This is a genomic window from Propioniciclava sp. MC1683, from assembly GCF_014164675.1.
In the GTDB taxonomy this organism is placed as follows: Bacteria; Actinomycetota; Actinomycetes; order Propionibacteriales; family Propionibacteriaceae; genus Propioniciclava.
This window is the reverse complement of sequence record NZ_JACJFX010000001.1, coordinates 1-225,266: the sequence shown is the minus strand read 5'-3', so window position 1 is coordinate 225,266 and position 225,266 is coordinate 1. Positions and strand designations below refer to the sequence as shown.

The 225,266-nt window shown below is 71.5% G+C and carries 220 protein-coding genes, 4 tRNA genes and 4 pseudogenes (1 of these 228 running past the window's edge); 114 read left to right on the top strand and 114 right to left on the bottom strand.

What is annotated here, in order from left to right:
* The 5 genes from tkt to H5397_RS01100 all read right to left on the bottom strand — a co-directional run.
* Positions 1–75, bottom strand: partial view of a transketolase gene (tkt, locus tag H5397_RS01120; protein ID WP_182814460.1) — the 5' end (the start) only. The gene continues 1,995 nt to the left of window position 1, outside the view; 75 of the gene's 2,070 nt are visible here — the first part of the coding sequence; its start codon is at positions 73–75; the stop codon falls past the left edge of the window.
* Between the two features lie 133 nt (positions 76–208).
* Positions 209–1,555 (bottom strand): MFS transporter, encoded by a 1,347-nt coding sequence (locus H5397_RS01115; protein WP_182814459.1) that lies wholly within the window; start codon positions 1,553–1,555, stop codon positions 209–211.
* 197 nt (positions 1,556–1,752) lie between these two features.
* Positions 1,753–2,769: a hypothetical protein gene (locus tag H5397_RS01110; protein ID WP_220491871.1), complete on the bottom strand. Its 1,017-nt coding sequence runs from the start codon at positions 2,767–2,769 to the stop codon at positions 1,753–1,755.
* Between the two features lie 178 nt (positions 2,770–2,947).
* Positions 2,948–5,620, bottom strand: a complete 2,673-nt coding sequence (gene pulA, locus H5397_RS01105; RefSeq protein WP_182814458.1) for a pullulanase-type alpha-1,6-glucosidase — start codon at positions 5,618–5,620, stop codon at positions 2,948–2,950.
* A gap of 10 nt (positions 5,621–5,630) precedes the next feature.
* A complete protein-coding gene (locus H5397_RS01100) occupies positions 5,631–7,430 on the bottom strand; it encodes an ABC transporter ATP-binding protein (protein ID WP_182814457.1) in 1,800 nt (599 codons plus the stop codon).
* Positions 7,431–7,482: 52 nt separating this feature from the next.
* Between H5397_RS01100 and H5397_RS01095 the strand changes: the two genes are divergently transcribed.
* The 13 genes from H5397_RS01095 to H5397_RS01035 all read left to right on the top strand — a co-directional run bounded on the left by H5397_RS01095 (position 7,483) and on the right by H5397_RS01035 (position 19,120).
* Positions 7,483–7,905 carry a MarR family winged helix-turn-helix transcriptional regulator gene (locus tag H5397_RS01095; RefSeq protein ID WP_182814456.1) on the top strand — a complete coding sequence of 141 codons (423 nt, stop codon included), beginning with the start codon at positions 7,483–7,485 and terminating at the stop codon, positions 7,903–7,905.
* A gap of 147 nt (positions 7,906–8,052) precedes the next feature.
* A complete protein-coding gene (locus H5397_RS01090) occupies positions 8,053–9,012 on the top strand; it encodes a hypothetical protein (RefSeq protein WP_182814455.1) in 960 nt (319 codons plus the stop codon).
* 235 nt (positions 9,013–9,247) lie between these two features.
* Complete coding sequence (locus tag H5397_RS01085) at positions 9,248–9,820, top strand: hypothetical protein (protein WP_182814454.1); 573 nt, start codon at positions 9,248–9,250, stop codon at positions 9,818–9,820.
* A 107-nt stretch (positions 9,821–9,927) separates the two neighbouring features.
* Positions 9,928–10,923, top strand: coding sequence for a metal ABC transporter substrate-binding protein (locus tag H5397_RS01080; RefSeq protein ID WP_182814453.1), 996 nt, complete (start codon positions 9,928–9,930; stop codon positions 10,921–10,923).
* Between the two features lie 11 nt (positions 10,924–10,934).
* A complete protein-coding gene (locus tag H5397_RS01075; RefSeq protein ID WP_182814452.1) occupies positions 10,935–11,783 on the top strand; it encodes a metal ABC transporter permease in 849 nt (282 codons plus the stop codon).
* The gene (locus H5397_RS01070; RefSeq protein ID WP_220491870.1) at positions 11,780–12,601 is read left to right on the top strand and encodes a metal ABC transporter ATP-binding protein; all 822 of its coding nucleotides are present in this window, start codon (positions 11,780–11,782) and stop codon (positions 12,599–12,601) included. Before H5397_RS01075 ends, H5397_RS01070 begins: the two co-directional genes overlap by 4 nt.
* Before the next feature lie 45 nt (positions 12,602–12,646).
* A complete protein-coding gene (locus tag H5397_RS01065; protein WP_182814451.1) occupies positions 12,647–13,591 on the top strand; it encodes a hypothetical protein in 945 nt (314 codons plus the stop codon).
* Between the two features lie 9 nt (positions 13,592–13,600).
* On the top strand, positions 13,601–14,857 hold the full coding sequence (locus H5397_RS01060; RefSeq protein ID WP_182814450.1) for a sensor histidine kinase: 1,257 nt from the start codon (positions 13,601–13,603) through the stop codon (positions 14,855–14,857).
* The gene (locus H5397_RS01055) at positions 14,854–15,540 is read left to right on the top strand and encodes a response regulator transcription factor (protein WP_182814449.1); all 687 of its coding nucleotides are present in this window, start codon (positions 14,854–14,856) and stop codon (positions 15,538–15,540) included. The genes H5397_RS01060 and H5397_RS01055 overlap by 4 nt, the downstream gene beginning before the upstream one ends.
* Positions 15,541–15,764: 224 nt before the next feature.
* A complete protein-coding gene (locus tag H5397_RS01050) occupies positions 15,765–16,148 on the top strand; it encodes a hypothetical protein (protein WP_182814448.1) in 384 nt (127 codons plus the stop codon).
* Between the two features lie 74 nt (positions 16,149–16,222).
* Positions 16,223–16,711 (top strand): hypothetical protein, encoded by a 489-nt coding sequence (locus tag H5397_RS01045; protein WP_182814447.1) that lies wholly within the window; start codon positions 16,223–16,225, stop codon positions 16,709–16,711.
* Positions 16,712–16,869: 158 nt separating this feature from the next.
* Complete coding sequence (locus tag H5397_RS01040; RefSeq protein ID WP_182814446.1) at positions 16,870–17,757, top strand: ribonuclease HI family protein; 888 nt, start codon at positions 16,870–16,872, stop codon at positions 17,755–17,757.
* A 91-nt stretch (positions 17,758–17,848) separates the two neighbouring features.
* The gene (locus H5397_RS01035; protein ID WP_182814445.1) at positions 17,849–19,120 is read left to right on the top strand and encodes a citrate synthase; all 1,272 of its coding nucleotides are present in this window, start codon (positions 17,849–17,851) and stop codon (positions 19,118–19,120) included.
* 343 nt (positions 19,121–19,463) lie between these two features.
* On the opposite strand, the gene H5397_RS01030 is transcribed toward H5397_RS01035, so the two are convergent.
* Positions 19,464–20,147, bottom strand: coding sequence for an FCD domain-containing protein (locus H5397_RS01030; protein ID WP_220491869.1), 684 nt, complete (start codon positions 20,145–20,147; stop codon positions 19,464–19,466).
* Positions 20,148–20,399: 252 nt separating this feature from the next.
* On the opposite strand from H5397_RS01030, the gene H5397_RS01025 reads away from it, so the two are divergent.
* Positions 20,400–21,806: a serine/threonine-protein kinase gene (locus H5397_RS01025; RefSeq protein ID WP_182814443.1), complete on the top strand. Its 1,407-nt coding sequence runs from the start codon at positions 20,400–20,402 to the stop codon at positions 21,804–21,806.
* 12 nt (positions 21,807–21,818) lie between these two features.
* Here H5397_RS01025 and H5397_RS01020 read toward each other — a convergent pair whose 3' ends face one another.
* On the bottom strand, positions 21,819–23,207 hold the full coding sequence (locus tag H5397_RS01020; protein WP_182814442.1) for a serine hydrolase: 1,389 nt from the start codon (positions 23,205–23,207) through the stop codon (positions 21,819–21,821).
* Positions 23,208–23,618: 411 nt separating this feature from the next.
* Between H5397_RS01020 and H5397_RS01015 the strand changes: the two genes are divergently transcribed.
* The 6 genes from H5397_RS01015 (at position 23,619) to H5397_RS00990 (ending at position 29,738) form a co-directional block, all read left to right on the top strand.
* Complete coding sequence (locus tag H5397_RS01015; protein ID WP_182814441.1) at positions 23,619–25,820, top strand: NADP-dependent isocitrate dehydrogenase; 2,202 nt, start codon at positions 23,619–23,621, stop codon at positions 25,818–25,820.
* Between the two features lie 77 nt (positions 25,821–25,897).
* On the top strand, positions 25,898–26,635 hold the full coding sequence (locus H5397_RS01010; RefSeq protein WP_182814440.1) for a trimeric intracellular cation channel family protein: 738 nt from the start codon (positions 25,898–25,900) through the stop codon (positions 26,633–26,635).
* Positions 26,635–26,997: a hypothetical protein gene (locus tag H5397_RS01005; protein WP_182814439.1), complete on the top strand. Its 363-nt coding sequence runs from the start codon at positions 26,635–26,637 to the stop codon at positions 26,995–26,997. The genes H5397_RS01010 and H5397_RS01005 overlap by 1 nt, the downstream gene beginning before the upstream one ends.
* Before the next feature lie 10 nt (positions 26,998–27,007).
* Entirely contained in the window at positions 27,008–27,898 is an 891-nt protein-coding gene (locus H5397_RS01000; protein WP_243760873.1) for a patatin family protein, read from the top strand.
* Between the two features lie 10 nt (positions 27,899–27,908).
* On the top strand, positions 27,909–29,078 hold the full coding sequence (locus H5397_RS00995; protein ID WP_182814438.1) for an amidohydrolase: 1,170 nt from the start codon (positions 27,909–27,911) through the stop codon (positions 29,076–29,078).
* A gap of 9 nt (positions 29,079–29,087) precedes the next feature.
* Complete coding sequence (locus H5397_RS00990; RefSeq protein WP_309224241.1) at positions 29,088–29,738, top strand: cation transporter; 651 nt, start codon at positions 29,088–29,090, stop codon at positions 29,736–29,738.
* Positions 29,739–29,757: 19 nt separating this feature from the next.
* On the opposite strand, the gene H5397_RS19005 is transcribed toward H5397_RS00990, so the two are convergent.
* Positions 29,758–30,234 carry a C40 family peptidase gene (locus H5397_RS19005; RefSeq protein ID WP_208091130.1) on the bottom strand — a complete coding sequence of 159 codons (477 nt, stop codon included), beginning with the start codon at positions 30,232–30,234 and terminating at the stop codon, positions 29,758–29,760.
* A pseudogene (locus tag H5397_RS19000) lies at positions 30,162–30,413 on the bottom strand (S-layer homology domain-containing protein); the annotation flags it as partial. The gene H5397_RS19005 and the pseudogene H5397_RS19000, both read right to left, overlap by 73 nt.
* Positions 30,414–30,535: 122 nt before the next feature.
* Between H5397_RS19000 and H5397_RS00975 the strand changes: the two are divergent.
* Both H5397_RS00975 and H5397_RS00970 read left to right on the top strand, forming a co-directional pair.
* Positions 30,536–30,796 carry an iron-sulfur cluster repair di-iron protein, ric gene (locus tag H5397_RS00975; RefSeq protein ID WP_182814437.1) on the top strand — a complete coding sequence of 87 codons (261 nt, stop codon included), beginning with the start codon at positions 30,536–30,538 and terminating at the stop codon, positions 30,794–30,796.
* A 33-nt stretch (positions 30,797–30,829) separates the two neighbouring features.
* Positions 30,830–31,537 (top strand): DNA methyltransferase, encoded by a 708-nt coding sequence (locus H5397_RS00970; protein WP_182814436.1) that lies wholly within the window; start codon positions 30,830–30,832, stop codon positions 31,535–31,537.
* Between the two features lie 464 nt (positions 31,538–32,001).
* Here H5397_RS00970 and H5397_RS00965 read toward each other — a convergent pair whose 3' ends face one another.
* The 6 genes from H5397_RS00965 to H5397_RS00940 form a co-directional block, all read right to left on the bottom strand.
* Positions 32,002–33,165, bottom strand: a complete 1,164-nt coding sequence (locus tag H5397_RS00965) for a hypothetical protein (protein WP_182814435.1) — start codon at positions 33,163–33,165, stop codon at positions 32,002–32,004.
* Positions 33,162–38,372 carry an ATP-binding protein gene (locus H5397_RS00960; RefSeq protein ID WP_182814434.1) on the bottom strand — a complete coding sequence of 1,737 codons (5,211 nt, stop codon included), beginning with the start codon at positions 38,370–38,372 and terminating at the stop codon, positions 33,162–33,164. Before H5397_RS00960 ends, H5397_RS00965 begins: the two co-directional genes overlap by 4 nt.
* A 160-nt stretch (positions 38,373–38,532) precedes the next feature.
* Positions 38,533–40,260, bottom strand: a complete 1,728-nt coding sequence (locus H5397_RS00955) for a hypothetical protein (RefSeq protein ID WP_182814433.1) — start codon at positions 40,258–40,260, stop codon at positions 38,533–38,535.
* Between the two features lie 213 nt (positions 40,261–40,473).
* Positions 40,474–41,562 (bottom strand): redox-regulated ATPase YchF, encoded by a 1,089-nt coding sequence (gene ychF, locus H5397_RS00950; RefSeq protein ID WP_182814432.1) that lies wholly within the window; start codon positions 41,560–41,562, stop codon positions 40,474–40,476.
* Positions 41,563–41,600: 38 nt separating this feature from the next.
* Positions 41,601–42,095, bottom strand: a complete 495-nt coding sequence (locus H5397_RS00945; protein ID WP_182814431.1) for an ASCH domain-containing protein — start codon at positions 42,093–42,095, stop codon at positions 41,601–41,603.
* Positions 42,095–43,357 (bottom strand): M18 family aminopeptidase, encoded by a 1,263-nt coding sequence (locus H5397_RS00940; RefSeq protein WP_182814430.1) that lies wholly within the window; start codon positions 43,355–43,357, stop codon positions 42,095–42,097. The genes H5397_RS00945 and H5397_RS00940 overlap by 1 nt, the downstream gene beginning before the upstream one ends.
* A gap of 91 nt (positions 43,358–43,448) precedes the next feature.
* Here H5397_RS00940 and H5397_RS00935 point away from each other — a divergent pair, with 91 nt between their 5' ends.
* Genes H5397_RS00935 through H5397_RS00920 form a run of 4 tightly spaced genes read left to right on the top strand, consistent with a single transcriptional unit; the run spans position 43,449 to position 47,514 of the window.
* The gene (locus tag H5397_RS00935; RefSeq protein WP_182814429.1) at positions 43,449–45,038 is read left to right on the top strand and encodes a DNA recombination protein RmuC; all 1,590 of its coding nucleotides are present in this window, start codon (positions 43,449–43,451) and stop codon (positions 45,036–45,038) included.
* A gap of 47 nt (positions 45,039–45,085) precedes the next feature.
* Positions 45,086–46,363 (top strand): threonine ammonia-lyase IlvA, encoded by a 1,278-nt coding sequence (gene ilvA, locus H5397_RS00930; protein WP_309224240.1) that lies wholly within the window; start codon positions 45,086–45,088, stop codon positions 46,361–46,363.
* A gap of 58 nt (positions 46,364–46,421) precedes the next feature.
* Positions 46,422–46,865 carry a rhodanese-like domain-containing protein gene (locus tag H5397_RS00925; RefSeq protein ID WP_182814428.1) on the top strand — a complete coding sequence of 148 codons (444 nt, stop codon included), beginning with the start codon at positions 46,422–46,424 and terminating at the stop codon, positions 46,863–46,865.
* 46 nt (positions 46,866–46,911) lie between these two features.
* Complete coding sequence (locus H5397_RS00920) at positions 46,912–47,514, top strand: hypothetical protein (protein ID WP_182814427.1); 603 nt, start codon at positions 46,912–46,914, stop codon at positions 47,512–47,514.
* Positions 47,515–47,665: 151 nt separating this feature from the next.
* On the opposite strand, the gene hemQ is transcribed toward H5397_RS00920, so the two are convergent.
* The 4 genes from hemQ to H5397_RS17820 form a co-directional block, all read right to left on the bottom strand.
* Positions 47,666–48,418: a hydrogen peroxide-dependent heme synthase gene (hemQ, locus tag H5397_RS17830; RefSeq protein ID WP_255438489.1), complete on the bottom strand. Its 753-nt coding sequence runs from the start codon at positions 48,416–48,418 to the stop codon at positions 47,666–47,668.
* Between the two features lie 34 nt (positions 48,419–48,452).
* Positions 48,453–49,478 carry a ferrochelatase gene (hemH, locus tag H5397_RS17825; protein ID WP_309224239.1) on the bottom strand — a complete coding sequence of 342 codons (1,026 nt, stop codon included), beginning with the start codon at positions 49,476–49,478 and terminating at the stop codon, positions 48,453–48,455.
* Complete coding sequence (locus H5397_RS00910) at positions 49,475–50,857, bottom strand: glutamyl-tRNA reductase (RefSeq protein WP_182814426.1); 1,383 nt, start codon at positions 50,855–50,857, stop codon at positions 49,475–49,477. Before H5397_RS00910 ends, hemH begins: the two co-directional genes overlap by 4 nt.
* Before the next feature lie 61 nt (positions 50,858–50,918).
* On the bottom strand, positions 50,919–51,344 hold the full coding sequence (locus H5397_RS17820) for a cytochrome b5 domain-containing protein (protein ID WP_255438487.1): 426 nt from the start codon (positions 51,342–51,344) through the stop codon (positions 50,919–50,921).
* An 86-nt stretch (positions 51,345–51,430) separates the two neighbouring features.
* Between H5397_RS17820 and hemE the strand changes: the two genes are divergently transcribed.
* From hemE to hemL, 7 genes and pseudogenes are all read left to right on the top strand, one after another.
* Entirely contained in the window at positions 51,431–52,495 is a 1,065-nt protein-coding gene (hemE, locus tag H5397_RS00900; protein WP_182814425.1) for a uroporphyrinogen decarboxylase, read from the top strand.
* Positions 52,492–53,928 (top strand): NAD(P)/FAD-dependent oxidoreductase, encoded by a 1,437-nt coding sequence (locus H5397_RS00895; RefSeq protein ID WP_182814424.1) that lies wholly within the window; start codon positions 52,492–52,494, stop codon positions 53,926–53,928. The genes hemE and H5397_RS00895 overlap by 4 nt, the downstream gene beginning before the upstream one ends.
* A gap of 2 nt (positions 53,929–53,930) precedes the next feature.
* A pseudogene (hemC, locus tag H5397_RS17815) lies at positions 53,931–54,842 on the top strand (hydroxymethylbilane synthase); the annotation flags it as partial.
* A gap of 78 nt (positions 54,843–54,920) precedes the next feature.
* Complete coding sequence (locus tag H5397_RS17810; protein WP_309224251.1) at positions 54,921–55,601, top strand: uroporphyrinogen-III synthase; 681 nt, start codon at positions 54,921–54,923, stop codon at positions 55,599–55,601.
* A complete protein-coding gene (hemB, locus tag H5397_RS00885) occupies positions 55,598–56,569 on the top strand; it encodes a porphobilinogen synthase (RefSeq protein WP_182814422.1) in 972 nt (323 codons plus the stop codon). The genes H5397_RS17810 and hemB overlap by 4 nt, the downstream gene beginning before the upstream one ends.
* 69 nt (positions 56,570–56,638) lie before the next feature.
* Positions 56,639–57,211 carry a DUF421 domain-containing protein gene (locus H5397_RS00880; protein WP_182814421.1) on the top strand — a complete coding sequence of 191 codons (573 nt, stop codon included), beginning with the start codon at positions 56,639–56,641 and terminating at the stop codon, positions 57,209–57,211.
* 135 nt (positions 57,212–57,346) lie between these two features.
* The gene (gene hemL, locus H5397_RS00875; RefSeq protein WP_182814613.1) at positions 57,347–58,657 is read left to right on the top strand and encodes a glutamate-1-semialdehyde 2,1-aminomutase; all 1,311 of its coding nucleotides are present in this window, start codon (positions 57,347–57,349) and stop codon (positions 58,655–58,657) included.
* A 53-nt stretch (positions 58,658–58,710) separates the two neighbouring features.
* Here hemL and H5397_RS00870 read toward each other — a convergent pair whose 3' ends face one another.
* Positions 58,711–58,878 (bottom strand): hypothetical protein, encoded by a 168-nt coding sequence (locus H5397_RS00870; protein WP_182814420.1) that lies wholly within the window; start codon positions 58,876–58,878, stop codon positions 58,711–58,713.
* Between the two features lie 70 nt (positions 58,879–58,948).
* Between H5397_RS00870 and H5397_RS00865 the strand changes: the two genes are divergently transcribed.
* Genes H5397_RS00865 through H5397_RS00850 form a run of 4 tightly spaced genes read left to right on the top strand, consistent with a single transcriptional unit; the run spans position 58,949 to position 62,926 of the window.
* Complete coding sequence (locus H5397_RS00865) at positions 58,949–60,574, top strand: FAD-dependent oxidoreductase (protein WP_182814419.1); 1,626 nt, start codon at positions 58,949–58,951, stop codon at positions 60,572–60,574.
* A 44-nt stretch (positions 60,575–60,618) separates the two neighbouring features.
* Entirely contained in the window at positions 60,619–60,825 is a 207-nt protein-coding gene (locus H5397_RS00860; RefSeq protein WP_182814418.1) for a hypothetical protein, read from the top strand.
* Positions 60,826–60,855: 30 nt separating this feature from the next.
* On the top strand, positions 60,856–61,371 hold the full coding sequence (locus H5397_RS00855; RefSeq protein WP_182814417.1) for a hypothetical protein: 516 nt from the start codon (positions 60,856–60,858) through the stop codon (positions 61,369–61,371).
* Between the two features lie 25 nt (positions 61,372–61,396).
* A complete protein-coding gene (locus H5397_RS00850; RefSeq protein WP_182814416.1) occupies positions 61,397–62,926 on the top strand; it encodes a flotillin family protein in 1,530 nt (509 codons plus the stop codon).
* Here H5397_RS00850 and H5397_RS00845 read toward each other — a convergent pair whose 3' ends face one another.
* Positions 62,927–63,187 (bottom strand): metal-sensitive transcriptional regulator, encoded by a 261-nt coding sequence (locus H5397_RS00845; protein WP_182814415.1) that lies wholly within the window; start codon positions 63,185–63,187, stop codon positions 62,927–62,929.
* Positions 63,188–63,318: 131 nt separating this feature from the next.
* On the opposite strand from H5397_RS00845, the gene H5397_RS00840 reads away from it, so the two are divergent.
* Positions 63,319–65,466 carry a hypothetical protein gene (locus H5397_RS00840; protein WP_182814414.1) on the top strand — a complete coding sequence of 716 codons (2,148 nt, stop codon included), beginning with the start codon at positions 63,319–63,321 and terminating at the stop codon, positions 65,464–65,466.
* 85 nt (positions 65,467–65,551) lie between these two features.
* Here the strand turns inward: H5397_RS00840 and H5397_RS00835 are convergent, their stop codons facing one another.
* The gene (locus H5397_RS00835; RefSeq protein WP_182814413.1) at positions 65,552–66,502 is read right to left on the bottom strand and encodes a 4-hydroxy-3-methylbut-2-enyl diphosphate reductase; all 951 of its coding nucleotides are present in this window, start codon (positions 66,500–66,502) and stop codon (positions 65,552–65,554) included.
* Between the two features lie 62 nt (positions 66,503–66,564).
* Here H5397_RS00835 and H5397_RS00830 point away from each other — a divergent pair, with 62 nt between their 5' ends.
* Positions 66,565–67,077: an aldo/keto reductase gene (locus tag H5397_RS00830; RefSeq protein ID WP_182814412.1), complete on the top strand. Its 513-nt coding sequence runs from the start codon at positions 66,565–66,567 to the stop codon at positions 67,075–67,077.
* A 1-nt stretch (position 67,078) separates the two neighbouring features.
* On the opposite strand, the gene H5397_RS00825 is transcribed toward H5397_RS00830, so the two are convergent.
* Positions 67,079–67,642 (bottom strand): protein-L-isoaspartate O-methyltransferase, encoded by a 564-nt coding sequence (locus H5397_RS00825; RefSeq protein WP_182814411.1) that lies wholly within the window; start codon positions 67,640–67,642, stop codon positions 67,079–67,081.
* A 60-nt stretch (positions 67,643–67,702) separates the two neighbouring features.
* Between H5397_RS00825 and xseA the strand changes: the two genes are divergently transcribed.
* The 9 genes from xseA (at position 67,703) to H5397_RS00780 (ending at position 74,538) form a co-directional block, all read left to right on the top strand.
* On the top strand, positions 67,703–68,941 hold the full coding sequence (gene xseA, locus H5397_RS00820) for an exodeoxyribonuclease VII large subunit (protein ID WP_255438485.1): 1,239 nt from the start codon (positions 67,703–67,705) through the stop codon (positions 68,939–68,941).
* Entirely contained in the window at positions 68,938–69,138 is a 201-nt protein-coding gene (locus H5397_RS00815; RefSeq protein WP_182814409.1) for an exodeoxyribonuclease VII small subunit, read from the top strand. The genes xseA and H5397_RS00815 overlap by 4 nt, the downstream gene beginning before the upstream one ends.
* A gap of 18 nt (positions 69,139–69,156) precedes the next feature.
* On the top strand, positions 69,157–70,119 hold the full coding sequence (locus H5397_RS00810; protein WP_182814408.1) for an AEC family transporter: 963 nt from the start codon (positions 69,157–69,159) through the stop codon (positions 70,117–70,119).
* Positions 70,120–70,196: 77 nt separating this feature from the next.
* Positions 70,197–70,781, top strand: coding sequence for an NAD(P)H-dependent oxidoreductase (locus H5397_RS00805; RefSeq protein ID WP_309224237.1), 585 nt, complete (start codon positions 70,197–70,199; stop codon positions 70,779–70,781).
* A gap of 63 nt (positions 70,782–70,844) precedes the next feature.
* Positions 70,845–70,917 (top strand) — tRNA-Glu (locus H5397_RS00800).
* 163 nt (positions 70,918–71,080) lie between these two features.
* A tRNA-Asp gene (locus tag H5397_RS00795) sits at positions 71,081–71,154 on the top strand.
* 18 nt (positions 71,155–71,172) lie between these two features.
* Positions 71,173–71,249, top strand: a tRNA-Phe gene (locus tag H5397_RS00790).
* A gap of 84 nt (positions 71,250–71,333) precedes the next feature.
* Complete coding sequence (locus H5397_RS00785) at positions 71,334–72,071, top strand: fructosamine kinase family protein (RefSeq protein ID WP_182814406.1); 738 nt, start codon at positions 71,334–71,336, stop codon at positions 72,069–72,071.
* A gap of 46 nt (positions 72,072–72,117) precedes the next feature.
* Complete coding sequence (locus H5397_RS00780) at positions 72,118–74,538, top strand: alpha-amylase family glycosyl hydrolase (RefSeq protein WP_182814405.1); 2,421 nt, start codon at positions 72,118–72,120, stop codon at positions 74,536–74,538.
* A gap of 12 nt (positions 74,539–74,550) precedes the next feature.
* On the opposite strand, the gene H5397_RS00775 is transcribed toward H5397_RS00780, so the two are convergent.
* The 6 genes from H5397_RS00775 to H5397_RS00750 all read right to left on the bottom strand — a co-directional run bounded on the left by H5397_RS00775 (position 74,551) and on the right by H5397_RS00750 (position 80,589).
* The gene (locus tag H5397_RS00775) at positions 74,551–75,555 is read right to left on the bottom strand and encodes an alpha/beta hydrolase (protein WP_182814404.1); all 1,005 of its coding nucleotides are present in this window, start codon (positions 75,553–75,555) and stop codon (positions 74,551–74,553) included.
* A 43-nt stretch (positions 75,556–75,598) separates the two neighbouring features.
* A complete protein-coding gene (locus tag H5397_RS00770) occupies positions 75,599–75,832 on the bottom strand; it encodes a DUF3073 domain-containing protein (RefSeq protein WP_182814403.1) in 234 nt (77 codons plus the stop codon).
* A 148-nt stretch (positions 75,833–75,980) separates the two neighbouring features.
* Entirely contained in the window at positions 75,981–77,042 is a 1,062-nt protein-coding gene (gene purM / locus H5397_RS00765; protein WP_182814402.1) for a phosphoribosylformylglycinamidine cyclo-ligase, read from the bottom strand.
* Entirely contained in the window at positions 77,035–78,504 is a 1,470-nt protein-coding gene (gene purF, locus H5397_RS00760) for an amidophosphoribosyltransferase (protein WP_182814401.1), read from the bottom strand. Before purF ends, purM begins: the two co-directional genes overlap by 8 nt.
* 52 nt (positions 78,505–78,556) lie before the next feature.
* Entirely contained in the window at positions 78,557–79,075 is a 519-nt protein-coding gene (locus tag H5397_RS00755; protein ID WP_182814400.1) for a DUF4870 domain-containing protein, read from the bottom strand.
* Complete coding sequence (locus tag H5397_RS00750; RefSeq protein WP_182814399.1) at positions 79,075–80,589, bottom strand: AIR synthase related protein; 1,515 nt, start codon at positions 80,587–80,589, stop codon at positions 79,075–79,077. Before H5397_RS00750 ends, H5397_RS00755 begins: the two co-directional genes overlap by 1 nt.
* A gap of 80 nt (positions 80,590–80,669) precedes the next feature.
* On the opposite strand from H5397_RS00750, the gene H5397_RS00745 reads away from it, so the two are divergent.
* A complete protein-coding gene (locus H5397_RS00745; RefSeq protein WP_182814398.1) occupies positions 80,670–81,593 on the top strand; it encodes an N-acetylglucosamine kinase in 924 nt (307 codons plus the stop codon).
* A 6-nt stretch (positions 81,594–81,599) separates the two neighbouring features.
* Here the strand turns inward: H5397_RS00745 and H5397_RS00740 are convergent, their stop codons facing one another.
* The 4 genes and pseudogenes from H5397_RS00740 to H5397_RS00725 all read right to left on the bottom strand — a co-directional run.
* Positions 81,600–82,487, bottom strand: coding sequence for a phosphotransferase (locus H5397_RS00740; protein WP_182814397.1), 888 nt, complete (start codon positions 82,485–82,487; stop codon positions 81,600–81,602).
* Positions 82,484–82,798, bottom strand: coding sequence for a hypothetical protein (locus tag H5397_RS00735; protein WP_182814396.1), 315 nt, complete (start codon positions 82,796–82,798; stop codon positions 82,484–82,486). The genes H5397_RS00740 and H5397_RS00735 overlap by 4 nt, the downstream gene beginning before the upstream one ends.
* Positions 82,799–82,847: 49 nt before the next feature.
* Positions 82,848–83,477 carry a phosphoribosylformylglycinamidine synthase subunit PurQ gene (locus H5397_RS00730; RefSeq protein WP_220491867.1) on the bottom strand — a complete coding sequence of 210 codons (630 nt, stop codon included), beginning with the start codon at positions 83,475–83,477 and terminating at the stop codon, positions 82,848–82,850.
* Positions 83,478–83,598: 121 nt separating this feature from the next.
* Positions 83,599–84,477: pseudogene (locus H5397_RS00725) on the bottom strand (phosphoribosylaminoimidazolesuccinocarboxamide synthase); the annotation flags it as partial.
* 103 nt (positions 84,478–84,580) lie between these two features.
* Between H5397_RS00725 and H5397_RS00720 the strand changes: the two are divergent.
* From H5397_RS00720 to H5397_RS00710, 3 genes are read left to right on the top strand one after another with little or no spacing between them, the layout of a single operon-like run.
* Entirely contained in the window at positions 84,581–85,120 is a 540-nt protein-coding gene (locus tag H5397_RS00720) for a SigE family RNA polymerase sigma factor (RefSeq protein ID WP_182814393.1), read from the top strand.
* The gene (locus tag H5397_RS00715) at positions 85,117–86,208 is read left to right on the top strand and encodes a GerMN domain-containing protein (protein ID WP_182814392.1); all 1,092 of its coding nucleotides are present in this window, start codon (positions 85,117–85,119) and stop codon (positions 86,206–86,208) included. The genes H5397_RS00720 and H5397_RS00715 overlap by 4 nt, the downstream gene beginning before the upstream one ends.
* Positions 86,209–86,253: 45 nt before the next feature.
* On the top strand, positions 86,254–87,492 hold the full coding sequence (locus H5397_RS00710) for a PQQ-dependent sugar dehydrogenase (protein ID WP_182814391.1): 1,239 nt from the start codon (positions 86,254–86,256) through the stop codon (positions 87,490–87,492).
* An 11-nt stretch (positions 87,493–87,503) separates the two neighbouring features.
* Here H5397_RS00710 and H5397_RS00705 read toward each other — a convergent pair whose 3' ends face one another.
* Genes H5397_RS00705 through H5397_RS00695 form a run of 3 tightly spaced genes read right to left on the bottom strand, consistent with a single transcriptional unit; the run spans position 87,504 to position 91,610 of the window.
* On the bottom strand, positions 87,504–90,200 hold the full coding sequence (locus tag H5397_RS00705) for a multicopper oxidase domain-containing protein (protein WP_182814390.1): 2,697 nt from the start codon (positions 90,198–90,200) through the stop codon (positions 87,504–87,506).
* Positions 90,197–91,309 (bottom strand): hypothetical protein, encoded by a 1,113-nt coding sequence (locus tag H5397_RS00700; protein ID WP_255438481.1) that lies wholly within the window; start codon positions 91,307–91,309, stop codon positions 90,197–90,199. Before H5397_RS00700 ends, H5397_RS00705 begins: the two co-directional genes overlap by 4 nt.
* Positions 91,310–91,328: 19 nt before the next feature.
* Positions 91,329–91,610: a DUF2249 domain-containing protein gene (locus tag H5397_RS00695; protein ID WP_182814389.1), complete on the bottom strand. Its 282-nt coding sequence runs from the start codon at positions 91,608–91,610 to the stop codon at positions 91,329–91,331.
* 134 nt (positions 91,611–91,744) lie between these two features.
* Here H5397_RS00695 and H5397_RS18630 point away from each other — a divergent pair, with 134 nt between their 5' ends.
* From H5397_RS18630 to H5397_RS00675, 4 genes are all read left to right on the top strand, one after another.
* On the top strand, positions 91,745–92,377 hold the full coding sequence (locus H5397_RS18630; RefSeq protein ID WP_182814388.1) for a metalloregulator ArsR/SmtB family transcription factor: 633 nt from the start codon (positions 91,745–91,747) through the stop codon (positions 92,375–92,377).
* A gap of 45 nt (positions 92,378–92,422) precedes the next feature.
* Positions 92,423–95,071: a glucosidase gene (locus H5397_RS00685; protein ID WP_182814387.1), complete on the top strand. Its 2,649-nt coding sequence runs from the start codon at positions 92,423–92,425 to the stop codon at positions 95,069–95,071.
* 118 nt (positions 95,072–95,189) lie between these two features.
* On the top strand, positions 95,190–95,993 hold the full coding sequence (locus H5397_RS00680) for a pseudouridine synthase (protein WP_220491888.1): 804 nt from the start codon (positions 95,190–95,192) through the stop codon (positions 95,991–95,993).
* Between the two features lie 87 nt (positions 95,994–96,080).
* Positions 96,081–97,514, top strand: a complete 1,434-nt coding sequence (locus H5397_RS00675) for a nitronate monooxygenase (RefSeq protein ID WP_220491866.1) — start codon at positions 96,081–96,083, stop codon at positions 97,512–97,514.
* A gap of 85 nt (positions 97,515–97,599) precedes the next feature.
* Here the strand turns inward: H5397_RS00675 and H5397_RS00670 are convergent, their stop codons facing one another.
* The 14 genes from H5397_RS00670 to H5397_RS00605 all read right to left on the bottom strand — a co-directional run bounded on the left by H5397_RS00670 (position 97,600) and on the right by H5397_RS00605 (position 109,677).
* Positions 97,600–98,550 carry an amino acid ABC transporter permease gene (locus H5397_RS00670; protein ID WP_182814385.1) on the bottom strand — a complete coding sequence of 317 codons (951 nt, stop codon included), beginning with the start codon at positions 98,548–98,550 and terminating at the stop codon, positions 97,600–97,602.
* Positions 98,547–99,218, bottom strand: a complete 672-nt coding sequence (locus H5397_RS00665; RefSeq protein ID WP_182814384.1) for an amino acid ABC transporter permease — start codon at positions 99,216–99,218, stop codon at positions 98,547–98,549. Before H5397_RS00665 ends, H5397_RS00670 begins: the two co-directional genes overlap by 4 nt.
* A gap of 98 nt (positions 99,219–99,316) precedes the next feature.
* The gene (locus H5397_RS00660; protein ID WP_182814383.1) at positions 99,317–100,156 is read right to left on the bottom strand and encodes a glutamate ABC transporter substrate-binding protein; all 840 of its coding nucleotides are present in this window, start codon (positions 100,154–100,156) and stop codon (positions 99,317–99,319) included.
* 53 nt (positions 100,157–100,209) lie between these two features.
* Positions 100,210–100,950: an amino acid ABC transporter ATP-binding protein gene (locus H5397_RS00655; RefSeq protein WP_182814382.1), complete on the bottom strand. Its 741-nt coding sequence runs from the start codon at positions 100,948–100,950 to the stop codon at positions 100,210–100,212.
* A gap of 160 nt (positions 100,951–101,110) precedes the next feature.
* Complete coding sequence (purB, locus tag H5397_RS00650) at positions 101,111–102,541, bottom strand: adenylosuccinate lyase (protein ID WP_182814381.1); 1,431 nt, start codon at positions 102,539–102,541, stop codon at positions 101,111–101,113.
* A 61-nt stretch (positions 102,542–102,602) separates the two neighbouring features.
* A complete protein-coding gene (locus H5397_RS00645) occupies positions 102,603–103,043 on the bottom strand; it encodes a TA system VapC family ribonuclease toxin (RefSeq protein ID WP_182814380.1) in 441 nt (146 codons plus the stop codon).
* Complete coding sequence (locus H5397_RS00640) at positions 103,040–103,279, bottom strand: CopG family transcriptional regulator (protein WP_182814379.1); 240 nt, start codon at positions 103,277–103,279, stop codon at positions 103,040–103,042. Before H5397_RS00640 ends, H5397_RS00645 begins: the two co-directional genes overlap by 4 nt.
* Before the next feature lie 59 nt (positions 103,280–103,338).
* Positions 103,339–103,482: a hypothetical protein gene (locus tag H5397_RS00635; protein ID WP_182814378.1), complete on the bottom strand. Its 144-nt coding sequence runs from the start codon at positions 103,480–103,482 to the stop codon at positions 103,339–103,341.
* 29 nt (positions 103,483–103,511) lie between these two features.
* On the bottom strand, positions 103,512–104,777 hold the full coding sequence (gene purD / locus H5397_RS00630) for a phosphoribosylamine--glycine ligase (protein ID WP_182814610.1): 1,266 nt from the start codon (positions 104,775–104,777) through the stop codon (positions 103,512–103,514).
* Positions 104,778–104,794: 17 nt separating this feature from the next.
* Positions 104,795–106,186, bottom strand: a complete 1,392-nt coding sequence (locus H5397_RS00625) for an MFS transporter (RefSeq protein WP_182814377.1) — start codon at positions 106,184–106,186, stop codon at positions 104,795–104,797.
* Between the two features lies 1 nt (position 106,187).
* Positions 106,188–107,201: a zinc-binding dehydrogenase gene (locus H5397_RS00620; RefSeq protein ID WP_309224236.1), complete on the bottom strand. Its 1,014-nt coding sequence runs from the start codon at positions 107,199–107,201 to the stop codon at positions 106,188–106,190.
* Positions 107,202–107,471: 270 nt separating this feature from the next.
* Positions 107,472–107,819 (bottom strand): thiol-disulfide oxidoreductase DCC family protein, encoded by a 348-nt coding sequence (locus tag H5397_RS00615; RefSeq protein WP_182814375.1) that lies wholly within the window; start codon positions 107,817–107,819, stop codon positions 107,472–107,474.
* The gene (locus tag H5397_RS00610) at positions 107,819–109,099 is read right to left on the bottom strand and encodes an adenylosuccinate synthase (RefSeq protein ID WP_182814374.1); all 1,281 of its coding nucleotides are present in this window, start codon (positions 109,097–109,099) and stop codon (positions 107,819–107,821) included. Before H5397_RS00610 ends, H5397_RS00615 begins: the two co-directional genes overlap by 1 nt.
* 122 nt (positions 109,100–109,221) lie before the next feature.
* Positions 109,222–109,677, bottom strand: a complete 456-nt coding sequence (locus tag H5397_RS00605) for a DUF3151 domain-containing protein (RefSeq protein WP_182814373.1) — start codon at positions 109,675–109,677, stop codon at positions 109,222–109,224.
* A gap of 122 nt (positions 109,678–109,799) precedes the next feature.
* Between H5397_RS00605 and H5397_RS00600 the strand changes: the two genes are divergently transcribed.
* The gene (locus H5397_RS00600; RefSeq protein WP_182814372.1) at positions 109,800–110,165 is read left to right on the top strand and encodes an MFS transporter; all 366 of its coding nucleotides are present in this window, start codon (positions 109,800–109,802) and stop codon (positions 110,163–110,165) included.
* Here the strand turns inward: H5397_RS00600 and H5397_RS00595 are convergent.
* Complete coding sequence (locus H5397_RS00595; protein ID WP_182814371.1) at positions 110,078–110,377, bottom strand: hypothetical protein; 300 nt, start codon at positions 110,375–110,377, stop codon at positions 110,078–110,080. The two genes, H5397_RS00600 and H5397_RS00595, sit on opposite strands and share 88 nt — an antisense overlap.
* Positions 110,378–110,513: 136 nt before the next feature.
* Here H5397_RS00595 and H5397_RS00590 point away from each other — a divergent pair, with 136 nt between their 5' ends.
* Genes H5397_RS00590 through H5397_RS00580 form a run of 3 tightly spaced genes read left to right on the top strand, consistent with a single transcriptional unit; the run spans position 110,514 to position 111,892 of the window.
* Positions 110,514–110,741 (top strand): hypothetical protein, encoded by a 228-nt coding sequence (locus tag H5397_RS00590; protein ID WP_182814609.1) that lies wholly within the window; start codon positions 110,514–110,516, stop codon positions 110,739–110,741.
* The gene (locus tag H5397_RS00585; protein ID WP_182814370.1) at positions 110,738–111,685 is read left to right on the top strand and encodes a Clp protease N-terminal domain-containing protein; all 948 of its coding nucleotides are present in this window, start codon (positions 110,738–110,740) and stop codon (positions 111,683–111,685) included. Before H5397_RS00590 ends, H5397_RS00585 begins: the two co-directional genes overlap by 4 nt.
* Before the next feature lie 12 nt (positions 111,686–111,697).
* Complete coding sequence (locus H5397_RS00580) at positions 111,698–111,892, top strand: hypothetical protein (protein ID WP_182814369.1); 195 nt, start codon at positions 111,698–111,700, stop codon at positions 111,890–111,892.
* A 103-nt stretch (positions 111,893–111,995) separates the two neighbouring features.
* On the opposite strand, the gene fbaA is transcribed toward H5397_RS00580, so the two are convergent.
* From fbaA to H5397_RS00560, 4 genes are all read right to left on the bottom strand, one after another.
* Positions 111,996–113,018 carry a class II fructose-bisphosphate aldolase gene (gene fbaA, locus H5397_RS00575; RefSeq protein ID WP_182814368.1) on the bottom strand — a complete coding sequence of 341 codons (1,023 nt, stop codon included), beginning with the start codon at positions 113,016–113,018 and terminating at the stop codon, positions 111,996–111,998.
* Between the two features lie 145 nt (positions 113,019–113,163).
* A complete protein-coding gene (locus H5397_RS00570; RefSeq protein WP_182814367.1) occupies positions 113,164–113,775 on the bottom strand; it encodes a hypothetical protein in 612 nt (203 codons plus the stop codon).
* A 23-nt stretch (positions 113,776–113,798) separates the two neighbouring features.
* Complete coding sequence (locus tag H5397_RS00565) at positions 113,799–114,065, bottom strand: hypothetical protein (RefSeq protein WP_220491865.1); 267 nt, start codon at positions 114,063–114,065, stop codon at positions 113,799–113,801.
* A 106-nt stretch (positions 114,066–114,171) separates the two neighbouring features.
* Complete coding sequence (locus H5397_RS00560) at positions 114,172–114,810, bottom strand: RNA methyltransferase (protein ID WP_182814608.1); 639 nt, start codon at positions 114,808–114,810, stop codon at positions 114,172–114,174.
* A gap of 75 nt (positions 114,811–114,885) precedes the next feature.
* Here H5397_RS00560 and H5397_RS00555 point away from each other — a divergent pair, with 75 nt between their 5' ends.
* Complete coding sequence (locus H5397_RS00555) at positions 114,886–115,824, top strand: DUF368 domain-containing protein (protein ID WP_182814365.1); 939 nt, start codon at positions 114,886–114,888, stop codon at positions 115,822–115,824.
* Here H5397_RS00555 and H5397_RS00550 read toward each other — a convergent pair.
* Positions 115,813–117,966 carry an MDR family MFS transporter gene (locus tag H5397_RS00550; protein ID WP_182814364.1) on the bottom strand — a complete coding sequence of 718 codons (2,154 nt, stop codon included), beginning with the start codon at positions 117,964–117,966 and terminating at the stop codon, positions 115,813–115,815. The two genes, H5397_RS00555 and H5397_RS00550, sit on opposite strands and share 12 nt — an antisense overlap.
* A 68-nt stretch (positions 117,967–118,034) precedes the next feature.
* On the opposite strand from H5397_RS00550, the gene H5397_RS00545 reads away from it, so the two are divergent.
* A complete protein-coding gene (locus H5397_RS00545) occupies positions 118,035–118,523 on the top strand; it encodes a MarR family winged helix-turn-helix transcriptional regulator (RefSeq protein ID WP_182814363.1) in 489 nt (162 codons plus the stop codon).
* Positions 118,524–118,545: 22 nt separating this feature from the next.
* Positions 118,546–120,270 (top strand): MFS transporter, encoded by a 1,725-nt coding sequence (locus H5397_RS00540; protein ID WP_182814362.1) that lies wholly within the window; start codon positions 118,546–118,548, stop codon positions 120,268–120,270.
* A 57-nt stretch (positions 120,271–120,327) separates the two neighbouring features.
* Here H5397_RS00540 and H5397_RS00535 read toward each other — a convergent pair whose 3' ends face one another.
* The 16 genes and pseudogenes from H5397_RS00535 to H5397_RS00465 form a co-directional block, all read right to left on the bottom strand.
* Positions 120,328–121,131 carry a LemA family protein gene (locus H5397_RS00535; protein WP_182814361.1) on the bottom strand — a complete coding sequence of 268 codons (804 nt, stop codon included), beginning with the start codon at positions 121,129–121,131 and terminating at the stop codon, positions 120,328–120,330.
* Between the two features lie 21 nt (positions 121,132–121,152).
* Positions 121,153–121,695 (bottom strand): orotate phosphoribosyltransferase, encoded by a 543-nt coding sequence (pyrE, locus tag H5397_RS00530; RefSeq protein WP_182814360.1) that lies wholly within the window; start codon positions 121,693–121,695, stop codon positions 121,153–121,155.
* A 43-nt stretch (positions 121,696–121,738) separates the two neighbouring features.
* On the bottom strand, positions 121,739–122,422 hold the full coding sequence (locus H5397_RS00525) for a class E sortase (protein WP_182814359.1): 684 nt from the start codon (positions 122,420–122,422) through the stop codon (positions 121,739–121,741).
* A 13-nt stretch (positions 122,423–122,435) separates the two neighbouring features.
* The gene (locus tag H5397_RS00520; RefSeq protein WP_182814358.1) at positions 122,436–122,870 is read right to left on the bottom strand and encodes a hypothetical protein; all 435 of its coding nucleotides are present in this window, start codon (positions 122,868–122,870) and stop codon (positions 122,436–122,438) included.
* Between the two features lie 17 nt (positions 122,871–122,887).
* Entirely contained in the window at positions 122,888–123,367 is a 480-nt protein-coding gene (locus H5397_RS00515; RefSeq protein ID WP_182814357.1) for a hypothetical protein, read from the bottom strand.
* 215 nt (positions 123,368–123,582) lie between these two features.
* Positions 123,583–124,002 carry a hypothetical protein gene (locus tag H5397_RS00510; RefSeq protein ID WP_182814356.1) on the bottom strand — a complete coding sequence of 140 codons (420 nt, stop codon included), beginning with the start codon at positions 124,000–124,002 and terminating at the stop codon, positions 123,583–123,585.
* 78 nt (positions 124,003–124,080) lie between these two features.
* Positions 124,081–124,236 (bottom strand): hypothetical protein, encoded by a 156-nt coding sequence (locus H5397_RS00505; RefSeq protein ID WP_182814355.1) that lies wholly within the window; start codon positions 124,234–124,236, stop codon positions 124,081–124,083.
* 196 nt (positions 124,237–124,432) lie between these two features.
* Positions 124,433–124,690: a hypothetical protein gene (locus tag H5397_RS00500; protein WP_182814354.1), complete on the bottom strand. Its 258-nt coding sequence runs from the start codon at positions 124,688–124,690 to the stop codon at positions 124,433–124,435.
* 257 nt (positions 124,691–124,947) lie between these two features.
* On the bottom strand, positions 124,948–125,331 hold the full coding sequence (locus tag H5397_RS00495; RefSeq protein WP_182814353.1) for a hypothetical protein: 384 nt from the start codon (positions 125,329–125,331) through the stop codon (positions 124,948–124,950).
* A 335-nt stretch (positions 125,332–125,666) separates the two neighbouring features.
* The gene (locus tag H5397_RS17555) at positions 125,667–126,977 is read right to left on the bottom strand and encodes an IS256 family transposase (RefSeq protein ID WP_375539397.1); all 1,311 of its coding nucleotides are present in this window, start codon (positions 126,975–126,977) and stop codon (positions 125,667–125,669) included.
* Between the two features lie 111 nt (positions 126,978–127,088).
* A pseudogene (locus tag H5397_RS17800) lies at positions 127,089–127,394 on the bottom strand (transposase family protein); the annotation flags it as partial.
* 585 nt (positions 127,395–127,979) lie between these two features.
* A complete protein-coding gene (locus tag H5397_RS00485) occupies positions 127,980–128,360 on the bottom strand; it encodes a hypothetical protein (RefSeq protein ID WP_182814351.1) in 381 nt (126 codons plus the stop codon).
* A 63-nt stretch (positions 128,361–128,423) separates the two neighbouring features.
* Complete coding sequence (locus H5397_RS00480; RefSeq protein ID WP_182814350.1) at positions 128,424–128,807, bottom strand: hypothetical protein; 384 nt, start codon at positions 128,805–128,807, stop codon at positions 128,424–128,426.
* 15 nt (positions 128,808–128,822) lie between these two features.
* Complete coding sequence (locus H5397_RS00475; RefSeq protein WP_182814349.1) at positions 128,823–134,681, bottom strand: DUF6531 domain-containing protein; 5,859 nt, start codon at positions 134,679–134,681, stop codon at positions 128,823–128,825.
* Between the two features lie 139 nt (positions 134,682–134,820).
* On the bottom strand, positions 134,821–135,633 hold the full coding sequence (locus tag H5397_RS00470) for a spermidine synthase (RefSeq protein WP_182814348.1): 813 nt from the start codon (positions 135,631–135,633) through the stop codon (positions 134,821–134,823).
* Positions 135,634–135,743: 110 nt separating this feature from the next.
* Positions 135,744–136,574 carry an alpha/beta fold hydrolase gene (locus H5397_RS00465; protein WP_182814347.1) on the bottom strand — a complete coding sequence of 277 codons (831 nt, stop codon included), beginning with the start codon at positions 136,572–136,574 and terminating at the stop codon, positions 135,744–135,746.
* A gap of 112 nt (positions 136,575–136,686) precedes the next feature.
* On the opposite strand from H5397_RS00465, the gene H5397_RS00460 reads away from it, so the two are divergent.
* The 3 genes from H5397_RS00460 (at position 136,687) to H5397_RS00450 (ending at position 139,295) form a co-directional block, all read left to right on the top strand.
* Positions 136,687–137,337 carry a hypothetical protein gene (locus H5397_RS00460; protein WP_182814346.1) on the top strand — a complete coding sequence of 217 codons (651 nt, stop codon included), beginning with the start codon at positions 136,687–136,689 and terminating at the stop codon, positions 137,335–137,337.
* On the top strand, positions 137,274–137,891 hold the full coding sequence (locus tag H5397_RS00455) for an OmpA family protein (protein WP_182814345.1): 618 nt from the start codon (positions 137,274–137,276) through the stop codon (positions 137,889–137,891). Before H5397_RS00460 ends, H5397_RS00455 begins: the two co-directional genes overlap by 64 nt.
* A gap of 183 nt (positions 137,892–138,074) precedes the next feature.
* Complete coding sequence (locus H5397_RS00450; protein WP_182814344.1) at positions 138,075–139,295, top strand: hypothetical protein; 1,221 nt, start codon at positions 138,075–138,077, stop codon at positions 139,293–139,295.
* A gap of 77 nt (positions 139,296–139,372) precedes the next feature.
* On the opposite strand, the gene H5397_RS00445 is transcribed toward H5397_RS00450, so the two are convergent.
* From H5397_RS00445 to H5397_RS00435, 3 genes are all read right to left on the bottom strand, one after another.
* Positions 139,373–140,311, bottom strand: a complete 939-nt coding sequence (locus tag H5397_RS00445) for a DUF559 domain-containing protein (protein WP_182814343.1) — start codon at positions 140,309–140,311, stop codon at positions 139,373–139,375.
* Positions 140,312–140,448: 137 nt separating this feature from the next.
* A complete protein-coding gene (clpB, locus tag H5397_RS00440) occupies positions 140,449–143,025 on the bottom strand; it encodes an ATP-dependent chaperone ClpB (protein WP_182814342.1) in 2,577 nt (858 codons plus the stop codon).
* A 101-nt stretch (positions 143,026–143,126) separates the two neighbouring features.
* Positions 143,127–143,489: a hypothetical protein gene (locus tag H5397_RS00435; RefSeq protein ID WP_182814341.1), complete on the bottom strand. Its 363-nt coding sequence runs from the start codon at positions 143,487–143,489 to the stop codon at positions 143,127–143,129.
* Positions 143,490–143,616: 127 nt separating this feature from the next.
* Between H5397_RS00435 and H5397_RS00430 the strand changes: the two genes are divergently transcribed.
* On the top strand, positions 143,617–144,150 hold the full coding sequence (locus tag H5397_RS00430; protein ID WP_182814340.1) for a GNAT family N-acetyltransferase: 534 nt from the start codon (positions 143,617–143,619) through the stop codon (positions 144,148–144,150).
* Here the strand turns inward: H5397_RS00430 and H5397_RS00425 are convergent.
* The 5 genes from H5397_RS00425 to H5397_RS00405 form a co-directional block, all read right to left on the bottom strand.
* Positions 144,143–144,919 carry a dioxygenase gene (locus tag H5397_RS00425; protein ID WP_182814339.1) on the bottom strand — a complete coding sequence of 259 codons (777 nt, stop codon included), beginning with the start codon at positions 144,917–144,919 and terminating at the stop codon, positions 144,143–144,145. The two genes, H5397_RS00430 and H5397_RS00425, sit on opposite strands and share 8 nt — an antisense overlap.
* Before the next feature lie 54 nt (positions 144,920–144,973).
* Entirely contained in the window at positions 144,974–145,339 is a 366-nt protein-coding gene (locus tag H5397_RS00420) for an MGMT family protein (protein ID WP_309224235.1), read from the bottom strand.
* Positions 145,332–146,540 (bottom strand): MFS transporter, encoded by a 1,209-nt coding sequence (locus H5397_RS00415; protein WP_220491864.1) that lies wholly within the window; start codon positions 146,538–146,540, stop codon positions 145,332–145,334. The genes H5397_RS00420 and H5397_RS00415 overlap by 8 nt, the downstream gene beginning before the upstream one ends.
* A gap of 10 nt (positions 146,541–146,550) precedes the next feature.
* A complete protein-coding gene (locus tag H5397_RS00410) occupies positions 146,551–147,129 on the bottom strand; it encodes a hypothetical protein (RefSeq protein WP_182814337.1) in 579 nt (192 codons plus the stop codon).
* A 94-nt stretch (positions 147,130–147,223) separates the two neighbouring features.
* Positions 147,224–148,675, bottom strand: a complete 1,452-nt coding sequence (locus H5397_RS00405; RefSeq protein WP_182814336.1) for a tryptophanase — start codon at positions 148,673–148,675, stop codon at positions 147,224–147,226.
* Positions 148,676–148,785: 110 nt separating this feature from the next.
* Here H5397_RS00405 and H5397_RS00400 point away from each other — a divergent pair, with 110 nt between their 5' ends.
* Positions 148,786–150,645, top strand: coding sequence for an ABC transporter ATP-binding protein (locus H5397_RS00400; protein WP_182814335.1), 1,860 nt, complete (start codon positions 148,786–148,788; stop codon positions 150,643–150,645).
* Positions 150,646–150,682: 37 nt separating this feature from the next.
* Positions 150,683–152,602 carry a M3 family metallopeptidase gene (locus H5397_RS00395; RefSeq protein WP_309224234.1) on the top strand — a complete coding sequence of 640 codons (1,920 nt, stop codon included), beginning with the start codon at positions 150,683–150,685 and terminating at the stop codon, positions 152,600–152,602.
* Between the two features lie 84 nt (positions 152,603–152,686).
* On the opposite strand, the gene H5397_RS00390 is transcribed toward H5397_RS00395, so the two are convergent.
* The 5 genes from H5397_RS00390 to H5397_RS00370 all read right to left on the bottom strand — a co-directional run bounded on the left by H5397_RS00390 (position 152,687) and on the right by H5397_RS00370 (position 156,977).
* Positions 152,687–154,174, bottom strand: a complete 1,488-nt coding sequence (locus tag H5397_RS00390) for a DEAD/DEAH box helicase (RefSeq protein WP_182814334.1) — start codon at positions 154,172–154,174, stop codon at positions 152,687–152,689.
* Between the two features lie 233 nt (positions 154,175–154,407).
* The gene (locus tag H5397_RS00385; protein WP_182814333.1) at positions 154,408–154,716 is read right to left on the bottom strand and encodes an AzlD domain-containing protein; all 309 of its coding nucleotides are present in this window, start codon (positions 154,714–154,716) and stop codon (positions 154,408–154,410) included.
* Positions 154,713–155,417 carry an AzlC family ABC transporter permease gene (locus H5397_RS00380; RefSeq protein WP_182814332.1) on the bottom strand — a complete coding sequence of 235 codons (705 nt, stop codon included), beginning with the start codon at positions 155,415–155,417 and terminating at the stop codon, positions 154,713–154,715. The genes H5397_RS00385 and H5397_RS00380 overlap by 4 nt, the downstream gene beginning before the upstream one ends.
* 13 nt (positions 155,418–155,430) lie before the next feature.
* The gene (locus tag H5397_RS00375) at positions 155,431–155,988 is read right to left on the bottom strand and encodes an alpha/beta hydrolase fold domain-containing protein (RefSeq protein WP_182814331.1); all 558 of its coding nucleotides are present in this window, start codon (positions 155,986–155,988) and stop codon (positions 155,431–155,433) included.
* A 77-nt stretch (positions 155,989–156,065) separates the two neighbouring features.
* Entirely contained in the window at positions 156,066–156,977 is a 912-nt protein-coding gene (locus H5397_RS00370) for a hypothetical protein (RefSeq protein WP_182814330.1), read from the bottom strand.
* A 157-nt stretch (positions 156,978–157,134) separates the two neighbouring features.
* Here H5397_RS00370 and H5397_RS00365 point away from each other — a divergent pair, with 157 nt between their 5' ends.
* Positions 157,135–157,872 carry an AAA family ATPase gene (locus tag H5397_RS00365; RefSeq protein WP_182814329.1) on the top strand — a complete coding sequence of 246 codons (738 nt, stop codon included), beginning with the start codon at positions 157,135–157,137 and terminating at the stop codon, positions 157,870–157,872.
* 14 nt (positions 157,873–157,886) lie between these two features.
* Here H5397_RS00365 and H5397_RS00360 read toward each other — a convergent pair whose 3' ends face one another.
* The 4 genes from H5397_RS00360 to dnaK form a co-directional block, all read right to left on the bottom strand.
* On the bottom strand, positions 157,887–158,312 hold the full coding sequence (locus H5397_RS00360; protein WP_182814328.1) for a heat shock protein transcriptional repressor HspR: 426 nt from the start codon (positions 158,310–158,312) through the stop codon (positions 157,887–157,889).
* A 4-nt stretch (positions 158,313–158,316) separates the two neighbouring features.
* Positions 158,317–159,477 carry a molecular chaperone DnaJ gene (dnaJ, locus tag H5397_RS00355; RefSeq protein ID WP_182814327.1) on the bottom strand — a complete coding sequence of 387 codons (1,161 nt, stop codon included), beginning with the start codon at positions 159,475–159,477 and terminating at the stop codon, positions 158,317–158,319.
* A 54-nt stretch (positions 159,478–159,531) separates the two neighbouring features.
* Complete coding sequence (gene grpE, locus H5397_RS00350; protein ID WP_260519455.1) at positions 159,532–160,023, bottom strand: nucleotide exchange factor GrpE; 492 nt, start codon at positions 160,021–160,023, stop codon at positions 159,532–159,534.
* Between the two features lie 210 nt (positions 160,024–160,233).
* Entirely contained in the window at positions 160,234–162,105 is a 1,872-nt protein-coding gene (dnaK, locus tag H5397_RS00345; RefSeq protein ID WP_182814325.1) for a molecular chaperone DnaK, read from the bottom strand.
* A gap of 130 nt (positions 162,106–162,235) precedes the next feature.
* Between dnaK and H5397_RS00340 the strand changes: the two genes are divergently transcribed.
* Positions 162,236–162,568: an aldo/keto reductase gene (locus tag H5397_RS00340; RefSeq protein WP_182814324.1), complete on the top strand. Its 333-nt coding sequence runs from the start codon at positions 162,236–162,238 to the stop codon at positions 162,566–162,568.
* Between the two features lie 57 nt (positions 162,569–162,625).
* Here the strand turns inward: H5397_RS00340 and H5397_RS00335 are convergent, their stop codons facing one another.
* The 3 genes from H5397_RS00335 to H5397_RS00325 all read right to left on the bottom strand — a co-directional run bounded on the left by H5397_RS00335 (position 162,626) and on the right by H5397_RS00325 (position 164,314).
* Positions 162,626–162,889, bottom strand: a complete 264-nt coding sequence (locus tag H5397_RS00335; protein ID WP_182814323.1) for a hypothetical protein — start codon at positions 162,887–162,889, stop codon at positions 162,626–162,628.
* A 76-nt stretch (positions 162,890–162,965) separates the two neighbouring features.
* Positions 162,966–163,448, bottom strand: coding sequence for a vitamin K epoxide reductase family protein (locus H5397_RS00330; protein WP_182814322.1), 483 nt, complete (start codon positions 163,446–163,448; stop codon positions 162,966–162,968).
* Positions 163,445–164,314, bottom strand: coding sequence for a DUF929 family protein (locus H5397_RS00325; protein WP_182814321.1), 870 nt, complete (start codon positions 164,312–164,314; stop codon positions 163,445–163,447). The genes H5397_RS00330 and H5397_RS00325 overlap by 4 nt, the downstream gene beginning before the upstream one ends.
* A 112-nt stretch (positions 164,315–164,426) precedes the next feature.
* On the opposite strand from H5397_RS00325, the gene H5397_RS00320 reads away from it, so the two are divergent.
* Entirely contained in the window at positions 164,427–164,972 is a 546-nt protein-coding gene (locus tag H5397_RS00320; protein ID WP_309224232.1) for a YbaK/EbsC family protein, read from the top strand.
* A gap of 12 nt (positions 164,973–164,984) precedes the next feature.
* Here the strand turns inward: H5397_RS00320 and H5397_RS00315 are convergent, their stop codons facing one another.
* Both H5397_RS00315 and H5397_RS00310 read right to left on the bottom strand, forming a co-directional pair.
* A complete protein-coding gene (locus H5397_RS00315) occupies positions 164,985–166,010 on the bottom strand; it encodes an ABC transporter substrate-binding protein (RefSeq protein ID WP_182814319.1) in 1,026 nt (341 codons plus the stop codon).
* 42 nt (positions 166,011–166,052) lie between these two features.
* Positions 166,053–166,439 carry a hypothetical protein gene (locus tag H5397_RS00310; protein ID WP_182814318.1) on the bottom strand — a complete coding sequence of 129 codons (387 nt, stop codon included), beginning with the start codon at positions 166,437–166,439 and terminating at the stop codon, positions 166,053–166,055.
* Between the two features lie 34 nt (positions 166,440–166,473).
* On the opposite strand from H5397_RS00310, the gene msrA reads away from it, so the two are divergent.
* Entirely contained in the window at positions 166,474–167,118 is a 645-nt protein-coding gene (gene msrA, locus H5397_RS00305) for a peptide-methionine (S)-S-oxide reductase MsrA (RefSeq protein ID WP_182814317.1), read from the top strand.
* 65 nt (positions 167,119–167,183) lie between these two features.
* Here msrA and H5397_RS00300 read toward each other — a convergent pair whose 3' ends face one another.
* Both H5397_RS00300 and H5397_RS00295 read right to left on the bottom strand, forming a co-directional pair.
* On the bottom strand, positions 167,184–167,753 hold the full coding sequence (locus H5397_RS00300; protein WP_182814316.1) for a hypothetical protein: 570 nt from the start codon (positions 167,751–167,753) through the stop codon (positions 167,184–167,186).
* 2 nt (positions 167,754–167,755) lie between these two features.
* Complete coding sequence (locus tag H5397_RS00295; RefSeq protein ID WP_182814315.1) at positions 167,756–168,166, bottom strand: helix-turn-helix domain-containing protein; 411 nt, start codon at positions 168,164–168,166, stop codon at positions 167,756–167,758.
* A 170-nt stretch (positions 168,167–168,336) separates the two neighbouring features.
* Here H5397_RS00295 and H5397_RS00290 point away from each other — a divergent pair, with 170 nt between their 5' ends.
* From H5397_RS00290 to H5397_RS00270, 5 genes are all read left to right on the top strand, one after another.
* Complete coding sequence (locus H5397_RS00290) at positions 168,337–170,121, top strand: alpha-amylase family glycosyl hydrolase (protein WP_309224231.1); 1,785 nt, start codon at positions 168,337–168,339, stop codon at positions 170,119–170,121.
* Positions 170,122–170,180: 59 nt separating this feature from the next.
* The gene (locus H5397_RS00285) at positions 170,181–171,479 is read left to right on the top strand and encodes a DUF1015 domain-containing protein (RefSeq protein WP_182814314.1); all 1,299 of its coding nucleotides are present in this window, start codon (positions 170,181–170,183) and stop codon (positions 171,477–171,479) included.
* A gap of 82 nt (positions 171,480–171,561) precedes the next feature.
* Positions 171,562–172,419 carry a D-hexose-6-phosphate mutarotase gene (locus H5397_RS00280; protein WP_182814313.1) on the top strand — a complete coding sequence of 286 codons (858 nt, stop codon included), beginning with the start codon at positions 171,562–171,564 and terminating at the stop codon, positions 172,417–172,419.
* A 69-nt stretch (positions 172,420–172,488) separates the two neighbouring features.
* Positions 172,489–173,238, top strand: coding sequence for a hypothetical protein (locus H5397_RS00275; RefSeq protein WP_182814312.1), 750 nt, complete (start codon positions 172,489–172,491; stop codon positions 173,236–173,238).
* A complete protein-coding gene (locus tag H5397_RS00270) occupies positions 173,235–173,501 on the top strand; it encodes a hypothetical protein (protein ID WP_182814311.1) in 267 nt (88 codons plus the stop codon). Before H5397_RS00275 ends, H5397_RS00270 begins: the two co-directional genes overlap by 4 nt.
* Here the strand turns inward: H5397_RS00270 and lepB are convergent.
* A complete protein-coding gene (gene lepB / locus H5397_RS00265; RefSeq protein WP_220491862.1) occupies positions 173,498–174,220 on the bottom strand; it encodes a signal peptidase I in 723 nt (240 codons plus the stop codon). The two genes, H5397_RS00270 and lepB, sit on opposite strands and share 4 nt — an antisense overlap.
* 176 nt (positions 174,221–174,396) lie before the next feature.
* On the opposite strand from lepB, the gene H5397_RS00260 reads away from it, so the two are divergent.
* The 6 genes from H5397_RS00260 (at position 174,397) to H5397_RS00235 (ending at position 179,312) form a co-directional block, all read left to right on the top strand.
* Entirely contained in the window at positions 174,397–175,905 is a 1,509-nt protein-coding gene (locus H5397_RS00260) for an acetyl-CoA hydrolase/transferase family protein (protein WP_182814310.1), read from the top strand.
* A gap of 178 nt (positions 175,906–176,083) precedes the next feature.
* Entirely contained in the window at positions 176,084–176,683 is a 600-nt protein-coding gene (locus H5397_RS00255; RefSeq protein WP_182814309.1) for a TetR/AcrR family transcriptional regulator, read from the top strand.
* 34 nt (positions 176,684–176,717) lie between these two features.
* A complete protein-coding gene (locus tag H5397_RS00250) occupies positions 176,718–177,278 on the top strand; it encodes a hypothetical protein (RefSeq protein WP_182814308.1) in 561 nt (186 codons plus the stop codon).
* 197 nt (positions 177,279–177,475) lie between these two features.
* A complete protein-coding gene (locus H5397_RS00245) occupies positions 177,476–177,853 on the top strand; it encodes a type II toxin-antitoxin system PemK/MazF family toxin (RefSeq protein WP_255438477.1) in 378 nt (125 codons plus the stop codon).
* Positions 177,854–177,900: 47 nt separating this feature from the next.
* Positions 177,901–178,470 (top strand): TIGR03086 family metal-binding protein, encoded by a 570-nt coding sequence (locus H5397_RS00240; protein WP_182814306.1) that lies wholly within the window; start codon positions 177,901–177,903, stop codon positions 178,468–178,470.
* A 44-nt stretch (positions 178,471–178,514) separates the two neighbouring features.
* A complete protein-coding gene (locus tag H5397_RS00235) occupies positions 178,515–179,312 on the top strand; it encodes a MerR family transcriptional regulator (protein WP_182814305.1) in 798 nt (265 codons plus the stop codon).
* Here H5397_RS00235 and H5397_RS00230 read toward each other — a convergent pair whose 3' ends face one another.
* Positions 179,313–181,022 (bottom strand): DNA integrity scanning protein DisA nucleotide-binding domain protein, encoded by a 1,710-nt coding sequence (locus H5397_RS00230; protein WP_182814603.1) that lies wholly within the window; start codon positions 181,020–181,022, stop codon positions 179,313–179,315.
* Positions 181,023–181,081: 59 nt separating this feature from the next.
* Positions 181,082–181,155 (bottom strand) — tRNA-Gly (locus H5397_RS00225).
* A gap of 225 nt (positions 181,156–181,380) precedes the next feature.
* On the opposite strand from H5397_RS00225, the gene H5397_RS00220 reads away from it, so the two are divergent.
* The 4 genes from H5397_RS00220 to ppgK all read left to right on the top strand — a co-directional run bounded on the left by H5397_RS00220 (position 181,381) and on the right by ppgK (position 185,160).
* Positions 181,381–182,001 carry a DUF1707 domain-containing protein gene (locus H5397_RS00220; protein WP_182814304.1) on the top strand — a complete coding sequence of 207 codons (621 nt, stop codon included), beginning with the start codon at positions 181,381–181,383 and terminating at the stop codon, positions 181,999–182,001.
* Positions 182,002–182,063: 62 nt separating this feature from the next.
* Positions 182,064–182,744, top strand: coding sequence for a PH domain-containing protein (locus H5397_RS00215; protein ID WP_182814303.1), 681 nt, complete (start codon positions 182,064–182,066; stop codon positions 182,742–182,744).
* Positions 182,741–184,291, top strand: a complete 1,551-nt coding sequence (locus tag H5397_RS00210; RefSeq protein ID WP_182814302.1) for a PH domain-containing protein — start codon at positions 182,741–182,743, stop codon at positions 184,289–184,291. Before H5397_RS00215 ends, H5397_RS00210 begins: the two co-directional genes overlap by 4 nt.
* Before the next feature lie 20 nt (positions 184,292–184,311).
* Positions 184,312–185,160, top strand: a complete 849-nt coding sequence (gene ppgK, locus H5397_RS00205; RefSeq protein ID WP_182814301.1) for a polyphosphate--glucose phosphotransferase — start codon at positions 184,312–184,314, stop codon at positions 185,158–185,160.
* A 55-nt stretch (positions 185,161–185,215) separates the two neighbouring features.
* Here the strand turns inward: ppgK and argS are convergent, their stop codons facing one another.
* A complete protein-coding gene (argS, locus tag H5397_RS00200) occupies positions 185,216–186,850 on the bottom strand; it encodes an arginine--tRNA ligase (protein ID WP_182814300.1) in 1,635 nt (544 codons plus the stop codon).
* A 120-nt stretch (positions 186,851–186,970) separates the two neighbouring features.
* On the opposite strand from argS, the gene H5397_RS00195 reads away from it, so the two are divergent.
* The 4 genes from H5397_RS00195 to H5397_RS00180 are packed head-to-tail and all read left to right on the top strand — an operon-like array spanning position 186,971 to position 190,535.
* The gene (locus H5397_RS00195; RefSeq protein ID WP_182814299.1) at positions 186,971–188,653 is read left to right on the top strand and encodes an AarF/ABC1/UbiB kinase family protein; all 1,683 of its coding nucleotides are present in this window, start codon (positions 186,971–186,973) and stop codon (positions 188,651–188,653) included.
* Positions 188,650–189,258 (top strand): hypothetical protein, encoded by a 609-nt coding sequence (locus H5397_RS00190; protein WP_182814298.1) that lies wholly within the window; start codon positions 188,650–188,652, stop codon positions 189,256–189,258. The genes H5397_RS00195 and H5397_RS00190 overlap by 4 nt, the downstream gene beginning before the upstream one ends.
* A gap of 57 nt (positions 189,259–189,315) precedes the next feature.
* A complete protein-coding gene (locus H5397_RS00185; RefSeq protein WP_182814297.1) occupies positions 189,316–189,921 on the top strand; it encodes a M20/M25/M40 family metallo-hydrolase in 606 nt (201 codons plus the stop codon).
* 23 nt (positions 189,922–189,944) lie between these two features.
* Entirely contained in the window at positions 189,945–190,535 is a 591-nt protein-coding gene (locus H5397_RS00180; protein WP_182814296.1) for an MFS transporter, read from the top strand.
* Here the strand turns inward: H5397_RS00180 and H5397_RS00175 are convergent.
* The 4 genes from H5397_RS00175 to H5397_RS00160 all read right to left on the bottom strand — a co-directional run bounded on the left by H5397_RS00175 (position 190,513) and on the right by H5397_RS00160 (position 194,871).
* Positions 190,513–191,190, bottom strand: coding sequence for a vancomycin high temperature exclusion protein (locus H5397_RS00175; RefSeq protein ID WP_182814295.1), 678 nt, complete (start codon positions 191,188–191,190; stop codon positions 190,513–190,515). The genes H5397_RS00180 and H5397_RS00175 overlap by 23 nt on opposite strands.
* Before the next feature lie 103 nt (positions 191,191–191,293).
* Positions 191,294–192,958: a glucose-6-phosphate isomerase gene (pgi, locus tag H5397_RS00170; protein ID WP_375539395.1), complete on the bottom strand. Its 1,665-nt coding sequence runs from the start codon at positions 192,956–192,958 to the stop codon at positions 191,294–191,296.
* Positions 192,959–193,103: 145 nt separating this feature from the next.
* Positions 193,104–194,132: an SH3 domain-containing protein gene (locus H5397_RS00165; protein WP_182814294.1), complete on the bottom strand. Its 1,029-nt coding sequence runs from the start codon at positions 194,130–194,132 to the stop codon at positions 193,104–193,106.
* 118 nt (positions 194,133–194,250) lie between these two features.
* Positions 194,251–194,871 carry a bifunctional 4-hydroxy-2-oxoglutarate aldolase/2-dehydro-3-deoxy-phosphogluconate aldolase gene (locus H5397_RS00160; protein WP_182814293.1) on the bottom strand — a complete coding sequence of 207 codons (621 nt, stop codon included), beginning with the start codon at positions 194,869–194,871 and terminating at the stop codon, positions 194,251–194,253.
* An 82-nt stretch (positions 194,872–194,953) separates the two neighbouring features.
* On the opposite strand from H5397_RS00160, the gene H5397_RS00155 reads away from it, so the two are divergent.
* The gene (locus H5397_RS00155) at positions 194,954–195,865 is read left to right on the top strand and encodes an aminoglycoside phosphotransferase family protein (protein ID WP_182814292.1); all 912 of its coding nucleotides are present in this window, start codon (positions 194,954–194,956) and stop codon (positions 195,863–195,865) included.
* An 18-nt stretch (positions 195,866–195,883) separates the two neighbouring features.
* A complete protein-coding gene (locus H5397_RS00150) occupies positions 195,884–196,474 on the top strand; it encodes a TetR/AcrR family transcriptional regulator (protein ID WP_182814291.1) in 591 nt (196 codons plus the stop codon).
* A 21-nt stretch (positions 196,475–196,495) separates the two neighbouring features.
* Here H5397_RS00150 and dcd read toward each other — a convergent pair whose 3' ends face one another.
* Positions 196,496–197,074 (bottom strand): dCTP deaminase, encoded by a 579-nt coding sequence (gene dcd / locus H5397_RS00145; protein WP_182814290.1) that lies wholly within the window; start codon positions 197,072–197,074, stop codon positions 196,496–196,498.
* Positions 197,075–197,210: 136 nt separating this feature from the next.
* Here dcd and H5397_RS00140 point away from each other — a divergent pair, with 136 nt between their 5' ends.
* The 5 genes from H5397_RS00140 to H5397_RS00120 all read left to right on the top strand — a co-directional run bounded on the left by H5397_RS00140 (position 197,211) and on the right by H5397_RS00120 (position 203,219).
* A complete protein-coding gene (locus H5397_RS00140; RefSeq protein WP_182814289.1) occupies positions 197,211–198,923 on the top strand; it encodes an ABC transporter substrate-binding protein in 1,713 nt (570 codons plus the stop codon).
* Between the two features lie 66 nt (positions 198,924–198,989).
* Positions 198,990–200,000: an ABC transporter permease gene (locus H5397_RS00135; RefSeq protein WP_182814288.1), complete on the top strand. Its 1,011-nt coding sequence runs from the start codon at positions 198,990–198,992 to the stop codon at positions 199,998–200,000.
* A 9-nt stretch (positions 200,001–200,009) separates the two neighbouring features.
* Positions 200,010–201,041, top strand: coding sequence for an ABC transporter permease (locus tag H5397_RS00130; protein ID WP_182814287.1), 1,032 nt, complete (start codon positions 200,010–200,012; stop codon positions 201,039–201,041).
* A 4-nt stretch (positions 201,042–201,045) separates the two neighbouring features.
* Positions 201,046–202,074: an ABC transporter ATP-binding protein gene (locus tag H5397_RS00125; protein ID WP_182814286.1), complete on the top strand. Its 1,029-nt coding sequence runs from the start codon at positions 201,046–201,048 to the stop codon at positions 202,072–202,074.
* Positions 202,071–203,219 (top strand): ABC transporter ATP-binding protein, encoded by a 1,149-nt coding sequence (locus H5397_RS00120; RefSeq protein WP_182814285.1) that lies wholly within the window; start codon positions 202,071–202,073, stop codon positions 203,217–203,219. The genes H5397_RS00125 and H5397_RS00120 overlap by 4 nt, the downstream gene beginning before the upstream one ends.
* Positions 203,220–203,225: 6 nt before the next feature.
* Here the strand turns inward: H5397_RS00120 and H5397_RS00115 are convergent, their stop codons facing one another.
* Complete coding sequence (locus H5397_RS00115) at positions 203,226–204,323, bottom strand: CaiB/BaiF CoA-transferase family protein (RefSeq protein ID WP_182814284.1); 1,098 nt, start codon at positions 204,321–204,323, stop codon at positions 203,226–203,228.
* Positions 204,324–204,388: 65 nt separating this feature from the next.
* Between H5397_RS00115 and rarD the strand changes: the two genes are divergently transcribed.
* Complete coding sequence (rarD, locus tag H5397_RS00110; protein WP_182814283.1) at positions 204,389–205,309, top strand: EamA family transporter RarD; 921 nt, start codon at positions 204,389–204,391, stop codon at positions 205,307–205,309.
* Positions 205,310–205,446: 137 nt separating this feature from the next.
* On the top strand, positions 205,447–206,553 hold the full coding sequence (locus tag H5397_RS00105) for a YihY/virulence factor BrkB family protein (RefSeq protein ID WP_182814282.1): 1,107 nt from the start codon (positions 205,447–205,449) through the stop codon (positions 206,551–206,553).
* Here H5397_RS00105 and H5397_RS00100 read toward each other — a convergent pair.
* From H5397_RS00100 to H5397_RS00090, 3 genes are all read right to left on the bottom strand, one after another.
* The gene (locus H5397_RS00100) at positions 206,484–206,843 is read right to left on the bottom strand and encodes a DUF6547 family protein (RefSeq protein WP_182814281.1); all 360 of its coding nucleotides are present in this window, start codon (positions 206,841–206,843) and stop codon (positions 206,484–206,486) included. The two genes, H5397_RS00105 and H5397_RS00100, sit on opposite strands and share 70 nt — an antisense overlap.
* A gap of 26 nt (positions 206,844–206,869) precedes the next feature.
* Positions 206,870–207,748 carry a GTP-binding protein LepA gene (locus H5397_RS00095; protein ID WP_309224230.1) on the bottom strand — a complete coding sequence of 293 codons (879 nt, stop codon included), beginning with the start codon at positions 207,746–207,748 and terminating at the stop codon, positions 206,870–206,872.
* A gap of 140 nt (positions 207,749–207,888) precedes the next feature.
* The gene (locus tag H5397_RS00090) at positions 207,889–210,108 is read right to left on the bottom strand and encodes an SDR family oxidoreductase (RefSeq protein ID WP_182814280.1); all 2,220 of its coding nucleotides are present in this window, start codon (positions 210,106–210,108) and stop codon (positions 207,889–207,891) included.
* A 68-nt stretch (positions 210,109–210,176) separates the two neighbouring features.
* Between H5397_RS00090 and H5397_RS00085 the strand changes: the two genes are divergently transcribed.
* The 10 genes from H5397_RS00085 to H5397_RS00045 all read left to right on the top strand — a co-directional run bounded on the left by H5397_RS00085 (position 210,177) and on the right by H5397_RS00045 (position 219,129).
* Positions 210,177–210,962 carry an SDR family oxidoreductase gene (locus H5397_RS00085; RefSeq protein ID WP_182814279.1) on the top strand — a complete coding sequence of 262 codons (786 nt, stop codon included), beginning with the start codon at positions 210,177–210,179 and terminating at the stop codon, positions 210,960–210,962.
* On the top strand, positions 210,959–212,659 hold the full coding sequence (locus H5397_RS00080) for an FAD-binding oxidoreductase (RefSeq protein WP_182814278.1): 1,701 nt from the start codon (positions 210,959–210,961) through the stop codon (positions 212,657–212,659). The genes H5397_RS00085 and H5397_RS00080 overlap by 4 nt, the downstream gene beginning before the upstream one ends.
* A 7-nt stretch (positions 212,660–212,666) precedes the next feature.
* Positions 212,667–213,092 carry a CrcB family protein gene (locus tag H5397_RS00075; protein WP_182814277.1) on the top strand — a complete coding sequence of 142 codons (426 nt, stop codon included), beginning with the start codon at positions 212,667–212,669 and terminating at the stop codon, positions 213,090–213,092.
* Positions 213,089–213,448, top strand: a complete 360-nt coding sequence (locus tag H5397_RS00070; protein WP_182814276.1) for a CrcB family protein — start codon at positions 213,089–213,091, stop codon at positions 213,446–213,448. The genes H5397_RS00075 and H5397_RS00070 overlap by 4 nt, the downstream gene beginning before the upstream one ends.
* Positions 213,449–213,550: 102 nt before the next feature.
* Positions 213,551–213,850: a hypothetical protein gene (locus H5397_RS17540; protein WP_220491860.1), complete on the top strand. Its 300-nt coding sequence runs from the start codon at positions 213,551–213,553 to the stop codon at positions 213,848–213,850.
* Complete coding sequence (locus H5397_RS17535; RefSeq protein ID WP_220491859.1) at positions 213,826–214,308, top strand: endonuclease/exonuclease/phosphatase family protein; 483 nt, start codon at positions 213,826–213,828, stop codon at positions 214,306–214,308. The genes H5397_RS17540 and H5397_RS17535 overlap by 25 nt, the downstream gene beginning before the upstream one ends.
* Before the next feature lie 127 nt (positions 214,309–214,435).
* Positions 214,436–215,050, top strand: a complete 615-nt coding sequence (locus tag H5397_RS00060; RefSeq protein WP_182814275.1) for a 3-oxoacyl-[acyl-carrier-protein] synthase III C-terminal domain-containing protein — start codon at positions 214,436–214,438, stop codon at positions 215,048–215,050.
* A gap of 24 nt (positions 215,051–215,074) precedes the next feature.
* The gene (locus H5397_RS00055) at positions 215,075–215,779 is read left to right on the top strand and encodes an ABC transporter ATP-binding protein (protein ID WP_182814274.1); all 705 of its coding nucleotides are present in this window, start codon (positions 215,075–215,077) and stop codon (positions 215,777–215,779) included.
* Complete coding sequence (locus tag H5397_RS18695; RefSeq protein ID WP_182814273.1) at positions 215,776–218,067, top strand: ABC transporter permease; 2,292 nt, start codon at positions 215,776–215,778, stop codon at positions 218,065–218,067. The genes H5397_RS00055 and H5397_RS18695 overlap by 4 nt, the downstream gene beginning before the upstream one ends.
* Positions 218,068–218,103: 36 nt before the next feature.
* Positions 218,104–219,129, top strand: coding sequence for an efflux RND transporter periplasmic adaptor subunit (locus H5397_RS00045; protein ID WP_182814272.1), 1,026 nt, complete (start codon positions 218,104–218,106; stop codon positions 219,127–219,129).
* Between the two features lie 24 nt (positions 219,130–219,153).
* On the opposite strand, the gene H5397_RS00040 is transcribed toward H5397_RS00045, so the two are convergent.
* A complete protein-coding gene (locus H5397_RS00040) occupies positions 219,154–219,828 on the bottom strand; it encodes a glycosyltransferase (protein ID WP_182814271.1) in 675 nt (224 codons plus the stop codon).
* A gap of 230 nt (positions 219,829–220,058) precedes the next feature.
* On the bottom strand, positions 220,059–220,604 hold the full coding sequence (locus H5397_RS00035) for a hypothetical protein (RefSeq protein WP_182814270.1): 546 nt from the start codon (positions 220,602–220,604) through the stop codon (positions 220,059–220,061).
* Between the two features lie 53 nt (positions 220,605–220,657).
* On the opposite strand from H5397_RS00035, the gene H5397_RS00030 reads away from it, so the two are divergent.
* Positions 220,658–221,617, top strand: a complete 960-nt coding sequence (locus H5397_RS00030) for a helix-turn-helix domain-containing protein (RefSeq protein ID WP_182814269.1) — start codon at positions 220,658–220,660, stop codon at positions 221,615–221,617.
* Positions 221,614–222,003, top strand: a complete 390-nt coding sequence (locus H5397_RS00025; protein ID WP_182814268.1) for a PAS domain S-box protein — start codon at positions 221,614–221,616, stop codon at positions 222,001–222,003. The genes H5397_RS00030 and H5397_RS00025 overlap by 4 nt, the downstream gene beginning before the upstream one ends.
* 42 nt (positions 222,004–222,045) lie before the next feature.
* Here H5397_RS00025 and H5397_RS00020 read toward each other — a convergent pair whose 3' ends face one another.
* Both H5397_RS00020 and H5397_RS00015 read right to left on the bottom strand, forming a co-directional pair.
* Complete coding sequence (locus H5397_RS00020; protein ID WP_182814267.1) at positions 222,046–222,663, bottom strand: pyroglutamyl-peptidase I; 618 nt, start codon at positions 222,661–222,663, stop codon at positions 222,046–222,048.
* Between the two features lie 31 nt (positions 222,664–222,694).
* Positions 222,695–223,156, bottom strand: a complete 462-nt coding sequence (locus H5397_RS00015; RefSeq protein ID WP_182814266.1) for an SDR family oxidoreductase — start codon at positions 223,154–223,156, stop codon at positions 222,695–222,697.
* A gap of 205 nt (positions 223,157–223,361) precedes the next feature.
* On the opposite strand from H5397_RS00015, the gene H5397_RS00010 reads away from it, so the two are divergent.
* The gene (locus H5397_RS00010) at positions 223,362–225,017 is read left to right on the top strand and encodes an ABC-F family ATP-binding cassette domain-containing protein (RefSeq protein WP_182814265.1); all 1,656 of its coding nucleotides are present in this window, start codon (positions 223,362–223,364) and stop codon (positions 225,015–225,017) included.
* 25 nt (positions 225,018–225,042) lie between these two features.
* Here the strand turns inward: H5397_RS00010 and H5397_RS00005 are convergent.
* Positions 225,043–225,266, bottom strand: a 224-nt coding sequence (locus H5397_RS00005) for a transposase (protein ID WP_182814264.1), incomplete at its 5' end; no start/stop codon positions are given.

Sequence of the window (225,266 nt, the reverse complement as noted above, 5' to 3'; positions counted from 1 at the left end):
GACGGAATCCGCGGCCAGCACGCGCGCGGTGTCGACCGCCTTGCGGTCGAGGTCGGTCCAGGTGAGTTCAGACATGGTCGAAGTATTCCTCCGGTCGGCGATCAGGCAAGCAAACTGCTTCGTTCGGAGCCTAGGGCACCGTGGCCGGGCGCGTGCCCGATGCGGCTGTAGTTGCCAAACCCGTTCGCCGAGGGCTCGGCGGAAGGGGTCAGGCGGCCAGCGCCGTTCCCCGCTGTTCGGGCAGCAGCAGCGCCGCACCCGCGGCGATGAGGAACGCGACGCCGAACACGCTGAACGGCAGCGCCACGCCGCCCACGGCGAGGAGGACCGGCACGAACCACGGCGAGGTCGTGATGATGGACGCGATGCGCCCGAACCCGGCGGCCGCGCCGGTGCCGGTGCCCCGGACGCCGGTCGGGTAGAGCTCCGGGCCCACCGCGTACAGCGCACCCCAGGCGCCGAGGTTGAAGAAGGACAGCATGCAGCCGAAGACGATGATGAGGGTCTCGGTGGGCGCGAAGCCGAACAGGCCCGCGGAGATCGCCGAGCCGAGCAGGAACACCGACAGGGTGATGCGGCGTCCCCACACCTCGATGAGCCAGGCGGCGACCGCGTAGCCGGGCAGCTGGGCCAGCGTGATGATCAGCGTGAAGCCGAAGCTGCGCACCAGCGGGAAGCCCCGCCCGACGAGGATGCTCGGGATCCAGATGAAGGCGCCGTAGTAGGACAGGTTGATGCAGAACCACACGATCCACAGGGCTGCGGTGCGGACGCGGTACTGCGGCGACCAGATGGACTCGGTCGCGGTGTTGGCGGACGCCCCCTGGTCCGGGCTGGGCACGGCGGGGACGTTCGCGGCCTCCTCGTAGATGCGGACGGCGGCCTCCGCCTCCTCGACGCGGCCCTGCTTCTCGAGGTAGCGGACCGACTCGGGCAGGCCGAAGCGGACGTACAGCGCGTACAGGGTCGGCACGATGCCCACGCCGAGGGCCCAACGCCAGCCGTCCTCGCTCACGGGGATGAGGAAGTAGCCCAGCAGCGCCGCCATGATCCAGCCGACGGCCCAGAAGGCCTCCAGGCCGACGATGACGCGTCCGCGGATCGCCTTGGGCGCGTACTCGCTGACCAGCGTGGACGCCACGGGCAGCTCGGCGCCCAGGCCGAGGCCGACGAAGAAGCGCAGCGTGGCCAGGATCGCGACCGCCGCCATGATGCCGACGCCCTCGGGGCCCGGCACGAGGGCGGACGCCCCGGTCGCGACGCCGTACACGACCAGCGTCAGGGCGAACACGTTGCGGCGACCGATCCGGTCGGCGAGCCAGCCGCCGAGCGAGGCGCCGACGGCCATGCCGACAAAGCCGATCATGGCGATGTAGCCGAGCATGTCGGGCTTGAGGCCCCACTGGGCGCCGAGCGCGGCCATGACGAACGAGATGAGGCCGACGTCCATGGCGTCCAGGGCCCAGCCGACGCCGGACCCGACCAGCAGCTTGGTGTGCTTGCGGGTGAACGGCAGCCGGTCCAAGCGCTCCGCGCGCGTCAATGTCTCAGCCATGGCGCCCTCCTGATGGGCTCGCACCCCTCTCCGGCGAGGGGATTCCCGCACAGGGTAGGGCGACCGGTCGTCCGGACGCCACCTCGTTCTAGTACTCAATACAAAATCGAGACCATCGAGTGGCGAGCGCCCTGACCGCGGTTTTCGACCGACACTGGCGGCGTCCCCACACAACCGGCGTCGGTCGAAATCGTCGGTCACTGGGTGCTGGAGCGCCGGGCGGCCCGGCGGCGCCCTTCAACGAGGGCCCGCTCGACCTGATCCAGGAGGACCGACCGGCGTCCGGACAGCCGCAGACCCAGGACGGGCACCTGGAGATGGATCTCGTCGCCACCGCTGATGGCGAGGTCGTTGGCCCGCAGCGCGTCCTCGACCGGCGTCAGGCCGGCGTAGTGGTGCGCGCCGTGGATCTCCACGTGGACACCCTCGTCGTCCCAGAACACGTCGAGGTAGGCGCGCCCCCGGGGCCCCGTCCTGAGCACCTGGCGACTGGGCTCGGGCAGACCACGTGCGCGGCACATGCGGGCGAAGTCCAGTTCCCCCAACGACTCGGCGCCGTTGCAGATGTCCTCGATGACGACGTCCAGGAACTTGCGTCGCCCCGAGTAACCCACCCGCCGCCAGCGTTCGAGCAAGGCCCCCGGGGACACGAGTCGTTGCTGCACCGCCATGGCGAGGACGGTGGCCGCCTCCGCATCGGACACGGCCCACTGGGCCGCCCGGATCGCAGCCACTTCGGGGCGCGTCCGTCGCAGCGCCCCCACCGTCGGCGCCTGCTCCCGGAGGCGGTGGTGCCGGACCCCGGGAATCGGTCGCACCCGGGCGTTGTTGGGCACCGTCACGTCGATGTCTCGCTCACTCCACCCCTTGAGACCTGCCGCCAGCAGCGCGGTCGCACCGTCGAGGGCGGCGTGCCTCCCGGACTCCCACAGCGCGTGCCACCAGCGCGCGCGGCCGGCGAGTGCCTGACCGCGCACCGCGACGGTGTGTCGGCCGAGCCGATGCCAGGCGCCTCGCGCGACCTGGGCCTCGATCTGGCCGCGGGTGAGACCGGCCGCCAGCAGGATCGCGAGGGTGACCACTCCGTCGTAGGGGGCTGCGAGCTCCTCGGCCAGGAGCTGGCGTCTCTCCCGCTCGACCCGGCGCGCTTCGTCGCGGAGGGCCCGAGGGGATCGGCTTTCGCCGGCCTCGGGGAACGTGGGCGGTTGGTCCATGCCCGGAGGTTGGGCGGACGAGCGGGAGTTCGGTCACCCAAGCGGCGGCGTCCACAGGCTTGAGCCTGCGCACGCGGGGTATCCACACCGTCCGCTGACGCGCAGCGACCGCCGATTTCGACCGACAGCCGCGGCGTCCTGACTCGCATGGCGTCGGTCGAAAGCGCAAGGTCGCCGATCAGCGCGGCTCGACGAACACCGCCGTCGTCAGGCCGGGGACCGAGAACTGCCCGTCGTCGCAGCGGGACGCCCGGACGACCGGGTCGGCACCCTCGGCCAACACCGGGTGCAGCCTGCACGGACGACCGACCACGGGCGGCACCAACTGGCGCACCGGCCACGGGTTGGCGTTGAACACGACGACCAGCGTGGCCCATCGTTCGTCGACCGGGACGCCGCGGGTGTCATCGAGCACCATCACGACCACGCCGGGCTGCTGGGCCCACGTGCCCGACACCGGGAAGATCACCTTGGCGTGAACCTGCGCCGGGTCGGCCAGCCGGAACAGCGGGCTCGAAGCGCGCAGGCGCAGCAGGTCGAGGCACATCTCGTGCGACAGGCGCATGTCGGCCGCGGACGGCTTCAGCGCCGGGTCGACCAGGAGCGGGCGCATGTAGACCCACTTGTCGGCGTTGTCGGCGGCCGGGGGCAGGCCGGCGCCGAAGCCGTTGTCGGTGAGGGTGAAGTCGAGGTAGTTGAACCAGTCCCCCGAGGTGTAGGAGTTGCGGTCCAGCGACTTCGATCGCAGGAAGTCGGTGCCCGCGTGCCACATCACCGGGCTCTGGCCGAGCGTGGCGACAGCCAGGGCGAGGGTGTTGGCGCGCACCCGCTGGGCCATCGGGGCGTCCACGGGCAGCTTGAGGGTCAGGGCGTCGAACAGCGTCTCGTTGTCGTGGGCGTCGACGTAGGTGATCACCTCGTCGGGCGCCTCGGCGTAGCCGGCGGCCAGCACCCCCTTGTAGGGCACCTGGTCCCCCCGCACCGGACGGCGCGTCCGGGCGGACAGGAAGGTGAAGTCACGCAGGTTGCCGGCCAGCCCGAGCTGGATGATGTCGGTGTAGGCGAGCAGGCGGTCGAGCTGCGCCTCCGGCGGGCCGTTGGCGGCCACGCCGTTGGGCGACCCGGCCAGCCCGGTCGCGAAGCCCTGCTTGCGCGGGTCCTCGTCGAAGGGTGCGCCGCCGCGGACGGCGTCGCGCAAGCGGTCGGAGAACGTGGCGATCTGGGTGCCCGCGAGCTGCCCCTGGGTGGCCTGGACGAAGCGGGCGTTGCCGGCGACCTCGCCGAAGTCCCACCCCTCGCCGTAGAGCGTGACCGCGCGGCCGTCGACGCCGTCGCGCTCGAGAGTGAGGGCGTCCAGCGCGGCGCGCACGGCGAGCATGTTGGCGCGCGAATGGTGGCCCATCAGGTCGAAGCGGAACCCATCGACGTGGTAGTGCCGCACCCAATGCACGACGGAGTCGACCATGAGCTTGCCGGCCATCGTGTGCTCGGTGGCGACGTTGGGGCAGCACGTCGAGGTGGCGATGGTGCCGTCGGCGGCGCGGCGGTGGTAGTAGCCCGGCACGATGCGGTCGAGCACCGAGGTGCCGCCCTGCCCGGCCCCGTCGGTGTGGTTGTACACCTGGTCGAGCACGACCCGCAGCCCCATCGCGTGGAGGGCGCCGACCATGAGCCGCGCCTCGCGCACCCGGCCGCCGGCGTGGATGGCCGCCTCGCTGCACAGCGAACCCTCGGGCACCTGGTGGTGCCACGGGTCGTAGCCCCAGTTGAAGGCGGGCCGCTCCCCCGCCGCGATGACGTGGGCCTGCTGCTCGTCGGAGTCGGGGGCCGCCGCCTTCAGCCGCTCCTCGTCGGGCGCGGTGCGCCGGCAGGGGTCCTCCTCGACCGAGGAGTAGTCGAAGATCGGCAGGAGTTGCACCGAGGTGAGGCCCGCCGCGGCGAGGCGGCGCAGGTGGCGGGTGCCATCGCTGTCGACGGCGAAGGCCGCGAAGGTGCCGCGCAGCTCCTCGGGGACGGTCTTGTCGGCGCGCGAGAAGTCGCGGACGTGCAGTTCGTAGACCACCTGGTCGACCGGGTGGCGCAGCGGCGGGATCGGGGTGTCGGACCACAGGGCGGGCTTCAGCGCGGGGTCGTCGACGTCCAGCACCAGCGAGTGGGTCGAGTTCAGCGTGAGGCCGACCGAGTACGGGTCGGTCACGCGATTCTCGACGACTCGGCCGAAGCTGGGCGCGAAGACGGTGACGGCGTACTGGTAGCGCGCGTCGCGCCAGCCCGCGTGCCCGGTGGCGGCCCACGTGCCGTCGGGGGCCTGCTGCAAGGGGACGCGCTCGGGGGCGTCCTCCAGCGAGCGGTCCACCTCCCACAGCAGGAGGTCGACGTGGTGGGCGGTGGGCGCCCAGACCCGGATCGTGGGGCGTCCGGCCGCCCATCTGACGCCGAGGGTGGCGTCGAGCGCGGCGTGGTAGAGCTGGTCGAGCAGCGGGGCGAACTGGACGCCGCTGGCGTCGACCAGCTGCCCGTCGGGCCGGTCGACGGTGACGACGACCTGGCCGCGCAGCAGGTCGGCCAGGTCGGGGAGCTCGGGCACCATGAGCGCGATCGAGCCGTTGAGGTGGGGGTGCTCGTCGAGCAGTGGCGTGGGCAGCGACCCGGGCTGGACGCGGAGCGGCACCGTGGTCCAGGGGAGGGGCTCGCGCCGGTCGGGGTCGATGCCGCCGTCGGGAGAGCAGTGCAGCGTCCAGTCGAGGGTGGCCGGGTCGGTGCCGGGCGTGAGCCCGTCGCTGGGCCACGCGATCGTGCGCGGCGCGACCCAGTGCCCGCGGGCGAGACCCAGGTCGATGGCCGTGTGCATGGCGTCCAGCCTACGACGCGAGGAGCGCGTACCTGCCCTCTGCGGCGAGAAGCTCCTCGTGGGTGCCGCGTTCGACGATGCGCCCACGCTCGAGGACGATGATCTCGTCGGCGTGCCGCACCGTGCTGAGGCGGTGCGCGATGGTGAAGGTCGTGCGCCCTTCGGCGAGGGTGTCGAGGGCGGCCTGGAACTCGCGCTCGGTCTCGGTGTCGAGGGCGCTGGTGGCCTCGTCGAGCACCAGGACCCGCGGATCGGCCAGCAGCGTGCGGGCGACCGCCACGCGCTGGCGCTCGCCGCCGGAGAAACGGTGGCCGCGGGCGCCGACGATGGTGTCGAGGCCGTCCGGCAGGCGGCGGACGGTCTCCCCCACCTGGGCCGCGTCGAGGGCGAGCCAGAGGTCGGCGTCCGAGGCGTCGGGCTTGGCCTGCAGCAGGTTGTCGCGGATCGAGGTGTGCGAGAGGTAGGTGTCCTGGGTGACGACGCCGATCGCGCCGGCGAGGTCGGCCGAGGACAGGTCGCGCAGGTCGACGCCGTCGAGGGTGACGCGACCGGCGGTGGGGTCGGCGAGGCGGACCAGCAGCGTGGCCAGCGTCGACTTGCCCGAGCCGGTCTCGCCGACGACCGCGATGGAGCGGCCGGGCGTGAGGTCGAGGTCGATGCCGTTGAGCACGTCGACCTCGCCATCGGGGTAGCGGTAGGAGACGCCCTCGAAGCGGACGTGGCCGGTGACCTGGTCCTTGGGCAGCGGGGTGGGGTTGGCGGGCTCCTTGACCTCGATCGGGAGGTCGAGGTAGCCGAAGATGCGGCTGAGGAGGGCCATCGAGCTGATCCACTGGGCGCCGACGTTGAGCAGGCCCATGATCGGGCGGAAGATCTGGCTCTGCAGCGCGGTGAACGCGACCACGGTGCCGATCGTGATGTTGCCGGTGATGGCCGGGAATCCGGCGGCGAGGTAGATGAGCGCCGGGATGGCGGCGAAGATGATGCCCATCGTGGCCATGCGCCAGCGCCCGGCGAGCTGGCTCTGGACCTCGAGGTCGACCAGCTGGGACGAGGTGTCAGCGAAGGCGTCGACGCGGGACTGGGTGGCGCCGAGGGTCTTGGTGAGCATCGCGCCGTTGACGCTGAGGGCCTCGTCAACCTGCGCGTGCAGGTCGGCCATAGCGCGCTGGCGCTGGGTGGTGATCTCGCGGCGGACCAGCGCGACCTTGCGGGTCAGCGCGATCGCCGGCGGGAGCACGATGAGCGAGAGCAGGGAGAGGCGCCAGTCGAGGACGACCATGGCGACCGCCGTTCCGACGGCGGTGGTGAGGTTGGACGCGACCGACGTGGCGGTCGTCGTGATCACCGACTGCAGGCCGGCGATGTCGTTGATGAGGCGGGACTGGATCTCGCCGCCCCGGGTGCGCTTGAAGAAGCTGATGGACTGCTTCTGGATGTGGCTGAACACGTCGGTGCGCAGCGCGCTCATGACCCGCTGGCCCATCGTGGTGGCCAGCCAGGTCTGCACGACGCCGAGCACGGCGGTGAGGATCGCGACGGCGACCATGCCGCCGACGAGCCACGCGAGCAGTTCGGTGTTGCGGTTCGGGAGTGCGTCGTCGATCACGGCGCGCAGCAGGAACGGCTGCGCGAGGCCGACGATGGACGCCGCGACGACCGCGGCGATGACGATGGACAGGGCCCCCGCGTGGGGCCGGAAGAGTGCGGCGACCCTGGCCGCGGAGACGGGCGATTCGATGAGCTGCGCACGGTCGCGCGGGTCGATCCGCTGTGGTCCGCGCACGTCGTGCATCTGCATCTCGCTCATGGGCGCCTCCTTTCGATATGCTGAGGTTACCTCATCAACACTGGAGGGTCTCGTGGATATTCCCGACACCGAGCTGGCCGACCTGATCCTGCGCGCGGCGCGGCGGTTGCGCCGCGCGAACGCCGTGGAGCTGGTCGGGTTGCCGGTCAACCCCCATCAGGCACGCGCACTGCGCGTGATCGCGCGTCTCGAGCCTGTGCGCATGGCCGATCTCGCCGAGCGCCTGCACGTGGCGCCGCGCTCGGCAACCGACGTCGTGGAGTTCCTGGTCGGCGGCGGCTGGATCGAGCGCTCCCCCGACCCGGGCGACCGGCGTGCGCGGCTGTTGTCGCTGACCGACGCCGGCCGCGCGCTACTCGACGAGGTCCTGGACGCCCGCACGCGCGCCGCCGAAGAGATGCTGTCGTCCTTGCCCGACGCCGCCCGGGGGGCCTTGGCGAGCGCTCTGACACAGCTCACGGGCAAGGACGGATAACGAACCGACAACCTTCGCCGGCCTCCGGCGAGACGGGGTTGCAACCCTGCCGCCGGGTGATGATAGGTTCGACACAACGTCGAGGGTCGGGGGACCCGAGACGTTCACACCAGTTGTGAATTCTTGAACCCCGAGGAGACTCGCATCATGTCTGACCCCGCCAAGATTGGCGTGTCCCGGCGCACCCTGGCCAAGGGAGCCGCGTGGACTGTCCCCGCAGCCGCCGTCGTTGCAGCCGCCCCCGCCTACGCCGCCTCCTTGAGGATTGACCCGGGCATCAACGGCTGGGTCCGCGTCAGTTACTCGGACACAGGTTGGTGTTCCCATCGCCTGACGTACGACTCCGACATCAGTGGGGTCGGCCCGGACGGGGCGCCCTACGGTCTCTATCTGTATGACGTCACGCCCGGCTCGACCATCACCAATGCCAAGATCACCCTGTGGATTCGCGGGAACAACAACGCATCCTGGACCAACCTGAACGGACACTCTTCTTGCTGGGGCAGCGCCGTCCGCGGCACGCCGGCCACCAAGCCCGATGGCGCCACCTACACCCCCTACACGTGGACCTACAGCTGCCCGATCAACCCGGCGAACGTCAGCCCTGATGGTCGGCTGTACCTTGGGCACTTCCGGGCGCAAGCAGACGTCACCCTGGCGTGGGGGATCTGCGACAACGTCTGCCTCTGGGCCCAGCGTTCGATCGACGTGGCCCTGCCCGGCGAGAACCCCGAGACCCTGACGTTCCAGCGCAAGATCGGCTTCGCCGATTGTGAGGGCCAGAGCGCTCCGCGGAGCCGCCGCGGCGCCGACACCGATGGGCTCGAATCCCGGCGTGCGGAGCTCAAGGCCGAGCTGGAGCAGCTCCAGAGCAAGGCCGATGCGGCCGCCGACTCGGTCGCAGCCCAGGCCTCCGAGCAGGTCGATGACGAGCAGGACAGGAAGGCCGAGAGCGCTGCACCGGAGAAGGCGTCCGTGTCGTCCGGCGACCTCGAGCGCACAGCCGCCATCGAGGCCGAGATCGAGGAGATCGACGCCGAGATCGCAGCAGCCGGGAAGGTGGCGTCCGAGGAGGCAACCTTCCCGGACGCCACCCTGTCGGCCTGACGCGAGCCGCTCGGCCACCCGGTGGGTGGTGGCCGAGCGCAGGGCGGTTGTTGCCCAATCGTTACCGTTGCCGCGCTGGCAAGCGGGTTTCACGCGGGCAATCGCCTTGCGCGAGCCGGGCAAAACGCTGACATGTTGATCTCGAAGAACTTTCGCATGCACTAAGGGGACCCACCGCCATGACCGAACAGACCCAGTCCGGCATCTCTCGCCGCACACTCGCCAAGGGCGCCGCTTGGAGCGTCCCAGCCGCCGCCGTCGTTGCCGTCGCACCCAGCGTCGCCGCTGCCGTGCGTGTCCTATACGTTCAGAAAACCCGAAGGCCTGCAAGGCCCCGGGCAAGAACAACCGCGACTACCACCTCGTTCTACTGGTCTGCAACAACTGCCCCAACAGCATCACGATTGATTTCGTTGTTCAAACGCTGAAGTTGAACAACGGCGTCACGCTCATGGCTCTGTGCGGCACCACCCTTCCCCGCTCCGTCGAACTGACGATCGCCAGCAAGCAGTGTGCAGAAGTTGATCTCGGTTGGTTCAAGTCCTCGCGAGGCAACCCGAGCACGATCATGGGCTACGACGCAGCTGGAAACCTTCTGTTCTCAGCCGACGCCCCGCCGACGCACGAGCAGTGCAAGTGCGGCACGCAGAGCCCGGAAGCTGCGTCGGCCCAGGAGGCCCCCGCCGCCACGGAGCAGGCTCCGGCTGTAGAGCCGGCCGCCGACAAGGTCGAGGCCCCGGCCGCTGAGGTCAAGGAGACACCCGCTGCCGAGGCTCCGGCCAGCGACGTCACCGAGGAAACGAACTGATCTCACGATCACCGCAAAGGCCCGCGAGTTCGCTCGCGGGCCTTTCGCATGCGGCAACAAAGCAACACGAGTTGAGAATGGTTATCAATAGCCTCTAGTCTGTACGGGTGCGTTCAACCATCCTCGCCGTCCCGCTCCTGCTGACACTGGCCGCGTGCTCACCCACGCCCGCGGCGTCCGAGTCGGCGAGCGAACAGACCAGCCAAACCCCCGTGGCGATCGCCACCACGACGCAACTCGGGTCGATCCTCAGCGACATCACCCAGTGCGCCGGCACCACGTCAAGCACGCTGATGGGCCCCGGCGACGACCCGCACGACTTCTCGGTGTCGTCACGTGAGGTGGCCGACCTGACCAAGACCAAGCTGGTGGTCGCCAACGGCCTCAACCTGGAATCTGGCCTGCAAGCCGCCCTCGACGGCGCCAAGGCTGACGGCGCGACGATCTTCGAGGTGGCTCCCCTGCTCGACCCGCTCACCTACGCGTCCATCGAGGAGGAGCAGGCCGCGCAGCACGCCGGGCACGGCCACGCCGCCGAACCCGCCGACGGGCACACCGACGAGCACGCCCACGGCGAGTACGACCCGCACGTCCACATGGACGTCGCGCGCATGGCCAAGGCCGCGGGCCTGATCGGCGCCGAACTCGCCAAGGTCACCGGCGACGACGCCTACACCACCTGCGGCACCCAGGTCGAGCAGAAGCTGCAGGCCACCGACGCGCAGGTCCGGGAGATCCTGGCGTCCATCCCGGCCGAGAAGCGCGTGCTGGTCACCGACCACGAGGCGTACAACTACTTCGCCCACGCGTACGACTTCGAGATCGCCGGCGTCGTGATCCCCGGCGGCAGCACGGACGCCGAGCCCAGCTCGGCCGAACTCGCCGACCTGGTGAAGGTCGTCCAGGAGGACAAGGTCTCGGCGATCTTCTCCAACAACACCGTGAACCCGCGCCTGGTCGAGGCCGTGGCCGCCGAGGCGGGCACCGACCTAGCGGTCGTCCAGCTGTACGAGGGCTCGGTCGGCCCCCAGGGATCCGGCGCCGAGACCTACGCCGACATGATGCTCGCCAACGCCCGGCTCATCGCCGACGCCCTGAAGTAGGTTGTGACCTCGTGGATTGGTTCCTCGAGCCCTTTCTCCTGGGCTTCCAACAACGCGCGCTCATCGGCGGTCTCGCCGCCGGGGTGATGAGCTCGGTCGTCGGCGTCTGGCTCGTCCTGCGCGGCATGAGCTTCTTCGGCGACGCCTTCGTGCACGGCGTCCTGCCCGGCATCGCGGCGGCGACGATCTTCGGCTTCAACCCCTACCTCGGCGCGGCCGTCGCCGCGATCGTGATGGTCGGCGGCATCGAGCTGATCCACCGCCAGACGGCGCTGAAGGAGGACACCGCCATCGGCCTGCTGTTCGTCGGCATGATGGCGCTGGGTGTCGCGATCATCAGCAAGTCGAGTTCGTACACGGGGTCGCTGACCAACATCCTGTTCGGCGATATCTTCGGCGTGAACGCCGAGACGCTCACCGCGATGGCCGTGCTCGGCACGCCAGTGCTCCTCGGCTCGCTGCTGCTCTACCGCCCGCTCCTCGCCCTGAGCTTCTCCCCCACCAAGGCCAAGACGCTCGGAATGAGCCCGCGCTTCACCCACGCGGCCCTCCTGATGCTGATCGCCACGGCCGTGATCGCGAGCTTCCAGGCCGTGGGCACGCTGCTGGTGTTCGCCCTGCTCGTCGGCCCGCCGGCCACGGCCGCGCTGGTCACGCGCACCATCCCGCAGATGTTCGTCACCTCGGTCGTTCTCGCGTCGTTCACCGTCTGGCTCGGGCTGGTCCTCAGCTACCACTGGGGCACCGCCGGCGCGGCCACCATCGCGCTCGTCGCCATCGCCCTGTTCTTCCTCGTGCTGGCGGTCAAGCCGCTGTTCCGCCGGCGCGAGCAGCCCGCCCCGAAGGAGGTGGCCGCATGAACCCCGACGAGGTGACCACCAACGGGATCATGGTCGAGGCGTCCGACCTCGTGCTGGGGTACGAGCGCAACATCGCGGTCAAGCACTCGAGCTTCACGGTCCCGCACCAGAAGGTGACGGCGATCATCGGCCCCAACGGGTCGGGCAAGTCGACGATCCTGAACGCGATCGCGGGCGTCATCGAGCCGCTGGCCGGCACGATGAGCGTGTTCGGGCGCAAGCCCGGCGGCCGCGGCAGCCAGGTGTCGTACGTGATGCAGTCGCTGGCGTTCCCGGAGGGGACGCCGATCACGGCCCGCGAGGCCGTCGGCATGGGCCTGTACCCCAAGCTCGGCTGGTTCGGACGCCCCAGCACCGAGGACCGCTCCCGCGTGGCCCGCGCCATGGAGCGCCTCAAGGTCACCGACCTCGCCGACCGACACCTGGACGAGCTGTCCGGCGGCCAGCGGCAGCGGGTCTTCGTCGCCCAGGGCATGGCCCAGCCGCACGAGGCGCTGCTGCTGGACGAGCCGCTGACCGGCCTCGACATCCTGTCGGCGCGCACCATCGACGAGATCATCCACACCGAGCGCGACCGCGGCCACGCGGTGGTGCTGACCACGCACGACCTCGACGAGGCACGCGCGGCCGACTGGGTGATCCTGATGAGCGGGCACGTGGTTGCGTACGGGCCGCCAGCCGAGGTACTTACGCGCCACAATCTCGAGACCGCCTACGGGCTGGGCTCGCTGCACGCAGCCGAGAGCGCCTTCATCGACGACCCGCACCTGGACATCGAGCACGGGCACGAACACGGAAGGCACCAGCACCCGCACTGAGTTAGGGTAGGGCCTGCCTACTACAACGAGTCGGAGTGCTTTGCCATGATGGTCCCCCGCTGGGTCACCCTTCTGTTCCGTGCCGCTGGCCTGTTCACGCTGTTCGCCGTCATCGGGGGGTCGCTCGTCGCGGCTACCGAGTCCGGCTTCGAGTGTGGCAACTGGCCGGGCTGTGACGTCGACGCGATCCTCCCGGGCGGCGTGGTCAACGAGATCCTGTACCGCAACCCCTGGATCGAGATGACCCACCGCGCCTCGGCGATCCTCTCCGGGCCGCTCGCGCTCATCGCCGGCATCGTGGCACTCCGGATGCGCAACATCCACCCGTTGGCCAAGGTGCTGCCCTGGGTGACGGTCGTCGGCGCGTTCATCGCCGGCTTCGTCGGCCGCGGCATCGTGCTGGGCGAGGTCTACCCGACGTGGGTTGGGGCCCTCGACCTCGGCGCGGCGCTGGTCGCCCTCGCCGCCATGACGACCGCCGCGATCCTCGTCGAGCGGACGCCGGCGCAGTGGTTCTCCTCGCGCGCCGGCCTGTTCGCCTGGGGCGCCGTCGGCACCCTCCTCGTCATGCACCTCACCAGCCTGTGGGCCGCCGGCCCCGGCTCCTACACCCGCGTCGTCAGCTGGCCCGTGTGGAACATCGTCCACGCCGACGCCCACGGCTCCTTCGCCGCCCAGATCGCGCGCTTCCCGATGCTGGTGCTCGCCGTCGTGCTGATCGTCCTGGCGGTCCGCGAGGCCCGCGCGCTCGGCGTCGTGGTCGAGGGTTACGCCGCCCTGGCCTTCGCCGCTGCCTGCCTGCTCTTCGGCGCGATCATCGGCTTCACCGGGACCGACACCCTCGGCGTCCCGCTCGCCATGTGCGCGGTGGGCGTGTTCTTCACCATGGTCCTGATCGCCGCCCGCTCCTCGGTGCTGGCCACCGCCCCATCCCGCGGGATGAGCGACACCACCCCGGCGTCTGAGGCAAGGGGTGGCGTCCGCCCCTAGGCTGGCCGGGTGACCGCCCGACCGAGCTTCCGGCTGCCCCGGCCGCGGCCGCTCGACTACGTGTGGGCGGCCCTGCTGGGGTTCTTGGTGCTGCTGGCGCCCGGCACCCTGTACATCGACGGGGCGGGGTCGACCGTCTCGAACTGGGCGATGTTCGGGTGGGGCCTGCTGTACGTGCTGCCGCTCCTGTGGCGCCGCGCCGACCCCGACCTCGCCACGCTGGCGGTGCTCCCGGCCCACCTGGTCCAGCTCGCCGTGGTGAACGCCCCCAACGCCGGCAACATCACCGTGCCCCTGATGATGTTCACGGTGGCCGCGTACGGACGCCTGAGGTACCGCCTGTGGTGGCTCGCGTTCGGCGGGTTCACCTCGCTCGTCGCCGCCGCCGACTGGACGTTCGGCTCCGCCTGGGAGCGCAACACCATGGGCACGGGGGGCGAGCCGGTCGCGTCCCTGATCGCGGTGTCGGTCGTCACCTTCCTCGGCCTCGCCTCGGTGGTCGCCGCGAGCTGGGCGCTCGGTGCGTTCGTCCGGGCGCGCAACGAGGCCCGCGCGGCCTCCCAGGACGCCGTGACGGCCCAGACCCTCCAGCACCAGCAGGCGATCCTCCTGGCCGCCACCCAGGAGCGCCAGCGCCTCGCCCGCGAGATGCACGACGTCGTGGCCCACTCGCTTGCGGTGATCGTCGTGCAGGCCGACGGCGGCGCCTATGCGGCGTCGATGGACGGCGACCCGGCCATGCGCCTCGCGACCGCCGAGAAGGCACTCGCCACAATCCGCTCGACCGCTTCCGACGCCCTGACCGAGACCCGGCGTCTCGTGGGTGTGCTCCGCTCGGACCAGGGCACCGAGCTCGCCCCGGCGTCCGGCCTCGGCGACATCTTCGGCCTCGTGCAGGGGCTGGCCGACGCCGGCCGCGACGTGCGCATGCAGGTGACCGGCGACCCGGCCCTGCGCCGCCACCTCTCCCCCGGCCTCGAGCTGGCCGTGTTCCGCATCGTGCAGGAGGCCCTGACCAACGCGGTCAAGCACGCCGGCGAGGACGCCTCCGTGCTCGTGCACCTCCACCACGCCCAGGCCGAGCTGATCGTCCAGGTGCGCGACACCGGCGTCGGCGCCGGACCCACCGACGGCCTCGGCCACGGCCTGGTCGGCATGCGCGAGCGCGTGTCGGCCTTCGGCGGAACCCTCTCCGCCGTCGACCATCCTGACGGCGGCTTCGTCGTCACCGCCCGAATCCCGACCCCGCAAGGAGCGATGTCATGACCGAACCGCAACCGATCCGCCTCGTGCTGGCCGACGACCAAGAGCTCGTCCGCCTCGGGTTCCGCATGGTGCTCGACGCGCAGGCCGACATGACGGTCGTCGCCGAGGTGGGCAACGGTCAGGACGCCGTCCGCGCGGTCTCCGCGCCTGCCGGCTGCGACGTCGTGCTGATGGACATCCGCATGCCGATCATGGACGGCGTCGAGGCCACCCGCCGCATCGTCGCCTCGGGCGCCGCCGCGAAGGTGCTCGTGCTCACGACGTTCGACCTCGACGAATACGTCTACTCGGCGCTGCAGGCGGGCGCCTCAGGGTTCCTGCTCAAGGACGCCGGTCCGGCCGAGCTGCTGGCCGGCATCCGTGCCGTGCACTCGGGTGAGGCCGTCGTGGCGCCCTCGGCGACCCGCCGCCTGTTGGAGCGCTTCGTGCCGATGATGCCCGGCGACGCCTCGACGGGGAAGTCGCCCGAGGAGCGCCTCGGCGTGCTCACCGAGCGCGAGCGCGAGGTGCTGACGCTCGTCGGCACCGGCCTGACGAACTCGGAGATCGCCCAGACGCTGTTCCTCGCCGAGGCGACCGTCAAGACCCACATCGGCCACATCCTGGCCAAGCTCGCCCTGCGCGACCGCGTCGGCATGGTGGTCTTCGCCTACGACACCGGCCTGGTGCTCCCCCAGCCGTAAGGCGTCCCGTGGGGCCCGCTCGTCGCCGGGCTCCTCGTCCTCGTCCTCCTCCGGAGTGCACTTCGAGGCGGCGTTTCTATCGCTGGGGCGATAGTTCTGTGAGCGCGAAGTGCACTCCCGGTGGCGGCGATCAACCTGTGGACGGATTCCCGGACCCGACGCAGGTTGTCCACAAGCCACGAACTCGCTGCACGAAATGGCCGCCTCCTGCCGACATTCCGGGCATGTCGAAGTTCACGTTCCCTGTCATCTTCGGTCAGCGAGGTCTTGCCACCACACAGCAACTGCTCGAGGCCGGGGCGTCCCTCTCCCAGCTGCAGCACCTCGTGCGCAGCGGCCGTCGCATCCTGCGCACCGTGTACTCCCCGCGCCCAGGTCCCCTCACGGGAGGCGACCTCCTCGTGGCGGCGTCCCTGTGGGCCGGCCCGCGCTCGGTTCTGACCGGGCTCCATGCACTACAGGTGCACGGATTCGCGTACGACCACGAGTTCCCCATCACGTCATTCCTGGTCCCGAACACCGCACGCGCCCGCGTCCGAGGGGCGGGTTCGAGACAGTCCGGACCAAGCGTCTACCCGCGCCGGTCCTGCGCGACGACCTCCGCATAGCCCCCGTCGAACGGGCGCTGGCGGACGCCAACCGCCTGCGTCAGCTCTCCGACCGGCACCTCAGAGGCGTGGCCATGGCCATCCTGCAGAACCGGCGCACCAGTGCGGATCGGCTCGCCAGCGAGATCGAGTACGGACGCCCCAACGCCACGGGTGGCATGGTCGAGGCGGTGGTGGACTTCCGTCGGGGGTCGTGGTCCGTCGCCGAGGCTGAGTTGGCGGTCCTCGTCCGCGAGCACCCGGACCTGCCCCGCATGGTGCAGAACCCGAGGCTGGTGACAGCCGGCGGCAAGAGGATCGGTACCCCCGACGGCTACTTCCCCGACGCCGGGGTCGTGGTGCAGGTGCACTCGCGGAAGTACCACGACGGATTCACCGACACGGGAGGGGACAAATTCGCCTCCACCATGGAGAAGGACCTCGACTACCAGACCTTCGGGATCGTGGTCGTCCCGGTTGCGCCCACAACGCTTCGCGACACACCCGGGACCTTCATCGGGAAGCTCGCCTCAGTCGTTCTCCCGCGGCTCGGATGGCAATCGGATGACGTCCTGATCGCCTGAGATCCCGGGAAGGCTCGGACAGCACAGGCGGCACAGGCGGCACGGGGTGCCCCCGCGCCCGGGGGGGGGGTGTGCACTTCGCGCTCACAGAACTATCGCCCCAGCGATAGAAACGCCGCCTCGAAGTGCACCCCTGGGGGGTGGGGCAGAATGGCCGGGTGATCATTGCTGCCGCCGACGGGTCGTCGCTGTCCAACCCCGGTCCCGCGGGGTGGGCGTGGTTCATCGACGGCGACCGCTGGGCCGCCGGGGGCTGGAAGCACGGCACGAACAACATGGGCGAGCTCATGGCGGTGCTCGACCTGCTCCGGCAGACCAAGGGCGCCCAGGACGACCTCCTGGTCTTCTGCGACTCCCAGTACGTGATCAACTCCCTCACCAAGTGGATGCCGTCGTGGAAGCGCCGCGGCTGGAAGAAGGCCGACGGCAAACCCGTACTGAACGTCGAACTCCTCAAGGAGCTCGACGCCGAACTGGTCGGCCGTCGCATCACCTTCGAGTGGGTCAAGGGCCACGCCGGCCACGAGCTCAACGAGGCAGCCGACGCCCGCGCGCGGGCCGCGGCGGTGGCCTTCCAGAAGGGCCTGCCCGTCGACGAGGGCCCCGGCTTCTCCCCCGACGTCGTCCGGACGCCGACCCCCGATGTCTCCCCCGGCCCGGTCCGCGAGCCGGACCTCTTCGACGCCGCCCCGGACCCCGCACCCGACGAGGACGAGCACCCCGTCGTCGCGCTGCAGCGCAGCTGGCTCTCGGACGCCGTGCGCTCCGACCGGTCCGCCGCCGAGGCGCTCCTCCACCCCCGGTTCATGGAGCACGACGTCAACGGCAGGGCGTCCGGGAAGGGCCGCACGCTCGCCACGCTGAAGCCCCATGAGGACCCGATCACCGTCGAGGTCGAGGGCGTCGACGAGCTCGCCCCGTGGGTGGTGCAGCTCCGCTGGCGCGCGCGCTCGCGCAGCGCGGTCAGCCTGCGCAGCTCGATCTGGGTCAAGACCAACGACACCTGGCGGCTCCGCTTCGAACAGCAGACGCCGACCGCTCGCTGAGTCGGGCGGACGGCGTCCGACAAGAAGACACGAAGTGCCCAGCACGTGAGCCACTCCCCACGCTTCAACTTTCACAACTACGGTGCGTCGTATGACCGACATCCTCTCGATCAGCAGCGGCGGGGCGAGCTTCGACCTCCCGATCACCGACGGAACGATCAAGGCGACCGACCTCAAGCAGGTCAGCACGGCCCAGGGCCCCCTCGCCACCTACGACCCCGGCTTCATGAACACCGCCGCCTGCCGCAGCGCGATCACCTACATCGACGGCGACGCGGGCATCCTGGAGTACCGCGGCTACCCCATCGACCAGCTGGCCGCGAGCGCGACGCACCTGGAGGTGGCCTACCTGCTGCTCAAGGGCGAGCTGCCCAACGCCGACCAGCTCGCCGCGTGGGAGAACACGGTCAACACCCACCGCTTCGTGCACGAGAACGTGGGCAACTTCATCCGCTCCTACCGGCACGACGCGCACCCGATGGCGAAGATGATGGCCGCGGTGGCGTCCATGCAGACCTTCTACCCCAGCTCGCGCCGCTTGGAGGACCCCGAGGCCCGCGAGATGAACATCGTGCGCCTGATCGCGAAGATCCCGACCATGGCGGCGTGGGCCTACCGCCACTCGATCGGCCGCCACTACGTCTACCCCAACGACGAGCTGGGCTACGTCGACAACTTCCTGGCCATGCTGTTCCAGAGCCAGCAGCGCGTCTACAGGGCCGACCCGCGGGTGTCGCGGGCGATGGAGATCCTGTTCATCCTGCACGCCGACCACGAGCAGAACTGCTCCACCAACGCCGTCCGCGCGGTCGCCTCGGCGGGCAACGACGTCTACACCTCGGCCGGCGCCGGCATCGGCGCCCTGTTCGGCCCGCTGCATGGCGGAGCCAACGAGGCCGTGCTGAAGATGCTGCGCGAGATCGGCTCGGTCGACCGCGTGCCCGAGTTCGTCGAGGGCGTCAAGAACGGCAAGGCCCGCCTGATGGGCTTCGGGCACCGCGTCTACAAGAACTACGACCCGCGCGCCCGCATCATCAAGAAGGCCTGCGACGACGTGTTCGAGGTGACCGGGGTCAACCCGCTGCTCGAGATCGCCGTCGAGCTGGAGCGGATCGCTCTGGAGGACGAGTACTTCATCAAGCGCCGCCTCTACCCGAACGTGGACTTCTACTCGGGCCTGATCTACGAGGCGCTCAAGTTCCCCGCCGAGATGTTCACCGTGCTGTTCGCCGTGCCCCGCACCGCCGGGTGGGCGGCCCAGTGGCTCGAAGGCGTCACCGACCCCGAGCAGAAGATCATGCGCCCCAAGCAGATCTACACCGGCCACCGCGAGCGCGACTTCGTGCCGGTCGACCAGCGCTGACCCGTGCCGTCGGGCTGCTACCAGGGCAGCCCGACGGTGGCGGACGCCACCCCAACCGCTGCACCCACGATCAGGGCTGGACCCATCATCAGCGCGGGCAGCAGCGTAAGCACCAAGGGGAATGACACCGCATCTCGCGGGCTTGGGTGTGCAGCACGTCGGCCACCGGGATGCCGTATTCCTCGGCCTGGATGGTGGCGTCTAAGCCGAGGCCCGACTCGACCCGGCGGTCAGACGGTGCGCACCATCATGAAGGACGGCGATTCGGTCGACCTGGGCGACCTCACCCTGCACTGGACGAGCCAGCGGTCTCGCACGCTCGGCATGGTGAACGACGGCTTGGTCAGCTGACCGGGACCTCCAGAAACTCCACGTCGACCTCGACGTCCAGGGGGATCGGGGCACCGACCAGGTGGGGTGAGTCCATCCGGGGGGCACCGACGAGGCGCAGCCGGTCGATCAGGGTCTCCGCGAGCGACTCGACCCCGGCGAAGTCACCGGCCGCGATCAGGTCGACGATGCGGGCGTCGGGGCGCAGGGAGTCGCTCAGGACGCCCTGCTCGACGGGCACCCGCAATCCGTCGTAGGCCGTGCGCAGCCGCAGTTCGGTGCACAGCCGGGCGAGTTCGGCGTTCGGGTGCAGGGACAGCAGGGTCGCCACGAACGCGTCGTCGGCCCGACGGAACGCCAGGTAGTCGCGGGCAGCGACGGCCGCCTCCACTCCCTCGGCCAGGTGTCGCAGGGTGATCAGGTCGACCGGCCGCGCGTGCTCGGCGGCCGTCCGCAGCGCCATGGGCTCGAGCATCCGCCGGATCTGGACGATCCCGTCACCGGGGGCCTCGACGCGGTCGCGCACCCGGACGGCGTGCTCACCCACCCGCTCGAGGAAGCCGTCGCGACCGAGTTCCATGAGCACCAGCAGGGTCACGGAGGCGTCGGCGCGGAGCAGGTCGGCGATCCGGTCGATCTCGATCGGCTCGTCGGTGGGGATGCTCCCGTCCACGACCATCATGCGCAGCCGCGCCACGAGGTGGGCAGGTGGTCGCGGTGCGCGTCTGTCCGAGCTTGCCTTCACATGCACGGCCTGACCTTTCCGGTGTCGCCCCTGCGGGGCGGTGACACGATGGTAAACGCTCCTGGCGCCCCGTTCAGCCGGTTGCACTGTTGTCGTCCGATGTCTGGCCGCACGCGGGCGTGGCGACCGTCCCGCCCCTTTGCCACAGCCCCGGAGGACGGCGCCCGATTCGGCCCGCACCCCAGCGGCGTGGACAATGGTGCGGTGCACGAAGGGATGCTGCTGGACAAGCGCTACCGCCTGGATGCCCGGATCGGGCACGGCGCGGCCGGCGACGTCTGGCGCGCCCACGACCTGCACCTCAACCGGGTGGTCGCCGTCAAGACCGTGCGCATGGGGCCGGGTTCCGGGGACGTCCCGCTGGCCCGCTTCCGCCGCGAGGTGGACGCCGCGGCCAGCCTCAACCACGCCAACGTCGTCTCCCTCCACGACGCCGGCCAGGACGACCACGTGGCCTACCTCGTCATGGAGCTGCTCGACGGCCCGTCGGTCGCCGAGACCGTTGCCACCGACGGCCCCCTGCCCCTCGACCGGGGCCTGGCCATCGGGGAGTCCGTGGCGCGGGGGCTGGCGTCGGCCCACGCCGCCGGCATCGTGCACCGCGACATCAAGCCGGCCAACGTGGTCTTCCACGACGGGTCGGTCAAGGTGGTCGACTTCGGCATCGCCCGGCTCACCGAGGGCAACGGTGAGACGCTCACCCAAGCGGGCTTCACCACCGGCACCGCCGCCTACCTGTCCCCCGAGCAGGCGCGCGGGGACAAGGTCGACGCGGCGTCCGACGTCTACTCGCTGGGCTGCCTGCTGGTCGCACTGTTCACCGGGCAGCCGCCGTTCCCCCGCGACCTGCCGGTCGCGCAGGCCCTGGCCCACCTCACCGACACCCCACCCCGGCTGACCGAGCGGCGCCCCGACCTCCCGCCCGAACTGGACGCGCTGGTCGCGCGCATGCTCGCCAAGGAGCCCGCCGAACGGCCCACGGCGTCCGAGGTCGCCGACGCGCTGGCCCACCTCGCCGCCGGGGACCGGACCGCCGTCATGCCGGCCGTGCTCACCGCCCCGACCCGGCCTGCGCGGCGCTGGCCCCTGGCTGTGGCGGCCGCGATCCTCGTCCCGGCGCTCGCGCTGGGCGGCTGGTGGGCGCCCCGGTCCGAGCCCGGGTCGGCACCCGTCAGCCCGACGCCGAGCGCCGCCACCTCCGCGGTCGTGAGCGCCGAGCCCACCGCGGTCGGGACGCCCGCGCCCACACCCTCGCCGTCCGCCACCGCGGATGCGGTCTGGACACCCGCCCCGGCACCCACGCGCACCAGCGCACCCCCCGCCCGGCCCCCGGCCACGACGCGGCCGGTGAACCCGGCGCCGGCTCCGGCGCCCTTCAGCCTCGGCGCGGCGAAGACGGCGATCGACAACGCAATCGGCGGCGTCTCCAACCCGGGCGGACGCCGCCAGCTCGAGCGGGCGTGGGGATCGCTGCAGTCGGGCATGACGGCCGCGAACGCGGGCTCGCGGCTCGACCAGCTCGCTGCCACTGCCCGCAACACGACCCAGCTCTCGCGCGACGAGCTCAACGCCATCCTGGGCGCGATCGCGTCCGCGAAGGGGCGGCTCTGACCCGACAGCGGGTCAGTCGACCGGGGCCAGCCCGTACAAGGAGTCTGCGCCGAGGGGCTTCGGGCCCACCCATTCGGTGCGCCCGGACCCGTCGTCCCGCAGCCTGACCAGCAGGCTGTGCGGGGCGTCCAGCGCGACCACGTGGCCGACCCAGTGGCCCCACCCGACCCACGCCCCCGACGCCGCGACGCGCAGCGTGCGGCCCGACCAGCGCATGGTGCCGGTGCGCCACTCCCCGAACCCGACCGGGAGCTGGTGGTCGCCGCCGTACTGGTCGACCCAGCGCAGCTGCCAGCCGTCGGCGTCGTCGACCAGCCGCCACCGGTTCGTGCGGTTCTCGAAGGTGAGCCCGACGGTCGCGCCGCGCTCGCCCCACACCGTCGGCAGGCGCAGGGACGCCAACCGCTCGGCCAGGCCGTCCCCGGCGTCCGGTGCCCGGTCGAAGGCCGGGAGCAGGCTGGCCCACACCTCGTCGAGGACCTCCTGCATGCGCTCGGTGGAGGCGGTCAGCACCAGCACGGCGTCCTGGGCGGGCATCACGACGCCGAACTGTCCGAACGCGCCGTCGCCGCGGTACCCGCCGCGGGTGTCGTGCCACACCTGCCAGCCGTAGCCCTGCGCCCAGTCGGGCTCGGCCCAGGAGTCGGTCTCGACGTGGCGCTGCCGGTGCCGGGTCACCCACTCCACGGGCAGCAACCGCTCCCCCGCCGCGACGCCGTCGTCGAGCAGCAGCTGGAAGAAGCGGGCGATCCCCTCGGGGCGGACGTGCAGGCCGGAGAAGCCCAGGACGCGCCCGGCTGGGTCGGTGTCCCACGCCGTGCCCGTGATGCCCAGCGGGGTGAACACGCGGTCGACGAGCAACTCGTGGACGGTGCGGCCGGTGGCGTGCCGCACCACCTCGGCCAGCGTCCACGTGGCGAACTGGTTGTAGCAGAAGGTCGCGCCCGGGACCCCCTCGGGCTCAGTCGCCAGGGCCACGCGCCACGGCTGGCGCCCGGCCAGCCGGGAGATGCGGGGGTTGAACACGTCGTCGCGCGTGTGGCCGGTGGCCATGGCGAGGCAGTCGCGGACCCGGATGCGGGAGGCGACGGGGCCCGCGGCGTCCACCACGTCGGCGAAGAGGTCGACCAGCAGGTCGTCGTAGGAGAACGCGCCGTCGGCAACGGCGAGCCCGACGGCCGCGGAACAGAAGGTCTTGGACAGCGAGTAGACCAGCGGCGCGTGCTCGGGACGGTGCGGCGCCCACGTCCCCTCGGCGACCACCTTCCCGTGCCGAACGAGCATCAGCGAGTGCATCGTGATGTGCCGGCGGGCCAGTCCGTCCAGGAGGTCGTGGACGCCGCGCGGGTCGACTCCGACCTCGTGGGGAAGCGCGCGGGGAAGCAGCCGGTCGGTGGTCACTGGAACAGTCTGGCACGTTCTCCACAGGTTGCTGGGTATGGCTTGTGGACGTGGGGACGCTGCCCTGTGGAGGGCCGGACTCCCCTGTGGACGACACGCCGTGGCGCTTGCCGCGGCCGACACCGGGCGCTAGGAATGTCCCTACACGCCGCCGCTGCGGTGGTGTGGGATGGCTCGACAAGAGGTGGCAATCGGTGGCCTGCAGTCCACCACTCCATCCGGGTGACGTGGATGGGGGGCACTTCCTCGGGTCATCGGCCGGAATCGTCACACCATCTCCGGCCAGAAGAGAGTCGAAACGGGTCCCTGCCGCTCATACCGGCGGGGGCCCGTTCCGTTCCGGGTGGTGGCGGCGAAACGCTAGGGTGGACGGGACACGACTGGGACAACTCAAGGGAGACTCGAGTCCGCATGGCCAAGATCATCTACACGCTCACCGACGAGGCACCGCTGCTCGCCACTTACTCCCTCCTTCCGATCGTCGAGGCCTTCACCTCGACCGCCGGTGTGGAGGTCGAGACCCGCGACATCTCGTTGGCCGGCCGCATCCTGGCTGCCTTCGCCGACAGGCTGCCCGACGACCAGCGCACGGCCGACGCCCTCGCCGAGCTCGGTGAGCTCGCCAAGACGCCCGAGGCCAACATCATCAAGCTGCCGAACATCTCGGCCTCCGTCCCCCAGCTGAACGCGGCCATCGCCGAGCTGCAGGCCCTGGGCTACGACCTGCCCACCTACGAGGAGGCCTCGGCCGAGGACAAGGCCCGCTACGACAGCGTCAAGGGGTCGGCCGTGAACCCGGTCCTGCGCGAGGGCAACTCCGACCGCCGCGCCCCCGCCGCGGTCAAGAACTACGCCCGCAAGCACCCGCACTCGATGGGTGAGTGGTCGGCCGACAGCAAGACCCAGGTCGCCACCATGGGTCGCGACGACTTCCGCAGCAACGAGCAGTCGGTGATCATGCCCGAGGCCGACACCCTGCGCATCCAGCTCGTCGACTCCGCCGGCGAGGTCTCGGTGCTCAAGGGCGATCTGAAGGTGCTCGAGGGCGAGGTCGTCGACGCGACCGTCCTGCGCGCCGCGTCGCTGGACGCCTTCCTGCGCGAGCAGGTCGAGAAGGCCAAGGAGCTCGGCGTCCTGTTCTCGGCGCACCTGAAGGCCACGATGATGAAGGTCTCCGACCCGATCATCTTCGGCCACGTCGTGAAGGCCTTCTTCCCGGCCACGTTCGCCCAGTTCGGCGACGAGATCGCCGCCGCCGGCCTGTCCCCGAACAACGGCCTCGGCGCCCTGATCGACGGGCTCGAGGCGCTGGGTGGCGGCGGGGAGGAGATCCTCGCCTCCCTCAAGACCGAGCTCGCCAACGGCCCCGCCCTGGCGATGGTGAACTCCGACAAGGGCATCACCAACCTGCACGTCCCCTCCGACGTGATCGTGGACGCCTCGATGCCGGCCATGATCCGCATCGGCGGCAAGATGTGGGGCCCCGACGGCAAGGAGGCCGACACCCTCGCGGTCATCCCCGACTCGTCCTACGCCGGCGTCTACCAGGCCGTCATCGACGACTGCAAGGCCAACGGCGCGTACGACCCCGTGACCATGGGCTCGGTGCCCAACGTCGGCCTGATGGCCCAGGCGGCCGAGGAGTACGGCTCGCACAACAAGACGTTCGAGATCACCCAGGCCGGCAAGGTCCAGGTCGTCACGGCGTCCGGTGAGGTGCTCATGGAGCACGACGTGCAGCCGGGCGACATCTGGCGCGCCTGCCAGACCAAGGACGCCCCGATCCGCGACTGGGTGAAGCTGGCCGTGACCCGCGCCCGCGTCTCCGACACCCCGGCCATCTTCTGGCTGGACAACGAGCGCGCCCACGACCGCAACCTCATCTCGCTGGTGGAGAAGTACCTCGCCGACCACGACACCGAGGGCCTCTCCATCGAGATCATGAGCCCGGTCGAGGCCACCAAGAAGTCGATCGAGCGCATCCGCCGCGGCGAGGACACGATCTCGGTGACCGGCAACGTGCTGCGCGACTACAACACCGACCTGTTCCCGATCCTCGAGCTCGGCACGTCGGCCAAGATGCTGTCGGTGGTCCCGCTGATGAACGGCGGTGGCCTCTTCGAGACCGGCGCCGGCGGCTCGGCCCCCAAGCACGTGCAGCAGCTGGTCGAGGAGAACTACCTCCGTTGGGATTCGCTGGGTGAGTTCCTGGCGCTGGCCGAGTCGCTGCAGCACCTGGCCCGCAGCGCCGGCAACGACCGCGCCGCGGTGCTCGGCAAGGCGCTGGACGCCGCCACCGGCACGCTGCTCGACGAGAACAAGTCCCCGGCCCGTCGGGTCGGCCAGACCGACAACCGCGGTTCGCACGCGTGGCTGGCGATCTACTGGGCCGAGGAGCTGGCCAAGCAGACCGAGGACGCCGAACTCGCCGCCGCGTTCGCCCCGATCGCGACCGAGCTGCGCGAGAAGGCCGACACGATCGCCGAGGAGATGATCGCGGTCCAGGGCAAGCCGGCCGAGCTGGGCGGCTACTACCGCCCCGACCCCGACAAGACCTCCGCGGTCATGCGCCCCTCCGAGACGCTGAACGGCATCATCGCCAAGCTCGGCTGACCCCGACGGACGACCACGACAGCCCGCGCCGTTGGCGCGGGCTGTCGCCGTTCCGGCCGCGTGCGAGAATCGGCGACGTGATCTGGGACGCCGAGACGATCTTCAGGATCGTGGATGTCACCGGGGTGGTCGCCAACGGGCTCCTCGGGGGTGCCGTGGCCCGCTCGCGGCGCTTCGACATCGTCGGGTTCGCCACGCTGGCGATCATCTCGGGCCTGGGCGGCGGCATGATCCGCGACGTCCTGCTGGGGTCGGGCTACCCCGTCGCCCTGGTCGACCCCGCCTACCTGACCGGCGCCCTCATCGCGGCCGTGATCGCCTACGTCGTCCACCTCGAAGGCGCGCTCGCCCGCCGGGCGCTGGCCCTGTGCGACATGCTCGCGCTGGGCTGCTGGTCGGCCACCGGCACGATCAAGGCGGCCGCCCTGGGCCTGGAGCCGATCCCCTCGATCATGCTCGGCGTCATCACCGCCGTCGGCGGCGGCATGCTGCGCGACGTGCTGGTCGGCAAGACCCCGGCCGTCTTCGGCGGCAACACGCTGTACGCCTCGATCGGCGTGCTGGGCAGCATCGAGGCGCTCGCGCTGTTCCACCTGGGCCACCCGCAGGCCGGCATGGCGGCGTCCATCATCACGTGCGCCGTCCTCGGCCTGCTGGCCCGCCGGCTCGGCTGGATGCTGCCCGAGCCCATCGACTTCCGGCTCAGCGACCTCAGGCTGCGGCCGCTCTCCCCCAAGCGTTCCGTCCAGCGCCTCCGCGACCGCATCGCCCGGCGCGAGGCCGCCGACGTCGACCCCGACGACCCGGACGCCTGATGCGCGTCCTCGTCGTCGACGCCGCCAACGTCATCGGCTCCGTGCCCGACGGCTGGTGGTCCGACCGGCCCGGCGCCGCCCGCCGCCTGCACCACGGCCTGGTGGCGGCCGACCTCGGCTTCGACCGGATCGTGCTCGTCCTCGAGGGGCGCGCCCGCGACGGTGTCCCGGCCGGCACCGTCGGCACCGTCGAGACCGTGCACGCCCCGGCGTCCGGCGACGACGAGATCGTCGCGCAGGTCGTGGCCGCCGACCCCGCCCACGTCACCCTCGCCTCCGCCGACCGCGGCCTCTTGGCGCGCGTGCCGGACGCCGTCCCACTCGGCCCGCGCACCCTCCGGGACCAGCTGCCGGGTCGGTAACCTGAAGAGCGTGCCCACAGCCCCCGTCGTGAACGTGCCCGATGTCGCCCTGGTCTTCGAGGGCGGCGGCATGCGGGCCGCCTACACCTCCGCCGTGGTGGTCGCGCTCGTCGAGGCCGGGCTGGTGTTCCCGTTCGTGGCCGGGATCTCGGCCGGGGCGTCCAACACCGTCAACTACCTGACCGGCGACGCCTGGCGGGCGCGCGCCTCGTTCACGACCTTCGCCGCCGACCCGCAGTTCGGCAACTGGCGGACGTTCGTGCGCGGGCAGGGCCTGTTCAACTCCGACTACATCTACCGGCGCACGTCGGGGCCGGGCGAGGCGCTGCCGTTCAACTACCCCGCCTTCCTGGCCCACCCGGCCGAGTTCGCCATTGAGGCGTTCCGCGCCCGCGACGGCGCGACGGTCCGCTGGGGGCGGGCCGACATCCGCGAGCACCAGGACCTGATGGCGCGCGTACAGGCGTCCTCGACGATGCCCGTGGTGATGCCGCCGGTCGAGATCGACGGCGAGGTCTACGTCGACGGCGCCCTCGGCGCCACCGGCGGCATCGCGATCGACGCCGCCCGCGAGGCCGGCTTCAGCAAGTTCCTCGTCGTGCTCACCCAGGAGCGCGGCTACGCCAAGGGCCCGATGTCGAACCCGTGGTTCTACCGGCGGCACTTCCGCCGGTACCCGTCCGTCGCCGACGCCCTGCTGACGCGCTGGTCGCGCTACAACGCCACCCGCGACGAGTTGTTCCAGCTCGAACGCCAGGGGGACGCCTACCTGTTCGCCCCTGACGCCATGACCGTCTCCAACGGCGAGCGCAACGTCGCCAAGCTGGAGGCCGCCCACGCGCAGGGGCTGGCCCAGATGGCCCGTGAGATGCCCGCCCTGCGGGAGTTCCTGCAGGCCTAGGCTCGGGCGCATGAACGTCGCCATCACCGGGGCCCGCGTCGTCCCCGTCACCGCCGAGCCGTTCGACGGCAAGGTGGTCCTCACCGACGGGCGGATCGCAGCGCTCGGCCCCGACGTCGAGGTCCCCGCGGGGCACGAGGTCGTGGACGCCGCGGGTGCGTGGGTGCTGCCCGGCTTCGTGGACGCCCACGTGCACCTCGGCGTGTGGGAGGAGGGCGAGGGCTGGGCCGGCCAGGACACCAACGAGATGACCGATCCCGTCATGGCCGGCGCCCGCGCGCTGGACGCGATCAACCCCCTCGACCAGGGCTTCGACGACGCCCTGATGGGTGGCGTCACGTCGGTGAACGTGAACCCGGGCTCGGGCAACCCGATCGGCGGGCTGACGGTCGCGATCAAGACCTGGGGCCGCGTGGTCGACGAGATGGTGCTGCGCTCCCCCTCCGGCCTCAAGGCGGCCCTGGGCGAGAACCCCAAGCGCGTCTACGGCGACCAGAAGCGGACGCCCTCGACCCGGCTCGGCACGGCCCTGGTGATCCGCAAGGCGTTCACCGAGGCGCGCAACCACGCCGCCAAGGACGACGCGGAGGGCCACCTCGTCAACGAGGCCCTGCTCGCGGTGCTGAACCGCGAGATCCCCTGGCGCCAGCACTGCCACCGCGCCGACGACATCGCCACCGCCCTGCGCATGGCCGACGAGTTCGGCTACGAGCTCGTCCTCGACCACGGCACCGAGGCCTGGAAGATCGCCGACCTCGTCGGAGGGCGCGGCATCCCGGTGCTGTACGGCCCCCTCATCGTCACCCGCTCCAAGGTCGAGGTACGCGACCGGTCGCTGGCCGCCCCCGGCATCCTCGACCGCGCCGGCTCACCGGTGTCGCTGATCACCGACCACCCGGTCGTCCCGATCGAGTACCTCGTCACGCAGGCGGCCCTCGCCGTCCGCGAGGGCATGGACGTCGACGCCGCCCTGCGCGCGATCACCATCAACCCGGCGACCGTCATGGGCGTGGCCGACCGCATCGGATCCCTCGAGGTGGGCAAGGACGCCGACGTCGTGCTCTGGACCGGCGACCCGCTCGCGCTGGCCAGCCGCGTGCTGCGGACGTGGGTCTCCGGGCGCGAGGTCTACTCCTGGGACGCCACCTCGCGCACCGCGACGTGGGCCAAGCGGTACTGAGGAGCTGCCGTGTGCGACAACGACGTGCACCTCGACCCGGACGCCGACCCGACACTGCGCCGCCAGCTGCGGACGGCGGTCCTGGTCGTCGCCCTGCTGAACCTCGCCTACTTCTTCGTCGAGATCGGCGTCGCCGTCGGCATCGGGTCGGTGTCGCTGTTCGCCGACTCGGTCGACTTCCTCGAGGACACCGCGGTCAACCTGCTGATCTTCGTCGCGCTGGGCTTCACCCTGCGCTGGCGCTCGGTCATGGGCAAGGTGATGGCCGTCATCATCTGCGTCCCGGCCGTGGCCGCGGCGGTGTCGCTCATCCTCAAGGCCGGCAACCCCGAGCCGCCCGACCCGCTGTCGCTGACGGTGACCGCCGGCGGCGCCGTGCTGGTGAACCTCGCCTGCGCGCTCATTCTGGCCCGGTTCCGCGAGCACGGCGGCTCGATGACGACCGCGGCGTTCCTGGCCGCCCGCAACGACGTGCTGGTCAACGTCGCGATCATCGTGATGGGGCTGATCACGGCGGCCACCCTCAGCGGCTGGCCCGACATCGTGCTGGGCGCCATCATCATCGTGCTCAACGTGTCGGCGGCCAAGGAGGTCTGGGAGGCTGCCGAGAACGAGAACCTCGCCGCCCAGGCGATGGCCGGCGACTTCGACGACGACTGAACCGCGGGGCGTCCGGTGGCTACGGGAAGACCCGCTTCACGTACGGCGCGATGTAGCTGATGCCGTACTGCGGGATCACCGTGCGGATGCCGGCGTAGCGGCCGTACGCCTCCATCATGGTCCCGTCGCCCAGGTCGATGGTGACGTGGTGCACCCGGCCGGCCGAGTTGGTGTAGAAGATCAGGTCCCCGCGCCGGCGTTGCGCCACCGGCACCGACTGCAGCCCGGTGTGGGCGTACAACTGCGCGCTGGTGCGGTAGGTGGGCTCGGCGTGCTTGATGACGTCGATCGGCTGCGGGTCCCGCCCGGCGGCGTAGATGGCCTGGAGCACCAGCCCCGAGCAGTCGAAGCCGAGCTCGACTGGCGGCTGGGCGTGAAGGCCGGCGAGCCGACGAAGCGGTAGAGGAAGGCGGCCATCGCCCCGCGCTCGATCGGCAGGGTCGGCCGGTACGTCCGGTCCGACCAGCCCGTGGTGATGCCCTGCGCGGCCGCCCACTCGATGTCGTCGTGGAAGGGTGCACCGCTGGGGACGTCGACGAAGGTGGCGGCACGTGCGCGCGGGGCCGCGAACCCGACGAGGGGCGCCGCGGCCAGCCCGGCGAGCACGGTCCGCCGCGAGAGCTGGGGGGAAACGGCGTGGCGAGCCCGGGGCGTCCCGGTGGGGTCGCTGGTCATGCCGCGAGCCTACGCCCGGCGGGACCCGCTCGGGGGCGGACCCGGACACTTGACGCCCGTCAAGGAACGCCGGGCGCGGGCGTCCTACGGTCGAACCAACACACCGACCCAAGGAAGCCACCATGAGCACCTCAGCCCTCGCCACCGCCCTCGAGTACGCCCCGATCATCGCCCGCGTGCACAGCCACCACCCCGAGCTGGCGCGCATCCGCGACCTGACCGAGGCCGTGGCCACGGCCGAACCGGACGCCGACCTCGCCCCGCTCTTCGCCGAACTCCGCACGCTCACCAACGACTACAAGGCGCCGGCCGACACGTGCGAGACCGTCGAGGCCACCTACCGGGCGCTGGCCTCCGTCGAGGCGGAGTACGCCGGCCGCTGATCCGGTGAGGGCGCGACCGGCTAGCCTGCGGCCATGACCCGGCCCGCCCTGCACGACGACCGGTCCGTGCTGGACGCGCGCCTCACCACGACGCTCGCCGCATTCGTGGCCGCCCACCCGCCCGGTGCCGACGAGGACGTGCACATGGTCCCGGCCGTGGTGGACCACGTGATCGAGCGCCTCACCCAACCCGGCGACGTGGTGCTCGACCCCTTCGCCGGGTTCGGGACCACCCTGGCCCGCGCCGTGGCGCTCGGCCGGCAGGCCTGGGGCGTCGAGCTGCTGCCCGAACGGGTGGCCTACGCACGGGCCCGCACGCCAAGCGCGCTGGTGGTCGAGGGTGATGCCCGCGCCCTGCTGGCCGTCCTCGCCGAGGGCGTGCCCCGGACGCCGCGGGCTGCGGTCGACCTCGTGCTCACCTCGCCGCCGTACATGACCGCCACCGACCACGACGCCGACCCACTCACCGCCTACGAGCTGGACGGGGGCGACTACTCCCGTTACCTGCGCGAGCTGGGGCTCGTGGCCGCCCAGTGCGCCCGGGTGGTGAGGCCTGGCGGGCACGTCGTCTGGAACGTCGCCGACATCCACCACCGGGGCCACACCACGCACCTCATCGCCGACTGCGCCCGCGTGCTGGAGGAGCACCTCGGCCCGGTCACCATCGTCCCCATCGACTGGGACGCCCTCCCCCACGACCTCGTGGCCGACGCGCTGCTGGTGTCCCGGCGTCCGGGCTGACGCGCCAGCGCCCCGCGCGCCAGGTGGCCCGCACAGACGCACCTCGAAAGTGAATCTGCTCCTGCTCAATCGGGTGCAGATTCACCTTCGAGGTGCATCTGTGAGGCGCCGGTCGATTGATCGGGCGTCACCGCCCGACCAGCTCACACGTTGAAGCGGAACGATCACGCGGGGTTTCGACCCGCGTGGAGGGCACTAAACGTGTGCAAGTCGGGAGGATTCCCGCATTCTCGCCCACGTCAACGGGCTGCCCGGTGGCCTTCCCCACCTGCATCCCTCGCCAGTCTGGCCTCCAACCATTGATCACCATTGAATCTTCACGACTCTCAGAATCTCCTCCAGATCACCCCTTCTCACCACCAGTTCACCCTCCACCTCAACAGTCGTGCCTCCGTTGGGCTGGGTCAAGGTCATCGACGATTCGTGCCAATCCGCAACAATGGTGTGACAGCTCGCGTCCGTCATTAGTCCTCGGTGTCGTTGTGTGATTCCGGCCCTTGGTGGTGGCGAACTGTGAGGCCAAGGTCTATACGTTTGGCTCCGATGGCTGCTTCGAGGATGTCGAACAGATCGCGGCGGATGATGAGATCTGCGCCAACGACCGCTGGTTCGAGCGGCCCGTAGTTGCCATCGTGAACGAGATAACTGCGCCACTGCCGACAGACCATCGCTTGACCCTGGTCGTCGACAAGAGTGTGCCGGATTGCCGGGGTTTCGGGCCGAAGACCCAGGAGGGCCACAATCTCCAGTTGCGGGGTGAGGCAGAACTGGTGCAGCCCCAGCCCACGCTCCTGTGACGGGGCCCCCGGCGTCTGCTCAAAGGACACGAGTGCTGCCAGCGGCTTTCGCATGGTTGCGACTGCAGCGCGTGCACCGTCTTGGTCTAGGCCGGAGACGAGGTCGGTGTACGCGTACGCCCAGAGTCCCGGCGGCAGCTCCGAAAGCGGCCCACTGTTCGCTGGCGGGGGCCCGTCGCACACCTCCAAGCCCGCCATCAGTAGGACTTGGCGGCCAGGGTTCGTGGGGTACCGGGTCGCGAACGTTCGTTGTCGCTCGATGAACCCCAACTGCACCCAGTCGGTAAACGGAACCTCGCCGACTCGGACCCGTTCCCCTTCACCGCCTGCCAACTGACGAGTTCCGGTCAGGGCATCTGCGTCAGCCGGTGGCCAATTGAAGTCTTCATCGTCAATCCACGGGATTGGTTCCAGCGACCAATCGAAGACCGCGGGCCGGGTCGTGGGTCGCGGAACTCTCGATGCTTCGCTGCGGCGCGCCCATATGCCAGTGGGCGTGAGGTCGGCTGCGAGGTCTCTCTCAATCTCAAACGGGTCACCGACGCTGCCGCCGAGCGCGATCGCCGCGCGTAGGCCGGCACCCACTTTCTGCAACTCGTTCTCGGTCTCTTGTTCGTCTGCGTAGTAGGCGTCCGGGATGCGCCTGCTGCTCGGGGTGCGAAGGTGTTCGAACTGATCGCGCATTCGTGCAGTGATGGAGTCGAGGCGGGCAAGGACGCCGCCAGTAATGGCGAGGCGGAATCCTGGCGGTTCCTCGGCGAGCTCAAGTCGGTCCCCGACAGCCATGGCGACCATCGCCTGTGCACGCAGAAGTTCATCCCCGTCGCTCATTCGTACTCCTGGATGAACTGGCTGAACGCGAGCCGCACCTCAGCCGCCGGTTCGGTGGCTGGCGGGACTGGGACCGGCTTGTTGTGACTCCTGAGAATATCGGCGGCAACAACTCGCACAGAAAGCAGGTCGGCTTTGGAGAGCGCCGTGAGGAGGGCCGCCATTTCGTCAGTCAGTTGGCCGCGGGGGAGGCAGTCCTTGACGACCTCGAGGAGCCACGTGATGCGTGCGGCGTCGAGCGGATGTTCGAGCACCCGGACGAGCGCCACTTGCGCGATCGTCGGGCGGCAAGTGAGGAGCAATGTGACGGCAAGGAGGGCACGTCGTAGGTCAGCGCGCATTCCTTGGGAGATGGATGCGACAGCCAGGATGGCAAGCGCATTGTTGAGGTGGTCGAGTGGGTCGGGGGCCTTGGTTGGGTTGTAGGTGTGGTGGCCGCGCGCCGGAGTCCCGGGCACACGCGCTCGGAGAACCTCGTAGCCGGCATTCCAGCAGTCGATGGCGGTGCCACCTGCGCAAGCCGTTGGTTGGGCGGCGAGAGCGGAGATGATGGCTTGGGTGACTCCGTAGAACGCGACCGAGTTGCTGCGTGCGGTGTGACCGACAGCAGCGGCCAGCGTGCGTTCAGCGGTGTAGGGATCGAGGGCGTAGGCCGTGACCCACAGGTCGGCTTGTTCGCGTCCTGCGAAGTTGCGCCAACCTCCGCCGCCCCGGATGCGGGTGTACGCCAGCGCAAGGCAGTAGGAGGCCACCGTCTTGAGTTCGGTCGTCGTGTCGTCGCACCGCGCAGCGAGTCCTTCGCCGAGGGCAGCGAAGATCGAGTTGTCCTTGTAGGTGGGGACCTCGCGAGCGATGTCGTCTATGAGTGCGATGCCTGCTTCAGCGCCGTCTGTCTGGATCGTTTCGAGGATGCGCCATCCGATGGCGTTCGCCAGTGCATCGAAGCTCCATCGTGCGGCGCCCGCGTCGTCACGGTAGTCCTTGTTGTCGTAGTCCCGGGCAGCTGCGATCGCGCCATCGCGACCTGCCGGGAGGATGGGTCGTTGATGGCTGTCGAGTGCGTTCAGCAGATCGGTGGGCTCGGTTCGGCGGTCGATATTTGCTCTGTTCTCGTCTTTGTCCTCGCGAGGCTCCCGGATGGCGAACGCCGTACCGCCAAGTGCAGTAACGGCGTCGATGAGGTCGCCCGTGGCTACGGACTTGGTGGTCTCACTCGCGTACATCAGGGGCTGGTCGTCGTACGACGCTGCGATGTTGTTGGCAGTCGAGGTGAGCACGGCGTCTGCTTGGGGCGTCTGGCCGTATTCAGGCTGGAGGCGGACTAAGACCTCAAAGTCGATGTTCGGGCGGCGCCAGTCTGACCCGGCGGCAAGACGCAGAGCGGCGGCCACGATGGGATCGGCGGCGGAGGACTGGGTTTCCAGTAACTCCTCGAGTGCGGTCTGCACGCGGGCGTCTTCGAACCCGAGTTCGGCGAGCCAGACGTTCGCGCCGTCGAGGGCCGCCGCAATGGGGTCGATGCGGGCTGATGCTTCCCACCAGTCCTGGGGCACATGATTGGTCCCGCGTCCGTCGGTGTGCTGCCTAACGAGATAGGCGAGGTCGAGGAGCCTTCCGAGCGCTTCCCGAGCAGTGTCAACGTCGACGTCGGCAAGATCAGTGACGGTGTCCATGAACTCACCGATGGTCGGGTCCTTGTGCCCTCCGTAGGTGGCGAGGAGCGCAGCGGCGCGGGCCCAGCACTCTTGCGCCTCGTCTGTCGCGCCGGCCGCGTAGCAGATTCGCGCGGTCGCGAGTTCGAAATCGGCTTCAACCGAGTACATGCCGTGCGTGACCTGGCGATGCTCGCGGATTCCTTCGATCAGGGCATGGGTGGCCTCGATACCAATGCTCTCGGAGACACGCGCGAGAAGTTCGAGCAGGCCATTTGTGGTCAACGGGCCGTTTTCAGCCATCCCCATGAGCGATGTGCTGGTCCCTTCGCCGATAGCGGTGAGGTGGCCGAGGACCGCGTCGAGGTCACCTTGTTGAACGACAACGAGCGCGTTCTCTATGACGTGATGTATGAGCGGGTGAATGGAGTAGAGGTCGCAGGCTCGCGGTGACCCGGTGAATGGTTCGGCGTGCTCGGCAAGCCGCTCAAGTGCCACGCGGACAGTCGTCGATGCATCAGGAGGCGAGATGATCCCGCTGGCGACATCATCCGCGATGCCGACGGTCGAGATAGCGAACTGGAGCCATGCACGGTAGAACCCGAGGCCGGCGACTTGGCTGCTCAGTGTCAGGGGCGTCGTCCGGTCGAGTGCGTGCGCGAGCATAAGGAGTGCGAGCCAGCGGGCGACGACGTTGTAGTCGGGATGGTGTTCTGTCGTGACTGCGCTGGTGGCAGCCCTCAGATCGGCTGCGAAGTCGTCGGTGCCGAGTCCGGCGAGCACCTCCTCTGGGGTGATCCCGTGGCGGAGATAGCCCCGGATGTCGCCGACTGGATTGAGGCGGTGGGCTTCACGGGCAAGGTCCGTGGGCGCTGGCAGGCCCCGTTCGCCCGCGGCTGCCAGGTCGGCCAGGGTGAGGAAGGCCCGAGCTGCCTTGGCGGGGTCGGTCATCCTGGCTACAACCTCCGGCATGGCCCCCGTTGGCAGTCCGGATGTGAACACCTCGACGAGCTCGCCGAGGTCGGCAGCGTGGTCGCCGTCGAGGTTCTCGGCGACGCGATCGACGAAGTCGTCACCGAAGCGGTTTCGTTGCTCACGGACACGCAATGAAGCGAGTTGTGTGGCCAGGTGAAGGTTGCCATCGTTGTCGCCAAGGTACCTAGTGCGGTCACGTTCTTCCTCGCGCTTTCGCGCGAGCAGATAGGCCTCCCAGGGAGCCGGAGCACCGGCCTGGTCGACAATCCGGCATAGTCGCAGGCCCCATCTTGCGGGGAACGTGGCTCGCCCGTCGTATAGGAGCCGCCCAGCAACCGTGTCTGCGCCGAGGATGGAGACAACGACGTCGCCGTAATTAACGAGAGTGTCAGGAAGCGACTCGGTCTCGTATACGTCGATGGCCTTACGAAGTTCGATGCAGGTCGTAAGGGTTGGCCAGTCGAGGCGCTGTTCGCTCTGTCGAGCCACTGCCCCGACAACTCTCTTAAGAGCCTCCGGCGGCTGGAGGGCACGAATGGCGTCTCCGACAAAGCTGGGGCCGACGAGTGCTCTCAGTTCGTCGTACTCGTCGAGTTGCGCAAGGAGTTCGGGCAAGTGCCGGAACGCACGCGCGTCGGAAAGAAAGCCGCGTGCTTCGAGCCACGCGGCAGCCTTCTGACGGATTGTCGCGACCCACACTTCTGGCTTGTCTCTGAGAATGTGACGGCCGAAACTCTCATGGTGAATCTTTAGACCTCCCAGGCCGGGTTGGGAGTTCAAGACGGGCGCGAGCGCCGCGAGGGCAGAGTCGAGGAAAAGCGTCACCTCGGGCACCATCTCGCCGAGTTCAGCAGCGTTCAGCGCGAAATCGCATACTGCGAGCGCGCCGATGGCGGCTACTTGGTCACCGGTGAGCCCATTAAGGAGGTGGTCGTAGTACGCGTCGAGGTCGGTCGCTTGTGTGGGTACCCGCTGCAGACGGTGGATCAACTCATGCGGTGCTGGTGGCGGGGCGTTGTCGTGGTCGAGTGGTGAGGCTCGGACAGCATGGCGACAGAGGTAAGTAGCGTAGAGGGCGTTGCCGGCGGATCTGTCGTAGAGGGCATCAACGATGCTGCGATCGTCTTGTTCTTCCGCGACAGGCCTCTCGACCGTGCCCTCACTAGCGATGAGATGGTGGCGCTGCGCGAGCAGCTTCACTTCTTCCCAAGACATTCGCGGCATTTGTATCGGCTCGCCGCTGGATGGTTTGGCGTTGTCGAGATGTGTTCCAGGCTGGCTGGCGATGAGCATCGCGACTCCAGCCGGAAGGTCCACGTTGGCGAGTCGGTCGACTAGCACTCGAGACGGGTCCGGCGATACCCCGGAGTGTCGCCCGAGGACGCGGTCAGCATGATCGAGACCGTCGACGATGAGCAGGATTTTTCGCTGCGGCTCGGCGTCGTGGCAAGCGTGGAGCGCAGCTTCGAGCGTCTCGCGAGTGGCGGCGAATCTAGGTCGAAGTCCGACCGTTGCTTCAGGCGCCAGTTGCTCAAGCTGCGCGAGGAGACTTCCGATGACGACATCGGCCAGTACGCGTTCGTCGCGGTCGATGTCGGAGGCACCGAGCCAGCAGTGGTGCCTCGCGACGATCCAGCCGGCGTCACGGTACGCGTCCGCGAGTTGTTCACAGAGCCAGGACTTGCCAGCTCCTGGTTCCCCAGTGAGGATGGCGCGCCCGCCCGCGGTAATGAGGCCCTGCAGGTGTGCTTGCACGGCTGCCGCAGCGCCAGTACGGCTGACGGCGACGGCCCTTTCTACGGGGTGACCTTCGGTTACGGCTCCGAAGTCCGTGGTTAGCCCGATGCGCGGCGAGATGTCTTCGCGCCGGACGTATCCACTTAGAGTGCGTGCGGCTGTGGCCGCGTGTATTAGAGCAAGTGCGACGTCCTCGGGTGCCCGATGGGTGTTTGGCGGACGTCCGGCTCCGAGCTCTTCGATTGATCGCCGCAGGAGCACGAGTTCGGCAGGTCCTGGCGCGACCAGGTTGATGGTGCTGGCCGGAGCGTTGGTATCGATGGTGAGACTGGAGCACGCCGCGTGGATCTGTTCGTCGGTGAGATGCTCGACGAGTTTCTGCCACGGCGCCGTCACGCGCAGCGCATCAGGGTCAAACTTGTACCGACGCGTCGAGACGCCGAACAGGGGGTCACCGGGGTCGAGCGCGGGATCTACGGGCCTGAGGACCGTGGCAAGGTCAGCGGCAGGGGCGCCGTCCCGGACGACGACCCTGTACGTGGAGGCCGCATGCGCGGCCAGGTCGCTGAGGAGCGCGTCGAACAGGTAGTTGAGCTTTAGACTGCGGCCATCGGCGGAGAAGGTCGCCCGGGAAAGTTCGCGGTCTTGTTCGGTGTGCTTGATCTGCACGCGGACGCGTCGACCGGAACCATAGTTGATGGTCAGGTCGTCGAATCGGTCGCCTTCGAATCCCTTCGCGTCGACCGTGATGTCCGTCGCGGTTCCAAGCATGAGGTCGACGAGCGCGACGCTTGTGAGCAGGTCTTGGTACGTGTAGCCGTAGTGCGTCGCCCTGAGGTTCACGTCTGGTCCTCAACCAGTGCCAGGGACGCCTCGCGCCGATTGAGTAGTGATCGCCATGGAGCGCATGTGGCAAGCGACCACCATCGACGCCCCAGCCGCGGCGAGCAGCTCGTCAAGACCACCTGCCTACGGCACTTCGCCGAGAACGTTCGTCCGGGCATCACTCCCTCCCTTGATGGTCCAAGTCGCTGCGTGCCGAATCGGCCAGCAAGTCGCCCACCTTCGTGACCGCAGCTCCGACCTGAAGGACGATCGATTGAAAAGCGGCGGTCGGTGCCACCTCGTCAATCCCTAGTTCAGCGAGCGCGACCCTCGACTCCGAGTTGCTGAGATGAGCGACACCTCCGCGGGATCGCATTGCGTAGAGGTCGCGGAGGATCTTGGATGCGTCGCTCGTGTCGCCGAGCGAAATAAGCAGCTTCTTCAGCAGCGACAGCGACCTCTCGTCCTTCTCTGCCCCACCGACAGTCCGCTTCAGCAGCTTGGAGTCAAGTCCGTCGACAAACACCTTCGCAATGATCAGGAGAGGGCCGATCAGGGCGGATGGATCGTCTGTAAGCGGGCCCATGAGCGACCGGTACTGCAACTCGAGGTCAGGAGGCAGGGAGCGCCACAGTTGTCCTCCGAGCTTCTGACGAGCAGCCTCGTTCGCGGATACGCGTGCCTGCCGCATGTCGCCAATCGGGTCGGGTGATGATGCCCATTGGTTCAGGAAGTCGCGACGGAAGCGCCCCTCTTCCATCTTTCCTTCGGGCGGGACGTTGTAACTACGCCAGTGCCCCCATTCCTCGTGCGGGATCTTGCTGCCAATGTCGCCGAGGTAGACCTCCACCAGACCGGCACTGTTGATCGAGATATCGACCCCCCACAGATTGAAGCAAGACAGACGAAAGGGAGTCACCTCATACCTACCCGGTTCCGCGACGTAGTCCTGGAGCACTTCCCGTTTGAAATAGATGGGAGTGAGGTAGTGGAGGCGCGAGTTGTCCTTGTCGAAGTACGTCCCGAGCTCGCCGGGGTCACAGGAGTGAGTGAGGTGCTCTCCCGTCTCGGAGTCGGTGCCGTAGATGAACTTCGGGTGCTCGGTCGCGGAGTGGAATTCTTCCCACCGAGGTCGTCGACCCGTGTTCTGCCCGACTAGGACGTATTGGCCGAACAGGCGCGACATCGAGGGCCGGTCAACGCCAGTCAGGAAGTCTGCGACGGCATGGAAGTCGACGTGGGCCCACGCGTTGCGGAAGTCGCTGTCAACCCGTTCGAAGTTGCCATCCGCGACCTTCGTGACGTAGTCAACCTGAAGGATCGCGGACTTCCCACAGGTCTTAAGGAAAGTCCGGAACTCTTGGACACGCACCTCAACCTTCCAGGCGTCCTCGCCTCGCGCGTAGCGGATCAACTCGTGTTCGCGACCGGCGGCACTGACGTAGTGCCAACCGTTCGGGACCTCGAAGGCGTCCCAGAACCACAGGAACGGGTGGGTGACCTCTATCTGCGGCAAGGAAGCGCCGGTGGCGTTGCGCGCCTGAATGAAAAATTTGGTGGCGACGCCGCCTCGACTCTCGATGAGGCCGTTGTCGTAGCCGCTTGCGCCGCTCGGCGAACTCCAGACGCTGAAACCTCCTAGGTCTCGCCCGATCCACGTCGTATCGGTGAGTGCGTCCTCCTCGCGGCCGGCTTCAATCAGCACACAGCCGCGGCCCCCGTGCTCGCTCGGGGTGAAGAAGTGCTCCTCGACAACGACCCAACCGGAAGGGCTCGAATCGATGTCATCCAGCCGACGAGCTGGCCAAAGTGTGGGTGGGTAACCGCCGGTGGGTGGGCTCCACATTGCCGACAGGCTCGTGCCACCGTCTGCGGTGGTGTAGCCGGGGATGTACGGAATGCTCACGCCTTCACCGTATGGCAGCAGTCCGACTCATACGCCACGCAGCGGACCTGCGTCCTACGCCAAAGGTCACGTCACAGACGTGCCAGTTGAGGAGCGAGGCTAGCGATCGGCCCGCCGACACCGCCCGATCGAGCTCATCCTGCTGAAATTCTTGCGGACTCTATGCGGACTGGGAGGGGTCACACCCCCTCTGACCTGCGGTTTTGCGCCGATTCACACGTTGAAGCGGAACTCCACCACGTCGCCGTCAGCCATCACGTAGTCCTTGCCCTCGAGGCGCATCTTGCCCGCGGCCTTGGCGGCGGCCTCGGAGCCCGCGGCGACGAGGTCGTCGTAGGAGACGATCTGGGCCTTGATGAAGCCCTTCTGGAAGTCGGTGTGGATCACCCCGGCGGCCTCGGGCGCGGTGGCGCCCTTGCGGATCGTCCAGGCGCGGGCCTCCTTGGGCCCGGCGGTCAGGTAGCTCTGCAGGCCGAGCGTGTCGTAACCCACGCGCGCGAGCTTGTCGAGGCCCGGCTCCTCCACGCCCATCTCGGCGAGGAAGTCCCGCGCCTCGTCCTCCTCCATCTCCACCAGCTCGGACTCGAACTTGGCGTCGAGGAACACGGCCTCGGCCGGGGCGACGAGGGCGCTCATCCGGTCGCGGAGCGCGTCGTTGGCCAACTCGTCCTGGTCGCAGTTGAAGACGTAGATGAACGGCTTGGCGGTCAGCAGGAACAGGTCGCGCAGCAGCTCGGCGGTCTCCGGCGAGGACAGCATCCCGGACGCGAACACCGTCTTGCCGGAGTTCAGCACCTCCAGGGCGGCCTGCATGGCCTCGAGCTTCGGCTTGGCCTCCTTGCGGATCCGAGCCTCCTTCTCGACGCGCACGAGCGCCTTCTCGAGCGTCTGCAGGTCGGCGAGGATCAGCTCGGTGGTGATCGTCTCGATGTCATTGCCGGGGTTCACCTCACCGTCGACGTGGGTGACGTCGGCGTCCTCGAACACGCGGGTGACCTGGCAGACCGCGTCCGCCTCGCGGATGTTGGCCAGGAACGCGTTGCCCATGCCCTCGCCCTGCGAGGCGCCCTTCACGATGCCGGCGATGTCCACGAACGACACGGTGGCGGGCAGCTGGCGCTCCGAGCCGTAGATCTCGGCGAGCTTGGCCAGGCGCGGCTCGGGCACGCCCACCACACCCACGTTCGGCTCGATCGTCGCGAACGGGTAGTTCGCCGCGAGGACGTCGTTGCGGGTGAGTGCGTTGAACAGCGTCGACTTGCCCGCGTTGGGGAGACCGACGATTCCGATGGTGAGTGCCACGAGAGGGCATCCTAGTTGTCGGGACGCCGTGGCCCGAATCAGCCCAGCAACGGCTTCCAGCGGCTCGGGTACAACAGCTCGAAGCGCTCCAGCACGACGGGCATGTCCTCGGTGAAGCCGATCGTGCGCTCGAAGAAGTCGCGGTGGCCGGATCGCCAGCGTTCCAGCGACCCGTCCCCCTCCGCCTCGGCGGCCGCATGGTCGGCGTCCACCTGCGAGAACGGCACCACGCGCACGTCGGTGGTGCGGATGAGGGCCCGGGGCTCGCCGGCCCCGTCCACGATGATGAAGAGGTCGCCGCGCTGCGGCAGCGGTTCGCCCGCCGACTCGTAGTCGGCCAGGGCGCTCGCCGTGGCGGTCTTGCGCCCCTCCACGACGAGCGCTGCCAGTTCGTCGGCCATCGCGGGGCTGTCGCCGAACGCGTAGGACTCGGGCGTGATGCTGCCCCACATGCGGGGACCGAAGTACTCCTGCAGCGGGTTCAGCTTGGCAGCGGTGCGGGCGTCCTCCCAGAACTGCCCGATGTCGGCCATCAGGCGCCCGCGTAGTAGGCGGTGAGCGCCTCGGCCAGCCAGCCCGGGTCCTTGGTGCCGGCCAGCTCGCGGGTCGAGTGCATGCTCAGCAGCGGGATGCCCACGTCGCACATCAGGACGCCCAGTCGCTCGGCCGTCATGGGCCCGATCGTGCTGCCGCAGGGGACGGCGTTGTTGGAGACGAAGTCCTGGGTGGGGACGCCGGCGGCCTCGCACGCGCGGCGCCACAGCGCCGAGCTCGCGGCGTCGGAGGTGTAGCGCAGGTTGGCGTTGTGCTTCAGCAGCGGCCCCTCGTTGAGCAGCGGGCGGTGCTCGGGGTCGTGCAGGTGCGGGTAGTTGGGGTGGATCGCGTGCCCGGCGTCGGCCGAGATGCACGAGCTGCGGGCGAGCATGCGGTGCCAGGCGTCGCCCTCGGCGCCGAGCGCCCCGGCGAGGCGGCGCATGACCTGCTCCAGCAGCGGCCCCGCCCCACCCGAGCGGGAGGACGAGCCGACCTCCTCGTGGTCGAAGCAGGCCAGGACGGTGACATCGCCGGAGGACTCGGCGTCCAGCAGCGCGACGAGGCCGGCGTGCACCGAGGACAGGTTGTCGAGGCGGGAGGAGGCGAAGAACTCCTCGGTGGGCCCGAACACGGCCGGCGCCTCGGTGACGTAGCAGTACAGGTCGTGGCTGGCGACGTCGGCGAGGTCGAGGTCCGCGTGCTCGGCGACGAGCTGGAGGATGTCGAGGTCGGGGCGTCCGACGGAGTAGACCGGCTTGAGGTGGGCCTGCCGGTCGAGCTTGAGGCTCTCGTTGACCGACCGGTCCAGGTGCGGCGCGACCTGCGGGACGCGCAGCCACGCCGGGGTGCGGACCAGCACCTGCTCACCGGAGCGGGTCACCACGCGGCCGGCGAGGCCGAGCTCGCGGTCCAGCCACTGGTTGGGCAGTGGCCCGCCGTAGACCTCGACAGCGGCCTGCTGCCAGCCCACGCTGAACGCGGTGGGCTGGGGCTTGAGCTTGAGCGACGGGGAGTCGGTGTGGGCCCCGACGATGCGGAACCCCGAGTGGGCCGCGTCGGCGTCGGTGGGCACGTACCAGGCCACGATCGCGCCGTCGCGCAGCACGTAGCCACCGCCGGGCTCGATGGCGAAGGGAGCGTCCTCGGCCTGCTGGGTGAAGCCCGCCACGCCCAGGCGCCGGGCGACCTCGGCCGCGGCGTGGAACGAGGACGGGGAAGCGGTCACGAAGCGGGCCAGGTCGGCGATGTGCGCAGCGGACATGCCCCCATCCTGCCCCATCGCCGCAGCCCGTCTGGGGCCGCCCCGGCGGTGGCTCGGACAAATTGTCGGAGGCCCCTGACAGGATCGACGCATGGACAACTTCGGCATCCTCCTGGTCGCCCTGCTGGTCGGGGCCGCGTTGGGCGCGGCCGTGGCCTGGTTCGTGCTGCGCCGCACGACCGACGCCGCGGCCGGGGTCGAGGCGGAGCGGCTGCGCGCCGAGGCCCAGGGCGCGCGAGCGGATGCCGAGCGGGCACGGGCCGACGTGTCCAACGCCGAGCTGCGGGTGAGCCAGGCCGAGGTGCGCGTCCAGGAGGCGCGGGCGGAGGCGGAGCGCGCCCGCGCCCAGGTCGCCGAGGCCCGGGCCGCGGCGTCCGACTCGCAGGCGGACGCCGCCGAGCACCAGGCGGCCGTGGCCGCGCTGCAGGCGAAGGTGGTCGCCGCCGAGGCCGAGAAGGCCGCCGCGGTGGCGCGGGCGATCGAGGTCGCCGCGGATCGGGACTCGCTCGTGAAGGAGTTCAAGCTGCTGTCGGGCCAGGCACTCGACGAGCAGGGGAAGAAGGCGGAGGCCACGGCCGAGGCCCGGCTCAAGGCCACCGATCAGCTGATGACGCCGATCCGCGAGAGCCTCGCGGCGTTCAACGAGCGCCTCACCGAGGTGGAGAAGGCCCGGGTCGCGATGTCGACCGAGCTGGCCCAGCAGGTGCGCGCGGTGCAGTTCACCGGCGAGCAGCTGCGCCGCGAGACCAACGCCCTGTCGACGGCGCTGCGCAAGCCGCAGGTGCGCGGCGCGTGGGGTGAGCTGCAGCTCAAGCGGGTCGCCGAACTCGCCGGCATGCTCGAGCACTGCGACTTCACCCAGCAGTCCACCTCGACCACCTCTGAGGATCGGGTGATCCGCCCCGACCTCAAGGTCACCCTCGCCGAGGGCAAGTTCGTCTACGTCGACGCCAAGGTGCCGCTGTCGGCGTTCCTCGACGCGCACGAGACCGAGGACGAGCGGGACCGCGAGCACCACCTCGCGCTGTTCGCGAAGAACGTGAAGGGCCACGTGGACGCCCTGGGCGGCAAGAACTACTGGAAGGCCGACCCGGGCACGCCCGAGTTCGTCGTGATGTTCGTGCCGAACGAGGCGCTGGGCTTCGAGGCGCTGCGGCTCATCCCCGACCTGCACGAGTACGCCAGCGGCCGCAACGTCGTGGTGGCGACGCCGTCGACGCTGATCGCCATGCTGCGCTCGGTCGCCTACGGGTGGAAGCAGGCCAAGCTGGCCGAGTCGGCCGCCCAGGTCTCGACGCTGGGCCGCGAGCTGTACGAGCGGCTGGGCACGATGGGCCACAACGTCGACAAGCTCGGGCGCGCGCTGGGCTCGGCGGTCAAGGCCTACAACGCGTCGGTGGGCTCGCTCGAGACCCGCGTGATGGTCACCGCGCGCCGGTTCCGCGACCTCAACGTCACCGAGGCCGAGCTGGGCGAGCTGACCCCCATCGAGGAGCCGCTACGCCAGATCGCCGCCCCCGAGCTGGTGGCCGACGCGACCGCCGTCCCGGCCGTGATCGGGCGCAAGCCGTCCGGCGAGCTGCCCGAGGCGTCCGCCCTCAGGCGGGGCGAGCCCGACCTGTTCGACCTGGTGGGTGAGACCTCGCCCGAGGTGGCGCCGCCGGCCCGCAAGCACGCGTGAGTGGGACGCCTCCGGCCCCGGCGAGGTGACGGGGGCACAATGTCCGGGTGAGCCACCTTCCTGTTGACGCGATCCGCGGCCCGCTGCCGGTGACGGCGTACGACGTGGACGCCGCGGCCTCCCGTCTGGCCGGGGTCATCAACGACACCCCCCTGCAGTACGCCGAGCGGCTGTCGGCGGCGACCGGGGCGGAGGTGTGGCTCAAGCGCGAGGACCTGCAGCCCGTGCGGTCGTACAAGATCCGGGGCGCCTACAACTTCATCGCCCAACTGTCCGAGGAGGAGCGGCAGGCCGGGGTCATCGCCGCCTCGGCCGGCAACCACGGGCAGGGTGTGGCGATGGCGTGCGCTGCGCTCGGCATCAAGGGTCGCATCTTCGTCCCGTCCACCACGCCGCGCCAGAAGCGCGACCGCATGCGCCACTTCGGCCGCGAGTTCGTCGAGCTGGTCGTCGTGGGCGACTCCTACGACGAGGCCTCCGCCGCCGCCAAGGCGGCCGCCGAGGAGACCGGCGCCGTCGTGGTGGCCGCCTTCGACGACACCCGCACCATCGCGGGTCAGGGCACCGTCGCCAAGGAGGTCGTCGAGCAGCTGGGCCGCGAGCCCGACCGGATGATCATCCCGGTCGGCGGCGGCGGGCTGCTGGCCGGGTGCCTGGTCTGGCTGAACGCCTACTCCCCCACCACCCAGGTGCTGGCCGTCGAGCCCACCGGGGCGGCCTCGATGGCGGCGGCCCTCGACGCGGGGCGTCCGACCACCCTGGCCCGGATCGACACGTTCGTCGACGGGGCCGCCGTGCGCCGCGCCGGCGACATCACCTACGGCATCGCCGCCCAGCTGAACCCGCACATGGTGTCGGTGCCCGAGGGCGCGATCTGCTCCGAGATGCTCGAGCTGTACCAGACCGAGGGCATCATCGCCGAGCCGGCGGGCGCCCTCGGCACGGCCGCGCTGCGCCAGGTGAAGGCCAACCCCGGCGAGGTCGTCGTCGTGGTCGTCACCGGCGGCAACAACGACGTCTCCCGGTACGCCGAGATCGTCGAGCGGTCGCTGGTGTACGAGGGCCGCAAGCACTACTTCCTGGTGAACTTCCCGCAGGAGCCGGGCGCCCTGCGCCGCTTCCTCGACGAGGTGCTCGGCCCCGAGGACGACATCACCCACTTCGAGTACGTCAAGCGGAGCAACCGCGAGATGGGGCCCGCCCTGGTCGGTATCGAGCTCGGCGACCCGACGTCGCTGCCCGACCTCATGCACCGGCTCGACCGCAGCCCGATCCGCGCCGAACCGGTCGACCCCGACAGCCCGTTCTACCGCTTCCTGATCTGATCCGTATACCCATGGGGGTATCATGGGCGCGAGCCGTTCGCCGAACCGAGGAGTCCCCATGCGCGCCCGCCGCATCGCGTCCGTCACCGTCGCCGCCCTGGTGGCCCTGACCGGGGCCGCGTGCACCGCGTCGGAGCCCGCGCCGAGCGGCCCGGCCGCGGCGTCGGCCGAAGCCTCCCGCGCCTACGGGGCCACGCTGAACGCCGCCGAGTTCGCCGCCTCCCTGGACACGCCCGGTGTCGTCGTGCTCGACGTGCGGACGCCGGCCGAGTACGCCGCCGGCCACCTGGAGGGCGCGGTGCCGGCCGACATCAACGGGGACTTCGATGCCGCCGTCGCCGGCCTGGACCGCGGCGCCCCCTACGCCGTCTACTGCCGGTCCGGCAACCGGTCGGCAGCCGCGATCGAGGCGATGAGGCAGCTCGGCTTCGTCGACGCCTGGCACTTGGGCGGTGGCATCGGCGCCTGGCAGGCCGCCGGCAAGGAGGTGGTGACCGGCTGAGGCAGGCCAAGGACGGGCTCCTGGCCGGGGCGCCTACGCTGGTCGGGTGACATCCCCCCAGCGGCCGCACCGGCCCGTGCTCCGATCACCGGACGCCCTCGAGGCGCTCGGCCAGGGCACCGACCCGATCGCGCAGCTGCACGCGGCCCACGAGACGGCCGCCGCCCTGCTGCGGGTGGGGCGCGCGGCAGAGGACCCGGGCGTGACCGCCCGACTGGTCGCGATCGTGGACGAGATCGGGCTGTCGACGCTGGCGGACCTGTGGTCGCACCGCCCTGCCGCCACCCTGCCGGGCGCCCTGTGGCGGCTGTACCTGCTTCGCGAGTGGACCGTGACGGACCCGGACGGGGCGGCGCGCGAGTACGCCGCGGGCGTCCGCTTCACCGAGCCCAACCACGCCGTCGCCGGCGTCGACCCGCCCGGCCCGGCCGAGGTGCGGCGTGTCGCGGACGCCATCCTGCGCGGGGCGTTCACCGGCGATTTCGCGATCGCGCTGGAGCGGGCCTCCGCGTTCTGCCACGTGGTGGCGTCGGGTCGGGCGGAGGTCGCGCGGGTTCGCAGTGAGCTGGATCGTGCCGTGAAGCTGCAGGACATGGCCCACGACCTCGCCGAGAACGCCCGCCTGTGGCGCAGCGGCGACCTCACCTGAGCGACACTTGGCTCACGCCGACGCGGCGCCTATCCTCGTACAGGCGTCGGGCTGCGGTAGCCCCGGGCTCCACTCATAGCCGCTACGAGCGGCCACGCGCCGAGAGGCGCTCCCAGCCCGACGCTCACCCCAGCCGGAACCGCGACGCGGTTCACTCACAGGGCTGGGTCTCGACCCAGTCTGCGAGCTCGACCCGCGGCCCGGTGAAGAACGGGGTCTCCTCGCGCACGTGCAGGCGCGCCTCGACCGCCCGCTGCGCGCGCATGGCGTCGGTGAGGCGGTGCAGCTCGTCGGCCTCGAAGGCCAGCAGCCACTCGTAGTCGCCGAGCGCGAAGGCCGCGGTCGTCGAGCCGAGCACGTCGGGGAACTCCTTGGCGGCCATGCCGTGGGTGCGCAGCATGTGGGACCGCTTCGAGCCGTCCATGTAGTACCACTCGTAGGACCGCACGAACGGGTACACGGTCAGCCACGGCCGCGGCGCGATGCCCGAGAAGCAGGCGGGGGTGTGCGCGTTGTTGAACTCGGCCGGGCGGTGCACGCCGACGCTGCTCCAGCGCGGCTCCAGCACCTCGCCCAGGGTCGAGCGGCGCAGCGCGTGGTAGGCCGCCTGCAGCTTCGTGGGGTCGTCGGCCAGCAGCCAGACCATCAGGTCGGCGTCCGCGCGGAAGCCGCCGACGTCGTACCAGCCGCGGATCGTCACGCCGGTCGCCTCGACGGCCCCGACGGTCTCGGCGGCGTGGGCGGCACGGTCGGACGCCTCGCCCGCCATGAGCCCGGCCATGGTGAAGACCGAGTACATGACGTAGTGGGAGCCGGCGTTGACGTCCTCGGGCGCGACGTAGGTGTCGCGCGGGTCCCCGCTGAACGGGGCGCCGGGGGTCTTGCCGTGATGTGCCTGGGACATGGTTCTCTCCGGTTCGCTGGGATCGGGCAACGGGTCAGTCGGCCGCGCAGGCCGTGGGCAGCGCGGGCGCGCCGGGGCGTCCGAGCAGGCAGCACGTGGCGTGGCAGGTCGCGAGCCCGCCCACCGAACCCGGCTGCGGGTCGGTCAGGGCGTCGGCCAGCATGCCGATGAAGGCGGGGTGGACGCCGACGGTGGCGGCCCGCACGTACCCCAGCCCGAGGCCGGACGCCGTGGCCCGCGCCTCGGTGTCGAGGTCGTAGACGACCTCCATGTGGTCGTTGACGAAGCCGTACGGGACGGTCACCACCGACGAGACGCCGTCGGCGGCCAGCTCGGCGAGCCGGTCGTTCACGTCGGGCTCGAGCCACGGGATGTGCGGCGCGCCCGAGCGGCTGCACCACGCCATCTCCCAGGCGTCGTCGGCCAGCCCGACCTCGGACGCCACGGCCTGCGCCACCCGCCGGTGCTGGGCGGAGTAGGTGTTGTCGCCGCCGGGGCCGGAGGCGGCGTCCATCGCGTTCGGGATGGAGTGCGACACGAACAGGACGCGGGCGCCGGGCAACTCGGCCAGGGCGTCCCGGACGGCGTCGGCGTTCGCGGTCACGAAGCCGTCGGTCTCGGCGAACGGGCCGACCTTGACCAGGTCGAACTCCAGGCCGGTGTCGGCCAGCGCCGCGGCGAGGTCCTCCCGGTACTGCCGGCAGCTCGAGTACGACGCGTACGCCGAGGTGGCCAGCACGACGACCCGGCGGGCACCGCCCGCGGCCAGCTGCGCCAGCGCGTCGGTGACGTACGGGTCCCAGTTGCGGTTGCCGATGACGACCGGCACGTCGACCCCGCGGCGGGACAGCTCGGCGCGCAGGGCGTCCATGAGCTCGTCGTTGCGCTCGTTGATGGGGGACGCCCCGCCGAACATCAGGTAGTGCTCCGACACCTCGAGCAGGCGCTCGTCGGGGATGCCGCGGCCGCGGGTGGCGTTGCGCATGAACGGCAGCACGTCCTCGGGCCGGCGGGGGCCGCCGTAGGAGAGCACGAGGGCGGCGTCGAAGGGGAACGTCACAGGGCCTCCAGTCGGCGGGGCTCACCCAGGTCGGACAGGCGGAGCCCGGTGATCGGGCAGGTGTCGCAGTCGAGCGAGTCGGGCGGCACGATCGCGGCCTGCTCGTCGCGGTCCAGCAGGTGCTGGTCGGACGGCTCGAGCTCGAGGTTGCGCAGCACAGGGCGCTTGCGGGCCTCGAGGCCCCACAGCTCGTTGAGGGCGTTGAGGTACTCCTCCGAGCGGCCCTCCGTGGCGGCCTTGCGCGCGCGGACGCTGGGCACGTGCACGAGCCGGGCGGCCAGGCGGCGCAGCGCGTGGGCGGCCTCCTCGCCGGTGATCGGGCGGCCGTGCGGCAGGCGGGCGACCTCGTCGGCCACCATCTCGTTGACCGTGTCGCGCAGGGCGACGACGACCGGGTCCATCTCGCGCCCGCGCAGGCGCCCGACCAGGTCGCGGACGCCCTCGTCGACGAGCACGCGCGCCCGGGCGGCCTCGCGGTGCGAGGCGTCGGGCACGTGGCGCTGGATGGTGGGCAGGTCGAGCAGCAGCACGCCGGGGACGGTGACCACCGCCTGGTCGATGTCGCGGGCGATCGCGAGGTCGACAAGGGCGATGTCGGCGCCCTCGCGGCGCTCCATGACGGCGGCCAGGTCGTCGCGACCGAGGATCGGGGCGCCCAGACCGCGGCAGGTCACGACCACGTCGGCGTCGGCGACGGCGGCGACCAGGTCGGGCCCGGCGTCGCGCGTGCCGGGGTGCGAGGCCACGAAGTTCGCGGCGCGCCCGGAGCTGGAGTGGACGGCCAGGTCGGCGAACCCGCGCTCGCGCAGGTCGGCGACGACCGCGCCGGCGTAGGCACCGGTGCCGATGAGCAGCACGCGCGTGGACGCCCAGTCGCGGCCCAGCAGGTCGAGGCCGACCGACACCACGGAGCGACCCGTGGCGGCCAGCCGGGTTAGGTGTGACACCTTGCGGGAGGTGCGCAGCGCCTGCTCGATCGTCTCGGTGAGGAGGCCGGTTGCGATGCCCTCCTCGTGGGCCTCGCGCAGCGCCCGGCGCAGCTGGCCGGCGATCTCGCGCTCGCCCACGACCATGGAGTCCAGACCGGCGCCCACGTCGAAGAGGTGCTGCAGGGCGGCGGCGTCCTCGCGCAGGGTCATGGGCACGAAGCCGGCGGTGATGCCGAGCGACTCGCGCACGACGTCGGCGACCTCGTGGGTGGACTCGTCGGCGTCGACGTAGACCTCGACGCGGTTGCAGGTGGCCAGCACCACCGCGCCGTGGACTCCCTCGGCCCCGTCGACCACCCGCCGGCCCAGCCCGGGCACCGCAGGGGTCACCGACTCGACCGCGGCGAGGCCGTGCTCGGCGTGGTGGATCGAGATCAGGTGGAGGGCCATGACCGCTCCATTGAAGCACCGGGTGTCACGCGCATCCAATCGACCCTGACGAGGCGGGGCCTCAGCCGGCGAGGCTCCCGACGACGGGGGTGCGGGACATGGTGTCGAAGCCGTGCGGGGAGCTCACGAACAGGTCGGTGCCGTCGGTGCCGGCCTTGACCCCGCGGTGCTCGCCGTCCTCCCAGCCCTGGGCCTGGCTGACGTCGAAGACGATGCCGTTGACCGCGACCCAGGCGGGCCGGCCCTCGAGTCCGTCGTTGGACTCGAGCTCGGCCATCGTGATCGTGCGGGACTCGGCGGCCTGCTGCTGCGTGGCCGTCAGCGGGGCATCCAGCTTGGCCCGGTCGCCGGCCAGCGAGGCCGGGCGGAAGAAGAGGAACACCCCGACCAGGACGGCGATCAGGAGCACCCCCACCAGCACCGAACCGGTCTGGTTCTTCTTGCCCTGGGACCCTTCGGCACCCGTCTGCGCAGCCTGCTCGGCCATGGTCTTCCTTCGCGCGTGGACGACGTTGTCGCCGCCAATTATGACCCACTCCCGGCCGGGCTGGAGCACACCGCGTGCGAGTCGGGATGTGGCCTACGATCGGTCGCGTGAATCCCGTTGACGTGACTCCCCCGCTGCTCCAGGCCCTGGCCGGGAAGCACCCCGCGACCAAGCCCGTCTGGTTCATGCGCCAGGCCGGTCGGTCGCTGCCCGAGTACCGCGAGGTGCGCCGCGGGACGGGGATGATCGAGTCCTGCCTCATGCCCGACCTGGCCGCCGAGATCACCCTGCAGCCGGTGCGCCGCCACAAGGTCGACGCGGCCATCTTCTTCAGCGACATCATGGTCCCGCTGACGCTGGCCGGCGTCGACGTCGACATCGTCGCCGGCGTGGGGCCGGTGGTCGCCGAGCCGGTGCGCACGGCGTCCGACGTACGGAAGTTGGTGGCCCACGAGCTGGGCGACACGAGCATGATCACCGCCGCGATCGAGCGGATCCGCGCCGAGCTCGCCACCACGCCGTCCGGCGACGCGAGCTGGACGCCGCTGATCGGCTTCGCCGGCGCCCCCTTCACCCTTGCGGCCTACCTCGTCGAGGGACGCCCCAGCCGCGACCACCTCGCCGCCCGCTCGATGATGCTGTCCGACCCCGAGTCGTGGGACGCCCTGATGGCCTGGTGCGCCGACCTGTCCGGCGCCTTCCTCACCGTGCAGGTGGACGCCGGCGCCTCGGCCGTCCAGCTGTTCGACTCGTGGGCCGGCTCGCTGCGCCTGCCCGACTACACCGAGCGCGTCGCCCCGTGGTCGCAGCGCGCGTTGGCCGCCGTGGAGGGTCGCGTGCCGCGCCTCCACTTCGGCACGGGCACCGGCCACCTGCTCGAGCAGATGGCCCAGGGCGCGGACGCCGTCGGCGTCGACTACCGCACCCCGCTGGACGAGGCGGCGGCCCGCTTGCCCGGCGTCCCGCTGCAGGGCAACATCGATCCGGCCCGGCTGCTCGCCGGGTGGGAGGCCCTCGAGCCCCACGCCCTCGACGTGATCCGCCGCGGCACCGCCGCCCCGGGGCACGTCGTGAACCTCGGCCACGGCGTCCCGCCCGAGACCGACCCCGAGATCCTCACCCGCCTCGTCGACCTGGTGCACACCTCATGACCCTCTCCCGCGCGACCCAGCACGTCCCCGCCGTCGTCGTCGGCGGCGGTATCGGCGGCCTGCAGGCCGCCCACACGTTCGCCAAGCTCGGCCTCGCGCCGCTGCTGCTGGAGTCCCGCGGCACGTGCGGCGGGCTCATCTTCGGCGCCCCGATCGGCGGCGTCTGGGTCGACCTCGGCGCGGAGTCGTTCGCCAAGCGGTCGGTCGCCACCGCCGAGCTGTGCCGTGAGCTCGGGCTCGACGTCGTCGACCCGTCGGGCAACTCATGGCTGTGGTCGCACCGCGACGGCGGCTTCGCGTTCCGCATCCCGCACGGCGTGTTGGGCATCCCGACCGACCTCGACGACCCGATCGTGGTCGACCTGCTCTCCCCCGAGGGCCTCGCCCGGGCGCGCGAGGACCTCACCATGGGCCCCGAGGCCGGCGCGGACGCCGCCGACCTGGCCTCGCTCGTGGTCGCCCGGCTCGGCGAGGAGGTGCTCACCCGGCTCGTCGACCCGATCGCGGGCGGCGTCCACTCGGCGCACCCGTCCGAGCTCTCGGTCGACGTCGTCTCCCCCGGCCTGCGCCGGGCGCTGGCCAGCGAGGGGTCGCTCGTGCGCGCCGCCGCCGCCCTGCGCGCCTCGGCCCCGGCCGGAGGCGTGGTCAGCTCGGCGTCCGGCGGCCTGTTCACGCTGCCCCGCGCGCTGGTGGCCCGCATCGGCGAGCTGGGTGGCACCGTCGCCGGCCGCCGGGTCGTCACGGCGATCGCGCGCGACGGCGACCGCTGGGCCGTGACCCACCACGAGGCCGGGCGCGCCCCCGACCCGGCCGACCCGCCGGTCCCGGTCGGCGAGCCCCAGGTCGTCACCACCGACCGCCTGGTCGTGGCCCTCGACGGACGCGCCGCGCTCGACCTGCTGCGCACGGTGCCCGAGCTGGAGGTCGACGACTGGCAGTTGCCGAAGGGCGCCGACCTCGCGCAGGTCTGCATCGTGCTGGACGCCCCCGAACTGGACGCCGGCCCCCGCGGCTCAGGCCTGCTGGTCACCCCCGACGCCGAGGACGCCGACCGCCGCGTCGCCTGCAAGGCGATCACGCACTACTCCATCAAGTGGCCCGGCGTGGTGGCCGGGTCCGGCAAGCACGTGCTGCGGGTCTCCTACGGCCGCGCGGGCGTACCGACCCCCGAGCCGACGCTCTCCGGGGCGCTCGCCGACGCCGGCGTCCTACTCGGCGTGCCGCTGGCCGAGGAGCAGGTGGTCGGGCACGCGGTCATCCACTTCCCGAACTCGCTCCCGCCCCAGACCCCGGCCCACCGGGTGCGCGTCGCCGACCTGACCGAGCGCCTCGCCGGCACCCCCGGCCTGGCGATCACCGGCGCGTGGTTCGCGGGCACGGGGCTGGCCGCCGTCATCCCGCACGCCGAGCGTGTGGCGAAGGAGCTGGCGTGAAGCTGCGTCTGGGCACCCGGGGCTCCGAGCTCGCCCGCACCCAGTCGGGCCACGTCGCGGCCGCGCTGACCGAGCTCGGCCACGAGGTCGAGCTGGTCACGATCCGCTCCGAGGGCGACGTCACGTCGGGGTCACTGCTCGAGGCCGGCGGCCTGGGCGTGTTCGCGGCGGCCCTGCGCCGGGCGCTGCTCGAGGGCGAGGTCGACCTCGTCGTGCACTCGCTGAAGGACCTGCCCACCGCACCTGTCGAGGGGCTCGTCATCGCGGCCGTCCCCGAGCGCGAGCTGCCCTTCGACGCGCTCTGCGCCCGCGACGGCCTACGGCTGCAGGACCTCTCGCCCCTGGCGCGGGTCGGCACCGGGTCGCCCCGGCGGGCGGCCCAGCTGCGCGCGCGGCGTCCGGACCTCACGGTGGTCGAGATCCGCGGCAACGTCGGCACCCGGCTCGCCCGCGTGCACGGCGACGCCACCACCCAGGGCGACCTCGACGCGGTCGTCCTGGCCCGGGCCGGGCTCGCCCGGCTGGGCCGCTACGACGCCGCCACCGACACCCTCGACCTGCTGCCCGCGCCCGGCCAGGGTGCCCTCGCGGTCGAGTGCCGCAGCGTCGACATCAGCCTGCGCGAGGCCCTCGCGGAGCTCGACCACGCCGAGACCCGCGCCTGCGTGACCGCCGAACGGCGCGTCCTGGCCGAGCTCGAGGCCGGCTGCGCGGCGCCCGTCGGCGCGTACGCGCGGTTCGCGAACGGCCACCTCGAGTTCACCGCCGCCGTGTTCAACGCCGAGGGCACCGAGTCGGTCACCGCCCGGCGCAGCGTGCCCGCGGACACCGACCCCGACGCGCTCGGGCGCGAGGTCGCCGCCGACCTGCTCGCCCAGGGCGCCGCGGCGGTCACCCCGCTGGGCGCCACCCGCGAGAGCCAGCTCGAGGACTTCCACCACGAGAAGGCGCTGTGGGCGCCCGGCACGGTCGAGGCCCTCGTCGGGCGCCGCGTGCTGCTGCCCCGCCCCGAGGGCCCCCTCGCCCAGGCGATCCGCGCCGCCGGCGCCGAGGTGGACGCCGTGCCCGTCACCGAGACACGTCCGCTCCCCTTCGCGCTCCCCGGACGCCGGGACTGGCTGGTGCTGACCTCGCCCGTGGGCGTCCGGATGCTGACCGAGGCCGAGGTCGACCTCACCGACCTCGCCGACCGCATCGCCGTCGTGGGTCCCGCGACCGCCGCCGCGGTCGAGGCCACCGGCGCGCGGGTCGACCTCGTGCCCCCCACCAAGTCGGACGCCGACGCCCTCCTCGCCGCCCTGCCGCAGGACCCGGCCTCGGTGCTGCTCGCCGGCTCGGCGCTCGCTTCCCCGCGGCTGGCCGACGGCCTGGCCGAGCGTGGCTGGGACGTCGAGGTCGTGCACACCTACACCACCGCCACCGTCACCGACGCCCCCGACGTGCTTGCGTGGGCCGACTACGACGCGGTGCTCGTCACTGCCGGCTCGATCGCCCGCGCGGTCGTCGACCTGCTCGGCATGCCCGACCCGCACGTCGCGGTCGTGACGCTGGGCGAGCCGAGTGCCGCGGCGTCCGACGCCGTCGGCCTGCGCGTGGACGCCGTCGCCGCCACCCAGGACGGCCCCGGGGTCGTCGACGCCCTGATCCGCGCCCTCACCGAGGAGAACCGATGACCACCATCCGCCCCCGCCGGCTGCGGACGACCGCGGCCATGCGCTCGCTGGTCCGCGAGACGCGCGTCTCGCCCGCGCAGTTGGTGCTGCCGGTGTTCGTGCGCGACGGGCTGTCCGAGCCCAGCGCCATCGAGTCGATGCCCGGGGTCGTGCAGCACACGCTGGACTCCCTGCGCCGCGAGGCCGTGCGCGCCGCGCGGGCCGGGCTGGGCGGGCTGATGCTGTTCGGCGTCCCGCTCGACTCCGACAAGGACGCCGCGGGCTCGTGCGGCGAGGAGCCCGGCTCGATCCTGAACCGAGGGCTGGCCGCGGTGCGCGGCGAGGTCGGCGATGCGCTCGTGGTCATGGCCGACACGTGCCTGGACGAGTTCACCTCCCACGGCCACTGCGGCGTGCTCGACGCCAAGGGCCGGGTCGACAACGACGCCACCCTCGCGTCCTACGTGCGCCTCGCGGTGTCGCAGGCCGATGCCGGCGCCCAGGTCGTCGGCCCCTCGGGCATGATGGACGGCCAGGTCCTCGCGATCCGCCAAGGGCTGGACGAGGCCGGGCATGCCGACGTGGCGATCCTCGCCTACGCGGCGAAGTACGCGTCGGCGTTCTACGGGCCGTTCCGCGAGGCCGTCGGGTCGTCGCTGGTCGGCGACCGCCGCGCCTACCAGCAGGACCCGGCCAACCGGCGCGAAGGGTTGCGGGAGGCGATACTGGACCTCGCCGAGGGCGCCGACATGGTGATGGTGAAGCCCGCCTCGCACTACCTGGACGTGCTGGCCGACGTGGCCGCGGCGTCCGACGTGCCGGTGGCCGCCTACCAGGTGTCGGGCGAGTACGCGATGATCGCCGCCGCCGCCGAGCGCGGCTGGATCACCCGCGAGGCCGCGATGGCCGAGTCGGTGACCTCGATCGTGCGCGCCGGCGCCGACATCGTGCTCACCTACTTCGCCCTGGAGCTCGCGTCGAGGGCTTGAGTTTTCCGCGCCCAGGGCTTGGGTTCTGGACGCCCAGGGCTTGGGTTTCCGCTCTGCTTCAATGAGCCCATGGACGAGCTGTGGACCCACATCGGCATCTCCCCCGACGGCGCGCTGGGGGTCGCAGTCGCCTCGGCGCTGCTCTACGTCCTGTACTCGGTGGTCCTCACGTTGTGGGGGCCACGCCTGTTCTCGAGCTCGTCGACGCTGAGCGTCGCCCTGCTCACCGTGCTGGGCAGCCTGATGGCGCGCGCCATGCTGGGCGACTTCCCCACCCTGGGAGGGGCGATCGTCGCCGCGGCCACGCTGCTGCTGATGGAGGCGATCATCGGTCGCCTCCGCAAGGTCTCCACGCCGGCGTGGGCCAAGCGCGCCACGGCCCCACGGCACCGGCCGCGGGTGGTCATGATCGAGGGCCAGTTCGTCGACCGCCCCAAGCGCGAGCGCGTGACCTCGGACGCCGACGTGCTGCTCCGCCTCCGCACGGCCGGGCTGCGCCACGTGGACGACGCGGCGCTGGTGATCCTGGAGTCCCGGGGCGGCGTGACGGTGCTGCGCCGCGGCGAGCGCATCGACGCCCGCCTGCTGGAGGGCGTCCTCGGTGCCGAGCTCGTCCCGGGCCACCTGGTCGGGGCGGCCTGAGCGGGCACGAAACTCAAGCCCTGGGCGCTCGAAACTCAAGCCCTGGTCGTGCCTCCCGCTTCGCCGCGACACGTGGTGAGCCATGATGGACCCCGTCGAGCGACGAGAGGAGCCAGTGTGCCCAGCCACCTGTCCATGGAGGACGTCTACCGCCACGCCTGTGAGGTCATCCCGGGCGGGGTGAGCTCACCCGTGCGGGCGTTCGGGTCGGTGGGCGGCACGCCGGTGTTCCTGAAGGCGGCCTCGGGCGCGCACGTGGTCGACATCGAGGACCGCCGCTACGTCGACCTCGTCTGCTCGTGGGGCCCCGCACTGCTGGGCCACGCGCACCCCGAGGTGGTCACCGCCGTGCAGGAGGCCGCCACGCGCGGGCTCTCGTTCGGCGCGCCGACCACCGCCGAGGTCGAGTTGGCCGAGCTGATCAGGGCGCGCATCCCGTTCGCCGACAAGGTGCGCTTCGTGTCGACCGGCACCGAGGCGACGATGACCGCGATCCGGGTGGCGCGCGGCGCGACCGGGCGCGACGTGATCGTGAAGTTCGCGGGCTGCTACCACGGCCACTCCGACGCCCTGCTGGCCGCCGCCGGCTCGGGCGTGGCGACCCAGGGCATGCCCGGCTCGGCCGGGGTGACCCGTGCGGCCGCCGGCGACACCCTCGTCGTCGACTACAACGACACCGCCGCGCTGGAGCAGGTGTTCGCCCAGCGGGGGTCCGAGATCGCCTGCGTGATCACCGAGGCGGCCCCGGCGAACATGGGCGTCATCCCGCCGGACCCGGGCTTCAACGCCGCGATCCGCCGGCTCACGCTCGAGCACGGCGCGCTCATGATCTCCGACGAGGTGCTGACCGGCTTCCGGGTGGGCCCGGCCGGCTGGTGGGGCATCGAGGCGTCGCTCGGCGAGGCCCCCGTCACCCCCGACCTGGTCACCTACGGCAAGGTCGTCGGCGGCGGCATGCCGCTGGCCGCGCTCGCCGGCCCCGACCGGCTGATGGACCTGCTCGCCCCCGTCGGCCCGGTCTACCAGGCCGGCACGCTCTCGGGGAACCCGCTCGCCACCGCCGCCGGCATCGCCACCCTGAAGCTGGCCGACGACGCGGTCTACGCCCACGTCGACCGTGCGTCCCGCCAGGTGCAGGACGCCCTCGCCGCGGCCCTCGACGCCGAGGGCCTGCCGTACCGGATCCAGACCGCCGGCAACCTGTTCAGCTGCTTCTTCGGTGAGGACGCCGCGACCCACGGCGTCCGGAACTACGACCAGGCCAAGGCGGCCGACGGCTTCCGGTACGCGCCGTTCTTCCACGCGATGCTGGACGCCGGCGTGGCCCTGCCGCCCAGCGTGTTCGAGGCGTGGTTCCTGAGCGCGGCCCACGACGACGAGGCGCTCAACCGCATCGCCGAGGCGCTCCCGGTCGCCGCGCGGGCGGCGGCGTCGGCCCGGCCCTGAGACAGCGGTGAGCCCGTGCCCCCCGGGTGGGGCACGGGCTCACCGCGTCGGGCTCAGCCGAAGAGCTTGCTGAAGAAGCCGCCGGACTGAGCCGGGGCGGCATCCTTGTGGCCGTCGCACCACTGACCGGCGGGGACGCCGGCCTTCACGGACGCGATGTGCTGGCCGCAGCCGGCCCAGGTGGTCTTGCCGCACTGCTTGCACGTAACGGGACGACACATGTTCTCTCTCCTACGATTGGTTTCCATCTGGATTGGTCCCAACTATACCCCTGGGGGTATCTTCGTGTCCATGCGAGTCATCATCATCGGTGGAGTCGCCGGGGGCATGAGCGCGGCCACGCGCCTGCGCCGGCTCGACGAGAACGCCCAGATCATCGTCCTCGAGCGCACGCGCCACGTGTCGTTCGCCAACTGCGGCCTGCCCTATCACGTGGGCGGCGTCATCCCGGAGCGTTCGTCGCTGCTCCTCCAGACCCCCCAGTCGCTGGCCGCCCGCTTCCGCCTCGACGTGCGCGTCGCCACCGAGGCCACGCGCATCGACCGCGAGAACAAGGTCGTGCACGTGCGCAACCTCGCCACCGGCGCCACCGAGGAGCTCCCCTACGACAAGGTCATCCTCTCCCCCGGCGCCCGCCCGGTGCGCCCGCCGATCCCCGGCATCGAGCGCGCCCTCACCCTGCGCGACATCGAGGACACCGACGCCATGGTCGCCGCCGTTCGCGGCCGGACGACCGCCGTGGTCATCGGCGGCGGGTTCATCGGCATCGAGGTCGCCGAGAACCTCGTCCACCAGGGCATGCAGGTCGCGCTCGTCGAGGCCCTGCCCCAGGTCATGGCCCCGCTCGACCCCGAGATGGCCGCCCCCGTGCACGACGCCCTTCGCAAGGGCGGCGTCGACCTGCACCTCGGCTCGGGCGTCACGGCCATCGGCGAGGCGACGGTCACGCTGGCCGACGGCACCGAGCTGCCCGCCGACGTGGTGGTCGCGGCGATCGGCGTCCGCCCCGACACGACGCTGGCCACCGAGGCCGGCCTCACCGTCGGCGAGCGTGGTGGCATCGCGGTCGACGCGAACCACCTCACGAACGACCCCGACATCTACGCCGTGGGCGACGCGGTCGAGAAGGTCGACGCCCTCGACGGCGGCGCGACGCTGGTGCCGCTGGCGAACACCGCCAACCTCGCGGGGCGCCGCGTCGCCGACCACATCGCGGGCCTGTCCACGTCCAACCGCCCGGTGCTCGGCACCGCGATCGTCAAGGTCTTCGACCTCACCGTCGCCGCCACGGGCGCGAACGAGAAGCGCCTCCAGGCGTCCGGACGCCCCTACCGTGCGATCCACACCCACCCGGCCTCGCACGCCGGCTACTACCCCGGCGCGGAGGGCATGGCCCTGAAACTGCTCGTCGACCCTGTCACCGACGCGATCCTGGGGGCCCAGGGCGTCGGCGGCGAGGGCGTGGACAAGCGCATCGACGTCATCGCGACCGCGATCACGGGCGGCCTCACGGCGTCCGACCTCGCCGAGCTCGAGCTCGCCTACGCCCCGCCCTACGGCTCGGCCAAGGACGCGGTGAACATGCTCGGCCACGTCGCCGACAACCTCCGTTCGGGCGTGACCCGCTCGATCCAGTGGCACGAGCTCGAGGCCGCCGTCGCCGACGGGGCGACCGTCGTCGACGTCCGCACCCCGGGCGAGTTCGAGGCCGGGTCGATCCCCGGCGCGTGGCTCGTCCCGGTCGACGAGCTCCGCGACCGCGTCGCCGAGCTGCCCGAGGGCCTGCTCGTGGTGCACTGCGCGGTGGGCATCCGGGGCCACACGGCCGTCCGCATCCTCAGCCAGCTCGGTCGCGACGCCGTCAACCTCGACGGCGGCTACAAGACCTGGGCCGCGGGCCGAGCCGCGCAGGCCTGAACGACCGGCCTCGCCCGGCGGACCCCTCCGATAGGGTCGGCCGGGTGAGGACACCCGTGCTGCTGCTCATCCAACTCGGCCTCCTGGTGTTGCTGGGTTCCGACGTCGTGCTCCGCTGGACGACCTCGGGCGAGGTGCCATGGACGGGCGTCGGGGCCCTCGTGCTCATCGCGGCCCTGGCTGTCATCACCTTCCTCCGCTGGCGCCGCGAGCGCGATCGGGGCCCCGGGCCGGCCGGCCCGAGCCGGTAGACTGGTCCCAACCAGCGAAAGGGCCCACCTGTGACCCCGTTCCTCATCATCGGCGCGATCGGCATCGTCCTCGCCGTGGTGGCCCTGGTGGTCGGTGACGTGCTCGACGGCGTCCTGCAACTCGACGCCCTGGACAGCGACCTCTTCTCCATCTCCTCGATCAGCGCGTTCGTCGGCGCCTTCGGCTTCGGCGGCGCGCTGGGCCTGTCCCTGGTCGACAACATGGCCGTGGCGGTGGCGTCCGGTGTCGTCATCGGCGCGGCCGCCGCCTGGGGCGCGGTCTGGCTCACCCGCAAGCTGAAGCACGACGCCCGGCACACCTTCCGCTCCGACTCCCTCGTCGGCGCGCCCGCCCGCGTGATCACGGCGATCCCCGAGGCCGGCTACGGCGAGGTCCGGCTGGTCGCGGGCGGCCACGTCCGCAAGTTCAGCGCCCGCGCCGACCGCCCGATCGAGACCGGCACCGAGGTGTGGGTCTCGGCCGTCGTCTCCCCCACCGCCGTCGAGGTGCGGCTCGCCAGCGAGCCCCACGAACTGACCCCGTAGCCCCACCCCAGAGAGGATCCACCCCGTGCCCGACTTCCTGATCGCCATCGGCGGCCTGCTCGTCCTGCTCGTCCTCGTCGGCCTGCTCGTCGCGAGCCGCTACAAGGTCGCCAAACCCAACGAGGCCTACATCATCACCGGCCGCAAGGGCAAGGAGGTCGTCAACCCCGAGACCGGGCTGATGTCGACCGACCTGTCGGGCCAGAAGGTGGTCATGGGCGGCGGCGTCTTCGTGGTCCCGTTCATCCAGCGGCTGCACGTGCTCGACCTGAGCTCGCGCCGCATCATGGTCACCATCCGCAACGCCGTGTCGGGCCAGGGAATCAAGCTCAACGTCGACGGCGTCGCGATCGTCAAGGTCGGCGGCAACGAGGACTCGATCCGCGCCGCGGCCCAGCGCTTCCTCTCCCAGCAGGACGAGATCGAGACCTTCACCCAGGAGACCCTCGCCGGCTCGCTGCGCTCGATCGTCGGTTCGCTGACCGTCGAGCAGATCATCCGCGACCGCGCGGCCTTCGCCCAGCGGGTCACGGATGAGTCGGAGTCCTCACTGACCGGCCAGGGCCTGGTGCTCGACACCTTCCAGATCCAGGACATCACCGACGACGGTAGCTACCTCTCCGACCTCGGGCGCCCCGAGTCCGCCAAGGTCGGCCGCCTCGCCGCGGTCGCCGAGGCCGAGGCCCGCCGCGAGGCCGAGCAGGCGCGCATCGTCGCCGAGGAGCAGATCGCTGTGTCCCAGCGGGCGCTCGTCCTGCGCCAGGCCGAGATCCAGGCCGAGACGGACGCCGCGCGGGCCCAGGCGGCAGCGTCCGGCCCGCTGGCCCAGGCCGACCGCGACCAGGCGATCCTGCTCGAGCAGGAGAAGGTCGCCGTGGCGCAGGCCGCCCTGAAGGAGCGCCAGCTCGACACCGAGGTGCGCAAGCCCGCCGACGCCGAGCGCTACCGCGTGGAGACAGAGGCGGCCGCGAGGCGCCAGGCCGCGATCCTGACCGCCGAGGCCAGCAAGGCGGCGTCCATCGCGAACGCCGAGGCCGAGGCCGAGAAGGCCCGCCTGACCGGTGAGGGCGAGAAGTCTCGCCGTTCGGCGCTGGCCGAGGCCGAGGCGATCGAGGGTGCCAAGCGCGGCGAGGCCGAGAAGGCCCGCCGTATCGCCGAGGCCGCGGCCGTCCGGGCCGAGGGCGAGGCGCAGGCAGCCGCGGTGCTGGCCGTCGGCCAGGCCGAGGCCGAGGCGATGGACAAGCGCGCCGAGGCGTTCGCGCACTACAACGACGCCGCCGTCCTGCAGATGCTGGTCGAGGTGCTCCCGGCGATGGCCGAGAAGGTGGCCGCGCCGCTGGCGTCCATCGACAAGCTGACCGTGGTCTCGACCGACGGGGCGGCCGCGTTGCCCAAGCAGGTGTCGGAGAACCTGATGCAGACGCTGCAGCTGGTCAAGGACACCACCGGCTACGACCTCACCTCGATCATCGACCGGTTCGCCAGCCGCGAGGGTGCCGCGCCGACGGTGGTGAAGGGCGACGTCGAGCCGTCCGGCCCCGACGCCAAGGCCTGATCAGGCCAGCGAGAGGAACAGCTTCTCGAGCTTGGCGGTGTCCATCGGGTTGTGCTCGGGGTCGGCCATGCACGACTTCAGCCCGGTGGAGATCGTCAGGAAGCCGGCGCGGTCGATCGCCTTCGAAACGGCGGCGAGCTGCGTGACGATGTCCTCGCACTCGCGGCCGGACTCGATCATCGCGATGATGCCGCCGAGCTGGCCCTGGGCGCGCTTGAGCCGCTTGACGACGGTGTCCATGTCGGCGGGATCGAGCTCCATGCGGGCCTCCTGATGCGAGTCGGTGCACCAAGGATACCCCCGCCCGTATGAAGGGCCACCGGAGGGCCCCCGCGAGGCGCGTCGCTAGGATGGCGAGGGCCCACCCGACCACCGATCGAGAGCGACGCGCCATGGCACACCCCACGTCCGACCACCGCGGACGGCAGCTCAAGGAGTTGGCGTCCGAGGTCAAGAAGCTGCGGGGCTGGGCCGCGTCCGACGAGTCGGTCGCCGAGCGCCTGACCGACGCGCTCAACGAGCTGACCGCGCAGCGCCTGCTGGGGCACCAGTACGTCGCCGCCGTCGAGGACGCCCAGGACGCGCTCACCCGCGCCAACCGGCTCGTCGCCACCCACGGCGCGGTCGGCCCGTTCACCCCGATCGACGACGGGGTCCGGTTCTTCACCGCCACCACCCACCTCGCGGTCACACAGGTCGGCGCCGGCCACCCTGGCCCCGGCGGGCAGATGGCCGCCGCGCTGCGCGGCTGGACCCGCCTCCTCCCCCACGTCGACCTCACCCCCCACGTCGGCGCGCGCACCGCGACCTGGCTGCTGATGGCGGAGGCGCGGTCGGCGCTCGCCACCGGCGACGTCGGCACCGCCAACGCGTACGCGGACGCCGCGGCGGCCCGGGCGCGTGAGGGCGGGCTGGCCGGTGGCGAGGACGCCTCGCTGCTGGTGGACGCCCTCACGTTGGCCGCCGATGCCCGCTGGGTTGCCGGGGTGCCTCACGACGCGGTCGCGCTGACGCGCGAGGCAGTGGACGCCGCCGCTGCGGTCGCCGGGCCGGTGCTCGGTTCGTCCGGGCGGGTGGCGGAGGTCTGGGCCTCGCGCGTGCTCGGGCCGCTCGTGGCCGCCCGCCGCGACCTCGCCGACCGCCTGCTGGGCTCGGGCCAGGTGGACGCGGGGCTCGCCGAGCGCCGAAGCCTGGCCGAGTTCCTGGCCGGGCAGGTGACGCGGTGGGGCTGGCCCGCCCGGGACGCCCTGGCCCGCACGGTCGCCGACCTCGCGCACGACCTGGTGGCCCTCGGTCGCGACGACGAGGCCCTGGACGCCGCCGGCCGCGCCGCGGAGATCGCCGGTGAGCTGGCCGCCTCGGAGGCGACGGTGGGCGACAGCCTCGGGGCGCAATTCGCCGCCGTCACCGAACTGGCCCGCGTGCTCGTGCGACGCGACGAACACGCGGAGGCCGCCGAGGCGTTGGCCTCGTTGTTCGATCGCTACGCATCGCTGCGCCGCCCGGCCGGGCACGCCGCCGCGCTGGCCGGGGCCGCCCTGCAGCGCGCCGAGGCGGAGCGCGCCTCCGGTGACCAGGAGGCCGCCGAGCGGTCGCTGCGCGAGTTCCACGCGCTGCTGGCCGGGCTGCGGGAGGGCACGCCCTCGGACCTGTACGCCGGGGTGCCCGACGAGGCCTTCGCGCGCGACCGCGCGCGGGGCGTCGCCACCCGGTCGCCGCTGCCGACCCCGTCGTGGTCGAACCTGTCCGACGCTGACGCCCTCGCCGCCGCGACGCGCGCGCCGCTGGCCGTGCCGGCGCCCGAGGCACCCGTGGTCGAGGAGGCGCCGGTCGTCACTCGCCCCGAGCCGGTCGTGGTGCCGGAGCCGGAGCCGGAACCGGCGTACGTTCCCGAGCCCGTCGTGGAGCAGGAGCCCGAGCCCGAGCCCGTCGTCGTGCCCGAGCCCGTCGTGGAGCAGGAGCCCGAGCCCGAGCCCGTCGTCGAGCCGGAGCCGGTCTGGGAGCCCGAGCCCGCCATCGAACCCGAGCCGGAACCGGTCTGGGAGCCCAAGCCGGTGGTCGAGCCCGAGCCTGTCGTGGTTCCCGAGCCCGTCGTCGAGCCCGAGCCCGTCGTGGTTCCCGAGCCCGAGCCCGTGGTCGAGCCCGAGCCCGTTGTGCAGCCGGAGCCCGAGCCCGTGACACAGCCCGAGCCCGTCGTGGTTACAGAGCCGGAGCCGGTGTACGTGCCCGAGCCGACCCCGGAACCGGTGTGGGAGCCGGAGCCGCAGCCCGCGGCGTCCGGGTTCGGCGACCTGGAGGAGGCCCGGTCTGCCCTGCAGGCCGCCCGGACCTCTGGCAACCGCCGCGACGTCCTCGCGGCGAGCCAGTCGCTGGTGGACGCGCTGCGCCCGCTCGCGGCGTCCGATGCAGGCACCTGGGGGCGCGAGCTCGTCACCGCGCTCGAGGACCTGGGCGAGGCGAAGTTCCGCGCCGGCGACTGGTGGGGTTCGCGCGGGCCGAAGAAGGAGGCCAAGCAGCTCGCCAAGGACCTGGGCCTGTAGGACCCGCGCGCCAAACGCACCCCGAACGTGAATCCGCGCCCGCTCGAGCGGGCGCGGATCGCGTTTCGAGGTGCGTCTGCAGAGGTCAGCCGCGGGCCTTGAGGTCCTTGCGCAGTTCGGGCGGCAGCGAGAACGTCAGGTTCTCCTCGGTCAGGCGCTCCTCGACGGCCTGCGGGTAGCCCCGCTGCTCGAGGTAGCGCAGCACGCCCTGCACGAGGTCGTCGGGCACGGACGCACCGGAGGTGACGCCCACCTTCTCGACGCCCTCGAGCCAGGCCTCGTCGATCTCGCCCGCGTTGTCGACGCGGTGGGACGCCTTGGCCCCTGCCTCGAGCGCCACCTCGACCAGCCGGACCGAGTTGGAGGAGTTCCGCGAGCCGACGACGATGACGAGGTCGGCGTCGGCGGCGATCTGCTTGACGGCCTGCTGGCGGTTCTGCGTGGCGTAGCAGATGTCGTCGGAGGGCGGGCTGACCAGCAGCGGGAACTTCTCGCGCAGCTTGCCGACCGTCTCCCACGTCTCGTCGACGCTCAGGGTGGTCTGGGAGAGCCACGCGACCTTCGACGGGTCCTCGACCTCGACGCCGGCGACGTCGTCGGGGTGCTCGACCAGGATCGTGCGGTCGGGCGCCTCGCCCATCGTGCCCTCGACCTCCTCGTGGCCGGCGTGGCCGATGAGCAGGATCTGGTGGCCCTCGTTGGCGAAGCGCTTGGCCTCGTTGTGCACCTTCGTGACCAGCGGGCAGGTGGCGTCGATCGTCTTGAGCTGCCGGTCGGCGGCCTCGGCGTGCACCGCCGGGCTCACGCCGTGCGCCGAGAACACCACGGTGGAGCCCTCGGGCACCTCCTCGAGCTCCTCGACGAAGATGGCGCCGCGCGCCTCCAGGTCCTCGACGACGTGCCTGTTGTGGACGATCTGCTTGCGCACGTACACCGGCGGCCCGTACAGGTCGAGCGCCTTCTCGACGGTCACGACGGCACGGTCCACCCCGGCGCAGTACCCGCGCGGGGCAGCGACGACAACGCTCTTGGTCATGCGGGCCAGTCTAGGTGACCGGACCCACCCCCTTCCCCGGCGGTTCGGCGTAGGGTCGGCCCATGGAGTACCGCCGCCTGGGCCGGCTCGGCCATGAGTCCTCGGTGTTGATCTACGGTGCGGCCTCGCTGTGGGAGGTCACCCCCGACGTGGCGGAGGCCTCGGTCACCGCCGCACTCGACGCCGGCGTCAACCACATCGACACCGCCGCGAGCTACGGCGTCTCCGAGGAGCGGCTCGGCGGTTTCATGCCCGCGATCCGCGACCGGGTCTTCCTCGCCAGCAAGACCAACGAGCGGGACGCCGAGGCAGCCTGGGCGTCCATCAACCGGTCGCTCGAACGGCTGCGGACCGACCGGCTGGACCTGATCCAGCTGCACGAGGTGCACAACCAGGAGCTGCTCGACCAGGTCACCGGCCCTGGCGGGGCTCTGGAGGCGCTGGTGCGCGCCCGCGAGGAGGGCATGGTCGGGGAGGCTCGGGCCGAGCTGTCGGCCGACGAGGCCGCCGCCGTGCTGGACGCCCTGCCGCACGAGGACTACCAGAGCGTCTACAACGAGAAGATGCCCATCTGAGTCAGCGCAGGGGCACGAAGCTGAACCGGTCGCCGGTGGTGCGCCGGGTGACCACGCCCGCGGCGTCCTTGTCGACGACCCACATGTCGTGCTCGACGGGAACCACCATGCGCCCGCCCGGGGCGAGCTGGTCGACGAGCGCCTGGGGCACGGCCGAGCCGGCCGCCGAGACGAGGATGCGGTCCCACGGGGCCCCGTCCGGCCAGCCGAGCTCCCCCCGCCGGGCGAGCTCGAACCGCACCCAACCGAAGCGCCCGGCGAGGTGCTCGCGGGCCATCGTGACCAGCTCCGGCACGATGTCGACGCCCACGACCTCGCCCGCCTCGCCGGCGATCCACCCGAGCAGCCCGGACGTCCAGCCCGAGCCACTGCCCACGTCGAGTACCCGGTCGCCGGGGCGGGCGTCGAGCAGCCGCAGCATGTAGCGCACGGTCCACGGCTGGGAGTTGGTGGCCCCGAACCCGATCGCCAGCGGGCGGTCCTGGTGGGCGTACGCGCGTTGGTCGTGCGGCAGGAAGTCGGCCCGCGGCACCGCCGCGAAGGCGTCGTCGAGGGCTCGGTCCATGCCCCAGTCTCCCCCGTGCGGTGAATGTCGGCCAGCCCCGTTAGGCTCGGAGACGTGCCGATGACCAGCTCCCCCGACCAGCCGCAGCCGCTGCGCGACGTGGTCCGGGCGCTCAAGGAGTGGGTCGAGCGCACCGGGGCGATCTGGGTCGAGGGCCAGGTCATCCAGCTCAAGCGGCGCGCGGGCAGCACGCTGCACTTCCTCACCCTGCGCGACAAGCTCGCCGACGTCAGCGTGACGGTCACGATCGACACCGTGACGCTCGATGCGGCCGGCCCGATCACCGAGGGCACCCTCGTCGCGGCGTACGTGAAGGCCACCCTCTACCCCGGCAACGGCTCGCTCAGCTTCGCCTGCCGCGACCTGCGCCCCTCCGGCGAGGGCCGGCTGCTGGCGCACCTCGAGCAGCGCAAGCGGGCCCTGCAGGCCGAGGGCCTGTTCAACCCCGACCTCAAGAAGCGGCTCCCCTTCCTGCCCCGGCAGATCGGGCTGGTCACCGCGCGCGAGTCGGCGGCCGAGCGCGACGTCGTCGAGAACGTGCGCCGCCGCTGGCCGGCCGCCGTCGTGGTGCCGCGCTACGCGGCGATGCAGGGCAACCAGGCCGCCGAGCAGGTGGCCGCGGCCGTGCGCTGGTGCGACGCCCAGCCCGAGGTCGACGTCATCATCGTCGCCCGCGGCGGTGGCTCGCTGGAGGACCTGCTGCCCTTCTCCGACGAGGGGCTCGCCCGCACCGTGTTCGCCTGCCGCACCCCGGTAGTGTCGGCGATCGGGCACGAGACCGACACCCCGATCCTCGACCTGGTGGCCGACTGGCGCGCCTCGACGCCGACCGACGCGGCCAAGCGCGTGGTGCCCGACGCGGCCGAGGAGGCCCGCATCATCGGCGTCGGGCTCGACCGGCTGCGCGCCGCGATCACCCAGCGGGTGCGCTCCGAGCAACAGGGGTTGGACGCCGTGCGCTCCCGCCCGGTGCTCCGTGACCCCTCGGGCGCGGTGGTGCTCGCGTCGGAGCGGGTGGCCGAACTCCGCGGGCGACTGGGGCGCGGGGTGCGCCAGGCCGTGGAGCGGGAGCAGGTCCAGCTGGAGGCGAACCTGCTCCGCGTGCGCTCAATGTCGCCGCGAGCCACCCTGCAGCGCGGCTACGCCATCCTGACCACCGACGACGGGCGCACGGTGTCCTCCATCACCGACGTCGAGCCCGACGAGACGATCATCGCCCGCCTCATCGACGGCGACATCGCGGCCGCCGTCATCGACGTCGAACCGCACGAGCACGACCACGACAAGGAGCACGCATGAGCGACGAGGAGCAGCTCTCCTACGAAGAAGCCCGCGACCAGCTGGTCGAGGTGGTGCGTCAGCTCGAGTCGGGCAACGTGCCCCTGTCCACGTCGATGGAGCTGTGGGAGCGCGGCGAGAAGCTCGCGGCGATCTGCCAGCAGTGGCTCGACGGGGCGAAGGCGAAGATCGACGCGGCCCGGCCGGCCACCGACTGACCGGGGCGCACGGCGTCCATGGACCTCGTCACCATCGCGTCGGCCCTCGTGCCGACCGCGCTCCTCATCGGGTTCGGCGCCCTGCTGCGCCGTCAGGGCGGCTTCGGTGAGCCGTTCTGGGTGGGCGTCGAGGGCCTGACCTACAACTTCCTGCTGCCCGCCCTGTTCATCGTCACCCTCGCCCGGGCCGACTTCGGTTCGGTGCAGGTGGGCACGATGGCGCTCGTGCTCGCGGCGACGACCCTCGTCGGGGCGACGGTCACGACGCTCCTGCGGCGGGTGGCGACCGACGACGGGCCGGCCTTCACCTCGGTGTTCCAGGGCGCGATCCGGTTCAACAACTACGTGGGCCTGGTGATCGCCTCGACCCTGTTCGGGCAGCAGGGCGTCGCGCTGGCGGCCTTCGCCAACGCGGTGATGGTCCCCATCGTCAACGTGCTGTCGACGTTCGTCCTGGCGCGCCACGGGCACGCCGAGATCCGCGGCGTGGGGGTGCTGAAGGCGATCGCGACCAACCCGCTGGTGGTGTCCTGCCTGATCGGACTCGGCCTGAACCTGCTCCGCGCCCCCACCGCCCCCGTGCTGGGCGCCGCCCTGCCAGCGGCGGTGCTGGGCATCGCGGCGGCCACGCTGAGCATCCTCGGCCAGGCGGCGCTGCCGATCGGCCTGCTGTGCGTGGGCTCGGGGCTGCGGCGTCCCGAGGGCGGCGCGCAGGCGCGCCCCATCGCGGTCTCCACGCTGCTCCGGCTCGCGGTCATGCCCGCCACCGCCATCGCCCTGACCCACCTGTTCGGCCTGCGCGGCGACGCCGCGGTGGTCGCGCTGGTGTTCCTCTCCCTGCCGACCGCCTCCAGCGCGTACGTGCTCGCCCGCCGCCTCGGCGGCGACGCCCCGCTGATGGCCTCGATCACCGCGGTGCAGACAGGGCTCGCGCTGGCGAGCGTGCCGGCGTGGATGCTGCTCGGCCAGGCCTTCGGCTGACAACCACGGCCACGGTTTGCCTCCAGCACCCACCCCGGCTAGTCTTTAGTTGACATTTCAAGCAATTGAGGAGAGACGTGAAGATCGCCATCATCACCGGTTCCACCCGCGAGGCCCGCAAGAGCCTGGAGATCGCGCAGTGGGTCAAGGAGCTCGCGGACGCCCGCGGCGACGCCACCTACGAGGTCGTCGACACCGCCGCGTTCAACCTGCCGGTGTGGGACTCCCCCACCTCCCCGGCCTGGGGCCCCAGTGACGACCCGGCCGCCACGGCGTGGAGCGAGAAGATCAACGAGTTCGACGGCTACGTGTTCGTCGTGGCCGAGTACAACCACTCGCTCACCGGCTCGCTGAAGAACGCCCTCGACTACCTCTACACCGAGCTGAACAACAAGGCCGCCGGCTTCGTCGGCTACGGCTCGGCCGGTGGCGCCCGCGCCATCGAGCACCTGCGCGGCATCCTGTCCGAGCAGCAGGTCGCCCACGTGCGCGCTGCCGCCGGCCTCTCGCTGTTCCACGACTTCGAGAACTTCTCCACCTTCGCCCCGACCGACGGTGCCCCCGGCCAGGTGCTGGGCATGCTCGACCAGCTCGTCGTCTGGACCAAGGCCATGGCCGCCGTCCGCGCGGGCGAGTTCGCCACCGAGAAGAAGGCCGCCTGAGCCTCCGGCGCGAGCCGCTGAATTGGGGGCGGGATCGGGCGTGCCCTATGCTGGGGCAGCCCTGTCCCCATCGTCTAGCGGCCTAGGACTCCGCCCTTTCAAGGCGGCAGCGCGGGTTCGAATCCCGTTGGGGATGCGACGGCAACGGCCCCGGCCAGACACGTTCTGGCCGGGGCCGTTCGCCGTCCCGGGGCGGTTCCGGACGCCCCTCACCACCCCGGCCGCCCCTCGATTTTTCTCCCCCGGAGCTTCACGCTATGCTTCTCAAGCTGTCCGAGAGGGCAGCGGCCTTCACAAGAGGCCCCGTAGCGCAGTTGGTTAGCGCGCCGCCCTGTCACGGCGGAGGTCGCGGGTTCGAGTCCCGTCGGGGTCGCTGCTCTTTCCAGAGCACGGCCAGGTAGCTCAGTTGGTACGAGCGTCCGCCTGAAAAGTGGAAGGTCACCGGTTCGACCCCGGTCCTGGCCACCAACACCAGCAAGCGCGAGCCCCTCGGGCTCGCGTTTCGCGTTTCCCCACTCGGCGGGGTCCGCGACCGTGCGCCAGACTGGCCCCATGGAGACCCTCCGCAAGCACCGCCGGGGTGCCCCGCCAGGCTTCTTCCGCGTCGAGGCCGCCGGGCTCGCGTGGCTGGCGGACGCCGGCGCGGTCCGCGTCGCCCGGGTGCTGGCGGTCGACGACGACGCCATCGAGCTCGAGCGCCTCCCCCACGCTCCCGCCACCCTGCAGGCGGCCGAGGCGTTCGGGCGCGACCTCGCCGCCCTCCACGACGCGGGCGCGCCCGCGTTCGGCGCCCCGCCGGCGGGCTGGGACGCCGACGGCTACATCGGCGACGCCCCGCTCCCCCTCCGCACCGAGGCGACCTGGGGCACCTTCTACGCCCGACACCGGATCCGCCCCTACCTCCACGCCGCGCGCCACCCGGTCTTCGAGGCCCTGTGCGACCGACTCAAGGCCGGCGACTTCGACGACGCCGCCCCGCCCGCGCGCATCCACGGCGACCTGTGGAGCGGCAACCTCCTCTGGACGCCCACCGGCGCGGCCCTCATCGACCCGGCCGCGCACGGCGGCCACCGGATCACCGACCTCGCCATGCTCGCCCTGTTCGGCGCCCCACAACTGGGCCGGGTGCTGGCGGCGTACGCCGAGGCGTCCGAGCACCTGCCCGACCGCTGGCGCGATCTGGTCCCCCTGCACCAGGTGCACCCGCTGCTGGTCCACGCCGTGCTCTTCGGGGGCGGGTACGTCGCCCAGGCCGAGCGCGCGGCGTCCGAGGCCCTCTCCCTCCCCTGACCCTGTTCGGGCGCGCGCTATGGTTCTTCCTGACCACAGGAGGACCATGAAGACCCGAGCCCTCGCCGCAGCACTCGTGGCCACGGCGGCCGTGATGAGCACCGGCTGCACCCAGCCGCGCCCGCCCGCGGAGTTCACGCTCGTCGGCAGCTTCCAGCCCGCCGTCGGCTGCGCAACCGAGTGGGACGTCTCGTGCGGCGAGACCGGTATGACCCCCACCGATGGCCGCCACAGCGTCGAGCTCGACCTTCCCGCCGGCGGCCACGAGTTCAAGGTCACCCGCACCGGCGGCTGGGAGGAGAACTACGGCGCCCGCGGAGCCCGCGACGGCGACAACCTCGCCCTCTCCCTGCCCGGCCCGGCGAAGGTCCGGTTCACCTACGACCCCGCCGGCCACGTCGTGCGGGCCGAGCCCCCGACGCCGGCGGGCGCCGAGCTGCCCGAGGACGCCGACCTCGCCCAGGCGTCCCTGCGCTCGGCGCTGACCCGCGAGCGGATCTACTTCGTGATGACCGACCGCTTCGCGAACGGCGACCCGGGCAACGACGCCGGCGGCCTGGCCGGCGACCGGAGGGCCACCGGCCTCGACCCCACCCACAAGGCCTACTACCACGGCGGCGACCTGCGCGGCCTGACCGAGAAGCTCGACTACGTGCAGGGCTTGGGCGCCACCGCGATCTGGATCACGCCCCCGCTGGTCAACAAGCCCGTCCAGGGCGAGGGCGACAACGCCAGCGCGGGCTACCACGGCTACTGGATCACCGACTTCACGCAGGTCGACCCGCACCTGGGCGGCACCGAGGCGCTGCGCGAGCTGGTCGACGCCGCGCACGCGCGCGGGATGAAGGTGTTCATGGACGTGGTGGCCAACCACACCGCCGACGTCATCGCGCGCGCCGAGGACCGCAACGCCTACGTCGGCAAGACGATCGAGCCGTACAAGGACGCGCAGGGCAACGAGTTCGACGACCGGGCGCTGGCTGGCAGCCCCGACTTCCCCGCACTGGACGCCGCCACGTCGTTCCCGTACACCCCGGTCTTCCCGCGCCCCGAGGACGCCACCGTCAAGGCCCCGGAATGGCTGAACGACCCGACGATGTACCACAACCGGGGCAACTCGACGTTCAGCGGCGAGTCCGACGAGTACGGCGACTTCTTCGGCCTGGACGACCTGTTCACCGAGCGCCCCGAGGTGGTCGAGGGCATGTCCGAGGTCTACGCCGAGTGGGTCCGTTTCGGCATCGACGGGTTCCGCATCGACACGGTCAAGCACGTGAACATCGAGTTCTGGCAGGTCTTCGCCGAGCGCATGCGCACCGCGGCGGCAGAGGCCGGCAACGACGACTTCTTCATGTTCGGCGAGGTCTACTCCACCGACGCGACCCTGACCAGCCGCTACACGACGACGGGCAAGCTCCCGGCGGCGCTCGACTTTGGCTTCCAGGAGGGGGCGCTGAAGTTCGCCCGCGGCACCGGCACCCAGGAGATGGCGGCGGTCTGGGCCGAGGACGACCGCTACACCGACGCCGACAGCAACGCCTACCAGCTGCCGACCTTCGTTGGGAACCACGACATGGGCCGGGTCGCCGGGATGCTCCGCGGCGCCGTCGAGGGCGACGAACTGCTGGCCCGCACCGCGCTGGCGCACGACCTGATGTTCCTGTCCCGCGGCCAGCCGGTGGTCTACTACGGCGACGAGCAGGGCCTCGTCGGCAGCGGCGGCGACCAGGACGCCCGGCAGAGCCTGTTCGCCACCCAGGTGGAGCAGTACGCGCAGGAGCAGGTCGTCGGCGCCGAGCCGGGCGCGCGCGACCGCTACGACATCGACCACCCGCTGTACCGCCGCCTCGCCGCGCTCGCGGCGCTGCGCGAGGAGCACCCCGCGCTCGCCGACGGTGCCCAGATCACGCGGGAGGCGGGCTCGGGCCCGGGCGTGCTGGCGTTCTCCCGCATCGACCGGGCCACCGGCACCGAGTACGTGGTCGCGCTCAACAACTCGGTCATGGAGCGCGAGGCCAAGGTCACGACCTGGTCGCCCGGCGTGGCGTTCGAGTCGCTCGCCGTCGGCGACACCCCAGGCGGCCCCGGGACCACCGCGGCGGCCGACGGGGCGCTGGTGTTCCCGGTCCCGCCGCTGTCGGCGGTCGTGCTGCGGGGCACCGCCCCCATGCCGCAGCCGGACGCCGCCCCCACCGTCGGCCTCGACCTCGCCGCGGGGTCCGAGGTGAAGGGTCGGGTGGAGCTCGAGGCCGCCGTCGAGGCGTCCGGGTTCACCGAGGTGAGCTTCTGGGTGCGCCCGCTCGGGGTGGCCGACTGGCAGCCGCTGGGCACCGACGACAACCCCGACTTCCGGGTGTTCCACGACACCCGTGAGCTCGGGCCGGGTGCGGTGCTGGAGTACCGCGCGGTCGTGCACGACCTCGCTGGCCGGCGCGCGGCGGCGTCCACGTGGGTGGTCACGGGCTGACCGCCCGGCTGGTCAGTCCTCGAGCGGCAGCGGTGGGGGCGCGTACGCGCGCACCCACGTCGCGATGGCCTCGAACCAGCGCCTCCGCGCGTCGAGCGGCGAGAGCGCCAGGTCGTGGGTGCCGCCCTCGATGCGGGCGGTCGTCACCAGCGGCCCCAGCCGCCACGCGACGGCGTTGATGCGGTTCACGTCGAGCACGATGTCGGCCTCGCGGGCCTCGTCGCTGTAGCGGCGCAGCCACAGCGTCCTGCCCGAGGTGGTGACCAGCACGGGGCAGTCGATGTCGAGGCCGCGCGCCACGCGGGCGTGGCCCTGCAGGATCGCCCGGAACCAGCCGACCCGGATCGGCTCGGCCGCCTCGGTCTTGAGGTCGAAGGAGTAGTCCCACTCGCCGCCGTGCGAGGCGTGCATGGCGCGGGCGTAGACGTTCTCCTCCGACTCGGGCACCGGGAACACCGACGTCGGCGCCCGCTTGCTCCACTCGCGCAGCAGCGGCTTGAGCATCGAGGTGACCGCGGGCGGGCCCCACATGTCGAGCCACGGCGAGTTGAGCACCAGCCCGGCCAGCGCGCCGGGGCGTTGGCTCGCGTACAGCGACACCGTCAGCCCGCCCGTCGAGTGCCCGGTCAGCAGCACGCTGTCGTGGGACTCCCGCACCACCGCGAGGGCGGCGTCGAGCTCCTCGGCGTAGTCGTCGAGGTCGGCGATGTAGCCGCGCAGCTGGCCGGGCCGCAGGCTGCGACCGTAGCGGCGCAGGTCGAGGGCGTGGAAGGCGAAGCCCTGGTCCTCCCAGAAGTCCGCCACGTGGGGGTGGAAGAAGTAGTCGTTCCACCCGTGCACGTGCACGACGGCGCGCGTCGCCGTGCGGAGGCGGGGGTCGACGCGACGCACGAGCGTCGCGCACAGGGGTTCGTCACCCTCGTCGGGCAGGGACTCGGTCTCGAGCGTCAGCGTGAGGCTCTCGAAGCCGTCCAGCAGCGTGTCGGGACGCCAGCCCTGCGGCACCTCGTCGGGCACCGGTACTTCGGGTGGAAGGGAGAGCACCTCGTCGGGAGCGGGCTCAGCCGTAGTTGCGGCCCTGCTCGACGTAGTCATCGCCCTCGTCGTCGTCTTCGTCATCCTCCGCGTACGGGTCTTCGTACTCGTCGGTCTCCTCCTCGGCCGGCGACTCGGTCCAGGACGACTGACCGCCCCGGAGTTCGCGTTCGAGAGAAGAGAAGTCCGTGTCGAAGGTACGGTACTTGAGATCGCGAGCGACCTTGGTCTGCTTCGCCTTTGCACGGCCGCGCCCCATGTCCGGGTCGACCCCCTTAGCATTTCTGGCGGTCTAGCCGCGTGAGGATGTGTCTGTCGTGAGGCCGATGGTACCCGAGTTCCGGGGCGGGACAAAGCAGGTCCGTACACACGCGCGGCAACCGGCTGCGCGTGTCAGGGGGTGCGGCTCAGCCCGCGTGCTCCCCCGCCATCTCGACCCGTGCCGGGCCCTCGACGGCCTGCGTCTCCCCGAGCACCCAGGCCTCCAGCCCACGCTCGGACGCCGTGCGCACCAGCTGGTCGACGGACTCGGCGGGGGCCACCAACGCCATGCCGACGCCCATGTTGAGGGTCGCCTCGATGTCGGGCTGGCTCACCTTGCCGACCTGCTGCACCAGGGAGAAGATCGCGGGCGGCGTCCAGCTGTCGCGACGCAGGGTCGCGGCGACGCCGGCGGGCAGCACCCGGGCCAGGTTGTTGGCCAGGCCGCCGCCGGTGACGTGGCTGATCGCGTGCACCTCGGCGGCGTCGACGAGCGCGAGGATGTCGCGCGCGTAGACCTGCGTCGGCGTGAGCAGGGTCTCCCCCAGCCTTGTGCCGAGTTCGGGGACGTCGCGGTCCAGCGCCCAGCCGGCCTGGTTGAGCAGCACGTGGCGCACCAGCGAGTAGCCGTTGGAGTGCAGGCCCGAGGACGCCAGCGCGACGACCACGTCGCCGGCCCGGACGCGGTCCGGCCCGAGGATCTTCGAGCGCTCCACGACGCCCGTGGTGGCGCCGGCGATGTCGTACTCGTCGGCCTCCAGCAGGCCGGGGTGCTCGGCGGTCTCACCGCCCAGCAGCGCGGCGCCGGCGACCTCGCAGGCGGCGGCGATGCCCTTGACGATGTCGGCGATCCGCTCGGGGACCACCTTGCCGCAGGCGATGTAGTCGGTGACGAACAGCGGCTCGGCGCCCACGACGACGAGGTCGTCGACGAGCATGCCGATCAGGTCGAAGCCGATGGTGTCGTGCTTGTCGAGGGCCTGCGCGATGGCGACCTTCGTGCCGACGCCGTCGGTGGAGGTGGCCAGCACGGGGTGGTCGTAGGCCTTGAACGCCGACGCGTCGAAGAACCCGGCGAAGCCGCCCAGCCCGCCCAGCACCTCGGGGCGGTGGGTGCGCGCGACGTGGGCCTTCATCAGCTCGACGGCGCGGTCACCGGCCTCGATGTCGACACCGGCGGCGGCGTAGGCGCTCCGGGCCTCAGTCATCGTCGTCACCTTCCTGCGCGATCAGGCGCATCTGCTCCGCCGCGCGGGGCGGCACGGGGATCGGGTAGTGGCCGTCGAAGCACGCCCGGCACAACCGCTTCTTCGGCAGCCCGGTGGAGGCGACCAGCCCCTCCAGCGAGATGTAGGCCAGGGAGTCGGCGCCGATGGAACGGCAGATCTCGTCGACGTTCATGCCGGGCGCGATGAGCTCGGCGCGCGTGGCGAAGTCGATGCCGTAGAAGCAGGGCCACTCCACGGGCGGGGAGGCGATCCGGACATGCACCTCGGCGGCGCCCGCCTCGCGCAGCATCTTCACCAGCGCCCGCTGGGTGTTGCCCCGCACGATCGAGTCGTCGACGACGACCAGGCGCTTGCCCTCGATGACGTCTCTGATCGGGTTCAGCTTCAGCCGGATACCCAACTGGCGCAGCGTCTGCGACGGCTGGATGAACGTGCGGCCCACGTAGCTGTTCTTGACCAGGCCCAGCCCGTAGGGGATGCCGGACGCCTCGGCGTAACCGACCGCGCTCGGGATGCCGGACTCGGGCGTCGGGATGACGAGGTCGGCGTCCACCGGGGACTCCAGCGCCAGCGTGCGGCCGATCTCGACACGGGTGGTGTGCACGCGGCGGTCGGCGATCACGGTGTCGGGGCGGGCCAGGTACACGTACTCGAACAGGCAGCCCTTGGGGTTGGCCTCGGCGAAACGGGCCGAGCGGAGGCCGCCGGAGTCGACGCAGATCAGCTCGCCGGGCTCCACCTCGCGGATGAAGGTCGCGCCCACGATGTCCAGCGCCGCGGTCTCGGAGGCGACGACCCAGCCGCGCTCGAGGCGTCCGAGCACCAGAGGTCGCACGCCCTGCGGGTCGCGGGCGGCGTACAGGGCGTTGTCGTCCATGAACGTGAAGCAGAACGCGCCCTGCAGGCGGGGCAGCACGGCGAGCGCGGCGTCCCACGTCGAGTCGGTGAAGGTCGCCAGCAGCGCGGTGACCAGCCACGTGTCGTTCGTGGAGTCCATCGATTCCTTGCTGGCGACCTTGGCGTGCGCGTCGCGCTCGCGCAGCCAGGCCTCCAGCTCGGGGGTATTGGTCAGGTTGCCGTTGTGCGCCAGCGCCAGCCCGCCGTTGGGCGTGGCGCGGTAGGTCGGCTGGGCGTTCTTCCAGACGGACGCCCCGGTGGTCGAGTAGCGCGTGTGCCCGATCGCCAGGTGGCCGAGCAGGGAGTTCAGCGTGGGCTCGTCGAAGACCTGGGAGACCAGGCCCATGTCCTTGAAGACCATGATGCGTTCGCCGTTGCTGACCGAGATGCCGGCCGACTCCTGGCCGCGGTGCTGCAGCGCGAACAGGCCGAAGTAGGTGAGCTTGGCGACCTCTTCGCCGGGGGCCCAGACGCCGAAGACGCCGCACTCCTCGTTGGGCTTGGGGTCGCCGACCGGGTCGAGCAGGTGCAGGGCGCGCGTCACTGGAGTGAGTCTAGTGCCGCCCCGACCCCCGCGGACCCCGATGCCCACGACGTCACCGCACCAGGCGCACGGTGAGCGGATAGCGGACCTTCTTGCCGGCGGCCGCGTCGATCGTGGCGAGCACCCGCAGCACCACCCACAGGATCGGCAGCAGCACCAGGAACACGTAGCCGACGAGCACGAACGTGCCGAGCGAGGCCAGCAGCATCCCGAACCAGAAGGTGATCTCGAAGTTCAGCGATTCCAGTGCGTGCTCGCGCACGCGGGGGTGCGACTCCCCCACGGTCATCAGGATCACGAACGGCCCCAGCCAGGTGGTCACCAGCGCCACCCAGTGGCTCGCCGGAACCCAGGTGCGCTCCCGCCCGACCAGGGGCGGGTCGCTCGGCGGGGGCGGGTACCAGACGGGCAGTTCGGACGCCGCGGGCGCGGGCCAGCCGTACGCCGGCGGGGAGGCCGGCTGGGTGGGCCCCGGGCTCGGTGCCGCCTGCGGCTCGACCGGCCGTTTCCAGGCCGTGGGTGGATCCCACGCGGAGGGCGGGTCCCACCGCGGGGGCGGCTGCTGGTCCATCAGCCCTCCATCGCGGCGCGCAGCGGCGTGCCCCAGGCGGCGCGGAGGTCGGCCAGGCCGAGGGTGAACTGGCCGAGCACCTCGAGGGCGGGCTGCTCGAGCACCTCACCCAGGCGCGTGACGGGCACGCCGGCCGCGGCGCAGGAGCGGCGCAGCGCGTCGTAGTGCTGCCCCGAGACCGACACGAGCGCCCGCGCCGGGGACTCGGCGAACAGCGTCACCGTGGGGTCGCCCTCGGGCAGGGTCAGCGACACCCCGAGGTCGTGGCGCAGGGCGGCCTCGACCAGCGTCTGCGCGAGCCCGCCGGCGGCCAGGGCGCGGGCCGAGCTGAGGATGCCCGCACGGGCCGCGTCGACCAGGACGCCCGCGAGGGCGGCCTCGGCGGCCGGGTCGGGGAACGGGGGCATGCCGCCCAGGTGCCCGTGCACGGCGCCGGCCCACGCCGACCCGGACAGCTCCGCCCCGGTGCGGCCGAGCAGCACCACGGCGTCGCCGGGGTGCGCGAAGCCCCCGGGCGTCCGGGTGGCGACGTCGTCGAGGGTGCCGAGCGTGGCGACCACCGGCGTGGGGTGCAGGGCGGCGCCCCCCGCGCGGTCGTGCAGGCGGCCGCACGCGGCCGGCAGGGTGAGGCCCAGGCGGTCGGCGGCGTCGACCAGCCCGAGGCGCATCTCGTCGCGCTGCCAGGCCGCGGCCGGGGCGTCCGCGTGGCCGGCGTCGAGGCAGGCGAGCGCGCCCCGGGGCTCGGCCCCGGCGGCGGCCACCCGGCGCACGCCCTCGGCGAGGGCGAGCTGGGCACCCAGGTACGGGTTGAGCAGGGCGAAGCGGGGGTTGCCGGTCACGGCGAGCGCGGCACCGCGCCCCGTCCCGGCGTCCAGGCGCACCAGGCCGACGCCCTCGGGGGCGGACAGCACCGTGTCGCCGCGGACGTACCGGTCGTACTGCTCGGAGGCCCAGGCCCGGTCGGCCAGCGCGGGCGAGCCGGCCAGGCGCAGCACCTGCTCGCCCAGCCCGTCGCCCGTGGTCGCGCGCGGCAGGTCCTCGGCGCGGTCGGCGTTCACCCGGTCGATCCAGCCCGGACGGGCGGGCGGGGGCATCGCGCCTGCTGCCGGAGGCGCGGCGGGCGGGGTGGTGGTCGCCTCGGGGTCCACGACACCGACCGCGACCGCGTGGGCCAGCGGGGCGTCGGCGTAGACCTCGTCGGCCACGAGCAGGCCGCCCAGGCCCGGCAGGTCGAGGCGGCGCGCGTCGGCGGCCAGCCCGGCGACGAGGCGCGGGAGGAGGTCGACGGTGGCGTCGGCGTCCCACGGGCCGAGGTGGACGGCGTCGAGGACGGCCAGCGGTTCGGCACCGGCCGCGCGCAGGTCGGCGGCGACGGTGGCCACCGCGGTGTCCGCGCCCGGTGCGGCTACGGGGTCGTGCGCGGCGATCGCGAAGGCGACGGCGAGCCCGTCACCGACGTCCACCACGGCGCCCCGCCCACCCCCGGCGGGTGCGTTCTCATCGGTGTCGGCCACGGGCGCCAATCTACCCTGCGCGCTAGGGTGGGGGCACCGGCGTCACCACGACGCCGCCCGTTGTCGATGGGGGGGTTCCCGTGCCCGAGAAACTCGTCCGACTCGCGGCCCACGCGGGCCAGTCCGCCACCCGCCTGACCACGTACGGCGGGGTCGAGCCCCGCTCCCTGAGCCTGCCCGGCATCGAGACCGACCGGCCCCTGCCCGAGCAGTGGGCCCACTCGATCCGGCGTTTCCTCGACGAGAACACCGACCTCGAGGTGCACACCGTCACCCTCGGCGCGAGCGGCCTGGGCCGCGAGACCGCGCACGACCTGCTCCCCCTGCTTGCGGGCACGCCCGTGCGGCGCGTCGTGCTCGCCCACGACTCGGTCACCAACTACCTGGGCGCGATCGGCGACGGCGAGGGCTGCGTGATCTCGGCCAACACCGGCACCATCTGCCTGGCCGTCGGCCCGCGCGACACCGCACGCGTCGACGGGTGGGGTCATCTCCTCGGCGATGCCGGCTCGGCCTACTGGATCGGGCGGACCGGGCTGGAGGCCGCCCTGCGCGGCCACGACGGACGCCGCCAGATGACGGCGCTGACCGCGGCGATGCGCGAGGTGTTCCCCGAGCTCGAGTCGGCCTACCTCGACCTGCAGGCCGCCCCCGACCGGGTCGCCCGGATCGCGCGGTTCGCCGACGTCGTGGCCGAGCTGTCGGCGTCCGACCGCGTGGCCGGCAACATCCTCGACAAGGCCGCCGCCCACCTGTCGGAGGCGGTGCAGGCGGCGATCCGGCGGGTCCACCTCAGCGGGCCGCAGCCGCCGCGGGTCGCGGCGGTCGGCTCGGTGTTCCGCCACGAGCGCGTGCTGCGCCGGTTCACCGACTACCTCACGCTGCAGTGGCCGAGCTTCGCGCTGTGCGAGCCGGCCGGCGGTCCGGTCGACGGGGCCGCGGCCCTGCACGCGCTCGACCCGGCGCACCCGCTCTCCAGCCGCCTGACCGCCGCCGAGCGCTGAGCTCGATCACGCGGCGCCGAGGGTCTCCCCCACCCAGGCGTCGAGCCACCCCGAGTCCACCAGCACCTGGGCCGCCGAGGCGTCACCGTGCAGGAGGACGCGCGGGCCGTCGAGCCCGCGGTCGGCGACGCGGGCGGCCAGGGCGTCCAGCCGGTCGGCGAGCGCCGGGTCGAGGTCGCGCAGCACGGTGGTGGGCACGCACGCGGGGGGCGTGCGCCGCCCCAGGTCCGCGGCCAGGTCGGCGTCACCCAGGACGTCGCCCGTCGTGGCGTGGAGCCGCGCGAGGGCAGCCCCCGCCCAGCGCACGCCCTCATCACTCGGGGTTCTGGCCAGGTCGGTGTCGCCGAAGAACCGACGCGACGACACGTGCTCCTGCCCGCCGGCGTCGAGTACCTCGGGCACCGGCACGCCCAGCGCGGCGAGACGCCCCAGCAGGCGTTCGCGAAGCGGGTCGGGGTGCGCGCCCACCCGGACCACCGCGTCGCGGTCGCGCACCAGCACCCGGCGCAGGGGGTTGTACCGCAGCACGGCCTCGGGTCGGTCGACCAGCTCGCGCAGGCGCTTCGGACGGGCCGCGCGCAGGGGGTTGGCCAGCCCGGGGTCGGTGCCGATGCCGCCGGACTGGAGCACCAGCCCGCCGGGGAGGGACCGCTCGACGACCTCCAGCCCCCGACGACGGGCGCGCTCCGCGGTCTTGGCCGCCTTGTCGGACGCCGCGGGCCACAGCACGCGCGCCCAGCCGGTGGGGCGTCCGGTGGCCGGGTCGGCCAGGCCGAGCACGAGCAGGGCGCCGGGCTTCGCCCGCACGGACGCCGCGCGGGCGGGCCGGCCCACGAGGGAACCCAGCTCGTCGGCGTCCAGCAGCCGGTCGAGGACGTCGGCCAGTTCGCTCACGACGACACCCCCACCCGGACGCCCTCGCGGTCGCCCTCGGCGGCCGCAACCCACGCGCGGAAGGCCTCGTGGCGGGCCAGCAGTCGGGCCGGGGCGTCGGTGAAGAGGAGCTTGCCGTCCTCGATCCAGGCGATCCGGTCGGCGGTCAGGGCCACCTGGACGTCGTGGGTGACGGCCAGGGTCGTGCGGCCCTCGCACAGCTTCTCGATGGCCCGCAGGACCTCGGCCGCGGCCGCCGGGTCGAGCCCGGTGGTCGCCTCGTCGAGCACGACGACGGGGCTGTCGTGACCGTCGAATGTGAATGTTCTCATCGAACACATTGCGGCGGGCAGGGAAGCCCGGCCCGGCGGCGGGATGGGCTCAGGCCGCGGCGCGCAGGTAGCTGAGCACGCTGCCCAGGAAGAGCAGCCCGTCCTCGGACGGCCCCGTCAGGGCCTCGACCGCGTACTCGGGCCGGACGAGCACGCCCACGACCGTGCCGCTCTCGTTGGTGATGCCGGCGATGTCGTGCACGGACCCGTCGGGGTTGACGTCGACGTAGCGCAGCACGACCTGCCGGTTGGTCTCGAGCCGGGCGGCCACGTCGGGCTCGACCCCGAAGCCGAGGCCACCGCCGGTGAGCACGAGGTCGAGGTTCTGCCCCTCGTCCATCGCGCAGGTCCAGACGGTGTCGCGGGACTCGACCCGCACGCGCTGCTCGCGGCAGACGAACGTGCGCCGGTCGTTGCCGAGCAGGGATCCGGGCAACAGCCCCGCGGCGCACAGGGCGCCGAAGCCGCGCCCGATGCCGAGCACCGGCAGGCCACGCTGGGCGGCGTGGACGATGGCCTCGGAGAGGGTGTCGACGGTGTCGGTGAGCACGAGGGCGTCGGCCCCGGAGAGGTCGTGCGGGTGGGGGCCCAGCTCCACGGCGAGCGCTCCACCCAGGCGGACGGCGTTCAGGACGTCGTCGTACGGGGCACCCTGGACGCCGACCACGCCGATGCGCATCACCGCTGCCCCAGCGGCGGCGTCACGCCCACGGTCACTCGCGCCATGGGGGAATCCTACCGCCACAACGGTATCTGCCGGGAAACGGCATACCCGGCGGGGTCGCTCAGTTGAACGGCAGCCCCGTCAGGCGCGTGTAGGCCTCGACGTAGCGGTCCCGCGTGGCGGCGACGACGGATGCCGGCAGCGGGGGCGGCGGGGTGTCGGAGGAGCGCTCCCAGCCGGACTCGTGGGCCAGCCAGTCGCGGACGAACTGCTTGTCGAAGCTGGGCTGGACCCCGCCCGGCTCCCACTGCTGGGCGTCCCAGAACCGGGACGAGTCGGGCGTGAGCACCTCGTCGGCGAGCACGAGGGTGCCGTCGGGGCGGCGTCCGAACTCGAACTTGGTGTCGGCCAGGATGACGCCGCGCTCGCGGGCCACCTGCTCGGCGTGGGCGTAGACCCGCAGGGACGCCTCGCGGAGCTCCTCGGCCTGCTCGGCCCCGTGCAGCTCGACGATGCGCTCGAACGGCACGTTCTCGTCGTGCTCGCCCACGGCGGCCTTGATGGCGGGGGTGAAGATCGGCTCGGGCAGGCGGTCGCCGTCACGCAGGCCGGCGGGCAGCTCGATGCCGGTCACGGTGCCGCCGGCCTGGTACTCGGCCCAGCCCGACCCGGTCAGGTAGCCGCGCACGACGCACTCGACCGGCACCATGTCGAGGCGCTCGGTGATGATCGCGCGGCCGGTCACGGGCCCGGGCACGTCGGCGCTGACGACGTGGTTGGGGATGATGCCGGCCAGCTGGTCGAACCACCACAGGCTCAGCCGGGTCAGGACCGCGCCCTTGTCGGGGATCGTGGAGGTCAGGACGTGGTCGAACGCCGAGATCGCGTCAGTGGCCACCATGAGGAACCGGCCCGGCGCTCGGCCGTCGCCGGTGTCGGGGGCGTCGGGCAGCGCGTAGAGGCGTCGCACCTTGCCGGCGTGCACGAGGGGGAGCTCGAGTCCGTAGTCGTCCATCACGGCCGCGATCCTAGCCCCGGGGACGCGCGTAACCTTCTGTGTCCCAGCTGCGTTGTGCAGGGCGTCCCACGTGGGACGCTGACCGTTGAGGAGGTGGGCCATGAGGGCACCGGCACCCGACGAGGCGTTCGCCGAGTTCGTGCGCTCGTCGGCACCGTCGCTGACCCGCACCGCGTGGTTGCTCACCGGCGACCGCGGGCACGCGCAGGACCTGGTCCAGAACGCCTACGCCAAGACCCTGCAGGCCTGGGGGCGATTGGACGCCGAGGGCGCGCTCGCCTACACCCGCCGCGCCGTGATCACCGGCAACATCGACCGGTGGCGGCGCACGAAGGGGGAGGTCGCCGTCGGGCTCGACTTCGACCGGCCCGCGCCGGGCTCCTTCGAGGACCGCGTCGCCGACCGCGACCGCGTCGCCCGCATGCTCGCCACCCTGACGCCCACCCAGCGGCGCGTCGTGGTGATGCGCTACTACGAGGACCTCACCGAGGCCCAGACCGCCGAGGCCCTGGGCATGACCGTGGGCGCCGTGAAGGCCGCCTCCCACCGGGCGATGTCCGCCCTCCGCTCGCACTACCCGGACGCCGCGGGCTCGCCCGGCGGCCGCCCCACCGACCCGCAGAAGGGAGCCCTGCGATGAACGAGCTCGAGCAGATGCTCCGCGCCGACCTGCGCGACGTCGCCGGCACCGTCGACATCCCGATCTCGGTGGACGCCGTCGCCGCCGAGCGCGACCGCCTCGACACCGAGGAGCGCCGCGCCCACTGGGGCGGCCGCGTCCTCGCCGCGGCCGTGGCCGCCGTCCTGCTCACCTTCGCGGTGTGGTGGGTCCAGACCAACGTGTTCCGCGTCCCCGACACGGCCGTGCCGAACCCGCTGCAGACGCCCGTGGCGCCGCCCCCCGTCGACTCGGTGTCGCCGACGCCCTCGCCGTCGGGTGTCTCCTCCGCTGCGGCCTCCCCGTCCGCCTCCCCGACCCCCGGCTCGGCCGCGCCCACGGCGTCCGGAGCGCCCGGGGCGCGCACGGTCGGGACGTACGTGTACTTCGTGCCGACCGATTCCTTCCCCAACCTGGTGCGCGAGCTCAAGCAGGTGTCGGCCGAGACCCCCGCGCGCGGCGCGCTCGAGGCGATGCTGGCCGGCCCGAGCGACCCCGAGGCCGCGAACCTGTGGAACCCGGCCACGCGCATCTTGGGGATCGCGAAGCACGGCGACGTGATCACCGTAGACCTGTCGCGCGAGGCGCTGGACTTCAACCTGGGGGCCTCCTACGAGGGGTTCATGGTCGACCAGCTGGTCTGGACGGTCACCGAGGCGTTCGCGCCCACCGATCGCGTGCTCATCACCATCGAGGGTCGCGAGTTCGCGACCGGGCACAATGTCTACGACCGGCCGATGGGCCGCGGCGACGGCACCCAGAGCGCCGTCCGGCTGCTGATCGACACCCCGGCGCACGGCGCCACGGTCTCGTCGCCGGTGCGGGTCACCGGGCTGGCGGCGGCCTTCGAGGGCACGATCCTCTGGGAGGTCCGCGGGCCGGATCCCAACTCCGGGGTCGTCGCCGAGGGCGTGGCCCAGACCGACGAGGGCATGACCCTGGCGCCGTTCGCCTTCGACCTCCCGCCGCTGGGCCCGGGCACCTACGAGGTGCGCGTCACGCTCGACGACCCGTCGGGCGGTGAGGCCGGTCCCCCGGCGTCGGAGACCAAGGTGTTCACCGTCGGGTGAACCGGCCCGGGCCACCCCGTCGGGGTGGCCCGGTAGCCTCGTGACATGGGACGACCATGCAGCCTGGCCGCCGCCCTCGCCGCCGCGGCCCTTGTCACCGGGTGCTCGGCGCCCGCCACCAGCCCCGCCCCGACCGGCCCCGGCGCCTCGTCCGGGCCCGCGGCGACCACCGCCGCCATCCCGGCAGGGGGCGCGAGCACGGCAGGCAGCCCGACCGGGACGCCGGCGTCCGGACCCCGCACCGCCCCCGACGGCCGCCCCTTCGTGGTGAACGAGAGCGCCGACCTGGACGAGCCGTGGGCCCTGGAGTTCCTGCCGGGGACGGACCTGCTCGCCATCACCGAGCGCAGCGGCCGCCTCTGGCTGTACGGGCCCGACGGCATGGTCGAGGTCACCGAGGGCCTGCCCGAGGTCGTGGACGCCGGCCAGGGCGGGCTGGGCGACCTGGTCGCCGCCCCCACCTTCGCCGAGGACGGCACCGTCCTCCTCAGCTGGGTCGAGGCCGGGCAGGGCGGCTCGGGTGCCGCCGTCGGCCGGGCGACACTGGTGACCGAGGGCTCGCCCCGACTGGAGGGGCTCACGGTCATCTGGCGGCAGACACCCAAGGTCTCCGGCAACGGGCACTTCAGCCACCGGCTGGCGTTCTCCCCCGACGGGCAGTACCTGTTCATCAGCTCGGGCGACCGGCAGAAGATGGAGCCCGCCCAGGACCTCTCGAACACCCTCGGCACGATCGTGCGGCTCACCGCCGACGGCCACCCCGCGCCGGGCAACCCGTTCGCCGCGGACGGGTCGCCGGCCGACGAGATCTGGAGCTGGGGCCACCGCAACCCCCTCGGCCTCGCGTTCGACGCCGACGGCCGGCTGTGGGCCTCCGAGATGGGGCCCCAGGGCGGCGACGAGCTCAACCTGATCGCGCCGGGGATGAACTACGGCTGGCCCAAGGCGTCCAACGGTTCGCACTACGGCGGCGGCGAGATCCCCGACCACACCCCGGGCGACGGCTTCGAGGCCCCCTACGTGTGGTGGACGCCCTCGGTCTCGCCGGGTTCGCTGATGATCTACTCCGGCGACGCGTTCCCCGACTGGACCGGCGACGCCTTCATCGGCGCTCTCTCGGGTCAGGCGCTGATCCGCGTCGACCTCGACGGCGGCAACGCGACCAAGGCCGACCAGTGGGACATGGGCCAGCGCATCCGCGACGTCGCGCAGGGACCCGACGGGTCGATCTGGCTCGTCGAGGACACCCCCGGCGGACGGCTGCTGCAGCTCACCCCGCCGTGACGTCCCCCGCGTCAGGGAGACACCTCCACGACGGCGTGCGCGCCGCGCTCGGCGTCGACCATGACGTGCGACACGGCCGGGTAGTGGCCCGGCTCGGGGAAGGTCAGCTCGACGAACCCGCCCTGCGCGGGGAGCAGCGGCAACACCTGCGCGCCGCCGTCGGTGGCCCCGAAGGCTCCCTCGCCGCGGCGCAGCGTGTACGACCCCTCGGTCCAGGAGGTGTCGAACTGGCCCCCCACGATGTGGAACGAGCTCGCCCGGTTCGGCCCGGCGTCCAGCACCCAGAACCGCACCCGCTCGCCCACCCGCACCGTGAAGGGGTGCAGGTCGTACTGGTTGGCGATGCCGTTGAACACCACCCGGTCGGGGCGCTCGGCGACGACCTTGTCGGCGTCGAGTTCGAGCGCCTGCTCGGCTGAGGTGGCCGCGTTGGCGAGGAACACCTCCGACTGCACCAGCACGTAGCTGTGGTCGACCGCGGGCAGCCCCTCGGGTTCGATCACCACCGCACCGTGCATGCCGGCGGCGATGTGGCTCGACATCGGCATGGTCGAGCAGTGGTACATCCAGATGCCGGCGCGGGTGGCGGTGAAGCGGTAGACCAGCGACTCCCCCGGCGCGATGGTGCGCATCGGCCGGTCGGGGGCGAGGGCCCCGGCGTGGAAGTCGATCGAGTGCCCGATCGTGCCGTCGTTGACCAGCGTCACCTCGAACACGTCGCCGACGCGGCCGTGCAGCACGGGGCCGACGGAGCCGCCGTTGAAGGTCCAGCGGGTCTGCCACAGGCCGGGCGCGACCTCGAGCGGCACCTCGGTGACGGTGAACGTCACCTTGCGCACGGTCTCGTCGGACAGCGGCGGCAGCACGGGGTCCACGAACGTGCCGAGCGTCTCTGCGGGGTTGGTGGGCGGGATCGCTGCCCCGGGCGCCGTCCCCGCCCCGGCCCCGGACGCCCCGTGCCCGGCATGTCCGCCAGCCGGGTCCGCCCGTGGGGCGGCCGCCGCCCCGGTGGGAGCCCCGAGCGCCACGACGTCGAGCACCATGCCCATCTGCCGGTGCCCGGCGACGGAGCACCAGCCCTGGGTGTCGGCGCCGATGATCCCGGCGTCGAGTTCGGCGGTGGCGCCGGGCGCGACGCGCGGCGTCCGGGCGCCGTTGAGCACGAGGTCGTGAGCCATGACGGGGTCGGTGTTGGTGAGCACCACGACCAGCCGGTCGCCGGCGGGCACCTCGATGCGGGTGGGGGTGAACTCCATGCCGTGCGCGGTCACCTCGACGCGCGTGGTGTTGCCGGAGGGCGCGACCCCGGACGCCGCGGGTGCGGCCGGCCCCGAACCCACCAGCCCGGCGGCCGCCGGATCGACGGCGACGCCCGCGGTGACCGACAGCGCGAGGGCCGCCACGGCGGCGACGACCTGGTTGCCGGTCCAGAAGGGGCGGGCCTCGGGCGCCACGGCGTCCGGGTCGCGGCGGGCGCGGGCCGACGCGCGGGCGCCCAGCACGAGCAGCGGCAGGAACGCGACCAGGCCCGCCAGCACCACGGTCGACACCGTGACCTTCACCCACGAGGGCGCCGGCATCAGCCAGAGCATGAGGCCGGCGTTGATGACCAGCAGGCGCACGGTGCCCCAGCGGTCGAACCAGGCCTGACCGGCGCGGACGACGCGGGGGCCGCCGCCCATCACCGACGGGATGAGGTACGACAACGCCCCCGACAGTATCTGCGCGGCAAAGCCGACAGCGAGCACGCCCCCGACCAGCGGGAACACGTCGCCGAGCGACCCCCACGAGGGCGCCAGCACCAGCAGCACGGCGACCCAGACGATGCCGGCCAGCCCCCACACGAGGGCGGCCAGCACCGAGGCCGGCGCGAACTCGTGCAGCCCCTTGGCCAGCAGCGGACGGGCGAGCGCGCGGCCCCACCAGAGCAGGCCCAACGCGTACCCGACGACCCCCGCCAGCGCGAGCGGGCGCCAGCCCAGCAGCGCCCCGGCCACCAGCACGACCAGCCCGGCCACGAGGATCGGCAGGGCCTGCCGCGCGAGGCGCTCGGCGCGGTCGTCCATGCGGGTGCGCAGCATCGTGGGCCAGAAGGTGACCAGGGTGCCGACGACGGTGAGGCCGACCCAGCCGAGCAGGTTCGAGGCGAGGTGGGCGACGAGCAGGCGGCCGTGCCACTCCTCAGGCAGGCCGAGGGCGAGGGCGGCGCCGAAGCCGACGCCGACCGGGAGGAAGAGGGACGCCGCCACGTACGTGTGCGTCACCACCCGGAACCGGCTCGGCAGCGCCCCGCGCAGCACGGCGACCAGGTGTACGGCGTGCCACAGCACCGCCACAGAGACCAGCACCGTCCCGAGCACGACGAGCCACCACTGCGCCAGCGGCACGCCCACGAACACCGCCAGCCCGCCGGCCGCCATCAGCAGCACGCGCGCGTCCTGGCGGCGGCGTCCGGCGTCGTCGGGCAGGGTGCGCAGCAACGTGTGCGCGAAGTGCTCACTCCACACCAGCGCGGAGTGCGTGAGCGCGCCCAGCAGCACCAGGTGGATCATCAGCCACGTCGCGTCGGGCACCCAGCGGTGCACCACGGTGATGACGACCGCGCCGGCCAGCCAGCCGAGCGCGACCTGGTCGCGCAGGCGGCGGGTGCGCGGGCGCGCGGACGCCGCGGGCCCGGGCCGGGTGGGGGTCGGGGTGCTCGCGCTCATGCCCGCACCACGCACCAGGCGGCGCTGGCCGCGAAGACGAGCAACGACACCACGGTCACGACCGAACCTCCTTGCCACAGGGCACCCCGGCCCAGGGCGTCACCGACGACACGGAACAGCAGGCCGCCGTGCAGCAGGGCGAGCGGCAGCCACAGGATGGGCCGGTAGGGCAACGGGCGCCCCAGCACGGCCGGGAAGATGATCGGGGCGTGGGCCATCACCATCGAGACCCCGAAGCCCAGGAAGGTGGTGTGGATCACGACGTCGTAGGCGGCGTCGGAGCCGGGCGCGCCCCCGACCAGCCAGACCAGCCCGGCGACCGCGAGCCAGGCGTACCCGGCGAGCAGCGCGGCCCCGTTGTAGCGGCGCAACCCGGTCGTGGTGCGCACCATCCGACGCGCGACGTCGTCGCGCGCGAGCCAGGCCGCGGTGGCCAGGAGCCCGGCGCCGAGGAGCCGGGCGCCGGCGTCCGGCCAGACGAGGGCGGACGCCGCGGCCCCGGTCACCCACGCGGACAGGACCAGCAGGATCGGGACGGCGCGCGGGCCGAGGGCGAGTTGGGCCAGCTCGGCGCGCTCGGCGGCGATGGTGAGCACGAGGAAGGCGGCCAGCAGCGGGATGAGGGCGGCGAGGTCGACGCGGAACCACAGCGCGGCGGCGGCCAGCGCGGGGATGGTCGAGAGCACCTGCACCGCGACGAGCGGCAGCGGCGCGCGCCGCCACAGCGCGAGGTAGACCGCGAGGAACGCGGCCGCGCCCTGGACGAGCAGCAGCTGCCCGAGGACGGGGAGGCCGGCGGCCAGGGTGATGCCGCCGGACCCCAGCAGCGCCGGGGCGAGGTAGGCCCAGGGTTGCCGCAGCGCCTGGGCCCGCTCGAGCGAGATCAGGGTGCCCATGAACCCGAGCACCATCACCATCCCGTGCACCCCGGGCAGGTGCGCGGCCGGCACGGGGGCCCAGACGCCGAGCGCGACGAGGGCGGCGTCCAGGCCGGCGAGCAGGGACGCCCCACCGAGTCCGAGCAGCGCCACCCGCCAGCGCCGGGAGCCGTGCCCGGGACGAGGTTCCAGGTCACCCGGACGCGGCGCGGCGCTGGCGGGGGCGGTCATGGTGGGGTGGCGGCTCCGCTCAGGCGCGGGCGAGCTTGAGGGTCCAGGCCTCGGGGCCCTCCTGCAGGTAGCTGACCTCGATGGCGTCGCCGTGGGCCTCACGGATCTGGGCGAGCAGCGGCAGCGGGTTGTGCGGGGCGACCAGCGCGAGCGCCTTGCCCGGGCTCAGCGACGCGACGGCGCCGAGGATGGCCGCGTGGCGGATCGCGTGCGGGATCGCGCGGGCGTCGAGCACGGGCAGCTCCTCGTCGTGGTGGCCGCAGGTGCAGGTCGGCTTCTCGACGACGGGCAGGTCGGTCATGGGTCTCCTCCTCGGGGAGTTCGCGCACCTTGAGTGCGTCCGGTGTGAAGGGTGGCCCCGTGAGTCCGGTTCGGGGCCACCCTTGATGCCATTTATACAGGATGAACTGTAAGTAATCCACTAGGATGGGAATCGTGAGTTCCGCGACGCCCGGGCCGAGCCGCCCCGCACCCCAGCCGACGCTGCCGCCGGCCCGCGCCCGCGTGGCCGCGCTGCTGGGCGAGCTGGGCGAGGGCGTCCCGCTGGCCGAGCTCGCGACGCGCATCGGCGGGCACCCCAACGCGACCCGCGCGCACCTCGACGCGCTGGTCGAGGAGGGGCTCGCGGAGGCGGCCCCGCTCCCCCGCACCGGGCCCGGACGCCCCGCGCTCGGCTGGACCCTCACCGACGCCGGCCGGCGCGCGGTCGCCGGCGATCCCTCGGCCGCCGCGTACGCCGAGATCCTCTCGGTCGTGGTGAGCCACCTCGCCGAGGTCCCCGGCTCGGAGGAGATCGCCCGCTCGATCGGGCGGTCGTGGGGCGTCGAGCGGGTCGCCGCACCCTCGCGGCCCGCCCTGGTCGCGGTGCTGCGCGACCTGGGCTTCGACCCCGAGGTCGACGGCGACAGCATCCGGCTGCGCGCCTGCCCGATCCTCGACGCCGCCGTGGAGCACCCCTCCGTGGTCTGCGCGATCCACGCCGGACTGGTGGCCGGGGCGTCCGGCGACGAGCGCGCCCGGCTGGTGCCGTTCGCTGAGCCCGGGGCGTGCCGGATCGACGTGGCCTGACCCCCGCCCGTAAGGCCGCTCCGGCCGCCCGCTAGGGTGAAAACCATGCGACCCAAGAGCGCGCCGCAACACACGGCAGAGCACCGCCGACTGGCCGAGTCCCCGACCGACGAGGACGCCTGGCGCCTCTGGGGCCCCTACGTGGCCGGGCGCCAGTGGGGCACGGTCCGCGAGGACTACTCCGACGACGGCGACGCCTGGGGGCACTTCCCGTTCGACCAGGCCCACACCCGCGCCTACCGCTGGGGCGAGGACGGCATCGCGGGCCTGTGCGACCGCTACGGCTTCCTCAACCTGGCGGTCGCGTTCTGGAACGGGAACGACGACCGGCTCAAGGAGCGCTGGTTCGGCGTCACGAACCACGAGGGCAACCACGGCGAGGACGTCAAGGAGTTCTGGTGGGACGTCGACGCCACCCCCACCCACGCTTGGGCCCAGCAGCTCTACCGCTACCCGCAGGCGGCCTACCCGTACGAGCAGCTGCGCGCCGGCAACGCGGCCCGGGGCCGTGACGAACCGGAGTACGAGCTCGCCGACACCGGCGTGCTGGCCGAGGACCGCTTCTTCGACGTCCTGGTGACGCACGCGAAGGCGTCCCCCGACGACATCTGCATCCGCATCACCGCCACCAACCACGGACCCGAGGCGGCGCCGCTCGACATCGTCCCGCAGCTGTGGTTCCGCAACACATGGTCGTGGGGCAACGACGACCGCCGCCCCAGCCTGCGCGAGGTGCGCCCGCCCGAGCTGAGCACCGGCGGGGCGGTTGCGATCGAGGCCGAGCACGGCTTCCTCGGCCGGTACCGGCTGCACGGCCGCGGACGCCCCGAGCTGCTGTTCTGCGACAACGAGACCGACGACGAGGCGACCTTCGGCCAGCCGCGGCGCTCGCCCCACCCGACCACGGCGGTCGACCGCGCGATCGTGCACGGCGACGACTCGCTGCTGAACCCGGCGCGCACCGGCACGAAGGTGGCACTGCGCTACCACTTCGACGCGGTCGCCCCCGGCGAGACCGTGACCGTCGACCTGCGGCTGTCCGACGAGCCGCCGCCCACCCACCTGTTCGGCGCGGCGTTCGAGGCCGTGCTGCGCAACCGGCGGGAGGAGGCCGACGAGTTCTACGCCGCGGTGATCCCGGCCGAGACCACCGACGAGGACCGCCTGACCGCCCGCCGCGCGTTCGCCGGGCTGCTCTGGGGACGCCAGCTGTACCGCTACCCGGTGGCCGACTGGCTGGCCGGGGACCCGGTGGGCCCGCCGGTGAACCGCCCGCCCCGCAACCAGGGCTGGTCGCACCTCTACCTGGCCGACATCATCTCGATGCCCGACGCGTGGGAGTACCCGTGGTTCGCCGCCTGGGACCTCGCGTTCCACTGCGTGGCGCTGGCCCACGTCGACCCGTCGTTCGCCAAGAACCAGCTCATCCTGATGTGCCGCGAGTGGGCCCAGCACCCCGACGGCCAGCTGCCCGCCTACGAGTGGGACTTCGGCGACGTGAACCCGCCCGTGCACGCGTGGGCGGCCTGGCAGGTGTTCATCGCCGACGGCGGCTGGGACCGCGAGTTCCTCGTCCGCGTCTTCACCAAGCTGATGCTGAACTTCGGCTGGTGGGTGAACCGCACCGACCTCAACGGCTCCCAGCTGTTCGAGGGCGGCTTCCTCGGCATGGACAACATCTCGGTGTTCGACCGGTCGCACGACGTGCCCGAGGGCTGGGTGCTCGAGCAGTCCGACGCGACGAGCTGGATGGCGTTCTTCTGCCTGTCCATGCTGAAGATGGCCTTCGAGCTCGCCCGCAGCGACGACGCCTGGGACGACGTGGCCACCACCTTCACCGAGCGGTTCGTCGCGATCGCCGAGGCCATGGACGCCTTCGGCCCGGACGCCACCTCGCTGTGGGACGACGAGGACGGCTTCTACTACGACGTGCTCGTGCGCGAGGACGGCTCGGAGTCGCAGAAGGTGCGCGTCCGCTCGCTGGTGGGGCTGCTGCCCCTGCTGGCCGTGGCGGTCGCCCCCGACTGGGTGGCGTCCGAGCTCACCGACTACACCGCCCGGCTGCGCTGGCTCCAGCGCCGCTTCCCGGGGCGCCTGGCTCAGCTGCTCACCGCGACCCCCGACGAGGAGGGCGCCGAACTCACCTTCGCGGTCGTCCCGCCGGAGCGGTTCGCCCGCATGGTCGGGCGCATGTTCGACGAGGTCGAGTTCTACGCCCCCGGCGGCGTGCGGTCGCTGTCGGCGGCCTACCGCGACGGCCAGCACCTGCCGGTCGCCGGCCAGGACCTGCCGATCGCCTACGTGCCCGGCGAGTCGGACTCGCCGATGTTCGGCGGCAACAGCAACTGGCGGGGGCCGGTGTGGTTCCCGATCAACGTGCTGCTCGTGGACGCCCTGCACACCTACGCCCGCCACGGCGGCAAGGCGATGCGGGTCGAGTTGCCCCGCGGCTCGGGGAACTTCGTGTCGCTCGAGGACGCGGCCTACGACCTCGAGGAGCGCCTGGTCTCGCTGTTCCGGCTCGGCCCCGACGGCCGGCGACCCGGCGACCCGTACCACCAGCCGACCGGGCCGCTGTGGGCGGCGCACCCGACCTTCAGCGAGTACTTCGACGGCGACAACGGCGTCGGGCTCGGCGCGGCCCACCAGACCGGCTGGACCGCCATGGTCGCGCACCTCATCTGCACCCCCTGAGGGGTGCGGGGTGGGACGCCGACGCGCACGCTCGCCGCTGCCCCAGCGGGCGGGGCTGGACGCCGTGTGGGTCCGCACGCCCGCGCGCGTCGGTGACACCCCGGCGCCGTTCGCCACGATGCGCGACTTCCTGCGCGCCCGGCTCCCCGAGCGGGTGCCCGTGGACGACTGGCTCGCCGTGGGCCGGTTCGTCGACGGTCAGGGGGTCGCGATCGGGCCGGACGCCCCGTACACCCCGGCGACCTTCATCTGGTTTCACAAGGACGCCGCGCCCGAGGCAGACGTCCCCGACCTGGTCGTCCTGCACCGGGACGACCGCATCGTGGTGGTGGACAAGCCGCACTTCCTGGCGACGATCCCGCGCGGCGCCCACGTGCAGGCGTCGGCGCTGGTCAAGCTCCGCCGCCAGCTCGACCTGCCCGACCTCGCGCCCGCCCACCGGCTCGACCGGCTGACCGCCGGGGTGCTGCTGTTCACCACGGCCCCGCACTGGCGGTCCCCGTACCAGGACCTCTTCGAGCAGCGTTCGGCGTCGAAGACCTACGAGGCACTCGCCCCCGCCCTGCCCGCGCTGGCCGAGCCGACGCTCGTCCGCTCCCACATCGTCAAGCTCCGGGGCCACCTGCAGGCGGTCGAGGTCCCCGACGCGGAGCCCAACGCCGAGACCTTGGTCACGCTCGTCGGCACCCGCGGCGTCCACGGCCTCTACCGGCTCGAGCCGCGCACCGGCCGCACGCACCAGCTGCGCGTGCACCTGGCCGGGCTGGGGGCGCCGATCGTGGGCGACCCGCTCTACCCGACGGTCTCCGACGCTCCCGAGGACCCGGCAGAACCGTTGCGGCTGGTCGCGCGCACGTTGTCGTTCGTCGACCCGGTGGACGGCACCGACCGTCGCTTCGACTCGGCGATCGCTCTGGCCTGATGGCAACCACGGTCACCTTCACTTTCAGGACGCCACAACCTACGTTACCGTAGGTTGAGAACACGCCCCCTAGTGAACGGCTCCGTGATGTCCCGAACCCACCCGACCATCATCCAGGGCGGCATGGGCGTCGCCGTGTCCTCGTGGCAGCTGGCCAACGCGGTCGCGCGGTCCGGCCAGCTGGGCGTCGTGTCCGGCACCGCCCTCGACGGCGTCGTCGCGCGCGTGCTGCAGGACGGTGACCCCGGCGGCCACGTCCGCCGCGCGATCGCGCACTTCCCCGTCCCCGAGATCGCCGAGCGGGTGCTGGCCGCCTACTTCCTGCCCGGCGGGCGCGCCGAGGGGCAGCCCTACCGCCCCCACCCCACGCTCACCATCTCCCCCAGCCGCGCGGCGATCGAGCTCAGCCTGGTCGGCAACTTCGTCGACGTGTGGTTGGCCAAGGAGGGCCACGACGGCGTGGTGGGCATCAACTTCCTGCAGAAGATCCAGACCGCGACGCTCTCGGCCACGCTCGGCGCGATGCTGGCGGGCGTCGACTACGTGCTGATGGGCGCGGGCATCCCCAAGGAGATGCCGCGGGTGCTCACCGAGTTCGCCGCCGGACGCCCCGGCCGCCTGACCATCGAGGTCGAGTCCCAGACCCGCACCCACACCGCGGTGCTGGACCCGGTGACCTACCTCGGCGACGCCGTGCACCAGCTGAGGCGGCCGGAGTTCATCGCGATCATCTCCCTGCACGTGCTGGGCGGTTACCTCGCCCGCGACCCCGAGATCCGCCCCGACGGCTTCGTCGTCGAGGGGCCGGTCGCCGGCGGCCACAGCGCTCCCCCGCGCGGCAAGCTCACCCTCGACGAGAACGGCGAGCCGATCTACTCCCCCAAGGACGAGGCTGACATCGAGAAGATGGTGGCCCTCGGCCTGCCGTTCTGGTTGGCCGGCGCCTGGTCGACCCCCAAGAAGGTCGCGGCGGCGGTGCGGGCCGGGGCCCAGGGCGTCCAGTGCGGCACGATCTTCGCCCTCGCCGCCGAGTCGGGGCTGACCGACGAGATCCGCGGGCAGCTGCTCGACGAACTGCGCGCGGGCACGCTGACGGTGAAGAACGACGCGCTGGCCTCGCCGACGGGGTTCCCGTTCAAGGTGGCGCGGTTGGCCGGCACGCTGTCCGAGCCCGAGGTGTACGCCGCCCGCGACCGGATCTGCGACCTCGGCTACCTGCGCCAGCCCGCCGAGACTGCCGAGGGCAAGGTCGTCTACCGCTGCGCGTCCGAGCCCGTGCACATGTTCGAGCGCAAGGGCGGCGACGTCCAGCAGACTGACGGACGCAAGTGCCTGTGCAACGCCCTGTTCGCCAACATCGGCATGCCCCAGCGCCGCAAGGGCGGCTACGTCGAGGAGCCCGCGGTCACCCTGGGCTCCGACCTCGCCGGCGCGCACGGCCTGCAGGCCGAGCACCCCGACGGGTGGACCGGCGCGCAGGCCGTCTCGTGGCTGCTGCGCGACGTCGCGGCCCCGGCCTGACCGGCTTCGACCGACAGTCCCGACCGACCCCGAACACACGACCGGGCCGGACGCCCAGCGTCCGGCCCGGTCGGTGCTCCGCAGGTCAGCGGTGGTGGCGTTCGCGCCGCCAGTCGTCGACCTCTTCCTCGACGGCGTCGGCGATGTTGGCCCCGAACTCACCGGGGGCGCCGCCACCCTGCACGAGGGTGGACGCCGCGGTCGTGGCCGCTGCGGCGGTGTGGCCGCGACGGTTGATGAACCGCTCGAGGCGGCCGGCGGCGATCGTCAGCAGCCAGTTGATCAGCACGAAGATCAGGCCGACCACCAGGTAGGCGGCGATGACGTTGCCGTGGCGCGATCCGAGCTGGCGCGCGGCGGCGATCAGCTCGGGGTAGGTGATCGCGGTGCCCAAGGCGCTGTCCTTGAGGATGACGACGAGCTGGCTCATCAGCGCCGGCAGCATCGCGGTCAGCGCCTGCGGCAGCTGGATCGACCGCAGCGTCTGTGCCGGGGTCAGGCCGATCGCGAGACCGGCCTCGCCCTGCCCCTTGGGCAGCTGGTGGACGCCGGAGCGCACCAGTTCGGCGATGACCGAGCCGTTGTACAGGGTCAGGCCGATGACGACGGCCCAGAAGGACGCCGCCGCACCGGGCACGCCCAGGTTCCGGGCCATGAAGTAGAACAGGAACGTCATCATCAGCAGCACCGGGACGGCGCGGAAGAACTCCACGATCACGCCGCACGCCCAGCGCAGGGGCTTGATCTGCGAGAGGCGGCCCATGCCGAAGATGAGGCCGAACACGATGGCGAAGACGACCGAGACCAGCGCGGCCTTCAGGGTGTTCCACAGGCCGGGCAGCAGGTACTGGGTCCAGGTGGCCCCGTCGAGGAACGGCGTCCACAGCTGGGGCTCGAGCTGGGCGGTCTCGTACAGCCGCCAGATGAAGGCACCGATGAGGCCGGCGGCCGCCAGGAGGCCCAGCACGGTCAGGATCGCGTGGCGACGGCGGGCCTTGGGGCCGGGCGCGTCGAACAGGACGGCTTGTGCGCTCATCGCTTCACCGCCAGGCGACGCGAGAGCTCGGTGAAGCCGACGCCGATCGGGAGGGTCAGGATGACGAAGCCGAGTGCGAAGATGAAGAACACGATCAGGGAGCCGGTCTCGTTCTCGACGATCGTCTTCATCATCGCCGAGGCCTCCTGGCTGCCGATGATCGAGGCCACGGTGGTGTTCTTGATCAGCGCGATCAGCACCGAGCCGAGGGGCGCGATCGCACCGCGGAACGCCTGCGGCAGGATCACCTGCGACAGCGACTGGGTGAACGTCAGGCCGATCGCGCGGGCCGCCTCGGCCTGCCCGACCGGCACGGTGTTGACGCCCGAGCGGAGCGCCTCGCACACGAACGCGGCGTGGTAGGCGGACAACCCGACGAGGGCCCAGAGGAAGATCTGCGTGCGCAGCGGCGCGCTCGCCGGGGCGAGCGAGATCTGGAGGATGTAGAAGGCGCCCAGCACGCAGAACACCAGGATCAGGGTCAGCGGCGTGTTGCGGGCGACGTTGACGTAGAAGGCGCCGAGCTTCTGGAGCACCGTCACCGGCGAGACCCGCATGACGGCCAGGATCGTGCCGAGGACGAGCGACCCGAGGGCCGCCCAGAAGGACAACTGGATGGTCATCCAGAACGCCCCGACGATGTCGTACCGCGCGAGGATGTCGAGCATGCGCCCCCTCCGAGTTGTTGGGTCAGCGTTGATGGGACAGGTCAGCGTGGGATGGGCGCGCCGCACGCTGGTGCGACGCGCCCACCCTCAGCACGGGATCAGGAGCAGGCGGCCGGGGTCGGCGGGTTGCCGGGGCCGGGGGTGTAGTCGGCCGCACCGAGGGTCTTCTCGATCGCGGCCTCCCACGCGCCGTCGCTCACCATCTTGGTGATGGCGGCGTTGACCTTCTCGCACAGCGCGGTGTCGCCCTTCTTCAGGCCGACGCCGTAGTTCTCGGTGGTGAAGGGCTCACCCACAAGCTTCAGCTTGCCCGCGTACTGCTGCTGGGCGGCGAAACCGGCGAGGATCGTGTCGTCGGTGGTGACGGCGTCGATGGTGCCGTTCAGCAGGGCCGGGAGGCACTCGGAGTAGGTGCCGAACTCCTGCAGCTCGACGTCGGGGTAGGCGTCCTTGATCTTCTGCGCGGGGGTCGAACCCGTGACCGAGCAGAGCTTCTTGCCGCCCAGGGTGTCCTGGCCCTTGATGTCGGCCTCGTCGGCGCGCACCAGGAGTCCCTGGCCTGCGATGAAGTACGGGCCGGCGAAGGAGACGCGCTCCTTGCGCTTGTCGGTGATCGAGTAGGTGGCGAAGATCAGGTCGACCTGGTCGGTCTCGATGAGGGTCTCGCGCTGCGCGCTGGGCGACTCGACCCACTTGATGGCGCCCTCCTCGTGGCCGAGCTCCTTCGCGACGTACTTGGCGACCTCGACGTCGAAGCCGCTGTAGGCGTCGCCCTCCTTCAGGCCGAGGCCGGGCTGGTCGAACTTGATGCCGATGGTGATGCCGTCGCCGGCACCGGCCCCGCCGGCACCCGGGGTGGCCGTACCGCCGCCGCAGGCGGCCAGGGTGAGCGCCAGGCCCGCCGAGGCGGCGGCGGCGATCAGCTTCTTGGTCAACATGGTGGTTTCTCCTCTTGCAGGTGGTGGCGAATCGGTTGCGGTTCGGACAGGGGTCACTTGGTCAGGATCTTGCCGAGGAAGTCCTTGGCGCGGTCCGACTGGGGGTTGGTGAAGAACTCGTCGGGGTCGGCCTCCTCGACGATCTGGCCGTCTGCCAGGAACACGACGCGGTCGGCCGCCTTGCGGGCGAAGCCCATCTCGTGGGTGACGACGACCATCGTCATGCCCGACTTGGCGAGCTGGATCATGACGTCGAGGACCTCGTTGATCATCTCGGGGTCGAGCGCGGAGGTCGGCTCGTCGAAGAGCATCACCTTGGGCTCCATGGCGAGCGAGCGCGCGATCGCGACGCGCTGCTGCTGGCCACCCGAGAGCTGGGCCGGGTACTTGGCGGCCTGGTGGTCGACGCCCACGCGCTTGAGCAGCTCCATGGCCTTGGCGTCGGCGTCGGCCTTCTTCATGCCGCGCACCTTGATCGGGCCGAGGGTGACGTTCTCGAGGATCGTCTTGTGGGCGAACAGGTTGAAGGACTGGAACACCATGCCGACGTCGGAGCGCAGCTTGGCCAGGCCCTTGCCCTCCTCGGGCAGCACGACGCCGTCGATGGTGATCGTGCCGTCGGTGATCGTCTCGAGGCGGTTGATCGTCCGGATCAGCGTCGACTTGCCCGACCCGGACGGGCCGATGAGCACCACGACCTCGCCCTTGCCGATCGTCAGGTTGATCTGCTTGAGGGCGTGCATGTCCCCGTAGTGCTTGTTGACGTCCTTGAGGACCACGAGCGGCTCAGCCATGGGGAGAACCTACCGAGGAGGCGGTGGGGCCTGTCCACGCTTCGGGCGCGAAATTCGGTAACCATGCGGTCACAAATCAGCGGTTCCACTCACGTCACGCCGGGGAAAGGGCGATTCTGCGCGCCCCGCAAGTCATCGTCCGTCGCTGTGGTGGCGCGACCTACAGGACGGCGCCGGGGGCGTAGGAGGCGCCCTCGGGGTGCTTCACCGCGAGCTCACGCACGCGCTCGACCACGGCGTGGACCTGGGCGGCGGCGGAGCCGGTGAGGTCCAGCGGGTTCGCCACGGCGTCCGCGAGCACCTCACGGGAGACGCCGAGCCGCGGGTCGGCGGCGAGGCGGTCGAGCAGGTCGTTCTCCTTCTGCCCCTGGCGCATGGCGAGTGCGACGCCGACCGCGTGCTCCTTGATCGCCTCGTGGGCCGCCTCGCGGCCGACGCCGTGGCGGACCGCGGCCATGAGCACCTTGGTGGTGGTCAGGAACGGCAGGTAGCGCTGCAGCTCGGCCTCGATGACGGCCGGGAACGCGCCGAACTCGCCGAGCACGGTGAGGAAGGTCTCGAAGAGGCCGTCGAGGGCGTAGAAGGCGTCCGGCAGGGCGACGCGGCGGACCACGGAGCAGGAGACGTCGCCCTCGTTCCACTGGTCGCCGGCCAACTCGCCGACCATCGACAGGTAGCCGCGCAGGATGACCGCGAAGCCGTTGACGCGCTCGCAGGAGCGGGTGTTCATCTTGTGCGGCATCGCGGACGAGCCGACCTGGCCCTCCTTGAAGCCCTCGGTCACGAGCTCGGCGCCCGCCATCAACCGGATGGAGGTCGCCACGTTCGACGGCGCCGCAGCCACCTGGCTGAGCGCCGAGAGCACGTCGACGTCCAGGCTGCGCGGGTACACCTGGCCGGTCGAGGTGAGCACGCGCTCGAAGCCGAGGTGCTTGGCGACCCGCTGCTCCAGGTCGGCGAGCTTGGCGGCGTCGCCGCCGAGCAGGTCGAGCATGTCCTGGGCGGTGCCGACCGGGCCCTTGATGCCGCGGGCCGGGTAGCGGTCGATGAGCTGGTCGACGCGCTCGTAGGCGACCAGCAGCTCATCGATCGCCGTGGCGAACCGCTTGCCGAGCGTGGTCATCTGGGCGGCCACGTTGTGCGAGCGGCCGGCGATGGCCTGGTCGCGGTACTGCACGGCGAGGCGGCTGAGCGACACCAGGACGGTCACGATGCGCTCGCGCACCAGCTTCAGCGAGGCGAGCACCTGGTACTGCTCGACGTTCTCGGTGAGGTCGCGGGAGGTCATGCCCTTGTGGACGTGCTCGTGGCCGGCGAGGTCGTTGAACTCCTCGATCCGGGCCTTCACGTCGTGGCGGGTCACCCGCTCGCGCGCGGCGATGGAGTCGAGGTCGACGCTGTCGATGACCGCGCGGTAGGCGTCGAGCACCGCGTCGGGGTCGGCCCCGCCGAAGTCGACGCCCAGGTCGCGCTGCGCCTCGATGACGGCCAGCCACAGCTTCCGCTCGGCGACGATCTTGTGCTCGGGGCTCCACATGTCGCGCATGGCGGGCGACGCGTAACGGGTGGCCAACACGTTCGGGACGGTCATGGCCCGCATTCTCCCACGGGCGGCTCGACGCACGCCCACGGCGTCCGGCCGCGAACGGGCCTCAGGCCTTGGTGCGTTCGGTCAGGGGGTTGATCCAACGCACCTCGGTGAAGCGGGCGAAGTCGCTGTCGGCCGACACCACGGCCACGCCGTACTCCAGCGCGAGGGCGGCCAGTTGGGCATCGGTCACGAGGTTCCCCGTGACGTGGTGCCGCAGGGCAAGCTCTGTGTAGATCGCCACCGTGCGTTCCGTCGCGGGCGGGACCCACACGGCAGGAGACCTGAGCCATCCCTCCATCACCTCGTGGGCCTGCCCGGGCGTGAGCGACACGGTGGGGATGCGCGGGTGCGTGCTGATGCGCAGGAAGGCGCCGATCGTCTGCCAGGGCAGGCCGACACGGGTGCCCCCCGCCAGCGCCCGGTCCAGCCACGCGGCTGCAGCCCGATGGTGCGGCGACTGCTGGGCCACGGCGTACAGCAGCACGTTGGCGTCGACGATCACGCGCGCTCCTCCAGCTCCCACTGATCGAGCATGTCGAGCACCTCGCCAATGTTGGTGACATCGATGGTGTAGCCCATGTCAAAGGTGATCGGGGTGTACACGTAGTCGACGCGCGGAGCGGTCATGCCGCGGCGCGCCAGCAGGTTCAGCGCCTCGCTGGGGCCCAGCCCCTGTTCGCGGCGCAGCCGCTCCATCTCGGCCGCGACATCGTCGGCCACCGTGATCGTCGTCCTCATGCACCAAGGCTAGCATCATGATGCGCCAAGTCAGGCATGATGATGATCAGCGCACCTGCTCAATGATGCGGCGTACGCGCGGGCGTCGGGTCGGTCTCGAGCGGCGGCAATTGGCGGGCGATCTCCTCATCCTGCACTGCGGCGTACAGCACGGCGGCGTCCTCGGGGTGCCAGCGTCGCAGGCGGCATTCGGTCGTCGACATGTCCACCACCCTCGGGACCGCACCCCGCCTCAGAGCGCCGGCGTCCCGATCAGACCGGACGCCGCCCGCTCAGCGATGTCACGCCGGCAGAACAGCGTGGGCGCGTCGAGCGCGTCGATGGCGCCGTACGCCTGCTCGCGCGCCGCGCCCAGATCGGACGCCCGCGCCACAACTCCCAGCACACGGCCGCCGGCGGCGACCAGGTCGTCCCCGGACAGCGCCGTGCCGGCGTGCAGGATGCTCACCGCGTCGTCGGAGCCGAACAGGCGCGGCCCGGCGATGGACCCGCCCTTGGCCGGGACGCCCGGGTAGCCGTCGGCGGCCAGCACGACGATGACGGCGGAGTCCGGCGACCACGCCAGCTCCCCCACCTCGGCGAGCCGGCCGGTGGAGGCGGCGTCCAGCACCGCGCCGAGCGGCGACTCCAGCAGCGACAGCACCGCCTGGGTCTCGGGGTCGCCGAAGCGGCAGTTGAACTCGACCACGCGCAGCCCACGCGAGGTGAGGGCCAGGCCGGCGTAGAGCAGGCCGGTGAACGGGGTGCCGCGACGGGCCATCTCGTCGACGGTCGGCTGCACGACGTCGCGCATGATCGCCTCGACGAGCCCGTCGGGCGCCCACGGCAGCGGCGTGTAAGCGCCCATGCCGCCGGTGTTGGGCCCGGCGTCACCGTCGCCGACGCGCTTGAAGTCCTGGGCCGGCTGCAGCGGGAGCGCGGTGACCCCGTCGGTGATCGCGAACAGCGACACCTCGGGACCGTCGAGGTACTCCTCGACGATGGCGGGCAGGGCGCCGTCAGCGTGCTCGAGCGCGGCGTCCCGGTCGGAGGTGACGATGACGCCCTTGCCGGCGGCCAGTCCGTCCTGCTTGACGACGTAGGGCGGGCCGAACCGGTCGATCGCCGCGGCGACCTCGTCGACGGTGGTGCAGTAGACCGAGGCTGCGGTGGGCACGCCTGCGGCCTCCATGACCTCCTTGGCGAACTGCTTGGAACCCTCGATCCGGGCGGCCTCGGCCGACGGCCCGAAGCAGGCGATCCCGGCGGCGCGCACGGCGTCCGCGACCCCGGCCACCAAGGGCGCCTCGGGACCCACGACCACCAGGGTCGCCCCGACCTCGCGGGCCAGAGCCACCACCGCGTCGCCGTCGCTCGCGTCGACCGCGTGGTTGGTCGCGATCGCGGCGGTGCCGGGGTTGCCGGGGGCGCAGTGGAGGGCGACGACCGAGGGGTCGCGGTGCAGGGCCAGGGCGAGCGCGTGCTCGCGGCCCCCGTTGCCGAGGACGAGGACGGTCAGTTCACGGGACACGGCCGTCAGCCTACCGACGCGGGCGCACCCCCGCGGCGGGCGGCCAGTTCGTCCTGCATCGCGCGACAGCGGGCCAGCGTGAGCGGATAGCGGCGCGCGATCCACCAGCCCAGGGACAGCAGCACGGCGACCGCGACCAGCAGCGTGAGCCGGATCCCCCACTGAACCGCCTCGGGCTGCGCGACCACCTCGGTGCCGACGGGCGCCCGGTAGCCGGTGAGCTGCAGCACGAGCGCGACGAGCTGGATCGTCAGCGCCGTCGCCAGGCCGCGGATGAACGTCATCAGGCCGGTGAAGCCGCCCGCGTTGCGCTGCCCGGTGGCGAGCTCGGCGGCGTCCAGCACGTCGGGGAACATCACCCAGCTCATCAGCTGCGCGCCCACGAACCCGACCGCCATCACGACGGTCGCCGCGTACAGCAGGACCGGGTTCGCGCCGCGCGGGAACAGCGCCACCACGAACACCATCGCTACGGCGATCGGCAGCAGGGTGCGGTAGATCCGGTGCTTGTCGACGCGGCCGACCAGCACGTTGACCACCGGGAACGCCAGCACGTTGACGGCGATGAAGATGCCCAGCAGCACCTGCGAGCTGACCCCGGTGACCACGTAGAGCGTGTAGTACATGACGGTCGCGGTGATCACGTCGAAGGCGAGGGCCTGGCACAGGTACATGCCCAGCAGCCGCCGGTACGGGCTCAGCCGCAGCGGCGCGAGAAAGCCCGCCAGCGTGAACGGCTCGACCCGGGCCGGCGCGGGCACGCGTTCGCGGGTGAACAGGGCCACCCCGAGCATGATCAGCGCGAACACGCCGCCGAAGCCGAGCACGATGACGAGGTAGAGCTCGCCGAGCTCGAGGCGTCCGTGGCGGTAGTCCTCGAACAGCCGTGCGGCCAGCAGCGTGGTGCCGGCGCTGGCGACCCTCGAGAACAGCAGCCGCAACACGTTCACCTTGTTGCGCTGGTCGAAGTCGGCGCTCACCTCGGTGGACAGGCTCGAGTACGGCACCGACACGACCGTCTGCACGGTGTTGTAGGCGATGTAGGTCAGCGCGGCCCAGACGGCCAACCCAACTTGGGAGGCGGGAGGCGGGTCCGGCAGCCAGAACAGCGCCATCACCGGCACCAGCAGCAGCGCGCCCACGAAGATGAACGGACGCCGCCGGCCCCAGCGGGTGCGCACCCGGTCGGAGATGGACCCGGTCAGCGGGTCGTTGACGGCGTCCCACAGCTTGGCGACGAGCACGGCGGTGCCGGCCAGCCCGGGCGCGAGCTTGACGACGTCGGTGAGGAAGATCAGGTAGAGCACGCTGAGCAGGGACGCCCCGCCGCCCACGAAGAAGTCACCCGACGCGAACTGGATGCGCTCGCGGACCGTGATCTCCCCCGCCACCGCCATGTCAGGTGGGGTCCCCGCCGACGCGGACTCCGCGGGAGGGGTCGGGGTGCGCCGCGGCGTCACCTGAGGTGATCAGCACCTTGAGCCCGCCCCGCCCGGCGGCGAAGGTGAACGCCTCGGTCGAGTCGGCGAGGTCGAAGCGGTGGCTGACCACGGCCCGCACGTCGACCTGCCCGCGTTCGACCAGCGCGATGGCGCGCGGGTAGACGTCCTTCATCCGGCGCACGACCGCGATGGTGAGGCCCTTGCGCCGCACCGCGGACGCCGGGAACGCGTACTCGTCCTCCTCGGGGATGCCGGCGATGACCAGGCGCCCGCCCGGCCGGGCGAGCACGGCGGTCTCGGCCACGGCGTCCGGCAGGCCGCAGGCCTCGAACACGACGTCGAAGTCGGCGACCGCGACCTCACCGGGCGCGAACGCGGCATCGGCACCCAGGCGGACGGCGGCGTCCCGGCGGTGCTCGAGGGGCTCGACGGCGACGACCTCGGCGGTGAGGCTGCGCGCGGCCAGCTGGACCAGGAAGAGCCCGATCGGCCCGGCGCCCAACACGGCGACGCGGTCGCCGAGCTTCACGTGGCCGAGGTCCCACGCGTGGACCGCGACCCCGAGCGGCTCGAGCATCGCGGCGTCCTCGGCGGTCATGCCGTCGGGCAGCGGGACGACCGCGTGCGTCGGCCAGCTCATCACCTCGCACAGGCCGCCGTCGAGGCCGGCGTTGCCGGAGAAGGCGATCCGTGGGCAGAGGTTGGTGTTGCCCTCGAGGCAGCGCGCGCACTGGCGGCAGGGCAGGGCAGGGTCGATCGCGACCACGCGGCCGGCGTACGGGCCGTCGAGCGCGACGCCGCCCTGCTCGTGGCCGGGGATGCTCGGGTGCTCGATGCGCACGTCACCGATGCCCCCTTCGGAGAACCAGTGCAGGTCGGACCCGCACAGGCCGACCGCGCCGATCCGCACCCGGGTGTAGCCCTCGATCTCCTGGGGCATGGGGTCGTCGGTGATCCTCAGATCGCCCACCCCGTGGAGCCTGACCGCGCGCATGCTGCCCTCCCTCGTCGGTGCGTCCACCCTAGTGCCACGCCTCGAACTCGGCCCGCCATGCGGCCACGAGGGCACGCGTTCAGGGGCCCGGCGACGCCGAAGGGATGGTGTCTCCTCGAACTCTTGACGTTGGAACGCCTGGAACCGTCAAATCGGACCTCGGATCTTTGATGGTTCCGGCCCGACATTCGGCAAAGGTTCAGGCGAACCCCCTGACCCAAATCGGGCCCGAGTATGACGCGTCGATCAGCCCAGCCGGCACTCCCCCGTGCCGCCGGGCAGCCGGTGCCGGAAGCGGGCGACGACCCGGTAGACCAGCGCGGCGGGCCACGCCAGAGGCCCACGCACCAGCCAGCCGGCCACCCGCAACCAGAGCGGTCCGAACCGCAGCGCCTCCCCGATCGCCCGCGCCCCGTAGACGACGCGTCCGTCGGGCAGCACGGCCGGGATCTCGCGACCGGCGCGCGCGGCGTCCAACCCGAGGGCCGGCAGGTCGACCGACTGCATCGACCGCACCCCCGGGACGCCCCACGCGACAAGCCACGACGCCGACCGCGAGCAGAACCCGCAGTCGGCGTCGTAGAGGAGGTGCATCAGACCAGGTCGTGGATCATGACCGCCTGCTCGCGGCCCGGGCCGACGCCGATGCCGGAGATGCGGCAGCGGATCAGCTCCTCGAGGCGCTTCACGTACGCCTGGCACGTGGCGGGCAGCTCGTCGAAGGTGCGGCACCCGGAGATGTCCTCGGTCCAGCCGTCGAGGTACTCATAGATCGGCTCGGCCTTGACGAGGTCGTTCATCAGCACCGGGTAGTGCTCGAGCCGGCGCCCGTCGACCTCGTAGGCCACGCAGACCGGGATCTTCTCCCAGCCGGTGAGGATGTCCAGCTTGGTGAGGAACACGTCGGTGACACCGTTGTACGTGCAGGCAGCCTCGACCACCAGCGGGTCGAACCAGCCGCAGCGGCGGGGGCGTCCGGTCGTCGTGCCGAACTCGCCGCCGGCCTGGCGGAGGCGTTCGCCATCCTCGTCGTGGAGTTCGGTCGGGAACGGGCCCTCGCCCACGCGCGTCGTGTACGCCTTGGCGATGCCGATGATGCGGTCGAGCTTGTTCGGGCCCACGCCGGACCCGGTGCAGGCGCCGGCCGCGATCGGGTTGGAGCTCGTGACGTAGGGGTAGGTGCCGTGGTCGACGTCGAGGTGATGCGCCTGGGCGCCCTCGAACACGACGAGCTTGTCGGCCTCCAGGGCGTCGTTGAGCTCGCGCGCGACGTCGCGCACCATCGGGCGGATGCGGTCGGCGAAGGAGAGCAGGTGGTCGGCCACCTCGTCGGCGTCCACCGCCATCTGGTTGTAGACCTTCACCAGCAGCTGGTTCTTCTGCTTCAGCGAGGCCTCGACCTTGTCGCGCAGCAGTTCCTCGTCCAGGAGGTCCTGGATACGGATGCCCACGCGGTTGATCTTGTCGGCGTACGCCGGGCCGACGCCGCGGCCGGTGGTGCCGATCTTGCGCTTGCCGAGGAACCGCTCGGTGACCTTGTCGAGCACCTTGTGGTACGGCGTGATGATGTGCGCGTTCGCGCTGATGATGAGCCGCGAGGTGTCGACGCCGCGGGCGTTCAGGGCGTCGATCTCGCTGAACAGCACCTCGAGGTCGACGACGACGCCGTTGCCGATCACCGGGACGCCGGGGTTCAGGATGCCGCTGGGCAGCAGGTGCAGCGCGTACTTCTCGCCGTTGACGACGAGGGTGTGGCCGGCGTTGTTGCCGCCGGAGTAGCGGACCGTGTAGTCGACCTGGTCGCCCAGCTGGTCGGTCGCCTTCCCCTTGCCCTCGTCACCCCACTGCGTGCCGATCACGACGATCCCAGGCATGCGTTGCCCCTTCTTGCAAAGCGAAAGCCCGGGCAAGGCTTGCCGGGCTCTTACCGGGTCAGCCTATCCGAAACGATGTTCGGACGCCGTGGGTCCCGCACGGCGGACCCCGGCCGCCGCGCTCACAGGGTCAGCGGACGGGTGCGGGCCAGCTCGACGTAGGCCTCCTCCGACGCCTCGAGCAGGAACAGCACGCAGCGCTCGTACTCGGCCTGCTCGCCGATCCGCCGCGCCGCGCAGGCCAGCGCCCAGAGCGCGCGCAGGAAGCCCTGGTTCGGCTCGTGCCCCCACGGGATCGGCCCCCTGCCCCGCCAACCGGCGCGACGGAGGGCGTCCAGCCCGCGGTGGTAGCCGGTGCGCGCGAAGGCGTACGCCGACAGGTCGCCCTGGGTCGTGTGCGCGCTCAGCGACCCCTCCGCGAGCAGCGCCCAGCCCAGCGACGAGGCGGGGTGGCGCGCGACGACGTCGAGGAACGAGCCGTCGCCGAGGTTCACGATGTCGTCGAGGGCCTCGTCGGCCGGGAGCTCGGTGCGCCCGACGGGGGCGGCCAACAGGAGGGTGCGCGCGTCACTCGACATGGGCGTCAGCCTAGTGGGGGCAAGATGGTTTCCATGGCTTCGGACGGGTCGGCGGGTTGGCGTCCCGGCGACCCCGAGTACCGGCGCATCACGGTGGCGCTGTTCCTCGCCGGGCCCTGCTGGTGTTCGGCCCCCTCTCGGACGCCGTGGGTCGCCTCACCCTCATGCGCGCCACCCTGCTCGTGGCCGCCCTGGTCGCGATCGGGACGGCGGTCGCGCCGTCGTGGGGACTGCTGCTGGCGCTGCGCGCGGTGCTGGGGTTCGCGGTCGCCGGCCTCCCGGCGGTGGCCGCCGCCTACCTGCGGGAGGAGGTCGCCCCGACGTGGGCGTCCGCGGCGACGGGGCTCTACATCGGCGGCACGGCGCTGGGCGGCATCCGGCGCGGGGCTGAAGGACGGCGTCAGTACCGGGTGATGGTGTCGACGAGCACCTTCGCAGCGATCAGGTTGAGCCGCGGCTCGGCCTGGCGCAGCACCTTCATGGCGTAGACCGGGTCCGCCTCGGCGTCGACACCGGCCTCGTTCAGCACCCCGAGCGCCCACACCCGCGCCTTGCGGCCGGGGATGGGGGTGGCGGGCTCGTCGAAGATCTGCTCCAGCACCTCGGAGGCAGGGCGGGTCTGCCGCCTGCTGATCACGAGCAACAGCAGGAAGCCGAGGATCAGGACGAGGATCGCGATCTCTGCGGGTCCGAAGCGCATGTCCCCACGCTACAGGCCGCGCACGAGCAACCCAGGTTGACAAGCGCCCGCGCGTCAACCTAGGTTGACCATCATGACCCCCACGCCCGCTCCCGAGCCGGACGCCCGGCCGGCCCCCCAGCCGGGACCCGACCGGGTGGCCCGCACGGCGTCCGACACCAGCGACCCGCTGCGCGCGCTGGCCGCGGTCTCCGCGCTCCGCCGCCTGGCCGACCAGCTCGAGCACCTGCAGGTGGAGGCCGCGCTGCGCCAGGGCCACGCGTGGCCCGAGATCGCGCAGGCGCTCGGCGTCACCCGCCAGGCCGTCCACAAGAAGCACGCCCGCCGCATCGCCCCCGACCTCCGCGAAAGGAACCCCCGATGAGCCGCACCCAGCTCTCCGCCCTCTGGACGACCGCCGCCTGGCGCGAGGCCGCCCGCGTCCGCGCGGCCGAGGTCGACGTCGAGCACCTGTACCTCGGGCTCATCGCCGTCGGCGGGGCCGCCGCCGCCCTGCTCGGCCGCCACGGGATCACGCTCGCCTCGGCCCGCGGCCGGGTGCGGGACGCCCTGACCGAGGACCTCGCCACCCTCGGCATCGACGTCGCCGACCTGCCCTCCCCCATCCACTTCATGCAGATGGGCGACCCCGCCTGGCACGCCACCGCCCGGGCCGACGCCCTGCTCAAGTCGGTGACGCTCACCGACACCTACGCCGCCCTGGTCGCCCTGCTGCAGGAACCGTCAGGCATCGTGCGGCGGCTCGTCCACGCCGACGGCGTCGTGCCGCAGGACCTCGTGCCCGAGCTCAAGGAGGGCGCCGACGACCCGTACGCGCCCGAGGCGGTCCCGGCCGACGACACCCTGCTGCCCCCGCCCAACCGCGGGCAGCGCGTGCGCCGCTACGTGTCCGCGCCGCCGGCGGACGTGGTGGCCGCGCTCGCCGACCCGGCCCTGCTGGCGCTGTGGGCCTTCGACCCGGTGAAGTCCCAGGTCTCCGAGGGCGGCCTGCGCAACCGGATCGAGAAGGGCGGCAGGTCCCTGACCGTGCGGCTCTCCTGCACCCGGACCACCGAGGCGGACGCCAAGGTCGTGACCTGGGTGCACACGGCCGAGGACACCAAGTACGCGGGCGAGACGCTCACCTACGACCGGTTCGAGGTGCGCCCGGCGCCCGGAGGGTCCGAGGTGACCCGCATCGCCGGACGCCGCACGTTCGGCCTGGTCGGCCGGGTGCTCGCCCCCGTGTACGACCTGTTCGGGTCGTGGGGCCTGCTGCACACCATGCAGGCCATCACGTTCGGGATCGCGGACCGGCAGCCCAGCTGAGAGGATCGACCCATGCCACGACCGCTGCGCCAGGAACCCTGCCTCTCGAAGTGCGACTGGGCACCCACCGGCGAGACGCGCGACGAGTACCTCGTCTTCGCGTGCGCGGGCTGCCGTTCGGAGTGGGTCCGCTCCGAGGGCTGGACGCCCCGCAACCTCGACGGCACCATCGCGGCCGAGGTCGTCGCCGAGCTCGCCCGCCGCTGACCGCCCCACCCGGTCCCTCCCGCACCAACCGGCCCCGGACGCGCGGACGCCGCGGGGCAGCTGAGCTGCACCCGCGGCGTCCGTGGTCGTCAGGCCGACTGGCTCACTTGCCGGAGGTCCCGACCGAGCCGAGGTCCTGGCAGGCCTGGACGATGCGCGCGGACATCGCGTTCTCGGCCTCCTTGCCCCAGGCGCGGGGGTCGTACTGCTTCTTGTTGCCGACGTCGCCGTCGATCTTCAGGACGCCGGCGTAGTTGGCGAGCATCCAGCCGGCCACCGGGCGGGTGAACGCGTACTGGGTGTCGGTGTCGACGTTCATCTTGATGACGCCGTAGGACACCGCGTCAGCGATGTCCTGCTCCGAGGAGCCCGAGCCACCGTGGAAGACGAGGTCGAACGGCTTGTCCTTGCCGTACTTGGCGGCCACGGCGTCCTGGATGTCCTTGAGGACCTCGGGGCGCAGCTTGACCGCACCCGGCTTGTACACGCCGTGCACGTTGCCGAAGGTGAAGGCGGCCATGTAGCGGCCCTTCTCGCCCAGGCCGAGGGCCTCGGCGGTGCGGAGGCCGTCCTCGGGGGTGGTGTAGAGCTTCTCGTTGATCTCATTGGCGACGCCGTCCTCCTCGCCACCGACGACACCGATCTCGACCTCGAGGATCTGCTTGTTGTACTGGGTCAGCGCCAGCAGTTCCTCGGCGATCTGGAGGTTCTCCTCCATCGGCACGGCGGAGCCGTCCCACATGTGGGACTGGAACAGCGGGTCCTGGCCGTTCGCCACGCGCTGGCGGGAGATCTCCAGCAGCGGGCGGACGTAGGTGTCCAGCTTGTCCTTGGGGCAGTGGTCGGTGTGGATGGCCACGTTGATCGGGTACTTGGCGGCGACCACGTGCGCGAACTCGGCGAGCGCGACGGCGCCGGTCACCATGTCCTTGACGCCTTGGCCGGAGCCGTACTCGGCCCCACCCGTCGAGAACTGGATGATGCCGTCGCTACCGGCGTCCGCGAAGCCCTTGAGGGCCGCATTCAGGGTCTGCGACGAGGTCACGTTGATGGCCGGGTAGGCGAAGCCCTTCGACTTCGCACGGTCGATCATCTCGGCGTACACGTCGGGCGTTGCAATGGGCATCTGTCACTCCTTGGTGGGTGCTTCCTCGAACACCACCATTCAACCGCATATCCGCCGCGGACGCTCCCCCCACGGGGACTCTGGCCACCTCGCGGACGCGGAGGTTCAGGTGCTGGACACCCTGCTTCCGCGACAGCCGGCCGGGTCAGTTGTCGAGCGGCCGCAGGTCGACGTGGTGCCGGTCGCCCGACAGCGCACGCACGGCGTTGTCGACCGCGGACGGGGTGTGGCTGAGCCAATCGACGGGCACCTCTCGCCAGGCGCCGTTGGTCGCGACCACGACGAGGCGCCCCGATCCGCGCGACCCGCCGGGGACGGCGACGAGGTGGTCGACGTCCTCCCAGGCCAGGTAGTCGTCGAGGTAGAGCCCGCCGCGGCCGATGCCGAGGGCCAGGCCCTCGTGGAGGCGGCCGATCGCCCGCTTCGCGAGCACCGACTGCACGATGGTGCGCACCAGCAGCGCGATGGAGACGGCGAGGCTGATGCCGAAGATCGTCCAGAACATGGTGTCGAGGTTGTCGCGGTTGAACCAGCCGATGACGCCCCAGATGACCAGGGACAGCACGATCCCGAAGATGCGGCCCTTGATGGCGCTGCGGAACTGCTGGTAGCGGGCGACCGCCGGCTCGGGGTCGAAGAACACCGGGAAGTCGAGCGCCTCGCGCGGTGGACGGGACCAGCCCTGGGCGGGGGCGCCGCCGGCGCCTGGGACGCCGACAGCCTGCACTCCGGGTGGGGGTGCAGGCTGCTGGCTCATGCGCTCCATGCTACTGAAGGGCGTCACTCGGCCCGGGCGACCCCCTCGGCCACGACGCCGCGCAGCGTGCGGCGGGTGACGAGCAGGCTCGACGCCACCGTCCCGACCCCGACCGCCAGCACCGCGAGCGTCGTGCCCAGGGACACCGGGTCGAACGTCTGGGTCGCGCCGGCCAGCGGCAGCACCAGCATCAGGGCGGGGCCGGCCGACATGACGACGACGGCCACCAGCGGGCGCATGATCGCGCGCCGACGGGCGGCGTCGATCGCGGACACCGGCATGCCGAGCATGTCCAGCCCGACGTGCAGCGCGCGCCGGTCGAGGATCGCGGCGGCCTGCGTGGGGCGGAGCCCCCTACGCCGAGGGCTTGAGTTTCCTACGTCGAGGGCTTGGGTTTCACGCGTCGAGGGCTCTCGCGTGCTGCAGCGACCAGTGGTACATGGCGATCGCGGCTGCGGCACCGGCGTTGAGCGAGCGGGTGGAGCCGTGCTGGGTGATCGCCACGAGCCGGTCGCAGGCCGCGACGACCTCGTCGGTCAGCCCGGGGCCCTCCGACCCGAAGACCAGGCAGCACGCCTCCGGGAGTTCGGCGGTCTCCAAGGGCACCGACCCGGGCAGGTTGTCGACGCCCACCAGCGCCACTCCGGCCGTCTCGGCCCAGGCCACGAACTCCTCCACGCTCGCGTGGTGGTGCACGTGCAGGTAGCGGTCGGTGACCATCGCCCCGCGCCGGTTCCAGCGCCGGCGTCCGAGGATGTGCACCCCGGCCACATTGAAGGCGTTGGCGGTCCGCACGACCGAACCGATGTTGAAGTCGTGCTCCCAGTTCTGGATCGCCACGTGCATGGGCGCGCGCCGGGTGTCGAGGTCGGCCACGATCGCCTCGAGGCGCCAGTAGCGGTACTCGTCGAGCACGTTGCGGCGGTCGCCGGCGGCGAGCAGTTCGGGGTCGAGCCGCGGGTCGTCCGGCCAGGGCTGCGGGTGCGGCCCGACCCCGACCGACGGCGCGGTGGGGTCGGTCGGCTCGTCGTCCACGGCAACCGGTTCGGAGGCGTCCACGCGCCCACGGTAGCCTGATCGGCGGACCACGCCACCCACCGGAAGAGAAGCATGACGACCGACGAGACCCCCGTCCGCCCGGACGCCCCCGACGCGACCGACCTCCACGCCCCCGACAGCGTCGCCGCGTGGCTGGTCCGGCTGCTCAAGGGCATCGCGGTCGGGATCGGCTTCATCCTCCCCGGCCTGTCCGGCGGCGTGCTCGCGGTGATCTTCAAGATCTACGACCCGCTGATCAAGTTCCTGGCCAACCCGTTCAGGAACTTCTGGCGCCAGGTGAAGTACTTCCTGCCCGTGGGCATCGGCGGCATCATCGGCGTCGTCCTGTTCTCGATCGTCGTGGCCGCCGCGTTCGGCCGCTACGAGGCCGCGTTCGTGTGCCTGTTCATCGGCTTCGTCATAGGCACGTTCCCGAGCCTGTGGCGTCAGGCCGGGCTCAAGGGCCGCGCGGCGAAGCACTGGCTGATCCTGGCCGTTTCGGCCGCGGTCATCTTCGCGATCATGCTCGCCGGCGGCGGTCTCAACCTGCAGGTGCCGCCGAGCATCCCGGTGTGGCTCGGCTCCGGCGCCCTGATCGGCCTGGGCGTGATCGTCCCGGGCATGAGCCCCTCGAACTTCCTGATCTACTTCGGCCTCTACGACAAGATGGCCGAGGGCATCAAGGACTTCGACCCCACCGTCTTCATCCCGCTGTTCATCGGGCTGGCGCTGTGCGTGGTGCTGTTCGCCAAGGCCGCCAACTGGGCCTTCGAGAAGCACTACGCGGGCATGTACCACTTCATCCTGGGCATGGTCGCCGGCTCGTCGCTGGCGATCTTCCCGACCGTCGTGTTCGCGCCCGACGCGATCGAGAAGGCGGGCCTGGGCATGGGCGCCTTCCTCGCGTTCTGCGCGGTCATGCTCATCCTCGGCGTCATCGCCTCGTGGCTGTTCTCCAAGGTCGAGGACCGCTACTCCGGCGAGCGCGACGCCATCGACTCAGCGTCCTGACCCCTCCTCGGGTTTCTGCCCGGGTTCCTCGCGACCGGACGCCTCGGCGTCCGGTTCGTCGTCTGCCGGGGTCTGCGGGATCGGCAGTTCGGGGACGAAGTCGAGCTCGCGCCGCACGGCGATGTCGGCGACCAGGGCGGTGTCGAGCAGCCAGACCGCCCGCTGGAGGGCGCTGGTGTCGATGCCCTCGACGGACGCCGACCGCGGCCGGGTGACGTGCTCCACCTCGTCCTGCGCCATGGCGCGGCGCGCCACCTGTTCGGCCACGGCGTGGAGGCGTCCGGTCAGCTCGTCGCTGAGCATGGCCCGGCGCTTGCCCCGCTCGGACAGCTCCACGGCGAAGGCCTCGTGCGCGTCGATGGTGTCGGGGTCCTCGGCCAGGAGCATGGCGCTGGTGGCCCGCAGCAGGTGCAGTCCGCGGCCCAGGTCGCCCTCACCGAACTCCTGGACGGCCGCGCACAGGATCGGGTTGTCGCCCCGCTCGACCTGCGCGGCCAGCAGCGAGAGGTGGGCGGCCATCATGCGCTCCTTGGCGCGGTCGTGGCGCTCCTCGGGCGTGAGCGCGAGCACGCCGGGGTCGATGTTGCTCCGGGACGCCGCCTCCAGCGCCTGCCCGGGCTCGGTCGGGCCGAGCGTGTCGCGCAGCGGGATCGCGCGGATCGCCACGGTCGCGAGCAGCACGACCACGGCCAGTCCGGGCAGCACGAGGTAGACGCTGTGCATCGCCCCGGCCAGCGACTCGCGCAGGACGGCGACCACGGCCTCCGGCATGCCCACCAGCGCGTTGGGGTCGAGCACGACGTTGGGGTCGAGGCCCCCGGCCGGGATCTGGGCCTGCGCCTCGGGGGTCATGTTCGTGCGCAGCCCGTTGACCAGCTGGGTCGTCATCAGCGTGCCCGCGACGGCGGTGCCGAGCGTGTTCGCGACGCTGCGGAAGAACTGCAGCGACGAGGTGGCGGGGCCGAGGTCGCGGCGCTGCACCGCGTTCTGCACGACGAGGGTGTAGATCTGGAACGACATGCCCGTGCCGAGGCCGAACAGGGTGGTCCACAGCGTCAGCTCCCACGGCGTGGAGTGGGCGCCCAGGCGCAGCATCAGCACCGACGCGATCGCCATGAGCGTGACGCCGACGACGGCGAACGACTTGTAGCGGCCGGTGCGGGTGGTCAGCTGGCCGATCACGATGCCCATCAGGAACAGGCCGACGTTCATCGGGATGAGGATCAGGCCGGACTCGGTCGCCGAGACCCCGAGGACGCCCTGGGCGTAGACCGGCGTGTAGATGATCAGCGTGATCAGCGCCATGTTCATGAAGCAGGACGCGATCACCGACCAGGTGAAGATCGAGTTGCGGAACAGGTACATCGGCACGATCGGCTCGGCCGCGCGACGCTCGATGAACACGAACAGCACCAGCACCACGGCCCCGACCGCCAACAGGCCGAGGACGAGCGGGTCGGCCCACCCCCGCGTCCCGCCGAGGCTGATGCCGAGAAGCGCGGACGTGACGCCCACGGTCATCGCGGCGATGCCGGCGTGGTCGACGGTCCGGGGGATGTCGATCTCGGGCACCTTCATGAACCGGATCACCAGGAACAGGGCGACCAGCCCGACGGGCAGGTTGACGTAGAACAGCCAACGCCAGCTCGCGGCGTCCGTGATCGCACCGCCGATGAGCGGGCCCGCGACCTGCGAGGCCCCCATCAGCGCGCCCATGTAGCCCGCGTACTTGCCGCGCTGCCGGGGCGGGATCACGTCGCCCAGGATGGTCTGCGACAGCGGCATCAGGATGCCCATCGCGACGCCCTGGACCGCGCGGGCCGCGACCAGGAAGGTGAAGCTCGTCGCGAGGCCGGACAGGGCCGAGCCGATCATGAACAGGACCAGGCCGAGCACGTAGAACCGGCGCCGGCCGAACATGTCGGCGAGCTTGCCGCTGATCGGGGTGACGATCGCCGAGACGAGCATGACGATGGTCGAGAGCCACGAGTAGTACTCGACGCCGCCGAGGTCGGCGATGATGCGCGGGATGGCGGGGCTGACGATCGTCTGGCTGATCGAGGACGTGAACATGCCGATCATCAGCCCGAAGTAGATCCAGCGGATCCTGGAGAAGTCGAACTGGTCCGGCGGCTGCGTCACCCTCCGCACCCTACTTCGCGGACAGACGCCTTTTCTGCGTCACCGCCTGTCAGCGCTAGCATGCGCCCATGACCGAGGCCCACCCCACCCCCCACGACGAGCTCGTGGCGGCGTTGGTCTCCCAGGTGCAGGTGCTGGCATTGGCGTCCGACCGGATCGGTGCGTTGTTCGCGGGCCAGCACCACCTCCACACCACCGACTTCCGCGCGCTGACCGCGATCTACCGCGCCGAGCGGGTGGGGCGTCCCCTCACCGCCCGCCAGCTCGCCGACCAGCTGCAGATCTCCCCCGGGGCCGTCACCTACCTCGTCGACCGGCTCGCCGCCTCCGGGCACGTCTTCCGCGACGCCGACCCCACCGACCGCCGCCGCGTGCTGCTGCGCATCGGCGAGCACGGGCGCGAGGTCGCGTTCGCGTTCTTCGGGCCGCTCGGCCAGGCACACGCCGACGCGATGGCGAACTACTCCGACGCCGACCTCCAGGTCTGCCTGCGCTTCCTCGAGGACGTGAACGCCGGCCTGCGGGAGTTCGACGAGGGCCTGCGCACAGGCGAATAATTCAGTCATTGAATCTTCGTGCATGGGCAAGCTGGCCGACCGCAACGGCCGCAAGCCCATCTACCTGCTGTCGATCGTCCTGTTCGGCGTCGGCTCCCTGCTGTGCGGGCTCAGCCAGGACGTGGGCTCCTACGAGATGCTCATCGCCTCGCGCGCCATCCAGGCGATCGGCGCCGGCGGCATCCTCCCCATCGCGACCGCCGACATCGGCACCGCGGTCCCCCGCGAGAAGCGCGGCATGGCGCTGGGCCTGGTGGGCGCGGTGTACGGCATCGCCAACGTCTTCGGCGCCTCGGCGGGCTCGCTGGTGCTCGACATCGCCGGCGCCGAGAACTGGCAGTGGATCTTCTACATCAACGTGCCCATCTCGATCGCGATCATCGTGGCCGGCGTCCTGTGGCTGCCCAACCGTCGCGCCGACGAGGTCGCCCCCATCGACGTGTGGGGCTCGCTGGTGCTGGTGACGATGATCCTGTCGCTGCTGTGGGGGGTCCGGAACCTCGACTTCTTCGACCTCGGTGCCTCGATCACCTCCCTGGAGGTCTGGCCGTGGCTGGCCTTGTTCCTCGTGCTCATCCCGGTGTTCGTCCTGGTCGAGCGGCGGGCGGCCGATCCCGTGATGAACCTGGGCTACTTCTCCAACCGCGGGATCGCCCTGACGCTGGTGCTGTCGCTGCTGTCCGGCGTGATCCTCATGGGCGTGGTGTTCGTGCCGCAGTTCGCGGAGAACTCGCTCAAGTTGCCGGCCGGGTCGGGCGGCTACCTCGTCATCGCGCTCGGGCTCGCGTCGGGCGTCGGCGCGCCCATGTCCGGACGCCTCACCGACAAGTACGGACCCCGCGTGGTGCTGGGGCTCGGCGCCGGCATCTCGCTGCTGGCCGCGATCGTGATCATCCTGTGGGCCATCCCGCAGCCGTCGATGGCGTCGGTGCTCACCGGCCTGATCGGGCTGGGCCTCGGCCTCGGCTTCATCGTCGGCTCGCCGCTGAACTACATGATGCTCGAGCGCGTGCCCGACGAGGAGTCCAGCTCCGCGCTCGGCACCCTGTCCCTGGTGCGCGCCATCGGCACCACGCTCGCGCCGGCCCTCATGGTGGGCTTCCTGGCCAACGCCGGCACCACGATGCAGGACCGGATCATGGAGCAACTGCCCGACACGGTCGCCGCGCCCGCCCTGCCGCACGCCGCCGAGCTGAAGGCCACCCTCGAGAAGTGGAAGGCCGACCCCGAACTGGCCGACAGGATCCCCGCCTTCGACACCAGCTACCTCGACCGCACCGAGATCGACCTGTCGGAGATGTCCTCCAGCGGCGGCGACCTGCCCGACGACCTCGTCGACCTCCTGCGCACCGCCGACGTCACGAACATCACCGAGCGCAGCAAGCTCGTCGCCGAGCGCATGTTCGCCGACGAGACCCCGACCCGGGTCGCCGAGATCCAGGGCGGTGTGCAGTCGGGCATCGACGGGCTGAGGAGCGCGCTGGGCGAGCTCGACCAGGGCGAGGGCGAGATGACCTCGGGCCTGGCCGAGATGGACTCCGGCCTCGCCGAGATGGACACCGGCCTGGTCGACATGACCCGCGCCCGCGCCGAGATGACCGACGGACTGGAGGGCATGGACCGCGACCTGTACATCCTGTTCGCGGGCGCCTGCGCCCTCACCCTGGGCGTCCTGCTGCTGGTCGGACGCGGCCCGCACCACCCGGCCGCCCCGCCGACAGCCACCGTTCCCGACGACGCGGCGTAGCACGAGGCCCCGCCCACCTGGTGGTGGGCGGGGCCTCTGCCTTGGTTCAGCGACCGATCACTGGCGGCCGTAGGACGGCGGCTCGTACGGGCCGTCCTGGCTCTGCGGGGGCTCGGCGGGCTGCTGCTGGGGCTGGGCCTGCTGGCCGAAGTCGATGCCCGGCTGCTCGCGGTAGGCCTGCGGGTTGGGTAGCTCGTTGGGGTTCGACGCCTCCACCGACGCGGGGCCGGCCTGGCGCTGCGGCTCGGGGGCGTCGCCACGGTAGGAGATCTCGCCGAAGCTCACGTCGGGGGCGCGACGCACCTCGGCGTCGTTGACCTCGAAGTAGGTGGCCTTCTCGAAGTTGAACGAGCTCGCGATGAAGTTGGTCGGGACCGACTCGATGCGCGTGTTGTAGTTGCGCACGTTCGCGTTGTAGTAGCGGCGGCCCGCGGCGATCCGGTCCTCCGTCTCGGCGAGCTGGCGCTGCAGCTCGAGGAAGTTCTGGTTGCTCTTGAGCTCGGGGTAGGCCTCGACCTGCACCATCAGGCCACGGACCTGCTGGGTCAGCTGCTCCTCCACCGCGGCCCGCTCGGCCGACGGGGCGTCACCGCGCTCGGCGGACGACAGCTGCTGGGCCTGCTGGCGCAGCCGCACGATGCCCTCGAGCGTGTTGCGCTCGTGGCCCGCGAAGGCACGCACGGTCTCGACCAGGTTCGGGATCAGCTCGTAGCGCCGGTTCAGCTCGACGTCGACCTGGCGCCACGACTCCTGGATGAGGTTGCGCTGCTTGACGAAGCCGTTGTACGCGCCCACGGCCCAGGCGATGCCGCCGACCACGACGAGCAGGACGATGATCAGGGGGATCGCGATCCATTCCATGCCCGAAAGAGTAGCGGGCGATCACGACAAACCGAGGTCCTCCAACCCGACGGCGTAGCGATAGGGCAGGCCGGCGGACTCGATCTTCTCCCGGACGCCGGTGTTGCGGTCCACGATCGTGACCACGCCGGCGACGATCCCGCCGGCCTCCTGGACGGCCTCGACTGCCTGCATGACCGACCCACCGGTGGTCGAGGTGTCCTCCACGACGAGCACCCGGCGACCGGCCACCTCGGTGCCCTCGATGCGGCGCTGCAGCCCGTGCGCCTTCGACTCCTTGCGCACGACGAACGCGTCGACGCGCTCCCCCGCCGCGGCCGCCGCGTGCAGCATGGCCACCGCCACCGGGTCGGCACCGAGGGTGAGCCCGCCGGCGGCCTCGAAGTCCCAGTCGGCGGTCAGCTCGCGCATCACGCGGCCCACGACCGGCGCGGCAGCCCCGTCGAGCGTGACCCGGCGCAGGTCGACGTAGTAGTCGGCCTCCTTGCCCGAGGCCAGCGTGACCTTCCCGTGCACCACGGCGAGGTCGAGGATGTGCTTGATCAGGTCTTCGCGGTCGGCCATGCCCCGAAGCCTAGGGGCAGGGCGCCGCACCCGCGGCGTCCGTTCACTTGGACCGGGTGTCGACGAGCTTGCCGAACGCGATGGTGCGGTCGGGCGAGCGAAACAGGTCCTGGCACGTCGTGAGCGTGATCAGCGCCTCGGTCGGCCGCACCTCGGGCTGGCCGGGCACGGGCTGGATCACCCAGGTGTCGGTGTCCCTGACCGTCATCTCGGCCGGGTTGTTGGTCAGCTCGTAGGTGTACACGGCGTCGCGGGTCTCGACGACGACCTGGTCGCCGGCCACGAGATCCATGATCGGCGCGAACGGGCCGGTCGCACCGCGGTGACCCGCGACGGCGAAGTTGCCCACCTCGCCCGGCGCGGCCGTGCCGTCGTACCAGCCCAGGCCCTTCTTCAGGGTGGGCTGGTCGGTGCCGGCCAGCACCGGCTGTTCGAAGGCGTCCCCGAACTTCGGGATGCGCAGCAGCGCCACGGCGTCCCCCGGCACCGGCCGCGCCGGCTCGCCGCTCTCGGACGCCGCGGGCTCGACCTCCCACGCCTGCCGCAGGTCGGACGCCTCGGCCGCGGCCACGTGCGGATCGACGAGCGGATTCCAGAACAGGTCGTAGCTGGACCAGCCGAGTGCCCCGAGCCCGACCACGAGCAGGACCACCCCCGCGATGGTGAGGCCACGTCCGCCGCGGCGCTTGTCGGCCAGCGCTCGGCGAGGGGTGGCGTCCGCGGTCATGGGGTCCATTGTGTCAGGGGGCGGGAGTTCGTTCATCGGAGTCAGCATCGCCGTCCGGCCATCGATCCGTCGCGCGGGCCTGGCTCAGGATGGCGTCCACGTCGGCGTCCTCCAGGATGAACGGGCGCAGCAGCGCCCGGACGAAGGGGGCACCTTCGTCCCGACACCGTTGCAGCAGCTCAGGGTCCCGGGCGAGGTTCCGGACGACGACCTCCTGCTCAGGCCGGCCCCGCCAGCGCAACCAACGCTCCCCGTTAGATGGGGCGCCCGACCCGGGGCGACGTGGACGCCTTCGCTCCAGTTCCTGCAATGCCGCCACGTGGAGGTCGATCACCGTCGGGGACTGCCACACCAAGGAGTCGTTCGGCTCGTGGGCGAACCTGGCCTCGTGCAGGGCCTTCGCCAAGGCGGTCAACTCCGCTGCGGACCACCCCGCAAAGCTGGTCATGTCGAGTACCCGTTCTCTCATGACGCATCTCGATCCGCTCGCGCGTGCCTCGCTTGGACCTCCACCACGAAGGGATCCGTCCCGAGCAGGTCGACCAACAGCACGTCACCGCGGGTTGGGTTGAGGACCACGAAGCCTTCCCGGTTCCACGTGGTGAGCACCGACACCAGCGCAGGCTGAAGTGGCGCGACCAGAGTCAGGACGCCCACCTGTGGCTGTGGCCCAGGCAGGATCCACAGCTCGTCGCCAGGCTGACCCGCCGCGGTCGCAAGGTGGTCGGCGACTGAACTCGCACTCGTGAAGGTCCTCCGCTCGGGCTCGGCGCCACTCGCGGCTCCCCACGCTGCGAGGATCGCGCGGATCTTTGCGTCCGACGCAGGCGGCGTCTCCACCATGGGGGCGTCCGGGAGGTCGGCGAGCACTCCGGCGAGTTCGTCGCGCCACGGCTTCGCTTCGCGTTCGGCAAGCAGGAAACGCAAGCGTTCGGTGGTCGCCATGGTCAATCCTTCGGTACACCAGCGGTCGTGGGGTTACGTCCGCGGGGTCCCGTGGGGGTGGGACGCCGCCCACGCTACTACCCCCGAACGACGATTCCAGCGGTATCCACAGGCAGTGTTTTCGCGACGCCCAGAAGCTCGCGGGCCCACGCGAGACCGCTGCGCGCATCGCCTCCCCCGTCGTGTGCTTACGTAGTCGTCGCCGGGCTGAGGCGTCATCCGAACAGCTCGCGCGACCTGGTCTTCCGCAACTCGTCCAACCGACGTTCGGTGTCCGGCCACTGCTCTGGCGAGAACAGGGTCTCGAGCTCAGCCAAGTGCTCACCCAGGAACGCGGCGTAGGCCCCATCCAGCTGCCCCGAGCGTTCGCGTTGCCCGGTGAAGAGCCGACGGATGAGGTCGACCGAGTACCAGCGTCGCCTGCACTCGGCAGGCTGCAGTTCGAGGCTGAGCCCGCCCTTCTCCCGGGCGAACCGCCACCGGAGCGGGGGCTGCTCCAGCACCAGAAACGCATTGCCGCGCTCGTCGTCCGCGCGGAGCGCGTCGGCGACCGCGGCACGACCTGTCCGTAGGAACGGCATGTGCGCGTCGATGAAGGCGGTGATCGACGGCGCGGTCCCGTGCTGCACAGTCATCCTCCCTCCCAGCCCAGCAGCACCCTCTACGTAGGCAGAGGCAGTGCCCACCTCCGAACGGGCAGGGATGTGACGTCGTCAGTCTGGGTCGACCACCCACGAGGTGATTCCCGGCGCGATGGTCACGCCGGGAACAACAGCCCAGTCAGGCGGCCCCGGGATGATCGGGTCCACGACGCCCACATCCTCGGCGGCGAGCCACACCTCACCGCCCTCGTCACACTTGAACACCACGACCCCCACACTCCGTCATGAGCGGACGGACGACTCCTTGGTCAATGGACGGACACTCCAGCATCAGCCACCTCCCATGGCAATACCCGCAACCGAGAGCGACGTGATCACGTTGTTCCCTTCGGTGACAACGTGCACCACCTGGACGGACGGGTTGCCGTGCGCCCCACCGACGGTACCCACGGCGCACGAGGGGTCACAGGATCCCGCCTACGAACCGTACGCGAATGCGGCCCACGAGCGACGCGTCCGACATGACCTCAAACCACGTGTAGTCGAAGACGCGAACCTCGACGACAGCATCGCCGAGGTCCGCACCCTCCGGATCCTCGGTCCACACGCCTCCTTCACGGAAGCGCGGTGTCGGAACCCCGCTCTCCACGCCGAGAAACACCCCGGAGTCGAACTGCTCCACTTCTGGCAGCAGCGCGAGCAACTGCTCCGTGGTGCCCACCAAGCGCGGCTCTGCACCCGTACGAGGTAACGAGCTACTGCCAACGAACCGACAGTCCGACACCCACCACACCAAGTCTGGTCGCGGCTCACCCAGGCACGCCACGATCAAGGCTGCCTGGTCGCCCGTCCCGACCACGGAGGCACCGGGGAACGCGTCCAACGACAACTCGACTGATTCAGGAGTGCCCATGGCTGCCTGCCGTTGGGTCAAGGACATCCCGATCACTTCCAACGTACGTAGAGTCGTTGCCACCATCACACCCCTGTCTCGCTGACGACCGCCCGACCGGCCTCCACGACAACGTGGTCGCCGGGGTCAACTGCCCTGACCCCACCCGCAACGTTCAGCAACTGGATACCGCCGCCGATCAGCTCCATCACGAGACAACCGTCCTCGTGGATGTGCACAACTCCACCGGCGAGCACCAGACCCGACTCCGGCCGCAGGATTGGCGCTCCGCTGCGTCTCGGCCGGATGTCCGCCCACGACACAGGGTCGACGTCGAGTTCCACGTCCGTCTTCTGCCCGGCTACAGCTCCGGGCCAGATGACCCACCCACGCACGCCCTCCGACTCGACGAGAACCGACTCGACGAGAACATCACCTCGTGGCAGCCCATGCTTCGCTAGCAACAGCATCAGATCACTACCTTTCGTCGTTCGACTGTTCACTCAACCGCGAGCCCGGCTTGACGCCAGCGCCGGTCCACCGCTGACTCGGCAATGCACTCCTCGAAGGCAGCCCAACGGAAGCCCTCCCGCCTTCCAGGAGCACGCGGCCCGAACGCGCGATTCACGCTCCTCAGCCTGCGCGATTTCCCGAGGCCGGGGCGATCGAACCCGCCGACGTCGGCGTGCACAATCTCCGGCGACGCTTCTCGGTTCATGGTGAGTTCCCGTCATCCTCACCCACCTCCGAAATGTCCGGGTCCTCGGACCAAAGGAAAATATCCATCACAGACCTTGAGACGGCTTCAGCCACAACGATGTGAGCCTGTCGCCTTCGATGCCCAACAGCGTGCCGTCGGCCACCTCAACCTGAACGCCAGGGCCTGCTCGTTGGGGAAGTGCCCGCGGGCGCGGACGGCACGCCGGAAGCGGGCGTTCAACGACTCGATCGCGTTCGTCGAACACAGCACGCGTCTGATCTCGACGTCGTAGGCGAGGAACGGGGTGAACTCCTCCCAGGCGTTCAGCCACAGGCCTTTGATGGCGGGGTAGGCGCGGCCCCACTTGTCGAGGAACTCGTCGCGGGCCCGGACCGCGTCGGCGATCGTGGCGGCGGTGTAGACGGGTTTCAGCTCGCGGCTGATCTGGTCCCAGTACTTTCGTGAGGCGTACCGGAACGTGTTGCGGATCAGGTAGATGATGCAGGTCTGCACGATCGCCTTGGGGAACGCGGCGGCGACACTGTCGGGGAGCCCTTTGAGCCCGTCACAGACGATGAAGAACACGTCCCGCACGCCGCGGTTGCGGAGCTCGGTGAGCACGTTGAGCCAGTACTTGGGCGACTCGCCGTCCCCGTTGCCGCCGGCCCAGATCCCGAGGATGTCCTTGTGACCGTCCAGATCGACGCCGATTGCGGCGTAGAACGGCTGGTTGGCGACCTGGCCGTCCCTCACTTTGACCATGATCGCGTCGATGAAGATCGCGGCGTAGACCTTCTCCAGGGGGCGGGCCCACCACGCCTGCATCTCCTCGACGATCTTGTCGGTGATCCGGCTGATCGTGTCCTTGCCCACGTTCGCCCCGTACACCTCGAACAGGTGCGCGCTGATCTCCCCGGTGGTCAACCCCTTCGCGTACAGGCTGATCACCAGCGTGTCCAGATCGGTCAGGCGACGCTGCCGCTTGGCGACAATCACAGGTTCGAAGCTGCCCTCCCGGTCCCGGGGAACGTTGATCGCGACCTCGCCCGAGGTGTCGGTCACCACCGTCTTCGACCGGTAGCCGTTGCGCGAATTCGCGCCGTTGCGGCCGGCCGGGTCGTGCTTGTCGTAGCCGAGGTGGTCGACCAGCTCCTCCTCCAGGGCGGACTCGATCACGGTCTTGGTCAACTGCTTCAACAAGCCGCCCGGGCCGGTCAGATCCCCGCCCGCGCCGCGGGTCCGGCGGACCAGCCCGCGCAGCACCTCGGCCTCCTGACGTGACAACACAACCGGCTCGGCCGGCTCGGCCGGCTCGCCTCCCGCGACGAGTCGTGGTGGCTGATCCCCCACGAACGCCGCTGCCATCGCTTGCTCTTCCTCGTGTGGCTCCACGACCACCAGTGTTTCGGTCATCATGACCCCCTCCTGCCCAACCGGGCCGTAGGGCCAGTTACACCGTTCCTGCGATAGACCCTCGTCGTCGGCGAGGGCGATCAGGATGGGTTGGATAGAGCACCACACTGTCTTCCATGCCACCCCGAGTTGGCGGGCCAAGCCGTGGATGGAGGCGTGTTCGCGGCGGAGTTGCTCGATCACCCACCGGCACGCCCGCGTGGTCAACAACGCCCGCGGGCGGGCGACCTCCTCGTCCTGCTCGGTGAACACCCGGGTCGCACACGCAGGCTCCACGCACCGCCACGTCCGCTTGCGCCACCGCAGTCGAGTCGGCCGCGCGAAACACGGGATGTCGACCAGGGTCGTCGTTCGCCGGCCGTGGCTCTCGGCGACCACCCCGCACGACGGGCAACCAACCGTGGTGGATGCCGACTCCATCGTCACCACCAGCACGTCGTGGGCCTTCTCGACGTCGACCACGTGCAGGCCCTCCAGACCGACGAGCAAGTCGCAATGGTCACAGTACGAAGGGGTCGTCGCAGCGCAGCAGCACCCCGTAGGCTCGGACACGTCGAGGCCTTCCGGTCAGGTTGAACAGACGCTTCCGATCCTGAAGGCCTCGACCCCCAACCACCCTCACCCGCTCTCCGGCGTGTCGCGCTCACCCCCACCCCAAGGTTGAAGAGCCACTAAAAGTGTGCAAGTCAGGTCGTAGTCGGCCTCCACCAAAACCTGCGCCATGATGGGGGGCACCACCTCAGCTATGACAGCGTGCGGCATCCCGCCCAGAAGCCTACGGGCGATCCCCGCATGACGATGAGACAGTGCGCGATCAACGATCTCCGGACACAATGACCGCGTGTAATCCCAGGGAAGTGATCCCAAAATCCACACGCATCAGTCCGATGAATATCGTGCAGGGCGCCCCTCAAAGATTCGGTGAGATCCTCATCGCTCGCCCCATTTGCCAATCCTGTAATGAAGCGCACCCTTAGTCAACGGAAGAATCCCAATTACTCCAGCTCATTTCCGTTCCTCATGGCCAACCTGCTCGCCCTCCCGGGACCCGCCCAGTGCCCAAGGCACCGCTCCCTCATCGTCGGAAAAGACCTCCACCCAGCGGCCATCCGACAGTATGAGGGTCGGATCCGATCGCAGCCCCAACCCCTGCCGATCGCAGCCCACGATGGAGACCCCGATCAGGGAGTCAACCAACTCGGTCGCCTCCACCATGCCGCCCGAGAATGCAAACGTCCGATCGGCTGCAAGGACCCGCCATGAAGCGTTGATGGTCAGCCCCCATCCCCGCCCGCCCAAGCGAAGCACCGGGTCGTCGAATCGCGCCTCCTCGACGAGCAGTGGCCCGCGTTCGGCCAGCCACTCCGTGAGTTGCTCGGTCGTCACCTGACATCCCCTCCCGTCGCCGCGTATCGAGCCTCTCGCCAGCACGCGTTCTCGTCTTTCATGTCAGATCCATGCCGGATCGGACGGCGACCCCACGAACGTGTTGCCAGGCACGCTCAGGACCCACGGGTCCGTGTGATGATCCGAGAAGACCTCGAGGCGGCGCCCGTCGGACAGGACCAGTGCAGGATCAGATGTCAGCAGCCTCCCCTGTGAGCGGACTCCCACGATCTCCACACCGATCAATCCGGACACTGCCTCCCGCGCGTCCCGGGTTTTCCAGGAGAACGCGACCGTCCCGTCGGCGGTCAGGAGCCGCCACGGGGACAACGTCGAGAAGCTCCAAGAGTCTCCACTCAACGACAAGCTGGGCTCCTGGTAATCCGCCGACGCAACGGCGAGTGGCGCGCGTTCAGCAACGGCTGACGAGATCTCGTCGATAAACATTCTTCCCCTTCCATTTCAGTGCAGTTCCACGTGCGTCCGTGCCCGAAACTCCGCCTTCCACGCGGCACCCGACTGGCCGGGGCCGGGTTGTGGCTGCCTCCCGGTGAACGGATTGATGGGTTGGTCTGCCCCCGTCGTGAAGGACGCCCGAAGAGGTGCCTGACCGGATGGTTCCATGATGCGGACTTTCGTTCCATCTGGAAGGACATATCCAGTGCCGGGGCTCGAGGTGCCGAACGTCGGGAGACCTGCATCTTGGAAGCCCTGCTCCAACCGGACACGGTCCGTCGGCACGACGACGCCATCGGCGCTAGCTATGAAATCCGGACCGCAACTGGCGTTGTTGTTGTGCACCAGCACCCACGTGTCACTGTCGGTGGCGACGTGGTAGTTGTGCAGGCCTTCGACTTCGAGGTTGTACACCGTCTGGCGGCGTCCGGTCGCCTGGATGCTGGCCACGACAACCACGTCACCCACGGGCGTCCGCAGTTGGTCGCCTTCGTGCAGTTCGCCGGCCGGCGTGTAGCCGCGGCCCTCGACATAGAAGGGGTGGTTGGCGGTCGTGGTGACCCAACCCTGCTCGGTGGTGACGACGAGCGTGTCGACGTCCTCGTGCACGAACGTCCGCGACACGCGGGCCGACTCATTGGCGCCGGTCTCGGCGTTGAACGCGAGCACCTCATCGCCCACGGCCACGTGCTGGATCGCCTTGGACGACCCGTCGGCCATGAGCACCGGCGTGTCCTCGGCGAAGCAGCCATAGCGGGCCACATCGGTCACGTGCGACAGGGCGCCACCGCCGGCTCCGAGAACGGTCCCCTGCGCCGCGCCCTGCCCGGTGGCCGACAGGAAGCCCTCCAAGGTGAGCGGCTGCCCCGACGTCAGGTAGGACAACCCGCCCGAGAAGCCGCCGTCCATGCCGCCCTGGATCGCCCCGGTCAGGATGTTGCGGCCCAGGCAACTGGTCAGGCCCGAGGTCATCTTCGCCGCCGCGGCTGCTGCCCCGCCTCCGGCCAGGCCGGTGACCGCACCCACGGCGCCGTCGAGGGCGACCTTCCCCCAGTCGACCGACCCGTTGGTCGACTTCTGCGACCAGATCGACGACCCGGCGCCCATCGCGGCACCGGCGATCATCGCCGCGCCGATCGGACCGCCGATGCCGGTGCACATCACCGCGACACCGCCCACGATCAGGGCGCCGGCGACGATGTACTCCCAGTTGTTCGACACCCAGTCCGACGCCGCGGCGACCGCGTTCCCGAGCATCCCGTTGTTGGAGTCCCGGTAGGCTTGCAGTTCGGCTTCAGTGACCGGCCGCAACCCCCACGGGTCGGACGCGTTCACCGGGTCGTTGCCTGCGAAGCTGTACGGGTTGCCCGCCCACGCCGAGGCCGTCACCGGCTCCAGCGGGTCGGTCGACAGGAACCCGCGCGTGGCCGGGTCGTAGGCACGCGCCTGCATCCACTCCAGGCCCTCGACGCTCACCCCGCCCGACGACGTGATGGACGCCCCGGGCGGCAGCCCGGCACCCGCCAGCGTGTTGGCCAACCCCCACGGGGAGGCCGGGCCGGCGTCGCGACCGTGGGCGTCCGGCAGCACCCACGCGGGGTCGACCCCGTCGCGCGTGGTCAACGCCGTCGCCGCCAGCGCGTTCACCACGACGGTCGCCCCGAACTGGGCCAGCGACGGCAGCGCGGCCGCCGAGTCCCAGTACAGGTCGGTGCCGTCGACCGACGCGAGCTCACCCAGGGCGTCCACGCGCAGCGAGCGTGCGGCCGTCGTCACCCGGTCGCCCTCGTGCCGGACCGCCGTGATCCGGGCCAGGAAACCCTGCGCGTCCCACGCGAACAACCGCTCGCCCGCGGGGCCGGCCTCGCGGGTGCGGCGTCCGGACCCGTCGTAGGCGTACTCCGTCCGCGACCCATCGGGGCCCGTCGCCACCAGCAACTGGCCCGCGACGTCGTAGGCGTAGCGGGTGACCTGTCCGTCGACGGTCTCCGCGGCAAGGCGTCCGTTGGCGTCCCAGTCGTAGGTGAAGCTCGTGCCCTCCGAGGTCTGGCCGCCGATCAGCTGCCCGGCGTCGTCGTGGGCGTACTCGGTGCGCAGCCCGTCGCGGACCTGGGCGACGATGCGCCCGTCAACATCCCGCTCGATGCTGGTCACCTGCAGGAAGCCACGCCGGTTCACCCGGTGCTCGACCACCATGCCATCGGCGTAGGCCCACGTCGCGTGCAGCCCATCAGCAGCCAGCGACACGATCCGACCCAGCGCGTCGCGCTCCAGCACCGCACGGCCCACGCCCGGGTGCTCGACGGCGGCGAGGCGTCCGTTGTCGTCGTACTCGTACTGGGTGGTCGACCCATCGGGGCGCACCATCGCCGTCCGGTGACCATCGGCGTCGTAGGCGTACCGGACACCCACCCCGTCGCGCAGCCGGTGGGCCAGGTTGCCGGTCGCGTCCCACGCCAACTCGTGGACGGTCTCGCCCTGCAGCACGCGCACCGTGCGGCCGGCGAAGTCGCGCTCCACCCGCGACAGCACGACCCCATCGGCCGAGGTCGCGCTGCGGCGTCCGTGCTCGTATCCCCACTCCAAGGTGCGGCCGTCGGCGTCCACCCGCTTGGTCGGACGCCCCGCCGCGTCATAGCTGTACCGCGTGACCCGACCCAACGGGTCGGTCTCGGACAGGACGCGCCCGAGCGCGTCGTAGGTGCGCTCCGACCGTCCGCCGAGCGGGTCGATCGTGACCACGCGTTGCCCCAGCGCGTTGTACTCGAACCGCGTCACCCCACCCAGCGCGTTCGTGGCCGACACCAACTGGCCCGCGGCGTCATACGCGAAGCGACGGGCACCGTTCCACGGGTCACTCACCCGGGTGATGCGGCCGATTTCGTCGTAGCGGAACCGCACCGTGCCCCGGCCCGGCTCGACGCGCGAAACCACCCGACCGTTGGAGTCGTGCTCGGTGTGCACCTGCTCACCGGTCGGCCAGGTCTCGGCGACGATCCGACCATCCGCATCGCGGGTCACCTCGTACCGCTGGCCGCCCGTGCTGACCGTGGCCGCCCAGCGCCCACACGCGTCGTACTCATAGCGGAACGTCCGCCCCATCGGCTGGGTGACCGCCACCACGCGACCCGCCGCGTCCCGGGTGATGCGGGTCACACCTCCGGCGGCGTCGGTGGTCTCCAGGACGCGGCCGCACAGGTCGTGGACGTACGTCGTCACGCCACCATCGGCGGCGGCCGAGGCCACCACGCGCCCCAGCGCGTCCCGGGACACGGCGAGCCGCTCGTCACCGTCGACGAAACCGGTCGCCCACCCCGACGGGTCGGTCTCGACCTCGCGCTGGTTGCCGGTGGCATCGGTCGCCCCGGTCAGGTAGCCGGTCGGGCCGAACTGCATCTGCCACGTGCCGCCGGTGGCGTCCGTCGTCTCCACCAAGCGGGACAGGACGTCGTAGCCGAACGACCAACTCGACCCGTCGGGCAACTCGACGGCCGCGAGGCGCCCGAGGTCGTCGTGGGACGAGGAGATGGTGCGACCCAGCGCATCGGTGGTGCTGGCACGCTCACCGTGCTCGCCGTAGGCCATCTCGGTGCGGGCACCGGTCGGGTCGACCACAGCGCTCTGTCGGCCGGCCGCCGTGTGCTCGTAGCGCCACGTCGCGCCGGTCGGGTCGGTCCGGCTGACCAGCGCGCCGGAGACCGCGTCGTAGCGGTACTCGGTCCGATGCCCCAGCGGGGTGATGGCGGCGGTGACGCGGCCCGCGGCGTCCCGCTCGAGGCGGGCGGTGTTGCCCTGCGCGTCGGTCGTGGCGACGAGGTCACCGAAGCTGTCGTGCTCGAACCGGACGCGCACTCCGGTCGGGTCGACCACCTCGGCGAGCAGCCCGCGGCGCCAGGAGAACCGGGTCACGCCGCCGCTGGGGTCGACCGCGACGCTCGGGTTGCGGTCCTCGCCGGCGTACTCGTAGCGGGTCACGGCCCGCTGCGCGCCGTTCTCGACCACCACCTCCACGACGCGGTCGGCGTCGTCGAACGCCCAGCCGTGGCGGGCACCGCCGGGCAGCACCCGCGCGGTGCGCCGACCGCGGTGGTCGTACTCCGACACGGACACCTGGCCGTCGCGCTCGGTGACCATCACGGCGTTGCCGTGCGGGTCGTAGGCGGTCGACTGCCGGTTGCCCTCGCCGTCGATGACACCGACCAGCCGGCCCTTGGTGTCGTGCACCCACGTGTTGGACCGCGACCCGTCGGTGTCGGCGACCGCCGTGATGCCCCCGGGGAGGTAGGTGAACCGCGTCACCCGGCCGAACGGCGACAACTGCGTGGCGACGCGGCCCTGCTCGTCGTAGGTGTTCTCCGCCTCGACGACGCCGTCGGCGTCGGTGACGCGGTCGACGAGGCCGGCGGCGTTCCAGCCGTAGCTGCGCGTGCCGGCCGGGCCGGCGGCCGCGACGAGGCGGCCCGCCTCGTAGGTGAACGCGACGACGCGGCCGTCGGACGCCTCGAGCCCGACCACACGCCCGTCGGCCCAGCGCACGTCGATCGCGCGGCTGAACTCGTGCTCGATGCGGATCAGGGTGCCGGTGGCGTCCCGGAGGAGGTCGAGGCGCGACCCGGGGCCGCCGTCGACGGCGGCCAGCGAGCCCGCGGCGTCCAGTTCGAAGCGCAGGCCGGTGCTCGTCGACACCGCGAAGCCCGCCCCCGTGCGGTCCAGCCACAGGTTCTCACCGGTCGCGCGGGCCCAGCCGTCGCCCTCGCGCGGGAAGACCACCACTCGCCCGTCGGGCAGGGTGAGGCGCGCGGCGTCGTCGGTGAACGCGAGCCCGGCCTCGGGCCACGACGACCACCCGGGCCCGAACGAGCCGGTCTCGCCGTTGAGGGAGTTGTACGTGCGCGTCCACACCAGCGAGGCGGCGGGGCCGGTGAAGGCGAGGTCGACCTCGTTCTCGAGGAAGTTGCCCGAGGCCGTGTTGACCGGGTCGTTGGAGTAACCGGTCGTGGGCGGCGACCCGTACGCGGTGGGCGGGTCGACCTGGATGTCGGTGCGCGACTGCGAGACACCGGCCGCGCTCAGGGCGGCCGTGATCACGCTGTTCGAGATCGTGATCTGCCCGTCGCCGCCCGCGGCCTCGAACGCGCCCGCCACGATGTCGGCCCACCGCGCGTCCTCCTCGTTGGCGGTCAGCCAGGTGGAGAAGGCGGTGATGACGCCCGAGGCGTCCAGCGTCGCCCACGAGCAGGCGGACGCGAACGTCGAGGTCTGGGTGGTCAGCTCGCCGGGCTTGCCCGCGAGCTCGCTGTCGGCGTTGCGCGTGTTCGTCGCGAAGGTGCGCAGCTTGGCCGGTCTCGCCGAGGACGTCCCGCCGCCACCCCCGCCGCCGGTGGAGGGCGTGGGCGTGTCCCGGGAGCTGGTGGGGGCGCTGACGGAGACGGCCTGCGGGGTCGCGGTCCCGACCTCGGTGACGGGCGGGTCGGGCTCACCGACCAGGCCGTGCCAGAGCTTCTCCAGCTCGCCGCGGTTGGCCATCATGGTGGCCCACTCGCGGGCCTTGCGCCGGCGCTCGTTCTCGGCGCGGGCCTCCTCCTCGACGCCGGCCACCTTGGTGGCGACCAGGCGGAGGTTGGTCACGATCTCGTCGAGGTCCCCGATCTGGACGGTGCCGTTCGTCGCGAACACCTGGGAGAAGTGCCCCTCGAAGTCGGTGCCGCCGTCGGTGCGGTAGCCCTGCCGGGCCCCGCGCTGGCCCGACAGCGCCGTGGCCGCGGCGCGGAAGGCGCGCTTGAGCTCGGCGGAGACACCGAAGTCGAACTCGACGTCGGGCATGCCCTGCAGGGAACCCAGGTTGGACGTGTTGACCGACACCATGGCGGACGACCCTTCGATGACGCTTCCCGGCCGCGGGGGTGACGGCCGGGTGCCCCGTGGGGGTGGGACGCGACCACGGTAACGCGTCCGGACCCCCGACTGCCCGCCTTCCACAGGGGGGCACTCCCCACGCGTCGGGTCAGCTGAACCAGGTGCCCCGGCGTGGGACGGGCGAGGGCTGCGGCTCGGCGTCCGAGAAGGGTTCGGCGCCGCCGATCCAGTCGGCCACCTCCCGGCCGGTCAGGTAGCGGTAGGGGAAGGCGGCGCGGGCCGCGTGCCGGGACAGGTCCGTCGCGGGCAGGGGTCCGTCGGCGGCGACGAACACGAGGTTGCCGAACCGGCGTCCCTTCCAGACCGCGGTCTCGGCGCTGACCAGCATCGAGCGGTGCACGTCCCTCACCGCGGCCCCGAACCGCCGCGCCCACGCGAAGGGGGCCCGGTCGGTCACGTTCGCGACGAACACCGCACCCGGACGCCGGCGCGCGGCCACCTCGTCGAGGAAGTCGCCGGTCGCCAGGGACGCCGGGACGCGCGGGCCGTCGAAGGCGTCCAGCACCAGCGCGTCGAAGTAGGCAGGCGGCATCTCCTCCAGCCCTTCGCGCCCGGGCGTGACCCGCACGCGGATCCCCGAACGCTGGGGCAGCGGCATCAGGCGACGCACCTCGTCGACGAGGTCGGCGTCCGGCTCGCACACCACCTGCTGGGTGCCCGGACGTCGCGCGGCCACGTAGCGCGGGATCGTCAGCCCTCCCCCGCCCAGGTGGACGATGCGCATCGGCTCGCCGACGGGCCGGGTGAGCACGGTGGCGTCCAGCGCCTCGCACACGCGCTGGACGTACTCGAACTCGATCCGCAGCGGGTCGGCCGGGTCCACCCACGACTGCGCGGTGTCGCCGGCCATGACCCGGAACGCGCCGGGGTGGAACGGGTCCGACTCCACGTGCGCAGGCATGCCGCAGACGCTAGCGCGCCCAGCGCCGAGGGCTTGGGTTTTACGGGTCGAGGGCTTGGGTTCGGTCCCAAACCCAAGCCCTCGGCGTCAAAAACTCAAGCCCTCGGCGCTCAGAGCGAGCCCAGGAACTCCAGCAGCACCCGGTTGAACTCGTCGGCGTGGGAGGTGTTGATGCCGTGGGGGCCGCCCGCGACGACGTGCAGGCGCGCGCCCGGGATCATCTCCGCCGAGCGCTTGCCCGACGGCGGGAACGGCACGTTGTTGTCGGAGTCGCCGTGGATCACCAGCGTCGGGACGGTGAACTTCGCCACGTCGTCGCGGAAGTCGGTCGCCCACGCGATGATCGTGTCCTGCAGCGCCTTGTCCGCGCCCTGCCCGGTGATGCGGATCACGTCACGGAACTGGTCCTCGGTGATCGTGAGCTCCGAGGGGTTGCTGAAGAACCAGGTCATGAACTTCTCCAGGAACCCCTGCCGGTCGCCGCGGCACTCGTCGCGCAGGCCGGCGAAGCCCTCCATCGGCATGCCGCCGTCGGGGTTGTCGTCGGTGATGCACAGCGCGGGCGTGATCGCGGCCGCGAGCACGGCGCCGGCCACGCGCGACTCGCCGTAGGTGCCGATGTAGCGGGCGACCTCGCCGCCGCCCATCGAGAAGCCGACGATGACCGCGTCGGTGAGGTCGAGCTGGGTCATCAGCTCGTTGAGGTCGGAGGCCAGCGTGTCGTACTCGTAGCCGTCGGGGGCCTTGTCGGAACGGCCGAAGCCGCGGCGGTCGTAGGTGATGGCGCGGTAGCCGGCGTCCACCAGGGCGGGCACCTGCGCGGCCCATGCCTCGCCCGAGAGCGGCCAGCCATGGATCAGCACGACGGGGCGTCCGTCGCCGCCGGAGTCCTCGTAGTACAGCTGCAGGTCGGTGTCACCGGGGATCGTCACGTACGGCATGCGGGCCTCCTCGTCGTCGAGTTCTACACCGACGACCCTAGCCAGCCGCGGGCCCCGGCGGGAGGCCCATGGCAGGATGGACGGGCCAAGACCAGGAGGGAACCCCGCCACCATGTCTCGACAGCCGCGCCACCGTGCGTTCGTCCTCGCCACGCTCGCCCCCTTCGCGTTGGCCGCCTGTACGGGCCCGGACGCGCCGACCCCGTCCCCCACCCCGGACGCCTCGGTCCCCGCCTCGCCTCCCCCGACGGCCGCGTCGCCGACCGCTTCCCCCTCCGCCGACGGATCGCCTGCCTCGGCCGCCCCGGCCGGGGAGGCGTCCACGCTCGGCGTGCCCCAGGACGTGGTCGAGCGGGTCCGTGCCGTGTGCGCGCCCGGGCCGGGGAAGACGGTCGAGGACCTCCCCGACATCCCCATCCCGGCAGTGGACGTGGAGGGCACCAGCGTCCCCGCCGCACGCGCGGGGTCGATCGAGGTCGAGGCCATCGAGGTGCCGGCGGTGCGGATCCCCGCCACGGTCGCCGAGGCCGGCTGCGTCGTGCGCCACGACGCCCCGGCCGGCTGCCTGGCGAAGATCGAGTTCTCCCCGGCCTGGATCCCCGCGGTGCGCGTGCCCGGTTTCCGGGTCGTCCAGCCCAACGGCACGGTCAAGGAGGTGCCGGGCCGCGAGGTCGAGGCCCGGGTCGTCGAGGCGGGTCGGTGGAACAGAAGTGCCAGATCGTGCGCGAGACCTCGACCAGCGGGGTCATCCGCAGCGGTCTGATCCGGAGCGGGCTCATCCGCAGCGGCCTGATCCGCTCGGGCGCCATCCGCAGCGCAGCCGTGGAGGGCCGCGAGAGCGTCCCGGCCGCGTCGGTCCCCTCCATGAGTGTCCCGGCGGTGTCCTTGCCCTCGCAGTCGGTGCCCGCCGAGTCGCTGCCCTACGAGCGTCTCTCCGAGGGCGTGGACGCTGCTCGCGGGAGCGAGACGGTCTCTTACCAGGCCTCCGAGAGCGTCCTGTTCGCGTACAACGAGTCCGTGCTGCTGCCCGCGGCCGGCGAGACCCTGGATGCGATCCTGGCCGATGCCCGCGCGAAGGGCTTCAACGGCCCCGTGAAGGTGGAGGGCCACACCGACGACACCGGCCCGGACGCGGGCAACCAGGCACTGTCCGAGGCGCGGGCGCGGGCCGTGGCCGACCACCTGACCCGCCACGGCGTCCCGGCGGACCGGATCACCGTGGTGGGCCACGGCGAGGCGATCCCCGCCCACCCCAACGACTCCGAGGAGAACCGCGCCCGCAATCGTCGCGTGGTGATCGACTTCACCCAGGACTAGGACCCGCAGGACCGACACTCGACCCCTCCCAGAGGCGCTCCGGGAGGGGTCGAGTGTCGGTGGTGCGGGCACACGCTACGATGGATTAGATACCCCCGGGGGTATTTGCTGAGGTCACTCCGTTGATACCCCCGGGGGTATCGCCGCGTCAACGACCAAGCAACGATCCCAGGAGCCCCGACGATGCCTCGCTTCGCCCAGGACTACCGACCGCTGTACTTCCTCGCCGCACTCGGAAACGGCGGCCTGTCGGTCTCGTTCTTCATGTACCTGATGTTCCTCATCCCCCACCCCGACACCCCCGTCCCGACCTTCGAGTCGCTGGTGGCCGTCTACACGACCCAGGGCCTCGGCCTGCAGGTGATGACCACCCTCGCCCTGGTAGGGGTCGCGTGGTTCGCCGTGCGCCACCTCGTGGTGCTGGCCGCCAACCTGCGCGCCCTGTCCGCCTTCCGCCGCAGCCCCGGCTACGCCTCGTTCCTGCAGGGCAACGGCGAGGTGACCCTCATGGCCGTTCCCCTCACGCTGGCCATGACCGTGAACGTGCTGTTCATCCTCGGCGCGCTCGGCGTGCCCGGCCTGTGGGGCGTCGTGGAGTACGCCTTCCCGGTCGCCCTGCTCGCGTTCGGCGCGATCGCCGCGCTCGCCTTGGCCTGGTTCGGCCGCTACCTCTCCCGCCTGATCGCCCACAAGGGCTTCGACGTCGAGGACACCAACCACTTCTCCCAGCTCCTGCCTGCCTTCGCCTTCTCGATGATCGCCGTCGGCTTCGGTGCATCGGCCGCGATGAGCAAGGTGCTGGCAACCTCGGTGCTCGGCATCATCGGCGCCCTCCTCTTCCTGACCGCCACCGCCGCGTGGATCCTCGTCAAGCTGCCCGTCAGCTTCGCCGCCATCCTGCGCAAGGGATTGGCGCTCGAGGCCGGACCCACCCTGTGGATGGGCATCCCGATCCTCACCCTGGTCGGCATCACGTTCATCCGCGTGGGGTCGGGCATCAGCCACAACCTGCTGGGCACCAAGCTGCCGCCGGTGCTGGCCTTCATCGTGCTCACGCTGCTGGTCTCGGGACAGGTCCTCATGGGCGCGATCGGCTGGGCCGTCATGCGCAAGCAGGGCTACTTCGCGCAGTTCGTGTGGGGCGAGAGGGGCAGCGTGCCCAGCTACGGCCTGGTCTGCCCCGGCGTCGCCGCGGCGGTGCTCGGCATGTTCTTCATCCACTGGGGCCTGGTGAAGACCGACGTCATCGCGTTGTGGTCGGTCCCGCACATCGCGCTGCTGCTCGTGGTCGCGGCCCTGCAGGCCCGCACCATCCAGGTGCTCCGCCGCCTCGACCGCAAGCTGTTCGCCAGGACCGAGCCCGTGCGCGACCCGGCCCCCGAGCCCGCGCTCGAGACCGTCTGATCCTCCTCGAACCACGGACGCCGTGGGCCCACCTCGCCGGGCCCACGGCGTCCGTGCTTCTCGCGGACCCGCACGACCTACACTCCACCGACTCCGGAGGCCTGCACCGACCCGTCGAGTGTCGGTCCTGCGGGTTTCGGCAGCCTCCGTTGCCGCGTCCGCACCAGGTCACGGACGATGGCGACGAACTCCTCGGGGGTCTTGAACACGACCTCACTGCCCAGGCGCACCACCTCCCAGCCCAGGCGCGCCAAGCGCAGGTCACGCACCTTGTCGCGCGTGGCGTCCCCATCCTCGGAGTGATACCCGGACCCGTCGAGCTCGACGACCAGCCACAGGTCCTCGAACACGAGGTCGCCGTAGCCGACCCGCTCCCCCGGGCCGGCGAGGATGGCCCGGTTGGCGCGCCAACCCGTGATCGAGGCGCCCCGCAACAGCTCGTGGGCGGCGCACTCGAGCCGCGACCAGGGCCGGTCGCGCACGAGGTCGAGCTCGCGACGCAGGCCGGCGTACCCTCGCCGCCGCGGGGTCGCGGTCAGGGCCTCCCGGATCCGGTCCAGCTCGATCCCGCGCCGGAGCGCATCGTCGAGCCGCGCCGGGCCCTCGCGCAGTGCGAGGTCGAGCGCCGTCAGCGGGAAGGTGGTGATGCGCACCCCGTCGACCGTGCGGACCAGACCCCGCGGCACCCGGCGCCGTTCGAGGCGCACGCCCCGCCAGGCGTCGTGCACCCGCGGCGTGGCGACGTCGAGCGCCGTGGGGCGGCCTAGGTCGGTCCAGCCCCCGATCTCGGCGGCGGCGCGACCGGTGACCACGGCGTCCGGGTCGGACAGGCATACCGCCCGCGCCCGCGTCTCCAGGCTGTCGGCGTGGTCGGGTCGGGCGTAGATGTTGGGCAGGACCCGCACCAACAGCCCCTGCCGCACGGCATGGTCGACCTGGTGGCGCAGACCCGGGTGCTTGCGCCGATCGAGGAGGCCGTGGGCGCGGTCGAGTTCGTGAGCCAGCTGGGGGTGCATGGGAACCATCCCAGCAGGACGCGCAGCAACGCAGAAGAACTCGCCGCCCACCCTGTGGACAACCGCGGGAACGACACTCGACCCCTCCCGGAGGCGTTCCGCGAGGGGTCGAGTGTCGATGGTGCGGGGCGTTCGCGTCAGTCGCGCACGACCAGGCCCGAGCCGTCGGCGTCCACGTCGAACGTCACCGTCTGGCCGTCGTGGAGCTCCCCGGCCAGCATGCGGCGGGCGAGGGCGTCCTCGATGGTCGTCTGGATGAGCCGCTTGAGCGGGCGCGCGCCGTAGACCGGGTCGAAGCCGGTCGCGGCGAGCCACGCCTTGCCGGCGTCGGTGACCTCGAGGGTGATCCGGCGATCCGCGAGCCGGGCCGCGACCCGGGCGAGCTGGATGCCCACGATGTGGGTCAGGTCGTCCTGGCTCAGCGGGTCGAACATCACCACGTCGTCGAGCCGGTTGAGGAACTCGGGCTTGAAGGCCTGGCGCACGACGCCCATCACGGCCTCGTGCTTGGTCTCGGGCTGCAGGTTCGGGTCGGCGAGGAACTGCGAGCCGAGGTTCGAGGTCATGATCAGGATCACGTTGCGGAAGTCGACCGTGCGGCCCTGCCCGTCGGTCAGGCGCCCGTCATCGAGCACCTGGAGCAGGATGTTGAACACGTCCGGGTGCGCCTTCTCGACCTCGTCGAGCAGCACCACCGAGTACGGACGCCGGCGCACGGCCTCGGTGAGCTGGCCGCCCTCCTCGTAGCCGACGTAGCCCGGAGGGGCACCGACGAGACGCGAGACGGTGTGCTTCTCGCCGTACTCGCTCATGTCGATGCGCACCATGGCGCGCTCGTCGTCGAACAGGAAGTCCGCCAGCGACTTGGCCAACTCGGTCTTGCCCACGCCCGTGGGGCCCAGGAACAGGAACGAACCGGTCGGGCGGTTCGGGTCGGAGATGCCGGCCCGCGAGCGGCGCACGGCGTCCGAGACGGCCCGCACGGCCTCGCGCTGCCCGATGAGGCGCTCACCGAGGTGGGACTCCATCGACAGCAGCTTCTCGGCGTCGCCCTGCAGCATCTTGCCGACGGGGATGCCGGTCCACGCCGACACCACCTCGGCGATGTCGTTGGCCGAGACCTCTTCGGCCACCATCGGCACGCGGCTGGCGTCCTCCTCGGACGCCTTCTCCAGCTCGGCCTCCAGGCCGGGGATGCGGCCGTACAGGATCTCGGACGCCGTGGTCAGGTCGCCCTCACGCTGGGCCCGCTCAGCCTCGGCCCGGAGGTGGTCGATCTCGGTCTTGATGTCGCCGACCCGGTTGAGGCCCTGCTTCTCCGACTCCCAGCGCGACTCCAGGCCGCGCAGCGTCTCCTGCGCGTCGGCCAGCTCGGACGCCAGCCGCTCGCGCCGCTCGGTGCTCGCGGCGTCCTGCTCCTTGTCGAGCGCGAACTGCTCCATCGTCATGCGGTCGATGGTGCGGCGCAGCTGGTCGATCTCCTCCGGGCTGGAGTCGATCTCCATCCGCAGCCGCGACGCGGCCTCGTCGATCAGGTCGATCGCCTTGTCGGGCAGCTGGCGGCTGGTGATGTAACGGTTCGAGAGCTGGGCGGCGGCGACCAGGGCGCCGTCGGTGATGCGCACCTTGTGGTGCGCCTCGTAACGTTCGCGCAGGCCACGCAGGATCGCGATGGTGTCCTCCACCGACGGCTCCCCCACGAACACCTGCTGGAAGCGGCGCTCCAGCGCCGGGTCCTTCTCGATGCGCTCGCGGTACTCGTCCAGGGTGGTGGCACCGATCATGCGCAGCTCGCCGCGGGCGAGCATGGGCTTGAGCATGTTGCCGGCATCCATGGCGCCCTCGCCGGACGCACCCGCGCCGACGACGGTGTGCAGCTCGTCGATGAACGTGACGACCTGGCCCTCGGACTCCTTGATCTCGTTGAGGACGGCCTTGAGCCGCTCCTCGAACTCGCCGCGGTACTTGGCGCCCGCGACCATGCTGGCCAGGTCGAGCGAGACGACCCGGCGGCCCTTGAGCGAGTCGGGCACGTCGCCGGCGACCACGCGCTGGGCGAGGCCCTCGACGACGGCGGTCTTGCCGACGCCGGGCTCGCCGATGAGGACGGGGTTGTTCTTCGTGCGGCGGCTCAGCACCTGCACGACGCGGCGGATCTCGGAGTCGCGACCGATCACCGGGTCGAGCTTGCCCTCGCGGGCGCGCTCGGTGAGGTCGACCGAGTACTTCTCCAGGGCCGACTCGCCGCCCTCGGACTCGGCCGAGGTGACGCGCTTGCCGCCGCGGGCGGCGTTGAACGCCTGGGCGAGCTTCGCGGGCGTGGTGACCTTGGCGAGGATCGGCTGGGCGTCGCTGGGGATGGACGCGAGGCCGATCAGCAGGTGTTCGGTGGCGACGAACTCGTCGCCCATCTGCTCGGCGCGGGTCTCGGCGTCGGCGAGCACGCGGGCGAACGAGCCCGACAGCTGGGGCTGCTGGACCGACGAACCGGTCGAGCTCGGCAGCTTCTTGATGGCCGCCTGCGCGGCGGCGTCGATCGCGGCCGGGTCGGCGCCCACGGCCGACAGCAGGGCGCCGACGGTGTTGTCGGGCACCATCAGCAGCGCGTGCAGCAGGTGGCTCGGCTCGGCGTTGGGGTTGCCGGAGGTCAGCGCGTTGCGCAGCGCGGCGCTGACGGCGTCACGGCTCTTGGTGGTGAGCTTGGCAGTGTCCATGCGGGGTGTTCCTCCTGAGGAGAACAGAAGTTGAGTTCATCAGACTCAACTTGCTCGACGCCCCCAGTATTCCACCGAATCGCGCCCGCGCCACCCCCGCGTCACAGGAACCCGCGCCGCCGCATCGCCTCGTCGACAAACTCCTTCAACGCCGGCCTGGCCGCCTCGTTGTCGTACCTGACGCTCACGCAGCCCTTGCCCCCGAACGCGCCGGGGATCTTCTCCTTCGCCTGCGCGACGAGGTCGAACTCCAGGGCGTGCGCGCTGAAATGCTTGGCGGCGGTGGTGAACATCACATAGCCGTCCTTGGTGTAGGACGGCCCGAACCGGAACATCGGCGTCGAGCGGAACATGGCCAACTCGAGCTCGGGGTTGCGCTCGCGGACGTGGGCCCAGAACTCCTCCAGCCACGGGCGCCCGGCCTCGGGGGAAGCCGTCAGGTACTCCTCTGGCGTGTCGGCCATGGCACCTCCTGGATGGGTGGACAGCTGAATGCGTCTATGATGCTCCAGGAGGCGTTACGGGTTCAAGGGCCCCGAGCGCCTGACACCTGCCGCGCACCCCCGCCCACCGGCGTGCGAGGATCTGCCCATGCCCCTGCGCCCGATCGCGGCCGATGATGCCGACGAACTCACGGCGGTCCTGACACGCAACCGCGCCTTCCTGACCCCGTGGGAGCCGGTCCGCGACGACCGCTACTTCACCCCCGAGGGCCAACGCGAGCGCATCGAGGCCGCCCTGCTCACCCGCGAGCGCGACCTCGGCTACGCCTTCGTGATCACGGACGCCGCGGGCTCGATCCAAGGTGCGCTGAACATCAACAACGTCGTGCGCGGCGCGGGCCAGTTCGCCTCGCTCGGTTACTGGGTCGCCGAGGAGGCCAACGGGCAGGGCCACGCCACCCGCGCCGTGGCCGAGGCGGTCGCGATCGGCTTCGGCGCGCTCAACCTGCACCGCCTGGAGGCGGGCGCGCTGGTCCACAACATCGGCTCGCAGCGCGTGCTCGAGCGCAACGGCTTCACCCGTTACGGCCTCGCGCCGGAGCTGGTGCACATCGCGGGCCGCTGGCAGGACCACGTCCTGTTCCAGCGGCTCAACCCCGACTGGGCCCCGCGGGTCAGCTGAACTGCCAGGACCGCTTCGACAGCCCGTACCAGAAGCCGTCGACGGCGACCTCGCTGGCGTGGCCGGTCGACTCGGCGGCCCCGAGCGCCACGTACAGGGGCGCCCAGTGCTCGGTGCGCGGGTGGGCCTCGGACGCCGCGGGTGCGACCCGCTCGAAGTCGAGAATCGCGTCGACGTCGCGCCGTTCGAGGGCCTCCGCGGCCCAGTGGTCGAACTCGGCCGAGGGGGTCGGCGGGGCCACGTCGGCCCCGGCGCGCGGGTTGAACCAGCGCAGGTTGTGGGTGGTGAAGCCCGACCCGATGATCAGGGTGCCCTCGTCGCGCAGGGGCGTGAGGCGGCGTCCGAGCTCGTAGAGGCCCTTGGGGTCGAGCGTGGGCAGCGACATCTGCACCACCGGAACGTCGGCCTCGGGGAACAGCTCGACCATGGGCACATAGGCGCCGTGGTCCAGCCCGCGGTCGGGGTCCTGGTACACGGGTCCGTCGACGAGGCCGGCGACGCGGGAGGCCAGCTCGGGCGCGACCGGGGCGTCGTAGGTGACGTCGTAGTACTTCTGCGGGAACCCCCAGAAGTCGTAGACCAGCGGCGTCCCGGGCCGGGTGGAGGACACGGTGACCGGCTGGTTCTCCCAGTGCGCGGACACCATCAGCACGCTCGTCGGCCTGTCGAGCCGGGACGACCAGTCGTGCAGCTGACCCGTCCAGGTGGCGTCGTCGGCGAGCGGCGGCGCGCCGTGGCTCAGGAACAGGACCGGCTGGCGCGCGCTCATGGGTGACTCCTCACGTAGTTGATGGTTCAACTTTACGCGAGGAGGCGAGCGAGTTCAATCGGTTGCCACGCCCCAGCCGCGCTCGGCCGCGGCGAAGCGGTACTCGGCGGCCAACTCGGCGAGGTCGGCCCGGTAGGCACGCATCCGGCAGCCCCGGCCGTCGGGGCGGACGACGATGCCCTCGGCGTCCCAGTGCGGGCGGGCCGAGGCCAGCGGCACCAGCACGCCGTCGTGGGAGACGATCCGCCACCAGGCCAGTCCCTCGGACGCCTCGCGCATGATCGCGCCGACCTGCCGCGGCCCCACCCCGGCCAGGGCGCCGATGTCGCCGTAGGACGCCACCCGCCCCTCCGGGACGAGGGACACGGCCAGCCGCACCCGCTCGACCGAGCTGGGGAGGGCGTCCGGCACCTCACGCACGGGCGGCCAACTCGTCGTCGACGAAGCCGGGGCCTGCCGCCACCAGGCCCGAGGCCACGAACACCGCGGCCGAGCCGAGCAGGAACCACAGCGGCACGTCCCAGCCGCCGGTGACCTCGAACAGGATGCCGACGAGCAGCGGCCCGATGCCCGAGAACAGGTAGCCGACCGACTGGGTGAAGCCCGACAGCTGCGTGGTGGTGTGGGCGTCGCGCGTGCGGGCGGTGATCAGGGCCATCGCCATCGGGAACGCGAAGCCCGACACCCCGAGCAGCGCCGCCCACAGCCACGGCGTGGTGGTGGGCGCAAGCCACACGCCGAGGTAGCCGCCCACGAGCAGCGCCCCCAGCAGCACGACGACCCAGCGCGGGTCGCGCACCCGCGCCACCACGACGGGCATCACGAAGCCGGCCGGGACGCCGAACGCCGCCAACAGGGACGCCATCGCCCCTGCCTGCGTCGCCGAGAGGCCGCCGTCGCGGTACATCTGGGCGATCCAGCCGAACTGGACGTAGGCCTGCATCGACTGCATCCCGAAGAACAGCGCCAGCGCAACGGCCTTGCGCGACCCGATCACGGCGAACACCGAGCCGGACACCCGGTGGGTGACGACCTCCTCGGCCAGCCGGCGCCGCCGTTCGGACGCCGCGAGCACCGCCCACGGCACCGCCGCGGCCAGCGCAGCCAGGCCCCAGACGCCGAGGGACGCCCGCCAGCCTCCGGGCGCGACATCCGACAGCGGGGCCGACACCAGCGACGCGGTGGTCGCGCCGATGGCCAGCGAGACCGTGTAGACCGACATGATCGAGGCCAGCCGGTTCGGGTAGTGGGCCTTGATGAACGCGGGCACCAGCACGTTGCCGAACGCCATGCCGGCGAACGCCAGCGCGGTCAGCACGAAGAACAGGGGCACCGAGTCGACGAACGTGCGCCCCAGCAGCCCGAGCGCGGCGCCCAGCGCCGCCACGAGGAGGCCACCGGCCAGCCCCAGCCGCAGGCCGATGACCACGGCGAACGCGCCGAACACGGCGAAGGCGAAGCCGGGCGCCGAGGTGAGCAGTCCGGCGAGCGAGCCGCCCATGCCCAGGCCGGCCTGCACCTCGGCGAGGACGGGGCCGAGCGATGTCGCGCCGGGGCGCAGGTTGATCGCCAGCGCGACGATCGCGAGCACGCCCCACCAGAGCCTCACCTTGGAGCGCATCATCGCCGCCTCACGCCTTCTTCGCCGCCTTCTTGGCCTGCTTGGCGGCCATGCGCTCGCGCTCGCGCGCCACCCGCTCGGCGGCCTTGCGCTGCTTGTCGGAAGCCTTGGCCACCTTGTCGGCGAGCTTGCGGCTCTTCTTCCGCGCCTCCTCGGCGGCCTCCCGGGCCTTCTCCTCCTCGCGCTCGCGGCGCTTCTTGCCGACCTTCTTCGCCTTCTCCGCCGGGGAGGGCTTGCGCGGGGCCGCGTCCTTCGCGGGGGCGGGCTCGCCGGCCTCGGGCGCGTCCTCTACCTCGACCACCCCGGACGCCCAGGGCTCGGGCCACACGACGCTGCCGCCGCCGTCGACCATGTCGGCCTCGGGCTCGTCGAACCAGTGGTCGCCCTCGCCGAGGTAGCGGAACACGGCGATGTAGTCGTCCGGCAGTTCCACGGACGCCCGCGCCACGTCACCGTCGGCCGACAGCGTGAGCCGCCCCGGCGTCCAGTCGTTGAAGTTGCCGACGACGCTGGCACGGCCCGCCCACTCGAGGGGCAGGGTGAACGTCAGCGTGCGCAGCCCGGCGCGCGCGGGAGAACGGTGGAGCATGGGGTTCCTTCCTGTGAACGGCCCATTCTCCCACCGCTGTCCGGGTTCGGCCGACCCGGTTGCCCACCCAGCGGGCAACCGGCCGGCCGCCCGCTCAGAGGCTGTCGCCGAAGTCGGCGCGGAACTGCTCGACGAGCCTGGTCGTCCAGTCGCCGATGGGCTCGAGGCGGCCGTAGAAGAAGCGCAGGATCTCGGGCTCCTCGACCCAGCGCATGCCGCCGACGAGGTGGCGGTTCTGGTACAGCCAGTCGATGCGGTCGATGGCGTAGTTGACCTGCGACAGGGTGAACACGCGGCGCGGCAGGGCCAGGCGGACGAGTTCCATGTGGGCCAGCGGCTCGACGCCGGTGTTGATGTCGCGCGCCTCCGACATGGTGCCGCGCTCCATGCCGCGCACGCCCGAGGCCAGGAACACCGCGGACGCCAGCGCCGCGGCCGGGTACTGCCGCTGGTCGACGTGGTCGAGGAAGCGCATCGCGTCGACGTGCGCGCCCAGTCCGCCGGGCGGGGTGATGACCGGGACGCCGCGGCGGTCGAGCTCGTTGACCATGTAGGCGATGAACTGCGGGCCCTGGTTGATCATGTCGAAGTCGAGGGTCTCGTCGAGGCCGACGGTGATCGCCTCCATTTCACGCACGGACATGCCGCCGTAGGTGAGGAAGCCCTCGAACATGGGCACGAAGCCGCGCATGCGCTTGTACATGGCCTCGTCGCGGATGCAGATGCCGCCGCCGCGGCCGAAGCCGAGCTTGCGGGCGGAGAAGTAGATGATGTCGCACAGGTCGGCCATCGCCTTGACGATGGCCGGGATCTCCAGGTCGACGCACCGCGGGTCGCGGATCTTCATGAAGTAGAGGTTGTCGGCCAGCAGCGACGCGTCGAGCACGAGCGGGATGTCGTGCTCGTGGCAGATCTGCGACACCTCGGTGAGGTTATCGAGGCTGAACGGCTGCCCGCCGATGAGGTTGGTGCCGGCCTCCATGCGCACGAAGCTGAGGCCCTCGGCGCCGCGCTCGGCGATGACCGCGCGCAGGGCGTCGGTGTCCATGTTGCCCTTGAACGGGTGGTCGGAGGTCACCTTGAGCCCGTCGGGGTGGATCAGCTCGAGCACCTCGGCGCCATGCACGACGACGTGCTGCTTGGAGGTGGTGAAGTGGTAGTTCATCGCCACCGCGGTGTCCGGGCGCACGAGCACCTGGCCGAGGATGTTCTCGGCGGCACGGCCCTGGTGGGCGGGCAGGAAGTACTCCATGCCGAACACCTGGACGAGCTTGTCGTAGAGGCGGGTGTAGGTCGCTGAGCCGGCGTAGGCGTCGTCGGCGCGGAACATGGCGGCCTGCTGCTCCTGGCTCATCGCGTTGACGCCCGAGTCGGTCAGCATGTCGAGGAACACGTCGGCGTTCTGCAGCAGGAACGTGTTGTGACCCGCGGCCCGGATCGCCTCCAGCCGCTGCTCGACCGGCAGCAGGGTGAGCTTCTGGATGATGCGCACCTTGTGCATCTCCAGCGGGAGCTGCTGGCCTCGGAAGAACGTCACCTTCGACATGGGGAGTGCCTTTCACGCAGGGGTCGCGACTGTGAAGTGAATCCTCTCACTACACCGCGTCGTAGCACCGCGGTGGTCGCAGGATGGGCGGGCGCGTAGGCTCACCCCTTGTGCGAACCCTGTTGCGCGTGCTCTTCACCTCGCGCGAGCTCTGGCTCTGGTACGCCGGGATCATCGCCACGTCGGTGCTGGTCGCCGTCACCGCGCTGGCCACCCCGTTCATCATCGCCCGGGCCACCGACGAGGTCGTGGCGCAGGCGTCCGGTGGCGGCGGTGGGCTGATGGTGCTGGTGGCGCTGGCCGGAGCCCTGCTCGTGGCCGAGCTGCTCAACACCGTCCTGAGCAACGTGGGCGGCTTCCTGGGCGACACCATGACGATGCGGCTCCGCGCCCTGCTGAGCTCGCGCTACTACGCCAAGCTGCTGAGCCTGCCGCAGCGCTACTTCGACAACCAGCTCACGGGCACGGTGATCAACAAGCTGAACCGGTCGATCACCGAGGTCACGCAGTTCCTGCAGATGTTCAGCAACAACTTCTTCCCCACGCTGATCACCGTCGTGGCGGTGCTGGTCATCTCGCTGTTCTACTCGTGGCCCCTCGCCCTGCTGCTGCTGATCATCTACCCGCTGTTCACGTGGCTGACCGCGCTCACCTCGAAGCGCTGGCAGAAGCTCGAGGGCGAGAAGAACGTCGAGCTGGACGCCGCGGGCGGCCGCTTCGCCGAGGTCATCGGGCAGATCAAGGTCGTGAAGAGCTTCGTCCGGGAACGCACCGAGCTGGAGGCCTTCGACGGCCACTACGGGAAGGCCGTGTCCACCACCCACACGCAGTCATCGTGGTGGCACCGCATGGACGTCGCCCGCCGCGGCTCCCTCAACGTGATCTTCTTCGGGATCTACCTGATCATCTTCGCCCAGACCGCCGCCGGCATCTTCACCCTGGGCGACATGGTGCTCCTCATCCAGCTCGTGGCGATGGCCCGCACGCCGGTCATGATGATGAGCTTCCTCGTCGACTCCTCCCAGCACGCGATCGCCGGCTCGAAGAGCTACTTCGAGGTCATGGACGAGACCCCCGAACCCCTCGCCGCGCTCACGCCGACAGCCCGCATTCCGTCCGCCGCGACGCAGTGGGAGCGCAGCGACCCCAGCCTGCCGTCCGGGCCCGGGTCCGGCGCATGGCCGGTCGTCCCGGACGCCCCGACGATCGAGTTCGCCGGGGTCAGCTTCGGGTACGACGCGGACGCCGAGGTGCTGCACGACATCTCGTTCGCGGTCGCCCGCGGGGAGCGGATCGCGCTGGTGAGCGAGTCCGGCGGCGGCAAGACCACGCTGGTGAACCTGTTGCTCGGGCTCTACCGCCCCGACGCCGGCGCGATCAGCATCGCCGGCACCGACACCGCCGGCCAGCCGCCCTCGACGGTGCGCGCCCAGATCGGGGTGGTGTTCCAGGACGCCTCGCTGTTCTCGGGCACGGTGCGCGAGAACCTGGCCTACGGGCGTCCGAATGCGACCGACGCCGAGCTCGAGCAGGCCGCCCGCCGGGCCAACGCGCACGAGTTCATCGCGAAGTTGGCCGACGGGTACGACACGCTGATCGGCGAGCGCGGCGTCCGGCTCTCGGGCGGGCAGAAGCAGCGCATCGCGGTCGCCCGGGCCATGCTCAAGGACGCCCCGCTGCTCGTGCTCGACGAGGCCACCTCGGCGCTCGACTCGCGCTCGGAGCGCCTGGTGCAGTCCGGGCTGGAGGAGCTCATGACCGACCGGACGAGCATCATCATCGCCCACCGCCTCTCGACCATCAGCACCGTCGACCGGATTATCACGCTGCGCGACGGCCGCATCGACGAGGTCGGCTCCCCCGCCGAGCTCGCCGTCACCGACGGCATCTACGCCGAGCTGCTGGCGCTGCAGGAGTCGGGCACCAAGCGCGACAAGCGCCGGATGGCCGCCTTCGACATCACCGGCTGACCCTGCGGGGGCGGTGGCGCTGGCTAGGCTGGCGCCCGTGACTGAACTCGCTCCGCTGACCCTGCCCGCCGCCGACGACTACCTCGACTGGGTGTCGTCGACGTCCGAGGCCTCGCTCGACCGGGCCCGCACCTTGGTGGCCGAGCTGAAGGCCGACCCGCCCGCCTCCGCGCTGGCCACGCTCCAGCGCTGGAACGAGGTCGTGCTCGCGATCGGCAACGCCGCCGCGCGCGGCGAGCTGTTCAGCGAGGTCCACCCCGACGCCGGCGTCCGGGACGCCGCCGAGAAGGCCGCCCTGGCCGCACAGCAGCTGGCCACCGAGCTCGGCCTCGACACCGAGCTGTACGCGATCTTCGCGGCCGTCGACCCCGCCGGGCTCGACCCCGAGGCGTCCCGCCTGCTGGAGAAGACGCTGCGCGACTTCCGCCGCTCCGGCGTGGCCGCCGACGAGCCCACTCGCGCCCGCGTGAAGGAGATCCGCGACCGGCTGACGGTGCTCGGCCAGACGTTCGCGCGCACGATCCGCGAGGGGACGCGCTCGATCAAGGTCCGCCCCGAGCAGCTCGAGGGCCTGCCCGCCGACTGGATCGAGGCCCACCCCGCCGGTGAGGACGGCTTGGTCACCGTCACCACCGACTACCCCGACGCGATCCCGTTCCGCACCTTCGCGCGCGACGCCGACGCCCGCCGTGAGCTCGTCGTGGCCCAGCTGACCATCGGCTACCCCGACAACGTCGAGGTGCTGCGCGAGATCTTCGGCCTGCGCGCCGAGCTGGCCACGCTGCTCGGGTACGACAACTGGCCCGACTTCGACGCCGAGGTCAAGATGATCGGCAAGGGGGACGCGATCGGTGCGTTCATCGACAAGATCGCCGACGCCGCGCTCGAGCCGGCCCGCCGTGACGTCGACAGCCTGCTGGCCCGCCTGCGCCAGGACCGCCCCGACGCGACCCACGTCGAGTCGTCCGACTCGGGCTACTACGCCGAGGTCCACCGTCGCGAGGAGCTCGACGTCGACGCCCAGCAGGTGCGCACCTACTTCGACTTCGGCAAGGTCCGCGCCGGCCTGCTCGACGTGACCGGACGCCTGTTCGGGCTCACCTACTCCCCCGCCGACGTGCCGGTGTGGCACGAGGCGGTGCGCGCCTACGACGTCAGCCGCACCGACGACGGCGCCCCGCTGGGCCGCATCTACCTCGACCTGCACCCGCGCGAGGGCAAGTTCAAGCACGCTGCCCAGTTCACGCTGACCAACGGCGTGGCCGGCCGCCAGGTGCCCGAGGGCGTCCTGGTCTGCAACTTTCCCACCGGCCTGATGGAGCACGACGACGTCGTGACCCTGTTCCACGAGTTCGGCCACCTGGTGCACCACCTCGTCGGCGGCCAGCAGGCGTGGGCCGAGTTCTCGGGCGTCGCCACCGAGTGGGACTTCGTCGAGGCCCCCAGCCAGATGCTCGAGGAGTGGGCCTGGGACCCGTCCGTGCTGGGCTCGTTCGCGACCAACGCCGCGGGCGAGCCGATCCCGGCCGACCTCGTGGAGCGCATGCGCGCGGCCGACGACTTCGGCAAGGGCTACTTCGCACGCACGCAGATGTTCTACGCGGCGCTGTCGTACCGCCTGCACCTGGAGAACCCCGACGACCTCGTCGCCCGCACCCGCGAGTTGCAGGAGCAGTACTCGCTGTTCCCGTACATGGACGGCACCTGCATGCCCACGTCGTTCGGGCACCTCGACGGCTACGGCTCGGGCTACTACACCTACATGTGGAGCCTGGTCATCGCCAAGGACATGTTCTCGGTCTTCGACCGCGCCGACCTGTTCGCCCCCGAGGTGGCCACCCGCTACCGCGACCGCGTGCTCGCGGCCGGCGGCACCAAGGACGCCGCCGACCTCGTCGCCGACTTCCTCGAACGCCCGTACAACTTCGACGCCTACGCGGCCTGGCTGGCCCAGTGACCCCCTGACCGGTCACGAAATGAGCTCCTTGCACCTGAGGCACGTGGCGCCAGGTTCACGGAGCACATTCCGGGGACGGTGGGGTCAGCGGGTGCGGCGGCGCACCGAACGCCCGGCCGAGGCCGAGAACGCGGCCGCGCCGCGGGTCGAGCCGGCCGGGGCGACACCCGAGGGCACGCGGCCCGAGCCGTTGCCGGACGCCTTGAGCCCGGCCCGCTGCCCGCGCGGGGCCTGCGGCTGGGACGCCGTGGGCGCCTGGCCGGAACGGCCGGAACCGGCAGCACGCCCCGAGCCGGATCCGCGACCCGAGCCGCCACCGCGACCCGACCGGCGCGGACGCGAGGAGGGCTGCTCGGGGGCGGACGGCGTCCGGTCGGCGACCTCGTCGGCGGAGAACACGCGGCGCTCGCCGGGGGCCAGCTCGCGCAGCACGTCCGCCGAGGCGGGGGTCACGGTCGGCTTGATCTTGGCCGCACGCATGAGGCCCTGGACGTCGCCGCGCTGATCGGGCGTCGCGATGGTGACCACCGTGCCGGCCGAGCCCGCGCGGGCGGTGCGACCCGAGCGGTGCAGGTAGGCCTTGTGCTCGGTGGGCGGGTCGGCGTGCACGACCAGCGCCACGTCGTCGACGTGGATGCCGCGGGCAGCGATGTCGGTGGCGACGAGGGTCTCGACGCGGCCGGAGTCGAACGCGGCGAGGTTCCGCACGCGGGCGTTCTGGGACAAGTTGCCGTGCAGGTCGACCGCGGGGATGCCGCGTCCGTTGAGCTGCTTGGCCAGCTTCTTCGCGCCGTGCTTGGTGCGCGTGAACAGGATCGTGCGGCCCGGCGCGGCGGCCAAGTCGGCGATCACGTCGGAGCGCTCGGCCGCCGACACGGTGAGCACGTGGTGTTCCATGCGCGTGACCGGGGAGACGGCCGAGTCGGCCTCGTGCACGACCGGGTCGTGCAGGAACTGGCGGACCAGGACGTCCACGGCGTTGTCGAGGGTGGCCGAGAACAGCAGGCGCTGCGAGTCGCGCGGGGTCGCCGCGAGGATCTTCTTCACCCCGGGCAGGAAGCCCATGTCGCTCATGTGGTCGGCCTCGTCGATGACGGTGACCTCGACCGCCTCCAGCGACAGGTGGCCCTGGTCGCGGAGGTCGAGCAGGCGTCCGGGCGTGGCGACGAGGATGTCCACGCCGGACTTGAGCGTGCGCACCTGCGGGTTCTGGTTGACGCCGCCGAAGATCGTCAGCGTCGAGAGCCGCGACGCGTCGGCAAGGGGCTTGACCGACTCGGCGATCTGGGCGGCCAGCTCACGCGTCGGGGCGAGCAGGAGGGCACGCGGGCGGCCCGGGGCGGGACGCCGGCGCGCGGTCGGGTTGGCGGTGTCGGCCAGGCGCGCTACGACGGGCAGCGCGAAGGCGAAGGTCTTGCCCGATCCGGTGCGCCCGCGGCCGAGGACGTCGCGTCCGGCCAGCGAGTCGGGCAGCGTGGCCGCCTGGATCGGGGTGGGAGTCTGGATGCCGCGCTCGGCCAGGACGGCGACGAGCGACGTGGGCACGCCGAGGCGTGCGAACTGAGAAGTCATGGGTTCTTTCGTGGGCGTCTCGCCCGGCGCGCTCGTGCTGGATCCGATCCGAGTGACCGGTGCGGCGCGGCCAGCGGCACCGTGTGCCGCATCACCTACGACCCGAGGCAAGACTGGTGCGGGTCGCGGGTCCATGTTAGTGCACGCAAGCACAATCCCCTGCATCGGCCCCCCGCCGACAGCCCGTGTTCCGCCCGCCGACAGCCCGCGTTCAGCCCACCGACAGCCCGCCTTCAGCCCAGGCCGAGCGCCAGCTCGACCACCAGGACCGCCACAGACCCACCGAGTGCGACGGCGATCAGCGAGCGTCCGCTGAGGGCGAGCACGACCGCGACAACGAGGGCGGCCAGGCCGGACGCCGGCGTCCGGGTCGCCAGCAGGATGGCCGGAACGGTCATCGCGGTGAGCACCGCGTACGGGACGTAGTACAGGAACGAGCGCACCCACGGCGAGCGCACCTCCTCGCGGAACGCCACCAGCGGCACCGCGCGCAGCAGGTACGTGACGACGGCCATCACCGCCACCCACGCCCAGAGGTTCACGCCGCCTCCCGGGGGAACGCGAACGCGCCGCCGGCCGCGGCCAGCAGCGTGACGATGATGATCCGCCAGCCGACGTCGATGCCGGCGGTCCACGGCAGCCAGGCCAGCAGGCAGCTCAGCACGACGGCCGCGACGACGACCCCCAGCACGGCTCGGTCGGCGCGCGCGACCGGCACGACGATCGCGACGAACATGCCGAACAGCAGCACGCCGAACGCCGACACCAGCAGCGGCGGCAGCACCGACCCCAACAGCGCCCCGGCGAGTGTCCCGAGCGTCCACCCCGCGATCGGCAGCAGCATCGAGCCGGCGTAGGCGGCGAAGGTGACCCGCGGCGTCCGCATCGCAAGCGCGTAGATCTCGTCGGTGATGCCGAACGCCATCACCAGCCGCTGCCACGTCGGCGTGCCGGGCGCGAGCCGCTGGCCGAGCGAGACCGCCATCAGCACGTAGCGCAGGTTGACCAGCGCGACGGCCAGGGCCAGCTCGAGCAGGGTCCCGCCCGCGGCCCACACCGTTGCCCCGGCGAACTGGCCGGAGCTGGACAGGTTCGTGAGCGACACCACCGTGGCGGCCAAGGTCGGGATGCCCGCCTGCGCGCAGAAGAGGCCGAACGCCAGCGCGACGGTCAGGTAGCCGACCGCGATCGGCACCGAGTCCCGCAGGCCGGCCCGCAGGTCACCCGATGCCGCCGCGTCCACGGCCTCAGGCTAGCTAGCCCGCGACCGCCCGCTTCACGGCGTCCAGCCGGTTGGCCATGATCCGCTTCGACAGGGACGCCTCGGGTGCGAGCACCTCGGAGGCGTGGAACGCGCCCGGGTAGAGGTGGAACTCGACCGGGTTGCCCTGGCGCACGAGCTCGCCCACGAGCGTGATGTCCTCGTCGCGGAACATGTCCTCGGTGCCGACGTCGATGAAGATCGGCGCGAGCCCCGACCAGTCGGTCTCGAGCAGCGGCGAGGCGTACTTGTCGGGCTCGCCGCCGCCCAGGAACCACTCCCAGGCCTCGATGTTGCCCGCGCGGTCCCAGACACCGACCTCGGTGACGGGCACCTCGGGGTCGCCGGCCAGGCCGGGCAACGTGCGGTCGTCGCGGGTCACGGACGGGTCGGGCCCGCCGGCCGCCTCCACGCCGGCGGCGTTGAGGGCGGCGGACGCCTCACGGCGCGCGACGATGTCGGGGATGCCGTTGAAACCGCCGGGCAGCGCGCCGAGGAACACTTCAAGGGCGCTGCGTGATTCGGGGTCGAGTCGGTCGTGCTGGGTGCTCATCGAGGTCTCCTCCATTGGACGCTGCGGGTTTCGCACACTGTGCACCCAGGCCGCCCCGAAGCGAAGACCTCAATTCATCATTCGGACTGTTCCCAGGTGTGCGGGACGATCGCGTCGACGCTGACGCCGGAGACCAGGCAGCGGTCCTTGCGGTTGCGCGTGAGTGCCTGGGTCCAGGTGACGAACCCGCCGTCGCCGACCTCGTGGGGCTCGTCGCCGTCCCCGTCCACCACGAACCGGAACGCCGCCGTCGTGTACGGGTTGCGCCACGGACGCCGCTCGTCGCTGGTGCCCTCGACGACGATCACGCCGTCGCGGGTGCCCCGGGCCTCGATGAGGCCGGCCAGGGTGGAGTCCCAGACGGTGAGCTCGATGCGGCCGCGCGGGACGACCGTCCCCATGATCTCGCGCCAGTAGTCGAGGTGGAGGTCGAGCAGGTCGGCCTCGGTGCTCAGCCCGCCGCCATCGGGGGCGGACGAGACCAGCGCGAACCGCAGCTCGTGCGAGGACTCCTCGCTGTGGTCCCAGGCGTGCGTGCACCGGGCGTGCGTGGCGAGGTGCACCCGCGAGTGCCCGTTGCGCCGACGCCGGGACGCCTCGAGCGCCAGGCCGTGCTTGGGGTCGGCCAGCACCTCGGTGCCGCGCATCGTCGTGACGACGCGGTTCTGCCCCAGCCCGCCGAGGTGGATGCCGGAGCCGAGGGACGTCAGCTGGCTGAGGGTGACGCCCACGAACTCCGGCGGCACGACCTCCCACAGCTTCGCGGTGATCGGAAGCGCCTCACGCGGGTCGAGCATGCTCGGCGCGAGCAGCTTGTCCTCGCGCCACCGCTTGATCAGGTCGGCGGGGGTCTGGTCACTGGCCCGGGACCGGGCCACGTCGGCCAGGATCGTGCGCAGTTCGATGGGGTTCAGGGTTCGCAACAAGGCCTCGCGTGCATGGACGCCGATACGTCGCCACACCTTTGTGGACGCCGCGGTTCCACTCATGGACCAACCTCTCCTTGACTGCGTGTCATACGTGGGGGATGTTGACCCGCCGATTGAACCACATCAAGGGCCATAGATCCGACCACCGGTCTGTCCGTGGGAGCAAATCCAGCTGCGCGCCCCGGGAGTGTCTGTGCTGCGCCCTACCGTGGGGCCCATGGCGAGGAATGCGATCCCGGGGGTGGGGCGTCCCGTGCGCCGCATGGAGGCCCGCACCGGGGCGGAGTGGGAGCCCAAGGCGTGGCCGTGGCGCATCCCGACGGTGGCGGCGCTGCTGGCCGACGGCATCGACTTCGGGCAGGCCACCGTCCTGGTCGGCGAGAACGGGTCGGGCAAGTCGACGATCCTCGAGGCACTGGCCGAGGCTTACGGGCTCAACCCCGAGGGTGGGTCGACGGGCGCACGGTTCAGCACGCAACGCACCGAATCGCCGCTGGCCGAGACCGTCCAACTCGTCCGCGGCGCCGGTGCGAGCCGCGGCGGCTACTTCCTGCGCGCCGAGACGATGCACGGGTTGTTCTCATACCTGGCCACCAGCGGCGACTCGTTCCACCACCTCAGCCACGGGGAGTCGTTCCGGGCGATCCTCGAGGACCGAACGCGCCATCGCGGCCGCATCCGTCCCGGCCTCTACCTTCTCGACGAGCCCGAGTCGGCACTCTCCTTCACCTCCAGCCTGCACGCGCTGGCGACGTTGGTCGACCTTCTGGCTGAGCCCGGCGTCCAGATCGTGATGGCGACGCACTCACCGATGCTGTCGGCGCTCCCGGGGGCGACGATCCTGCAGCTGTCGGATGCGGGCATCGAGCCGCGCGCCTGGGAGGACCTGGACCTGGTCGTCAACGAGCGCTACTTCCTCGCGGACCCGCAGCGGTTCCTCCGCCACCTCTCCTGAGCCGGGCGGTGACCTCAGAGGCCGGGCGGCAGGGCCCGGGGGGACTGGGCGCGCACGGTGCGGCCCAGGTGGACGGTGCCGTGTCCGGCGGTGAACGTACGCGCCGTCACCGAACCGGACTCCTCACGCGCCGTCAGGATCTCGACGAGACGGGCGATCTGGCCCTGCGCCTCGTCGAGCTGGGCCTCCAGGGACAGGATCCGCCGGATGCCCTCGAGGTTGATGCCCTCCTCCTGCGACAGCTCCTGGATGTGTCGCAGCCGGGCCACGTCGCGCAACGTGTAGCGGCGTCCGCGCCCCTTGGACCGCGAGGGCACCACCAGCCCCATGCGGTCATAACCGCGCAGGGTCTGGGGGTGCATCTCGGCCAGCCGCGCCGCCATGGTCACCGTGAACAGTGGCGCGTCCACGTCCATCCGTGCGGGCAGGAAGTCCGACATCACGTCACCCGAACAGTCCGGCGCGCGGGTTGCCGGAGCCCGCGACGTCCGCGTAGTGCCTCAGGGCGGCTTCGGCCTCGGCCGACAGCGACGAGGGCACCTGGACGTCGACGGTCACGAGCAGGTCGCCGTGGTCGCCGTTTGCCTTGCGGACGCCCTTGCCGCGCACGCGGAAGGTGCGGCCGTTGGGCGTCCCGGCCGGGAGGCGCAGGCGCACGCGGGGGCCGGACAGGGTCGGCACCTCGATCTGGGCGCCGAGCGCGGCCTCCTCGAAGGTCACCGGGGCGTCCAGGGTCAGGTTGTCGCCCTTGCGGCCGAACACCGGGTGCGGGCGCACGTGCACGAGCACGTACAGGTCACCCGCGGCGCCGCCGTTCTCGCCGGCGCCGCCCTTGCCCTTGATGCGGATCCGCTGGCCGTCGGTCACGCCGGCGGGCACGCGCACCTGCATCGTGTTGGTCGAACGCGCACGGCCGGAGCCCGAGCAGTCGGGGCACGGGTCGTCGACGACGAGCCCGCGGCCGCGGCAGTCGGGGCAGGGCTCGGCGATGGCGAAGCCACCCGAGGTCTGCGACTCCTTCATGCCCGAGCCCTGGCAGGTCGTGCAGACCTTGGGCACCGTCCCGGCCTTGGCGCCCGTGCCGCGACAGGACGAGCACGGGGCGTCCGAGACCGTCTGCATGGCCACGGTCGTGCCCTCGACGGCCTGGGTGAAGTCGATCGAGACCTCGCCCTCGATGTCGGTGCCGCGCCGCGGGTTGCGGGTGGTGCGCCGGCTCGTCGTGCCGCCGAACAGGCCCCCGAACAGGTCGGAGATGTCCTGGTTGCCCGACGTGGCGTTGCGGAACAGGTCCTCCATGGAGGGCCCGCCGGGCGCGCCGAAGCCGCCCGGCCGCGTGCCGCCGGCACCCGGGAAGCGGAACCCGGATCCGAACAGCGACCGCTGCTCGTCGTACTCCTTGCGCTTCTTGGGGTCGGACAGCACCGAGTTGGCCTCGGAGGCCTCCTTGAACTTCGCCTCGGCCTTCTTGTCGCCGGGCTTGGCGTCGGGGTGGTTCTCGCGGGCGATCTTGCGGAACGCCTTCTTGATCTCCTCGGGCTTGGCGTCCTTGGAGACGCCCAGGATCTTGTAGTAGTCCTTCTCAAGCCAGTCCTTGGTGCTCATCGGCGCCTCCTCTCATGCTCATCGAGTGGGTGGGGGTGGGTGCGGGCCGACCCATCAGGCGGGGTCGGCCACACCCACGCGGGCGGGCCGCACGATGCGGTCGCCCAGGCGGATGCCCTTCTGGATCACGGCCGACACCACCGTGGTGGTGTGGTCGCCCTCCAGCGGCATGTGCATGAGGGCCTCGTGCACGTTGGGGTCGAACTCCTCGCCGACCTCGCCGAAGGCGACCAGGCCGTACTTGCCGGTCACCTTCTCCAGCGCGTCGACGACGAGGCGGAAGCCGCCCTCGAACTCCTCGTGCTGCCGGGCCGCGTCGATGGCGTCCAGCACGGGCAGCAGGTCGTTGACGACCTGCTCCACGCCCTTCTGGCGGGCCACGTCGCGGTCACGGTCGACGCGCTTCTTGTAGTTCACGTACTCGGCGTGCAGGCGCTGCAGGTCGGCGGTGCGCTCGGCGAGCGCGGCCTCCAGGTCACCTTCACGACCGGACGCCGCGGGTGCGGCCGTCCGCTCCTCGGCCGACCCCTCGATGGGGGCCTCCACGGGCGAGTCCACGTCCAGCAGCTCGGAGGCGTCGTCGGGGATCAGCGGAACCTCGGGGCCGTCGCCGCCGGCCTCGCCGTCGGGAACGAACTCATCACGGGGGTTGTGGGTCACGTCATCTCTCCTCAAAGGCAGGGGGCCGGCGGAGCAGGCCCAGCGACGGACTCCGTGGGGAGCCATCGCTGGGAGCCTACCCAGCCGGCCGCTGCGTCACTTCTTGTCGGACTCGTCGTCGACGATCTCGGCGTCCACGACGTCGTCGTCACCGGCGGCGTCGTCGGAGGCCGGGGCGTCCTCGGAGGTGTAGGCCTGGTCGTCGCCCGACCCGCCCTGGGCGGCCTGGGCGGCGGCGTACATGGCCTGGCCCATCGCGGACGCCTTATCGTTCAGGTCGTTCATGGCGGCCTTCACGTCCTCGTCGTTGTCGGTGCCCTTCAGGGCCTCCTTCAGCGTGTCGAGGGCCTTCTGGACCGGGGCCTTGACGTCGTCGCCGATCGACTCCTCGTTGTCCTTGAGCAGCTTCTCGGTGCGGAACGCCAGGCTGTCGGCCTCGTTGCGCATCTCGACGGACTCGCGACGCTTCTTGTCCTCCTCGGCGTGCGCCTCGGCGTCCTTCATCATGCGGTCGATGTCGTCCTTGCCGAGCGCCGAGCCGCCGGTCACCGTCATGGACTGCTCCTTGCCGGTGGCCATGTCCTTGGCGTTGACGTGCACGATGCCGTTGGCGTCGATGTCGAAGGTGACCTCGATCTGCGGCACGCCGCGCGGGGCGGGCATCAGGCCGGTGAGCTCGAAATTGCCGAGCGACTTGTTGTCGCGGGCGAAGTCACGCTCGCCCTGGTACACCTGGATCATCACCGAGGGCTGGTTGTCCTCGGCCGTGGTGAACACCTCGGACCGCTTGGTCGGGATCGTCGTGTTGCGCTCGATGATCTTGGTCATCACGCCGCCCTTGGTCTCGATGCCGAGGGACAGCGGGGTGACGTCGAGCAGCAGGACGTCCTTGACCTCACCCTTCAGGACGCCGGCCTGCAGGGACGCGCCCAGGGCCACGACCTCGTCGGGGTTGACACCCTTGTGGGGCTCCTTGCCGCCGGTCAGCTCCTTGACCAGGTCGACGACGGCCGGCATGCGGGTCGAGCCGCCGACCAGGATGACGTGGTCGATCTTGCCGACGGTGGTGTTGGCGTCCTTGATGACGGCGTTGAACGGGGCGCGGCAGCGGTCGAGCAGGTCCTGCGTCATGCGCTGGAACTCGGCACGCGTGAGCTTCTCGTCCAGGTGCAGCGGGCCCTCGGCACCGGCCGTGATGTACGGCAGGTTGATGTGGGTCTCCTGCGCCGAGCTCAGCTCGATCTTGGCGCGCTCGGCGGCCTCCTGGAGGCGCTGCTTGGCCATCTTGTCCTTGCCCAGGTCGATGCCGTGGGCGTTCTTGAACTGGGTCGCGAGCCAGTCGACGACCCGCTGGTCCCAGTCGTCACCACCGAGGCGGTTGTCGCCCTTGGTGGCCTTGACCTCGAACACGCCGTCGGCGATGTCGAGCAGGGACACGTCGAAGGTGCCACCCCCGAGGTCGAAGACCAGGATGGTCTGCTCGATGTCGCCCTTGTCGAGGCCGTAGGCCAGCGCGGCGGCGGTGGGCTCGTTGATGATGCGGTCGACGGTCAGGCCCGCGATCTCGCCGGCCTCCTTCGTCGCCTGGCGCTCGGCGTCGCTGAAGTACGCCGGCACGGTGATGACCGCGTTGGTGACGGTCTCGCCCAGGTAGGCCTCGGCGTCGCGCTTGAGCTTCTGCAGCACGCGGGCGCTGATCTCCTGGGGCGTGTACTTCTTGCCATCGATGTCGATGTTCCAGTTGGTGCCCATGTGACGCTTGACCGACCGGATGGTGCGGTCGACGTTGGTCACCGCCTGGCGCTTGGCGACCTCGCCGACGAGGACCTCGCCGTTCTTGGCGAAGGCCACGACGGACGGCGTCGTGCGGGCGCCCTCGGCGTTGGGGATGACGGTGGGCTCGCCGCCCTCGAGGACGGCGACGACGGAGTTGGTGGTGCCGAGGTCGATACCGACTGCACGGGCCATGGTGGGTTACCTCCAGAGGTTCGGGGAACTTCGGGCTTGAGCCTAGCACGCTCATCTTCGAAGTTGAGTTCACCAGACTCAACTCAGGGAAGGGTCGGGGTATTCCCATCCGGCGCGGTTAGTCTGGCCCATGACGGACCTCCGCCCGCTGGGCTCCCGCGACCTCCTCGTCAGCGCGGTCGGCCTCGGCTGCAACAACTTCGGCCGTCCCGGTTTCGTGACCGAGACGCTGCCCGCGACCAAGGCGGTGCTCGACGCCGCGATCGACCACGGCGTCACGTTCCTGGACACCGCTTCGATGTACGGCAGCCCGGCCGGCACCAGCGAGTCCCTGATGGGCGAGGCCCTGCGCGGGCGGCGCGACGTGCAGTCCCACAACCCGGACGCCCTCCAGGCCTGGGTGCGCTCGGCCGCGCCGGGCGAGAACCCGGGCGGCTCCACGCTGGGCAACCTCTTCGGCTGACATGACGCGGGCCGCCCCGCAAGGGGGCGGCCCGGATCAGGTCGGAATCAGGTCGCGTCAGGCGGCGTCCCCGGCGATGTTGACGTGCCAGATGATGCCGAAGCGGTCCACGAGCTGGCCGTACTCGTGGCCCCACATCTGCTTCTGCAGCGGGATGATGACCTGGCCACCCTCGCTCAGCTGGGCCCAGTAGCCCTGCAGCGCCTCGGCCTCGTCGCCCGAGAGTGAGATCTGCACGTTGGTGCCCGGGGTGTAGTCGCCCATGCCCTCCTCGGCGCAGTTGCCGTCGACGGTGATGTAGGGGTTGAGCTGCTGGGCCACGGGGCGTCCGTTCTGTCGTCGCGGTGCGGTGGGCGGATGAATCCTGCCACCTGCGGGGCCGCCACGGAAGGGCCCGTCAGGCCGGTTCGGCCGCCTCGCCCGGGTCACCCGCGAAGTACACCGTCAGGTAGTACACGAAGAGCACGGCGGTGATGACGTGCACGACCGTGCACCAGGAGCAGATCTGCCCGATCATGACGAACTCGGCCCACACGAGGTAGAGCACGAACAGCATGCCGACACCGGTGAATGCGACCCCGGCCAGGCGCCCGCGGGCCAGGCCCAGCCGGCGCCCGAGGAACGCGAAGCCGACGCCCACGATGTTGTAGAGCACCCCCAGCAGCGCCACCGGGACGCCGAACAGGTAGGCCCACTTCGAGGACGTGACCGACGCGCAGTTGACGAACTCGCCCTCGGGGCAGACCAGCACGACGTCGGCGTTGTAGTGCTGCCACGTCAGGTAGATCGAGACGGCCAGGTTGGCCACCCACAGCAGCTTGATCCACAGCGGGCTCGGGTCGGCGACCCGGGTCACCGGCGACGTCACCGCCGCACTCATCCCAGGACCGCCTTCGCCGCCACGACGCCGGGCGCCGAGCAGACGTCACCGGGCTGGTCGCCGGTCAGGGCGCAGATCTGGGCGGTGGTCACGTTCGCCGCGCCGAGGATGGCCTGCGCCTCCGGCGAGGAGGTGTCCTTCAGCTTCTCCGCGATCGAGTCGCCGCTCTTGCCGGGCATGTACCCGCCCTGCAGGAAGGGCTGCAGGAACGGCGTCCCGCTCGTGTGGGTGCCCCAGTACAGCCACGGGTAGCCCTGCATGCCGCGCTCGCGGGCGATGGTCTCGTCCTCGGGGGTGAGGGTCTGGATGTCGTTGCCCTGCGCGTCCTTGAGCTCGTACCCCTTGAAGACGAGGTGGTCGCTGGTGTAGGTCGCGTCCCTGTACGACACGGTCGGGATCATGCCCGCGTTCGACGGGGCCTGCCCCGCCTCCAGGCCGGAGAAGTCACCGAACCGCTCGAGGGCGATGGTCAGGGGCCAGCGGGTGTAGCCGCAGAAGGAGCAGTACTCGGCGCCGATGTAGAGCAGGCGCGGCTTGCCGTCCTGCATCTGGACCTCGCCGCCCGGCACGGGCTCGGCCGGGGTGACGGGCAGCGCGCCCACGCCCACGGCGTCCAGATCGGCGGCCGGCACGTTCTGCAGCGCGGCCACGTAACCGGTGCTGCCACCGCCACCGGGGGCCTGGGGCCGGTTCATGCCGATCGCAATGATCACGCCGACGGCGACGAGCAGCAGCGCCACGGCGCCGGCCGCGATGCCGAACATCTTGTTGCGCCGGGCGGCCTGCTCCGCCTTGCGCCGCTCCTCCGCGAGCCGCGCCCGCGCCGAGCCCTGTGCCGCGTTCGGCTGCTTGCCTGCCTTCGCCATGCGCGCTTCTCCTGTTGCTGTCGTGACGTCCCCCACAGCCTACAGAGCCACCCGGACGCCGCGGGCCGCGGTCCGCCCCGATCCGGCCGGATCCACGTGGCAGGATGGCGCGGTGCCTCACGAACTCTTCGGGTCCCTGGACACCGCCCCGGCGCTCGAGCGCCCCGACCTGCTCGCGCCAGCCACCCTGGCCGTGCTGGAGCGGACCGGGCTGGAGGCGCTCGTCGCCGCCATCGACCCGAGCCTCGCCGACACCGAGCAGCTGTGCGCCCACTACGGCGTGCCGCTGGACGCCAGCGCGAACGCGGTCGTCGTGCGGGGCACCCGCGCCGGGGTCGACTCCCACGTGGTGTGCATGGTGCGCGCCACGGACCGCCTCGACGTGAACGGGCTCATCCGCAAGCGGCTCGGCGCGCGCAAGGCCTCGTTCGCGCCCATGGACTTCGCCGTCGAGGCCACGGGTATGGAGTACGGCGGGATCAACCCCATCGGTGTCCCCGCCGACTGGCCGATCTGGGTCGACGGCGCCGTGGCCGACACGGACTGGGTGTGCATCGGGTCGGGCATCCGGGCCTCGAAGCTGTTCGTGCCCGTCACCACCCTGCTGGCGCTGCCGGGCGCCGAACGCGTCGACGACCTCGCCCGGCCGGCGGGCTGAGCGGGGCTCGACTCAGTCGACCGTGTGGTCGGCGCGCGCCAGCACGTCGGCGGGCAGCGTGACGCCCATGCGCTCCGCGGCGCCGGGGTTGACCGACAGCTCGAGGTCCTTGGCCCGCTCGACCGGGATGTCGCCCGCCTTGCCGCCAGACTTCAGCATCTGCGCCGCCATCGTCCCGGTCTGGACGCCCTGGGCGCGGTAGTCCACCGCGTAGGCCGCCAGCGCCCCGCGCACGACCGAGTCGGGGTCGGACACGACGAGCGGGATCTTGTTGGCCTCGGCGACCTGCACCACCGACTCCATCGCGGAGACGAAGGTGTTGTCGGTGCCGATGAAGAACGCGTCCACGTCGGTCAGCGACTCGGCGGCCTGGGCCACCTCGGAGGAGTTCGACACCGTCGCCTCCTTCACCTCCAGCCCGAGGGCGGGGGCGGCCTCCTTCACCATGTCGGCGTGGATGTGGCTGTTGGTCTCGGCCGAGCTGTAGAGCAGGCCGATGGTCCTCGCCTCGGGGAGGATCTCCTTGATCAGCTTCAGCTGGTCGGCCACGGGCGGGAAGTCCGAGGTTCCCGTCACGTTGCCGCCGGGCGCCTCCAGCGACGCGACGAGGTCGGCGCCCACCGGGTCGGTCACGCCCGCGAAGAAGATCGGGGTGTCGGGGAGCGCCTGCACCATCGCCTGCGCGGTGGGGGTGGCGATGGCGACCACGAGGTCCTTGCTGGCGAACGCCGAGGCGATCGAGGTCAGCGTGGCCTGGTCACCCGCGGCGTTGCGGTCCTCGTAGACGACGTCGGTTCCCTCGACGTAGCCGGCCGCGGCCATGCCCTCCTTGAAGCCGTCCCGCAGGTCGTTGAGCGACGGGTGGTCGACGATCTGCGCGATCCCGATCTGCAGCACCTGGCCGGACGCCGTCGTCGCCCCCGCGCTGTCCGCCGGGGTTGCGGCCGGCGTGGCCGCCGGGGAGCCGGCGCAACCGGCGAGGCCGAGGCCCGCGGCGGTGGCGAGTGCGATCAGGGAGCGTCGGGAGAGAGATGGCATGTGAGCATTGTTCACCGGCACACCGACAAGGCCGGGACCGTCTCAGCGGTCGCGCTCCTTGGACTTCTTGTCGGCACCGGCCAGGACCACGGCGAAGTCGGGCTTGGCCTTGGCGCGCTTCTCGAGCACGTCCCCGACCGCCTTCCAGACCGCGGGCTCGGCGTCCGCGAACTCCTGGCCGCGCGCCCAGACCAGCACGGTGGACGCCCCGACGCGCCCGAGCGCCTCGGACAGCGCCGCCGGGGAGGCCAGCTCACCGAGCCCGAGCGCCAGCCCGAGCTCGGCCAGCACCGTGCGGCGCGCGTCGCGGCCCAGGTCCTCGGGCAGCTGCAGCACCTTCGGCGTCCACCCGCCCAAGCGCCAGTCGCCGGCCACGGAGGCGGCCTCGGCCTTGGTCGTGTAGAACCCGGGGGCGAACGCAGCAGTCATGGCGACCAGCGTAGTGCGAGCTACCCTTGCGGGCATGTTCGGTAGCTGGGGGATGATCCAACCACGCATGGTCGACCCGCGCCTCGCCCTGCCGGGGCGGGATCGGTCGATCCTGCCCGAGGGCGCGACGCACGACATCTTCGGCACGAACGTGCTCGACACCCCCGAGGGGTCCGAGGTCGCCTACTTCGCGCTCGGGTGCTTCTGGGGCGAGGAGAAGATGTTCTGGAACACACCCGGCGTGACCAACACCGCGGTGGGGTACATGGGCGGCTACACCCCGAACCCCACCTACGAGGAGGTCTGCTCGGGGCGCACCGGCCACGCCGAGGCCGTGCGGGTGACGTACGACCCGGCGATGGTGTCCTACGACGAGCTGCTGCGGGTCTTCTTCGAGGCCCACGACCCCACCCAAGGGTTCCGCCAGGGCAACGACGTCGGCACCCAGTACCGCTCGGCCCTGTACCCCGTCGACGAGGCGCAGGCGGCGGCCGCGGCCGCCGCGAAGGAGCGTTACCAGGAGGCGTTCTCCGCGGCCGGGTACGGCGACATCACCACCGAGATCGTGGCCGCCGACGACGCCCCGTTCTACTGGGCCGAGGCCTACCACCAGCAGTACCTGGAGAAGAACCCCAACGGCTACTGCCCCATCCACGCCACCGGCGTGACCTGCGGTTGACCCACGGGACGCACGAGGGCCCCGGACCGATCGGTCCGGGGCCCTCGTGGGTCAGGTGCGCTGTGTCACCACTGGCGCGGCTCGTCCTTGGCCTCACCCGGGTAGGCGTCGGTGACGACGTCCTGGGCGTCCTCGGGGGCGACGGCGTCGGCGGCCTCGGCGGTCGCGGCGGCGTCGTCCTTCAGGTCGAAGGCCTCGGTCGGGTTGGTGCGGGCGTCCTTGGCGGCGTCACGGGCCGCCTGGACCTGGTGCTGGAGGTCCGCGACGGTGGTGCGGCCGCGCTCGGCCATGTCGTGGAACGCCTTGGTCGCCTCGTCGATGAAGCCCTTGAACTGGTCGGGCATCGCGTCGACGAACTGGCGGAAGTTCGGGTCCACGCCCTCGGGCGTCTTGGCCGCGATCTCCTTGCGCTGCGACTCGTAGAACACCTTGGCCTTCTCGGCCAGGACGTTCGCGAAGCCGGCGGCGGCGTAGGCGGTCTCGGTGGCGAACTTGATGACGGCGTCACCGAGCTGCTCGGGGGTGAACTTCTCACCGGCGGCCAGGTGGGCGTCCTCGGCCTTCACCTCGAACTCCTCGACGAACTCGCCCTCGGGCTTGGTCTGGTCGTTGTACTCGTTGTACTGGTCGGACATGGTCACTCCTTGCTGGCTGCCGGGACGTCCGGCGTGGGTGTGGGGTGAGGCCCTGCGTCGGGCTGGACGAACGCCAGGTAGACGGTGATCAGGGCCTGCTTCTGGGCGGCGGTCAGGGCCGGGTCGGACTGGACTGCGCGCTGCACCGACGTCGGACGGTGTTCGTCCGGGTCGATGATGCCGGCGCGGACGTACAGGGATTCGGCCGACACCGACAGGGCGGTGGCGATCTGGTTCAGTACCTCCGCGGACGGCTTGCGCAGCCCACGCTCGATCTGGCTCACGTACGGGTTGGAGATGCCCGCCCGGTCGGCGAGCTGCCGGAGCGACATCTCTGCCGCACGGCGCTGGGTGGCGATGAAGTCGCCGAGCGACAGCCGCTCGTGCTGCTCGTTGACCTCGAAGCCGTCCATGCCCACAAGTCTGCTAGCTGCAGTTAGCGCCCACAACCCCCTCGACCCCGGATCTGCACCCTGACGCGACCCCGGCTAGGCCCATCAGGGTGCAAACCGAACGGCAAGCACTCGCGTCCGCCCGCTAGGCTGCGTCCCGAACCCCTGTCGCCGGCCTCGAGGAGCCTGCCGTGACCACACCCGAACACCCGATCGAGGGCATGGGCGCCATCCCCGTCGAGGGAGGCACCGCCTTCCGGGTCTGGGCCCCCCACGCCGACGCGGTGACGGTCTTCGGTGACTTCAACGAGTGGCGCAACGACGCCGACGCGCTGGAGAACGAGGGCAACGGGTTCTGGTACGGCTTCGTCGAGGGCGCCGTCGCGGGCCAGGAGTACAAGTACCAGATCACGAACGGCGAGAACTCCTTCGCCCGGGTCGACCCCTACGCGCGCCAGGTCACCAACTCGGTCGGCAACGGCGTCATCTACGACCACGGCGCCTACGACTGGGAGGGCGACTCGGCGAACTGCCCGCCCCACCACGAGCTGGTCATCTACGAGATGCACATCGGCTCGTTCGGCGGCCAGGACTCCGAGGGCTCCGTGGGGCACCTCGACGACGCGATCGCCCGCCTCGACCACCTGGTCGACCTCGGCGTCAACGCGGTCGAGGTCATGCCCATGGCCGAGTTCGCCGGCGACATGAGCTGGGGCTACAACCCGGCCCACATCTTCGCCGTCGAGAGCGCCTACGGGGGCCCCGACGCCTACAAGACCTTCGTCAAGGAGTGCCACAAGCGCGGTCTGGCCGTCATCCAGGACGTGGTCTACAACCACTTCGGCCCCTCCGACCTCGACCTGTGGACGTTCGACGGGTGGAGCGAGAACGGCAAGGGCGGCATCTACTTCTACAACGACGACCGCTCCGAGACCCCGTGGGGCGACACCCGGCCCGACTACGGCCGCGGCGAGGTGCGCACGTTCATCCGCGACAACGCGCTGATGTGGATGCGCGACTACCACGTGGACGGCCTGCGCCTCGACATGGTGCCCCACATGTACACCCACCAGGGCAACTACCTCGACGAGGGCTGGTCGCTCATGCGCTGGCTCACCGACAGCGTGCGCACCGAGTTCCCCGGTCGCATCATGATCGCCGAGGACCTGCACAAGAACCCGCTCATCACCGAGGAGAACGAGGACGGGGCGGGCTTCCACGCGCAGTGGGACGCCGCCTTCGTGCACCCGGTGCGCGCCGAGCTGATCACCCCCGACGACGGGCAGCGGTCGATCGGGGCCATCGCCGAGGCCATCGCCCACCACTACGGCGACCCGCTCGAGCGCGTCATCTACACCGAGTCCCACGACGAGGTGGCCAACGGCCAGGCCCGGGTCCCGCAGGAGATCGAGCCCGACAACGCCACCGGCTGGCCGTCGCAGAAGCGGTCCACGGTCGGGGCGGCGCTGGTGATGACCTCCCCCGGCATCCCGATGATCTTCCAGGGCCAGGAGTTCCTCGAGGGTGGCTGGTTCCGCGACGACGTGCCGCTGGACTGGAAGCGAAACGAGGACTTCCAGGGGCTCGCCCGTCTCTACAGCGACCTCATCGACCTCCGCCTCAACCGCGGCGGGGTCACCCGCGGCCTGACCGGGCGCGGCCTCAACGTCCACCACGTCGACGAGGGCTCCAACCTGCTGGTCTTCCAGCGCTGGCTGGACCACGGCCCGGGCGACGACGTCGTCGTGGTCGTGAACCTCTCCGCCGAGGCCATGGAGTACCGCCGCATCGGCCTGCCCAGCGGCGGGCTGTGGAAGCTGCGCTTCAACTCCGACGCGACCCTGTACAGCTCGCTGTTCGGCGACTTCGAGAGCTTCGACATCGAGGCCTACGAGGAGGACGCCGACGGCCTGCAGTGGCACGGGAACGTGTCGGTCGGCCCCTACTCGGTGCTCGTCTACAGCCAGGACGCCTGACCCGTCCCGCCACCGGGCGCACCCGTCCGCGCGACGGGGTGCGCGGCTAGGGTGAGCCCGTGAGCGCTCCCGTCGTCGTCCGCACCCCGCGCGTGCTGCTGCCCAAGGCGTCCGTGGACGCCCACCGCTGGGCGGTCATCGCCTGCGACCAGTTCACCTCCCAGCCCGAGTACTGGGCCGAGGTCGAGAAGGTCGTGGGCGACGCGCCCTCGACCCTGCGGATGGTGTTCCCCGAGCTGCACCTGGGCGCGCCCGACGTGGCCGAGCGGGTGCGGGCCTGCCAGCAGACCATGCGGGAGTACCTGAACACCGGCCTGCTCGAGGAGCACGAGGCGATCGTGTACGTCGAGCGCGGCGTGAGCGGCGGCACCCAGCGCGGCCTGGTCGTCGAACTGGATCTCGAGGCCTACGACTTCTCCTCCACCGCGACCAGCGCGGTCCGCTCGACCGAGGGCACCGTCCTCGACCGGCTGCCCCCGCGCATGGCGGTGCGCCGCGACGCCCCGCTCGAGCTGCCCCACATCCTCGTCCTCTACGACGACCCCACCGGGTCTGTCCTCGCCCCGGTCGAGGCTGTCCGCGACGACCTCGAGGTGGCCTACGACCTCGACCTCATGCTGGGCTCGGGCCACCTCACCGGACGCCTCGTGCGCGACCCCGCCGTCCAGCAGCTGGTGTTCGCCGCGCTGGACGCGCTCGTCGAGCCCGAGGCCTACGCCACCCGCTACGGCCTCGCCGGCGAGCACCCCCTGCAGTTCGCCATGGGCGACGGCAACCACTCCCTGGCCACCGCGAAGGGCACCTGGAACGAGCTCAAGGCCGCGGGCGCGGCGTCCGACCACCCGGCCCGCTGGGCGCTGGTCGAGCTGGTCAACCTGCACGACCCATCACTGACGTTCGAGCCGATCCACCGCGTCCTGTTCGACGGCGACACGGTCGTCGACGACCTCCTGCTCGCGCTCGGCGCGACCACCCGCCCGGTGGACTCGGTGGAGGACGTGCTGGCGGCCGTGGCGTCCGGGGACGGGGTGCAGCGTTTCGGCATCGTCGAGGCGTCCGGCCTGTCGGTCGCGGAGGTGCCCGACCCGACCCACCAGCTCGCGGTGGGCACCCTGCAGACCTTCCTGGACGTGTGGCTGGCCGAGAACCCGGAGGTGGAGATCGACTACGTCCACGGGGAGGACGTGACGGTCGACCTGGGCCGCCGGCCGGGCAACGTGGGGTTCCTGCTGCCGGGGATCGGGAAGGACGCGTTCTTCCGGTCGATCGCCGTCGACGGGCCCCTGCCGCGCAAGACGTTCTCCATGGGACATGCCCATGACAAGCGGTTCTACATGGAGTCCCGGTCGATCCGCTGAATCTCTCACTTGGGGTCGAATACGACAACGAGTCGGACTAGGCTCGGGGCCACAGCAATCGACCCTCGAGGAGGTCCTTCCAATGGAGCATGAGATCACCGAGAACCCCTTGCGGGGTGTCGAGGCCAAGGTTGGCTCCGGTCACTACGGCGTGTTCGATCACGGCGCGCACGTGTGGTCCTGGCAGCCCGACGGCGCGGCCCCCGTCATCTGGATGAGCGCGAAGTCCTGGTTCAGCGACGGCCAGCCCATTCGCGGCGGCGTCCCTATCTGCTTCCCGTGGTTCGGCCCGGGGCGCGCCGGCGACCAGCTGCCGATCCATGGCTTCGCCCGCCTGCACACCTGGCACCTCGCCGACCTGAAGGACACCCTCGACCGTGACGGCCGCCTCATCGCCGTCTACACGCTCGACAACGCGATGACCGGCGAGCAGCCCGACTGGCCGCACCGCTACGAGGCGCGCTACGTCGTGAAGTTCACCCCCGAGTACCTGGGCCTGACGCTCGAGGTCACCAACACCGGCCAGCACCACGTGCCGCTCGACGGCGCGCTGCACACCTACCTCGCGGTCGGCGACGTCCGCCAGGTGAAGGTCACGGGCCTCGACGGCGCCGAGTACTACGACAAGGTCACCGGTCAGACCGAGACCCAGTCCGGCGACGTCACCATCGAGGGCCAGACCGACCGCGTCTACCGCTCGACCGGCGAGGTCGTGCTGGAGGACCCGGTCCTCGGTCGCAAGCTCGTGATCGCCAAGTCGGGTTCGGCCAACACGGTCATCTGGAACCCGGGCGTCGACAAGGCCGCCGAGATGCAGGACTTCGGCGACGACGAGTGGCAGGGCATGATCTGCATCGAGGCCGCGAACGCGCTGGGCGACCAGCTCACGCTGCGCCCCGGTGAGACCCACACGCTCAAGCAGCGGATCACCCTGGCCTGATCCAGCCACGACAGGGCCCGCCGAACCCCCGAGGTCCGGCGGGCCCTGTCGTTGCCCTAGGGTGGCTGCGTGACGACCCTCGACCTCTACGGACTCGGCGTGCACTCGCGCGTCACCGTCGAGGGCCCCCGCACCGACGAGCTGCTGGACGCCCTGCGTGCGGTCTGGTCCCGGTGCCTGGCGCCGCGGGGCGGCGAGGTCCCGGGCGAGGACCTCGCCCTGACGCTCGAGGGAGACCCAGCCCCCCTCCTGCAGCGCTTCACCCAGGACGTCACCCAGGCCGCCATCAAGGCGCAGCGCGGCCGGCTGTTCATGTTCCACGCCGGGGCGGTGACCTCGCCCGCCACGGGGGCGACGCTGGCGTACGTGGCCCCGGGCGGCACCGGCAAGACCACGCTGTCGGCGGTGCTGGGGCGCACGCACGGCTACGTCACCGACGAGACCGTCGGCTTCACCCCCGACGGGCGGGTCCTCCCCTACGAGAAGCCGCTGTCGGTCCGGCCCAAGGACTTCACCGGGGTGAAGGTCGAGACCTCCCCCGACGAGCTCGGCCTGGCGCACGTCCACCCGGACGCCCACCTGCGCCGGTTCGTCCTCATCCGCCGCGACGCCTCGCTCTCCGCGCCTCAGGTCGAGGAACTCGGGGTGCTCGACGCCATCGTCCAGCTCGCCTCGGAGAGCTCGTCCCTCAGCTCGCTGCCCGCGCCGCTGCAGACGCTGGCCGCGTTCCTGGAGGCCCGGCCCCCCACGCTCCTGGTGACCTACGCCGAGGCCGGGCAGGCCCGCGACCTGCTCGTCGACGCCCTGGAGGAGTCATGACCCAGCCCGTGGTGCGCGCGCTCGACGTGGTCGACCGCCTGGAGCGCGACGGCCGCACGCTGTTGTTGCTCGAGCACCGCGTGGTCGAGCTGAACCCGTTGGCGCTGGCGGCGTACGACGCGGCGTCCGAGCCCGTGGCCCTGGACGCGCTGACCGGGACCCTCGTCGACCGGTTCGGCGCGCCGCCCGACGGTGACGCGGGCGACCTCGTGCGCGGCGTCGTCGACGAACTGCTCGCGCTGGGGCTGGTGGCGGAGTCCTAACCCACCGGGCCGGGCGGCCAGGCCTTCGCGAACACCTTCCCGGTGATCCGCTCTGCCGGCACGAACCGCGCGCACTCACTGGCCTGGGTGGAGCCCCGGCACCCCGCCACGGAGTCGGCGGAGTTGGAGCGGTGGTCGCCCATCACGAGGTACCTCCCCTCGGGCACGACGATCGGCGCGAAGCAGCGCGCCGAGGCGGGGTTGCTCGCGCAGTCGAGGCCGCCGGCGGTGAAGGGGAGGTCGCGGTACACGTACGGTTCGTCCAGCGGCTCCCCGTTGACCAGCACGCGCCCCTGGGCGTCGCAGCACTCGATCGTGTCGCCGGGCACCCCGATGATGCGCTTGACCGTGTAGGTGCGGTTGGAGATGCCGATGCCGGTGACGTCGCCGAAGATGCGCACGGCCGCGAGGAACGGGTCGGTCTCGGGCGGGCGCTGCGGGTCGTCCCACGTCGTGCCGTGGCCGAAGATCACGATCTCGCCGCGCTGGGGCGGGGCCGCCAGGTAGGGCAGGTTCGAGCTGAGCACCCGGTCCCGGACGCCGAGGGTCGTCTGCATGGATCCCGACGACACGTTGTGCACCCGGACCACGAAGTTCTGCAGCAGCGAGACGATCGCCAGGGCGACGACGAGGTTGCCCAGAACCACCAACCACAAGGGCGTGGGCTTGCGCGCGGGCAGGCCGGAGGCCGGCGTCCCTGCCTGCTCCTGGTCGCTCACTCGCACACCCCTTTCGCTCCCAGTCTAGGCACTGGACGCCTCGCGGGCCGGGGCGTCCCTCCCCCAGCGTGGCGGCGTCCGGGACGTGAATCAGGACGGCGGCAGCCTCGATGCGGAAACGGGGCCGCGTATTGGCTAGGGTGTGCGACAAGTCCGTCATTTCAGGGAGGAAATGAATGTCGCGCATCGCCAATGACAAGTACCGTGACAAGGTGATGTCGGCCGAAGAGGCCGCCAAGCTCATCAAGAACGGCGACCGGGTCGGTTTCTCCGGCTTCACCGGTTCCGGTTACCCCAAGGCCCTGCCCGAGGCACTCGCGGCTGAGATCAAGGCCGCCCACGACAAGGGCGACGACTTCCAGATCGCCTCCTACACCGGCGCCTCCACCGCGCCCGAGCACGACGGCGCGCTCGCCGCGGTCGACGGCATCTCCATGCGCATGCCGTACCAGTCCGACCCGATCATGCGGAACAAGATCAACGCCGGCTCGTCCGAGTACTACGACGTGCACCTGTCCCACTCGGGCCCGCAGGTCCGCCAGGGCTTCTGGGGCAACCTGGACGTCGCGGTGGTCGAGGTCGCGGCCATCAACGCCGACGGCACCGCCATCCCGTCCTCGTCGGTCGGCAACAACAACGTGTACCTCGAGAAGGCCGACAAGATCATCCTCGAGGTGAACGCGTGGCAGTCCATCGACCTCGAGGGCATGCACGACATCTACTCGATGAAGCTGCCGGGCGAGAACGTCGCCCTGCCGATCAACCACCCCGGTGACCGCATCGGCTCGAAGTACTACGACATCGACTGGAGCCGCGTCGCCGCGGTCATCGAGACCGACGCCGAGGACCGCAACTCGCCGTTCAAGCCGTTGGACGAGGAGTCGAAGACCATCGCCAACAACCTGCTCGACTTCCTCGCCAACGAGGTCAAGCAGGGCCGCATGCCCAAGAACCTGCTGCCGATGCAGTCCGGCGTGGGCAACATCGCCAACGCGGTGCTGGTCGGCCTCAACGAGGGCCCGTTCGAGCAGCTGACCTCCTACACCGAGGTCATCCAGGACGGCATGGTCGACATGATCGACTCCGGCAAGCTGCTGGTTGCGTCCGCCACCGCCTTCTCGTTGTCCCCCGAGGCCGCGGCGAAGATGAACGAAAACGCCAAGAAGTACCGCGAGCACATCGTGCTGCGCCCGCAGGAGGTCTCGAACAACCCCGAGGCCATCCGTCGACTCGGCGTCGTCTCCTGCAACGGCATGATCGAGGCCGACATCTACGGCAACGTGAACTCGACCCACATCATGGGCTCCCGCATGCAGAACGGCATCGGCGGCTCGGGCGACTTCACCCGCAACGCCTACATCTCGTGCTTCGTCTCGCCGTCGCTGGCCAAGAACGGTGACATCTCCGCGATCGTGCCCATGGTCTCCCACCACGACCACACCGAGCACGACGTGCAGGTCATCATCACCGAGCAGGGTCTGGCCGACCTGCGCGGCCTCTCGCCGAAGCAGCGCGCCAAGGTGATCATCGAGAACTGCGCCCACCCCGACTACCGCGAGATGCTGCTCGACTACGTCGCGCGGGCCGCGTCGAAGGCGAACGGCGCCCACACGCCGCACGACCTCGAGACCGCGCACGCCTGGCACCGTCGCTTCCTCGAGTCGGGCTCGATGAAGCAGGCCTGACCGCCACCGGGTTCGGCCCCGGCCGCACCCACCGACCACGACCGGCGCGGCGTCCTCGGACGCCGCGCCGGTTCGGCGTTTCCGGGCGTGAGTTCGTGCCGATCCGCCTCCTCGGCGATGCGGCGAACTAGATTGGGCTGAACCCGGGTCAGCACCCGCCCGGGCCGATGGAGGAACCATGACGACCGCTCCCGCGCGCCCCCGCGGACGCCGCCCCGGCCACGACGACACCCGGGGCACGATCCGCGAGGCCGCCGCCGACCTGTTCGCCGCCGAGGGCTACGACCGGGTGAGCCTGCGCGCGATCGCCCGCGCCGCCGACGTCGACCCGGCCCTGGTGCACCACTACTTCGACTCCAAGGCCGACCTCTACTGCGAGGCGGCGTTCGACACGCGCTGGGACGTCGACGAGTTCGTCCGCGACATCCTGCACGGCAGCCCCGACCAGATCGGACGCCGGGCCGCGAAGGCTTTCTTCGACCGGTGGGACGTCGACGAGGCCCAGCGCTCCGACTACCTCGGCAGCCTGACCCGGGACGCCGGCCGTGGCCGGCACGCGCTCACCGAGATGATCGCCCGCGAGGTGTTCACCCCCATCGCCGCGGCGCAGGGCCACTCCAACGCCCCGTACCGGGGGCAGCTGGCCGCGAGCGCGCTGCTGGGCATGATGGTCGCGCGCAACCAGGTGGAGCTGCCGCTGGTGTCCTCGCTGTCGCTGCGCTCCCTCGCGACTCCCCTCGGCGCCACCCTCCAGCACTACCTCGTTGACGCCTGGTAACCGGCCTCGGGACCCCGCACCTAGACTGGCCCGCATGGACCAGACCGCGCCCCGTGCCATCGGCACGGCCACCCGTGCGGTCGACCCCACCGTCGACGCCCGCACGGGCGAACCCCGGCGTCCCGCAGTGGTGTGGGCGGCGTCCGGTCTCTTCTTCGCCGGCCTGGCCGCCGTGGTGGCGGGCCTGCTGTGGGCGTTCTGGCGGAGCGTCCGGGAGTTCGCCGATGCGGCGTGGTTGAACGGGGTCGTCCCCACCGAGCCGGGCGCGCTGCTGCGGGTGCTCATGGTCACGGCGCTGTTCGCGGCCACGTTGGTCGTCGGGGCGGGCGCGATCATCGCCGGGCACTACGCGTGGCGCGGCTACCGTTGGGCACGGTGGGCCGGCGTGGCTGCGGCCGGGGCGTCGCTCCTGGCGCTGCTGATCAACTGGGTGGCTTGGATCGGGATCCCCCTGCTCGTGGTCGCCGCGATCCTGCTCTGGACGCCCCCGGCGCGCCGCTGGTTCGACCGGTGGCACCTGCGCCGTCACCCCGCCCCCGTCGCGGTCGAGCCGCGTACCGACGTCTTCTACGGTCCCCTGCCGAGGTATCGCTGATGAACAACCAGCTCCTGTCCGCCCTCGGGCGGATCGTCCGTGACGTCCTGCGCACCGGCGTGCGCGAGGCCCTGCGCGAGCGGCGTGCGGCGTCCCCGGGTGCATCTCCGGGTGGAAGAACCCCAAGGATTCCGGGGGATTCGCCACCCGGAGATGCACCCGGAACCGCCACACGCTATCCGGGTGACTTCCGTGGCATGCCCGCGGTCGAGTACGCGCCCGTGCGCGGCAACCGCCCCGACCCGGGCGAGGTCGTGTGGACGTGGGTGCCCTACGAGGAGGACCACTCCCGCGGCAAGGACCGCCCGGTCGTGCTGGTCGGGCGCGACGGCCCGTGGCTGCTGGGGCTGCAGATGACCAGCAAGGACCACGACTTCGACGAGCGCCAGGAGGCCCGCGCGGGCCGCTTCTGGGTCGACATCGGCGCCGGGGACTGGGACAACCGCGGCCGCGAGTCGGAGGTGCGGGTGAACCGGGTCCTCCGCATCGACCCGGATGCCGTGCGTCGCGTCTCGGTCTCGCTGCCGCGGGACCGCTTCGAACAGGTCGTCGCCGGGATGCGCGAGCACCTGTAGCGCCCTTCGGCAGACTTCTGTCGGACGCCACGGCTAGCGTTTGCGGCATGACCAACGAGATCGCCGAGGCCCACCGCGCGGCCTCCGCCACGTTCACCGATCGCATCAAGGGCGTCACCGACTGGGACGCCCCCGCCCCCGTCGCCGGGTGGACGGCCCGCTCGGTCGTCGAGCACCTGCTGGAGTGGTTCCCGGGCATGCTCGCGGCCGGCTCCGACATCGTCCTGCCGGAGGGGCCGGATCCGAAGGCCGACCTGCTCGCCGCGTGGGAGCACCAGCGCGACGCGGTCCAAGCGGTGCTCGAGGAGCCGGCCACGGCGTCCAGCACCTACTCCCACCCCGCGACCGGCGACATGCCCCTGCCGGTGATGATCCAGAACTTCTACACCGCCGACGTGTTCATGCACACGTGGGACCTCTCCCGTGCCACCGGCCAGGACGACCGGCTGGACCCCGACGTGGCCAGCGGCATGCTGGCGGGGATGGAGCCGATCGAGCCGATGCTGCGGGCCTCCGGCCAGTTCGGCACCGCACGCGGCCCGCTGCGCGAGGACGCCGACGCCACCGACAGGCTGATGTCCTTCATCGGGCGCGACCCGTACTGGACGGCTTCGTGAGCGGAGCTTGACCCTGACACGGTGTCAGGCGGTGGAGTGCTGACATGTTGAGTATCGGAGAGTTCGCCCGCCTGGTCGGGGTGTCGGTGCGCATGCTGCGGCACTACGACCGGCTGGGCCTGCTCGAGCCGGCTCGCGTCGACGAGTACACGGGCTACCGCTCGTACTCCACCGCCCAACTCGACCGGGCCAACCGCCTGGTCGCGCTGAAGGACCTCGGCTTCTCCCTCGACCAGGTCGGCCACCTGCTGGCCGATGGGGCGTCCGAGGACGAGGTGCTGGAGTTGCTGCGCCAACGCTCTGAGGCGTTGACCCAGCAACTGAGGGCCGACGCACGCCGTCTCGCGCAGGTCCAGGCGAGGATCCGCCTGATCGCGAAGGAGAACCCCATGTCCACGTTCCACGAGACCACCCTGCCCGCCCTGACCCTGGTTGCCCGATCGGTGCGCATCACCGACATGGCGTCGTTCGAGACCGAGATGGGCCCGCTGTTCGACTCCGTCGGCTCGGCGCTGGCGGCGGCCGGCGTCCATCCGGTCGGCCCCGGCGTCGCCCTCTACACCCCCGACGGCGACGCGATGGTCGCCTCCGCCGCCGAGCCGATCGGGGACGCGCCCACCCCGGCCGGCCTCGACGAGGTCGCGGTGGCGGCGGTCGACCGGGCGCTGACCACGCAGTACGTCGCACCCGACCTCGACGCGATCCAGGCCGCCTGGCAAGGCCTGGTCAGCGAGGTGGAGCGTCGCGGGCTCACGCCGCACGGCACCTGCCGCGAGGTGTACCTGTCGACGCCGTTCGACGGCGACGGTTGGGTCGTCGACCTCCAGCAGCCGGTCGACTGATCAGCTCTCGGTCGTCCCCGCCCGGCGGTCGACGAAGTAGCTGTCGTCCATCGCCGGGTCGGGCGCGACGGGCACGAACTGGCGGCGCAGGTGGTCCTCGACCCACCGCCGGCCCGCGACGGCCTCGCGGGCGTCGTTGACCGCGTTGCACTGGTCCTGGTTGAGGTAGAACTCGATCTCCTCCACCGCGCGGTTGGCGCGGTCGAACGCCTCGAGGTCCTCGCCCTCGGCCGAGCGCGCGACCAGCCGGTCGACCGTGCGCTGCACCGTCTCGCGGCGCAACCGGCGCTTCAGCTTGGGCAGCAGGTCGATCTTGCCGTCCTCGCTGACGATGATCACCATCGCACCGCGGCCGTCGCCGGCGAGGTAGCGGATGGCCGAGTTGTAGCGGGCCCCGCGGCCCGAGTCACCGGTGCCGGTCGCCACGCCGTCGAGGATGACGCCCACCGCGTGCACGCGGCCGTCGGGGCCGACGAGCACGGCGCCGTCGATGCCGGTCGCCGCGGTGAGCACCCGGCCGGTGAGGCGGGTCGGCGCGACCGCGTAGGCCTGCGGCAGCAGCCGGTCGGCCTCGGCGGCGGCGTCGGGGTGCACCACGAGCATCGTGCCGTGGGCCTGCTTGGCGCACGCGACCGCCATGTCCCAGAGGTGGCGGGCGTTGCGAGCGCTCACGTCGGGGAACACCCGGTCGACCGTGTGGGCGAACTCCTCCTCGTCGAGGCGCTCGCGCGGCAGTTGCGGCAGGCCGTTGTCCATGCGCAGCAGAGGGGTGGCCTGGTGCCACAGCTCCCAGGAGCCGTTGCCGCTGATCGAGGCCGTGAACACGTAGTCGCTGTCGGCGTTGTAGGAGTCGGCGAGGCTGCCCAGGCCGAACACCTCACGCCCGTCGCAGAGCAGGTGCAGGTCGGGGGCCGACATCTCCAGCACCTTGCGGAACGAGCGGGTCAGCCCGACCGGCACCGGGTGCTCGAGCGCGACCTCCACGACCAGGTCGGGGTGGTCGGGCTGGGCGAGCAGGATCGACCCCGTGCCCGACCGGCCCTCGTACGGCTGGGCCGACACGGCGTCCAGGGCGTGGCGGACGCCGTAGGCCAGGTCCTGCCCGGCCCGCTGCACCAGCGTGCTGACGAAGGTGTCGGACGCCGACCGCAGCAGGGCGTCCGGGTCGACGCTGACGCGCGGGCCGGGGACCTGACGGTCGAGCTCGCGGCTGGCCGCGTCCAGCACGGCATTGACGGCCGCCTCGGGGAACGAGCGCGGCGAGTGGTCGGCGGCAGGCGTGCGGCGCAGGCGGGCGAGGTCGTTCCAGTGCTCGGCGTGAATGGTGATGACCGGGACGACGAAGAACTCCCCCACGTCAACACCGATGCCGGCGAAGTGCACCCGCTCACCGGCCCGGGACGCCTCGGCGAGTTGTTCGGCGAGCACGAGCCGGCGCACCTGCGACTCGGCCGCCTTGAGTGCCGTCGCGTCGTCGCCCGCCTCGCGTCGTGCGGCCGAGCGGCGAAAGCGCTGGTCGGCCCGCACGAGGGCGTCGGCGAGGATGTCGCGGTCGAAGTGGCCTCGGGGTGGCTCGATGCTGATCCGGTCCTCGGTGTGGTGGAAGCCGACAAGGCAGGCCCTCGGGTCGATGTTCGCACCGGCACGATCCAATACCTCGTTGGCCAACTGCTCCAACGACCACCTGAACCCGGCCTGGTCTGCCCACATCCCCACGGGCGAATGGTGTCAGTCGGAGCACGTTCCCGCTAGTCACGGTGAACAGAGTGTGGAGCGGGCGACGGGAATCGAACCCGCGTGTCCAGCTTGGGAAGCTGGCGCTCTACCATTGAGCTACGCCCGCGTGCTGCTCGCGCAACCCCGCCATCATAGCCACCATCCGAACGCGTCCGCATGTCGGCCCACCGCAGGCTCTCGGCGCACGGAAGGCAGGCTCTCGGCGCACGGAGCACGGGCTGTCGGCAGTTGGGGCCGCACTGCGGGGGCACCCTCAGGGGTGACCCGGGTCGCTCCCCCGTCCCGGCGTCCGGCCCTCGCCCGCGGCGTCCGGCGGGGTTAGGTTGGCCGCATGAGCAACGTCCCCGAACCCCGCCGCTACCCGGGACACCTGCGCGCCGCCGACGCCGACCGCGCGATCGTGACCGACCTGCTCTCCGCCGCCTACGCCGAGGGACGCCTCACGCGTGAGGAGCACGACACCCGCCTCGCCCAGGCCATGGAGGCCAAGACGTTCGACGACCTGCGCGCTCTCACCGGCGACCTCGTCCCCGACGCCAACACCGGCCGCACGGTCGGCGCCTTCTCCCTGGCCGGCGCCCCGACGGTCGACCGCTCGGTCGACACCAACGAGGCCGAGACCACCTTCGCCATCTTCGGCGGGATGGAGCGCACCGGCGGCTGGCGCGCCCGGCGCAACATCTCGAACCTGACCATGTTCGGGGGCTCGCGGTTCGACTTCCGGGACGCGACCTTCGCCTCCGACGTCATCACCCTCAACGTCTTCTGCGCCTTCGGCGGCGTTGACGTGGTGGTGCCCGACGGCGTGAACGTCCGCAACGAGACGATCGCGATCTTCGGCGGCAGCGACGTCAAGAACATCACGCCCGCGCCCGGCGGCCCCACGATCGTGCTCAAGGGGCTCGTCATGTTCGGCGGGATCGACGCGAAGGGCAAGCAGCGGCGTCGCTGATCGACCATCGACTGGCCATTCGGTGATCGGCCCCGTCGGACCGAGGTCCTAGGGTGGAACCCATGCAGTCGCAGCCCCCGGAGTTCATGCCGCCGCCCCGCCCCCAGGACGGCGCGCCTCCGACCACCCCCGTCGCCGCACCCCCGTACGCCCCCGCTGCGCCACCGTACGAACCGCAGCAGCTGCCCGTCGCACCGCCGTTCGTGCCCGACCCCATGCTCGCCGGCCCGCCCGAGGGCGGCGTCGAGCCCTTCGCTCCCCCGTCCGAGGCGTGGCGGCGGGTCTCGCCGAAGCTGACGACGGTCAAGCGGATCTCGTCGAGCATCTGGTCGTTCATCGTCTTCGTGCCGGCGGCGCTCATCCTCTGGTTCGTGGTGCCGCCCGAGGATCCCGTGCGATGGGCCGGGCCGGCCTGGCTGGCCCTCGGCGTCGCCTGGTGGGTGTGGCGCTGGTTCCGCGCGAAGCGGCTGGTCGCGAGCTACGGCTGGGCACGGCGCGACAAGGACCTCTGCATCGTCGGGGGCCTGTGGTTCCGCAACCTCGAGGTCGTGCCCTTCGGCCGCATGCAGGTGGTCAAGGTCTCCTCCGGCCCCCTGCTGCGCGCCTACGGGCTGGCCAACGTCGAGCTGGTCACCGCGGCGGCCGCCACCAACGGCATCATCCCGGGCCTCCCGGCCGACGAGGCCAAGGCCCTGCGCGACCTCATCATCGAGCTGAGCGACGCCGAGGGGTCGGGGCTGTGACCAACGAAATCCCGGTGCCCACGGCGGGCCCGCCCCCTTCCCCGACCCGCATCGAGGAGCGCCTCCACCCGCTGACCCCCTTCGTGAACCTCTGGATCGGCGTGGTCGCGCTGGGCTGGTTCGTGGTGTCATCGGTCCTGCAGGGCGACCCGATCTGGAACGACCTCGGCGAGATGCGCGAGCGCCTCCAGGACATGCCGTGGTGGGTGTTCCTCGTCGCCGGCGGCGTGGTCATCGGGCTCGGCACCGGCTACTGGTCGTGGTGGACGACGCGGTTCGTCATCGACGACCAGGAGTTCCGTCTCGAGAACACCGGTGCCTTCCAGGAGAGCAAGCGGATCGCGTTCAGCCGCATCCAGTCCGTCGACGTCACCCAGCCCTTCGCGGCCCGCCTCCTCGGACTGGCGCAGGTGAAGATCGACGTGGGCGCCGACGACGGGGCGACGCTGTCCTTCCTCAAGCGATCCCGGGCCACCGAGATCCGTGACTACCTGATGACGCGCGCCACCGGGCGCACCGCCACCACGAGCGAGCCCGGGCGCGAGGCGTCCGCGTGGGACGACACCGCGCAGGGCGACCAGGTGCTGGCGCGCCTGAACCCCGGCGAGATCATCCTGAGCGCGTTCGCGACCATGGACATCTGGTTCCTGATGCTCGCCTTCGCCGTCCCGTGGGTGCTGGGGTGGCTGTTCGACTGGTCCGTCCTCGCCTGGGGCGGCGGCATGGCCGGCCTCGCGCTGGCCATCCTCGGCTCGCTGTCGAAGCGGCTGTTCGGCCAGTTCAACTACACGCTCGCGCGCACGCCAGCCGGCCTGCGCATCACGCGTGGCCTGTTCACCCTGCGCTCCCAGACGATCCCCGTGCACCGCGTGCAGGCCGTCGAGACCCGGCAACCGCTGCTGTGGCGCTGGCTCGGTCGGGCCCGCCTCGACATCACGGTGCTGGGTCTGGGCGGCGAGGACTCCGAGTCGTTGAGCTCGTCGACCATCTACCTGCCGTTCGGCACGCCCGCCCAGGTGCAGGTGGCGCTCGCCGCGATCTGGCCCGGCCTGCGCCTGGAGGAGCTGCGGTTCACCCGCACCCCCGAGCGCGCCCGCTGGCTCGACCCCCTGCAGTGGCAGTGGATGGGCTTCGCGGTCGACGACCAGGTGCTCGTCGTGCGCCGCGGCTGGCTGCACCGCCGCCAGATCGTCGTGCCCCACGCGCGCCTGCAGTCGGTCGAGCTCAGCCAGGGCCCGTTCGAGCGGCGCCTCGGCCTCGCCAGCGTGACGGCCAAGACCACCGACCTCATGGGCATGGGCGCCATCAGCCACTTGGACGCCCCGCACGCCCGTGCGCTCGCGCTGGCCGAGATGGACCGCGCCCGCGCCGCCCGCGTGGACGAGCTCCTGGACCCGCCCGGCCTCCGCACGGCTGCCGTCGAGGCCGACCCGGCGGGCGTCGTGCTGGTCGGCGTCCCCGACATCTGGACGCCGGCCACAGCCCCCCTGCCCACCTCACTTCCCGCGCCGGTCGAGGTCGCGGGATGGTCTGCGGACGCCTCCTGATGCGCAGTAGGGTGGCGCCCATGAAGCAACGGTACGCACTCGGCATCGACATCGGCGGCTCCGGCATCAAGGGGGCGATCGTCGACCTGAGGAAGGGCGAGTTCGCGACCGACCGGCTGCGCATCCCCACCCCGCAGCCCGCGACGCCCGAGGCCGTCGCCGCCGTGGTGAAGCAGATCGCCGACCACTTCGCCGCCGAGCTCGGCGACGGGCCCATCGGCATCACCGTGCCCGCCGTCGTCACCCACGGCCGGACCCGGTCGGCGGCCAACATCGACCCGGCGTGGGTGGACGCCCCGGCCGAGGACATCTTCCGCGAGGCGCTCGGCCGCCCGATCACGCTGGTCAACGACGCCGACGCCGCCGGCATCGCCGAGGTGCTGTGGGGCGCCGCCAAGGACCACCCGGGCCTCGTCATGGTCACCACGCTGGGCACGGGCATCGGCACCGCGATGATCCACAAGGGCACGCTGGTGCCCAACATCGAGCTGGGCCACATCGAGATGTTCGGCAAGGACGCCGAACCGCAGGCCGCGGCGTCCGTGAAGGACCGTGAGGAACTGTCCTACGAGACGTGGGCGACCGAGCGGCTGCAGCCCTACTACGAGCGCCTCGAGTTCTACACCTGGCCCGACCTGATCGTCGTGGGCGGCGGGGTGAGCAAGGCGTCCGACAAGTTCCTGCCGCTGCTGAAGCTCAAGACGCCGATCGTGCCCGCCAAGCTGCGCAACGCCGCCGGCATCGTCGGCGCCGCCTGGCTGGCCGTGGACGCCCTCGCCAACCCCGACGCCCTGCGCGGCGGCGAGGGCCCCGCCGAGGCGGCCGCGAAGGGCAAGGAGAAGTCCAAGAAGGACAAGAAGAAGGACTGAGCTGCTGAACGCCAGACGCCCCCCACCTTGATGGTGGGGGGCGTCTCGCGTTGGGTCACATCTGGTCGGGCGCCTCGATGCCGAGCAGTTCCAGGCCGCGGGCCAGCACCTTCTTCGTGGTGGCGCACAGCGCCAGGCGCGACGAGCGCACGTCGCCCTCGGACTTCAGCACCGGGCACTGCTCGTAGAACGTGCTCATGTGCGTGGCCGTCTCGAACAGGTAGGTGCACAGCTTGTGCGGCTGGAGGTCCTCGGCGACGCCGGCCACGACCTCGCCGAAGCGGCTCAGCTGCAGGGCCAGGGCCTGCTCGGCGGGCTCGGTGAGCGTGGTGACCGCCTCCCAGGTGATGCCCTCGGCCTCGGCACGGCGCAGGATCTGGTTGGCGCGCGCGTGGGCGTACTGCAGGTACGGGCCGGTGTCGCCGGTGGTCGCGGTCATCCGCTCGGCGTCGAAGACGTAGTCCTTCTGCAGCTGGTTGGACAGGTCGGAGTACTTCACCGCCGCCATCGCGATGGGGCGCGTGGCGACCTCCTCGGCCTCGTCCAGCAGCGACTGCAGCGTGACCGTGCCGCCGGCGCGGGTGCGCAGCATCTTGCCGTCAGGGCCCAGCACCGAGCCGAAGCCGACGTGCTCGGCGGTGACGTCCTCGGGCAGGTAGCCGGCCATGCGGGCCACGGCGAACACCTGCTGGAAGTGGAACGACTGGGGCATGCCGACCACGTAGATGATGCGGTCGGCGTCCAGCTGCGTGGTGCGGTAGCGGATCGCCGCGAGGTCGGTGGCCGCGTAGCCGAATCCGCCGTCGCTCTTGCGCACGATCAGCGGCGCCTCCTGCCCGGGCACGAACACCACCAGGGCGCCGTCGTCGACGACCGCGATCCCCCGCTGCTCGAGGTCGGCGGCCACCTCGGCCAGCATCGCGTTGTAGAACGACTCGCCGTACAGGTCGTCGTCGGTGAGCAGGACGCCGAGGCGCTCGTAGGCCTCGTTGAAGCCCTTCTTGCTCACCTCGACGAGCGTGCGCCAGATGCCGAGGGTCTCCTCGTCGCCGGACTGCAGCGCGACCACCCGGCGGCGGGCGGCGTCCGCGAACTGCTCGTCGGACTTGAACCGCTCCTGCGCGCGCTTGTAGAGCGCGACGGAGCCGTCGAGGTCGAGCGAGGCGGTGTCGACGCCCTCGTCGAGGATGAACTGCACGAGCATGCCGAACTGGGTGCCCCAGTCGCCGATGTGGTTGGCGGGGATGACCCGGTGGCCGCAGGCGCTCAGCACCCGGTTGAAGCAGTCGCCGATGATCGTCGAGCGCAGGTTGCCCACGTGCATCGGCTTGGCGACGTTCGGGGCCGAGTAGTCGATCACGACGGTCTGCGGATCGGCGGCCCGGGTGATGCCGGTGTCGGGGTCGCCGAGCAGGTCGGTGGCCGCCTGCGCGAGCACGGACGCCCGGATGCGGAAGTTGATGAAGCCCGGGCCGGCCACCTCGAGGGGCTCGCACAGGTCGTCGACCTCGATGCGGCCGATCAGGTCGGCGGCGACGTCGCGCGGGGGGCGTCCCTCGGTCTTCGCCAGACGCAGGGCCACGTTGGACTGGAAGTGACCGAACTGGGGCTTCGTGGCGGGCCGCATCTCCGGGTCGATCCCGGCGGCGGCCTCGACGCGCGCGGTGAGCAGCGAGGCGAGGGATTGCATTGCTGCATTCTCCCACACGGCGCGAGCACGGGCTCTCGGCGCACGGAGCACGGGCTGTCGGCGGTTCACGCGCGCGGAGCACCCGCGCGACTACGCTGGATGCACTCGCGAAGGAGGACCATGCCGCACTCGACCGCCCGTCTGGCCAGCATCCTGATGGTGGCCGCACGCCATGCAGGACCGGCGCTGACGGCGACCGGCGGGCCCGACCCGTTCGGGGTGGACGAGGCGGTCGCCGACCCGGCGTCCGGTTCGCCCGAGCGCCTCGCGACCGATCTGGAGGGCCTGGGCGCCACGTTCGTGAAGCTCGGCCAGCTGATGTCGACCCGCTACGACCTCCTGCCGGCCCCCTACACCGAGGCGCTGCAGCGCCTGCAGGACGGGGTCGAGCCCTTCGCGATCGAGGACGTCCACGCGACCATCGAGGCCGACCTCGGCGCGCGCACCCGCGACCTGTACAGCGAGTTCGACGAGGTGCCGCTGGCGTCGGCGTCCATCGGCCAGGTGCACCGTGCGGTGACCCGCTCGGGGCGCGACGTGGTGGTGAAGGTGCAGCGCCCGGGCGTCCGGGAGCAGGTGCGCGCCGACATGGAGGCCCTCGACCAGGTCGCCAAGCTGGTCGACGGCACCCGCGCCAGCCGCCGCGTCGGCACGCAGGCGATGCTCGCCCACTTCCGGCGCACGCTCGCCGACGAGCTCGACTACCGCAAGGAGGCGGCCAACCTCGAGCTCTTCGGACGCCTCGCGGCCCGGGAACCGCTCATCGTGGTCCCCAAGCCCTACCGGGACTTCAGCTCCTCGCGCGTGCTGACGATGGACCGCATCAGCGGCAAGAAGGTCACCGACGTCGGCCCGCTCGGCCTCATGGACATCGACGGGCCCGCGCTGGCCGACGCCCTGTTCGGGTTCATGCTGCGCACGATGCTCGACGAGGGCCTCCTGCACGCCGACCCGCACCCGGGCAACCTGCTCGTCACCGACGACGGGAAGATCGGCCTGATCGACCTCGGCATGGTCACCACCGTCCCCAAGCGCCTGCAGTCGCGGCTGATCAAGCTGCTGCTCGCGGTCTCCGAGGCCGACGGCGAGTCCGTGGCCGCCACCCTCGCCGGGCTCGGCCACCCACTGGAGGACTACGACGCCGCGAGCTTCCGCGACGAGGTCTCCCACCTGGTCTCGGGCACCCTCTCGCTGGGCGCCGACCTGCAGGCGGGCACGATCCTGGTCGAGCTCGTCCGGTTGTCGGGCGACCACGGACTGCGCCCGCCGGCCGAGATGTCGCTGGTCGGCAAGACCCTGATGAACCTCGACCAGAGCGCCCAGCACCTCGACCCCGGCTTCGTGCCGGCCGCCGCGATCGCCGACCACCTGCCGCGCGCGCTCGCCGCCTCGGCCAAGCCGTCGCTGGCGACCGTGGCCGTGGGGGCGCTGGAGTCCAAGGAGTTCGCCGAGAACCTCCCCCGCCGGGCCAACCAGATCGTCTCGGCGCTGGCCGACGGCGAGCTCGAGGTGCGGGTGAGGGCCATCGACGAGGACCGCGTCATGCGCGACGCCCACCGCATGGTCAACCGGCTCACGATCGGCATCGTGCTGGCGGCCATCACGATCGCGGCCGCCCTGATGACGCGGTCGGGCTCGGGCGGCCCGCTCTTCCTGGGCTACCCGGTGCTGGCCGTGGTGTTCTTCCTGCTGGCCGCGATCGGCGGCCTCGCGCTGGTGGTGTCGATCGTGCTCAGCGACCGGCGCAGCGCCAAGCTGGCCCGCTTGTCCCAGCAGCGGCGCGACTCGGCGGTGCACACGTGAGGCCCTGGCTCGCCGGCGTCCTCGCCCTGGTCGTCGGCCTCGTCGCCGGGGGCGCCGTGGTGTTCGCGTTCATCCTCCCGACCTTGACCAAGCCCGTCGGCACCGTGACGGAGTCGCGCGACACCCAGGTGATCCAGGCGATCGAGCGCCAGGAGGAGGTGGTCCTGGTCAGCCTCGGCATCCAGGGCATCGCCGAGGAGAGCACGCAGGGCACGATCTTGGCCCAGCGCATCCCCGGCACGGGCCGCACCAAGTTCCTCCAGTACAACTACCGCGCGCTGCTCGGCATCGACGGCGCCGACGCCGTGCTCACCCGTACCGGCGAGGACACGTACCTCGTCAGCATCCCCGCCTTCGAGTTCATCGGGTACGACGACGTCTCGTTCAAGACCGCGCTGGAGAACAACGGCATCCTCAGCTGGGTCACCCCCGAGATCGACACGGCCGCCGTCATCACCGAGTTGCTCGACGACGACGCCAAGCGCGAGCACGTGGACGCCAACCGCGACCTCCTCCAGGACCAGGCCCAGAACTTCTACCGGGGCATCATCCTCGGTGTCTCCCCCGACGCGAAGGTGACCTTCCGCTTCGGGTCCACCCGGTAGGCCGACCCGCCCACGCGCCCTCTGGCGCCCGCGGCGTCCGACCCCTACCCTGACGCGATGGACGCGCTCGCCGCCCGGCTCGCACGGCTGGTCGCCCACCCGACCGTCGCGGCCCCCGACCCCGCCGCCACCGAGCCGACCCCGTTCGAGGCGCTGCACCGCACCCTCGCCGAGCTGTACCCGCTGCTGCACGAGCGGTGCGAGCTGACGCGGGTGGGGCCGCACGGGCTGCTGTTCCGCTGGCCCGGCAGCGACCCGGACGCCGACGCGCTGGTCCTCATGGCCCACCAGGACGTGGTGCCCGTGACCGGCCAGGACTGGAGCGGCGACCCGTTCGAGGCGCGGGTCGTGGACGGCAAGCTCATCGGGCGCGGCGTGCTCGACGACAAGGGGATGCTGCTGGTCGTCGCGGAGGCGGTCGAGGCCCTGCTGGCCGCCGGGTTCGCGCCGCGGCGCGACGTCTGGCTGCTGTTCGGCGACAACGAGGAGGTCGCCGGCACCACCGCGCAGGAGGCGGCCGAGCTCCTGCGGGGGCGTGGGGTTCGGCCGTGGCTCGTGCTCGACGAGGGCGGCGCGGTCGTGGACGCGGGCGTGCTGCCCGGCGTGGGGCGCTCCGCAGCCATGGTCGCCGTCGCCGACCCGCCCAGTGGCCGGTCCAACTGACCGCGACCCTGTTCGGCGTCTCGGTGCTCGGCGCGCAGGTGCCGCTGTCGACGTTCGCCCGCACCGACCCTTCTGCAGTCGGTTACGGGCTGGGACTCACCGCCGGGACGGTGTCCTACATCATCGGCGCCTACGTGTTGTCCCTGGCGATCGGGGCGCTGCTGCTGCCGGTGGTGTCGCGCCTGCTGTCGCCGCGGCTGGCGCTCGTCGTGGCGGCGGCCTTCGTGGCGGTGGGCTACCTGCTGTTCCTGCCGTTCCACGACACGCTGGTGCAGACGCTGACGAACATGGTGGTCGCCGGTTTGGGCTCAGGCTTGTTGGTGGCCGCGCTGCCGTCGGCGGCGGCCGCTGCGGCGCCCGAAGCCCGCTCGGGCATGGCGACCGGCCTGACCAACGCGACCAAGACCGTCGGCGGCTCGATCGCGTCGGCGGTGTTCGGGGTGGCGCTCTTCCAGGGCGTCTCCGCGGCTGCGGTCGAGGCCGGGCAGACGGCCGCTCCCCTGTCGGGTTACCTCGTCGTGTGGACGCTGTGTGGGGTGACGGCCGCTATCTGCGCGCTGGTGCTGCTGGTGGGCGTGCCCAAGGACGCGTTCACGCGCCCAGCGCACGCCTGACGGCGTCCGGATCGCCCTCGAGGTTCGGGGTCCGCCGGGTCGTGACGTCCCAGACCATCTTGAGGTTGGCGCCGACCTCACGGGTGGCGAACTCGTCCCAGCGCTTGCTGGTGGCCTTGACCGACACGTCACCCACGCCCACGGCGTCCACCCCGACGGCCTCGCACGTCGCGACCGCACGGTGCAGGTGGTAGCGCTGGCTGACCAGCAACGCCTCGGTGATGCCGAACACCTCGCGGGCGCGGACGCACGTGTCGTAGGTGTCGAGGCCGTGCTCGTCCTCGACGACACGCTCGGCCGGGACGCCCCGGCTGACGAGGTAGCGCTTCATGTTCGTGGTTTCGTGGTGGTGCTCGGCGGCGTTGTCGCCCGAAACGATGAGCACCTGGGCCTTGCCGGCGTCGTAGAGCTCGGCGCCGAGGTCGAGGCGCGCCTTCAGGTACGGCGACGGGCGCCCCGAGGGGTACATCTCCGCGCCGAAGATGATCGCCACGTCGCGGGCCGGGGCCTGTTCAGCGGTGAGGTTGCGGTCGCGCGCCACGAACCGGGTCCACAGCGTGGGGCCGGCGACGCTCGCCGCACCGAGGCCCGCCAGCACCAGCAGGGTGCTGAGCGTGCGCAGCACCGGACGCCGGCGGCGGGGGTTGGTCGTCACCCGGTCGAGCGTACCTTCCGGGACGACACTCACCTTCGTCACAGATGAGGGGGAATCTCTTCCCCCGCGAACGTGACGAAGGTGAGTGTCGCGCCCTACGGCGTCAGGCCCGGTTCGCCCGGTAGTACTCGATGAGGGCCTTGGTGGACGGGTCCTGGGCCTCAAGGGCCTCGGCGTCGCCGCCGATGGCCGGGGTGATCTGCTTGGCGAGGACCTTGCCCAGCTCGACGCCCCACTGGTCGAAGCTGTTGATGCCCCACACCACGCCCTGGGTGAACGTGATGTGCTCGTACAGCGCGATCAGCTGTCCGACGACCGACGGTGTCAGGGACGGGGCCATGATCGACGTCGTCGGGCGGTTGCCCTTGAACACCTTGGCGGTCACGAGCTCCTCGGCCACGCCGTCGGCGCGCACCTCGTCGGCGGTCTTGCCGAACGCCAGCGCCTTGGTCTGGGCGAAGAAGTTCGCCAGGAACAGTTCGTGCACGTCCTGGCCGCCGTCGGTCAGGGCGCGGTGCGGCGTCGCCACGGCGATGAAGTCCGCCGGGATGAGCTGCGTGCCCTGGTGGATCAGCTGGTAGAAGGCGTGCTGGCCGTTGGTGCCCGGCTCGCCCCAGAAGACCTCACCGGTCTCGGTGGTGACCGGGGTGCCGTCGGCCTTCACGCCCTTGCCGTTGGACTCCATCGTCAGCTGCTGCAGGTACGCCGCGAAGCGGTGCAGGTACTGCGCGTACGGCAGCACCGCGTGGCTCTGCGCCTTGAAGAAGTTCACGTACCAGACGTTGAGCAGGCCCATCAGCGCGGGCACGTTGTCGCGCCACGGCGTCTCGGCGAAGTGCGTGTCGATGGCGTGGAAGCCGGCGAGGAAGTCCTCGAAGTTCTCACGCCCGATGGCGACCACGATCGGGGTGCCGACCGCGGAGTCGACCGAGTAGCGGCCACCGACCCAGTCCCAGAAGCCGAAGGCGTTGGCCGGGTCGATGCCGAAGTCCGCGACCTTGTCGAGGGCGGTCGACACGGCGACGAAGTGCTTGGCGATCGCGTCGGTGCGCGAGGAGTCCGACCCGTCGATCGCGCCGGCCTTCTCGAGCCCCTCGAGCAGCCACGTGCGCGCCATGTTGGCGTTGGTGATGGTCTCGAGCGTGGTGAACGTCTTGGACGCCACGATGAACAGTGTGGTCGTCGGGTCGAGGTCGACCGTCTTCTCGTAGACGTCGCTGGGGTCGATGTTGGAGACGAACCGGCACTCCAGGCCGTCCTGCTTGTAGGCCTTGAGCGCCTCGTACACCATGACCGGGCCCAGGTCGGAGCCGCCGATGCCGATGTTGACCACGGTCTTGATCGGCTGGCCGGTGACGCCCTTCCACTCCCCCGAGCGGACCTTGTCGGCCCACGCGTACACCTTCTCGAGCGTGGCGTGGACGTCGGCGACCACGTCCTGGCCGTCGACCGTGAGCTGGTCGGTGCTCGGACGCCGCAGCGCCGTGTGCAGGACCGCCCGGTCCTCGGTGTTGTTGATGTGGACGCCGGACAGCATCGCGTCGCGCTTGCCGGCCAGGTCGACCTCGTCGGCGAGAGCGACCAGGGCGTCCAAGACCTCGTCGTCGATCAGGTTCTTCGACAGGTCGACGTGCAGGTCTCCCGCCGTGCGCGTCCAGGCCTTCGCGCGGTTCGGGTCAGCCTCGAACCAGCCGCGCAGGTCGGGGGTGAAGTTCTCCTTGAGCCGGGTCAGCGTGCCCCAGGCGTCGGTCTTGGTGACATCACTCATGGACGCCAGCCTAGGCCTCCGGCAGCCACCCGGCGCGGGGTCTCCCAAACCCAAGCCCTGGACCGGGGAAACCCAAGCCCTCGGCGCAGAAAACTCAAGCCCTCGGCGCGGGCGCCGAGGGCTTGGGTTCTTGGAATCGCTGGTGTCAGAGCTTCACGGACACGTGCACGTGGTCGTAGTGGTTCGCGGTGATCGAGCCACGGTCGGCCATCGGGCGCCAGTACGGCTTGTAGGGCGTCCAGATCTTCTGCTCGAAGATGATGTGGTCGACGTCGAACGCACCCGCGTTGGCGGCGAGGTAGCGGGCGACGGCCCAGCCCTTGGCGGAGTCGGAGTAGGTCATGAAGTCGATCGCACCGCCGGAGCCGTGGTTCGAGCGGTTGTTCGTCGCGCGGTAGCCACCGATGGCCTTGAAGGACCAGCGGGCGGTAACGGCGTTGTAGACGACCATCGCCTTGGGCTTGAGGCCCAGGACGGTCTTGCCGGAGTAGCTGGTGGAGCCGGTGTACGCGGCGCTCGAGTCGGACTCGCTCGCGGTGCTCGTCTTCGTGGACGCCTTGGCCTTGGGCGCCGGCTTCGGCTCGGGCTTGGCCGGGGCCTTGTCGCCGAGGCGGGCGTCCAGCACCCAGCCGACCTTGCCGTTGAAGGCGACCTGGCGGAAGTTGCCCTCGACCTTGTCGGTCACCGAGATCTTGTCGCCCTCCTTGACCGAACCGAGCGACTCGGAGTCGCCGTTGGCCTGGACGCGCACCACGGTGTCGGACTGGATGAACTTGGTGCCGGCGGGGGCGCCGAAGGCGGCGGCCCACTGGCCGGCCACGAAGGCGGCGTCACCCTCGGTGGCCACGGGCTCGGCCGGGGCCTCCTCGACGGCGGCCGAGGCCTCGTCGGTGGTCTCCTCGGTCGAGACCAGCTCACGGGCCGCGTCGCGGCTCAGCGTGTCGGCCTCGCGGACGGGGGCGGGAACGGCGCTGGCGGTCTCGTCGGCGGCACGCAGGTTGAGCGCGAACGCACCGGACGCGGCCAGCAGGGCCACGGACACGGCGGTCGGCGCAACACGGGTGCGCAGGATGTCGGAGCGGCTCCGAGCAGCGCGACGCGCGGGGACCACGAAGGCGGCGGCGCCATCGACTTCGGTCGAGGCGGCTTCCGCGATCCGGCGGGGCTGGTACATCTGGTACTCCGATGGTGCGACTCTGAGGACGAGGACCAATTTAGCTGAGATTTTCTCAGGGTCAAACTCTGTGGCCTCAGGTTCCGTTCAGTTGGCACTCAGCAAGTGATGGCACCGCTCAGGAGGAGCCCAGGATCGGCCGGAAAGCGGCCGCGCGGCGTCCGACCTCCTCGGGCGAGTTCGCCCCGCCCGACCCGTCGTTGCGCAGCACGACGTCGCCCACCACGACGGCCCGGGCGCCGGCGGCCAGCCACATCTCGCACTGGTAGCGCTCGAGGCGCCCCCACGGCACGAGCGCGACCCCGGGGAACAGCGGCGGCAGGGCCCGCGCGTAGGCGGTACCGAGCGCGTCGGCGGGCGCGATCGCGACGACCTCCGCCCCGCCCCGGGTCGCGGCCGCGACCTCGCCCGGGGTCAGCGCCCCGCCCAGGAACGGGACGTCCCCCGCGACGGCGGCCAGGTCGGGGTCCGACACCGGGGACAGCACGAAGTGCAGCCCGGCCTCGACCGCCCGACGGACGCCCTCGGCGTCCGTCACGCCGCACGCGCCCACGCGCGCGCGGAACCCGTAGAGGGAGAGCACCTCGGGCGCGATCGGGAACAACTCGGGCGGGAGCACCCAGGCGCCCAGTCCCTCCTGCAGCAGCACCTCGGCCAGGGCGACCCAGTCCTCCACGCCGTCGCGGGGGATCTCGACGACCACGCGGTGGCCGCGCAGGGCTGCTTCGAGGAGGCTCATGCGCCCATCATGCCGGAGGCAATGGAAGGCAACTCCCCGATCCCAGTGGAGTTCGCGGGCCTCGCTGGCCTGCAATGGAGCCATGGCGATCGCACCCACCGCCGGCCCCGGCACGTCCGCGGGGCTGGTCCGCACCCTCCTCGCGGAACAGGCCCCTGCCCTCGTGGGGCTCCCCGTGGAGCGCCTCGCCGACGGCTGGGACAACCACACCTTCCGCCTCGGGGAACGCATGGTGGTCCGGCTCCCGCGCCACGAGGCGGCGGCCGAACTGCACGCCGACGAGGTCCGCTGGCTGCCCGAGCTGGGCCCTCAGCTCACGACGGCCACGCCGCAGCCGGTCGCGGTCGGAGGCCCCAGCCCGCACTTCCCCCACCCCTGGTCGGTGGTCGAGTACATCCCCGGGCGCGAGGCGGCCGCGGTGCCGCCTGCCGAGCGCGTGGCCCTCGCCGAGGACTTGGCCGACTTCACCTGGTCCCTGCACGTGCCGGCCCCGACGCATGCGCCGGTCAACCCGTTCCGCGGCGGCTCGCTGGCGACCGGGGCCGCGGACGCCCGCGTGCGCTCCCGCCTGGCCGACCTCGCGCGCTCCGGCCACGCGGAACTCGCGGAGGCCCTGCTCCCCCGCTGGGAGGCCTGGTCCCACGCCCCCGACTTCGACGGCGTCGACGTCTGGCTCCACGGCGACCTCCACCCGCACAACATCGTGATCGGCGCCGACGGCCGCCTCGCCGGCGTCGTCGACTGGGGCGACGTGACCGCCGGCGACCCGGCCTGCGACCTCGCGACCGCGTGGCTCACCTTCGACGCGACCGGACGCCGCCTGTTCACCGAGCGCCTCGAGGAAGGGCACCCCGTGGATGCCGCCACCTGGGTCCGCGCCCGCGCGTGGGCGCTGCACCTCGGGCTGGTGCTGCTGTCCCGCCCGGACGAGTTCCCCCGCCTGGTCGCCAGCGGCCGCCACGCGCTGGACGAGCTCCGCCGCGAGGACGTCTGACCTCCTATACTCGGCCCCGTGGTGCGGCACAAGAACTATCCCGACGACCTGCGTGAACGCCTTGTCGCGGTGATGTTGCAGCACCTGCGCACCCAGGACCCCGACGACGTCTCCCTGCGCGACCTGGCGGCCGAGTGCGACACCTCGACCAACGCCGTCTACTCGATCTTCGGCAGCAAGGACGCCCTCATCGACGAGGTCGCCCGCGTGGCCCGCGAGGACTTCCTCCGCCCCCAGTTCGAGCTCGCCGACGACGGCGAGCCCACGATCGAGGCGCTGCAGGCCTCCGGTGCCCTCTACCGCGCCTGGGCCCGGGCCAACCCAGGCCTGTACCGCCTGATGTTCGTGGGGCCGTCGGGCAGCGACTACGCCCCGCGCGCGGCCATGGTGGAGCCCATCCGCCGCATGCTGCACCGCCTGCAGGTCGCCGGGGTGCTCGCCCCGCACGACGCCGACACGATGGCGCTGTCACTCTGGGCGACCACGCACGGCTTCGTCATGCTCGAGATGGACGTGTGGCCCGAGGGGTCGATCGACACCGACGCCCTCTTCGAGGCCCACCTGTCCAACAGCGTCGGCCGCATCCTGCTCCCCGTCGACGTCGGCTGAGCCGGCCTGGCAGGGCGCGGGCTACGCCGGCGGCGTCCGCCTGAAGTTCTCGAAGGAGCGCGAGGCCGTCGGACCACGCTGGCCCTGGTAGTGCGAACCGCGCTGCTGCGTGCCGTACGGGTGCTCGGCCGGCGAGCTGAGCTGGAAGAAGCACAGCTGGCCGATCTTCATGCCCGGCCAGAGTTTGATCGGCAGGGTCGCCACGTTGCTCAGCTCGAGGGTGACGTGGCCGGTGAAGCCGGGGTCGACGAAGCCGGCGGTGGCGTGGGTCAGCAGGCCGAGGCGCCCCAGGGAGGACTTGCCCTCGACGCGCGCGGCGATGTCGTCGGGCAGGCTCACCTGCTCCAGCGTGCTGGCGAGCACGAACTCGCCCGGGTGGAGGATGAAGGCCTCGTCGGGGTCGACCTCAACCAGGCGGGTCAGCTCGGGCTGCTCCTCGGCGGGGTCGATGAACGGGTACTTGTGGTTGTCGAACAGCCGGAAGTAGCGGTCCAGGCGCACGTCGACGCTGGAGGGCTGCACCATCGCGGGGTCGTAGGGGTCGAGCCGGACGCGTCCGGCCTCGATCTGGGCGGCGATGTCGCGGTCAGACAGGAGCACGGGCCGAGCCTAGCTGCGTTTCATTTGGGTCACGAGATGGGGTGGGTGGTGGTGGACTGTTCAACCGCTCTGCTTGGGTTGACCCCAATCGCTGGGCCGGACCCGGGCCGGCCCCCCGAACGAGAGGACATCACCGATGCCCAACCGCAAGCTGGTCGCCGTCGCCGGCGCGCTGGCCCTCGCAGTCGGCCTGTCCGCCTGCGCGGAGTCGCAGCGGACCCCGACGACGTCGGCCCCGCAAGGCACCACGGGTGCCACGGCCGCCCCCACCGACTCCGGCAACGCCAATGCCGACGCCACCTTCATCTTCGGCGCCGCCGGCGCCCCCAAGCTGTTCGACCCCTTCTACGCCTCCGACGGTGAGACGTTCCGCGTCACCCGCCAGATCTACGAGCAGCTGCTCGACTTCCTCCCCGGCGAGGCGAAGACGGGCCCCGGCCTCGCCGAGTCCTACGAGGGCTCCGAGGACGGCCTCACCTGGACGTTCAAGATCCGCGAGGGCGTCACGTTCCACGACGGCACCGACCTCGACGCCGCGGCGGTGTGCGCGAACTTCGACCGCTGGTACAACCAGACCGGCGCCGCCCAGAGCTCCGCGGTGACCTACTACTGGAACAACAACTTCGGTGGCTTCGCCGACCAGACCGACAAGGACTCGCTGTTCGAGTCCTGCACCGCCGACGGCATGACCGCCACGGTCAAGGTCACCCGCGTCACCTCGAAGTTCCCCGACATCCTCGCCCACGGCGCGTACGCCATCCAGAGCCCGACTGCCCACGAGAAGTACGACGCCAACAACGTCCAGGCGCAGGGCAGCGGCTTCACGTACCCCGCCTACGCCCTCGAGCACCCGACCGGCACCGGCGCGTTCACCTTCGGTGGCTACGACGACGCCGCCGGCGAGGTCACGCTGAACCGCAACGAGGACTACTGGGGCACCAAGGCGGGCGTGGCCAAGATGGTCATCCGCACGATCCCCGACGAGTCGACCCGCCGCCAGGAGCTGCAGGCCGGCACGATCCACGGCTACGACCTGCCCAACCCGGTTGACTGGAAGGCACTCGAGGACGGCGGCGCGAAGGTGGAGATCCGCCCCGCGTTCAACATCCTCTACGTCGGCCTGAACGCCACCAAGAACGAGGCCCTCAAGGACGTCCGCGTCCGCCAGGCCCTGTCGTACGCGATCAACCGTGACCAGCTCGTCCAGTCGCAGCTGCCCGAGGGCGCCGAGGCCGCGAGCCAGTTCTTCCCGAAGGCCGTGTCCGGCTACAACACCTCGCTGCAGCCGTACCCGCACGACCCCGAGAAGGCCAAGGCCCTCCTGGCCGAGGCCGGTCACTCCGATCTGACCCTCGAGTTCTGGCAGCCCACCGAGGTGACCCGTCCGTACATGCCGGACCCGGCGTCCATCTACGAGGCCATCCGCTCCGACTGGGAGGCCGTGGGCGTCACCATCAACCCGGTCGCCAAGCCCTGGACCGGTGGCTACCTCGACGGCACCGAGCAGGGTGAGGCCCCGGCCTTCCTGCTGGGCTGGACCGGTGACTACGACTCGGCCGACAACTTCATCGGCACCTTCTTCACCAAGCAGGACAACGCCTTCGCGACGAAGAACTACCCGTTCGCGCAGGAGCTGACCGACGCCCTGGTGGCCGCCGACTCCGAGCCGGACGCCGCCAAGCGCGACCAGATGGTCTCCGACCTGAACAAGAAGATCGCCGAGGAGTACCTGCCCGGTCTCCCGATCTCCCACAGCCCGCCGGCCATCGTCGTGGCCGCCGGCGTGGAGGGTCTGGTGACCAGCCCGCTGGCCGCGGAGGACTTCTCCACGGTCACGATCACCGAGTGAGGTCCCGGGGGCCGTGGGTGCACGCACCCACGGCCCCCGCCCTCGCCTCCTCCTCCTGGTGAGCCTGTGAGCAGATACATCGTCCGGCGGCTCCTCCAAGCCATCGTGACCCTCTTCGTCCTGTCCCTCCTCTTGTTCGCCTGGCTGCGCTCGCTGCCGGGCGGCCCCGTGTCCGCGCTCCTCGGCGAGCGCAGCACCCCCGAGGACCGTGCCGCACTGGAGCAGGCGCTCGGCCTCGACCAGCCGATCTTCATCCAGTACCTGCGCTTCCTCGAGCGGGCCGCGCAGGGCCAGTTCGGGGTCTCCACCGGCGTCCTTCCCGGACGCGACGCGCTCGAGATCTTCCTGTCCCGGTTCCCGGCGACGATCGAGCTCAGCTTCTTCGCCCTGACCCTGGCGATCCTGCTCGGCATCCCGCTGGGCTACCTGGCCGCCCGCCGCCGCGGCACCTTCCTCGACACCGGGTCGGTGCTCTTCTCCCTGGTCGGCATCGCGGTCCCCGTGTTCTTCCTGGCGTTCGCGCTGAAGTACGTGTTCGCGATCCAGTTGGGCATCCTGCCGCCGTCCGGACGCCAGAGCGTCGGCATCAACGCCACCCACATCACCGGCATGTACGTCCTCGACGGACTGCTGACCCGCGAGTGGGACGCCGCCTGGGACGCCCTGCGCCACCTGATCCTCCCCGCGGTCGCGCTGAGCTCGATCCCGTTCGCGGTGATCCTGCGCATCACGCGCGCCTCCGTGCTCGAGGTGCTGGACGAGGACTACGTCCGAACCGCCCAGGCCAAGGGCCTGCGGGCCGCGACGATCCGCGGCCGGCACGTCCTGCGCAACGCCCTGATCCCCGTCGTGACCACCATCGGCCTGCAGACCGGCGCCCTGCTCGCGGGCGCCGTCCTGACCGAGCGCGTGTTCACCTTCCGCGGCGTCGGGCACGCGCTGGCCTACGGCTTCGAGACCCGCGACTACGCGGTGCTGCAGGTGCTGATCATGATGGCCGCGCTCATCTACATCCTCGTCAACATGGTCGTCGACATCGCGTACGCGGCCATCGACCCGCGCGTCCGGGTGCGGTGAGGGGCTGACATGACCGATTCTCCTCGTCGCCCGATCCCGGGCACCCCGTCCCACAAGAAGGCGCGCATCGACGCGCTGGCCTCGACCGCCTCGGCCGGCACGGCGTCCGGTTCGGCGGGCGGTGGCGTGGCCACCGCCGTCAGCGACGCCGGGCGCGTGGCGTCCGGTGAGGGCGTCAGCCTCTGGATGTCGGCCTGGCGCCGCCTGCGCCGCGACTGGGTGTTCCTCATCGGGGCCGCCATCGTGGTGCTGTTCATCGTCCTGGCCATCGTCGCGCCGCTCATCGCGCCGCACGACCCGGCGACCCGCGTCCTGATCGAGCAGGTGCACCGCCAGACCAACCCCGTCCCCGGCCCCCAGCCCGGCCACCCGCTCGGCGCCGACTACCTGGGCCGCGACGTGCTGTCGCGCCTGATGGTCGGAGCGCGCCAGACGCTGATCGTCGGCGTGCTGGCCACCCTCGGCGGCCTGCTCGGCGGCATGGCCCTGGGCACGCTCGCCGGTGCGTTCGGTGGCTGGGTCGACTCCGTGGTCATGCGCGTGGTCGACGTGCTGCTGTCGATCCCGTCGCTGCTGATGGCCTTCTCCATCGCGGCGATGTTCCGCTCGCCGTCGCAGTGGACCGTCATCCTCGCCATCGCGATCGTGCAGGTCCCCGTGTTCGCGCGCCTGCTGCGCGGCTCGATGCTGGCCCAGCGCCACTCCGACCACGTGCTGGCGGCCCGGGCCCTGGGCGTCCGGCAGGGGCCGATCGTGTTCCGGCACATGCTGCCCAACGCGATGGGGCCCGTGATCGTACAGGCCACCCTGGTGCTCGCCACGGCGATCATCGACGCGGCCGCCCTGTCGTTCCTCGGCCTGGGCAACCCCGACGACCGCTCGCCGGAATGGGGCCAGATGCTCGGCAACGCCCAACCGTACTTCGACTCCCACCCGCACCTGGCCGTCTACCCGGCGCTGTGCATCATCGTGGTGGCGCTCGGCTTCACCCTCGTCGGTGAGTCGTTGCGCGAGTCGCTCGATCCGAAGTCCAGGAGGTGAGGCGATGAGCACGCCCCTGCTCGAGGTCGACGACCTCTCGGTGCGATTCACCCGCCACGGCCAGGAACCGTTCACGGCCGTCGACAAGGTCACGTTCAACGTCGCGCCCGGCGAGGTCGTCGGGCTGGTCGGCGAGTCCGGCTGCGGCAAGTCGGTGACGTCCCTGGCGATCATGCGCCTGCTCGCCCGACGCGGCAACCAGGTGACCGGGTCGGTGCGCTTCGCCGGCACCGAGCTGCTGACCCTGCCCGACGCCGCCATGCGGGACAAGCGCGGCGCCGAGCTGGCCATGATCTTCCAGGACCCGCTGTCGTCGCTGAACCCGGTCGTCCCGATCGGGGTGCAGGTCGCCGAGGTGATCACGCGGCACCGCGGCGAGAAGAAGGCCGTGGCGGCGAAGCAGGCCGCGGAGATGCTGGACAAGGTCGGCATCCCCGACCCCACCCGCCGCCTGAAGGAGTACCCGCACCAGCTGTCGGGCGGCATGCGCCAGCGTGCGCTGATCGCCATGGCGCTCGCCTGTGAGCCACGCCTGCTGATCGCCGACGAGCCGACCACCGCGCTGGACGTGACGATCCAGGCGCAGATCCTCGCGCTGCTGACCGACCTGGTCGAGCAGTCGGGGACGGCGCTGATCATGATCACCCACGACCTCGGCGTGGTCGCCGGCATGTGCGACGGCGTCAACGTGCTCTACGGCGGGCGCATCGTCGAGCGCGCCAAGCGGCACCCACTGTTCGCCGAGCCGCGCCACCCCTACACCGGCGGGCTGCTGGGGTCGATCCCCCGCCTGGACGGCGACCGGGACGCCCGGCTGTTCCCGATCCCCGGGTCGGTGGCCGACAACATCCCGTGGGACCACGCGTGCGCGTTCGCGCCGCGCTGCCACCAGGAGGGTGAGAAGTGCCGCACGGTGGCACCCGACCTGCTGCCCGACGAAGAGGCGCGAACCGACGGCGGGCTGCGGCTGCTGCGCTGCCACTACCCGCTGACCGCCGCCGACCGCCAACGCATCGAGGAGGGCCGGGCATGACCGAGGTCGTGGACGCGTCCGGGGTCGCCCCCGGCGAGGTGCTCGTCGATGTCAAGGGCGTGAAGGTGCACTTCCCGATCAAGCGCGGGCTGCTCATCGACCGCACGGTCGGGCACGTGTACGCCGTGGACGGCATGGACCTGACGATCCGGCGCGGCGAGACCTACGGGCTCGTGGGCGAGTCGGGTTGTGGCAAGTCGACCTTCGGGCGCGCGCTGCTGCAGCTCGAGGAGCTGACCGAGGGCTCGGTGACGCTGGGTGGCGTCGACCTGGCCACGCTCAAGGGCGAGGACCTGCGCCGCCAGCGCCGCCACATGCAGATGGTGTTCCAGGACCCGCTGGGCAGCCTCGACCCGCGCCAGACCGTCGAGCAGCTGCTCCTGGAGGGGATGCAGGCGCACGGGTTGGCGTCCGACAAGAAGGGGGCGCGCGACCGGCTGGTCGAGCTGCTCGCCGCCGTCGGCCTGCCGCCAGGGGCGCTCAGCAAGTACCCGCACGAGTTCTCGGGCGGCCAGCGCCAGCGCGTCGGCATCGCCCGCGCGCTGTCGGTCGACCCCGAGCTGATCGTCGCCGACGAGCCGGTCTCGGCGCTGGACGTGTCGGTGCAGGCGCAGGTGATCAACCTGCTGGAGGACCTGCAGTCGGAGTTCGGGCTCACCTACCTGGTCATCGCCCACGACCTCGCGGTGGTGCGACACATCTCCGACCGCATCGGCGTGATGTACCTGGGGGCGCTGGTCGAGGAGGCCGAGGCCGACGACCTGTACGCGCTGCCGCTGCACCCGTACACGCGGGCGCTGCTGTCGGCGATCCCGGTGCCGGACCCGGTCGTGGAGGACACGCGCGAGCGGATCCTGCTGTCGGGCGACCTGCCGTCGCCGGCGAACCCGCCGTCGGGGTGCCGGTTCCACACGCGGTGCCCGTGGGCGCAGCAGACCCGGTGCTCGACGGAGCGGCCCGAGCTGCGGGTCGTCTCGGTCGACGGCGTGCCGGCGTCGCACAAGGTGGCCTGCCACTGGGCCGAGCAGATCGCCTCGGGCGAGCTGCAGCCGCACGCGGTCGACGGCGCCGTCGTGGCGCCGCTGGACGCCCCCGGGGCGGCGCCGCACGCGATCCCGGGGTCGACGCTGCTGCCTGAGGAGTAGCCCCCGTCAGGCGTTGACGCCGCCCGCGTGGTCGGTGGTCACGTCGCTGGGCGAGATCGGGCCGGCCGGCGTCCGGGACAGGCGCGGCGCGGGCGCGGGCTGCCACAGCCCGTCGACGTGCACCATCGTCTGGCGCGCGTCGTTGTGCGGGTCGTGGCGGACCTCGCTCATCCGCAGCACCGGCTCGAGGCAGGCGTCCGTGCCGGCCGCCCGGTCGCGCCACTCGTCGCGGGTGCGGCCCTTGATGGCGCCGGCGATGGCAGCGCGCAGCTCGGGCCAGCGCTCGCGGTCGTGCTGGTCGGGCAGCGTGGCCGGGTCGAGCTCGAGCACCTTCAGCAGCTCGAGGAAGAACTTGTTCTCGAGCGAGCCCACCGCCATCCACTCGCCGTCGGCCGTCTCGTAGCAGTCGTAGAAGGGGGCGCCCGAGTCGACGAGGTTCACGCCGCGGCGGGTCTCGTCCCAGGCGCCGATCTGCGCGAACCCGTGGAACGCGGTGGCGAGCAGGGTCGCGCCGTCGAGGATCGCGGCGTCCACCACCTGCCCCAGGCCCGAGGACTGCCGCTCGTACAGCGCGGCGAGGATCCCGAACGCCAGCATCATCGAGCCGCCGCCGAGGTCGCCGATGTAGGCCAGCGGCACCGTCGGCGGCTGGTCGGCGCGGCCCAAGGTCGACAGGGTGCCGGACGCCGCCATGTAGTTCAGGTCGTGGCCGGCCTGCTTCGCCTTGGGACCGAACTGCCCCCAGCCGGTGACGCGGCCGTAGACGAGGCGGGGGTTGAGCTCGAGGCACACGTCGGGGCCCACGCCGAGGCGCTCGGCGACGCCGGGGCGGTTGCCCTCGATGAGCACGTCGGCGTCCTTGACCAGCTCGAGCACCGCGTCCCGGCCCTCGGGGGTCTTGAGGTCGAGCTCGATGGTGCGCCGGTTGCGGTGGATGATGTCGGTGCGCCGGTTGCCGATGGGCCCCACCGCCGGGACTCCGCCGGGCCGCTCGACGTGCAGCACGTCGGCGCCGTGGTCGGCGAACATCATGGCGGTGAACGGGCCCGGCCCGATCGTGCCGAGTTCGATCACCTTGAGTCCTGCGAGAGCCCCCGTCGTCATGGGGTCCATCTCACCAGACCGGGCCAAGGCGGGGGAACTCGGCACCCACGGCCTACAGTCTCCCCGTGACCGCACCCGCCCCCACCCCCGACGCCGCCGCCGAGCGGTCGCGCGGGCTGGCGTCGGGCATCGCGGCCTACGTCATCTGGGGCTTCTTCCCGCTGCTGTTCCCGCTGCTGAAGCCGGCGGGTGCGTTCGAGATCCTGGCCCACCGCATCATCTGGTCGCTGGTCGCGGTCGCGCTCGCCCTGGTGCTGCTGCGCCACCCGTGGGGCTGGCTGAGGTCCGCGCTGACCCGCGAACGGCTCCCCCGCATCGTCGCCGCCGCCTTCCTCGTGGGGCTGAACTGGCTGGTGTTCATCTGGGCGGTCAATTCCAACCACGTCGTCGAGGCGTCGCTGGGGTACTTCATCAACCCGCTGCTCAACATCGTGCTGGGGGTGCTGATCTTCGGCGAGCGCATGTCGCGCGCCGGGTTGGCGGGCACCCTGCTGGCCACCGCGGGCGTGGCGGTCATCGCCTGGGAGAACTGGGCCGGCCTGTGGGTCTCGCTCACCCTCGCGCTCACCTTCGGGCTCTACGGCGCGGTGAAGAAGAAGGCCTCCGCTCCCCCGCTGGGTGGGCTGTTCCTGGAGTCGGCGATCCTGCTGCCGTTCGCGCTGGCGTACTGGGGCTGGCTGGTGGTCACCGGGGCCAGCCAGTTCGGCGCCGACGCCCGCACCTCCGGGCTGCTCATCCTGGCCGGCGTGCTGACCGCGCTGCCCCTGTGGCTGTTCGCCATCGCCGCCCCGCGCCTGCCGTTCGGCGTCGTGGGGATCCTGCAGTACCTCGGACCCACCATCCAGTTCGCGCTCGGGCTGACGGTGTTCGGCCAGCACGTCTCGGCGTCCTACTGGGCGGGCCTGGTGCTCGTCTGGGTCGGCTCGGTCGTCTACCTGCGCTCGGTGTTCGCCCGGACGCGGGGTGGTCGGGCGACGGCGCCCTGAGCCCGCGGCGTCCCGACACTCACCCTGGTGACATCAGAGACACCCTGTTCGGGGTATTTCTTGTCACGTCGGTGAGTGTCGCGCCCCGGCCGGGCTGCGACACTGGCCCCAAGAGCACCGACCGGAGGAGGTGAGCCGTGGACGCCGAGGAGGAGGCAACAGTCCACAAGTGGCTCACCGCGCCCGACCCCAACGACCCCGCGAAGGCAGAGTGGCCGTGGCAGCTCACCGGACGCTCGTGGCGCTACGTGCTGCGCCGCACGTGGTCGGAGTTCTGGTACCGCCACATCCTCGACAACGCGGGCAACCTCGCCTACATGTCGGTGCAGTCGCTCTTCCCGGGGCTGTTGGCGATCCTCGCCGGCCTCACCCTGTTCGGGCAGGGGACGGCCGCGGTCGAGTGGATCATCGACTTCCTCCGCTCCGTCGCCCCCGCCACCGTCGTCGACCTCGTGGCCGACCCGCTGCGCCAACTCGCCGCCACCGCCGGCGCCGACTGGGTGCTCGGCGTCGCCCTGCTCGGCGCCCTGTGGGCCGCGTCCGGCTACGTGGCGGCCTTCGGGCGGTCGGTCAACCGCATCCACGGCGTCGTCGAGGGCCGGCCGATCTGGCAGATCATCCCCTACAACCTGCTGGTCACCCTGCTGATGCTGCTGTTCGGGGCGTTCCTGCTGCTGACGGTGCTGCTGTCGGCCGGCGTGTGGGACATGGTCCTGGACTACCTCGGACTCGACCTCGAGCCCCTGCGCGGCCTGCGCCAGAACCGGTGGGTGGTGCTGTCGATCGCGTCGGTGGTCGTGGTGCTGGCCCTGTACCGGGCCACGCCGAACGTCCGCCAGCCCAAGCTGCGCTGGTCGGTTCCGGGCGCGCTGGTCGCGATGGGGGTCACCGTGCTGGCGATCTTCGGCTTCTCCACGTGGGTGGCCATCTTCGGACGCCTGCCGGCCAGTTACGGGGTGGTCGGGTCCTTCATCATCCTGCTCCTCGGCCTGTGGATCATGAACATCGCGCTGCTCATCGGCGTCACGCTGAACGCCGAGATCGAGCGCGCCCGCCTGCTGCAGGCCGGGTTCGCGGCCGAGCGCGAGCTGCTCGTGCAGCCGCGCAACACCCGCATGATCCGGGCGCGCGCGTCGGAGGAGGACATGCTCGCCGAGCGCGGCACCCGCCTTCGTCAGCCGGAGACCGGCCAGTCCCAACCGTCGAGGCGTCCGAGGAAGTCGTCGGACGGGTCGCCCTCGTAGCCCTCGTGGAACGGCTGCAGCTCCGCGGCCCGCAGCACCTGCAGGGCGTTGTACACGCCCGAGGCGTACTCCTCGGCGAAGAGCACGGCCAGGGCCTCGCGGTGCTCGGGGGGCAGCATCGACAGCAGCGCGTTCATGGTGACCTGGTTGGCGTCGGTGTCGGGGTCGGCGTTGGCGTTCCACACCCCGACCCGCACCCGCTCGGCGGACACCTGGCCGGCGCCGGCGCAGGAGACCACCATCGCGTCGATGACTTGCCGGTACATCCAGCGGGGATCGTGTTCGCTCATGGCTCCATCATGCCCTGTCGCCGAACTCACAGGTTGGGCTTGAAAGCCCCGCGCTCTCGGTAGAGGTCGACCGCCTCGCGCAGCGCGGCCAGCACGTAGGGCGGGAAGTCCATGCCCTGGTGCTGGGCCCACAGCAGGCTGGCCTCGAGGCGTCCGATCTCCTTGGCGAAGACCTCCAGCTCGGTGCCGAAGCCCAGCTCGGTGATCACCTCGCCCATCTGCGCCTGATAGCGGGGGTCGTTGTGGGTGCCGACCAGTTCGTAGGAGAACGTGCGCAGCTTGCGCGCCAGCCAGAGCTGCCACGGCCGCAGGGTGCCGTCGGTGGTGATCTTCTCGGCACTCATCCGGTAGAACGCGAAGTGGCCAGGCTCCTGCCGCTTGATCGGGTTGATGATCGTCTCGCGGATCGCCTTCTCGCCCATCTCGTCGAGCTGGCCGGCGAGCGCGTTGTAGGCGAGCACCGCCTGCCGCTCGGTGGAGGCCCCGGTGAAGTAGTAAATGGTGCGGGCGACGTCCTGGATCTGCTCGAACCGGGCCATCGCGCCGAGCGCCTTGACCGCGAAGCCGACCTGCAGCAGCGGCTCGGCCGGGGGCAGCCCGATGCGGGACTTCAGCTCGTCGAGGATGATGCCGTGCTGGATCTCCTGGTCGTACCAGACGTCGGCGTAGAACACCCGGTCGGCCTCGGACGGGTTCGGCATGATCGTCAGCAGCTCGAGCACGTTGCGCTCGACCTCGAGCTCGACGCGGGCGAGGTAGTCGAGGACGCCGGCGAACCGCGTGCGGACCAGGTCGGGGTCGTTGACGGTGAAGTCGACGGACGCCAGCGGCACGGGAGGGTGCTCCTCGCCCATCTTGTTCACGTGGGAGAGCAGGAGAGCATCCGTGATCCTCGAACGTGCCACGCCGCCACCCTAGCCGCGCACGCCCGAAAACAGAATGATCGCTCTGGTGGTGGACGGAACCCAAGCCCTCGGCGCGAAAAACTCAAGCCCTCGGCGCCCAAAACTCAAGCCCTCGGCGGATAAAACTCAAGCCCTCGGCGCTAGGGGCGCTTCCAGTCCTCGATGGGCCAGTAAGCCTTCGAGGCGACCCGGTACAGCGGCAGGTCGGGGTTCACGGCGACCGGGCGGCCGAGCAGGGACAGCCACGAGGCGTCCGAGATCGAGTCGCCGTAGCCGTGCGAGCGGGACAGGTCGAACCCGCCGCGCGACGCGTAGTCCTTGAGCCACTGCGCGCGGGCCTCGTCGACCAGCGGCGGCGTGCTGAGGTAGCCCGTGAGCACCCCGTCGCGTGCCTCCATCGATGAGGCGACCACGTCGTCGAACAGCGGGGCAAGCGGTGCGGCGAACAGGTCGAGGCCCCCGGTGACCAGCACGGTGCGGTGGCCGGCGGCGCGGTGCTCCTCGATGCGGGCCAGGGCGCCCGGCTTGAGCTTGCGGACCACGTTCTGGCCCCAGGCGCCGCCGACGACCCGTTCGATGTCGGTCACCCGCGTGCCGGCGTAGCGGCGCGAGAAGGCGCGCACGAACTCGCCGCGGTCGCGGCGCTCGGCCTGCAGGTACACCCCCACGTTGCGGACCAGGTCGACCAGCTCGCCGGGCAGCTCGGCCGGCGAGTGCAGCTGGCCCATCACCGAGAGGTACTGCGTGACCAGCGAACTCGGCAGCAGCGTGCCCTCGAGGTCGAACACCGCGAGCACGTCGGTGCCCGACTCGAGCCGGCGGGCCTGCGAGCGCTGCGACCGCTGCGCCGAGGACGCCCGCGCGTGCACCTTCGCCAACGCGGTCATCGCGGGCAGGTGGACCCGCTGCCAGTAGTGCGTCCAGTCGATGTCGCGCACGTCGAACGTCTGGTCGACCGGCGTACCGGCCGGCAGCTTCGCCCCCAGCGCGCGGGTCTGCTGGTCGTCGAACAGCATCTCGGTGCGCGTGTAGCTCTGGTAGAGGTCGACGTAGGTGCGCAGCGAGCCCAGGCCGCGCTCCATCTTCGACAGCGAGGACGCCCAGGCCTGCGTCCGCGTGTTCGACGGCAGCGCCGCGCCGATGCGCGACCCGAGGGCGGACAGCCGCTCCTTCAGGCGCAGCGAGCGCTCGGCGGCGTTGTTGGCCGGGAACTTCCAGGTGGGGACCACGATGGGGCGTCCCTTGTCGTCGCTCAGCGGGTGGGCGAGGAAGTACTCGCGCACCTCGGTGTACATCCGGTGGAACGGCAGCGGGTTCGAGGCCCCCGAGCACACCTGGTAGTAGCCGACCTCCTCGGGCTCGCCCTGGTGGCCGAGCGTGGCCAGCGCCATGATCACGTTGACGACGTAGTCGACGGGGATGACGTCGAGCACCGAGTCGGGCAGGCCCGGGAACTCGGGGAGCGCCCCCTTGGCGTAGGCCATGATCAGCGGGTCGGCGACCTTGAAGCCGTCGATCCAGCCCGGGAACGGGTGGCGCAGCGACGACTCGATGATCGCCGGGCGCACGATCGAGAGGCGGTGGCCCTGCCCGGCCCACTCCTGCTCGGCGACCCGCTCCCCCAGCGCCTTGCTGAAGGTGTAGACGTCGGTCCAGCCGACGGAGCGGGCCCGCGTGCGGCCCAACTCGACGAGGCGGTTCTCGACCCAGGCCAGGCGTGCGGCCTCGGACGCGCGGGCGACCGACTTGGGGCCCTCCTTGCCGTGGTCGCGGGTGGCCCCGTCGATGAAGGCCTGCAGCTGCTCGGGGGTGCGCGAGGCCGCCTCGGCCTCGACACGGGCGACCTCGGCCGCCGCGATCTCGGCGCGCCAGTCGACGTCATGGTCGACGGACGCCTCGGGCCGCAGCCCCTTGGCGATCCCGCCGACGTAGCAGGTGGAGACGTGGATGACGTGCGGGTCGAGCCCGGAGTGGGTCAGCGCGCCGTACAGCGCCCGCGGGCCGCCGACGTTGTTGGCGAACGACTCGTCCATGGGGGCGTCGAACGACACGGTGGAGGCCGAGTGGACCACGACGTCGATCGAGCCCTCGATCCTCTCGATGGTGGCCAGGTCGGCCTCGAGCACGGAGGTGCGCTCGGCGAAGAGGCGCTTGGCCTCGGCGTCGCCGACGGCGTCGCGCCACGGCTTGAACACCGGCTTGCGGAGCACGCGGTCCAGCCGCGAGCGGGCCGTCTGGCTGCCCTTGGGGCGCACGACGGCGACGACGTGGGCGTCGGTCGTGGAGAGCAGTCGCTCCAGCACCGCCTGGCCGAGGAAGCCGGTGACGCCGGTGAGCAGGACCCGCGCTGGGGTGGCCACGCCGGACTCCTTTCCCGAAAGCGGTGGGGGTCGCCTTCGTGGGGGCAGCGTAATGTAGCGTGCCCGTCATGCGTGTCGGGCTCATCACAGGCGGGACGTCCGGGATCGGGCTGTCCTTCGCCCGCGCCCTCGCCCGCGACGGGGCCGACCTCGTGCTCGTCGCCCGCGACAAGGGGCGCCTGGTGGCGGTCGCCGCGGAGCTGACCGCAGCCCACGGCGTCCGGGTCGAGGTGCTGGACGCCGACCTGGCCGACCGCGCCGACCAGGCCAAGGTGGCGGACCGCCTCCGGGCCGGGGACGTCGACATCCTCGTCAACAACGCCGGCTTCTCGCTCAAGACCCCGCTGGTCGGCGGGGACGACGACCTCGCCGACCGCGCCTACGAGGTGATGGGCCGCGCCCCGCGCGTCCTGGCCGGCGCCGCCGCGGCCGTGATGCGCGAGCGGGGCGAGGGCTGGATCATCAACGTCGCCTCGGTGTCGGCGCTGACCCGGCAGGACTCGTACTCCGCGCTCAAGGCGTACGCGCTCGCGCTGACCGAGGTACTCGCGCTCGAGCTGACCAACACCGGCGTCCAGGTGACCGCCGTCCTGCCGGGTTGGACGCGCACGGAGTTCCACGCGCGCGGCGGCTCCGGGCGCAAGGGCGTCCCGCGCTTCCTGTGGCTCGACGCCGACCGCGTCGCCGAGGTGGCCCTGGCCGACGCGCGGGCCGGCCACGTGATCTCGATCCCCAGCAAGCGGTACAAGGTGGCGGCGGCGATCCTGCAGCTGCTGCCGAACGCCGCCGTGCGCGCCGTGTCGCGGCGCATCAAGGGCAAGGCGAAGACCCCCGTCGAAGGAGCAACCCCGTGAAGAACGTCAAGCGCATGAAGTGGTGGGGCTGGGGCGAGGAGGGCGTCTTCTTCAACTACGCCAACAAGCCCGCCTTCGCGCCGTTCGTGAAGAAGCACCTGGGCATCGACCTGCGCCCCCGCCAGGTCGACACGATCGAGTTCGACGCCACGACGGTGCCCGACTCGCCGCTGCCCGACGCGTTGCGCGAGGCCCTCGTCGCGGCCACCGCGCCCGACCGCGTGACGACGGACGCCCACGAGCGCGTGGTGCACGGGCACGGGTCGTCGGTGACCGAGCTGCTGCACGTCTCGCGCTTCGACTACGGGCGGCTGCCCGAGGTCGTGGTCTACCCCTCCTCCGAGGCCGAGGTCGCCGCGGTGCTGGCGGCGTGCGTGGCCGCCGACGCGGTGGTGGTCCCGTTCGGCGGCGGCACCAACATCTCCCGCTCGCTGCAGCTCGACCCGGGCGAGACCCGCCCGATCGTGTCGCTGGACCTGGGCCTGATCACCGGCATCGTCGAGCTCGACGAGGAGTCGGGCCTCGCGCTGGTCGGGGCGGGCACGCTCGGCCCCGACCTGGAGGAGGAGCTCAACGCCCGCGGCTGGACGCTGGGCCACTTCCCCGACTCGTTCACCCACTCGACCGTCGGCGGCTGGGCGGCCACCCGCAGCTCGGGCATGCAGAGCGACAAGTACGGCGACATCGCCGACATCGTGCGCGGCATGACCGTCGTGCGGCCCTCGGGCACGGTGCGGCTGCGCCCGGTGCCGTCGGAGTCGACCGGGCCCTCGCTGCGCGAGATGTTCATCGGGTCGGAAGGCCGCCTCGGCGTCATCACCGACCTGTGGGTGCACGTGCACCGGATGCCCGAGCAGCGCGTCGTCGTGGCCTACATGTACCCGTCGTGGGAGCCCGCGGTCGCGGCGATCCACGCGATGGCCGACGCCGAGATCCCGACCACGTTCGTGCGCATCTCCGACGCGAACGAGACCGCCATGTCGCTGTCGACCCAGAAGGAAGCGGTCACGATCAAGAAGAAGATCGAGGCCCGCGTCACCGAGGAACTGTGGGCGTTCATGCGCCGCCGCGGCTGGGACACCGACGAGATGTGCATCTCCTACGTCTGCTTCGAGGGTTCCGAGGCCGACGTCGATGCCCGCCGCCGCCAGGTCGTGAAGATCGCCAAGGCGCACGGCGCGCTGGTGCTCGGCACGGGGCCGGGTGCGCTGTACGACCAGAAGAAGTTCGACACCCCCTACCTGCGCGACTTCCTGCTCGAGCAGCACGTGATGGGCGACGTGTCCGAGACCGCGGCGCCGTGGTCGAAGCTGAACGGGGTGCACGACGCGGTGTACGCGGCCGCGGGCCGGGCGTTCGAGAGCCTGGGCAAGCAGGGGTTCATCATGTGCCACCTGTCGCACAGCTACCACGCGGGGGCGTGCCTGTACTTCACGTTCGCGTTCCAGGCCGGTGAGGACGCCGATCGCGAGTACGCAACGGTGAAGACCGCCATCCAGCAGGCGTTCGTCGATTCGGGCGGCACGCTGTCGCACCACCACGGCGTCGGCATGGAGCACGCCCCGTGGATGGAGCAGGTCGTGTCGGAGGAGGGCGTCTCGATCATGCGCTCGTTGTTCTCGGCGACCGACCCGGGCAACCACCTGAACCCGGGCAAGATCATCGACCCCTCGTTGTCGCTGTACGACCACCTGTGATGCCCTGATGCGCGGCGCGGCCCTGGTGTTCGTGGGCGGCGCGCTGGGCTCGTTGGCGCGTTACGGGTTGGGTCTGGTGGTCGAGCCCTTCTGGTCGGTATGGGTCGTCAACGTGCTGGGGTCGTTGGCCCTGGGCCTGCTGCTGGGCTGGCTGCGCGCCGAGAGCCTGCCAAGTTCGCGCCCACAGCCTGCCAAGTTCGCGCCGACAGCCCGCGAAGTTCGTGCCCACAGCCTGCGTCTGCTCGCGGGCACCGGTTTCCTGGGCGGATTCACCACGTACTCGGCGTTCGCGCTCGACATCGTCTCGTGGGGGATGGTCGCCGGGCCGGTGTTCGGGCTCGCCGCGGGAGCGGCCCAGGTGGCGTTCGGCCTTGTCGCGGCCCTGTTGGGTTTCGCGATCGCTGAGTCGGCGTCCGTGCGGAGGGCCGCATGACCTGGCTCTGGGTGGCCCTGGCCGGCGGTTTGGGTGCCGTCCTGCGCCACCTCACCCACACGCTGGCGCACCGGGCGGGCAAGCCCTCGACGTGGGCCACACTCACCGTCAACGTCGCGGGGTCGTTCGCCATCGGCATCGTGGCTGGTTTCGGTGCGCGGGTGTGGTCGCCCGAACTCGTGACGGTCCTCGCCACCGGGTTGTTGGGCGGGTTCACCACCTTCTCGGCAGCCTCGGTCGAGGCCGCCGACCTCTGGCGCGACGGACGCCGCGGGCCTGCGGTCGGCCTCGCCACGGCCATGTTGGTCGGATCGGTCGCAGCGTGTGCACTCGGCTGGTGGTTGGCGTCGCTCTGACTCTGATGCACAGCTGCATCAGAGTCAGAGCGACGCCAGCACCACACCGCCGATCCTCCCGACGGGCGTAGGCTCGACCCACCGAAGGATGGAGCCCCCACCATGCCCGACCTCACCCGCTTCAGCGTCGCCACCGCGAACCTGTTCAACCTCCAACTGCCCGGACGCCGCATGCACCGGTTCTCCAAGCCCTGGACGGAGGAGGAGTTCGCCCGGAAATCCACCTGGCTAGGCCTGATGCTGCGTGAACTGGACGCCGACATCGTGGGCGTCCAGGAGTTGTGGCACGCGGACGCCCTCGCCGAGGTCCTCCGCCGCAACGGCCTGGAGGAGACCTACGACCTGCTCGCCACGCCCGCGGACGGCACCCGCATCGTGTGCGGGGCGCTCGTCCGGTACTGACCTTCGAGGTGGCCCTGCGCGAGGCCCCGCCGCTGACGCGCGTCTACGTGGCACACCTGAAGTCGAAGTTGCCCGTCATCGTGCTCGGCGACCTCAACGACGGGCAGCTGAGCAACACGCTGAACATCCTCACCGAGCAGCCGCGCTACTTGGTCGGCGACTCCCGCGGTGGGGGCGACATCGCCCTGTACTCGGGCCAGACCCTGCAGGAGTACCGCGACACGCGCGACGTCTACTACACCCACGTCCACAACGACATGCGCGAGTCGCTCGACCACGTGCTGGTCTCGGAGCAGTTCTACGACAACTCCCACCGCCGGCTGTGGCTGTTCGACGGCCTGGTGATCTACAACGACCACCTCAACGACACCACCAGCGCCGACCACAAGCGCAAGGGCACCGGCGACCACGGCCTGGTGAAGGTGAGGTTCAGGTGGCGGCCGGCGCGCCAGGCCTGAGCGCCCGACGGTCGGTCATTCGAGGTTGACCGGGCACACCCGACCGATGTTAGGGTTTTGCACATCCTCCCACCCCCGCGGACACCCCCTGGTGGCACCCCCGCCACCCCCGCCCCCCAGGAGCGTCATGTCCACCCCCACCCTGTCTTCCACGACCCCTGCCGACGCCGCCCCCGCGCGTCCCGACCAGCCCCTGCTCCCCATGGCCATCCTGGGGACCGGCGAAGCCCTGCCCCGCCGCGTCGTCACGACCGCCGAGGTCGCTGCACGGTGCGGCCTGCCGGCGGACGAAGCCGAACAGCGCTCCGGTGTGCTCACGCGGCACTGGATCAGTCCCGATGAGGACCCCCTCGACCTCGGTGTCGCGGCCGCCCGTTCCGCACTGGCAGACGCCGGCCTCACCATCGCCGACATCGACTGCGTCCTGAACGCCTCGGGCACCCCCATGCAGGCGATCCCCGACGGCGGGGCGTTGCTGGCCGCCGAACTCGGCATGGCGCCCACCAAGTCGGCGTACAGCGTGCACGGCACGTGCCTGTCCTTCCTCTTCGCGTTGCGTGAGGCGGCCCTCCTGATCGCCCATGCCGATCGGGTGGAAGAGACGCTGGCCGAGGTGGGCAACACGATCGCCGCCGGCATCCCGTTGACCCTGCACCGCGCACGGATCCAGCCCGGGGAACGCCTGCTGCTGGTCGGATCGGGGGCAGGTACCCACTTCGGGGCACTGCTCGTCCAGAACTGACGCGCGGGAGCGCCCGGACCGGACATGCCCACGACCATCAGCATCCGTGGCCTCGGCAAGAGCTACGGCACCGGGGAGTCGGTCGTCCACGCGCTGCGCGATGTGGACCTCGACCTGGCGAGCCGTCGGCTCACGGTCATCCTGGGCCCGTCGGGCTCCGGCAAAAGCACCCTGCTCAACCTGCTGGGAGGGATGGATCGCGCCAGCGCGGGGAGCCTGGTCGTCGACGGGATGGACATCACGGCGTTCGATGACCGGCAACTGACCGACTACCGGCGAAGGTCGGTCGGGTTCGTGTTCCAGTTCTACAACCTGGTGCCCAACCTGACGGCCCACGAGAACGTGGCCCTCGCCGCCGGTTTGGTGGCTGACCGCCCTGGGGCGCACGCCCGCGCCGAGGAACTCCTCACCGAGGTGGGGCTGGGGCACCGCCTCGACAACTTCCCCGACCAGTTGTCCGGTGGGGAGATGCAGCGGGTCGCGATCGCGCGGGCACTGTCCAAGCGCCCGGCCCTGTTGTTGTGCGACGAGCCCACAGGAGCCCTCGACACGGCCACCGGTGAGCGCGTCATCGAACTGCTGCGCGGTGCCGCGACCGACACCGCCGTGCTGTTGGTGACCCACAACCCCGAGTTGGCAGGCATCGCCGACCACCTCATCAGGTTGTCCGATGGACGCGTCGTCGAGTCCTCCGTCCGGGGCCCGGGCGGGGAGCAGGCCGAACCGTGACGTCGGTGCTGTTGCTGCGCAAGTTGGTCCGCGACATCGCACAGCACTGGACGCAGTTCGTGTCGGTGTTCGTGATGGCGACCCTCAGCATGGTCATCTACGCCGGCCTCGAGGGGGCCTGGCGGGGCATGGAGCAGGAGGTGGCCGACTTCGAACACGTCGCCACCCTGCCCGACGCCTGGGTGTTCGCCGCCTCGATCACCGAGGCCGACGAGCGCGCCTTCCGGCAACTGCCGGGAGTGCATCGGACGACGGCCGTGACCCGCATCGATGTCAAGGCCGGCGAAACAGGTTCGTCGACGCTCACGCTGTCCACGATCGACGACTCCGGGATCAACAGCCCTGCCGTCCGGACGGGGTCGGCTCCCACTCCGACGGCGCCGGGACTGTGGCTGGATGAGCGGTACGCGGCTGCCCACGGCCTGTCGCTCGGGGATCCGGTCACCGTGCACGTCGGCCACACCACCGCGCGCCTGCCGTTGGCCGGCACCATCCTGTCCGCCGACAAGGTGGCGTTCACCGGCGGCGGCCTCATCGCCCCCGACGCCGCCCTGTTCGGCCACGGGCTGGTGGCGGAACGGACACTGCGGACCACCTTCGGGGTGGACGCACCGCCCAACGAACTGCGCGTGATCGGGGATCCCGACACTGTCCGGCGCCACGCGCCTTCGATCCTCGGGCCCCGACTCGGCACCTTCGCCGACCGCCACACACTCGGATCAGTCTCGGCGGCGCACGAACGCATCGGTCAGATCCGCAGCCTCTCCTTCATGTTCTCGGCCCTGTTCCTGCTGCTGGCGCTGTTGTCGATCCACACCTCGATCAAGCGGCTGGTCGACATCCAGCAACGCGACATCGCCACGCTGCGGGCCCTGGGGATCGACAACGCCTCCATCGGGCGCCACTACGCGACGTTCGGGCTGGTCACAGCGGGGGTGGGAGGCGTCATCGGCCTGCTCGTGGCCCGACCGATGTCGGTGTTCGTCCTCACCACCCAGCAGTCCGACTTCGCCCTCAGGTCGTGGGTGCCGAGCAACACCTGGCTGACCCCGGCCCTGCTGGCCCTGCTCATCGCCGTCTGCGTGTCCGCCGCCTACGGTGCCACCGGCCCGGCCCGCACGAGGGAGCCCGCCGAGGGGATGCGTCCGGCGATGGGTACCGGCCGTCGCTCACTACTGGAACGCCGGCCCGGCCTGTGGGCGCGCCTGGCCCCGGGGGGACGCTGGACGGTTCGGGACGCCGAGGCCAACGGCGTCCGGCTCGCGATGGGCGTGGTGGCCTCGGCCGGGTGCATGATGCTGCTCACCGCAGGATTCGGAATGCCCGACAGCCTTCATCGACAGGTGGCGGACTCCTACGAGAACCAGTACCGCTACGGCGCGCTGGTCACCGTGAACCCGGGCCTGGACGCCGTGGCACGCGAGGCGATCGCCCATCGCGCCGGCGGCGGGCAGTGGATGGCGCAGGGACCCGCCTGGATCCGGCCCGGCGGCGAGGTCGACCGCATCCTGACGATCGTTGATGAGGGCGACGGCATCGTCCTCCCAGGGCCCGACGGCACCCCGGTGTCCCTGGTCGAGGGAGCCGCCATCTCCTTGGCGACAGCTCGCGCCACGGGCATCTCGGTGGGCGACCGGGTCCAGGTCCTCGCTGCGGGACATGAACGTTCGATCGAACTCCGCGTCCGGCACCTTGTCGATGTGTCCGAGCCGCAAGGGCTCTTCGTGTCCAGTACCGCGTGGCAGGATGCGGGCGGCACCTTCACCCCGACCCGCCTGCTGACCGCCCGTGCGGCCGATGCCGAACACGTGCGCGAGGTGCCCGGCGTTACCGGCGTCGTCACCCGGGCTGAGCAACGGGCCAACGCCGAGTCACTGATCGCGGGCCTCGACGGCGTCTTCTCCCTCATCAAGGCCTTCGCAGTGTTGCTGGCGATCGTCGTCCTGTACAACCTCGGAGCGCTCAGCTTCACCGAGCGGGCCCGTGACTATGCGACGCTGCGCGTCCTCGGTTTTCGGCTCGGCGAGATCAGGGGGCTGGCCGCCGGCGAGAACCTTCTCACCACGGCGGTGGGCTGGCTCATCGGCATTCCCCTGGGTTGGGTGTTCCTCGATGCCTACGTGGGCCTGTTCAGCACCTTCCGTGCCTCGTACACGCCGTGGATCTCACCGCAGAGCACCGTCATCGCCTCACTCATCACGATCGGATTCGCGCTGAGCACCACGCTGTTGCTCACCGGCCGCGTCCGACGCCTCGACATGGTCTCGGCCCTCAAGGGGGTCGAATGACCCACCACCTGCCCCCACCCTGCACTGGAGGATCCCATGAACACGACCCGCCGCGTCACCGCCGCGATCCTGGCACTGGCCCTGGTCGCCGTGGGGGCCTGGTTCCTGATCGCACGGCCCGACCAGGCCCGTGCGGTGTCCACCGGCGTCGTGGAACGCAAGCCCCTGGAGTACCGACTCCAGATCGATGGGCAGGTCGAGGCCACCCGACACGCCACCATCAGCGCACCGGTCGCGGGCCGGATTGCCGAGGTGCTCGTGTCCGATGGGGAGACCGTGCCCGAGGGGCACGTGCTTGCCCGCCTCGACCCAGCCCCCCTCGACGCCGCGGTCGCGCAGGCGCGTGCCGCACTCTCCGCGGCCCGCGCCCAGCCCACCGGGACCGAACGTCTCGACACGGCGCGCAGCGACGCGATCGCCGCCGCCGTGGCTGCCGAGGCCGTCGCCCGCGACAACCGCGACCGCGCCGAGTTGCGCTCACCGTTCGCCGGGGTCGTGTCCCTGGCCCTGATCGGCCAGGCGACTCCGGACGGTGTCCGTCCGACGGTCGAGCCGGGGGTGAATGTGCCGGCCACCACCACGTTGTTCACCGTCTCGGCCACCGATGGACACCGCTTCCGGGCCCACCTCGACCAGGCCGATCGTGTGCCGTTGGAACAGGGAACCGTCGGGACCCTCCGGCTCGATTCCCAGCCGGGCCTCACCCATGAGGTGACGCTCAGCCAGGTCGTGCCCGTCCCGGAACTCACGGCGAGCGGGACCCGCGCCTACCCTGCGCTGTTCGACGTGCCCGCCACCGCCGCGGTGGTTCCCGGACTGCAGGGCACGGTGACGCTCACCGTGACCACTGAACCCCAACTCGTCGTGCCCGCGACCGCGATCCTGCGCGAGGCGGGCACCGCCCATGTGTTCCGCCTGGAGGCCGACCGGATCCTGCGCCGCACCGAGGTGGTTGCCGGACGGGAACGCGCGGATCAGGTTGGGGTCACGGGCGTCGCCGAGGGCGATGTCATCGCCACCGATCACGTCGACACGTTGCGTGACGGCACCCCGCTGCCGTGACGGGCACCACGCGCCCGGCCCAACTCACCCCAGGTGGCCCAGCCGGTCCAGCAGGGCGATCGTGGCGCTGACCCCGTCCTCGGCACGGAGTTGCTCCCCCACCTCGGCGGCCCGAGCGGCGTAGCGCGGGGCGTCCGGGCCGGTGAGCTCGCGCAGGAGACCGGCCAAGCGGTCGGCGTCCAGCTTCTGCAAGGAGATGGGTGCGGGGCCGACGCCGAGCGCGCGCAACCGGCGCGCGTGGTAGGGCTGGTCGACGCCCCACGGCACCGCCACCGACGGGACACCGGCACGCAGCCCGGCGTGCGTCGTGCCCGCACCGCCGTGGTGGACGACGGCCGCCACCTGCGGCAGCAACCAGTCGTGCGGCAGCGGCGCGTGCGCGTGGACGCCCCGGGTCACCTCGCCGGGTTCGACGCCCGCGATGGCCGGCGTGAGCACGGGGACGCCGCTGCGGCGGGCGGCCTCGACGACGATGTCGAACTCGGCCTCGGTGGTGAAGGCGGTGAGGCTGCCGAACCCGACGTGCACCGGGCGTCGGGCGAGGAAGTCCGCGAGCTCGGGGGTGGGGCTGGGCACATCGACGACCGGGGGTGGAGCGAGCCACCCGGTCCGGTGGACGCCCGGCCCCCAGTCCGGGGCGGGCGGCACGACCAACGGGCTGGCGGCGATGAGGGGTAGACCACCGTCGACACGCGGCACCCGTGGGTCTCGGCGAGGGTGGCGGCCACGCCCCGGCCCAGGACGCCCGCGACCACCGTGTCGCCGCGTTCGACCAGGGGCAGCAGGGCGTAGGCGAGCGGGAAGGCCAGCACCCTCATCCAGCGGCGCAGCAGCGTGAGCTGACCCAGCGGGTGGCGGGCGAGGCCCTCGGCGAGGCGGCCGCGGGGTCGCGGGCAACGAGGGACGGCACCGTCCTCCCCCCGTGGTGGTCAGCAGCGGACCGAGGATGCCCCGGCGCTGAAGGTCGTGAGCATCCGCTCGGGCAGGTCGGAACCGGCACCGAAGTACTCCAGGCCCTTGCCGTTGGCGCCGTGGGGGGCCATGCGGCCCTCACCCTTCGGGTCGGCAATGGTCATGTCGACCTTGACCTTGATCGCGACCGGCAGCTTGGCCGCGCGCAGCGCCGCGTAGCCGGCCTTGCGCTGGGCCTCGCACTTCACGCCGGGCATGCCCTCGAGCGTGAGGCCGTCCTCGGCGGTGATGGTCCACCAGTTGGGGGACGCCGGACCGTTCAGGTTGTACATCGGGATGAAGCAGTGCTGCGCGAACGCCGGCGACGCCGCCAGCACGGCTGCGGTGAGCGTCGCGGCACCGGTCACCAGGAATCGTCGGATGGTCTTCGGCATGGCTTCCTCCATGGTCGGGGCGTCCCGATGTGAGGGTTGTCGGACGCCGGGCACCAGCGTGGCCGAGCCCGCGGCGTCCGGCTTGACCGGGACGACACAGTTGCTGTGCTGTTCCGTCACAGCCGTCACCGGGGTGAGGCTTCACCCTGTCCCACCCGGGCGCCGCGGCCTACAGTCTGCGCATGCCGCACACGGGGGACCAGCGGACCTGGAGCACGGCCGGGCACCGCCCGGAGCTGCAGCTCGCCGTCTGGCGGCAGATCGTGGCGGACGCGTTCGTCCCGGTCACCGTCTCCCCCCAGGACCCGTATGAGGAGGGGTTCGCGTCCGAGGTCGGCGGACGCCGGATCGGTGACGTGCACCTGATGGGGCTGAACTCGCAGCGCCAGGTCGTCGAGCGGACGCCGTCGCACATCGCCGCCCACCCCGGCGACCTCTACTTCCTCAACGCCCCCGTGTATGGCTCGGGCAGCGCCCAGCAGTTCGGGCGGGTCGCCTCGGCAGGGAGCGACTCGTTCGTGGTGGTGGACAGCGACCAGCCGTTCCGGCTGGAGTTCGGGGCCACGTTCTCGCAGTTCACGTTGGTGATCCCCAAGCCGTTGCTCGACCCGCTGTTGGTCGTCCCGGGCGTGGGCGTGGGGGTCGGCATCAAGGCGGATGCGGGTGCCGGGGCGCTGGTGACGGCGCTGCTGCGGGGGCTGGCCGAGCACTCCGACGAGCTGACCCCCCGCCAGGCCCGCGCTGCCACCGACCACCTGCTGGGGTTGGTTGCGATGGCGCTGGCCGGGGCCGCCGCGCCCGTGTTGGACGCCCGCGCCCTGCTGCTCCAACAGGCCATCGACGAGGCCGAACGCTCGCTGGGCGACCGGGACCTGAGGGCCCACACCCTGGCCGCGCGGTTGTGCATCTCGACGAGCTATCTCACCAAGCTGTTCGCCGCCCGCGGGTTGAGCTTCGGGCGCTGGCTGCTGGGCCGCCGCCTCGACCGGGCGTGGGCCGAACTGGCGCCGGGGGCGTCCGACGGTCGCACGATCACTGACGTGGCGTTCGCCTGCGGGTTCCGTGACTCGGCGCACTTCGCCCGGACGTTCCGGGCCCGGTTCGGCACGACGCCCTCCGGACGGCGCACAATGGGGGCATGACCGACGACTTCGACGCCACCGCGTTCCGCGCCGCGGCCTGGGACCACGCCAACGACGCGCTGATCGCGATCGACACGTCCGGGACCATCAGGGCCTGGAACCGCTTCGCGGAGACCCTGTTCGGCTGGAAGGCCGAGGAGGTCGTCGGCCAGGACGTGAAGGTGATGATCCCCGAGCGGCTGCGCTCGGCCCACGACCGCGGGTTCTTCGCCGCCATGGAGGCCGGCCACCTCGCCTCTGACGGGCGGGCCCGCCGCACGAAGTCGCTGACCGCCTCGGGCGGCACGGTCTACATCACGATGACGTTCGCGGTCGTGCAGGACGACGCCGGCGAGACCATCGGGTCGGTCGCGGTCGCGCGGGAGTGGGTCCGCGAGGAGGACTGAGCCCCTGCCGACCCGGCCCGCGAGGCGTCCGGACGCCGTGGCTCAGGCGAGCTCGCCGCCGACCTCGTCGATATCGGTCTCGTGCTCGACACACGCCTGGACGGCGGCCGCCAGCGCGGTCGCGGAGGTCGCGGTTCCCATCACCCGCAGGGACGGGATGTGCAGGAAACCCACCCGCGTACCCGGCGGGGCGTGGTGCAGCGCCGCGAACATGAGGGCGTTGCAGCCGTAGGTGCCGGCCGAGAGCGACAGCTCCGCGGGCGCGCCGGACTGCTGGATCGCCCGGCGCACCGCCTTGACCGGGATGGTCGCGAACAGGCCGTCGGGCGCGCCCGGCACCACCGGCTGGTCGACGGGCTGCGCCCCCTTGATGTCGGGCACGCGCGCGTCGAGCAGGTTGATGGCGACGCGTTCGACGGTGATGGCCTCGGCGGCCATGTCGACGCCGGTGCACAGCACCAGCTGGGGGCGGACGAGCCGCATGATCTCGGCGATCTGCCCGGGGATGGTCGTGAAGTCGACAGGCAGCACGGCCGTGCCCACCTGGAGCCCCGGCATCCGGCCCGTGTCGGCGCGTCGCTGCAGGGCGTCGACCGCCGCCTCGGACGGGTTGAGGGTGACCCCCGGGAACGGACCGAATCCAGTGACGAGCACGCGCATGGGCCCCATGGTAGGGGCCCATGCGAAGGCGTCAGCCGGCGGACCAGCCGCCGTCGTTGGCGATCAGCGCCCCGTTGACGTTGGACGCCTCGACGGCCAGCAGGAACACCACCAGCGGCGCCAGCTCGTCGGGCTTCGCGTTGCGCAGCGCGCCGGCGTGGACCGCGCCCAGGACACCGAGCCCCTCCATGTCGAGCTTGCTCTGGTCGATCGAGGCCATGATGTTGGTCTCGACGCCGCCCGGCATGATCGCGTTGCAGCGGACCCCGGCCTTGCCGTACATGTACGCCGTGTTGCGCGTCAGGCCGATGAGCCCGTGCTTGGACGCCGTGTAGGCCGCGCCGGCCGCAGCACCGCGGATGCCGGCCTCGGAGGACACGTTGACGATCGAGCCGTCGGCATCGGCGTCCGCGATGAGCGCCGTCGCGCGGCCGATGCCGGAGCCCGCTCCGGCCACCACGACGGTCTTGCCGGTCAGTTCGAAGAGTGCCATGGCAACCCCCCACTGGTGTCGTCGTGGCCCGTGGGACCCCTTTGTCCCACGGGTCTGCCGATTCTACTACGCGGCGTAGTCCGAAGCCACGGTTCCCGCGGGTTTCGCCTCGCCGGCTTGACGCCCGGCCGGTCGGTCGACGATGGTGGGACGCATGTGGACCTGACCTCTCGCCCTGCCCCACCCAGCGATCGAGGTTTCTTCCATGTCCCCATCCCTCCACCTGTCCGGCGTGGCCGCGTCCTTCGGCGCACGCCCCCTGTTCTCCGGACTCGACCTGACCGTGTCGGGCGGCGACGTCGTCGCGCTCGTCGGTGCCAACGGGTCCGGCAAGTCGACGCTGCTGCGCATGGTCGCCGGCGAGCACCCGGTCGAGGCCGGCCGCATCACCCTCTCCCCACCGGACGCCTCGGTCGGCTTCCTGCCCCAGTCGCCACCGCGTCCGGACGAGTCGATCGCCGCGTACGCCGGCCGGCGCACGGGCGTGACGGACGCCGCCGCCCGCTACGAGGCCGCCACCCGTGCCCTCGCCGACGGGGTGGACGGGGCGGACGAGGAGTTCAGCCGGGCGCTCGACCGCTGGCTCGCCCTCGGCGGCGCCGACCTGGAGGTGCGGCTGGCCGAGACGCTCGCCCGCCTCGGCCTCGACGCCGACCTCGACCGGCCCCTCGGCACGCTCTCGGGCGGGCAGGCGGCCCGCGCGTCGCTGGCGTCGGTGCTCGTGAGCCGGTTCGACGTGCTGCTGCTGGACGAGCCCACCAACAACCTCGACGCCCCCGGCCTGGCCGAGATCACCGCCTTCGTGCGCGACGTGGACGCCCCGGTGCTGATCGCCTCGCACGACCGCGCGTTCCTGGACGAGGTCGCCACGTCGGTGTGCGAACTCGACCTCGCCCAGCAGCGGGTCGCGGTGTACTCCGGCGGCTGGACGGAGTACCGGGAGGCGAAGGCACTGGGCGTCCGGCAGCGGCTGGAGGCGCGGGCCGCCTACGAGGCCGAGCGGGACGCGCTCGTCGACCGCGCGCGACGCTTCAACGAGTGGGCGGCCACCGGTCGCGCGAAGGTCGGGCGGCTGGCCAAGGACGCGCGCACGCCGCGCATCGACACCAAGCCGGCCGAGGACCGGGCGCGCAAGCAGGACCAGAAGGCGGCCCGGGCTCGGGCGGCGGTCGAGCGGCTGCCCGAACCCGAGGCGCCCCGCCGGGAGTGGGAGTTGCGCTACTCGATCGCCGAGGCTCCCCCGTCGGCGGATGTCGTGCTGACGCTGGACGCCGTGGTGGCTCAGGCCGGGTCGTTCACCGTCGGGCGATTCTCGGCCACGCTCGAGCGCGGCGCCCGGGTGGCGCTGGTCGGCCCGAACGGGTCGGGCAAGACCACGCTGCTCAGGGCGGTCCTGGAGGGCGAGGCGGCGTCCGGGCGGGTGTCGTGGGGGACGCGCGTGGCGGTCGGCCTGCTGGACCAGGACCGTTCGGTCATCTCGGGGCCAGGACCGCTGTTGGAGGTGGTCGCCGCCGCGCTCGGGGTCACGGACGCCGCGGAGGTGCGCACGCTGCTGGCCAAGTTCGGGCTGGGCGCGGAGCACGTGACACGCCCGTGTTCGTCGCTGTCACTGGGCGAACGGACGCGCGCAGCCCTGGCCGTGCTGCAGGGGCGCGCCGTGAACGTGCTCGTGCTGGACGAGCCCACCAACCACGCCGACGTCGCGGCGATCGAACAGCTCGAGGACGCCCTGGCCGCCTTCGGCGGGACCGTCCTGCTGGTGACCCACGACCGCGCCCTGCTGGACGCCGTGGGCATCGACACCGAGTGGGTCTTCACGCGGGACGGCGACCGGGCCACCGTGGAGGTGGTGGGGCGCTGAGCCGGGCCCGCGGCGTCCGGTCTGCCTAGGGCGTGTCGCGTAACTGGTCTCGTAGGCAGATGATGGTGCTGGCCAGGACGAGGCCGGCGCGGTAGTTGCGAGCGAGTTTGTCGTAGCGGGTGGCGATGGCGCGGAACTCCTTGATCCGGTTGAAGAAGCGTTCCACCACGTTCCTGCCCTTGTAGATGGTGGGATCGAAGGCAGGTGGGCGACCGCCGCGGCTGCCCTTGGCCTTGCGACGGGCGATCT

Coding starts and splice junctions, on each gene's coding strand:
- purM (WP_182814402.1), bottom strand. CDS start 77,042: ATGACTGAGGCCCGGAGCGCCTACGCCGCCGCCGGTGTCGACATCGAG.
- H5397_RS00390 (WP_182814334.1), bottom strand. CDS start 154,174: ATGACTTCTCAGTTCGCACGCCTCGGCGTGCCCACGTCGCTCGTCGCC.
- H5397_RS00520 (WP_182814358.1), bottom strand. CDS start 122,870: ATGACCAGCTTTGCGGGGTGGTCCGCAGCGGAGTTGACCGCCTTGGCG.
- H5397_RS00675 (WP_220491866.1), top strand. CDS start 96,081: ATGTCCCGAACCCACCCGACCATCATCCAGGGCGGCATGGGCGTCGCC.
- H5397_RS00720 (WP_182814393.1), top strand. CDS start 84,581: ATGAGGGCACCGGCACCCGACGAGGCGTTCGCCGAGTTCGTGCGCTCG.
- H5397_RS00085 (WP_182814279.1), top strand. CDS start 210,177: ATGCGTGTCGGGCTCATCACAGGCGGGACGTCCGGGATCGGGCTGTCC.
- H5397_RS00120 (WP_182814285.1), top strand. CDS start 202,071: ATGACCGAGGTCGTGGACGCGTCCGGGGTCGCCCCCGGCGAGGTGCTC.
- H5397_RS00055 (WP_182814274.1), top strand. CDS start 215,075: ATGCCCACGACCATCAGCATCCGTGGCCTCGGCAAGAGCTACGGCACC.
- H5397_RS00370 (WP_182814330.1), bottom strand. CDS start 156,977: ATGAGTGGAACCGCGGCGTCCACAAAGGTGTGGCGACGTATCGGCGTC.
- H5397_RS00300 (WP_182814316.1), bottom strand. CDS start 167,753: ATGTCCGACCAGTACAACGAGTACAACGACCAGACCAAGCCCGAGGGC.
- hemQ (WP_255438489.1), bottom strand. CDS start 48,418: ATGTCCCAGGCACATCACGGCAAGACCCCCGGCGCCCCGTTCAGCGGG.
- H5397_RS00140 (WP_182814289.1), top strand. CDS start 197,211: ATGCCCAACCGCAAGCTGGTCGCCGTCGCCGGCGCGCTGGCCCTCGCA.
- H5397_RS00015 (WP_182814266.1), bottom strand. CDS start 223,156: ATGGCACTCTTCGAACTGACCGGCAAGACCGTCGTGGTGGCCGGAGCG.
- H5397_RS00580 (WP_182814369.1), top strand. CDS start 111,698: ATGCCACGACCGCTGCGCCAGGAACCCTGCCTCTCGAAGTGCGACTGG.
- pyrE (WP_182814360.1), bottom strand. CDS start 121,695: ATGGCCGACCGCGAAGACCTGATCAAGCACATCCTCGACCTCGCCGTG.
- H5397_RS00540 (WP_182814362.1), top strand. CDS start 118,546: ATGGGCAAGCTGGCCGACCGCAACGGCCGCAAGCCCATCTACCTGCTG.
- H5397_RS00730 (WP_220491867.1), bottom strand. CDS start 83,477: ATGCGCATCGGCGTGGTCGGCGTCCAGGGTGCCCCGTACGACGACGTC.
- H5397_RS00160 (WP_182814293.1), bottom strand. CDS start 194,871: ATGAGCCTCCTCGAAGCAGCCCTGCGCGGCCACCGCGTGGTCGTCGAG.
- H5397_RS00735 (WP_182814396.1), bottom strand. CDS start 82,798: ATGAGAACATTCACATTCGACGGTCACGACAGCCCCGTCGTCGTGCTC.
- hemL (WP_182814613.1), top strand. CDS start 57,347: ATGGAGGACGTCTACCGCCACGCCTGTGAGGTCATCCCGGGCGGGGTG.
- H5397_RS00240 (WP_182814306.1), top strand. CDS start 177,901: ATGACCAACGAGATCGCCGAGGCCCACCGCGCGGCCTCCGCCACGTTC.
- H5397_RS17555 (WP_375539397.1), bottom strand. CDS start 126,977: ATGATGACCGAAACACTGGTGGTCGTGGAGCCACACGAGGAAGAGCAA.
- H5397_RS00315 (WP_182814319.1), bottom strand. CDS start 166,010: ATGCCATCTCTCTCCCGACGCTCCCTGATCGCACTCGCCACCGCCGCG.
- H5397_RS00895 (WP_182814424.1), top strand. CDS start 52,492: ATGACCCTCTCCCGCGCGACCCAGCACGTCCCCGCCGTCGTCGTCGGC.
- H5397_RS00515 (WP_182814357.1), bottom strand. CDS start 123,367: ATGGCGACCACCGAACGCTTGCGTTTCCTGCTTGCCGAACGCGAAGCG.
- H5397_RS00045 (WP_182814272.1), top strand. CDS start 218,104: ATGAACACGACCCGCCGCGTCACCGCCGCGATCCTGGCACTGGCCCTG.
- H5397_RS00845 (WP_182814415.1), bottom strand. CDS start 63,187: ATGGAGCTCGATCCCGCCGACATGGACACCGTCGTCAAGCGGCTCAAG.
- H5397_RS00465 (WP_182814347.1), bottom strand. CDS start 136,574: ATGCCGTACGTGACGATCCCCGGTGACACCGACCTGCAGCTGTACTAC.
- H5397_RS00405 (WP_182814336.1), bottom strand. CDS start 148,675: ATGTCGAAGGTGACGTTCTTCCGAGGCCAGCAGCTCCCGCTGGAGATG.
- H5397_RS00475 (WP_182814349.1), bottom strand. CDS start 134,681: ATGGTGTCGGTCAACACGTCCAACCTGGGTTCCCTGCAGGGCATGCCC.
- H5397_RS00555 (WP_182814365.1), top strand. CDS start 114,886: ATGACGACCGACGAGACCCCCGTCCGCCCGGACGCCCCCGACGCGACC.
- H5397_RS00525 (WP_182814359.1), bottom strand. CDS start 122,422: ATGACCGCGGACGCCACCCCTCGCCGAGCGCTGGCCGACAAGCGCCGC.
- H5397_RS00565 (WP_220491865.1), bottom strand. CDS start 114,065: ATGCTCGGCATGCCGGTGTCCGCGATCGACGCCGCCCGTCGGCGCGCG.
- H5397_RS01055 (WP_182814449.1), top strand. CDS start 14,854: ATGACCGAACCGCAACCGATCCGCCTCGTGCTGGCCGACGACCAAGAG.
- H5397_RS00910 (WP_182814426.1), bottom strand. CDS start 50,857: ATGGCCCTCCACCTGATCTCGATCCACCACGCCGAGCACGGCCTCGCC.
- H5397_RS00965 (WP_182814435.1), bottom strand. CDS start 33,165: ATGAGCGACGGGGATGAACTTCTGCGTGCACAGGCGATGGTCGCCATG.
- hemB (WP_182814422.1), top strand. CDS start 55,598: ATGACCACCATCCGCCCCCGCCGGCTGCGGACGACCGCGGCCATGCGC.
- H5397_RS00360 (WP_182814328.1), bottom strand. CDS start 158,312: ATGTCGGACTTCCTGCCCGCACGGATGGACGTGGACGCGCCACTGTTC.
- H5397_RS00970 (WP_182814436.1), top strand. CDS start 30,830: ATGACCCGGCCCGCCCTGCACGACGACCGGTCCGTGCTGGACGCGCGC.
- H5397_RS00870 (WP_182814420.1), bottom strand. CDS start 58,878: ATGTGTCGTCCCGTTACGTGCAAGCAGTGCGGCAAGACCACCTGGGCC.
- H5397_RS00030 (WP_182814269.1), top strand. CDS start 220,658: ATGCCGCACACGGGGGACCAGCGGACCTGGAGCACGGCCGGGCACCGC.
- H5397_RS00070 (WP_182814276.1), top strand. CDS start 213,089: ATGACCTGGCTCTGGGTGGCCCTGGCCGGCGGTTTGGGTGCCGTCCTG.
- ppgK (WP_182814301.1), top strand. CDS start 184,312: ATGAAGCAACGGTACGCACTCGGCATCGACATCGGCGGCTCCGGCATC.
- dnaK (WP_182814325.1), bottom strand. CDS start 162,105: ATGGCCCGTGCAGTCGGTATCGACCTCGGCACCACCAACTCCGTCGTC.
- H5397_RS17540 (WP_220491860.1), top strand. CDS start 213,551: ATGCCCGACCTCACCCGCTTCAGCGTCGCCACCGCGAACCTGTTCAAC.
- pulA (WP_182814458.1), bottom strand. CDS start 5,620: ATGCACACGGCCATCGACCTGGGTCTCGCCCGCGGGCACTGGGTCGCG.
- H5397_RS00835 (WP_182814413.1), bottom strand. CDS start 66,502: ATGACCAAGAGCGTTGTCGTCGCTGCCCCGCGCGGGTACTGCGCCGGG.
- H5397_RS00715 (WP_182814392.1), top strand. CDS start 85,117: ATGAACGAGCTCGAGCAGATGCTCCGCGCCGACCTGCGCGACGTCGCC.
- H5397_RS00780 (WP_182814405.1), top strand. CDS start 72,118: ATGAAGACCCGAGCCCTCGCCGCAGCACTCGTGGCCACGGCGGCCGTG.
- H5397_RS00075 (WP_182814277.1), top strand. CDS start 212,667: ATGCGCGGCGCGGCCCTGGTGTTCGTGGGCGGCGCGCTGGGCTCGTTG.
- H5397_RS00470 (WP_182814348.1), bottom strand. CDS start 135,633: ATGCCTGCGCACGTGGAGTCGGACCCGTTCCACCCCGGCGCGTTCCGG.
- H5397_RS00510 (WP_182814356.1), bottom strand. CDS start 124,002: ATGACTGTGCAGCACGGGACCGCGCCGTCGATCACCGCCTTCATCGAC.
- H5397_RS00450 (WP_182814344.1), top strand. CDS start 138,075: ATGCCTCGCTTCGCCCAGGACTACCGACCGCTGTACTTCCTCGCCGCA.
- fbaA (WP_182814368.1), bottom strand. CDS start 113,018: ATGCCCATTGCAACGCCCGACGTGTACGCCGAGATGATCGACCGTGCG.
- H5397_RS01065 (WP_182814451.1), top strand. CDS start 12,647: ATGATGGTCCCCCGCTGGGTCACCCTTCTGTTCCGTGCCGCTGGCCTG.
- hemE (WP_182814425.1), top strand. CDS start 51,431: ATGTGGCCTACGATCGGTCGCGTGAATCCCGTTGACGTGACTCCCCCG.
- H5397_RS00215 (WP_182814303.1), top strand. CDS start 182,064: ATGCAGTCGCAGCCCCCGGAGTTCATGCCGCCGCCCCGCCCCCAGGAC.
- H5397_RS00155 (WP_182814292.1), top strand. CDS start 194,954: ATGGCGATCGCACCCACCGCCGGCCCCGGCACGTCCGCGGGGCTGGTC.
- H5397_RS00130 (WP_182814287.1), top strand. CDS start 200,010: ATGACCGATTCTCCTCGTCGCCCGATCCCGGGCACCCCGTCCCACAAG.
- H5397_RS00250 (WP_182814308.1), top strand. CDS start 176,718: ATGGACCAGACCGCGCCCCGTGCCATCGGCACGGCCACCCGTGCGGTC.
- H5397_RS00020 (WP_182814267.1), bottom strand. CDS start 222,663: ATGCGCGTGCTCGTCACTGGATTCGGTCCGTTCCCGGGGGTCACCCTC.
- msrA (WP_182814317.1), top strand. CDS start 166,474: ATGTTCGGTAGCTGGGGGATGATCCAACCACGCATGGTCGACCCGCGC.
- H5397_RS00270 (WP_182814311.1), top strand. CDS start 173,235: ATGACCCAGCCCGTGGTGCGCGCGCTCGACGTGGTCGACCGCCTGGAG.
- H5397_RS00235 (WP_182814305.1), top strand. CDS start 178,515: ATGTTGAGTATCGGAGAGTTCGCCCGCCTGGTCGGGGTGTCGGTGCGC.
- H5397_RS00815 (WP_182814409.1), top strand. CDS start 68,938: ATGAGCGACGAGGAGCAGCTCTCCTACGAAGAAGCCCGCGACCAGCTG.
- H5397_RS00605 (WP_182814373.1), bottom strand. CDS start 109,677: ATGTCGAGTGACGCGCGCACCCTCCTGTTGGCCGCCCCCGTCGGGCGC.
- H5397_RS00185 (WP_182814297.1), top strand. CDS start 189,316: ATGGACGCGCTCGCCGCCCGGCTCGCACGGCTGGTCGCCCACCCGACC.
- H5397_RS00925 (WP_182814428.1), top strand. CDS start 46,422: ATGCGCGCCCGCCGCATCGCGTCCGTCACCGTCGCCGCCCTGGTGGCC.
- H5397_RS00340 (WP_182814324.1), top strand. CDS start 162,236: ATGACGGACCTCCGCCCGCTGGGCTCCCGCGACCTCCTCGTCAGCGCG.
- H5397_RS00670 (WP_182814385.1), bottom strand. CDS start 98,550: ATGAGCGCACAAGCCGTCCTGTTCGACGCGCCCGGCCCCAAGGCCCGC.
- H5397_RS01050 (WP_182814448.1), top strand. CDS start 15,765: ATGTCGAAGTTCACGTTCCCTGTCATCTTCGGTCAGCGAGGTCTTGCC.
- pgi (WP_375539395.1), bottom strand. CDS start 192,958: ATGAGTGATGTCACCAAGACCGACGCCTGGGGCACGCTGACCCGGCTC.
- H5397_RS00430 (WP_182814340.1), top strand. CDS start 143,617: ATGCCCCTGCGCCCGATCGCGGCCGATGATGCCGACGAACTCACGGCG.
- H5397_RS01115 (WP_182814459.1), bottom strand. CDS start 1,555: ATGGCTGAGACATTGACGCGCGCGGAGCGCTTGGACCGGCTGCCGTTC.
- H5397_RS00830 (WP_182814412.1), top strand. CDS start 66,565: ATGGAGTACCGCCGCCTGGGCCGGCTCGGCCATGAGTCCTCGGTGTTG.
- H5397_RS00310 (WP_182814318.1), bottom strand. CDS start 166,439: ATGACTGCTGCGTTCGCCCCCGGGTTCTACACGACCAAGGCCGAGGCC.
- H5397_RS00125 (WP_182814286.1), top strand. CDS start 201,046: ATGAGCACGCCCCTGCTCGAGGTCGACGACCTCTCGGTGCGATTCACC.
- H5397_RS00705 (WP_182814390.1), bottom strand. CDS start 90,200: ATGAGCGCGAGCACCCCGACCCCCACCCGGCCCGGGCCCGCGGCGTCC.
- H5397_RS00940 (WP_182814430.1), bottom strand. CDS start 43,357: ATGTCCGCTGCGCACATCGCCGACCTGGCCCGCTTCGTGACCGCTTCC.
- H5397_RS00585 (WP_182814370.1), top strand. CDS start 110,738: ATGAGCCGCACCCAGCTCTCCGCCCTCTGGACGACCGCCGCCTGGCGC.
- H5397_RS00755 (WP_182814400.1), bottom strand. CDS start 79,075: ATGGACCAGCAGCCGCCCCCGCGGTGGGACCCGCCCTCCGCGTGGGAT.
- H5397_RS00680 (WP_220491888.1), top strand. CDS start 95,190: ATGCGCGACTTCCTGCGCGCCCGGCTCCCCGAGCGGGTGCCCGTGGAC.
- H5397_RS00245 (WP_255438477.1), top strand. CDS start 177,476: ATGCCCGCGGTCGAGTACGCGCCCGTGCGCGGCAACCGCCCCGACCCG.
- H5397_RS00260 (WP_182814310.1), top strand. CDS start 174,397: ATGTCGCGCATCGCCAATGACAAGTACCGTGACAAGGTGATGTCGGCC.
- H5397_RS00165 (WP_182814294.1), bottom strand. CDS start 194,132: ATGTACCAGCCCCGCCGGATCGCGGAAGCCGCCTCGACCGAAGTCGAT.
- H5397_RS00535 (WP_182814361.1), bottom strand. CDS start 121,131: ATGGAATGGATCGCGATCCCCCTGATCATCGTCCTGCTCGTCGTGGTC.
- H5397_RS00410 (WP_182814337.1), bottom strand. CDS start 147,129: ATGCTCCACCGTTCTCCCGCGCGCGCCGGGCTGCGCACGCTGACGTTC.
- H5397_RS00570 (WP_182814367.1), bottom strand. CDS start 113,775: ATGAGCCAGCAGCCTGCACCCCCACCCGGAGTGCAGGCTGTCGGCGTC.
- H5397_RS00700 (WP_255438481.1), bottom strand. CDS start 91,309: ATGACCGCCCCCGCCAGCGCCGCGCCGCGTCCGGGTGACCTGGAACCT.
- argS (WP_182814300.1), bottom strand. CDS start 186,850: ATGCAATCCCTCGCCTCGCTGCTCACCGCGCGCGTCGAGGCCGCCGCC.
- H5397_RS01005 (WP_182814439.1), top strand. CDS start 26,635: ATGCGCGTCCTCGTCGTCGACGCCGCCAACGTCATCGGCTCCGTGCCC.
- H5397_RS01070 (WP_220491870.1), top strand. CDS start 11,780: ATGAACCCCGACGAGGTGACCACCAACGGGATCATGGTCGAGGCGTCC.
- H5397_RS00295 (WP_182814315.1), bottom strand. CDS start 168,166: ATGGACGGCTTCGAGGTCAACGAGCAGCACGAGCGGCTGTCGCTCGGC.
- H5397_RS00785 (WP_182814406.1), top strand. CDS start 71,334: ATGGAGACCCTCCGCAAGCACCGCCGGGGTGCCCCGCCAGGCTTCTTC.
- H5397_RS00255 (WP_182814309.1), top strand. CDS start 176,084: ATGACGACCGCTCCCGCGCGCCCCCGCGGACGCCGCCCCGGCCACGAC.
- H5397_RS00435 (WP_182814341.1), bottom strand. CDS start 143,489: ATGGCCGACACGCCAGAGGAGTACCTGACGGCTTCCCCCGAGGCCGGG.
- H5397_RS00770 (WP_182814403.1), bottom strand. CDS start 75,832: ATGGGGCGCGGCCGTGCAAAGGCGAAGCAGACCAAGGTCGCTCGCGAT.
- H5397_RS00195 (WP_182814299.1), top strand. CDS start 186,971: ATGCCGCACTCGACCGCCCGTCTGGCCAGCATCCTGATGGTGGCCGCA.
- H5397_RS00610 (WP_182814374.1), bottom strand. CDS start 109,099: ATGCCTGGGATCGTCGTGATCGGCACGCAGTGGGGTGACGAGGGCAAG.
- H5397_RS00375 (WP_182814331.1), bottom strand. CDS start 155,988: ATGAGCACCCAGCACGACCGACTCGACCCCGAATCACGCAGCGCCCTT.
- H5397_RS00480 (WP_182814350.1), bottom strand. CDS start 128,807: ATGTTTATCGACGAGATCTCGTCAGCCGTTGCTGAACGCGCGCCACTC.
- H5397_RS00615 (WP_182814375.1), bottom strand. CDS start 107,819: ATGCACCTCCTCTACGACGCCGACTGCGGGTTCTGCTCGCGGTCGGCG.
- H5397_RS00425 (WP_182814339.1), bottom strand. CDS start 144,919: ATGAGCGCGCGCCAGCCGGTCCTGTTCCTGAGCCACGGCGCGCCGCCG.
- H5397_RS00825 (WP_182814411.1), bottom strand. CDS start 67,642: ATGGACCGAGCCCTCGACGACGCCTTCGCGGCGGTGCCGCGGGCCGAC.
- dnaJ (WP_182814327.1), bottom strand. CDS start 159,477: ATGAGCACCAAGGACTGGCTTGAGAAGGACTACTACAAGATCCTGGGC.
- H5397_RS00655 (WP_182814382.1), bottom strand. CDS start 100,950: ATGGCTGAGCCGCTCGTGGTCCTCAAGGACGTCAACAAGCACTACGGG.
- H5397_RS00115 (WP_182814284.1), bottom strand. CDS start 204,323: ATGACGACGGGGGCTCTCGCAGGACTCAAGGTGATCGAACTCGGCACG.
- H5397_RS00495 (WP_182814353.1), bottom strand. CDS start 125,331: ATGCTGTTGCTAGCGAAGCATGGGCTGCCACGAGGTGATGTTCTCGTC.
- H5397_RS01100 (WP_182814457.1), bottom strand. CDS start 7,430: ATGAGCGAGATGCAGATGCACGACGTGCGCGGACCACAGCGGATCGAC.
- clpB (WP_182814342.1), bottom strand. CDS start 143,025: ATGGACACTGCCAAGCTCACCACCAAGAGCCGTGACGCCGTCAGCGCC.
- H5397_RS00460 (WP_182814346.1), top strand. CDS start 136,687: ATGTCTCGACAGCCGCGCCACCGTGCGTTCGTCCTCGCCACGCTCGCC.
- purB (WP_182814381.1), bottom strand. CDS start 102,541: ATGACCGTCCCGAACGTGTTGGCCACCCGTTACGCGTCGCCCGCCATG.
- H5397_RS00640 (WP_182814379.1), bottom strand. CDS start 103,279: ATGAGGACGACGATCACGGTGGCCGACGATGTCGCGGCCGAGATGGAG.
- H5397_RS00595 (WP_182814371.1), bottom strand. CDS start 110,377: ATGCGCTTCGGACCCGCAGAGATCGCGATCCTCGTCCTGATCCTCGGC.
- H5397_RS00280 (WP_182814313.1), top strand. CDS start 171,562: ATGGAGCATGAGATCACCGAGAACCCCTTGCGGGGTGTCGAGGCCAAG.
- H5397_RS00025 (WP_182814268.1), top strand. CDS start 221,614: ATGACCGACGACTTCGACGCCACCGCGTTCCGCGCCGCGGCCTGGGAC.
- H5397_RS00880 (WP_182814421.1), top strand. CDS start 56,639: ATGGACGAGCTGTGGACCCACATCGGCATCTCCCCCGACGGCGCGCTG.
- H5397_RS00325 (WP_182814321.1), bottom strand. CDS start 164,314: ATGGCGAAGGCAGGCAAGCAGCCGAACGCGGCACAGGGCTCGGCGCGG.
- H5397_RS00685 (WP_182814387.1), top strand. CDS start 92,423: ATGCGACCCAAGAGCGCGCCGCAACACACGGCAGAGCACCGCCGACTG.
- H5397_RS17820 (WP_255438487.1), bottom strand. CDS start 51,344: ATGGCCGAGCAGGCTGCGCAGACGGGTGCCGAAGGGTCCCAGGGCAAG.
- H5397_RS00810 (WP_182814408.1), top strand. CDS start 69,157: ATGGACCTCGTCACCATCGCGTCGGCCCTCGTGCCGACCGCGCTCCTC.
- H5397_RS00840 (WP_182814414.1), top strand. CDS start 63,319: ATGGCACACCCCACGTCCGACCACCGCGGACGGCAGCTCAAGGAGTTG.
- H5397_RS00695 (WP_182814389.1), bottom strand. CDS start 91,610: ATGACCGACCTGCCCGTCGTCGAGAAGCCGACCTGCACCTGCGGCCAC.
- H5397_RS01090 (WP_182814455.1), top strand. CDS start 8,053: ATGTCTGACCCCGCCAAGATTGGCGTGTCCCGGCGCACCCTGGCCAAG.
- H5397_RS01110 (WP_220491871.1), bottom strand. CDS start 2,769: ATGGACCAACCGCCCACGTTCCCCGAGGCCGGCGAAAGCCGATCCCCT.
- H5397_RS00415 (WP_220491864.1), bottom strand. CDS start 146,540: ATGCGCTCCAAGGTGAGGCTCTGGTGGGGCGTGCTCGCGATCGTCGCG.
- H5397_RS00935 (WP_182814429.1), top strand. CDS start 43,449: ATGGACAACTTCGGCATCCTCCTGGTCGCCCTGCTGGTCGGGGCCGCG.
- H5397_RS01035 (WP_182814445.1), top strand. CDS start 17,849: ATGACCGACATCCTCTCGATCAGCAGCGGCGGGGCGAGCTTCGACCTC.
- H5397_RS00330 (WP_182814322.1), bottom strand. CDS start 163,448: ATGAGTGCGGCGGTGACGTCGCCGGTGACCCGGGTCGCCGACCCGAGC.
- H5397_RS00010 (WP_182814265.1), top strand. CDS start 223,362: ATGTCCCCATCCCTCCACCTGTCCGGCGTGGCCGCGTCCTTCGGCGCA.
- H5397_RS00660 (WP_182814383.1), bottom strand. CDS start 100,156: ATGTTGACCAAGAAGCTGATCGCCGCCGCCGCCTCGGCGGGCCTGGCG.
- H5397_RS01015 (WP_182814441.1), top strand. CDS start 23,619: ATGGCCAAGATCATCTACACGCTCACCGACGAGGCACCGCTGCTCGCC.
- H5397_RS00060 (WP_182814275.1), top strand. CDS start 214,436: ATGTCCACCCCCACCCTGTCTTCCACGACCCCTGCCGACGCCGCCCCC.
- H5397_RS00220 (WP_182814304.1), top strand. CDS start 181,381: ATGAGCAACGTCCCCGAACCCCGCCGCTACCCGGGACACCTGCGCGCC.
- H5397_RS00665 (WP_182814384.1), bottom strand. CDS start 99,218: ATGCTCGACATCCTCGCGCGGTACGACATCGTCGGGGCGTTCTGGATG.
- H5397_RS00635 (WP_182814378.1), bottom strand. CDS start 103,482: ATGTCGACGACCGAATGCCGCCTGCGACGCTGGCACCCCGAGGACGCC.
- H5397_RS00865 (WP_182814419.1), top strand. CDS start 58,949: ATGCGAGTCATCATCATCGGTGGAGTCGCCGGGGGCATGAGCGCGGCC.
- H5397_RS00995 (WP_182814438.1), top strand. CDS start 27,909: ATGAACGTCGCCATCACCGGGGCCCGCGTCGTCCCCGTCACCGCCGAG.
- H5397_RS00945 (WP_182814431.1), bottom strand. CDS start 42,095: ATGGCCGACATCGGGCAGTTCTGGGAGGACGCCCGCACCGCTGCCAAG.
- H5397_RS00545 (WP_182814363.1), top strand. CDS start 118,035: ATGACCGAGGCCCACCCCACCCCCCACGACGAGCTCGTGGCGGCGTTG.
- H5397_RS00365 (WP_182814329.1), top strand. CDS start 157,135: ATGGCGAGGAATGCGATCCCGGGGGTGGGGCGTCCCGTGCGCCGCATG.
- H5397_RS00100 (WP_182814281.1), bottom strand. CDS start 206,843: ATGAGCGAACACGATCCCCGCTGGATGTACCGGCAAGTCATCGACGCG.
- H5397_RS00710 (WP_182814391.1), top strand. CDS start 86,254: ATGGGACGACCATGCAGCCTGGCCGCCGCCCTCGCCGCCGCGGCCCTT.
- H5397_RS00230 (WP_182814603.1), bottom strand. CDS start 181,022: ATGTGGGCAGACCAGGCCGGGTTCAGGTGGTCGTTGGAGCAGTTGGCC.
- H5397_RS01045 (WP_182814447.1), top strand. CDS start 16,223: ATGGCCATCCTGCAGAACCGGCGCACCAGTGCGGATCGGCTCGCCAGC.
- H5397_RS00625 (WP_182814377.1), bottom strand. CDS start 106,186: ATGGCGGTGGCGGGGGAGATCACGGTCCGCGAGCGCATCCAGTTCGCG.
- H5397_RS00445 (WP_182814343.1), bottom strand. CDS start 140,311: ATGCACCCCCAGCTGGCTCACGAACTCGACCGCGCCCACGGCCTCCTC.
- H5397_RS00975 (WP_182814437.1), top strand. CDS start 30,536: ATGAGCACCTCAGCCCTCGCCACCGCCCTCGAGTACGCCCCGATCATC.
- xseA (WP_255438485.1), top strand. CDS start 67,703: ATGACCAGCTCCCCCGACCAGCCGCAGCCGCTGCGCGACGTGGTCCGG.